The sequence below is a fragment of the Aeromicrobium sp. Sec7.5 genome (assembly GCF_036867135.1).
GTDB lineage: Bacteria > Actinomycetota > Actinomycetes > Propionibacteriales > Nocardioidaceae > Aeromicrobium.
The window spans coordinates 1,237,097-1,465,126 of the sequence record NZ_JBAJIJ010000001.1; the positions used below are offsets into that span (position 1 = coordinate 1,237,097).

At 70.8% G+C, this 228,030-nt stretch carries 208 protein-coding genes and 1 tRNA gene (2 of these 209 only partly in view); 141 read left to right on the forward strand and 68 right to left on the reverse strand.

Going from position 1 to position 228,030, the window contains the following annotated elements:
• The 10 genes from hisB to V6S66_RS06285 all read left to right on the forward strand — a co-directional run.
• A protein-coding gene (hisB, locus tag V6S66_RS06240; protein WP_334205880.1) for an imidazoleglycerol-phosphate dehydratase HisB crosses the window boundary here: on the forward strand, positions 1–429 show its 3' portion. Its footprint begins 192 nt before the window's first position; the window shows 429 of its 621 coding nt (coding positions 193–621); its start codon lies off the left edge, out of view; the stop codon is at positions 427–429.
• Positions 429–1,079 (forward strand): imidazole glycerol phosphate synthase subunit HisH, encoded by a 651-nt coding sequence (gene hisH, locus V6S66_RS06245; protein WP_334205881.1) that lies wholly within the window; start codon positions 429–431, stop codon positions 1,077–1,079. The genes hisB and hisH overlap by 1 nt, the downstream gene beginning before the upstream one ends.
• 422 nt (positions 1,080–1,501) lie before the next feature.
• On the forward strand, positions 1,502–2,263 hold the full coding sequence (priA, locus tag V6S66_RS06250) for a bifunctional 1-(5-phosphoribosyl)-5-((5-phosphoribosylamino)methylideneamino)imidazole-4-carboxamide isomerase/phosphoribosylanthranilate isomerase PriA (RefSeq protein ID WP_334205882.1): 762 nt from the start codon (positions 1,502–1,504) through the stop codon (positions 2,261–2,263).
• A complete protein-coding gene (hisF, locus tag V6S66_RS06255; RefSeq protein ID WP_334205883.1) occupies positions 2,260–3,021 on the forward strand; it encodes an imidazole glycerol phosphate synthase subunit HisF in 762 nt (253 codons plus the stop codon). The genes priA and hisF overlap by 4 nt, the downstream gene beginning before the upstream one ends.
• Positions 3,018–4,823: an ABC transporter ATP-binding protein gene (locus V6S66_RS06260; protein WP_334205884.1), complete on the forward strand. Its 1,806-nt coding sequence runs from the start codon at positions 3,018–3,020 to the stop codon at positions 4,821–4,823. The genes hisF and V6S66_RS06260 overlap by 4 nt, the downstream gene beginning before the upstream one ends.
• Positions 4,816–6,639 carry an ABC transporter ATP-binding protein gene (locus tag V6S66_RS06265; RefSeq protein ID WP_334205885.1) on the forward strand — a complete coding sequence of 608 codons (1,824 nt, stop codon included), beginning with the start codon at positions 4,816–4,818 and terminating at the stop codon, positions 6,637–6,639. The genes V6S66_RS06260 and V6S66_RS06265 overlap by 8 nt, the downstream gene beginning before the upstream one ends.
• Complete coding sequence (hisI, locus tag V6S66_RS06270; protein WP_334205886.1) at positions 6,636–6,974, forward strand: phosphoribosyl-AMP cyclohydrolase; 339 nt, start codon at positions 6,636–6,638, stop codon at positions 6,972–6,974. Before V6S66_RS06265 ends, hisI begins: the two co-directional genes overlap by 4 nt.
• 1 nt (position 6,975) lies before the next feature.
• Positions 6,976–7,596 (forward strand): Trp biosynthesis-associated membrane protein, encoded by a 621-nt coding sequence (locus tag V6S66_RS06275; protein ID WP_334205887.1) that lies wholly within the window; start codon positions 6,976–6,978, stop codon positions 7,594–7,596.
• A gap of 45 nt (positions 7,597–7,641) precedes the next feature.
• On the forward strand, positions 7,642–7,833 hold the full coding sequence (locus V6S66_RS06280) for an HGxxPAAW family protein (protein WP_334205888.1): 192 nt from the start codon (positions 7,642–7,644) through the stop codon (positions 7,831–7,833).
• A 2-nt stretch (positions 7,834–7,835) separates the two neighbouring features.
• Positions 7,836–8,288 (forward strand): DUF2752 domain-containing protein, encoded by a 453-nt coding sequence (locus V6S66_RS06285; RefSeq protein ID WP_334205889.1) that lies wholly within the window; start codon positions 7,836–7,838, stop codon positions 8,286–8,288.
• Between the two features lie 16 nt (positions 8,289–8,304).
• Here the strand turns inward: V6S66_RS06285 and V6S66_RS06290 are convergent, their stop codons facing one another.
• On the reverse strand, positions 8,305–8,826 hold the full coding sequence (locus V6S66_RS06290) for a DUF4190 domain-containing protein (protein ID WP_334205890.1): 522 nt from the start codon (positions 8,824–8,826) through the stop codon (positions 8,305–8,307).
• A gap of 136 nt (positions 8,827–8,962) precedes the next feature.
• Between V6S66_RS06290 and V6S66_RS06295 the strand changes: the two genes are divergently transcribed.
• A complete protein-coding gene (locus tag V6S66_RS06295; protein ID WP_334205891.1) occupies positions 8,963–9,454 on the forward strand; it encodes a hypothetical protein in 492 nt (163 codons plus the stop codon).
• A 73-nt stretch (positions 9,455–9,527) separates the two neighbouring features.
• Here V6S66_RS06295 and V6S66_RS06300 read toward each other — a convergent pair whose 3' ends face one another.
• Positions 9,528–9,908 (reverse strand): DUF4190 domain-containing protein, encoded by a 381-nt coding sequence (locus tag V6S66_RS06300; RefSeq protein WP_334205892.1) that lies wholly within the window; start codon positions 9,906–9,908, stop codon positions 9,528–9,530.
• A 195-nt stretch (positions 9,909–10,103) separates the two neighbouring features.
• Between V6S66_RS06300 and trpC the strand changes: the two genes are divergently transcribed.
• The 6 genes from trpC (at position 10,104) to galE (ending at position 16,989) form a co-directional block, all read left to right on the forward strand.
• Positions 10,104–10,910, forward strand: a complete 807-nt coding sequence (trpC, locus tag V6S66_RS06305) for an indole-3-glycerol phosphate synthase TrpC (protein WP_334205893.1) — start codon at positions 10,104–10,106, stop codon at positions 10,908–10,910.
• Positions 10,911–10,915: 5 nt separating this feature from the next.
• Positions 10,916–12,133, forward strand: coding sequence for a tryptophan synthase subunit beta (gene trpB, locus V6S66_RS06310; RefSeq protein WP_334205894.1), 1,218 nt, complete (start codon positions 10,916–10,918; stop codon positions 12,131–12,133).
• Positions 12,134–12,235: 102 nt separating this feature from the next.
• Complete coding sequence (gene trpA / locus V6S66_RS06315; protein ID WP_334207233.1) at positions 12,236–13,024, forward strand: tryptophan synthase subunit alpha; 789 nt, start codon at positions 12,236–12,238, stop codon at positions 13,022–13,024.
• A gap of 11 nt (positions 13,025–13,035) precedes the next feature.
• Positions 13,036–13,992, forward strand: a complete 957-nt coding sequence (gene lgt, locus V6S66_RS06320; protein WP_334205895.1) for a prolipoprotein diacylglyceryl transferase — start codon at positions 13,036–13,038, stop codon at positions 13,990–13,992.
• Positions 13,993–14,045: 53 nt separating this feature from the next.
• Positions 14,046–15,989: an ATP-dependent DNA helicase gene (locus tag V6S66_RS06325; protein WP_334205896.1), complete on the forward strand. Its 1,944-nt coding sequence runs from the start codon at positions 14,046–14,048 to the stop codon at positions 15,987–15,989.
• Between the two features lie 37 nt (positions 15,990–16,026).
• Entirely contained in the window at positions 16,027–16,989 is a 963-nt protein-coding gene (galE, locus tag V6S66_RS06330) for a UDP-glucose 4-epimerase GalE (RefSeq protein WP_334205897.1), read from the forward strand.
• Between the two features lie 106 nt (positions 16,990–17,095).
• On the opposite strand, the gene lexA is transcribed toward galE, so the two are convergent.
• Together lexA and V6S66_RS06340 are read right to left on the reverse strand one after the other, a co-directional pair.
• Positions 17,096–17,827, reverse strand: a complete 732-nt coding sequence (lexA, locus tag V6S66_RS06335; RefSeq protein WP_334205898.1) for a transcriptional repressor LexA — start codon at positions 17,825–17,827, stop codon at positions 17,096–17,098.
• Between the two features lie 32 nt (positions 17,828–17,859).
• Positions 17,860–18,765, reverse strand: coding sequence for a YihY/virulence factor BrkB family protein (locus V6S66_RS06340; protein WP_334205899.1), 906 nt, complete (start codon positions 18,763–18,765; stop codon positions 17,860–17,862).
• 290 nt (positions 18,766–19,055) lie between these two features.
• Between V6S66_RS06340 and V6S66_RS06345 the strand changes: the two genes are divergently transcribed.
• On the forward strand, positions 19,056–19,490 hold the full coding sequence (locus V6S66_RS06345) for a LysM peptidoglycan-binding domain-containing protein (RefSeq protein WP_334205900.1): 435 nt from the start codon (positions 19,056–19,058) through the stop codon (positions 19,488–19,490).
• Between the two features lie 149 nt (positions 19,491–19,639).
• Here V6S66_RS06345 and V6S66_RS06350 read toward each other — a convergent pair whose 3' ends face one another.
• The 3 genes from V6S66_RS06350 to V6S66_RS06360 form a co-directional block, all read right to left on the reverse strand.
• Entirely contained in the window at positions 19,640–20,125 is a 486-nt protein-coding gene (locus V6S66_RS06350) for a hypothetical protein (RefSeq protein ID WP_334205901.1), read from the reverse strand.
• Positions 20,126–20,316: 191 nt separating this feature from the next.
• A complete protein-coding gene (locus V6S66_RS06355) occupies positions 20,317–20,847 on the reverse strand; it encodes a DUF6318 family protein (protein ID WP_334205902.1) in 531 nt (176 codons plus the stop codon).
• Positions 20,848–20,943: 96 nt separating this feature from the next.
• Positions 20,944–21,171 carry a hypothetical protein gene (locus V6S66_RS06360; protein ID WP_334205903.1) on the reverse strand — a complete coding sequence of 76 codons (228 nt, stop codon included), beginning with the start codon at positions 21,169–21,171 and terminating at the stop codon, positions 20,944–20,946.
• Positions 21,172–21,294: 123 nt separating this feature from the next.
• Between V6S66_RS06360 and V6S66_RS06365 the strand changes: the two genes are divergently transcribed.
• Positions 21,295–22,008 (forward strand): type 1 glutamine amidotransferase, encoded by a 714-nt coding sequence (locus V6S66_RS06365; RefSeq protein ID WP_334205904.1) that lies wholly within the window; start codon positions 21,295–21,297, stop codon positions 22,006–22,008.
• Here V6S66_RS06365 and V6S66_RS06370 read toward each other — a convergent pair.
• From V6S66_RS06370 to V6S66_RS06380, 3 genes are all read right to left on the reverse strand, one after another.
• On the reverse strand, positions 22,001–22,555 hold the full coding sequence (locus V6S66_RS06370; protein ID WP_334205905.1) for a Dps family protein: 555 nt from the start codon (positions 22,553–22,555) through the stop codon (positions 22,001–22,003). The two genes, V6S66_RS06365 and V6S66_RS06370, sit on opposite strands and share 8 nt — an antisense overlap.
• A gap of 82 nt (positions 22,556–22,637) precedes the next feature.
• Positions 22,638–23,051, reverse strand: coding sequence for a VOC family protein (locus V6S66_RS06375; RefSeq protein ID WP_334205906.1), 414 nt, complete (start codon positions 23,049–23,051; stop codon positions 22,638–22,640).
• Between the two features lie 39 nt (positions 23,052–23,090).
• Positions 23,091–23,465: a DUF2256 and DUF3253 domain-containing protein gene (locus tag V6S66_RS06380; RefSeq protein ID WP_334205907.1), complete on the reverse strand. Its 375-nt coding sequence runs from the start codon at positions 23,463–23,465 to the stop codon at positions 23,091–23,093.
• A 353-nt stretch (positions 23,466–23,818) separates the two neighbouring features.
• Here V6S66_RS06380 and nrdR point away from each other — a divergent pair, with 353 nt between their 5' ends.
• Positions 23,819–24,313, forward strand: coding sequence for a transcriptional regulator NrdR (gene nrdR / locus V6S66_RS06385; protein ID WP_334205908.1), 495 nt, complete (start codon positions 23,819–23,821; stop codon positions 24,311–24,313).
• Between the two features lie 143 nt (positions 24,314–24,456).
• Positions 24,457–27,327, forward strand: a complete 2,871-nt coding sequence (locus V6S66_RS06390) for a vitamin B12-dependent ribonucleotide reductase (RefSeq protein WP_334205909.1) — start codon at positions 24,457–24,459, stop codon at positions 27,325–27,327.
• 59 nt (positions 27,328–27,386) lie between these two features.
• Here V6S66_RS06390 and V6S66_RS06395 read toward each other — a convergent pair whose 3' ends face one another.
• Positions 27,387–28,286 carry an HNH endonuclease gene (locus tag V6S66_RS06395; RefSeq protein WP_334205910.1) on the reverse strand — a complete coding sequence of 300 codons (900 nt, stop codon included), beginning with the start codon at positions 28,284–28,286 and terminating at the stop codon, positions 27,387–27,389.
• Complete coding sequence (locus V6S66_RS06400; protein WP_334205911.1) at positions 28,283–30,397, reverse strand: UvrD-helicase domain-containing protein; 2,115 nt, start codon at positions 30,395–30,397, stop codon at positions 28,283–28,285. Before V6S66_RS06400 ends, V6S66_RS06395 begins: the two co-directional genes overlap by 4 nt.
• A 170-nt stretch (positions 30,398–30,567) precedes the next feature.
• Here V6S66_RS06400 and V6S66_RS06405 point away from each other — a divergent pair, with 170 nt between their 5' ends.
• The 3 genes from V6S66_RS06405 to V6S66_RS06415 all read left to right on the forward strand — a co-directional run bounded on the left by V6S66_RS06405 (position 30,568) and on the right by V6S66_RS06415 (position 32,049).
• On the forward strand, positions 30,568–30,999 hold the full coding sequence (locus V6S66_RS06405) for a MarR family winged helix-turn-helix transcriptional regulator (RefSeq protein ID WP_334205912.1): 432 nt from the start codon (positions 30,568–30,570) through the stop codon (positions 30,997–30,999).
• Between the two features lie 47 nt (positions 31,000–31,046).
• Positions 31,047–31,469: an organic hydroperoxide resistance protein gene (locus tag V6S66_RS06410; protein WP_334205913.1), complete on the forward strand. Its 423-nt coding sequence runs from the start codon at positions 31,047–31,049 to the stop codon at positions 31,467–31,469.
• A gap of 109 nt (positions 31,470–31,578) precedes the next feature.
• Positions 31,579–32,049, forward strand: coding sequence for a hypothetical protein (locus V6S66_RS06415; RefSeq protein ID WP_334205914.1), 471 nt, complete (start codon positions 31,579–31,581; stop codon positions 32,047–32,049).
• Between the two features lie 119 nt (positions 32,050–32,168).
• Here the strand turns inward: V6S66_RS06415 and V6S66_RS06420 are convergent, their stop codons facing one another.
• Complete coding sequence (locus V6S66_RS06420; RefSeq protein ID WP_334205915.1) at positions 32,169–32,894, reverse strand: esterase/lipase family protein; 726 nt, start codon at positions 32,892–32,894, stop codon at positions 32,169–32,171.
• A 104-nt stretch (positions 32,895–32,998) separates the two neighbouring features.
• Here V6S66_RS06420 and V6S66_RS06425 point away from each other — a divergent pair, with 104 nt between their 5' ends.
• Entirely contained in the window at positions 32,999–33,172 is a 174-nt protein-coding gene (locus V6S66_RS06425; RefSeq protein ID WP_334205916.1) for a hypothetical protein, read from the forward strand.
• A gap of 2 nt (positions 33,173–33,174) precedes the next feature.
• Here V6S66_RS06425 and V6S66_RS06430 read toward each other — a convergent pair whose 3' ends face one another.
• Positions 33,175–35,775 carry a DEAD/DEAH box helicase gene (locus V6S66_RS06430; protein ID WP_334205917.1) on the reverse strand — a complete coding sequence of 867 codons (2,601 nt, stop codon included), beginning with the start codon at positions 35,773–35,775 and terminating at the stop codon, positions 33,175–33,177.
• Positions 35,776–35,868: 93 nt separating this feature from the next.
• Between V6S66_RS06430 and ygiD the strand changes: the two genes are divergently transcribed.
• Positions 35,869–36,690: a 4,5-DOPA dioxygenase extradiol gene (gene ygiD, locus V6S66_RS06435; protein ID WP_334205918.1), complete on the forward strand. Its 822-nt coding sequence runs from the start codon at positions 35,869–35,871 to the stop codon at positions 36,688–36,690.
• A 57-nt stretch (positions 36,691–36,747) separates the two neighbouring features.
• Here ygiD and V6S66_RS06440 read toward each other — a convergent pair whose 3' ends face one another.
• Complete coding sequence (locus V6S66_RS06440; protein WP_334205919.1) at positions 36,748–37,131, reverse strand: thioredoxin family protein; 384 nt, start codon at positions 37,129–37,131, stop codon at positions 36,748–36,750.
• 161 nt (positions 37,132–37,292) lie between these two features.
• Between V6S66_RS06440 and V6S66_RS06445 the strand changes: the two genes are divergently transcribed.
• Positions 37,293–37,460: a hypothetical protein gene (locus tag V6S66_RS06445; RefSeq protein WP_334205920.1), complete on the forward strand. Its 168-nt coding sequence runs from the start codon at positions 37,293–37,295 to the stop codon at positions 37,458–37,460.
• A gap of 121 nt (positions 37,461–37,581) precedes the next feature.
• Here the strand turns inward: V6S66_RS06445 and V6S66_RS06450 are convergent, their stop codons facing one another.
• Positions 37,582–37,785 carry a cold-shock protein gene (locus tag V6S66_RS06450; RefSeq protein WP_290580514.1) on the reverse strand — a complete coding sequence of 68 codons (204 nt, stop codon included), beginning with the start codon at positions 37,783–37,785 and terminating at the stop codon, positions 37,582–37,584.
• A 384-nt stretch (positions 37,786–38,169) separates the two neighbouring features.
• Between V6S66_RS06450 and V6S66_RS06455 the strand changes: the two genes are divergently transcribed.
• Positions 38,170–40,578 (forward strand): immune inhibitor A domain-containing protein, encoded by a 2,409-nt coding sequence (locus tag V6S66_RS06455; RefSeq protein WP_334205921.1) that lies wholly within the window; start codon positions 38,170–38,172, stop codon positions 40,576–40,578.
• 59 nt (positions 40,579–40,637) lie between these two features.
• Here the strand turns inward: V6S66_RS06455 and V6S66_RS06460 are convergent, their stop codons facing one another.
• On the reverse strand, positions 40,638–41,453 hold the full coding sequence (locus tag V6S66_RS06460) for an exodeoxyribonuclease III (protein ID WP_442885896.1): 816 nt from the start codon (positions 41,451–41,453) through the stop codon (positions 40,638–40,640).
• A gap of 114 nt (positions 41,454–41,567) precedes the next feature.
• Between V6S66_RS06460 and V6S66_RS06465 the strand changes: the two genes are divergently transcribed.
• On the forward strand, positions 41,568–42,086 hold the full coding sequence (locus V6S66_RS06465; protein ID WP_334205923.1) for a hypothetical protein: 519 nt from the start codon (positions 41,568–41,570) through the stop codon (positions 42,084–42,086).
• Positions 42,087–42,124: 38 nt separating this feature from the next.
• Here the strand turns inward: V6S66_RS06465 and V6S66_RS06470 are convergent, their stop codons facing one another.
• On the reverse strand, positions 42,125–43,378 hold the full coding sequence (locus V6S66_RS06470) for a geranylgeranyl reductase family protein (RefSeq protein WP_334205924.1): 1,254 nt from the start codon (positions 43,376–43,378) through the stop codon (positions 42,125–42,127).
• Between the two features lie 35 nt (positions 43,379–43,413).
• On the opposite strand from V6S66_RS06470, the gene V6S66_RS06475 reads away from it, so the two are divergent.
• Positions 43,414–44,124 carry a queuosine precursor transporter gene (locus tag V6S66_RS06475; protein WP_334205925.1) on the forward strand — a complete coding sequence of 237 codons (711 nt, stop codon included), beginning with the start codon at positions 43,414–43,416 and terminating at the stop codon, positions 44,122–44,124.
• A 148-nt stretch (positions 44,125–44,272) separates the two neighbouring features.
• On the opposite strand, the gene tgt is transcribed toward V6S66_RS06475, so the two are convergent.
• The 3 genes from tgt to V6S66_RS06490 are packed head-to-tail and all read right to left on the reverse strand — an operon-like array spanning position 44,273 to position 46,579.
• Complete coding sequence (tgt, locus tag V6S66_RS06480) at positions 44,273–45,496, reverse strand: tRNA guanosine(34) transglycosylase Tgt (protein ID WP_334205926.1); 1,224 nt, start codon at positions 45,494–45,496, stop codon at positions 44,273–44,275.
• Between the two features lie 4 nt (positions 45,497–45,500).
• Positions 45,501–46,166, reverse strand: coding sequence for a M50 family metallopeptidase (locus V6S66_RS06485; protein WP_334205927.1), 666 nt, complete (start codon positions 46,164–46,166; stop codon positions 45,501–45,503).
• On the reverse strand, positions 46,157–46,579 hold the full coding sequence (locus tag V6S66_RS06490; RefSeq protein WP_334205928.1) for a tetratricopeptide repeat protein: 423 nt from the start codon (positions 46,577–46,579) through the stop codon (positions 46,157–46,159). The genes V6S66_RS06485 and V6S66_RS06490 overlap by 10 nt, the downstream gene beginning before the upstream one ends.
• Positions 46,580–46,717: 138 nt before the next feature.
• On the opposite strand from V6S66_RS06490, the gene V6S66_RS06495 reads away from it, so the two are divergent.
• The gene (locus V6S66_RS06495; RefSeq protein WP_334205929.1) at positions 46,718–47,845 is read left to right on the forward strand and encodes a DNA recombination protein RmuC; all 1,128 of its coding nucleotides are present in this window, start codon (positions 46,718–46,720) and stop codon (positions 47,843–47,845) included.
• 279 nt (positions 47,846–48,124) lie between these two features.
• Here V6S66_RS06495 and V6S66_RS06500 read toward each other — a convergent pair whose 3' ends face one another.
• Genes V6S66_RS06500 through V6S66_RS06510 form a run of 3 tightly spaced genes read right to left on the reverse strand, consistent with a single transcriptional unit; the run spans position 48,125 to position 51,930 of the window.
• The gene (locus V6S66_RS06500; protein ID WP_334205930.1) at positions 48,125–49,315 is read right to left on the reverse strand and encodes a cystathionine gamma-synthase; all 1,191 of its coding nucleotides are present in this window, start codon (positions 49,313–49,315) and stop codon (positions 48,125–48,127) included.
• Entirely contained in the window at positions 49,312–50,691 is a 1,380-nt protein-coding gene (locus V6S66_RS06505) for a cystathionine beta-synthase (protein WP_334205931.1), read from the reverse strand. Before V6S66_RS06505 ends, V6S66_RS06500 begins: the two co-directional genes overlap by 4 nt.
• A 24-nt stretch (positions 50,692–50,715) precedes the next feature.
• Positions 50,716–51,930, reverse strand: a complete 1,215-nt coding sequence (locus V6S66_RS06510; RefSeq protein WP_334205932.1) for a lipopolysaccharide biosynthesis protein — start codon at positions 51,928–51,930, stop codon at positions 50,716–50,718.
• 38 nt (positions 51,931–51,968) lie between these two features.
• Between V6S66_RS06510 and V6S66_RS06515 the strand changes: the two genes are divergently transcribed.
• Together V6S66_RS06515 and V6S66_RS06520 are read left to right on the forward strand one after the other, a co-directional pair.
• Positions 51,969–53,690, forward strand: a complete 1,722-nt coding sequence (locus V6S66_RS06515; RefSeq protein WP_334205933.1) for a hypothetical protein — start codon at positions 51,969–51,971, stop codon at positions 53,688–53,690.
• Positions 53,691–53,735: 45 nt separating this feature from the next.
• Positions 53,736–53,903 (forward strand): hypothetical protein, encoded by a 168-nt coding sequence (locus V6S66_RS06520; RefSeq protein WP_334205934.1) that lies wholly within the window; start codon positions 53,736–53,738, stop codon positions 53,901–53,903.
• Positions 53,904–53,939: 36 nt separating this feature from the next.
• Here the strand turns inward: V6S66_RS06520 and V6S66_RS06525 are convergent, their stop codons facing one another.
• From V6S66_RS06525 to V6S66_RS06535, 3 genes are read right to left on the reverse strand one after another with little or no spacing between them, the layout of a single operon-like run.
• On the reverse strand, positions 53,940–55,382 hold the full coding sequence (locus V6S66_RS06525; RefSeq protein WP_334205935.1) for a DUF6716 putative glycosyltransferase: 1,443 nt from the start codon (positions 55,380–55,382) through the stop codon (positions 53,940–53,942).
• Entirely contained in the window at positions 55,382–56,272 is an 891-nt protein-coding gene (locus V6S66_RS06530) for an N-acetylneuraminate synthase family protein (RefSeq protein WP_334205936.1), read from the reverse strand. Before V6S66_RS06530 ends, V6S66_RS06525 begins: the two co-directional genes overlap by 1 nt.
• Positions 56,265–57,500, reverse strand: coding sequence for an acylneuraminate cytidylyltransferase (locus V6S66_RS06535; RefSeq protein WP_334205937.1), 1,236 nt, complete (start codon positions 57,498–57,500; stop codon positions 56,265–56,267). The genes V6S66_RS06530 and V6S66_RS06535 overlap by 8 nt, the downstream gene beginning before the upstream one ends.
• Positions 57,501–57,704: 204 nt before the next feature.
• Here V6S66_RS06535 and V6S66_RS06540 point away from each other — a divergent pair, with 204 nt between their 5' ends.
• The gene (locus V6S66_RS06540) at positions 57,705–58,946 is read left to right on the forward strand and encodes a DUF6716 putative glycosyltransferase (protein WP_334205938.1); all 1,242 of its coding nucleotides are present in this window, start codon (positions 57,705–57,707) and stop codon (positions 58,944–58,946) included.
• A 322-nt stretch (positions 58,947–59,268) separates the two neighbouring features.
• Here V6S66_RS06540 and V6S66_RS06545 read toward each other — a convergent pair whose 3' ends face one another.
• Complete coding sequence (locus V6S66_RS06545) at positions 59,269–60,366, reverse strand: glycosyltransferase family 4 protein (RefSeq protein ID WP_334205939.1); 1,098 nt, start codon at positions 60,364–60,366, stop codon at positions 59,269–59,271.
• Positions 60,367–60,530: 164 nt separating this feature from the next.
• Between V6S66_RS06545 and V6S66_RS06550 the strand changes: the two genes are divergently transcribed.
• Positions 60,531–64,592, forward strand: coding sequence for an alpha-(1->3)-arabinofuranosyltransferase domain-containing protein (locus V6S66_RS06550; protein WP_334205940.1), 4,062 nt, complete (start codon positions 60,531–60,533; stop codon positions 64,590–64,592).
• Here the strand turns inward: V6S66_RS06550 and V6S66_RS06555 are convergent.
• Positions 64,496–65,674, reverse strand: a complete 1,179-nt coding sequence (locus tag V6S66_RS06555) for an acyltransferase family protein (protein WP_334205941.1) — start codon at positions 65,672–65,674, stop codon at positions 64,496–64,498. The two genes, V6S66_RS06550 and V6S66_RS06555, sit on opposite strands and share 97 nt — an antisense overlap.
• Positions 65,675–65,759: 85 nt before the next feature.
• Here V6S66_RS06555 and V6S66_RS06560 point away from each other — a divergent pair, with 85 nt between their 5' ends.
• Entirely contained in the window at positions 65,760–67,010 is a 1,251-nt protein-coding gene (locus tag V6S66_RS06560) for a M18 family aminopeptidase (protein ID WP_334205942.1), read from the forward strand.
• A gap of 183 nt (positions 67,011–67,193) precedes the next feature.
• Positions 67,194–68,660 carry a 30S ribosomal protein S1 gene (rpsA, locus tag V6S66_RS06565; protein ID WP_334205943.1) on the forward strand — a complete coding sequence of 489 codons (1,467 nt, stop codon included), beginning with the start codon at positions 67,194–67,196 and terminating at the stop codon, positions 68,658–68,660.
• A gap of 113 nt (positions 68,661–68,773) precedes the next feature.
• Here the strand turns inward: rpsA and V6S66_RS06570 are convergent, their stop codons facing one another.
• The gene (locus tag V6S66_RS06570; protein ID WP_334205944.1) at positions 68,774–68,926 is read right to left on the reverse strand and encodes a hypothetical protein; all 153 of its coding nucleotides are present in this window, start codon (positions 68,924–68,926) and stop codon (positions 68,774–68,776) included.
• A gap of 93 nt (positions 68,927–69,019) precedes the next feature.
• Between V6S66_RS06570 and V6S66_RS06575 the strand changes: the two genes are divergently transcribed.
• Positions 69,020–70,030 carry a GlxA family transcriptional regulator gene (locus tag V6S66_RS06575; RefSeq protein WP_334205945.1) on the forward strand — a complete coding sequence of 337 codons (1,011 nt, stop codon included), beginning with the start codon at positions 69,020–69,022 and terminating at the stop codon, positions 70,028–70,030.
• A gap of 121 nt (positions 70,031–70,151) precedes the next feature.
• Here the strand turns inward: V6S66_RS06575 and V6S66_RS06580 are convergent, their stop codons facing one another.
• On the reverse strand, positions 70,152–71,471 hold the full coding sequence (locus V6S66_RS06580; protein WP_334205946.1) for a class I adenylate-forming enzyme family protein: 1,320 nt from the start codon (positions 71,469–71,471) through the stop codon (positions 70,152–70,154).
• Between the two features lie 160 nt (positions 71,472–71,631).
• Here V6S66_RS06580 and V6S66_RS06585 point away from each other — a divergent pair, with 160 nt between their 5' ends.
• Together V6S66_RS06585 and coaE are read left to right on the forward strand one after the other, a co-directional pair.
• The gene (locus V6S66_RS06585; protein ID WP_334205947.1) at positions 71,632–72,468 is read left to right on the forward strand and encodes an SH3 domain-containing protein; all 837 of its coding nucleotides are present in this window, start codon (positions 71,632–71,634) and stop codon (positions 72,466–72,468) included.
• 13 nt (positions 72,469–72,481) lie between these two features.
• A complete protein-coding gene (gene coaE, locus V6S66_RS06590) occupies positions 72,482–73,081 on the forward strand; it encodes a dephospho-CoA kinase (protein ID WP_334205948.1) in 600 nt (199 codons plus the stop codon).
• On the opposite strand, the gene V6S66_RS06595 is transcribed toward coaE, so the two are convergent.
• The 3 genes from V6S66_RS06595 to V6S66_RS06605 all read right to left on the reverse strand — a co-directional run bounded on the left by V6S66_RS06595 (position 73,078) and on the right by V6S66_RS06605 (position 77,620).
• Complete coding sequence (locus V6S66_RS06595) at positions 73,078–74,025, reverse strand: sigma-70 family RNA polymerase sigma factor (RefSeq protein ID WP_334207234.1); 948 nt, start codon at positions 74,023–74,025, stop codon at positions 73,078–73,080. The genes coaE and V6S66_RS06595 overlap by 4 nt on opposite strands.
• Positions 74,026–74,135: 110 nt before the next feature.
• Positions 74,136–76,313 (reverse strand): S9 family peptidase, encoded by a 2,178-nt coding sequence (locus V6S66_RS06600; protein ID WP_334205949.1) that lies wholly within the window; start codon positions 76,311–76,313, stop codon positions 74,136–74,138.
• On the reverse strand, positions 76,310–77,620 hold the full coding sequence (locus V6S66_RS06605) for a DNA polymerase IV (RefSeq protein WP_334205950.1): 1,311 nt from the start codon (positions 77,618–77,620) through the stop codon (positions 76,310–76,312). Before V6S66_RS06605 ends, V6S66_RS06600 begins: the two co-directional genes overlap by 4 nt.
• A gap of 90 nt (positions 77,621–77,710) precedes the next feature.
• Here V6S66_RS06605 and V6S66_RS06610 point away from each other — a divergent pair, with 90 nt between their 5' ends.
• The 3 genes from V6S66_RS06610 (at position 77,711) to V6S66_RS06620 (ending at position 81,870) form a co-directional block, all read left to right on the forward strand.
• The gene (locus tag V6S66_RS06610) at positions 77,711–78,796 is read left to right on the forward strand and encodes a DUF4192 domain-containing protein (protein WP_334205951.1); all 1,086 of its coding nucleotides are present in this window, start codon (positions 77,711–77,713) and stop codon (positions 78,794–78,796) included.
• 20 nt (positions 78,797–78,816) lie between these two features.
• Positions 78,817–80,289, forward strand: coding sequence for a glutamate--cysteine ligase (locus tag V6S66_RS06615; protein ID WP_334205952.1), 1,473 nt, complete (start codon positions 78,817–78,819; stop codon positions 80,287–80,289).
• A 117-nt stretch (positions 80,290–80,406) separates the two neighbouring features.
• Entirely contained in the window at positions 80,407–81,870 is a 1,464-nt protein-coding gene (locus tag V6S66_RS06620; protein WP_334205953.1) for an RNA polymerase sigma factor, read from the forward strand.
• Positions 81,871–81,954: 84 nt separating this feature from the next.
• On the opposite strand, the gene V6S66_RS06625 is transcribed toward V6S66_RS06620, so the two are convergent.
• Together V6S66_RS06625 and V6S66_RS06630 are read right to left on the reverse strand one after the other, a co-directional pair.
• Complete coding sequence (locus V6S66_RS06625) at positions 81,955–82,149, reverse strand: DUF6458 family protein (protein WP_334205954.1); 195 nt, start codon at positions 82,147–82,149, stop codon at positions 81,955–81,957.
• Between the two features lie 194 nt (positions 82,150–82,343).
• Positions 82,344–82,571, reverse strand: a complete 228-nt coding sequence (locus tag V6S66_RS06630) for a DUF7455 domain-containing protein (protein ID WP_334205955.1) — start codon at positions 82,569–82,571, stop codon at positions 82,344–82,346.
• A gap of 239 nt (positions 82,572–82,810) precedes the next feature.
• Between V6S66_RS06630 and V6S66_RS06635 the strand changes: the two genes are divergently transcribed.
• On the forward strand, positions 82,811–84,823 hold the full coding sequence (locus V6S66_RS06635; protein ID WP_334207235.1) for a DNA gyrase/topoisomerase IV subunit B: 2,013 nt from the start codon (positions 82,811–82,813) through the stop codon (positions 84,821–84,823).
• Here the strand turns inward: V6S66_RS06635 and V6S66_RS06640 are convergent.
• Complete coding sequence (locus tag V6S66_RS06640; RefSeq protein ID WP_334205956.1) at positions 84,790–86,172, reverse strand: PH domain-containing protein; 1,383 nt, start codon at positions 86,170–86,172, stop codon at positions 84,790–84,792. The two genes, V6S66_RS06635 and V6S66_RS06640, sit on opposite strands and share 34 nt — an antisense overlap.
• Positions 86,156–86,659, reverse strand: coding sequence for a PH domain-containing protein (locus tag V6S66_RS06645; protein WP_334205957.1), 504 nt, complete (start codon positions 86,657–86,659; stop codon positions 86,156–86,158). Before V6S66_RS06645 ends, V6S66_RS06640 begins: the two co-directional genes overlap by 17 nt.
• 231 nt (positions 86,660–86,890) lie before the next feature.
• On the opposite strand from V6S66_RS06645, the gene V6S66_RS06650 reads away from it, so the two are divergent.
• The 3 genes from V6S66_RS06650 to V6S66_RS06660 all read left to right on the forward strand — a co-directional run bounded on the left by V6S66_RS06650 (position 86,891) and on the right by V6S66_RS06660 (position 91,167).
• Entirely contained in the window at positions 86,891–87,091 is a 201-nt protein-coding gene (locus tag V6S66_RS06650; protein ID WP_334205958.1) for a hypothetical protein, read from the forward strand.
• Positions 87,092–87,163: 72 nt separating this feature from the next.
• Positions 87,164–90,718: a chromosome segregation protein SMC gene (gene smc / locus V6S66_RS06655; protein ID WP_334205959.1), complete on the forward strand. Its 3,555-nt coding sequence runs from the start codon at positions 87,164–87,166 to the stop codon at positions 90,716–90,718.
• Positions 90,715–91,167, forward strand: a complete 453-nt coding sequence (locus tag V6S66_RS06660) for an acyl-CoA thioesterase (protein ID WP_334205960.1) — start codon at positions 90,715–90,717, stop codon at positions 91,165–91,167. The genes smc and V6S66_RS06660 overlap by 4 nt, the downstream gene beginning before the upstream one ends.
• 51 nt (positions 91,168–91,218) lie before the next feature.
• On the opposite strand, the gene V6S66_RS06665 is transcribed toward V6S66_RS06660, so the two are convergent.
• Positions 91,219–92,103, reverse strand: a complete 885-nt coding sequence (locus V6S66_RS06665) for a M56 family metallopeptidase (protein WP_334205961.1) — start codon at positions 92,101–92,103, stop codon at positions 91,219–91,221.
• Positions 92,100–92,474 carry a BlaI/MecI/CopY family transcriptional regulator gene (locus V6S66_RS06670; protein WP_334205962.1) on the reverse strand — a complete coding sequence of 125 codons (375 nt, stop codon included), beginning with the start codon at positions 92,472–92,474 and terminating at the stop codon, positions 92,100–92,102. The genes V6S66_RS06665 and V6S66_RS06670 overlap by 4 nt, the downstream gene beginning before the upstream one ends.
• A 134-nt stretch (positions 92,475–92,608) precedes the next feature.
• Between V6S66_RS06670 and V6S66_RS06675 the strand changes: the two genes are divergently transcribed.
• The 13 genes from V6S66_RS06675 (at position 92,609) to V6S66_RS06735 (ending at position 110,341) form a co-directional block, all read left to right on the forward strand.
• Positions 92,609–94,030, forward strand: a complete 1,422-nt coding sequence (locus V6S66_RS06675) for a cytochrome ubiquinol oxidase subunit I (RefSeq protein ID WP_334205963.1) — start codon at positions 92,609–92,611, stop codon at positions 94,028–94,030.
• A gap of 31 nt (positions 94,031–94,061) precedes the next feature.
• Positions 94,062–95,054: a cytochrome d ubiquinol oxidase subunit II gene (gene cydB, locus V6S66_RS06680; protein ID WP_334205964.1), complete on the forward strand. Its 993-nt coding sequence runs from the start codon at positions 94,062–94,064 to the stop codon at positions 95,052–95,054.
• Positions 95,051–96,769 (forward strand): thiol reductant ABC exporter subunit CydD, encoded by a 1,719-nt coding sequence (gene cydD, locus V6S66_RS06685; RefSeq protein ID WP_334205965.1) that lies wholly within the window; start codon positions 95,051–95,053, stop codon positions 96,767–96,769. Before cydB ends, cydD begins: the two co-directional genes overlap by 4 nt.
• Entirely contained in the window at positions 96,766–98,355 is a 1,590-nt protein-coding gene (gene cydC, locus V6S66_RS06690) for a thiol reductant ABC exporter subunit CydC (protein ID WP_334205966.1), read from the forward strand. Before cydD ends, cydC begins: the two co-directional genes overlap by 4 nt.
• Positions 98,356–98,364: 9 nt before the next feature.
• Positions 98,365–99,516, forward strand: coding sequence for a signal recognition particle-docking protein FtsY (gene ftsY / locus V6S66_RS06695; RefSeq protein WP_334205967.1), 1,152 nt, complete (start codon positions 98,365–98,367; stop codon positions 99,514–99,516).
• Positions 99,517–99,655: 139 nt separating this feature from the next.
• Positions 99,656–100,918: an ammonium transporter gene (locus tag V6S66_RS06700; RefSeq protein WP_334205968.1), complete on the forward strand. Its 1,263-nt coding sequence runs from the start codon at positions 99,656–99,658 to the stop codon at positions 100,916–100,918.
• Positions 100,919–100,934: 16 nt separating this feature from the next.
• Positions 100,935–101,273, forward strand: a complete 339-nt coding sequence (locus V6S66_RS06705) for a P-II family nitrogen regulator (protein WP_334205969.1) — start codon at positions 100,935–100,937, stop codon at positions 101,271–101,273.
• A 13-nt stretch (positions 101,274–101,286) separates the two neighbouring features.
• Positions 101,287–103,605, forward strand: coding sequence for a [protein-PII] uridylyltransferase (locus V6S66_RS06710; protein WP_334205970.1), 2,319 nt, complete (start codon positions 101,287–101,289; stop codon positions 103,603–103,605).
• Between the two features lie 59 nt (positions 103,606–103,664).
• Positions 103,665–105,242, forward strand: coding sequence for a signal recognition particle protein (gene ffh, locus V6S66_RS06715; RefSeq protein ID WP_334205971.1), 1,578 nt, complete (start codon positions 103,665–103,667; stop codon positions 105,240–105,242).
• Positions 105,242–106,048, forward strand: coding sequence for an MBL fold metallo-hydrolase (locus V6S66_RS06720; RefSeq protein ID WP_334205972.1), 807 nt, complete (start codon positions 105,242–105,244; stop codon positions 106,046–106,048). The genes ffh and V6S66_RS06720 overlap by 1 nt, the downstream gene beginning before the upstream one ends.
• A gap of 27 nt (positions 106,049–106,075) precedes the next feature.
• The gene (locus tag V6S66_RS06725; protein WP_334205973.1) at positions 106,076–106,615 is read left to right on the forward strand and encodes a gluconokinase; all 540 of its coding nucleotides are present in this window, start codon (positions 106,076–106,078) and stop codon (positions 106,613–106,615) included.
• Positions 106,616–106,673: 58 nt separating this feature from the next.
• On the forward strand, positions 106,674–108,407 hold the full coding sequence (locus tag V6S66_RS06730; protein ID WP_334205974.1) for an ABC transporter ATP-binding protein: 1,734 nt from the start codon (positions 106,674–106,676) through the stop codon (positions 108,405–108,407).
• On the forward strand, positions 108,404–110,341 hold the full coding sequence (locus V6S66_RS06735; RefSeq protein WP_334205975.1) for an ABC transporter ATP-binding protein: 1,938 nt from the start codon (positions 108,404–108,406) through the stop codon (positions 110,339–110,341). The genes V6S66_RS06730 and V6S66_RS06735 overlap by 4 nt, the downstream gene beginning before the upstream one ends.
• Positions 110,342–110,541: 200 nt before the next feature.
• Here V6S66_RS06735 and V6S66_RS06740 read toward each other — a convergent pair whose 3' ends face one another.
• On the reverse strand, positions 110,542–110,898 hold the full coding sequence (locus V6S66_RS06740; protein WP_334205976.1) for an ArsC/Spx/MgsR family protein: 357 nt from the start codon (positions 110,896–110,898) through the stop codon (positions 110,542–110,544).
• A 201-nt stretch (positions 110,899–111,099) separates the two neighbouring features.
• Here V6S66_RS06740 and rpsP point away from each other — a divergent pair, with 201 nt between their 5' ends.
• The 14 genes from rpsP (at position 111,100) to V6S66_RS06810 (ending at position 121,601) form a co-directional block, all read left to right on the forward strand.
• Positions 111,100–111,606, forward strand: coding sequence for a 30S ribosomal protein S16 (rpsP, locus tag V6S66_RS06745; protein ID WP_334205977.1), 507 nt, complete (start codon positions 111,100–111,102; stop codon positions 111,604–111,606).
• Positions 111,607–111,608: 2 nt separating this feature from the next.
• Positions 111,609–111,857: an RNA-binding protein gene (locus V6S66_RS06750; protein WP_334205978.1), complete on the forward strand. Its 249-nt coding sequence runs from the start codon at positions 111,609–111,611 to the stop codon at positions 111,855–111,857.
• Positions 111,858–111,880: 23 nt separating this feature from the next.
• The gene (gene rimM / locus V6S66_RS06755) at positions 111,881–112,414 is read left to right on the forward strand and encodes a ribosome maturation factor RimM (protein WP_334205979.1); all 534 of its coding nucleotides are present in this window, start codon (positions 111,881–111,883) and stop codon (positions 112,412–112,414) included.
• The gene (trmD, locus tag V6S66_RS06760) at positions 112,414–113,097 is read left to right on the forward strand and encodes a tRNA (guanosine(37)-N1)-methyltransferase TrmD (RefSeq protein WP_334205980.1); all 684 of its coding nucleotides are present in this window, start codon (positions 112,414–112,416) and stop codon (positions 113,095–113,097) included. The genes rimM and trmD overlap by 1 nt, the downstream gene beginning before the upstream one ends.
• 171 nt (positions 113,098–113,268) lie before the next feature.
• Positions 113,269–114,522: an ammonium transporter gene (locus tag V6S66_RS06765; protein WP_334205981.1), complete on the forward strand. Its 1,254-nt coding sequence runs from the start codon at positions 113,269–113,271 to the stop codon at positions 114,520–114,522.
• 357 nt (positions 114,523–114,879) lie between these two features.
• The gene (rplS, locus tag V6S66_RS06770) at positions 114,880–115,230 is read left to right on the forward strand and encodes a 50S ribosomal protein L19 (protein WP_334205982.1); all 351 of its coding nucleotides are present in this window, start codon (positions 114,880–114,882) and stop codon (positions 115,228–115,230) included.
• 59 nt (positions 115,231–115,289) lie between these two features.
• Positions 115,290–115,976 (forward strand): signal peptidase I, encoded by a 687-nt coding sequence (lepB, locus tag V6S66_RS06775; protein WP_334205983.1) that lies wholly within the window; start codon positions 115,290–115,292, stop codon positions 115,974–115,976.
• Between the two features lie 10 nt (positions 115,977–115,986).
• The gene (locus V6S66_RS06780) at positions 115,987–116,658 is read left to right on the forward strand and encodes a ribonuclease HII (RefSeq protein WP_334205984.1); all 672 of its coding nucleotides are present in this window, start codon (positions 115,987–115,989) and stop codon (positions 116,656–116,658) included.
• Between the two features lie 42 nt (positions 116,659–116,700).
• Positions 116,701–117,015, forward strand: coding sequence for a DUF2469 domain-containing protein (locus tag V6S66_RS06785; protein WP_290580645.1), 315 nt, complete (start codon positions 116,701–116,703; stop codon positions 117,013–117,015).
• 40 nt (positions 117,016–117,055) lie between these two features.
• Positions 117,056–117,550, forward strand: coding sequence for a hypothetical protein (locus tag V6S66_RS06790; RefSeq protein ID WP_334205985.1), 495 nt, complete (start codon positions 117,056–117,058; stop codon positions 117,548–117,550).
• A gap of 81 nt (positions 117,551–117,631) precedes the next feature.
• Positions 117,632–117,994, forward strand: a complete 363-nt coding sequence (locus V6S66_RS06795; protein WP_334205986.1) for a YraN family protein — start codon at positions 117,632–117,634, stop codon at positions 117,992–117,994.
• The gene (locus V6S66_RS06800; protein WP_334205987.1) at positions 117,994–119,571 is read left to right on the forward strand and encodes a YifB family Mg chelatase-like AAA ATPase; all 1,578 of its coding nucleotides are present in this window, start codon (positions 117,994–117,996) and stop codon (positions 119,569–119,571) included. The genes V6S66_RS06795 and V6S66_RS06800 overlap by 1 nt, the downstream gene beginning before the upstream one ends.
• Positions 119,568–120,668, forward strand: coding sequence for a DNA-processing protein DprA (gene dprA, locus V6S66_RS06805; RefSeq protein WP_334205988.1), 1,101 nt, complete (start codon positions 119,568–119,570; stop codon positions 120,666–120,668). The genes V6S66_RS06800 and dprA overlap by 4 nt, the downstream gene beginning before the upstream one ends.
• A 12-nt stretch (positions 120,669–120,680) precedes the next feature.
• Positions 120,681–121,601: a tyrosine recombinase XerC gene (locus V6S66_RS06810; protein ID WP_334205989.1), complete on the forward strand. Its 921-nt coding sequence runs from the start codon at positions 120,681–120,683 to the stop codon at positions 121,599–121,601.
• Positions 121,602–121,620: 19 nt separating this feature from the next.
• Here V6S66_RS06810 and V6S66_RS06815 read toward each other — a convergent pair whose 3' ends face one another.
• Positions 121,621–122,538, reverse strand: a complete 918-nt coding sequence (locus V6S66_RS06815) for a peptidoglycan DD-metalloendopeptidase family protein (RefSeq protein ID WP_334205990.1) — start codon at positions 122,536–122,538, stop codon at positions 121,621–121,623.
• Positions 122,539–122,888: 350 nt separating this feature from the next.
• Here V6S66_RS06815 and rpsB point away from each other — a divergent pair, with 350 nt between their 5' ends.
• From rpsB to V6S66_RS06885, 14 genes are all read left to right on the forward strand, one after another.
• A complete protein-coding gene (rpsB, locus tag V6S66_RS06820; RefSeq protein WP_334205991.1) occupies positions 122,889–123,896 on the forward strand; it encodes a 30S ribosomal protein S2 in 1,008 nt (335 codons plus the stop codon).
• Positions 123,897–123,937: 41 nt separating this feature from the next.
• Entirely contained in the window at positions 123,938–124,753 is an 816-nt protein-coding gene (tsf, locus tag V6S66_RS06825; RefSeq protein WP_334205992.1) for a translation elongation factor Ts, read from the forward strand.
• Between the two features lie 115 nt (positions 124,754–124,868).
• A complete protein-coding gene (gene pyrH, locus V6S66_RS06830) occupies positions 124,869–125,615 on the forward strand; it encodes a UMP kinase (RefSeq protein WP_334205993.1) in 747 nt (248 codons plus the stop codon).
• Positions 125,616–125,647: 32 nt separating this feature from the next.
• Positions 125,648–126,169 (forward strand): ribosome recycling factor, encoded by a 522-nt coding sequence (frr, locus tag V6S66_RS06835; RefSeq protein ID WP_442885917.1) that lies wholly within the window; start codon positions 125,648–125,650, stop codon positions 126,167–126,169.
• 8 nt (positions 126,170–126,177) lie between these two features.
• Positions 126,178–127,032 carry a phosphatidate cytidylyltransferase gene (locus V6S66_RS06840; RefSeq protein ID WP_334205994.1) on the forward strand — a complete coding sequence of 285 codons (855 nt, stop codon included), beginning with the start codon at positions 126,178–126,180 and terminating at the stop codon, positions 127,030–127,032.
• Positions 127,033–127,204: 172 nt separating this feature from the next.
• Positions 127,205–130,594 carry a transglutaminase family protein gene (locus tag V6S66_RS06845; RefSeq protein WP_334205995.1) on the forward strand — a complete coding sequence of 1,130 codons (3,390 nt, stop codon included), beginning with the start codon at positions 127,205–127,207 and terminating at the stop codon, positions 130,592–130,594.
• 2 nt (positions 130,595–130,596) lie between these two features.
• Positions 130,597–133,065 carry a circularly permuted type 2 ATP-grasp protein gene (locus tag V6S66_RS06850; RefSeq protein ID WP_334205996.1) on the forward strand — a complete coding sequence of 823 codons (2,469 nt, stop codon included), beginning with the start codon at positions 130,597–130,599 and terminating at the stop codon, positions 133,063–133,065.
• Between the two features lie 10 nt (positions 133,066–133,075).
• Entirely contained in the window at positions 133,076–133,948 is an 873-nt protein-coding gene (locus V6S66_RS06855) for a transglutaminase family protein (protein WP_334205997.1), read from the forward strand.
• A 53-nt stretch (positions 133,949–134,001) separates the two neighbouring features.
• A complete protein-coding gene (locus V6S66_RS06860) occupies positions 134,002–134,565 on the forward strand; it encodes a hypothetical protein (protein ID WP_334205998.1) in 564 nt (187 codons plus the stop codon).
• A 51-nt stretch (positions 134,566–134,616) separates the two neighbouring features.
• The gene (locus V6S66_RS06865; RefSeq protein ID WP_334205999.1) at positions 134,617–135,612 is read left to right on the forward strand and encodes a zinc-binding metallopeptidase family protein; all 996 of its coding nucleotides are present in this window, start codon (positions 134,617–134,619) and stop codon (positions 135,610–135,612) included.
• 114 nt (positions 135,613–135,726) lie between these two features.
• Positions 135,727–136,695 (forward strand): DUF222 domain-containing protein, encoded by a 969-nt coding sequence (locus tag V6S66_RS06870; RefSeq protein ID WP_334206000.1) that lies wholly within the window; start codon positions 135,727–135,729, stop codon positions 136,693–136,695.
• A gap of 305 nt (positions 136,696–137,000) precedes the next feature.
• Positions 137,001–138,161, forward strand: coding sequence for a 23S rRNA (adenine(2503)-C(2))-methyltransferase RlmN (gene rlmN / locus V6S66_RS06875; RefSeq protein WP_334206001.1), 1,161 nt, complete (start codon positions 137,001–137,003; stop codon positions 138,159–138,161).
• 41 nt (positions 138,162–138,202) lie between these two features.
• On the forward strand, positions 138,203–138,943 hold the full coding sequence (locus V6S66_RS06880; protein WP_334206002.1) for an enoyl-CoA hydratase: 741 nt from the start codon (positions 138,203–138,205) through the stop codon (positions 138,941–138,943).
• The gene (locus V6S66_RS06885; RefSeq protein ID WP_334206003.1) at positions 138,943–139,395 is read left to right on the forward strand and encodes a hypothetical protein; all 453 of its coding nucleotides are present in this window, start codon (positions 138,943–138,945) and stop codon (positions 139,393–139,395) included. The genes V6S66_RS06880 and V6S66_RS06885 overlap by 1 nt, the downstream gene beginning before the upstream one ends.
• A gap of 73 nt (positions 139,396–139,468) precedes the next feature.
• Here the strand turns inward: V6S66_RS06885 and katG are convergent, their stop codons facing one another.
• The 5 genes from katG to V6S66_RS06910 form a co-directional block, all read right to left on the reverse strand.
• On the reverse strand, positions 139,469–141,739 hold the full coding sequence (gene katG, locus V6S66_RS06890) for a catalase/peroxidase HPI (RefSeq protein ID WP_334206004.1): 2,271 nt from the start codon (positions 141,737–141,739) through the stop codon (positions 139,469–139,471).
• Positions 141,736–142,197 (reverse strand): Fur family transcriptional regulator, encoded by a 462-nt coding sequence (locus V6S66_RS06895; RefSeq protein ID WP_334206005.1) that lies wholly within the window; start codon positions 142,195–142,197, stop codon positions 141,736–141,738. Before V6S66_RS06895 ends, katG begins: the two co-directional genes overlap by 4 nt.
• A gap of 61 nt (positions 142,198–142,258) precedes the next feature.
• Positions 142,259–143,251 (reverse strand): SDR family NAD(P)-dependent oxidoreductase, encoded by a 993-nt coding sequence (locus V6S66_RS06900; RefSeq protein ID WP_334206006.1) that lies wholly within the window; start codon positions 143,249–143,251, stop codon positions 142,259–142,261.
• Between the two features lie 77 nt (positions 143,252–143,328).
• Positions 143,329–144,000 (reverse strand): response regulator transcription factor, encoded by a 672-nt coding sequence (locus V6S66_RS06905; RefSeq protein ID WP_334206007.1) that lies wholly within the window; start codon positions 143,998–144,000, stop codon positions 143,329–143,331.
• Complete coding sequence (locus V6S66_RS06910; RefSeq protein ID WP_334206008.1) at positions 143,997–145,181, reverse strand: sensor histidine kinase; 1,185 nt, start codon at positions 145,179–145,181, stop codon at positions 143,997–143,999. Before V6S66_RS06910 ends, V6S66_RS06905 begins: the two co-directional genes overlap by 4 nt.
• Before the next feature lie 131 nt (positions 145,182–145,312).
• On the opposite strand from V6S66_RS06910, the gene V6S66_RS06915 reads away from it, so the two are divergent.
• The 8 genes from V6S66_RS06915 to V6S66_RS06950 all read left to right on the forward strand — a co-directional run bounded on the left by V6S66_RS06915 (position 145,313) and on the right by V6S66_RS06950 (position 153,841).
• Positions 145,313–146,224, forward strand: coding sequence for an ABC transporter ATP-binding protein (locus V6S66_RS06915; RefSeq protein ID WP_334206009.1), 912 nt, complete (start codon positions 145,313–145,315; stop codon positions 146,222–146,224).
• Complete coding sequence (locus V6S66_RS06920) at positions 146,221–147,021, forward strand: ABC transporter permease (protein ID WP_334206010.1); 801 nt, start codon at positions 146,221–146,223, stop codon at positions 147,019–147,021. Before V6S66_RS06915 ends, V6S66_RS06920 begins: the two co-directional genes overlap by 4 nt.
• A 93-nt stretch (positions 147,022–147,114) precedes the next feature.
• Entirely contained in the window at positions 147,115–148,317 is a 1,203-nt protein-coding gene (gene dxr, locus V6S66_RS06925; protein WP_334206011.1) for a 1-deoxy-D-xylulose-5-phosphate reductoisomerase, read from the forward strand.
• Positions 148,314–149,612 carry a M50 family metallopeptidase gene (locus V6S66_RS06930; protein ID WP_334206012.1) on the forward strand — a complete coding sequence of 433 codons (1,299 nt, stop codon included), beginning with the start codon at positions 148,314–148,316 and terminating at the stop codon, positions 149,610–149,612. The genes dxr and V6S66_RS06930 overlap by 4 nt, the downstream gene beginning before the upstream one ends.
• Positions 149,613–149,649: 37 nt before the next feature.
• Positions 149,650–150,801, forward strand: coding sequence for a flavodoxin-dependent (E)-4-hydroxy-3-methylbut-2-enyl-diphosphate synthase (ispG, locus tag V6S66_RS06935; protein WP_334206013.1), 1,152 nt, complete (start codon positions 149,650–149,652; stop codon positions 150,799–150,801).
• A gap of 46 nt (positions 150,802–150,847) precedes the next feature.
• Positions 150,848–151,690, forward strand: coding sequence for a GNAT family N-acetyltransferase (locus V6S66_RS06940; protein WP_334206014.1), 843 nt, complete (start codon positions 150,848–150,850; stop codon positions 151,688–151,690).
• A gap of 17 nt (positions 151,691–151,707) precedes the next feature.
• Positions 151,708–152,076 carry a DoxX family protein gene (locus V6S66_RS06945; RefSeq protein ID WP_334206015.1) on the forward strand — a complete coding sequence of 123 codons (369 nt, stop codon included), beginning with the start codon at positions 151,708–151,710 and terminating at the stop codon, positions 152,074–152,076.
• Between the two features lie 28 nt (positions 152,077–152,104).
• On the forward strand, positions 152,105–153,841 hold the full coding sequence (locus tag V6S66_RS06950) for a proline--tRNA ligase (protein ID WP_334207237.1): 1,737 nt from the start codon (positions 152,105–152,107) through the stop codon (positions 153,839–153,841).
• Between the two features lie 3 nt (positions 153,842–153,844).
• Here V6S66_RS06950 and V6S66_RS06955 read toward each other — a convergent pair whose 3' ends face one another.
• Complete coding sequence (locus V6S66_RS06955; RefSeq protein ID WP_334206016.1) at positions 153,845–154,228, reverse strand: DUF4439 domain-containing protein; 384 nt, start codon at positions 154,226–154,228, stop codon at positions 153,845–153,847.
• Positions 154,225–154,659 carry a hypothetical protein gene (locus V6S66_RS06960; protein WP_334206017.1) on the reverse strand — a complete coding sequence of 145 codons (435 nt, stop codon included), beginning with the start codon at positions 154,657–154,659 and terminating at the stop codon, positions 154,225–154,227. The genes V6S66_RS06955 and V6S66_RS06960 overlap by 4 nt, the downstream gene beginning before the upstream one ends.
• Positions 154,660–154,791: 132 nt before the next feature.
• Between V6S66_RS06960 and rimP the strand changes: the two genes are divergently transcribed.
• From rimP to dapB, 14 genes are all read left to right on the forward strand, one after another.
• Positions 154,792–155,253, forward strand: a complete 462-nt coding sequence (gene rimP, locus V6S66_RS06965) for a ribosome maturation factor RimP (protein WP_334206018.1) — start codon at positions 154,792–154,794, stop codon at positions 155,251–155,253.
• 1 nt (position 155,254) lies between these two features.
• Entirely contained in the window at positions 155,255–156,286 is a 1,032-nt protein-coding gene (gene nusA, locus V6S66_RS06970) for a transcription termination factor NusA (RefSeq protein WP_334206019.1), read from the forward strand.
• Complete coding sequence (locus tag V6S66_RS06975; RefSeq protein WP_334206020.1) at positions 156,283–156,600, forward strand: YlxR family protein; 318 nt, start codon at positions 156,283–156,285, stop codon at positions 156,598–156,600. Before nusA ends, V6S66_RS06975 begins: the two co-directional genes overlap by 4 nt.
• Positions 156,601–156,738: 138 nt before the next feature.
• The gene (gene infB / locus V6S66_RS06980) at positions 156,739–159,591 is read left to right on the forward strand and encodes a translation initiation factor IF-2 (RefSeq protein ID WP_334206021.1); all 2,853 of its coding nucleotides are present in this window, start codon (positions 156,739–156,741) and stop codon (positions 159,589–159,591) included.
• A gap of 113 nt (positions 159,592–159,704) precedes the next feature.
• Positions 159,705–160,142 carry a 30S ribosome-binding factor RbfA gene (gene rbfA / locus V6S66_RS06985; RefSeq protein ID WP_334206022.1) on the forward strand — a complete coding sequence of 146 codons (438 nt, stop codon included), beginning with the start codon at positions 159,705–159,707 and terminating at the stop codon, positions 160,140–160,142.
• The gene (truB, locus tag V6S66_RS06990; RefSeq protein WP_334206023.1) at positions 160,139–161,026 is read left to right on the forward strand and encodes a tRNA pseudouridine(55) synthase TruB; all 888 of its coding nucleotides are present in this window, start codon (positions 160,139–160,141) and stop codon (positions 161,024–161,026) included. The genes rbfA and truB overlap by 4 nt, the downstream gene beginning before the upstream one ends.
• A gap of 10 nt (positions 161,027–161,036) precedes the next feature.
• Positions 161,037–162,275: a phospholipase D-like domain-containing protein gene (locus V6S66_RS06995; protein ID WP_334206024.1), complete on the forward strand. Its 1,239-nt coding sequence runs from the start codon at positions 161,037–161,039 to the stop codon at positions 162,273–162,275.
• Between the two features lie 58 nt (positions 162,276–162,333).
• Positions 162,334–163,272, forward strand: a complete 939-nt coding sequence (locus V6S66_RS07000) for a bifunctional riboflavin kinase/FAD synthetase (RefSeq protein WP_334206025.1) — start codon at positions 162,334–162,336, stop codon at positions 163,270–163,272.
• 129 nt (positions 163,273–163,401) lie between these two features.
• Complete coding sequence (gene rpsO / locus V6S66_RS07005) at positions 163,402–163,692, forward strand: 30S ribosomal protein S15 (RefSeq protein ID WP_334206026.1); 291 nt, start codon at positions 163,402–163,404, stop codon at positions 163,690–163,692.
• Between the two features lie 365 nt (positions 163,693–164,057).
• Positions 164,058–166,295, forward strand: coding sequence for a polyribonucleotide nucleotidyltransferase (locus V6S66_RS07010; protein WP_334206027.1), 2,238 nt, complete (start codon positions 164,058–164,060; stop codon positions 166,293–166,295).
• An 85-nt stretch (positions 166,296–166,380) separates the two neighbouring features.
• Complete coding sequence (locus tag V6S66_RS07015; protein WP_334206028.1) at positions 166,381–167,574, forward strand: kynureninase; 1,194 nt, start codon at positions 166,381–166,383, stop codon at positions 167,572–167,574.
• A gap of 9 nt (positions 167,575–167,583) precedes the next feature.
• Positions 167,584–167,835: a type II toxin-antitoxin system Phd/YefM family antitoxin gene (locus tag V6S66_RS07020; protein WP_334206029.1), complete on the forward strand. Its 252-nt coding sequence runs from the start codon at positions 167,584–167,586 to the stop codon at positions 167,833–167,835.
• Entirely contained in the window at positions 167,832–168,215 is a 384-nt protein-coding gene (locus tag V6S66_RS07025; RefSeq protein ID WP_334206030.1) for a type II toxin-antitoxin system VapC family toxin, read from the forward strand. Before V6S66_RS07020 ends, V6S66_RS07025 begins: the two co-directional genes overlap by 4 nt.
• Before the next feature lie 31 nt (positions 168,216–168,246).
• A complete protein-coding gene (gene dapB / locus V6S66_RS07030; protein ID WP_334206031.1) occupies positions 168,247–168,990 on the forward strand; it encodes a 4-hydroxy-tetrahydrodipicolinate reductase in 744 nt (247 codons plus the stop codon).
• Here the strand turns inward: dapB and V6S66_RS07035 are convergent.
• Genes V6S66_RS07035 through V6S66_RS07050 form a run of 4 tightly spaced genes read right to left on the reverse strand, consistent with a single transcriptional unit; the run spans position 168,987 to position 171,037 of the window.
• Positions 168,987–169,292, reverse strand: coding sequence for an AzlD domain-containing protein (locus V6S66_RS07035; RefSeq protein WP_334206032.1), 306 nt, complete (start codon positions 169,290–169,292; stop codon positions 168,987–168,989). The two genes, dapB and V6S66_RS07035, sit on opposite strands and share 4 nt — an antisense overlap.
• Positions 169,285–170,001, reverse strand: a complete 717-nt coding sequence (locus V6S66_RS07040; RefSeq protein WP_334206033.1) for an AzlC family ABC transporter permease — start codon at positions 169,999–170,001, stop codon at positions 169,285–169,287. The genes V6S66_RS07035 and V6S66_RS07040 overlap by 8 nt, the downstream gene beginning before the upstream one ends.
• A complete protein-coding gene (locus tag V6S66_RS07045) occupies positions 169,998–170,546 on the reverse strand; it encodes a GNAT family N-acetyltransferase (RefSeq protein ID WP_334206034.1) in 549 nt (182 codons plus the stop codon). The genes V6S66_RS07040 and V6S66_RS07045 overlap by 4 nt, the downstream gene beginning before the upstream one ends.
• A complete protein-coding gene (locus V6S66_RS07050) occupies positions 170,543–171,037 on the reverse strand; it encodes a hypothetical protein (RefSeq protein WP_334206035.1) in 495 nt (164 codons plus the stop codon). Before V6S66_RS07050 ends, V6S66_RS07045 begins: the two co-directional genes overlap by 4 nt.
• Positions 171,038–171,105: 68 nt before the next feature.
• Between V6S66_RS07050 and V6S66_RS07055 the strand changes: the two genes are divergently transcribed.
• Both V6S66_RS07055 and V6S66_RS07060 read left to right on the forward strand, forming a co-directional pair.
• The gene (locus V6S66_RS07055) at positions 171,106–171,915 is read left to right on the forward strand and encodes a thymidylate synthase (protein WP_334206036.1); all 810 of its coding nucleotides are present in this window, start codon (positions 171,106–171,108) and stop codon (positions 171,913–171,915) included.
• Positions 171,912–172,385, forward strand: coding sequence for a dihydrofolate reductase (locus V6S66_RS07060; protein ID WP_334206037.1), 474 nt, complete (start codon positions 171,912–171,914; stop codon positions 172,383–172,385). Before V6S66_RS07055 ends, V6S66_RS07060 begins: the two co-directional genes overlap by 4 nt.
• A 3-nt stretch (positions 172,386–172,388) precedes the next feature.
• Here the strand turns inward: V6S66_RS07060 and V6S66_RS07065 are convergent, their stop codons facing one another.
• The gene (locus V6S66_RS07065; protein WP_334206038.1) at positions 172,389–173,180 is read right to left on the reverse strand and encodes a thioesterase family protein; all 792 of its coding nucleotides are present in this window, start codon (positions 173,178–173,180) and stop codon (positions 172,389–172,391) included.
• A 150-nt stretch (positions 173,181–173,330) separates the two neighbouring features.
• On the opposite strand from V6S66_RS07065, the gene dapA reads away from it, so the two are divergent.
• From dapA to V6S66_RS07120, 11 genes are all read left to right on the forward strand, one after another.
• On the forward strand, positions 173,331–174,236 hold the full coding sequence (gene dapA, locus V6S66_RS07070; RefSeq protein WP_334206039.1) for a 4-hydroxy-tetrahydrodipicolinate synthase: 906 nt from the start codon (positions 173,331–173,333) through the stop codon (positions 174,234–174,236).
• Positions 174,233–175,912: a ribonuclease J gene (locus tag V6S66_RS07075; RefSeq protein WP_334206040.1), complete on the forward strand. Its 1,680-nt coding sequence runs from the start codon at positions 174,233–174,235 to the stop codon at positions 175,910–175,912. The genes dapA and V6S66_RS07075 overlap by 4 nt, the downstream gene beginning before the upstream one ends.
• A 115-nt stretch (positions 175,913–176,027) precedes the next feature.
• The gene (locus V6S66_RS07080) at positions 176,028–176,741 is read left to right on the forward strand and encodes a sirohydrochlorin chelatase (protein WP_334206041.1); all 714 of its coding nucleotides are present in this window, start codon (positions 176,028–176,030) and stop codon (positions 176,739–176,741) included.
• A gap of 291 nt (positions 176,742–177,032) precedes the next feature.
• Positions 177,033–179,534 (forward strand): FtsK/SpoIIIE family DNA translocase, encoded by a 2,502-nt coding sequence (locus V6S66_RS07085; protein ID WP_334206042.1) that lies wholly within the window; start codon positions 177,033–177,035, stop codon positions 179,532–179,534.
• A gap of 13 nt (positions 179,535–179,547) precedes the next feature.
• On the forward strand, positions 179,548–179,985 hold the full coding sequence (locus V6S66_RS07090; RefSeq protein WP_334206043.1) for a hypothetical protein: 438 nt from the start codon (positions 179,548–179,550) through the stop codon (positions 179,983–179,985).
• A gap of 30 nt (positions 179,986–180,015) precedes the next feature.
• Positions 180,016–180,645: a CDP-alcohol phosphatidyltransferase family protein gene (locus V6S66_RS07095; RefSeq protein WP_334206044.1), complete on the forward strand. Its 630-nt coding sequence runs from the start codon at positions 180,016–180,018 to the stop codon at positions 180,643–180,645.
• A gap of 4 nt (positions 180,646–180,649) precedes the next feature.
• A complete protein-coding gene (locus V6S66_RS07100; RefSeq protein ID WP_334206045.1) occupies positions 180,650–181,204 on the forward strand; it encodes a CinA family protein in 555 nt (184 codons plus the stop codon).
• A 61-nt stretch (positions 181,205–181,265) separates the two neighbouring features.
• Complete coding sequence (locus V6S66_RS07105; RefSeq protein ID WP_334207238.1) at positions 181,266–181,559, forward strand: helix-turn-helix domain-containing protein; 294 nt, start codon at positions 181,266–181,268, stop codon at positions 181,557–181,559.
• Between the two features lie 8 nt (positions 181,560–181,567).
• Complete coding sequence (locus V6S66_RS07110) at positions 181,568–181,762, forward strand: DUF3046 domain-containing protein (protein WP_334206046.1); 195 nt, start codon at positions 181,568–181,570, stop codon at positions 181,760–181,762.
• 228 nt (positions 181,763–181,990) lie between these two features.
• Positions 181,991–183,106 carry a recombinase RecA gene (recA, locus tag V6S66_RS07115; protein ID WP_334206047.1) on the forward strand — a complete coding sequence of 372 codons (1,116 nt, stop codon included), beginning with the start codon at positions 181,991–181,993 and terminating at the stop codon, positions 183,104–183,106.
• Positions 183,107–183,111: 5 nt separating this feature from the next.
• Positions 183,112–183,645, forward strand: a complete 534-nt coding sequence (locus tag V6S66_RS07120) for a regulatory protein RecX (RefSeq protein ID WP_334206048.1) — start codon at positions 183,112–183,114, stop codon at positions 183,643–183,645.
• Positions 183,646–183,655: 10 nt separating this feature from the next.
• On the opposite strand, the gene V6S66_RS07125 is transcribed toward V6S66_RS07120, so the two are convergent.
• Positions 183,656–184,135: an SRPBCC family protein gene (locus V6S66_RS07125; RefSeq protein ID WP_334206049.1), complete on the reverse strand. Its 480-nt coding sequence runs from the start codon at positions 184,133–184,135 to the stop codon at positions 183,656–183,658.
• Between the two features lie 60 nt (positions 184,136–184,195).
• On the opposite strand from V6S66_RS07125, the gene V6S66_RS07130 reads away from it, so the two are divergent.
• Positions 184,196–184,654: a hotdog fold domain-containing protein gene (locus V6S66_RS07130; RefSeq protein ID WP_334206050.1), complete on the forward strand. Its 459-nt coding sequence runs from the start codon at positions 184,196–184,198 to the stop codon at positions 184,652–184,654.
• Positions 184,655–184,670: 16 nt separating this feature from the next.
• Here the strand turns inward: V6S66_RS07130 and V6S66_RS07135 are convergent, their stop codons facing one another.
• Entirely contained in the window at positions 184,671–185,663 is a 993-nt protein-coding gene (locus V6S66_RS07135) for an aldo/keto reductase (protein WP_334206051.1), read from the reverse strand.
• Positions 185,664–185,708: 45 nt separating this feature from the next.
• The gene (locus V6S66_RS07140; RefSeq protein WP_334206052.1) at positions 185,709–186,098 is read right to left on the reverse strand and encodes a MerR family transcriptional regulator; all 390 of its coding nucleotides are present in this window, start codon (positions 186,096–186,098) and stop codon (positions 185,709–185,711) included.
• Positions 186,099–186,232: 134 nt separating this feature from the next.
• Here V6S66_RS07140 and miaB point away from each other — a divergent pair, with 134 nt between their 5' ends.
• Complete coding sequence (miaB, locus tag V6S66_RS07145) at positions 186,233–187,714, forward strand: tRNA (N6-isopentenyl adenosine(37)-C2)-methylthiotransferase MiaB (protein WP_334206053.1); 1,482 nt, start codon at positions 186,233–186,235, stop codon at positions 187,712–187,714.
• A gap of 3 nt (positions 187,715–187,717) precedes the next feature.
• Here miaB and V6S66_RS07150 read toward each other — a convergent pair whose 3' ends face one another.
• From V6S66_RS07150 to V6S66_RS07160, 3 genes are all read right to left on the reverse strand, one after another.
• Positions 187,718–189,751, reverse strand: coding sequence for a YhgE/Pip domain-containing protein (locus V6S66_RS07150; RefSeq protein ID WP_334206054.1), 2,034 nt, complete (start codon positions 189,749–189,751; stop codon positions 187,718–187,720).
• Positions 189,751–192,630, reverse strand: coding sequence for an MMPL family transporter (locus tag V6S66_RS07155; RefSeq protein ID WP_334206055.1), 2,880 nt, complete (start codon positions 192,628–192,630; stop codon positions 189,751–189,753). The genes V6S66_RS07150 and V6S66_RS07155 overlap by 1 nt, the downstream gene beginning before the upstream one ends.
• Positions 192,631–192,715: 85 nt before the next feature.
• Entirely contained in the window at positions 192,716–193,291 is a 576-nt protein-coding gene (locus V6S66_RS07160) for a hypothetical protein (protein WP_334206056.1), read from the reverse strand.
• Positions 193,292–193,338: 47 nt separating this feature from the next.
• Here V6S66_RS07160 and miaA point away from each other — a divergent pair, with 47 nt between their 5' ends.
• The 3 genes from miaA to hflX are packed head-to-tail and all read left to right on the forward strand — an operon-like array spanning position 193,339 to position 196,550.
• Entirely contained in the window at positions 193,339–194,265 is a 927-nt protein-coding gene (gene miaA / locus V6S66_RS07165; protein ID WP_334206057.1) for a tRNA (adenosine(37)-N6)-dimethylallyltransferase MiaA, read from the forward strand.
• Between the two features lie 9 nt (positions 194,266–194,274).
• A complete protein-coding gene (gene dapF / locus V6S66_RS07170) occupies positions 194,275–195,120 on the forward strand; it encodes a diaminopimelate epimerase (protein WP_334206058.1) in 846 nt (281 codons plus the stop codon).
• Positions 195,117–196,550: a GTPase HflX gene (gene hflX / locus V6S66_RS07175; RefSeq protein WP_334206059.1), complete on the forward strand. Its 1,434-nt coding sequence runs from the start codon at positions 195,117–195,119 to the stop codon at positions 196,548–196,550. Before dapF ends, hflX begins: the two co-directional genes overlap by 4 nt.
• Positions 196,551–196,569: 19 nt before the next feature.
• Here hflX and V6S66_RS07180 read toward each other — a convergent pair whose 3' ends face one another.
• Entirely contained in the window at positions 196,570–197,349 is a 780-nt protein-coding gene (locus tag V6S66_RS07180; protein WP_334206060.1) for a DUF4190 domain-containing protein, read from the reverse strand.
• Between the two features lie 211 nt (positions 197,350–197,560).
• Between V6S66_RS07180 and gltB the strand changes: the two genes are divergently transcribed.
• From gltB to pyk, 3 genes are all read left to right on the forward strand, one after another.
• Positions 197,561–202,099: a glutamate synthase large subunit gene (gene gltB, locus V6S66_RS07185; RefSeq protein WP_334206061.1), complete on the forward strand. Its 4,539-nt coding sequence runs from the start codon at positions 197,561–197,563 to the stop codon at positions 202,097–202,099.
• Complete coding sequence (locus tag V6S66_RS07190) at positions 202,092–203,570, forward strand: glutamate synthase subunit beta (protein ID WP_334206062.1); 1,479 nt, start codon at positions 202,092–202,094, stop codon at positions 203,568–203,570. Before gltB ends, V6S66_RS07190 begins: the two co-directional genes overlap by 8 nt.
• A 182-nt stretch (positions 203,571–203,752) precedes the next feature.
• On the forward strand, positions 203,753–205,204 hold the full coding sequence (gene pyk, locus V6S66_RS07195) for a pyruvate kinase (protein WP_334206063.1): 1,452 nt from the start codon (positions 203,753–203,755) through the stop codon (positions 205,202–205,204).
• An 11-nt stretch (positions 205,205–205,215) separates the two neighbouring features.
• Here pyk and V6S66_RS07200 read toward each other — a convergent pair.
• A tRNA-Leu gene (locus V6S66_RS07200) sits at positions 205,216–205,298 on the reverse strand.
• A 28-nt stretch (positions 205,299–205,326) separates the two neighbouring features.
• Between V6S66_RS07200 and V6S66_RS07205 the strand changes: the two genes are divergently transcribed.
• Positions 205,327–205,935: an ANTAR domain-containing response regulator gene (locus V6S66_RS07205; RefSeq protein WP_334206064.1), complete on the forward strand. Its 609-nt coding sequence runs from the start codon at positions 205,327–205,329 to the stop codon at positions 205,933–205,935.
• A 165-nt stretch (positions 205,936–206,100) separates the two neighbouring features.
• Positions 206,101–207,363, forward strand: a complete 1,263-nt coding sequence (locus tag V6S66_RS07210; RefSeq protein ID WP_334206065.1) for an ABC transporter substrate-binding protein — start codon at positions 206,101–206,103, stop codon at positions 207,361–207,363.
• 174 nt (positions 207,364–207,537) lie between these two features.
• On the opposite strand, the gene V6S66_RS07215 is transcribed toward V6S66_RS07210, so the two are convergent.
• From V6S66_RS07215 to V6S66_RS07230, 4 genes are read right to left on the reverse strand one after another with little or no spacing between them, the layout of a single operon-like run.
• On the reverse strand, positions 207,538–208,359 hold the full coding sequence (locus V6S66_RS07215; RefSeq protein WP_334206066.1) for an ABC transporter ATP-binding protein: 822 nt from the start codon (positions 208,357–208,359) through the stop codon (positions 207,538–207,540).
• Complete coding sequence (locus V6S66_RS07220; RefSeq protein ID WP_334206067.1) at positions 208,352–209,251, reverse strand: ABC transporter ATP-binding protein; 900 nt, start codon at positions 209,249–209,251, stop codon at positions 208,352–208,354. Before V6S66_RS07220 ends, V6S66_RS07215 begins: the two co-directional genes overlap by 8 nt.
• Positions 209,241–210,236: a branched-chain amino acid ABC transporter permease gene (locus V6S66_RS07225; protein ID WP_334206068.1), complete on the reverse strand. Its 996-nt coding sequence runs from the start codon at positions 210,234–210,236 to the stop codon at positions 209,241–209,243. Before V6S66_RS07225 ends, V6S66_RS07220 begins: the two co-directional genes overlap by 11 nt.
• Before the next feature lie 10 nt (positions 210,237–210,246).
• Positions 210,247–211,587, reverse strand: a complete 1,341-nt coding sequence (locus V6S66_RS07230; RefSeq protein ID WP_334206069.1) for an ABC transporter permease subunit — start codon at positions 211,585–211,587, stop codon at positions 210,247–210,249.
• Between the two features lie 194 nt (positions 211,588–211,781).
• Here V6S66_RS07230 and V6S66_RS07235 point away from each other — a divergent pair, with 194 nt between their 5' ends.
• A complete protein-coding gene (locus V6S66_RS07235; protein ID WP_334206070.1) occupies positions 211,782–212,369 on the forward strand; it encodes a GNAT family N-acetyltransferase in 588 nt (195 codons plus the stop codon).
• A 36-nt stretch (positions 212,370–212,405) separates the two neighbouring features.
• Complete coding sequence (gene polA / locus V6S66_RS07240; protein ID WP_442885918.1) at positions 212,406–215,075, forward strand: DNA polymerase I; 2,670 nt, start codon at positions 212,406–212,408, stop codon at positions 215,073–215,075.
• Between the two features lie 24 nt (positions 215,076–215,099).
• On the opposite strand, the gene V6S66_RS07245 is transcribed toward polA, so the two are convergent.
• A complete protein-coding gene (locus V6S66_RS07245; RefSeq protein WP_334206072.1) occupies positions 215,100–216,392 on the reverse strand; it encodes an HNH endonuclease in 1,293 nt (430 codons plus the stop codon).
• Positions 216,393–216,776: 384 nt separating this feature from the next.
• Positions 216,777–219,122, reverse strand: a complete 2,346-nt coding sequence (gene secD, locus V6S66_RS07250; protein WP_334206073.1) for a protein translocase subunit SecD — start codon at positions 219,120–219,122, stop codon at positions 216,777–216,779.
• A gap of 87 nt (positions 219,123–219,209) precedes the next feature.
• Between secD and V6S66_RS07255 the strand changes: the two genes are divergently transcribed.
• The 6 genes from V6S66_RS07255 to acnA all read left to right on the forward strand — a co-directional run.
• A complete protein-coding gene (locus V6S66_RS07255) occupies positions 219,210–220,178 on the forward strand; it encodes an aldo/keto reductase (RefSeq protein ID WP_334206074.1) in 969 nt (322 codons plus the stop codon).
• A 46-nt stretch (positions 220,179–220,224) separates the two neighbouring features.
• Complete coding sequence (locus tag V6S66_RS07260; protein WP_334206075.1) at positions 220,225–222,246, forward strand: APC family permease; 2,022 nt, start codon at positions 220,225–220,227, stop codon at positions 222,244–222,246.
• 34 nt (positions 222,247–222,280) lie between these two features.
• A complete protein-coding gene (locus V6S66_RS07265; protein WP_442885919.1) occupies positions 222,281–223,450 on the forward strand; it encodes a class I SAM-dependent RNA methyltransferase in 1,170 nt (389 codons plus the stop codon).
• Between the two features lie 31 nt (positions 223,451–223,481).
• The gene (locus V6S66_RS07270; RefSeq protein WP_334206077.1) at positions 223,482–226,004 is read left to right on the forward strand and encodes an SCO7613 C-terminal domain-containing membrane protein; all 2,523 of its coding nucleotides are present in this window, start codon (positions 223,482–223,484) and stop codon (positions 226,002–226,004) included.
• Between the two features lie 31 nt (positions 226,005–226,035).
• Positions 226,036–226,782, forward strand: coding sequence for an RDD family protein (locus V6S66_RS07275; protein ID WP_334206078.1), 747 nt, complete (start codon positions 226,036–226,038; stop codon positions 226,780–226,782).
• A 168-nt stretch (positions 226,783–226,950) separates the two neighbouring features.
• Positions 226,951–228,030, forward strand: partial view of an aconitate hydratase AcnA gene (gene acnA / locus V6S66_RS07280; protein ID WP_334206079.1) — the beginning only. Its footprint extends 1,716 nt past the window's final position; 1,080 of the gene's 2,796 nt are visible here — the first part of the coding sequence; the start codon lies at positions 226,951–226,953; its stop codon lies beyond the right edge, outside the window.

Genomic DNA, 228,030 nt, shown 5'->3' on the forward strand with positions numbered 1-228,030 from the left:
GGCGACCTGCACATCGATGCGCACCACACCGTCGAGGACACCGCCATCGGCATCGGCGACGCCCTGCGCGAGGCCCTGGGCGACAAGGCGGGCATCCGCCGCTACGGCACCGCCACGGTGCCCCTCGACGAGGCCATCGCCACGTGCACGGTCGACGTCTCCGGGCGCCCGTACTTCGTGCACTCCGGTGAGCCCGAGCGGCAGATCACGGTGGTCATCGGCGGGCAGTACTCCGGTTCGCTGACCTCGCACGTGTTCGAGTCGATCGCCCACCACGCCGGGCTGACGCTCCACATGACGCTGACCTCCGGCCGCGATCCGCACCACATCGCCGAGTGCCAGTTCAAGGCGCTCGCGCGAGCGCTGCGCGAGGCGATCGAGATCGATCCGCGCGAGACGGGCATCCCCTCGACCAAGGGTGCGCTGTAGTGGCCCCATCCGGGTCGGCACTGCCCAGCGTCGCTGTCCTCGACTACGGATCGGGGAACGTGCGCTCCGCCGTGCGTGCGGTCGAGCGTGCCGGCGCCGCGGTCACGCTCACGGCCGACTCTTCGGTCGCGTTCGAGGCCGACGGCCTGCTCGTGCCGGGCGTCGGTGCGTTCGAGGCCTGCATGAACGGACTCACGGCGGTCGACGGCGAGCGGCTCATCGAGCGACGGCTCATCGCCAATCGCCCGGTGCTCGGCATCTGCGTCGGCATGCAGATCCTGTTCGCCGAGGGGATCGAGCACGGAGTGCGCACGCCCGGCTGCGGCGAGTGGCCGGGCACGGTCGAGCGTCTGGAGGCGCCGATCGTGCCGCACATGGGCTGGAACACGGTCGAGGCTCCCGCCGGCTCGCGGATGTTCGCCGGGCTGGAGGGCGAGCGCTTCTACTTCGTGCACTCCTACGGCGTGCGTGAGTGGGAGATCGTCCCCGGTGGCCCGGTGAAGGCCCCCGACGTCACCTGGACGGCCTACGAGGGCGACCGGTTCGTCTCGGCCGTCGAGCACGGTCCGCTCTGGGCCACGCAGTTCCACCCCGAGAAGTCCGCCGACGCCGGCCGGCGCCTGCTCGAGAACTGGATCGCGACGCTCTGACTGACCGCACCACCACCCGCTGGTTGAGGTGTGAGGAGCTCTCGGCGACGAGCCTCGAAACCTCGGTGACCCGTTGGGCTGAGGTACCCCTTTCGAGGCTCGTTCCTCGCACCTCAAGGGGCGGATCCACCGGTGGTTGAGGTGTGAGGAGCTCTCGGCGACGAGCCTCGAAACCTCGGTGACCCGTTGGGCTGAGGTACCCCTTTCGAGGCTCGTTCCTCGCACCTCAAGGGGCGGACCCACCGGTGGTTGAGGTGTGAGGAGCTCTCGGCGACGAGCCTCGAAACCTCGGTGACCCGTTGGGCTGAGGTACCCCTTTCGAGGCTCGTTCCTCGCACCTCAAGGGGCGGGGCTTCGCCCGTGCGACGAGCCTCGAAACCTCGGTCGGCCTGCGCGGGGGGGCCACCGATAGGCTCGGGGCCGTGAGCGACTACCTCGAGCTGCTGCCCGCCGTCGACATCAAGGGCGGCCAGGCCGTCCAGCTCGTGCAGGGCGTCGACGGGTCGGAGAAGGCCTTCGGCGACCCGATCGAGGCCGCGCTGCGATGGCAGGACGCCGGCGCCGAGTGGCTGCACCTCGTCGACCTCGACGCCGCGTTCGGGCACGGCCAGAACCGTGAGCTCCAGGCCGAGATCGTCGGCCGGCTCGACATCCAGGTCGAGATGTCCGGTGGCATCCGCGACGACGAGTCGCTCGAGGCCGCGATGGCCACGGGGTGCCGCCGCGTCAACATCGGCACGGCGGCGCTCGAGCAGCCGGAGTGGTGCGCCAAGGCCATCGCCACGTGGGGCGACCGTGTCGCGATCGGCCTCGACGTCCGCGGCACCACGCTCGCGGCCCGCGGCTGGACCCGCGACGGCGGCGACCTGCACGAGACGCTCGCGCGCCTCGACGCCGAGGGGTGCGCGCGCTACGTCGTGACCGACGTCAACAAGGACGGCATGCTGCAGGGTCCGAACCTCGACCTCCTGCGCGACGTGTGCAGCCGTACCGACCGGCCCGTCGTCGCCTCCGGCGGCGTCACGACGCTCGACGACGTCCGCGCGCTGTCGGGCCTCGTGGGCATCGGGGTCGAGGGCGCGATCGCGGGCACGGCCCTCTACACGGGCCAGTTCACGCTCGAGGAGGCGCTCGCGATCACGAAGGGCGCCGCCGGGGCCTCCGCCGATCGTGGTGGCGCGTGACCCTCGCGGTCCGGGTCATCCCGTGCCTCGACGTCGACGCGGGCCGGGTCGTCAAGGGCGTCAACTTCGTCGACCTGCGTGACGCGGGCGACCCCGTCGAGATGGCACGCGTCTACGACGCCGCAGGTGCCGACGAGCTCACGTTCCTCGACATCACGGCCTCGAGCGGTGACCGCAGCACGACGTACGACATGGTCGGCCGGACCGCCGAGCAGGTCTTCATCCCGCTCACGGTGGGTGGCGGCGTGCGCACCACGGGCGACGTCGACCGGCTGCTCCGCGCCGGTGCCGACAAGGTCGGCATCAACACGGCGGCCATCGCGCGGCCGGAGGTCATCGGCGAGATCTCGCGGCGCTTCGGCAACCAGGTGCTGGTGCTGAGCGTCGACGCCCGGCGTGCCTCGGACCAGCCGAGCGGCTTCGAGGTCACGACCCACGGAGGTCGTCAGAGTGCCGGCATCGACGCCGTCGAGTGGGTCCGCCGGGCCAGCGATCTCGGTGTCGGGGAGGTCCTGCTGAACTCGATGGACGCCGACGGCACGAAACAAGGCTTCGACCTGGAAATGATTCGGGCCGTCCGCAGCGTTACACAGGTGCCACTGATCGCCAGTGGCGGCGCCGGGAAGCTCGAACACTTCCCCCCAGCGGTCGAGGCCGGCGCCGACGCCGTGCTCGCCGCGAGTGTGTTCCACTTCGGCAGCCTGACCATCCAGGACGTGAAAGACACCTTGCGCGCTGCCGGCCACACCGTCAGATGACCGCCCTCGACAATCTCGGCGGCACGAACACGACCGACCTGACCCGTCGGGGCTTTGGCGTGCTCGGAGTCGGCATCGGTCGCCAGAAGGCGCTGTTCTCGCTCTCCATCGCGTTCTCGGTGCTGTTCGGCGCCACGACCGTCGCCGACGCCTGGGTGCTGGGCTGGGCCACCGACCACGTCATCCGCCCCTCCTTCGCCGACGGCGACGTCGCGACCGGGGCCCTCGTCACGGGCACGCTGCTCTTCATCAGCGCCGCGCTGCTGCGCATGATCGGCGTCGTCGGTCGCCGCCTCGTCGGCGGCATCGTCTACTACCGCCTCGTCGCGGGCGATCGTCGTCGCGTGACCCGCAAGTACCTGCAGCTGCCGGTCTCGTGGCACCAGTCGCACCCCACGGGCCAGCTGCTCTCGAACGCCAACGCGGACGTCGAGGCCATCTGGAGCGTCTTCATGCCGCTGCCGATGGCGATCGGCGTCATCGCGATGCTGATCGTCGCGGTCGTCACGATGCTGGCCGCCGACCCCGTGCTCACCCTCGTGGGGCTGGTCGTGTTCCCGCTCCTGTTCGTGCTGAACGTGGTCTACCAGCGCCGCCAGGGGCCCCGGATGGCCCAGGCGCAGAGCCTGCGTGGTGACGTCTCGTCGGTCGCGCACGAGTCGTTCGACGGCGCCCTGGTCGTGAAGTCCCTGGGCCGCGAGGACGAGGAGACGGCGCGGTTCGCCGCGGCCTCCGAGGAGCTGCGCGACGCCAACATCGCGGTCGGACGGGTGCGCGCGGTCTTCGAGCCGGTCCTCGAGGCGCTGCCGAGCATCGGTGTGCTCCTCGTGGTGCTGCTCGGCATCGGCCGCATCGAGTCCGGCGCCACCGAGCCCGGCGACGTCGTGCAGATCGCGTACCTCTTCACGATCGTGGCCATGCCGGTCCGGGCGATTGGTTGGGTGCTCGCCGAGCTGCCGCGCACCGTGGTCGGCTGGGACCGCGTCCGTGGGGTGCTCGACGACCCCACCCGGTTCCCCTACGGCTCGGCCGACCTCCCGGGATCCGGCCCGGTCGGCCTGCGCACCGAGGGTCTCGGCTTCTCCTACGAGCCCGACGAGCTCGTGCTCGCCGGTCTCGACCTGGAGGTGCAGGCGGGCAGCGTCACCGCCGTCGTCGGGTCGACCGGCAGCGGCAAGAGCACCCTGGCCTCGCTCGTGACGCGCCTGGTCGACGCCGACGAGGGGCGCGTGCTCCTCGACGGACGCGCCGTCGCCGAGGTCGACCACGAGGCGCTGTCGGCGGCGGTCTCGCTCGTCGCCCAGGCCACGTTCCTGTTCGACGACACGGTGCGCAGCAACATCACGCTCGACGCCGACATCGACGACGAGACCGTCTGGGACGTGCTGCGCACGGTGCAGGCGGACCGGTTCGTCTCGGCGCTGCCCCACGGTCTCGACACGGAGCTGGGGGAGCGCGGCACGTCGCTCTCCGGCGGGCAGCGGCAGCGACTGTCGCTCGCGCGGGCTCTCGTGCGGGCTCCGCGACTGCTGGTGCTCGACGACGCCACGAGCGCCCTCGACCCCGACGTCGAGCAGCGGATCCTGCGCGCTCTGGCCGAGCGCTCGCAGGCAGGTGGCCCCACCGTGCTCGTGGTGGCCTACCGCAAGGCCACGATCGCCCTGGCCGACCAGGTCGTGCACCTCGCCGACGGCCGGATCGCCGATCGCGGCACCCATGCCGAGCTGCGGGAGCGGTCCGCCGCCTACCGCGACCTCGTCGACGCGTACGACCAGGCCCGGCAGGAGGTCGACCATGAGTGACAAGAAGACGCCCCGCGAGGGGAGCCTGCGCATCATCCGACGGGGACTGGCCCTGAGCCCCGCGATCACCGCGGGGTGGCGTCGCACGGTCCTCCTGGCCCTGCTCGGCACGGCCGGCAGCTCGCTCGTGCCGATCGTGGTGCAGCGCTCGGTCGACTCCGGCCTGGGCGACACCCAGGGAGGGGTCGAGGGCGACCGCATCGTGCTCGTGGTCACCCTCGCGGCCCTGCTGCTCATGGTCTCGGGAGTCGCGAGCTGGGCGGCGAAGGTCCGCATCTTCACCGGTACCGAGCGGGGCCTCACGCAGCTGCGCGTGCGGGCCTTCCGCCACGTCCACGACCTGTCGATGCTGACGCAGAACACCCAGCGTCGCGGCTCGCTCGTCTCGCGGGTCACGTCCGACATCGACCAGATCTCGCTGTTCCTGCAGTCGACGGGCATGATCCTGGTGCTCAGTGCCGGGCAGATGCTGGTGGCCACGGTCGTCATGGCCTTCCTGTCGTGGCAGCTGACGCTCGTCGTGATCGCGACCTTCATCCCGCTCGCCCTGAGCCTGAAGTTCTTCGCCGAACGCATGTCGGTCGCCTACGACCGCGTGCGCCAGACGGTCGCCGACCTGCTGACCACGATCGCCGAGCCCGTCGTCGGAGCCTCGGTCGTGCGCTCGTATGCGATCGAGGCGCGCACGCAGCAGCGCATCGACGACGCCATCCAGACGAACTACCGCTCGAACGTCAAGGCGCAGACCATCGTCAGCGTCACGTTCGCGACCGCGATCCTGGTCGGCGGCGTGGCGAACGCGGCCGCCCTCGGCGTGGGCGTGTGGCTGGGGGTCGTCGGCGGGCTGTCGATGGGCACCGTCATCGCCTTCATCTTCCTCATCACCCTGTTCGTCGGGCCGGCCCAGATGGCCACGCAGGTCATCACCGAGGCGCAGAACGCGGTCGCCTCCTGGCGCCGCGTGATCGAGCTGCTCGAGACGCCGGCCGATGTCGTCGATCCGGGGCCCGGGGTCGCGACGCTCCCCACCGGCGATCTGGGAGCGCGCTTCACCCACGTGCGGTTCGCCTACCCCGACGGCCCCACGGTGCTGGACGACGTCGACGTCACGATCGCGCCGCGCCAGCGCATCGCGGTCGTGGGCGAGACCGGCTCGGGCAAGACCACGTTCGCCAAGCTGCTCACGCGTCTGATGGACCCGGTCGAGGGCAACGTGGCCCTGGGCCGCGACGACCAGTGGGCCGATGTCGCGGAGATCTCCTTCGCCGACCTGCGACGCCACGTCGTGATGGTGCCGCAGGAGGGCTTCCTGTTCGACTCCACCCTGGCCGAGAACCTGCGGTACGGACGTCGCTCGGCCACCGACGCCGAGCTCGTCGCCGCGATCGGCGACCTCGGACTGGTCGCCTGGTTCGAGGCGTTGCCCCGCGGGTTGCAGACCCGCGTGGGCCAGCGCGGCGAGTCGTTGTCGGCGGGGGAGCGGCAGCTCGTCGCGCTCGTGCGCTCGGCCCTCGCCGACCCGGCGTTCCTCGTGCTCGACGAGGCCACCAGCGCGGTCGATCCCCAGACCGAGCTGCGGGCCACCCGGGCGCTCGAGGTGCTGCTCGACGGGCGCACGAGCGTCACCATCGCGCACCGTCTGTCCACCGCCGAGAACGCCGACCGCATCCTGGTCTTCGACGCCGGACGCCTCGTGGAGGACGGCTCGCACGACGATCTCGTCGATGCCGGTGGCGTCTACCAGCGGCTCCACGCCAGCTGGGTGGCCCAGGCCTCGCTCGGCCTCGCGGCGCCTGCTGGGACACTGGCACCGTGAGCAACCTGGACCCCGACGTCGCCTCGCGACTCAAGCGTGACGCCAACGGGCTGGTGGCCGCTGTCGTGCAGGACGCCGGCACCCGCGACGTGCTGATGGTCGGCTGGATGGACGACGAGGCCCTGCACCGCACCCTCACGACCGGCGCGGCCACGTTCTGGAGCCGCAGTCGTCGCGAGTACTGGGTCAAGGGCGAGACGTCGGGCAACACGCTCGCCGTGCGCGAGGTGCGCCTCGACTGCGACGGCGACACCGTGCTCGTCACGGCCGACGCCGCGGGCCCCACGTGCCACACGGGTGCCACCACCTGCTTCGTCGCCGACCGGCTGCTCTGACGTGGCGGGCAGCAACCCTCGGCGCTGGTACGGGCCCACGGTCCTCGGCATCGTGGTGGCCGGCGGTGTGGCCTTCGTCCTCGGTCGGCGTACCTGGGTCACCACGACGCTCGGCGACGGCCAGGGGGCCGGTGCGGTCGTCGAGACCACGGGCACCGACGTCTCCGCCCTGGTGCCCGGCCTCGCGGTCGTGATCGTGGCGGCGGGCCTGGGCGTGCTGGCCTCCGGGGGCTGGTTCCGGCGCGTCATCGGCGTCCTGGTCGTCGCCGCGTCGGTCGGTGGGGTCGTCGCGACCCGCACCGACCCGCAGGGCGTCGTCGATGCCGCGGTGCAGGAGAGCGTCGCGTTCGGCGAGGGGGTCGACGTGAGCTCCGTGACCCACGCGGGGCCGTGGCTCGCGGCTGCCGCCTTCGTGGTCGCGGCGCTGCTCGGGCTCCTCGTCGTCCGGTTCGGCGCTGCCTGGCCCACCATGAGCAGTCGGTACGAGTCGCCCTCGGCCCGAGTGGTCGAGCCCGACGGATCGGACCTCTGGAAGGCGATGGACGCCGGACTCGACCCCACCGACCCGAGCGACGACCCGTCCGACGACCGCGACGCCGGCGACGGTGGCCCGGCCCGGTAGGCTGACCCGCGTCAGACCGCCCGACCACCGCAGGAGTTCTCGCCCATGTCGCACGGATCCTCGCCCGCCGCCTGGACCGCCGTCCTGCTGGCCCTCATCGGCACCACGATCGGCGGCATCGGCCTGGTGCCGGACCCGAACTGGATCGTCTTCACGATCGGCTGCGTCGTGGCCCTCATCGCCGGCCCGGTCGGTCTGGTCATGTCGAAGTCCGGCCGCGGCGCCAAGAGCCACTGACCATGAGTCAGGCGGTCCTCCCGCCGCCACCGCCCGGGGACACTCGGGCGGATCGTTCGCGCGCCGATCTCCTGCGCGCCCCCCTGCTCGTCGGCGGTGCCGGTGCCCTGGCGCTCGGCGCCCTGAACCTGCGGGACCCGCACGCGAGCGGCAGCTGGGGCTTCTGCCCGTTCCTGCTCCTCACCGGAGAGCCGTGCCCCGCCTGTGGCGGTCTTCGGGCCATGAACGACCTGACCCGGGGCGACGTCGCGGGTGCGCTGCTCAGCAACGCGGCGGCCGTCGTGTTCGTCGCCGTGATGGGTGTCGCGTGGGTCGTCTGGACCGTCCGACGCTCGCGCGGTCAGGACGTGCCGTGGATCCGGCTGTCCCGACCGTGGTTCATCGTCGTGGCCGCGTCGATGCTGGCGTTCGCGATCCTTCGCTGGACCCCGTGGGGCCAGGGCCTCCAGCCCTGACCCTCTGGCATCGGACTCAGTAGCTGTTCCAGGACGGGTCGCCGAAGCCCTCGGTCGCGAACAGGACCACGAAGAACGCGATGACCAGCACGTTCAGCACGATCCCGATGATGCCGGTCACCAGACCTGCGGTCGCCTGCCCCGATCCTGTCCGCATCCCGTTCGACCGGGCGATCTCCTTGCGTGCCGTGAAGGCGAGGATGACGGCCGGAATGCCGAGCGCGATGCCGGGGACGTAGAAGCAGAGCGCCACGACGATGCTCGCGATCGAGGCGATCCCCAGGATCATCGACCACAGGGCCTGCTGGCTGCCCTGCGGTCCGTAGGGCTGGTAGGCCTGCGGGTAGCCGTAGCCGTACGGCGCCTGCGGGTACCCGTACGGGGCCTGCGGCTGTCCGTAGGGGGCCTGCGGCTGTCCGTACGGCGCCTGCGCGTACGGGTTGGGGTTCGGGGCACCGGGCACCGGCTGGCCGGGCGGCGGGGTCGCGCCGGCGCCGTGCGGATCGGGACCCTGGGGGTCCTGGTCGGGGGTGCTCATCGGGTCTCCTCGGGAACGGGCGGCGACGTTCGCGGATCATCTCATCATGCGGCGCCGGGTGCGCACAGCACCTGGACACGGCACGATCGGGGTGAGGTGCCGCCGTGGCATGCCGTGAGATCGAGAGGAACCTTCGATGGTCGACCCGTATCCCGCAGGACCTGAGCAGCCGTACCGCCCGCCGACCAAGGGCGAGCCGCCCGCCTCGGTCAAGACCGCGATCAACCTCATCTGGGTCGGCGTCGGTCTCAGCGTCCTCTCCTCGCTCCTGACGCTGTTGTTCCTCGACGACCTGATCGACGACGCCCTGGGGGCCAACGCGGCGCTCGACCGCGATGCGGCCCAGCTCGGCGTCATCATCGGTACCGTCTTCGCCATCGCCTTCGGCGTCGGCCTCGCGATCCTGTTCATCTTCTTCCTGAAGAAGGGCGCCAACTGGGCCCGGATCGTCTACACGGTGCTGCTCGGCTTCGGCATCGTGGCCGGGGTGATCGGCCTGCTCGGCAGCCAGCCCGTCGTGTTCCTGCTGCTCGGCCTCGTCGGACTCGTGCTCAACGTCGCCACGATCGTGTTCCTGTTCCGTCCCGACAGCAACGCGTTCTTCTCGGCCCCGACGCCGACCTACTGAGGCGCGGTCCACACCGACGCGAACGGGTGCCGGACCGAGGTCCGGCACCCGTTCGACGGTGGAGGGGTCTGGCTCAGCCGAAGGCGTTGTCCAGCGTGCCCGTGAGCACCAGCAGCAGGTAGCCGGCCCACAGCACGAGGCCGATGATGCCGATGATGAAGCCGGCCTTGGCCAGGCCCGCGCCGGTCTGGGTGCCCTGCGAGGTCTCGATCTCCTGGGTCGCCATGCGGCTGAAGACGATCGCGAGGACCCCGGTCACGAGGCCGAAGCAGAACAGGCTCACGATGCCGAGCACCAGGGAGGCGATGGCCTTGCCGTTGGTCTTCGGCGGGGCGCCGTAGCCCCCCGGCGCCTGGGGCGGGTACGACCCCGGGGGCGGGTAGCCGCCCTCTGGGGGCGGCGTGGAGCCGTAGCTGGGCAGTCCTGACGTGTCGTTCGGTTCGTTGGTCGACATGTCGGGAGACCAATGGAGATCGCGGAGCGGAGCACCCGCGCGACGCGTGTGGTCGGTGCACCCACCGGAGGCCCTCCACGCCTCGGCTCGAGAGCAGGTCCGCGGTGCGGCACCCGTGCACGTGCGTTGCTCCGGCGGGTCTACCCTGTGAGGACAGCCGTCTCGTCCGGGGGCGGTCTCGCGCCAGGAGGTCTCATGTCCGTACTCGACGAGATCCTTGTCGGCGCTGCGGCCGACCTCGCTGACCGCATGGCCCTCACCAGCCTGGCGGACCTCAAGTCCCGGGCCGCCCGTCAGCCGGAGGCGCTGGACCCCATGCCGGCGTTCCGCTCCGAGGGCGTCTCGGTCATCGCCGAGGTCAAGCGTTCCAGCCCCAGCAAGGGCGAGCTGGCGCTCATCTCCGATCCTGCGTCCCTCGCCGCCGACTACGCCTCAGGGGGCGCCGCGGCGATCAGCGTCCTGACCGAGCAGCGGCGATTCGGCGGCACGCTCGACGACCTGCGCGCGGTGCGCGCCAAGGTCGACGTCCCGGTGCTGCGCAAGGACTTCATCACGACGTCGTACCAGCTGTGGGAGGCGCGTGCTGCGGGAGCCGACATGGCTCTGCTCATCGTGGCGGCCCTGGAGCAGATCGTGCTCGAGAGCCTCATCGAACGCGCGGTCTCCATCGGTCTGACGCCGCTCGTCGAGGTCCATGACGAGGACGAGCTCGACCGGGCGCTGGCCGCCGGGGCCGACCTCGTCGGCGTGAACGCCCGCAACCTCAAGACGCTCGAGGTCGACCGCGACACGTTCGCGCGTCTCGCGCCCCGGATCCCGAGCACCGTCGTCTCGGTCGCCGAGTCCGGTGTGCGGGGGCCGCACGACGTCATCGAGTACGGGCGCCACGGCGCCAACGTGGTGCTCGTGGGCGAGACCCTCGTGCGCGACGACGATCCCCGCGCCTCGGTCGCCGATCTCGTGGCGGCCGGCTCGCACCCCGCCCTCCAGCACCGGAGCTGACACGCGTGACCTCTCTCACGGATGGCCCTGTCCTGCCCGACGGCCCCGGCCACTTCGGCCGGTTCGGTGGTCGCTTCATGCCCGAGGCGCTCATGGCGCCGCTCGAGGAGATCACGCGCGAGTGGGAGGCCGCTCAGGTCGACCCGGTCTTCCAGGCCGAGCTCGCGCGGATGCTCCGCGAGTACGCCAACGTGCCGAGCCCGCTGTACGAGGCGCACCGGTTCAGCAAGGCCGCCGGCGCACGCATCCTGCTCAAGCGTGAGGACCTGAACCACACGGGCGCGCACAAGATCCGCAACGTGATCGGCCAGGCGCTGCTGGCCAAGCGCATCGGCAAGCCACGCTGCATCGCCGAGACCGGTGCGGGCCAGCACGGCGTCGCGTCCGCCACGGCCTGCGCCTACCTCGATCTCGAGTGCACCGTCTACATGGGTGAGGTCGACACCGAGCGCCAGGCACTCAACGTGGCGCGCATGCGCATGCTCGGCGCCGAGGTCATCCCGGTCACGACCGGCAGCCGCACGCTGAAGGACGCCATCAACGAGGCGCTGCGCGACTGGGTCACCACGGTCGACACGACCCACTACCTCTTCGGCACGGCCGCCGGTCCCCACCCGTTCCCGACCATGGTGCGCGAGCTCACGCGAGGCATCGGCGACGAGGCCCGCGCCCAGGTGCTGGAGCTCGACGGCAAGTTGCCCGAGGCGATCGTGGCGTGCGTCGGCGGCGGGTCGAACGCCATCGGCCTGTTCACGGCGTTCATCGGCGACGAGCAGGTCCGCATCCTCGGTGTCGAGGCCGGCGGCGACGGCGTCGAGACGGGTCGCCACGCGGCCACCATCACCGGCGGCCAGGTCGGCGTCCTGCACGGCGCCCGCTCGTTCCTGCTGCAGGACGACGACGGCCAGACGACCGAGTCGCACTCCATCAGCGCCGGTCTCGACTACCCGGGCGTCGGGCCCGAGCACTCCTACCTCGCCGACATTGGCCGGGCCGTCTACCGCCCGGCCACCGACGCGCAGGCGATGTCGGCCTTCGACCTGCTCTGCAAGACCGAGGGCATCATTCCCGCGATCGAGTCCGCGCACGCGCTCGCCGGTGCGATCGACCTCGCCCGCGAGCTCGGTCCGGACGCCACGATCCTGGTGAACCTCTCGGGTCGCGGCGACAAGGACGTCCACACCGCTGCCGAGTACTTCGGCCTGCTCGCCGAAGGTCGCTGAGCCGTGACCCTGCCTTCGAGCCGCCCAGGGCCCGGCACCCCTGCCGGGACGACCGTGCCTCCGAGCCGCCCAGGGCCCGGCACCCCCGCCGGACCGACATCGATCGACGAGCTCTTCGCGCGCACGCGGGCCGAGAACCGCGCTGCGCTCGTGGGCTACCTGCCCGCCGGGTTCCCGACCGTCGAGCTCTCGATCCGAGCGATCGCCACGATGGTCGAGAACGGTGTCGACCTCGTCGAGGTCGGCCTGCCCTACAGCGACCCCGTCATGGACGGTCCCACGATCCAGGCGGCGGCCGAGACGGCTCTCGCGGCCGGGACGAGGGTCGACGACGTCTTCGAGGTCGTGCGGGCCACGGCCGAGCTGGGCGTGCCCACCGTGGTCATGACCTACTGGAACCCCGTCGAGCGGCGCGGCGTCGACCGGTTCGCCGCCCAGCTGGCGGAGGCCGGCGGCGCGGGTCTGATCACGCCCGACCTGATTCCCGACGAGGGCGTCGACTGGGACAAGGCGTCCCGGGAGCACCAGCTCCACCGCGTCTACCTGGTGGCACCGTCCTCGACCGACGATCGCCTCGCGATGACCGTGGCCGCGGCCAGCGGATTCATCTACGCCACCGCCGTGATGGGTGTGACGGGTCAGCGCACCGAGACCTCCAGCCTCGCGCCGGCACTCGTCGCCCGCATCCGCGAGGTCACCGACAAGCCGATCGGCGTCGGTCTCGGTGTCAGCAACGGGGCGCAGGCCGCGGAGGTCGCCGCCTTCGCGGATGCTGTCATCGTGGGCTCGGCATTCGTACGCTGCCTGCTGGACACTGACGACGAGCAGCAGGGCCTCGAGGCCCTCGCCGCCCTCACCCGCGAGCTGCGGGCCGGAATGGAGCGACCGTGAACACTTCGGCCATGGACATCGTGACCTACATCCCCAGCCCCGAGACTGGTGTCTGGGAGATTGGTCCGTTCCCGCTGCGCGCCTACGCGCTCGGCATCATCCTCGGCGCGCTGCTGGCGATCTGGATCGGCGAGCGCCGGTTCCAGGCCCGCGGGGGGCGTGAGGGCGTCATCGCCGACGTCGCGATCTGGGCCATCCCGTTCGGCATCGTCGGTGCCCGGATGTACCACGTGGCCACCGACCCCCAGCTGTACTTCGCCGAGGGGCGTGAACCGATACGGGCCCTCTTCATCTGGGAGGGCGGGCTCGGCATCTGGGGTGCCGTGGCGGGCGGCGCGCTCGGCGCCTACATCGCCGCACGCCGCCTCGGCGTCTCGTTCTCGGCCATCGCGGGAGCCATCGCCCCCGGCCTGCTCGTCGCGCAGGCGGTCGGGCGCATCGGCAACTACTTCAACCAGGAGCTCTTCGGCGGTCCCACGACCTTGCCGTGGGCTCTGGAGATCGACCCGGCCAACCGGCCCGTCGACTACGTCCAGTTCGCGACGTTCCACCCCACCTTCCTCTACGAGCTGCTCTGGAACCTGGCGGCGGCGGCCGTGCTGATCTGGCTCGACCGCCGGTACCGCTTCTCGGGCTACCGGGTGTTCTGGCTCTACGTCATGCTCTACACCGCCGGACGCTTCTGGATCGAGCAGCTGCGCATCGACGACGTCAACGAGATCGGGCCCTGGCGCCTGAACGTGTGGACCTCGGTCATCGTCTTCGCGGTCGCGGCTTTCCTGTTCTGGCTCGGTCGCGGCGCCGGTCCCGACGACTACAGCTCGAACGACGACCCGACCGCCGACGAACCCACGACCGAGGAGCTCACCACCGACGAGAAGTCGGGCGCGCGCGATCGTGACGCCGATCAGGCGGAGGGGACCAGCGACGTCGAGGCTGACGAGCCCTCGCGTCCCGACGCGACCTGACCGGTGTGGACGATGCCGCCGCCGGGCCGAGCCCCGCGGCTAGGGTGACGCGCATGCCTGCTGACGAGTCGTCCCGCGTCCGCGAGGTCCTGCATGCGGCGGTCGGGTCGGTCGGAGGCGTCGAGCGCCCGGGCCAGGTCGAGATGGCCGAGGCCGTGGCCGCCGCGATGGACGAGGGCCGGCACCTGCTCGTGCAGGCCGGCACCGGCACCGGCAAGTCGCTGGGGTACCTCGTGCCGAGCCTGCTGCACGGCAAGCGGGTCGTGATCGCCACCGCCACCCTGGGTCTGCAGCACCAGCTCGTGCAGCGCGACATCCCGGCCCTGCTGGAGGGCGCCGCCGACGTGCTCGACGAGGTGCCGTCACACGCCGTGCTCAAGGGGCGCTCGAACTACGCGTGCCTGCATCGGCTCCGCGTCGGGGTGCCCGATGACCAGGGCACGCTCGTCGACGTCCCCGAGGGCACCCTCGGGTCCGAGGTCGTGGCGCTGCGCGAGTGGGCCGAGGACCAGGCCGAGAACACCGGCCCGGGCGACCGCGAGTCCGCACCGTCGCACACCGACCGCGGGTGGCGGCAGGTCAGCGTCACGGCCCGGGAGTGCCTCGGTGCGTCCAAGTGCGGGTTCGCGCTGGAGTGCTTCGCCGAGAAGGCCAAGGCGAAGGCCCACGCCGCCCAGCTGGTCGTCACCAACCACTCGCTGCTCGCGATCGACGCCCAGGGCGACGTGCCGACCTTGCCCGAGCACGACGTCGTCGTGATCGACGAGGCCCACGAGCTCGCCTCTCGCGTCACGCAGGCCGCCACGGTCGAGCTCGAGCCGGTCTCGGTCGAGCGCGCAGCCCGGCGTGCGCGGGGCCACCTCAAGAGCGGCCAGGCCGCGGACGATCTGGCCGATGCGTCCGACGCCCTGGCGGACGTGCTCACCCGCACCGAGCAGGGGCGCATCGACCGCCCCACCGACGAGCTGCTCGACGTGCTCGGGCTGGTGCGCGACTCCGCCCGAGCCTGCATGTCCGACTTCACCTCCGAGAAGGGAGGTGGCGAGCCCGACGCCGCCCGCCAGCAGGCACGGGGGCTCGTCGACGACGTCCGTGCCGTGGCCGAGCGCATGGCGGCGCACAGCGATGCCGACGTGCTGTGGGCCGCCGAGGCGCGCTCCGGTCCGCGGCTGCAGCTCGCCCCGCTCGACGTGGCCAGCATGTTGGCCAACAGCGTCTTCGCCGACCGCACCGTGGTGCTCACGAGCGCCACGCTGGCGCTCGGCGGCAGCTTCGACGCGGTCGTCCGGTCGGTGGGTCTGGGCTTCGGTGACCACGAGTGGTCGGGCATCGACGTCGGTTCACCGTTCGACTACGGCAAGCAGGGCATGCTGTACGTCGCCAAGCACCTTCCGGCGCCTGGCCGCGAGGGGCCCAGCACGCAGTTCGTCGACGAGCTGGTCGAGCTGGTGGGGGCGGCCGGCGGTCGCACCCTCGGGCTGTTCTCCTCCCGGCGCGGCGCCGAGGCGGCGGCCGAGAAGGTACGCGAGCGCCTGCCTGACCTCGAGGTGCTGGTGCAGGGCGAGGCCCACCTCAGCGAGCTCACGAAGAAGTTCGTCGACGACGAGACGGCGTGCTTGTTCGGCACCCTCGGCCTGTGGCAGGGCCTCGACGTGCCGGGCGCCACGTGCCAGCTCGTCGTGATCGACCGCATCCCCTTCCCGCGTCCCGACGACCCGCTCATGGGCGCTCGGCAGCGCCTCGTCGAGCAGCGCGGCGGCAACGGCTTCATGTCGATCGCCGCCAGCCACGCAGCGCTCCTGCTCGCGCAGGGCGCCGGCCGCCTGATCCGCCGCGTCGACGACCGCGGCGTGGTGGCGGTGCTCGACTCGCGGCTGGCCACCGCACGCTACGGCGGGTACCTCGCGTCGTCGCTGCCGCCCATGTGGCGCACCACCGACAAGGCCACCGTGCTGGCAGCGCTCAAGCGTCTCGACGAGCTGGCCTCGCAGGCCTGATCCCAGCGCACCCGGCCACCTCCTAGACTCGCCCCCTATGAGCATCGTGGTCACCGGCGGCGCCGGCTACATCGGATCGCACGTCGTCCGGGCCCTCGGGCTCGCGGGCCTGGAGTGCGTCGTGGTCGACGACCTCTCCAGCGGCCATCGCGAGTTCGTGCCGGACGACGTGCCGTTCGTCGAGGCGTCGCTGCTCGACACCGCGGCCCTCGAGACGGCCATGGCCGACCATGACGTGCAGGCTGTCGTGCACCTGGCCGGCTACAAGTACGCCGGCGTGTCGGTCGAGCGGCCGCTGCACACCTACGAGCAGAACGTCCAAGGCACCGTCAGCCTGCTGCGCGCGATGGAGCACAGCGGCGTCGACGCGATCGTGTTCTCCTCGAGCGCGGCCACCTACGGCACGCCCGACGTGGAACTGGTGACCGAGGACACCCCGACCGCCCCGGAGTCGCCGTACGGCGAGAGCAAGCTGATCGGGGAGTGGCTGCTGCGTGACTCCGAGCGCGCATGGGGGACCCGCCACACGTCGCTGCGCTACTTCAACGTCGTGGGGTCGGCCGTGCCCGAGCTGTACGACTCCAGTCCGCACAACCTCTTCCCGCTCGTGATCCGGGCACTGCGCGAGGGCCGGACGCCCCGCATCAACGGTGACGACTACGCCACGGCCGACGGCACGTGCGAGCGCGACTACGTGCACGTGGCCGACCTGGCCGAGGCCCACGTCGTGGCCACGCAGGCCCTGCTGGAGGGGCGCGACCTCGAGCGCGTCTACAACCTCGGATGCGGTGACGGGGTCTCGGTGCGCCAGATCATGGACGCCGCCGCCGAGGTGTCGGGCGTCGACTTCACGCCGGAGATCGGCGATCGGCGTCCGGGTGACCCGGCTCGGATCGTCGCCTCGGGAGCCCTCGCAGAGCGCGACCTCGGCTGGAAGGTGCGGTACTCGGTGACCGACATGTTCCGCAGTGCCTGGACCGCGGGTCCCACCGCCGGTTGAGGCACCCCGCCATCCGTTGGTCGAGGTGCGAGTGCGTTCTGGCGCGCGAGTCTCGAAACCACCCGTCAGGTGACCGCCCTGGCGATGGAGTCGGCTTCTCCCGACCTCAGACCCGGCGCAGGACCGCGGTGACCTTGCCCAGGATCGTGGCGTGCGTGCCGTCGATGGGGGAGTACTCGGGGTTGGCCGGCAGCAGCCAGACCTCGCCGTTCTTGCGCTGGAAGGTCTTGACCGTCGCCTCGCCGTCGAGCATCGCCGCGACGATCTCGCCGTTCTCGGCGACCGGCTGCTGGCGGATCACGACGTAGTCGCCGTTGCAGATCGCCGCGTCGATCATCGAGTCACCGCTGACCTCGAGGAGGAAGAGCGTGCCATCGCCCACGAGGGACTTGGGCAGCGGGAAGATCTCCTCGACGCGCTCCTCGGCCAGGATGGGTCCACCCGCCGCGATGCGACCGACCATCGGCACGTAGGTGGCGTCGGGCATGGAGTCGCGCATGTCGGTCTCGTCGACGACCGTCTCGTCGGCCGAGCTGACGGCCGGTCGCGCGCCGATGCCGTCGGGCAGGAAGATCTCCATGGCCCGCGGGCGGAACGGATCGCGCCGGATGAACCCCATCTTCTCGAGCTGCTTGAGCTGGTGGGAGACCGAGGACGTGCTGTGCAGGCCCACGGCCGCGCCGACCTCGCGCATGCTGGGCGGGTAACCGCGCTGGGCGACCTCGTCGCGCAGGAACTCCAGGACGCGGCGCTGGCGCGCAGTCAGGCCGTCGGCGTCGGGTGGGCCGTCGGGCAGCTCGCTGACGTTGGAGCGGTCGGCCATGTCCTCGGTGGTCATGGGGATCACGCTAGGACAGATGTTCGACGAGATCAAACATCTGTTCGACTGGGCGTGTCGGAGTCCGTCGGTGCCTGGGCCTCGACGTCCTGGTCCGACGGGGCGATCTCGGCCTCCGACGGCCGTTCGCCCTCGCTGACCGCCTCGTAGGCGGCGCCGATCAGCAGGGCGAAGAATCCGGCCCAGAGCCACAGCAGGAGGACGACGACTCCGGCGAGGGCGCCGTAGGTCTTGCCGTAGCTGCCGAAGTTGTCGACGTAGAGCGAGAAGGCCACGGACGCGATGAGCCATGCGACGGCCGCGCCCGTCACGCCGGGCGACCAGAGCTTCGGACGCTCCTGGCCGGACTCGGCGTCGGGGGCGGTCCGGATCACCAGGCCGAAGCCGATCACGATCGCCACGGCGAGCAGCAGGAATCGCGCGAGGTCGACGACGACGCGGATGCCCGGCACGTCGACCAAGGCGTCGAGCAGGAGAGGGGCCACCGCCACGAGGGTGATCGTGACGGCGAGGAACGCGACGGCGCCGGCGGTCAGGCCGAGGGCGAGCAGCTTCTGCTTCACGAAGTTGCGGGTCTGGTGGTTGCCGAGCATCGCGTTGATCGCCGTCACCAGGTTCGCCATGCCACCGCTGGCGCTCTGCAGGGCCAGGATGACCGCGATGGCGAAGCCGAAGCTCAGCGAGCTCGACGAGGTGGACGCGAGCGACTCGAGCTGTCCGGTCACGAGCGACGCGGCGTCGGCCGGCAGTGCGTCGGCGATCCCGTCGGACTGTCGGGCCACCGTCTCCGGGCTCGCGACGAGCCCGTAGACCAGCAGGCTCGCGATCATCGCGGGGAACAGCGCCAGGAACACGTAGAACGCGACGCCCGCCGCGAGCAGGGACGCATTGCGCTCGGAGGCGAGCTTCCAGGCGGTCTTCAGATGGTCGACAGGCATGCGTTCGAGCCTAGGCGGATCGCGACACCGACGCGCGCCGGGTCAAACGAGCCTGTGCCGTGGATCACATGTATCGCATCGCTGCAGGTCAGAGGGCTGGACGTCACCCATTCGCAAATTTGTTCGAGTGGGGTCTTCACTTTTGTCCGACGTGGGCCGTATGGTCGTTCATGTGTTCGATCGAACGTCCGTTCGCACTGATCCCGATCGAATGACATCCCTCGGCTGAGGCGCCGGGCGGACGTTCGAGAGAACACGCCAACCTCCACACTTCCCCTTCGGAGACCACCATGAGCATCACCCACGACGAGCTGCCCCTGTTCGAGGTTCCCGTCCACCTGCGTGCCGCCGGTCCTCGCGAGCGCCATCTGGCGGCCGTGCCCGAGGCCCGGGTCCAGTCGCCGCGTCCGGCGTCGTCGGGTGGTGTGCGGCTGACGCGCCGGGGCCGGGTCGCCCTGGTGGTCCTCGCGCTGGCGGTCATCACCGCGCTCATGGTCGTCTTCGGTTCGGGCACGGCCGCCACCAATGACGCCGGCGTCGTCACTGGCACCACCAGCGTCACCGTGCAGCCGGGCGAGACTTTGTGGTCCATCGCCGGTGAGGCCAACCCGGGCGGCGACATCCGCGACACGATGGGCGACATCGTCAGGCTCAACTCGCTGGTCGACGGCGAGACGCTGCAGATGGGCACCACGCTGGCCGTCCCGGTCTACGCGACCGACTGACGCTCCACGAACCTGGTCGGCGGGCCTTGGGTTGAGACTGACGCCCGCCGACCGGCACCTCTCCGGGGCAGACCCGGATCTGCCACTGGGCAGTCACGCGCTGGGGAAGGCCGTGGCTGCCCAGTGGCACGTCCGAGCGGCGTTGATGCTCACGGTGCCACGACGACGGGTGCCGCCTCCACGACCGCCAGCGCGGCGGCCGGTCCGGGAGCGGTGATCAGCTGGTCGATCTGCTGCTCGGGGCCTCCGTTGACCCGGTACGACACGCGGTAGCCCACGTCGACGCGCGGGGAGAGCCCGGCGGCGACCCGGCTGTAGCGGTGCGTCACGGCGGTCGACGGATACGGCGCTCCTGGCGTCGACGTGGTCTGGGTGGTGCCGTCGCCGTGGTGCCAGGTGAATCGCGCGGGCGTCGCGGCGATCTCCACGGCTTGGCCCAGCAGCACCGTGGAGTGCCGGAACTCAGGTGCCTGGGTGTGAAAGATCGTCTCCACGTTCACCAGCGTCTCGCCGCCGGGCTGGATCCTCAGCGCCAGCGCCGGCAGACCCACCGACTCCACCGCCCTCCGAATCTCGGCCGCGACGACCGGGTCGTTGGGGAAGTAGACCTCGATCGATCCGTCACATGCCCGCACCTGCCCGGTCCAGGTGCATGTCGTCGGTGGCAGCGGAGCCGATGCTTGGCCACCCCCGGAGGCGCTGCTGGGAGCGCCGGTCCGTGCTTCCGACTCGCTCTCGATGACCAGCACCGGTGAACGATCTTCAGGCCGCACGCTTACCTCGGTTTGGGCTCCCGCCAAAAGTGCGAGCGTGACGACTGTTGCGATCATTTGCCTGGCTCCACGAAGTCGCTCATAAGCCATTTGCCTTCGACGTGCTGCGCCAAGAATGCGACCATAATCGTGCTTGGGGCTGTCTCCTCGGCGGGGTCTGAACCATTGTCAAAGGTTCCAGGCTCGGTGGTGACCTCACCCTCGATTCGCCACTCTGTGCCTTGAAAGCTAACTGCGACGTCGCCGGCCGACCAGTCGCCGCCGGTATAGGCGCCGCCCGCATCATGAGTCGCATCGACGACGGCCATGTACTTGTCGCAGGAGCCGCACTCGGGTCCTGTCAGGGCGCGGAGCGATGCGGTGTCACCGGTGTGGGCGGCGTAGTTGAGGACGTCCAAGTAGTGGTCGACGAAGGCGGCGGCGCCCTCGGCGGTCTCTTGTGTGGCGGCCTCTGGCAGGGGTGGGGGAGTCGCCGTCGGGCTGGGTGTGGTGCTGGCATCCGGCTCCTTCGGCTCGGGGTCGCCGGCACACCCGGCGAGGAGCACGGCGGCCAGGGCCAGGAACGGCCAGGACGTCCTACGCATGAGATCCCCCGATCGTCATCGAGCCACGAAGGTAGCGAGCGCCCCGCGCACTTGTCAGCCACCCGAGCACGCGTTGCGCGCGGCGGAATGGGTGCCTCACGGTGACGCGGGCTGGGTCGGGTCGGTGCCTGCTGGGGCGCCGAGCTCCGCTCCGTGCGCCGCGCCCAGTCCGCACAGGCCAGCGGCGGCATCGCACGTCGCCCGCGGCGCGGCGACGGGCACGACCACGTCCAGGCCGCCCCACGTGCCCGTTTGTTCCCCTGTGCCACAGCCGGTGATCGCGGCCAGTGCGAGCGCCAGCCCGGCCCACCTCGTCCTGCTCATGGGATCCCCCGATCCGTCGTCGATCTGTCGAGGACGAACCTAGGCAGCCGCGAAGTCGTTGTCACCGGCGTCACGAGGGACCTGTGGACAACTCGCGCTGGGCGCGCAGGAGAGAATGGCCTCATGCGTGCAGTGGTGATTGCCGACGAGACCGACCGCGAGGGCGGCTACGTGACCGAGCGGCTGCGTCAGCTCGGTGCGGACGTCGAGTTCGTCGACCGCGAGGCACTGCCGGATCGTGCCGAGATCGCGGACGCGGGTCCACGGGTCGACCTGCTGCTGCTGCTGGGCTCGCACCGGTCGGCGCACGACTCGCGGTTCGTGCACGACGTCATGGCCGAGTCGGACTGGGTCCGGGACTCGCTGGCGGCCGGGACGCCGGTGATGGGCATCTGCTTCGGCGCCCAACTGATGGCCCGCGCCCTGGGCGGCCACTCCTACCGGATGGCGGAGCCCGAGGTGGGCTGGGAGCGGGTCGACTCGGTCGACCACGTGCTGTGTCCCGTGGGTCCGTGGGGGCAGTTCCACCACGACACCTTCGTGCCGCCCCAGAACGCCCAGGTGCTGGGCTCCACGTGGTACGGACCGCAGTGCTTCGTCGAGGAGACCCACGGGGCGAGGGCCATCGCTTGGCAGTTCCACCCTGAGGTGGTGCCGGAGGTCTACGCGCAGTGGGTCTCGGAGGGGAAGATGACCGTGCGCGCCGCGGAGGCCGATGCCGAGAACCTCGTCCGTGGGGCTCATCGTCTGGCTCCGCAGGCGCGCACGCGGGCTTTCGCCCTGGTCGACGCCGCCCTCGACTACCTGGGTGTCGAGGGCGGCTCGAACCTCAGCTGACGGCGCCGGCTTGGTCGGCCGCGGCCTGCTCCGAACCGGCACCGGCGCTGCTGAGCTCGCCGCCGGTGTTCTCCAGGTGGGCGCGGACGAACCAGTGGAACAGCTCGAGCGCACGCAGCTGGGCGATCAGCATGTCCTCGGTGACCGCGTCGAGGTCGGCGACGGCCTCCTGCGCCTTGCGGTGGTCGGCGATGACGCCCTGGTAGACCTTGTCGAGCGCGCCGAGATGCTCGTTGGTCGTGGCGCGGCCGAGCGAGTAGTCGTCCCACGTGCGGGTCTTGACCAGGTCGCCGGTCAGGCCGTTCGGCGCGGTGCCGAGCGTGGCGATGCGCTCAGCGGTCTCGTCGACCGCGTCGCGCACCTCGACCACGTGCGGGTCGATCATCTCGTGCACGGCGATGAAGTGCGGGCCGACGACGTTCCAGTGAACGTGCTTCAGCGTCAGGGCCAGGTCGTTGAGGGCGTGGAGGCGCTCCTGAAGGATGCCAGCCAGCTTCTCGCCCTCGGCGTCGGTGAGTCCGGGAATCGTGAACTTGGGGGTGCTCATGGGTTCGACGTTACGCCGCAGATCGCGATACGCAACCGGAACTCAGCAGGCCCTGAAATGCCGGGATTGCAGCGACTTCAGGTCAGCCGAGGCTTGCCTGATTGACGAGCCAGGCGATGCCGAACCGGTCGTTGAAGAGGCCGAACTTGTCGCCCCACGGGGCGGTCGAGAACGGCTCGACGATCTCCGCTCCTTGGGTCAGCTTGTCCCAGTACGGCTGCAGGTCGGTGTCGTCGCTGCTGAGCGAGACGTTGACGTGGGTGCCGTGCTGGGGCTGGTCGCCACCCGGGGGAGTGTCGGAAGCCATCAGCGTCAGCCCGTGCGGGGTCTGCAGCTGGCCATGCATCACCAGGTCGGCGTGGGCCGGGTCGTCGCTCATGCCGGACTCACCGAACGTCATGATGCTCAGCTCGCCGCCGAGGGCTGCTTGGTAGAACTCCAGCGCCTCCCGGGACTCGGTCGAGAAGTTCAGGTACGGATTCAGTGCGATCGCCATGGCGACAGGGTCCACCTGTCCGCGCCTGCAGCGCAAGGGTCAGGAGGTGACGCGCCGGATCCGGATCGGTCCCTTGGCCGTGGACGGGTCGACGGCGCGCCCCTTCTGGGTGATCTCGACGGCGCCCGCCTCCACCAGCCGTCGGGCGGCGCGTCGAGCCGGTTCCATCAGGTCGCGCCAGTCGTCGTCGGTCCCGACGGCCCGGGCGGCGTCGGACGGGCAGATGGTCGCGCTCGCGGCGCGCCCGGCGAGCAGGTCGAGGATCGTCTGCTCGAGCTGCTGGTCGACGTCGGTGACGCCGCGCCGCCGACACGTGGTGCTGCAGTACTTGACGGTGTCCCAGTCGCGCTCCCACTTCTTGCGCCACTCGATCGTGCGTCCGCAGGAGGCGCAGGTCTTGGCGGGGTGGGTCACCGCTCCAGTGTGGGCGCGAGGCCCTCGGCTGGCTCGCCGAGATGGCCCGATCGGACTAGGTCGGGGTGGTGAGTTCTGGGGCGCCTGTGACGGATGGGACAGCGACAGCGCGCTGACCAGCACAAACACGTTCGTCCCACGTTCGTCTCAAAAATAGTCAGTGGCGCGCGGGAAGATGCTTGCGCGGGCCGCCCCCGAGCACGTACGGTAGCCACTACATCTGGGACTTACACGCGTGTAGTTCTCCACATATGGGTCCACAGCCGCCCGTCGGTTACCCACACGATTCGGACCTCGGTCCACAGTTTCTCCCCAGATTCATCCCCACCCACCCCCGTCGAGGAGGCCCGTCCATGCACTGTCCGTTCTGCAAGAACACCGACACCCGAGTGCTCGACAGCCGGGTCGCCGACGAGGGCGGCTCGATCCGTCGGCGTCGCACCTGCTCGTCCTGCGAGAAGCGCTTCACCACGATCGAGCAGATGCAGCTCATGGTCGTCAAGCGGTCAGGGGCCACCGAGCCCTTCGTCCGCGAGAAGGCCGTCGCCGGCGTCCGCAAGGCCTGCAAGGGCCGGCCGGTCTCCGACGACGACCTCGCCCGCCTGGGCCAGCGCGTCGAGGACTCGCTGCGCTCGTCGGGCTGCGCCGAGATCGAGGCCCACCAGGTCGGCCTGGCCGTCCTGGAGCCGCTCAAGGAGCTCGACGAGGTCGCGTACCTGCGCTTCGCCAGCGTCTACAAGGCCTTCGACTCCGCCGACGACTTCGCCGTCGAGATCGCGAGCCTCATGTCGGCCTCGGCCGACGGCGAGCTGGCGGAGGAGACCGCCACCCGCAGCCCCTCCCCGTAGTTCCCCTTCACCCGCACGTCCGGGGGCGCCGCCGTCAGCGACGGCCGAGGCCCCGCAGGCACAGCAGTCAGCAGCACCGCACGAGCAGCACCGCACGAGCACGTCAGCAGCAGTCAAACCCTTTGAGTAACAGGAGCACCCCCATGACGGAGACCGTCAGCGGATCCACCGGTTCGCCCCGCAAGAGCGCCTCCAAGGCCGGTTCCGGCCTGAAGATCGAGCGCGTCTACACCACCGAGGGCGTGCACCCGTACGACGCCGTCACCTGGGAGCGTCGCGACGTCGTCCAGACCAACTGGAAGACCGGCGAGAACGTCTTCGAGCAGCGCGGCGTCGAGTTCCCCGACTTCTGGAGCGTCAACGCCTCCACGATCGTCACCACCAAGTACTTCCGCGGCGCCGTGGGCTCGGCCGAGCGCGAGCAGAGCCTCAAGCAGCTCCTCGACCGCGTCGTGCTCACCTACGTCAAGGCCGGCAAGGACTTCGGCTACTTCGCCACCCCGGCCGACGCCGAGGTCTTCGAGCACGAGCTCACGCACATGCTGCTGCACCAGGTCTTCAGCTTCAACAGCCCCGTCTGGTTCAACGTCGGCACGTCCAGCCCGCAGCAGGTCAGCGCCTGCTTCATCCTGGCCGTCGACGACTCGATGGACTCGATCCTCAACTGGTACCGCGAGGAGGGCCTGATCTTCAAGGGTGGATCCGGCGCCGGTCTCAACCTGTCGCGCATCCGCTCCAGCAAGGAGCTGCTCCGCTCCTCGGGCGGCACCGCCTCGGGCCCGGTCTCCTTCATGCGGGGCGCCGACGCGTCCGCCGGCACCATCAAGTCCGGCGGCGCCACGCGTCGCGCGGCCAAGATGGTCGTCCTGGACGTCGACCACCCCGACATCGTCGAGTTCGTCGAGACCAAGGAGAAGGAGGAGGAGAAGATCCGCGTCCTGCGCGACGCCGGCTTCGACATGGACCTCGGCGGCTCCGACATCACCTCGGTCCAGTACCAGAACGCCAACAACTCGGTGCGTGTCAGCGACGAGTTCATGCGCGCGGTCGAGGAGAAGACCGACTTCGGCCTGCGCGGTCGCATGACCGGTGAGGTCATCGAGCAGATCGACGCGAACGAGCTCTGGGACAAGATCGCCAAGGCCGCGTGGGCCTGCGCCGACCCGGGCATCCAGTACGACTCCACGATCAACGACTGGCACACCACGCCGGAGGCGGGCCGCATCACGGCCTCCAACCCGTGCTCGGAGTACATGCACCTCGACAACTCGAGCTGCAACCTCGCCAGCCTCAACCTGATGAAGTTCCTGAACGACGACGGTTCGTTCGAGGTCGAGAAGTTCGTCAAGAGCGTCGAGCTCATCATCACGGCGATGGACATCTCGATCTGCTTCGCCGACTTCCCGACCGACCCGATCGGCGAGACCACGCGGGCCTACCGCCAGCTCGGCATCGGCTACGCCAACCTTGGCGCGCTGCTGATGGCCTCGGGCCTGGCGTACGACTCCGACGGCGGCCGCGCGCTGGCCGGCTCGATCACGTCGCTCATGACGGGCACCTCGTACCGCCGCTCGGCCGAGCTGGCCGGCATCGTCGGCGCGTACGACGGCTACGCGCAGAACGCCGCTCCGCACACGCGGATCATGCGCAAGCACCTCGCCGCCAACGACGACATCCGCACGCTGCACACGATGGACATCGCGGTGCACCGCGAGGCCACCAAGCAGTGGGCCGACAACCTCAAGATCGGTGAGAAGAACGGCTGGCGCAACGCCCAGGCGTCCGTGCTCGCGCCCACCGGCACGATCGGCTTCATGATGGACTGCGACACGACCGGCATCGAGCCGGACTTCTCGCTGGTCAAGTTCAAGAAGCTCGTCGGTGGCGGCTCGATGCAGGTCGTCAACCAGACGGTCCCGGCCGCGCTCACCAAGCTCGGATACACCAACGAGACGATCGAGGCGATCGTCGAGTTCATCGCCGAGCACGGTCACGTCATCGATGCACCGGGCCTCAAGCCCGAGCACTACGAGGTCTTCGACTGCGCGGTCGGCGAGCGGGCCATCAAGCCGATGGGCCACGTGCGCATGATGGCGGCGGCCCAGCCGTTCCTGTCGGGCGCCATCTCCAAGACGGTCAACATGCCCGAGACGGCCACGGTCGAGGAGATCGCCGACGTCTACTACCAGGGCTGGAAGCTCGGCCTGAAGGCGCTCGCGGTCTACCGCGACAACTGCAAGGTCGGCCAGCCGCTGTCCAGCCAGAAGTCGCAGGACGACAAGACCAGCGCCTCGGCCGCCGCGACCACCGAGGTCAAGACGGTCGTCGTCGAGAAGCCGATCCGTCGTCGCCTGCCGAAGTCGCGTGCCTCGATCACCACGAGCTTCGCCGTGGGTGGCGCCGAGGGCTACATGACCTCGGGTGCGCACGAGAGCGGCGAGCTGGGCGAGGTCTTCCTCAAGCTCGGCAAGCAGGGCTCGACGTTGGCCGGTGTCATGGACGCCTTCAGCATCGCGACCTCGATCGGCCTGCAGTACGGCGTGCCGCTGGAGACCTTCGTCAGCAAGTTCACCAACCTGAAGTTCGAGCCGGCCGGTCTCACCGACGACTCGGACGTCCGGATGGCGCAGTCGATCATGGACTACGTGTTCCGCCGCCTGGCGCTCGACTACCTGGACTTCGACACCCGGTCCGCGCTCGGCATCTTCTCGGCCGACGAGCGTCAGCGTCACCTCGACACCGGTTCCTACCAGCCCATCAACGACGGCTCCACTGCCGCCGAGCTGGTCCAGACCCCCGTCGAGACGCTGCCGCAGGCCGCCGCGGCCGAGGACGTCGTCGAGGAGACGGCCAAGCCGGCTCCGGCCCAGGCCCACACCTCGGCCGAGCTCCTCGAGGTCATCACCGGTTCCGCGGTCGACTCGCCGCTGTGCATGACCTGCGGCACCAAGATGCGCCCCGCCGGCTCCTGCCACGTCTGCGAGGGCTGCGGCTCCACCAGCGGCTGCAGCTGAGCTAGCAACGACGAAGGGCCCCATCGATTCCGGTGGGGCCCTTCGTCGTGCCTGGGCATCTAGGCCGACAGGAAGTCCTCGTAGCGGGCATGGAGCCTTGCCGAATCGGGAAGAGCGCGGCGGGAACGAGGAAGCTTCATCAGTCGCCGGCCGTGCATGTCCTGGAGTCCATGCCGAAGCATGGGCCCGTCGACCTCGTCGAGGATGTCCTGGCGAATGTGAAGCGATAGATCGTCTGGCCGAATACCCAGGATCTTGCTGTCGAACGCGGCATGGTGGATCTTGCACATCGCGAGCCCGTTCGGGACTACGGGCTCGCCGTTCGGCTGGCCGTCGGCGATGATGTGCGCAGCGTCGAGCAGCTGCGCGTGTCCAAGGTTGCACACCGCGCATCGCGACTCGTAGGCCAACATCACCTGTGTGCGGAACACTCGCTGATGGAGCCGGACCTTTGTCAGGCGCGCCATGTACATCCGGTAATCCGGGTCTCGTGCTTCGGTTTCGTCGAAATGCCTCTGCGCATGATCGAGAGCGAGAGTGAACTCCAGTTCGCGTGGCGCATCGCCGACGATCCAGACGGGGTAGATCGGTTCATACCAGCCGGATGCGACGCCGACGAACCAAATGATCGGCAGCTTCGCACTGAAGGCCTGACGAAGTGCAACGTTCTCGGGATGGTCCGGATCGGAGCCTCGGTACTTGTACCTCTGGAGTCCGTCCACTCCCACAGCGTCCGCATAGGGAGGCATCTGACCTGGTGGCGTGAACGTCGTACGGATGGCCAGTGCAGCAGACATCCCGGCGGGCTTTCGAATTCCTCGTTGTCGGTCCATCAGCGGGATTCGTTGACCGTCGTACTCGAAGCTCGCGAGCCACCGGAAGTCGACTCGATCCTGAGGTCGCCGGTCGAGCCACGCCATCGCCGCTCGTCGCAACATCAGACTTTCGGCGTCGCTCACCTCTGCATGGTCCCACGTGCGACCTTGCCAAGGGTGATGGTCTCGTCGATGTATCCCGCCCACAGGTGGTCGCGCGCTCGAGTCATCGCGACATAGATCTCACGGCGGTAGAGGCTGTTCCGCTCGTCGTAGGACGAGTCGGACTCGTCGGTGTGACGCGGCAGGTCGTGGCGGATCGCCGGGAGATAGACACGCGAGAACTCCAACCCTTTTGCTCGTTTGATGGTGCCGACCTTGACGGCCTCAGTCGTGACGCCGGCGTAGTCGGCGAGAGGGACGACAGGAATTCCTCGGTGTCGCAGGAGGGTCGTGAATTGCCGAGCTTCGCGCGTCGTTCGTGTCAACGCTGCCATATTGCCCCAGCTGGCACCGCAAGCTCGGGCGGCGATCATAGAGTCGATCGCCATCGAGGCGAGTGCCTGGCTGTCCGGTCCAGTCGCCACGGTCGGTTTTCCGCCCACGCGGCTGGAAGTGCCCTCAAGGCGATCTTCGAGGGTCCCTTCGATGTCGAGCACGGCGTCCTCAACGACGAGCGCGGCAGCTGCAGCGAGGATCTGAGCTGTATTGCGATAGTTCTCCCGCAGCACGTGCGCGCGTCCTGTGACGTTGATACCAGCTTCACTGAGGGTGAAGCCGCCGGGATACACCGACTGACGACTGTCGCCGAGAAGAAGCAGGCGATTTGGACCGTCGCCGGCCAGAGTGTCGAGGAAACGCAACGAGATGAGGTTGAGGTCCTGAACCTCATCGACGACCACCCCGGAGAACTGGAACAAGCTCGGAAAGCGACGCACGGTTTCGTGGGCCCGGAGGATCAGGTCATTGAAATCGTAGGTCCCGCGAAGACGAAGCTGTTCTTGGTAGGCCACGAAGAGATCCCACATACGCTCGCGGTCGCCAAGTCGGAGCGGAGTCTTTCGACCGATGCGTTGCAAATCGCGGTACTGCTCGAACTCAGTGAGTCCGCGTCCCTTGATGACGTAGTCGATTTCTTCCTGCCAGTAGGCAGGCGACCGGTTGCCGATCGACGACGAGTTCTTGAGGTCACTTCGGGACCATGCCAGGGCGAACGCTGTATTGACCTTCGCGGAGTCAATTCCTGCGTGTTCGCCGACCTTCTGCAAGCACTCGGATGCGAGCTGATGGACGCCAACGAAGTGGATGTTGTGACTGGCCGGCTCTGAGACGATCCGCGCCAGCTCGGCAAAGACCTGCGGCAGGGTCCTGACCAAGGTCGTGAAGATGATCGGGTGAGGAGACCTCAACGCGTGATGGGTGGCTCGGTGTAACCCGACGACTGTTTTTCCGGTGCCGGCAGGCCCTCGGACGCGCGCGGGTCCGTTCCAGTGTGTCCGCGTCAATCGCACCTGATCGGGGTGGAGGAACGTCATCCACGACTCGATGGGTTCGGTCAGTTCAGCGTCGAGCAGTGCACGTACGAGGTCATCAATCCCGGGCAGGACCTCCTGAGTATCGACAGTGGCTGAGCGTCCACGGTGCCGAGCGAGCGGCAGTCGCAGGGGTGGTTCTGACTCGATCGCCGGACAGATCTCAGCAAGGGCGGCCGAGACGGACTCCGCTTGCGCGTCCGTGAACCGTCGGGGGAGTCGTGCGATCCACTCCACCAGGTCGCGGGCACCGACAAGCTTGACGGCGCGAACCGAGGCGTCGATCGACCGTTGGGAAAATGCCCACACCACGGTGATGGCTGCTGAAGTCAGACCAATGTGCTCCAGGCCTTCAGTCAAGGCATCGATCAGACGGTCAACGTTGTCGAGGTCGTCCTCGCACGACTCCTGGCCGCGATAGATGCCTCCGTCGTGCACTCGCACCTCAGCCCACGATTTCGCATCGACCACGAGGAGACCCCCGGGTCCGACAAGAACGAAGTCCAGGTTGGCCCGTCGGGAGTTGGGCCACAGTCGGTCCTCGAGGACATGCCACCCGAGCTCAGCCAGTGCGCGTAGTGCTGGCGCGAGGCCGGCCTCGGACGAGGCCGCGGCCAAGTAGTTTCTCGACTTGGCCTTCATGGATTCGGCCAGCTCAAAGAGGGCATCGGCTTCCTCTGAAAGCCGGCTGCCCTCTCGGAGCGCTGAGTCTCCTGCTGCCATGACGGGTCTCCCTCCCGTTGGCACGGTTCTAACATCCGGTTGGACCAGCTGTCTCAGCTTCGGATGGATCGGCCTCCATTACCGTGCTGGATTCCAGCCACTCGCGTCGCGGAGCCGGCAGACTCGTAGAATTAATTGTGCACAACCAAATTGTGTGCAATGCTTTCGACATGACCACGGCACGCCTCGACGACCAGCTCTGCTTTGCGCTGTACGCAGCGTCGCGCCGTCTGACCACGGCCTACCGTGGCACGCTCACCGAGCTCGGCATCACCTATCCGCAGTACCTCGCGCTGATGGTGCTGTGGGAGAGCGACGGCATCACCGTCTCGGAGCTGGGGGAGCGGCTCAGCCTCGACTCCGGCACCCTCTCGCCCTTGCTCAAGCGACTCGACCTGCAGGGACTCATCGAGCGCCGCGCCTCCACCGAGGACGAGCGGCGCGTGCACGTCCACCTGACCGATGCGGGCCGAGACATGAGCACCGAGGTCGGACGCGCGCAGAAGTGCGTGGCCGACGCCATCGACCTCGACGCCGACGAGTTCTCGGCGCTGCGGGCGCTGGCTCGGCGCGTGGCACACCTTGATCCGGTCCTGGACTGACCCGGACCTGCACGACTCAGCACGACACCCAACCCAAGGAGATCACCATGGATGCCCTGTACACCGCAGAAGCCCTCGCCACCGGCGGCGGCCGTGACGGCCACGTCCGCACCGGCGACGGCGTGCTCGACCTCGACCTGGCCGTGCCTGAGGGCATGGGCGGCAAGGGCGGCGCGGCCAACCCCGAGCTGCTGTTCGCGGCCGGCTACTCCGCGTGCTTCCACGGCGCCCTGCAGGCCGTCGCCCGCGCCGAGAAGGCGGAGCTCGGCGACTCCTCCGTCGGCGCGAAGGTCTCGATCGGCCCGAACGGCGAAGGCGGATTCCTGCTGGCCGTGAAGCTCGAGGTCGTCATCCCTGACCTGCCGCACGACAAGGCGCAGGCCCTGGCCGACAAGGCCCACCAGGTCTGCCCGTACTCCAACGCGACCCGCGGCAACATCGAGGTCGAGGTCACCGTCGTCGACGACTGAGTCCCGACCCGTCCACAGCCCCGACCCCTGAGGGAGTCGGGGCTGTGTCATGTGTCGGTGCCTGCTCCTAGCGTTCGGGATCACCAAGAACCCGACCGGGAGGATCCCCATGATCGACGCCGACGAGCACGACGACGGGCACCACACCGACCCCACGCAGCAGCTCGCACCGCTCGTGGTGGTCGAGCGCTTCTTCGCGATCGAGGCGGCTCGAGTCACGCCGCGCACGGTGCGCACGTACTCCGCGGTGGTGGCTCGACTCGACGCCTACCTCGACACGGTCGACGCCACCGAATGGATCGGATCGCACTACGCCGCCCTCCTGCAGGCCGAGCGTCAGTTCGCGCCGCGAGGTGCCCTGCTCCGGCTCTTCGGCCTCGAAGGCCTGGTGTTCTGTCTCCCCGGGTTCCTGAGCCCGGAGTGGTTGTCTCCGGTCGCGTCGGAGCGACGTTCGCAGATCGCCTTGACCGGTCGGTTGCTCGACCACCTCCGCCGGCGCGGGCTGGTCGACGTCCACGAGATCGCGTGTGCGTTCTACGAGGCCCGACAGGCGGTCTTCGACGCGCGCGACGCCGCGTGAGCTCGCGAGGGCGGGTCCGGAGGGCGTCGACGGGGTAGCGCCTCGCGGCCGCCGCCGTTAGCAGGAACGAGGCCGCAGCCAGCACTCTGGGCCGCCGCCGAGGGTGAGGTTCGTCTGGGTCAGGCGGCCGCCGCGGCGCGGTGCTCGGCCAGCGCCTCGGCCAAGGCGCGGAGGACGTCCAGGTCGAACCCCATCCCGAGGTGGGCCGCCTCGACGCGGACGTTCCGCGCCAGAGGCCCCTCGTCCTCCTCCCGCACCCGGCAGGCGGGTCCCGAGACCACGCCGTCGATCGGCGACCAGATGGCGGTCGTCGGCATCGTCAGCGGCTGGGCGTGGCGCTCCGCGCCCGCCGGTGTCAGGTCCTCGGCGGCCTCCGGGTTGAGGATGCGGAACCAGCGGACGATCCACTCGGTGCCCTCCCGGCCGCGAATGGGCGTGCCCATCGTCACGACGTCCCGCACGTGCTCGGGGTGACGGCGCGCAGCCTCACGCGCGTAGACGCCGCCGAGGCTCCACCCCACCAGCGTGATCGGGCCGTCGGTCGCCAGCTCGGCGATGTGGGCCTCGAGCTTCTTCTCGTCGTCCGGTGTGATGCCCAGGTTCCATCCGAGGTTCCACCCCGACGTGCGGTACCCGAGGTCTTCGAGGAAGTGCCGCATCGGCAGCGTGGTGTGGTCGGTGGCGGTGAACCCCGGCAGCACGAGCACCATGTGGCCGTCGCCGCGGGGCGACTCCCGTGCGGCACCGTCGATGCCGGCCGCGAGCCTCGCGAACGTGAGGGGCATGCCCGCGAGCTCCCAGAACAGTCCGACGGGTCCCGGACGCAAGGACGACAACAGGCTCATGCAGCACCTCATCTGATCGACAGCCCCCGCGATCATAGGGCGCACGACATGCGAGTGACCCCGGTTTGATGCATGATCGGCTCAGTTCGAGGGTGGGAGACCCGATGAGCGAGACCATGAACGCGGGCAAACGACGGGCGGCGGTACCGGTGGACTCCGGTGTCGCGTCCGGCGGTCGGCACCGCCTCGACCCGACGCTGTCGGCACCGCCGAACGGCCACCCGGCTGAGCCAGGCGACTCCGGCCGCACGCGGGCGCGCTGGTTCCGGCGCGGCTGAGGTCAGTCGCCGGCAGGACGCAGACGCACCAGACGCTCCAGGTCGGCGTCGCTGAGCTCGGTGAGCGCACCCTCGCCGGCGTTGACCACGGCATCGGCGAGTGCCCGCTTGCTCGTGATGAGCTCGGCGATCGACTCCTCGATCGTGCCCTCGGTGACGATGCGGTGCACGTGCACCGCGCGGGTCTGCCCGATGCGGTGGGCGCGGTCGGTGGCCTGGTCCTCGACGGCCGGGTTCCACCACCGGTCGAAGTGCACGACGTGGTCGGCACGTGTGAGGTTGAGGCCCGTGCCGGCCGCCTTCAACGACAGCACGAAGACGTTGAACGCACCGTCCTGGAACTCCTGCACCATCCGTTCGCGCTGACGGATGCCGGTGCCACCGTGCAGGAATCGGTGCGCCACACCGCGGTCCACGAGGTGTCGGGTGAGCAGGTGGCCCATCTGCGTGTACTGCGTGAACACGAGGATCGTGCCGCCCTCGTCGAGGATCTCGGCCGTCACCTCGTCGAAGACCTTGAGCTTGCCCGAGCGGGCGTCGAGCTTGCCGTCGGACTGGCGCAGGAAGTGCGCGGGGTGGTTGCAGATCTGCTTGAGCCGCGTGAGCATCGTGACCACGAGCTGACGCCGCTTCATGCCCTCGGCCTGCTCGATCTCGGCCATCGTGTCGCGCACCGTGGCCTCGTAGAGCCCCACCTGCTCGCGCGTGAGGTGGGCGCTGTAGTCGGTCTCGATCTTCGGCGGCAGTTCCGGGGCGATGCCCGGGTCGGTCTTGCGTCGGCGCAGCACGAAGGGCTGGACCAGGGTTGCCAGTTCGCCGGCGCGCTGTGGCTCGCGGCCCGACTCGATGGGGCGCGACCAGGTGGTGCGGAATTCCTCGACCGACCCCAGCAGGCCGGGCGTGGTCCAGTCGAGGATCGACCACAGCTCGCCGAGGTGGTTCTCGACGGGGGTTCCGGTCAGCGCCAGCCGCGCGAGGCCGTCGATGCTGCGGAGCACGCGCGCAGCCTTGGTGCGCGGGTTCTTGACGTTCTGGGCCTCGTCGGCGACGACGAGGTCCCAACCGACCTCGCCCAGGTCGGCGGCCGAGCTGACCATCGTGGCGTAGGTCGTGATGACGAAGCCGCCGGTGACCTGGTCGAGCGAGCGACGCGGGCCGTGGAAGCGGTGGACCTCGGCGCCGGGCGCGAAGCGCTTGACCTCACGCTCCCAGTTGCCCACCACCGACGCGGGGCAGACCACCAGCGTCGGTCCGTGGGGGAGTCCGAGGTCGGCGGCCTGCTCGGCGCGATGCAGCTGCAGCGCGATGAGCATGACGGTCTTGCCCAGCCCCATGTCGTCGGCGAGGCAGCCGCCGAGACCGAGCTCGGTCAGCTGACTCATCCAGCGCAGACCGTCGAGCTGGTAGTCGCGCAGGGTGCCGGCCAGGGTGTCGGGCTGGTGGGTCGCGATCGTGCTGGGGTCGAGCGACGACAGCCGCCGGCGGACGTCGTCGAGCCAACCGATCGTCTCGACCTCGGTGCGCCGGCCCTCGACGAACATCTCGCCCGTGACGACGGCGCGCAGCGCCTCGCCGGCCTGGATCTCCGTGGATCCGCCGTGCAGGGCGCGCTGGATCTTGGCGCGGTCGACCATGACCCAGGTGTCGCGCAGACGGACGACGGACCGGTGGTCGAGGGCCAGCTGCTCCACCTCGGCCTGGCTGAGCACCTGGTTGCCGACCGCGACCTGCCAGTCGAACCGGAACAGCTGGTGGTGGGTGAAGGCCGCAGGGCGATCGTGCCGCGGCGACTCGTCGGCGCGCAGCACGGCCCGCGTGTCGAGCTGGCGCACCAGGGACTCGGGCCATCTCACCTCGATGCGGTTCGCGAGCAGCGTGGCCGTGAGCCGCGTGTTGCCGAGTTCGGCCAGGGCGTCGGCGCTCACCGTGACGCCGCCGCGGGAGTGCGGCTCGGCCAGGCGGGTCGCGGGCTCCCACCACCGGGCGACGCGCTCGAGCATGTCGCGCGTGGGTTCACGGGCGTCGACCACGATCGGCCGTTCCGGCCCGCTCGTGAGCTCCGAGGCGTCGAACGGCGACGACACCTGGGCGCGGGGGATGACGCGCAGCCGCACCACGGCAGCCTCGGTGTCGCTGGGCTCCTCCAGGAAGGAGACCTCGAACGCGTAGGAGAAGTGGGTCTCGGCCTGGCGCGGCGCCACGGTGCGCGGCGAGGGCGACTGGGGGGTGGTCGCGACGGGCGGTGCGTCGACGGCCAGGGCCTCGAGGAACCCGAAGACTGCCTTCTGACCGGTCGCAGGATCAGGTCCGATCGCGTTTCCGGCGGCCCGCAGCTGGTCGACCGACGAGCCCTGGGGCTCGAGGAGGTGACCGGTGGCCATGAGGCGCAGCGCGATGATCGCGGGCGTGGCCCACGCGCGCACGGAGGCGTGCGCGGCGACCAGCCGGATGCCTTGGCTGAGCGGGCCGACCGCGTCGAATGCCGGGACCTGGTGCTCGCCGTCCGGGGCGTCGATCACGAAGTGCGACTTGGCCGGCTCGTCACCCACCTCGAAGCGAACGGGATGCCGCAGGAGCGGCATCAGCTCTTCGCGGGTGGCCATCCGACCATTCTGACGCACGGCACCCAATGGCGTGCGTCAGCCTGGTATGGTTGAACTGTCAACTAATGTGGATCTCGCAGTCAGGACGTCGTCATGCGGCAGTACACGATCGCCGACCTCGAGAGCCGGCTGTCGGCCAGCCCGCGCATGCCCGTGCTCTTCATCGGCCACGGCAACCCGATGCACGCCATCAGTGACAACACCTTCACCCGGGAGTGGAGTCGCGTCGGTCACGCGCTGCCCGAGGCGCAGGCCATCGTGGTCGTGAGCGCGCACTGGCTGACGCCGGGATCGACCCACATCACCGACGCTCCCCGCAACCGCGTGATCTACGACTTCGGCGGATTTCCCGACGAGCTGTTCCAGGTGCCGTACCCCAGCGAGGGCGACCCGGTCATCGCCCGCGCGCTGCAGCAGCAGCTCGTCGACTACGAGGCCCAGCTGGACGCGCAGTGGGGCCTCGACCACGGCACCTGGTCCGTGCTCGTCCACCTCGCACCCCGGCCGACCGTGCCGATCCTGCAGATCAGCATCGACGGCTCAATGCCCCTGCCGGAGCTCCACGACCTGTTCGGACGCCTGCGCGCGCTCCGCGACCGAGGCGTGCTGTTCATCGGCAGCGGCAACATCGTGCACGCGCTCGGTCGTGCTCGTTGGGAGCCGCACGCCGCTGCCTGGGACTGGGCGGTGGAGTTCGACCAGGTCACGGCCGAAGCGCTGGCCGAGCGACGGGCCGACCAGCTCCTCGACCCGTTCCGCACCTGGGACACCGCGCGCATCGCGGTGCCGACGGACGAGCACTACCGGCCGATGGTGGCGGCGCTCTCGCTGCTGCATCCGACCGAGCCCATGTCGTTCTTCAACGAGCAGATCGACATGGGCTCGATCGGGATGCGCAGCTTCATCAGCGGCTGAGCCGTCGGCGCCTGAGCAGTCGGCGTCTGGGCCGACAGCGTCGGGGCGTCGCCGGGCTCAGGACTGCTGGGACTCCTGGGACTGTTCGCGCTCGGCGATCTGGCGACGGACGTCGTCCATGTCGAGGTCACGCACGCGCTTGATCAGGTCCTCCAGACCGGCCGCGGGCAGGGCCCCCGGCTGGGCGTAGACGAGGACGCCGTCGCGGAACGCCATGATCGTCGGGATCGACGTGATCTGGGCGGCGCCGGCAAGCTGCGGCTCGGCCTCGGTGTCGATCTTGGCGAAGGTCACGTCGGCGTGCTGCTCGCTCGCTGCCTCGTAGACCGGGGCGAACTGCTTGCACGGACCGCACCACGACGCCCACCAGTCGATGAGGGTGATGCCGTCGCCACCGATCGTGTCGTCGATCGTGGCCTGGGTCAGGTTCACGGTGCTCATGCAGGGGTCAACCGACGTCGGTCGGAGAAGATTCCATCGCGGCGGGTGGTGATCGGTGAAAAAGACTACTGGCGCGTAGGGGTGGCCGCGATCCGAACATGAGGGTATCCTCAGGTTTGTCAGCGGCTTCGCGGCCGACGCACCCTCCCGAGGAGCGCACCATGGACGACACCACGTTCGACTTCGACACCGCAGCCGTCGCGACGGCCTCCGCTCGATTCCCCGCCCGTCGTCTGGAGCCGTCCGTGGCGCCCGTCTCGATCGGACTGGGCTACCTGGCGCGTCCGGGCGAGTTCGGCGAGCACGCCTGGGACGAGAGCGGCCACTGACGGCTGATCCCGACGACCACCCGCCGGGCCGCTCGCGCAGCCGGCCCCGGGAACGACGAAGCCCCCACCCGATCCGGGTGGGGGCTTCGTCGTGCTCGGTGAGCTCAGAGGCAGCGTCGAATCACAGGACGCGCACGTTCGCGGCCTGGAGACCCTTGGGGCCCTCCTCGACGTCGAACTCGACCTTCTGCTCCTCGTTGAGGGTGCGGAAGCCGGACGTCTGGATCGCGCTGTAGTGCGCGAAGACATCGGCGCCGCCGTCGTCGGGGGCGATGAATCCGAAGCCCTTGTCGGCGTTGAACCACTTGACGGTTCCGGTGGCCATCTTGTCTCTCCTTCAGCGAGTTCCGGGCGGCACTTCCGACCCGGTGTCGCAGCTTTCACGTTCCACCGAACCGACCGAAGGGGTGCTTCCCGAGATCGTGGCCAATCGCTCAAACCTTGCAACTGGCGAACAGCCTAGAGCACGCCCCGGGCCGAGTGGCACCCCGTTTGAGCGGGGGAAAGTGAAAGTTGGGTAACGCGTCGGGAGGCATCGGAGGTAGTTCGAAAGAACTAGGCGCTTATAGTCACTTCGCACCAAAGTCAAGACTGTCATTTGACCTCAGCAACTCCTTACGTTGACCCCAGTGCTGTTGCGCCCCACTCCGGCGCACCAGTCGAGCGGGGCAACTCGGACCCCGCCGTGATCCCGAGGGGGAACCGTTTCGTGAAGCGACTCATCATCGCGACGACGGGTGTGGCACTGACAGCCTCGATGGCTGCTCTGGGCTCCACGTCGGTCAGCGCATCACCGTCCGGCGGCGGCGTGCCCGTCACCACGGCAGCCGAAGGGGCCTCGGAGCCCGACCTGCCCCACCCGCTCGAGGACAAGCGCACCGCGCTGCGTGAGCAGGCGGTGGCCGCGGTCGTCGGCGGCGATCTCCAGCCTCGGACCGTCGCGGGATCGGAGGTCGTCCAGGTCGGCGAGGGGGCCGCACCCCAGGACGCGGCGCTGGCTCAGAACGATGCCGCGCCGCAGGCCAAGCGTCAGGCGGCCCAGAGCAAGCCGAAGCAGGCGCAGTACGTCGAGCTCGCCCAGGAGCGGGCCGACAAGGTCTTCGTGATCCTGGCCGAGTTCGGCGACGAGCGTCACCCCGACTATCCCGACGGCGACACGGACCCGGCCACGGCCGGACCCGAGCGGTTCGACGGACCCCTGCACAACACGATCGCCGAGCCCGACCGCTCGCGTGACAACACCACGGTGTGGCAGGCCGACTACAACCGCGCGCACTACGAGAGCCTGTACTTCGGCACCGGCGACGGCGTCGAGTCGGTGAAGACCTACTACGAGAAGCAGTCCTCGGGCCGGTACACCGTCGACGGCACCGTCTCCGACTGGGTCAAGGTGCCGTACAACACCGCGCGCTACGGCCGTGAGGACGCCGACACGTGGCAGCTCGTGTCCGATGCGCTGGAGGCGTGGGTCGCCGACCAGAAGGCCGCTGGCCAGACCGACGCGCAGATCGCGGCCGCCATCGCCGAGTACGACGTCTACGACCGCTACGACTTCGACGGTGACGGCGTGTTCGACGAGGCCGACGGCTACATCGACCACTTCCAGGTCGTCCACGCCGGCCCCGGCGAGGAGGACGGCGACGCCACCTACGGCGAGGACGCCATCTGGTCGCACCGCTGGTACGCCTTCCTGACCGACGCCGGCCTCACCGGCCCGGCCGACAACAAGCTCGGCGGCACCCAGGTCGGCTCGACCGGCGTGTGGGTCGGCGACTACACGATCCAGCCCGAGAACGGCGGCCTGTCGGTCTTCGTGCACGAGTACGGCCACGACCTCGGCCTTCCCGACGCGTACGACACCTCCGGCGGGGGCGACAACAACAACGAGCACTGGACCCTGATGGCCCAGAGCCGGCTCAACGCCGAGGGTGAACCGTTGGGCACCCGCCCGGGCGACTTCGGCGCCTGGGAGAAGCTGCAGCTCGGTTGGCTCGACTACGAGGTCGTGGCCCACGACGACAAGCGCTCCCTGGACCTCGGGCCGCAGGAGTACAACTCCGACCGGCCGCAGGCCGCCGTCGTGCCCCTGCCGGACAAGGAGGTCACGACCGACAACGGCGCGCCCTTCGCGGGGGAGAAGCAGTACTTCTCCGGTTCGGGCGACGACCTGTCGAACACGCTGACCACCACGGTCGACCTGACCGGCAAGGCCTCGGCGAGCCTCGCCGGGCAGGTCCGGTACGAGATCGAGGAGGGCTACGACTTCCTCTACGTCCAGGCCTCGACCGACGGTGGTGCGAACTGGACCTCGCTCGACGGCACGATCGGCGGTCAGCCGATCGGTACCGACACGTCAGGTCGTCCCGGCATCGACGGGGAGCAGGTCGAGTGGGCCGCGCTCGAGGTCCCGCTCGACGCGTATGCGGGCGCTCCCGTGCAGGTGCGGTTCCAGTACAAGACCGACGGCGGCCTGGCCCTGGCGGGCTTCTTCGCCGACGACCTCGTGGTGACCGCCGACGGTGAGGAGGTCTCGAGCGACGGTGCCGAGACCGACGCCGGCGCGTGGGTCGGCGACGGCTTCAACGCCGTGGGTGCCTCGACGACGGCCACGTTCGACCACTTCTACATCATGGGAAACCGGTCCTACGTCGACTACGACCAGTACCTGCGGACCGGTCCGTACAACTTCGGTTTCGCGGACACCAAGCCGGACTGGGTCGAGCACTACCCGTACCAGGAGGGTCTGCTGATCTCGTACTGGGACACGTCCCAGGCCGACAACAACACGAGTCAGCACCCGGGCGAGGGTCGCAACCTGATCATCGACTCGCGGCCGCGACCCGACATCAACCTGTGGACGGGTGCGCCGTGGCGGGCTCGGATCCAGGTGTACGACGCCCCGTTCTCCACGAAGAAGGCCGACACCCTGACGTTGCACAGCAACGGCCAGGAGTCGAAGATCCGCGGTGACGCGGCAGTGCGTACCTTCACCGACACCGGTACGTACTTCTACGACTCGCTGCCCAACCACGGCGTCAAGCTCCCGGCCACCGGGTTCTCGGTCACCGTGACCAAGCAGAACGGCGCCACCATGACGGTGAAGTTCAACCACAAGTAGGGCAGCCAGGACGACTCGGCGCCGGCCTCCTCGGGGAGGTCGGCGCCGAGCCGTGCGGTTCAGAGGTCGTAGTCGGCCACGAGCGGCGCGTGGTCGGACCACCGCTCGGCCCAGCTGACCGCGCGGTCGACCTCGCACGTGCGCGCGGAGGCGCCGAGCTCGGGCGTGGCCAGCTGGTAGTCGATGCGCCAGCCGGTGTCGTTGTCGAAGGCTTGGCCGCGCATGGACCACCACGTGTAGGGACCGTCGACCTCGCCGGCGAGCCGCCTGGCGACGTCGACCCACCCGAGCTCGCCGAAGAACCGGTCGAAGTACGCGCGTTCCTCGGGCAGGAAGCCGGCCTTCTTGACGTTGCCCTTGGCGTTGCGGATGTCGAGTGGCGTGTGCGCCACGTTGAGGTCGCCGGTGACGACCGCGTGCCCGGCGGCGTCGAGCTCGGCCAGTCGCGTGGTCATGTTCTGCAGGAACCGGTACTTCTCGTCCTGCCGGGGCGTACCCACCTCGCCGGAGTGCACGTAGGCCGACACGACCGTGACGGTGGTGTCGCCGTGCGGCACGTCGGCCTCGATCCAGCGACCGGCGTCCTCGAAGCCCTCGCCCACGCCGACGCGAACGGCGGTGGCCTCGGAACGGCTGAGCACCGCGACGCCGGCGCGACCCTTCGCGGCCGCCTCGGTGTGCGCCACGTGGTAGCCCGTCCCGGCGAGCAGCTCACGCACGATCTCGTCGGGTGCGCGGACCTCCTGCAGCGTCACGATGTCGCAGTCACGCTCGGCGAGGAACTCCTGCAGGCCGGTCGACTGCCCCCGGTTCTTGTTCCATGCGGCGCGGATCCCGTTGACGTTGACGCTGGCGATACGAAGCACGCGCCCCACCGTAACGACCGGCAGCGACACGCAGGCCCGAGGGGCGCAGGGCCGTGACGGCGGCCGCTGGGAGCGGTAGTGTCGCTTCGACCTCGTCCTCTCAGGAAGAAATCAGGTACTGCCGTGGATCTCTCGAAGATCAATCCGCTCAACCTCGGCGCTCTGGTCGCCGGGGGGCTGACGATCATCCTCTCGTTCATCCCGTCCTACGTCACCGCGTCGGTGGACTCCGACATCGCGGGCGTCAACTACTCCTCGGGCACGAGCGCCTGGGACAGCTTCGCGGTGCTGGGCATGCTGCTGCTCGTGGCGGCCACCGCTGCGATCGCGGTCAAGGTGTTCGCACCCCAGGTGCTTCCCGCGGGAGTGCCGATCAACCTGGTCGCCGCCGCGGCCGCCGGTCTCGGAACCCTGCTCCTGCTCCTGCGCGCCTTCACCTACTCGGGTGGCTTCGGCGTCGACGTGGGCCCGGGATGGTCGGGATTCGCCATCTTCATCACCTCGATCGCGCTGACGGTCTTCGCCGCACTGGGCTTCAAGGACTCCGGTGAGAAGATCCCGAACTACGGCAACAACGGCGGCGGCCAGCCGCCGGCCGGTCCGACGCCGCCGGCACCGCCGGCCGGTCCGCCGGCTCCCTGAGCTGACGACCCACTAGCGGTCGATCGAACGCCCGTCCTTCACGCCGTGAAGGGCGGGCGTTCGTCCATGCGGATGGACTGACGGCCGGCCCAGCGCCACAGCCGAGCCGTGAGGTCGCGGTCCTGCTCGGTGACGAGGTTGCCCATGACCCGCAGGGCCACCGTCATCAGGCGGTGCGAGCGCATGCCCACGGGGCCCGCGATCGGCAGGAGGCGGGGGACCGTGAGCAGGCCCGCGAGTCGGCGGGCGATCGAGAACGCCTCGCCGTAGTGCGTGGTCAGGAGATGGGGCCAGGCCAGGTCGAGACGGTCCTCCTGCAGGAGCAGGTCGATCCCCACGCGACCGGTCTCGAGCCCGTAGTCGATGCCCTCGCCGTTGAGCGGGTTGACGCATCCTGCGGCGTCGCCGACCAGGATCCAGTTGGGGCCGGCGACGCCGGAGACGGCACCACCCATCGGCAGCAGGGCGCTCGTGGGGGCCCGCAGCTCACCGGACAGGTCCCACTCCTGGCGGCGCAGGTCCGCGTAGTACTGCATCAACGGCCGGATCTGGAGGGCGGCCGGACGCTTGGCCGTGGCGAGCGCCCCGACACCGAGGTTGACCTCGCCCTGCTCGGCGCCGAGCGGGAAGATCCAGCCGTATCCGGGGAGCAGCTCGTCCTGCTCGTCGCGCAGCTCCAGGTGCGAGCTGATCCACGGGTCGTCGGCCCGGGTCGACTTCACGTACGAGCGTCCGGCGATGCCGTAGGCGGTGTCGCGGTGCCACTCGCGGCCGAGGGCCTTGCCGAGGGGCGACTTCACACCGTCGGCGACGACCAGACGGTCGCAGAAGATCGTGTGCGGGGTGCGCTCGGCGCCGATCAGCAGGTGCACCGACGTCACGCGGCCGCTGCTGTCGCGGTCGACGTCGACGGCTCGCGCGTGGTCGATGCCCAGGGCGCCGGAGTCGAGGGCGACGTGGCGGATGCGGTCGTCGAGCTCGGTCCGGGGCACGGCCGAGCCGTGGTCGGGGAGAGAGCCACCGGGCCAGGGGAGCAGCAGCTCGACGCCGAAGCCCGCGGCACGGAGCCCGCGGTTGCGCGTGTGTCCGCGGACCCAGTCGCCGAGGCCGAGCCGGTCGAGCTCGTCGATGGCCCGCGGGGTCAGTCCGTCGCCGCAGGTCTTGTCACGGGGGAACGTGGCCGCATCGACCAGCACCACGTCGAGACCCGACCGGGCGGCCCAGGCGGCGGCCGCCGATCCGGCGGGTCCGGCACCGACCACGAGGACGTCGGTACGGGTCGGCAGGGGCATGGGCCCAGTGTTCCAGAGCCTGCGAAGATATGACGGTGACAACCCCCCTCTCCGCTCGTCCCGACGTCCGGTTCGCCTCGCGCGGCTCGTCGCACTTCGACGTCCTCCTGGCCCTGTTCGTCGTGGTCCTGGTCGTCTCCAACATCGCTGCGACCAAGAGCATCGAGTTCGGGTCCGGCTCCTGGAGCATCGGCTCGTTGCAGCTGTGGCCCGTCGTGACCGACGGCGGCGCGTTCCTGTTCCCCCTCGCCTACATCGTGGGCGACGTCATCAGCGAGGTCTACGGCTTCAAGGCCGCCCGCCGCGCCGTCCTGATGGGCTTCGCCGCGGCGATCCTCGCGGCCTTCACGTTCTGGCTCGTCCAGATCGCCCCGGGCGCCAGCTTCTACGAGAACCAGGACGCCTTCGAGAGCGTGGCCGGACCGGTCGCGCAGATCGTGCTCGCGAGCGTCACGGGGTACGTCGTCGGTCAGCTGCTGAACTCCTGGGTCCTCGTGCGGATGAAGGCCCGCACGAAGGAGAAGGGCCTCGTCGGCCGGCTCGCGGCCTCGACGGGCGTCGGCGAGATGGCCGACACGTTCCTGTTCTGTGCCATCGCCGCCACGGCCATCGGCATCGACTCGATGGGCGTGTTCTGGAACTACTTCGTCGTGGGAGTCATCTACAAGATCTCGGTCGAGCTGCTCGTGATGCCGCTGACGGTGGCCGTGATCGGCTGGCTCAAGCGCCGCGAGCCGACGTACTGAGGGATGGCAGGCCGATGGTTCCTTGCCCGCCCCTTGAGGTGCGAGTGAGGGACGAACGAGCCTCGAAAGGGGTCACCGCAACCCGTCGGTGACCGAGGTTTCGAGGCTCCTCGCTGGCGCTCGTCACACCTCAACCACCGGTGTGGCGTCAAGCTCGCGCGTAGCGCCCCATGAAGTCGGCCTTCAGGTCGGCGTAGGTGCCATCGGCGAGGCTCGCGCGGATCCGGTCGACCAGACGCACGACGAAGCGCTCGTTGTGGATCGTGCCGAGCGTCGCGGCCAGGTACTCGCCGGTCTTGTAGAGGTGGTGCATGTAGGCGCGCGAGTAGTTCCGGCACGTGTAGCAGTCGCACTCGGCGTCGATCGGGTCGAAGTTGCGCTTGTTGGCGGCGACCTTGAGGTTGAACCAGCCGTCCGCCGCGTACAGCCGAGCGGTGCGGGCCACCCGCGACGGGTTGACGCAGTCGAACGTGTCGCAGCCCGACTCGATCGCGGCGAACAGGTCCTCCGGCTCACCGATGCCGAGCAGGTGCCGTGGCTTGTCGTCGGGCAGCTCGTCGGTGACCCAGGCCGTGATCGTGCCGAGGTTCTCCTTCTCGATCGCCCCGCCGATGCCGAACCCGTCGAAGCCGCGTCCGTCGGTGACGCTGCCCTCGGCCGCGAGTGACACGAGGTCGCGCGCGGCCTTGCGACGCAGGTCCTCGTACTGCGCGCCCTGCACGACCCCGAACAGCGCCTGGTAGGGCTTCCCGGCCCGCTCCTCGGTGAGCTTCTGATGCTCGGTGATGCAGCGCACGGCCCACGCCTGGGTGCGGTCGAGCGACGCCTCCTGGTACCCGCGGGTGTTCATCAGCGTCGTGAGCTCGTCGAACGCGAAGATGATGTCGGCCCCCAGCTCGTGCTGGATCCGCATCGAGACCTCGGGGGTGAATCGGTGCTTCGAGCCGTCCAGGTGGCTCTTGAACGTCACGCCGTCGTCGTCGACGACCGCGAGCCGGTCCTTGCCCTCGGCGATGACGTCATCGGACGTCACGCCCTTCGCGTCCATCGCCAGGGTCTTCTTGAACCCCGCTCCGAGGCTCAGCACCTGGAAGCCGCCTGAGTCGGTGAACGTGGGGCCGCGCCAGTTCATGAAGGCGCCCAGGCCCCCGGCCTCGTCGATCAGGTCCGATCCGGGCTGCAGGTACAGGTGGTACGCGTTCGCGAGCAGCGCCTGGGCGCCGATCTCGACCATGGTCTCGGGCAGCACCGCCTTGACGGTCGCGCGCGTGCCCACCGGGATGAAGGCCGGCGTCGCGATCTGGCCGTGCGGGGTCGAGATCACGCCGGCTCGGGCTCGTGTGTCCTGGGCCTGGCTGGTGATCTCGAACATGGGGTCAGTCAAGCAGCCGGTCGACCGCGGGCCAGAGGGCGGCGAGGGTCAGGGCCAGCAGGGCGAGGTTCCAGAACCCGGCCGGCAGGTGGGTGAGCCGCGCCAGCACGTCGGCGTCGCTGGTGGCACTGCGGCTGCGGCGGCGGTGGCCCCAGAGCTCGACGACGGTCCGGGGCGCCGCGAGCAGCCAGAACCAGGAGGCGGACGCGAGCACCAGCACCTGCAGGTCGGCGTCGGCCCGGTACGCCGTGGCCGCCACGGCGGCTCCGGCCACCAGCACGACGAGGAGTCCGAACAGGTTGCGGATGAACACCAGCGTGACGACGAGCAGCGCGAGTGCCACCCAGAGCGCCTCGACGACCCAGCCCAGGCGCACGGCCGCGATCAGCAGCAGACCGACGACCGAGGGCGCGAGATAGCCGGCTGCAGCCGTGGCCACCATGCCGGGGCCCCGCGGCTTGCCGCGCGAGACCGTCAGCCCGGACGTGTCGGCGTGGAGGCTGATGCCGTTCAGGCGCCGCCCCGTCACGACCGCGACACCGGCGTGCCCCAGCTCGTGCACGAGCGTGACGGCGTGCCGGGCGTACCGCCACGCCGTGGGCACGGCCACGAGGGTCGCGCCCACCGCGGGCGGGAGCCAGGGGCTGTCGAGCAGTGAGGTCAGGTCCACTGCGTCGGATCACTGGTGGTCGGGTCGACCAGCTCGATCCGACTCGCGTCGCCCGTGGTGACGCCCAGGCCCGCCGCGATGCGGTGCTGCACGGCTCCCTCGCGGTGACGGCTCTGCCGGTCCAGGCTCAGGCCCAGCGCGGTGTGGGCCCAGGCGCTCGTGGGCTCGAGCTCGACCAGACGGCGGAACGCCTTCTCGGCGGACTCCAGGTGGGCCGCGGCGAAGTGCGCGCGACCGACGAGCTCCCAGGCGCCGGCGTGGCCGGGCTCGGTGTCGACGACCTTCTGCAGGACCCGCGCGGCCTCGCGGGGGAACCGCGAGTCGAGGAGCTCCTGGCCGTACCGGAAGGCGTCGAAGGTCTCCATCGCGGCGATCTTCTCCTCGGTGATGGTGGGCTTCATGTAGATGGTCATGGTGCTCCTCCTTCCGAGGCGGACCCGCGGTCTGCGGGGGTTCGAGGGGCTCAACGTCGCGGTCGCGGGCGTTGTTCCCGTGCCGTGGGCTCCGTGTCGCGGCCCGAACTGTCGGTGGCGCCGTCGACACTGGACGTCATGGACCTCCTGATCGGCCTCGGTGTCGGACTCGTGCTCGGCCTGGCTCTCGGCATGCTGCTCGTGCAGGCCCGGGCCGCGTCCGCCGCGGCCACCGCCGCTGCCCTGCGCGACCAGGTCGAGGTGCTGCGGGCGCAGCAGCAGGCCGGTGCCCGCGCCGACGGCGAGGAGAGCCTGGTGCTGCAGGCGCTGGCCCCGGTCAACGAGACCCTGCGCACGATGCAGAAGACCGTCAGCGACCTCGAGCAGCAGCGGCACGCCCAGCACGGCCAGCTCGCCGAGCAGCTGCGGCACACGCAGGCCACCGCCGAGCGGTCGAGGGAGGCTGCCGAGGCGCTCGCGTCCGCCATGAGCAACAACGCGGTACGCGGGGTGTGGGGCGAGACCCAGCTGCGCACGCTCGTCGAGTCCGCGGGCCTGCTGCACCGGGTCGACTTCGACACCCAGGCCACGATCACCGCCGAGAGCGGCCGGCGGCGTCCCGACATGGTGCTGCGGCTGCCCGGCGGGAAGTCCATGGCAGTCGACGCCAAGGTGCCGCTCACGGCCTTCCTGGAGTCCGCCTCGGCCACCGGTGCCGAGCGCGACCGTCTGCTGGCCGAGCACGCGCGTGCCGTGCGGGCCCACGTCGACGCACTCGCTGCGAAGCAGTACTGGACCGGCCTCGACACCAGCCCGGAGTTCACGATCGCCTTCATCCCGAGCGAGCCGGTGCTCGCGGCGGCGCTCGAGCAGGATCCGTCGCTGCTCGACCACGCGTTCGCGCGGCGCATCGTGCTGGCGTCGCCCGTCAGCCTCTGGGCCGTCATCAAGACCGTCGCGCTCACGTGGCAGCAGCAGGCGCTCAGCGACGACGCCCGCCAGCTGCTCGTGCTGGGCAAGGAGCTGTACGGCCGTCTCGCGCTGCTGGGCGAGCGCGCCGACACCCTGCGACGCTCGCTCAGCCGCACCGTCGAGAGCTACAACGCCTTCGCCGGCACGCTCGAGAGTCGCGTGCTGGTCACCGCTCGCAAGCTCGACGCGCTCGACGAGAGCACCGTCATCGGCACGCCCGGCATGGTCGAGGTCGAGCCCAAGGCGCTCGCCCAGCCCGAGCTCGCGCCCGAGGTCGAGCCGCTGACGCGATGACGGTGGTCTGTGGTCGGCCGGTGGCGGACAAGCGGCATGGACCGGAAGCGGCGGGACCGGCTGTCGTCCGTCTGGCCGTGCTGGACCGACGATGATGCATTGAGGCAGCGGTGACGACCGGTATGCATCATCCTCGGTCCCCGTGGGACGACGGATGATGCATCGAGGTGGTCGGGGCTACCCGGATGCATCATCTCTGGTCAGACTGGCGCTCACCGCGGGCCCGCTCGGCTGTCCATGCCGCTTGTCCGCAGCGCTGACGACGTCAGCGGAAGGACTTCAGGCGAGAGCCTGGTCCAGGTCGGCGAGCAGGTCGACGACGTCCTCGATGCCCACCGAGAGGCGCACGAGGTCGTCGGGCACCTCGAGCGCCGAGCCCGCGGTCGAGGCGTGGGTCATCGCGCCGGGGTGCTCGATCAGCGACTCGATGCCGCCCAGGCTCTCGGCCAGGGTGAACACCTGGACCCGGTTGCAGAGGTCGAGGGCCGCCTCGCGGCCGCCCGTGAGACGGATCGAGATCATGCCGCCGAAGCGGCGCATCTGACGCTCCGCCACGGCGTGGCCGGGATGGTCCGACAGCCCCGGGTACAGCACCTGGGCCACCTTGGGGTGTCGCGACAGGGCGTCCACGACGGCCTCCGCGTTGGTGCAGTGCTGCTCCATCCGCACCGCGAGCGTCTTGATCCCGCGCAGGGTGAGGTAGGCGTCGAACGGACCCGGCACCGCGCCGGCACCGTTCTGCAGGAAGCCGAAACCGGCGTCGAGCTCCGGGTCGGAGGTCAGGAGCGCACCACCGACCACGTCGGAGTGCCCACCGAGGTACTTCGTCGTGGAGTGCAGGACGACGTCCGCGCCGAGGGCCAGGGGCTGCTGGAGGTACGGCGAGGCGAACGTGTTGTCGACCACGAACTTCGCTCCGGCGTTCTGGGCGATACCCGAGATCGCGGCGATGTCACCGATCGACAGCAGCGGGTTGGTGGGCGTCTCGATCCAGATCACCTTGGTCGCCGGGGTCACGGCGGCTGCGACGGCGTCGAGGTCGCCCACGGCTGCAGGCGTGTAGGTGATGCCCCACTGCGAGAAGACCTTGTCGATGAGGCGGAACGTGCCGCCGTACGCGTCGTCGGGGATCACGAGGTGGTCACCGGGGCGCAGCAGGGTGCGCAGCGCCGTGTCGGTGGCCGCCATGCCGGAGGCGAACGCGCGACCGTGGGTGGCTCCCTCCAGCGACGCGAGGGCCCCCTCGAGCGCCGTGCGCGTGGGGTTGCCGGTGCGGGCGTACTCGTACCCGTCACGCATGCCCCCCACGCCGTCCTGCGCGAACGTGGAGCTGGCCACGATCGGCGGGTTGACGGCCCCGTGGCCGGGGTCCGGCGTGTAGCCGGCGTGGATCGCGCGGGTGGCGAAGCCCTCGGCCGCGATGCGCTCGGCGTGATCGGGGTTCTCGGCGCTGTCGGACACGTTCGTCATACGTGCACTCCCAGGAGGTCGTGGCGGGTCAGGACACCCAGCGGCTTGCCGTCCTCGATGACCAGCACCGCGTCGTTCGCGGACAGCAGCTCCTGGGCATCGTCCAGGCTCTCACCCGAACCGAGCAGGGGGAGCGGCGCTTCCATGTGCTGGGACACGGGGTCGGTCAGGGACGCCCGGCTCTCGAAGACGGCGCTCAGGAGCTCGCGCTCGCTGACGCTGCCCGCGACCTCACCGATCACGACCGGCGGCTCCGGACCGACGACGGGCATCTGGGAGACGCCGTACTCGTGGAGGATGCTGATCGCGTCGCGGACCGTCTCCTGCGGATGCGTGTGCACGAGTGCCGGCATCGCGCCGGACTTGCGGCGCAGCACGTCGCCCACGGTCGGGGCGGCCGTGTGACCGGGATCGAGACGCTGGCGCAGGAAGCCGTAGGAGCTCATCCAGTCGTCGTTGAAGATCTTCGACAGGTAGCCGCGTCCGCCGTCGGGGAGCAGCACCACGACGACCGCGTCGGGCCCCTCGCGCTCGGCGACCTGCTGGGCGGCGACGGCCGCCATGCCGCACGAGCCTCCGACGAGCAGGCCCTCCTCGCGGGCGAGCCGCCGCGTCATGTCGAAGGAGTCGGCATCGCTGACGGCGATGATCTCGTCGGGGATGTCGGGGTCGTAGGCGCTGGGCCAGAAGTCCTCGCCCACGCCCTCGACGAGGTAGGGACGACCCGTGCCGCCGGAGTAGACCGAGCCGACCGGGTCGACGCCCACGACCTTGACGCGGCCGCCGGAGACCTCCTTGAGGTACTTGCCGGCGCCGCTGATCGTGCCGCCGGTGCCGATGCCGGCGACGAAGTGCGTGATCCGGCCGTCGGTGTCGGCCCAGATCTCCGGACCCGTGGTCTCGTAGTGCGACTGCGGTCCGGCGGGGTTGGAGTACTGGTCGGGCTTCCAGCCGCCCTCGGTCTCGCGCACGAGCCGGTCGGACACGTTGTAGTAGCTGTCGGGGTGCTCCGGGGGGACGGCCGTTGGGCAGACGACGACCTTCGCGCCGTAGGCCATCATCGTGTTCCGCTTGTCCTCGCTGACCTTGTCGGGACAGACGAAGATGCAGCTGTAGCCGCGCTGCTGGGCCACGATGGCCAGGCCCACGCCGGTGTTGCCGGAGGTGGGCTCGATGATCGTGCCGCCGGGCTTGAGGGCACCGGACTCCTCGGCGGCGTCGACCATGCGGACCGCGATGCGGTCCTTGGCGCTGCCCCCGGGGTTGAGGTACTCGACCTTCGCGGCCAGGAGGCCGGCCTCGGGGCCCACGACGCGGTTCAGCCGCACCAGCGGGGTGTTGCCGATGAGGTCGACGACGGTGTTGGCGATGCGCATGTCTCCATCATGCCCCCGACGGCGCTACGCCTCCTCGGCGGTGGGTTGCCGCGCGAGCATGCCGGGCGCGACCAGCACGTAGACCACCAGGATCAGCGCCACCAGGGTCACGCTGACGACCAGGCCGACGATGCCGACCTGCAGGACGACGGCCGCCACGACGAGCGAGCTGACAGCGATCCAGACCGAGGTCACGATGCCGTGCGCGTGGCGGGCCAACGCGTCCCAGACCAGCAGGTTGACGATCGACAGCAGCGAGCCGGCCAGCACGAACATCCACAGCCGGTCGGCGATCTCGGCGTACCGGTCGCCGCCGACCGCCACCAGGGCGAGCCGGGGGAGCAGCGCGGTGGCGACGGTCGCGAGCAGGCCGAGGGTCGCGACGCCGATCACCGCGAGGTGCCGCGACCGCGACGTCTGGTCGCGGGCGAGGAGCGGGAAGAACACGATCGTGACGAACTGGGGCAGGAAGACGGCGGCCTTGGACAGGATCAGGCCGGCGCTGTACAGCCCCGAGTCGTGGGGGCTGAGCAGGAACCGGGCCAGCAGGGCGTCGGCGTTGCTGAGTGCGTAGTACGCCAGCAGGGCGTGCGAGCCCAGCAGTGCCTCACGGACGAACGGGCGTCGGCTGGTGCCGCGCGCGTCAGCGGCGCGACCCCGGAGCTGGGGCAGTCCGACGAGCACCGGCGCCCACGACCCGATGGCCAGGCCCAGCAGGCAGGCGGTCACCGAGGGGTCGATGGCCATCGCGACGCCGCCGCAGAGGAGGCGGCCGAAGCCGTTGGCCAGGTAGATCGCCGCCAGCGCCCGCCAGCGCTCGGCGCCCTGGGCGACCCCGGCCATCGCCCCCATCATCGTCAGGGGCACGAGGGTCGCCCCGGTGAGCAGGGCCGGCCAGATCGAACCCAGGTCGAGCGGACCGACGAGTGCCACGGTCACCACGGCGGCCAGCAGGCCCGTGCCGAGGGAGATGGCGATCGCGACGCGCGCGACCGTGCCGATCGTGGTCTCGCGATCCTCTGGCGCGACGGCGATGCGACGTGCCGTGACCGCCTGCAGCGTGAGAGCCGCGACCGTGCCGATCTGGATGATGCCGAGCAACGCCGTGACCGCACCGAGGTCGCGCGGCAGCAGGAGACGGGCCGCGACGATGGTCATGCCGTAGGCCGCCGCGTTGGCACCGATCATGCCGGCGGCGACGACGGTGCTCCCCGACAACAGTCTCCCGGCACGCGTCACGCGCCCACGATAGGTGACCGCGGTCTAGGGTGAGCGCCGTGATGCAGCGCTGGCGCGACCTCATCGTGGTGCAGTGGTCATTGGTGTTGGCCCTGGCCGTGGCGCTGCCATGGCGTGGCGGCGGTTTCCTGCTGTCGTACGACATGGTCTGGATCCCGACGTGGACCCTGGACCGGCAGGACATCTGGGGTGTCGGCACGGCGGTGCCGCGTGCTGTGCCGTCCGATGGCGTCATCGCGGTCCTGTCGCAGGTCGTCGATCCGGTGGCGATCCAGCGGGTCCTGCTGATCGGCGCGATCGCGTTGGGGGGCGTGGGAGCGGCGCGTCTGGTCGACCACCTCGGTCTGGGGGCACGCCTGGTGGCCGCCACGTACGCCCTCTGGAACCCCTTCGTGGCCGAACGCCTCGTGCTCGGGCAGTGGCCCGTGATCGTCGCGCTCGCCTGCCTGCCGTGGATCGTCGTCGCGGTGCGCGACCCGCGCCATGTCCGCGGTGTCGTGCTGACGCTCGCCCTCGCCGGCACCGCGCTGTCGGTCGCGACGGGGCTGATGGGCCTGGTGGTGGCCCTGGTGGCGGGTTGGCGCTCAGGCGTGCTGCGGATCGTGGTCCTCGGACTCGCGGTGAACGCTCCGTGGATCGTCGCGACCTTCGCGCGGCTCACGCCGGTCGACAGTGATCCGGGCGGAGTCCGGGCGTTCGCCGCCCAGTCGGAGGGCTCGCTGGGGCACGTCGGCACCCTGGCCTCCCTGGGCGGGGTCTGGAACACGGAGGTCGTCCCGACGTCGCGCACGACGGTCGTCGCCGCCGTGCTCGTGGTGCTCCTCCTGCTGGTGGTGGCGACCGGGATCGTCCAGTGGGCCCGCGGCGACCGCCGTCTCCTCGCGCCGCTCGCGACCCTCGCCGTCATCGGTCACGCCCTCGCCGCGTGGGGCTGGGTCGCTCCGGGCACGCTCGAGGACCTGGTGGACTGGCAGGGCTCCGCAGGGATCCTGCGCGACGGCACCCGCTACCTCGCGCTCGCCGTCCCGTTCCACGCCGTGGCGCTCGCCCACGGCGCCGACTTCCTCGGTGGCCGGGTCGCCGCGCTCGTCTCCGATCGCCGCTGGGCCGTCGTCGGGGTCGCGGCAGTGCTGGCCCTCCCGGTGGCCGCGTTGCCGGACCTCGCGAACGGGGTGGACGGGCGCCTGACCCCGGTGGAGTACCCCGACGACTGGGCGGCCACGGCGTCCGTCATCGCCGACAGCGAGGTGAAGGGCGACCTGCTGTCGCTCCCGTTCCAGCCCTATCGTGCGCCGTCGTGGAACGAGGACCGCACGGTGATCGACCCTGCCGCGCGCTTCTTCGATCGCGACACGGTCGTGAACGACGCGCTCACGGTGTCCGGCACCACGCTCGCGGGCGACGACACCCGGGCCCGCGACGTCGCGGCCGTGCTGGCCGACCCTGCCGCGACGCCGTCCGCCCTCGCCACGCTGGGGATCGGCCTGGTGGTCGTCGACCTCGAGGCGCAGGGCGACGCCCCGCTTCCGGCGGCCCTCACCGGGACGCGCGACCTCGGGCCTGCCGGCGCGGACCTGCGGGTGCTGGCGATCGACGGTGCACGGTCGGTCAACCCGTCGGACGAGGCCGAGCTCGCGGTCACGGCCGCCTGGGCCCTCGCCGCCCTGACCGTCGGCATCGCCCTCCTGCTGGTGGTGACTCGGGGGATCGGCCGGCTCCGACGGCTTCCCGCCACGATGCGGCGAGCGTCGGGACCATGACCTCTCGACTGGTATCGTGAGCCAGGTCATAGAGAGGGAGAAAACGTGACACTTCAGAAGCGTTCAGTCGCCATCGTCGCCTTTGCCATCGGTCTGCTCTTCGCAGGTGCGACGGCCTACGGCGTTGGTCAGTCCGTGCAGACCGCGAACCCGCCGGGTTCGGGACCGAACTCGGTCGACACGGTCGAGACCGTCAACTACGGGTCGAACTGACCCCGGCCGGGTCTGCTTGAGGGAGCAGGCCCGGCGTCACCCGGCTCGATCTTCGATCGGCCCGAGCTCGGCGTGCCCGGAATCGGCAGGCCCAGCATCGCCCATCGGGGCGGTCCGGGTCGGTCTGAAGCGTCGGGACACGACCCAGGGGCTGCGCGAGACGCGCAGTGCCACGGTCACGACGGCACGTTCGACGACCCTGGACACGGGACCGGCGTCGCCCGCGAACGCCTGGTGCCGGTAGAAGAACATCGTGACCCGCTTGCGCAGGCCGTCCGGCGCCGTCGGGTACGGCGGCAACCCCTCGCGCTCCCGGGCCTCGAGCAGGTCGTCCAGATCCGCCAGCCACGTGTCGTCGGCAGGGGTGTGGAAGTAGTTGTCGGTCCGCCACGCGGCGGCCGGGTGGTGGAACCGGGCCGCGACCAGCTCGGCGGAGTCGTGCAGGAGGCCGCTGCCCTCGAAGACGAGGTTGATCTGACGCGCCTCGACACCGAAGTCGGTCAGGGCGATCACGGGCACGCCCGAGGCCACGGCCTCGAGCAGCGCCGTCGAGCTGACGGTCACGAGCCCCACGGCGCGGTCCAGGTGCGCCGCCATGGGACCGGACTCGACCGTGAGGTTCGGCGGGACGTCGACCTCGTGCAGCAGCTCCGGGTACGGGTGCTGGTCGGCGTGCGTCTGGGGCTCGTCGCTGAGTCCGCGGACCTTGATGACGACCTCCAGGTCGGGATTGGCGCGGGCCGTGCGCACGAGCACCTCGACCATGCGCATCCGCTCCTGGCGTGACTCCGGCACCAGCGCCTGCGCGGCGAAGACGATCCGGTTGCGCTGGCTCGGCTCCGGCCGGGGTGCCGGGCCCTGGGCGGCAGCGGGGACAGGCCGGGGTGCCGGGCCCTGGGCGGCAGCGGGGACAGGCCGGGGTGCCGGGCCCTGGGCGGCAGCGGGGACAGCCAGGAACGGCAGGCGGGCCAGGGCGTAGCGGTGGGGGATCGCGAGCGAGCGGCTGGCCTCGGTGAACGCCCGGATCTCCCGGTGGCTGTGCAGCACGAAGAGGTCCACCGAACGACGAAAGCCCAGTCCGTAGGGCAGCACGGGCAGGGCGATGCCGGGTAGTCCGCTGACCAGGACCGGACGGTCGGGCCGGTTCGCCACGGCGAGCTCGATCACGGTCTGCACGGCGAGCCCGCGCGCCGCGGTCACGAGCACGTCGGGACGCCACTGGTCGAGGATCGACCGCACGTCAGCAAGGCCCACGCGCTCGACCGATCGAGCGTCGACGACGGTGCCGGCGACCGCCTCCTGCACCTGACGCGGTGACGGCTCGGCCGATCCCTTCGCCACGACGAGGCGGACGTGCCACGAGGGCGGCACCCGGCCTGCGAGTGCCGCCCCCCACTTGACGTAGGAGTCCGAGTCCGTGAGCACCAGGACCCGCCGCGCCGGGGCGTCGGGCCCCGGGCGACGAGGTCCTGGTGCCATCAGACGGTCGGCGTGGGCGACGGCTCGCGGCGCAGGCGCTTCATGGGCGCCTCCTCGCCGGGCATGATGCGCTTGACGCCGTCGCCGAAGGCCATCTCGAGGATGCGGATGTCGCGCACGAGGCTCATGAAGCCGTGGGGCTCCAGGCTCGCGGCCTGGTCGGAGCCCCACATCGTGCGGTCCAGCGTGATGTGGCGCTCGACCGTGCAGGCGCCCATCGCGACGGCGGCGAGCGAGATCTGCAGGCCGGGCTCGTGGCCCGAGTAGCCGACCGGGACGCCGTAGCGCTGCTGCAGCGTGTGGATCATGCGGAGGTTGGCCTCCTGCGCGGGCAGCGGGTAGGTCGAGGTCGCGTGCATCAGCACGAGGCGATCGGTCGACAGGACCTCGACGGCCCGGTCGATCTGCTCGAGCGTGCTCATGCCGGTCGACAGGATGATCGGCTTGCCCGTGGCGGCCAGCGCCTGGAGCAGCTCGATGTCGGTGACCGACGCCGAGGCGACCTTGTGGGTCACGACGCCGAGGTCCTCGAGGAAGTCGACCGAGGGCACGTCCCACGGCGAGGCGAACCACTCGACGCCCTTGCTGTGCGCGTACTCGGCGATCTCGAGGTACTGGTCCTTCTCGAACTCGACCTTGTAGCGGTAGTCGAGGTAGGTCATCTGGCCCCAGGGCGTGTCGCGGATCGTGTCGCGCATCGCCGGCGGCGTGGAGATCTCGGGGGTCCGCTTCTGGAACTTGACCGCCTGGGCACCGGCCAGCGCCGCGACGTCGATCAGCTTCTTGGCGACCTCGAGATCACCGTTGTGGTTGATGCCGATCTCGCCGATGACGTAGGTGGGGCGCTTCGGTCCGACGATCTCGTCGCCGATCTGCTGCCATTCAGCCATGGTCTCGTCCCTCTCGATGGTGTGACGTGGTCCCCGCAAGCACGCGATCGGCGAGCTCGCGGACGACTCCGTCGCCGCCATGGCGTCGGAGCACGATGTGGGCCGCATGGAGTGCGGCGGGGTGGGCGTCGGCGACGGCGACGGGGAAGCCCACGAGGCGGAGGCAGCCGATGTCGTTGACGTCGTTGCCCAGGTAGGCGATGTCGGTCAGCGCGATCCCACGCTCGGACGCCCAGGCGCGCAGCGCGGTGGGCTTGTCGTCGCACCCGTGGATGACCTCGACGCCGAGCTTGGCGGCGCGAGCGGCCACGACGCCGTTGGTCTCGGTCGAGAGGATCAGCAGCTCGATCCCGGCCTTCTTGAGCATCGCGACGCCCATGCCGTCGGAGCGGTTGACCGTGACGGACTCGATGCCGTTCTCGTCGACCGTGACGCGGTCGCTGGTGTGCACGCCGTCGAAGTCGGTGACGACCGCGCGCACGCGCAGCGGTGACGGCCGGTGGGCCTCCCGGTGCGCCAGCGCGAGCTCGGCGAGGGAGAAGTCGTCGGTCGTGTCGATCTCGATCGCGTCGGCGGGCTGGACCTCGACCATCTCGAGGCGCCCGAAGAAGCGGTGCCCGTGCTCGAGGAAGCCGCGGGTCCGCATCGCGTAGAACGCGCCGGTCTCGACGAACTCCGCGGGTCGGTCCTGGCGGCGCAGGCGCGTCGACGAGTCGTGGTTGACGCCGTCCGGCCCGTCCGGGCCCGTGGTCCAGAGGTGGGCGTGGCTGGCGGCGACGCTGAACGCGACGTCGGCCACGTCGTCCTGCACCAGGGAGATGGCGCGGTCGACGTCGGCCGGCTCGATGAAGGGGCTGGTGGCCTGCACGAACACCGTGACCTCGGGGACCGACCCGTGGCTGCCGAGCTCGTCGAGCACGTGCCGCAGCGCGGACTCGGACGTCGCGGAGTCGCCGGCGAGCTGGCGGGGCCGGTCGATCACGAGCGCCCCGTAGCCGCGCGCGGCGTCGGCGATCTCCTCGTCCTCGGTGGAGACGATCACGGCGTTGATGCCGCGCACCTCGCGGAGCGTGCGGACCGCGCGTCCGATCAGGGGCTCGCCGCCGAGCTCACGCAGGTTCTTGCGGGGGACGCCCTTCGACCCGCCGCGAGCGGGGATCACGGCGACCACACCGCGTGCCGTCGGCACGGGTGTCACCGGCTCCGGCGCAGGGGCCACATGGGTCATGTGGCGGACGCTAGGCACCGCCGACGTCCGGGTGGTGAACGACACGACAACCCGGGGCCAACGGGCCCGAGGCACTGACAAAGCACAGAGATTGCAACGAATTTGACCGGTGGGGCGGCGTGTCGGGCCGTGTCTGCGGAACGTTCGGTGAACGGTCTGCGGCGGGGCGGCGACCACGCTGGATCCGGCCGTAGCGTGGGGCGGATGAGGCCCCCGCGCGCGCTGCTGATCGCCGCCTACGACTCCCAGCTCAAGTGGTGCTCACCGTTGCGCACCGAGCTGGCGGAGCGTGGATTCGTCTGCGAGGCGGTGGCCCCCTCCGACCTCAAGTCGGCTCTCTCGCAGTCCCAGATCGCCGATGCCGGGTTCGACCGCGTCGACCTTCGGCCCTGGGACCGCATCGTCACGGACGCCGCCGCGAGCGACGTCGTGGTGGTGGCGCTCGCGGGTCCCATCGTGCAGCGGCTGTGCCACGACCTGGCCGCTCACCTGGAGGAGACGAGCGAGGTCGGCCCGGTGCTCGTGTCGGGCTGGGTCGGCATCATCATCGAGAAGATCACGGCCGGGTACCTCGACCGGGCGTGCACCGACGTCGTCGCGGTGAACTCCGGGGCCGACCTGGCGCACTTCGCCGAGGTGGGGGAGGCGATCGGCATCGGCTCGGACAACCTCGTCCTGACGGGGTTGCCGTTCCTGTCGCGCCAGCCGGCATCGCCGCGGGCCCAGCGCCCGCCCCGCACCGTGCTGTGGGCCGACCAGCCCACGGTGCCTGCGGCGCCGCGCGAGCGCCGGCACGTCTACGATCGCCTGATCGCGTATGCGCAGGACCACCCGGACCGCACGGTGCTGCTCAAGCCGCGGCACCGGCCCGGTGAGGACACGTTCCACCGCATGAAGCACCACCCCGAGGACGTCCTCCAGGGCGTGCCGACACCCGACAACTTCGCGATCGTCTACGACCCCATCACGCAGCTGCTCGAGGACACTGACCTGCTGCTGACCGTGTCGTCGACGGCGTGCCTCGAGGCGCTCGACCGCGGACTCGACGTGGCGCTCGTGGCCGACCTCGGCATCCACGAGCGGTACGGCAACCACGTCTTCCTCGACAGCGGCCTGCTGCGCACGTTCGAGCAGGTCGACGCCGACGACATCGGCACGATGTCGGACAGCTTCCGGCACAGCTACTTCGAGGGCCGTGACCGCCCCCCGGCCCAGGTCGTGGCCGACCGCGTCGAGAAGCTCCTCGCCTCGGGCGAGCGGCCGTCGCGGGCGGTGTGGGAGACCTCCTACGTGCGCGGCGTGTGGGCGGCCCGGGACGCGGTGGCAGCGGGCGGACCGACGCGGCGGGGCCCGCTGTGGCGCCGGGTTCCGGCGGCCGGACGACGCCGGGTGGTGCGGGTCTCGGGCGACGCCCGGCGGATCGTCAGGCGCGCGCTGCCGCTGTAGGGCGGGCGGCCGGTACTTGGCTTCGTGTCCGGGGTGGTGGGGGACGAGCGGCACGGACCACGCGAGGTGGGGCCTTCGGCGGTCGGCTTTCCGCTACGGGGACGAAGGATGATGCGTGACGGTTGTTCCAGCGACCCGGATGCATCAGCCTGGATCCGTCTGGGACGCAGGATGATGCATGGCGGTTGTTCGAGCGACCCAGATGCATCATCCTCGGTCCACCCGGGTCACCGGTCACCGGACGGACCCGAGGTGCCACCGCTTCCGGTCCATGCCGCTTGTCGGAAGCGCGCCGAGCGGTCAGGCGCTGGTTGCTTCTCCCTCACTCGCCAGCCGCGCGAGCGACCTCCTCGGCGAAGCGGGACTGCGAGGCCTCCCAGGACAGCGAGGCGGACTTGGTGCGGGCGCCGTCGCCGAGGAAGCGACGCCACGACGGGTCGGCCAGGATCTCGCCGATCGCCTTCGTGAGCTGCGGCTGCGTGTCGACGAGGATGCCGGAGTCCTTGTGGTCGATCGACTCCTGCGTGCCGCCGGCCGAGGCGTAGGCGACGGTCGGGGTGCCGTGCAGGCCTGCCTCGCCGACGACGAGACCCCAACCCTCCTTGAGCGACGGCATCGCCATGACCCAGGCCTCGGCCAGGAGCCGGTGCTTGGTGACGTCGTCGACGAAGCCGTGGAAGGTGACGCGGTGCGCGACGCCCCGAGCCTGCGCGTGGGCGCGGAGCTCCTCGCCCCACCAGCCGTCGCCGGCGATGTCGAGCGTGAGCTCCGGGTGCTCCTGCGCGAGGTCGGCGAGCGTGTCGATCGCGTGCTCGACCTGCTTGTGCGGCACCAGCCGACCCAGCACGCACAAGCGCGGGGTCGTGCTGCGCGGACCGCCGAGCTGCGGCGCCGGGACGGTGCCGTTGTGCACGATCGCGATGCGGTCGCGGTCGACACCGAGGTCGACGAGCTCCAGGCGCGTGGCCTGGGAGACCGTGACGTACCGCGAGCGCCGGTACATCCGTGGCGCCAGTCGGCTCTCGATCCACCAGCCGACCCGGCCGACCAGGCCCGGGTACACGACGGGCCACTGCTCGCGGTGCACGTGGTGGAGCAGCACGAGGACGGGCTTGCGGGTGGCCCATCGCGTGAAGAACGGCAGCCCGTTCTGGACGTCGACCACGAGGTCGACGCGTCCGTAGCGGCCCAGGACGAGCCGGGCGAAGATGTGCAGGTAGACGCCGAACTTCGCGCCGCTGCGCACGAACCGCACGCCGTCGGTGGTCTCGACCTTCGGAGCGCCCTCGAACGAGGCGGCCGCGATGGTGACGCGGTGGCCGCGCTCGGCCAGTCCGCGAGCCATCTGCTCGACGTAGAACTCCGAGCCCCCGCCCTCGGGGTGGCTGGTGTCGCGCCAGTTGCAGAACAGCACGTGCATGTCGAATCGTTCTCCCTCAAGAACTCCCTGCGCACCCGAGTCCCTCAACTCAGGCGACGGATCGTGACCTGGGTCACGATCCGTCCTGAACGATATCACCCGGCTGCTACCGCGCCGGATATCGTGACGCCGTGACGGAAGGAGGCGGGGCAGGCAGAGGCGTGATGGACGACGTCGAGGCGGACGAAGTCGGGGCGGGCGCGACGACCCGGGACCGGCCGGCCGACCTCACCCACCGCTTCCGACTCGCCGTGGGCTGCCTGGTCCTCACGGCGCTGGCGTTCCTGCAGCAGCCCGGCCGGATCGTCGCCGACACCAAGCTCGACCTGGTCGTCGACCCCGGTGGTTTCCTGCAGCGGTCGTTGACGATGTGGGACCCGGAGGGGTTCCTCGGCCAGGTCCAGAACCAGGCCTACGGCTACCTCTTCCCGATGGGGCCCTTCTTCTGGCTCGGCAGGCTCGTCGACCTCGACCCGTGGGTCGTGCAGCGCCTGTGGTGGGCCCTGCTGTGGTGCGTCGCCTTCGTCGGCATGGCTCGGCTCGCCAAGGCCCTGGGGATCGGGACGCCGAACCTGCACCTGCTGGCCGGCCTCCTCTACGCGCTCTCGCCGCGCGTGCTCACGATCATGGGCGTGAACTCGATCGAGGCGTGGCCGGCATCGCTCGCACCGTGGGTCCTGCTGCCGCTGGTCCTGGGGTCCGCGACCGGTCGGCCCCGCGTGCGGGCGGCCCAGAGCGCGGTCGCCATCGGCTGCATCGGCGGCGTCAACGCGGTCGCGACGGCTGCCGTGCTCCCGCTCGCGACCCTGTGGCTTCTGATGGCGCCGCGCGGCGAGGCCCGTCGACGCATGCTCCGCTGGTGGCCGCCGCTGGTGCTGGCCGTGACGGCCTGGTGGTGGCTGCCGCTCGTGCTGCTGGGGCGCTACAGCCCGCCGTTCCTCGACCACATCGAGAGCAGTGCGACGACGACGGTCAGCGCCTCGGTCCTCGACGCCCTTCGCGGCACCACGAACTGGGTCCCGCGGGCCACCGCCTCGTACGAGGCGGGCCGCGACCTGATCCTGACGCCGTCATCCGTGGTGGCGCTGGCCGTCCTGGCGGGCCTCGGGCTGGCGGGTCTTGCGCACCGTCGGCTCCCACACCGACGCTTCCTCGTCGCGGGGCTGCTCGCGGGTGTCGTCCTCACCACGTTGGGTCACACCGCCGGCGTCGCGGGTGCGGGCTCGGCGACCCTCCAGGACCTGCTCGACGGTCCACTGGCGGCCATGCGCAACCTGCACAAGTTCGACCCCGTGGTTCGCCTCCCGGTCGTGCTCGGCCTGACGCACCTGCTCGCCGTCGTGCTCGCGCGGGTCGCGGAGATCACGGACGCGGGGTCGCGGCAGTGGTGGCGGCGGTCGCTCGCCCTCGTCGTCGCTGCCGCCGTCGCGGCGGCCATCGCCCCGGCGTGGACGGCGCGGGTCGCCAACCCGGGCAGCTTCCTGTCCGTTCCGGCCTACTGGGTCGAGGCCACCGACTGGATGGCGGAGCAGCCCGACAGCACGACCTTGCTCGTCCCGTCGTCGCGTTTCGGCGACTACCTCTGGGGGAGCACGGGCGACGACGTCGTGCAGCCACTCGCGCAGTCATCCTGGACGACGCGCCCGCTGGTGCCCCTGACTCCTGACGGCACCGTGCGTCTCCTGGACGCGATCAACGACGAGCTCGCGACGGGTGCCGCGGCCCCGGCCCTGCCCACGACGCTGGACCGCGCCGGCATCGACCACGTGCTGCTGCGGTTCGACCTCGCCGAGGCCAACGATCCGGAGCGGGCCGAGCTGGCGTGGCGCACGCTGCGCTCCACGCCGGGACTGCGGCTGGCGGCCTCGTTCGGACCGCCGATCGGCGGCTCCGGCCAGATCGAGGACGTGCTGTCGCGCCGCTTCGTCGACGGAGGGTGGCGCACCCACCACCCGGCCGTGGCGGTCTTCGCCGTCGAGGACGCCGATCAGCAGCCGCGGTCGACGCCCCTTCAGGAGGTGCCCGTGGTCACGGGCGGTGCCGAGTCGCTCGTCGGGCTCGACCGGCTCGGCGTGCTCGAGGACGGTCCCGTGCTCCTCGCCGGTGACCGCCCCGAGGAGGCCGCCGGGCCCCGGGTCCTGACCGACTCGCTCCGGCGGTCGGAGGTCGACTTCGCCCTGGTCGACCGCAACCGCTCCGCCTCCTTGACGCCGGACGACCCGTACGCGCGGGACCGTGCGGCGCACGACTTCGTGTCCGACACCGATACCGCGTCGCTGTCCGTGCCGCGGCTCGAGGGAGCGGAGCGGTTGACGGCCTCGTCCTCGCGAGGGTGGGTCAACGACCTCGGCATCGTCTCGCCGTCCGCGGCTCCGTGGGCGGCGTTCGACCCGAGCGCGCGGACGGCGTGGCGTGCCGTGGGCAGCACGGGGTGGCTCGAGCTCGGTCTCGGCAGCCCGCGCGACATCGGCCAGATCACGCTGCGCGCGGGCCTGGCGCCGGGGGAGACCCAGGCCCTCACGGTCGAGACCGAGGACGGCCCGGTCACGCGCACGATGCGCGGGGACGAACCCGTCACGATCGACGTGGGCACGCTCGCGACGTTGCGGTTCGAGGTCGAGCGCACCATCGTCGACGACGACGAGGACCCCGGCGACGCACAGCTCGCGAACGTCGCGGCGGCGCGACTCGACCTGGCGCGCCCGCTCGTCCTGCCGGAGGTGCGGCGCGCGGACCGGATCGTGCTGGGCCTGGACCAGGGCGAGCGCCCGTCCTGCCTCGACGTGGGTGGCGTGGCGCAGTGCCGCTCCGGCGCCCAGGAGCTGGGCGAGGACGCCTTCGTGCTCGATCGGGTCGTCACGCTGGGCGCCGGGGGCACGTTCACCGGGGCGGTGGCGACGACCGCGGTGGCGGGTCCGTCGCTGGACGCGCTCGTGCAGCAGGGGTCTGCGCTCCAGCTGCGGACGAGCTCGACGCTCAGCGACGACCCCCGGACGGCGGCCTCGCGCATGCTCGACGGCAACCTCGAGACCGGATGGATCGCCGCCGCCGGCGACGACCGGCCGACCACCACCCTGACCTGGACCACGCCCCAGCGCGTCAGTGTGATCGGCCTGCCGACCACCGACTCGTTGCCCGCGTCGTCGGTGGAGTCGGTCGTCGTCACCACCGACGACGGCACGACGGTCGAGGCGGACGTGACCGGCGGCATCGCGATCATCCCCGAGGTCGTCACCACGAGCCTGTCGATCGAGCTGACCTCGGCGCGCGACGCCGTCGACGACGAGCGCAACGGACTGGCGGCCCATCTGCCCGTCGGGCTCAGCGAGATCTCCGTCCTGGGGGCGCCAGGCGGCACCCTCGTGACCGGGCCGGCCGCGGTCGACTGGGGCTGTGGGACGGGCCCGGACGTCCGCATCGACGGCTCCACGGCCACGACGTCCCTGTCGGCGACGACCAGTGAGCTGCTCTCGGGCACCACGGTCCCGGCGCGGCCCTGCACCGAGGGAGCGGCACTGACCCTGCCCGACGGATCGTCACGTCTGAGCCTGACCGCATCACCGGTGGCGCGCGCGGGCGAGCTGGTGCTGACGTCGACCGTCCCGTGGCGCGCGCTCACGAGCGGGCAGGACCTCGTGACGGCCCGTCACAACGCTAACCCCGGCTGGGAGGGGAACGTCGACGGCGACCCCGTGCCGTCGGTCGTGGTCGACGGCTGGCAACAGGGCTACCTCGTGCCCGAGGGCGAGGCCGCGGACCTGACCACGACGTTCGGCCCCGGCTCCACCTACCGTGCGGCCCTGGTCGGCGGGGGCGCGCTGGCACTTCTGGTCGTCCTCGGAACAGCCCTGGCCACTGCGCGGGTCCGGCGTCGCCCCGCCGAGACGGCACCGGCGACGAGTGACTCGCGGTGGGCCTCCCGGGTGGTCCTGGGCAGTGCTGGCCTCCTGACGACGGCCGTGGTGGCCGGGGTGACCGGGGTGCTGGCCCTCGGCCTCGTCCTCGCCGTGGTCGCCCTGGCGGGCCGCCACCGCAGACTCGTGGTCCTGGCGACCGGGGTCGCCGTCCTCGCCGGCGGAGCCGTCACCGCAGTGGTGGCCGACTCGACCGGTCTGACTCCGGAGGCGGCTCAGTGGTGCGGCGTACTCGCGGTGGCCCTCGTGGTGGCCGCCGCGCTCGACCTGCGGTGGCCGAGCCGGTTCGCCGGACGTTCCACGACCCGGTAGAGCACCTCGCTGACGGCCTGGCTGATCGCCAGCACCAGGACCAGCAGCAGCGGCCACGAGATCTCGAACTGCGTGAGGCCGAGACCGGGCACGATGAGCTCGATCACGATCAGGTGGCAGCAGAACAGCGCGAACGACGTGTGACCGAGGTGGCGGGCCAACGGATGCGCGAGCCACGACGTCGGCCGTGGCGCCAGCACGCACGGCGCCACGAGGAGCAGCGAGACGACCGCGTAGCCGACGTGCCGCACGAGGGCTCCGTCGAGGTCCGGCTGGAACAGCCCCACGGGTCCGCCGAGCGGCGTCGCCACGAGAACGAGGACGGCACCGGCCGCGATCCAGCAGGTGGCCCGGTCGGCGGCGAGCCGGCTTGCGCGCCGGGTCAGGGTCGACGGGGAGGCGGAGTCGGCGTCGGTGGCCAACGCTGCCAGGGCGATGCCGGCCACGAACCAGCCGAGGTGCGACGGGAGCTGGGCACGGAGCGCGACGCTGAGGCCGGAGTCCAGGCCCCAGGAGACGATGTTCCAGCCGATGCTCAGCAGCGCCAGTGCGCCGAGTGCCGTCATCAGCCGGGACAGGCTGCCACGCCCCACGCGGACCAGGCACCACCCGATGAGGGGTAGTGCGAGGTAGAAGGAGGCCTCGACGGTCAGGCTCCACATCTGCGTGAGTCCGGCCGGGAGCTCGGGGTCGCCCAGGTGCGCCACGAGCGTCAGGTTCTGCACCCAGACCCCGACGCCCTCGTCGCGGTTGGCCGGCAGCAGGACCATCGCCGCGACGACGGTCAGGACGTAGACGGGGAAGATGCGGAAGAAGCGCTTGCGGTAGTAGCGGCGCACCGATCCCCGTGTCGGTGCCGAGGCCGACGAGTCCAGCGCGCGGGAGACCCACGGTCGGCCGAGCAGGAACCCCGAGAGCACGAAGAAGATCGCGACCCCGATCTCGAGGCGATGGGTCAAGGCACCCAGCACGCCCTCGCCGTAGATGCCGGCCCAGAAGGCCGTGTGCGTCCCGACCACCGCGATCGCGGCGACGGCGCGCAGGCCGTCGAGCTCGGCATAGGTGCGGCTCTGGACGGACATGCTTCCGATCGTCCCACGCTGTCCGGTCACGGGCAGGGTTCGAAAGAAGCGGGGGGCGCCGGTCGAGGTGGCTAGGCTCACCCGCATGGACGACGCCGACCGGATGCTGCAGTTCATCGACGCCTCGCCGTCACCGTTCCACGCCTGCGCGACGGCGGCGGCGTGGCTCGTCGAGGCCGGCTGGGTCGAGGTCGCCGAGCGGGATCCATGGCCGACGGAGCCGGGGCGCTACCTGGTGCGCCGCGGCGGCTCGCTGGCTGCGTGGTCCACGACGGCCTCCACGCGTCCGTCCGACGCCTTCCGGATCGTGGGTGCCCACACCGACAGCCCGAACCTGCGCCTCAAGCAGCACCACGACCGCCGCTTCGCGAACCTCGCCGTCCTCGCCCTCGAGCCGTACGGAGGTCCGCTCCTCGCGACCTGGCTCGACCGCGACCTCGGCGTCGCCGGTCGCCTCGGCCTGCGCGACGGCACCGAGCGGCTCGTGCACGTGGCCGATCCGGTCCTGCGGGTGCCGAACCTGGCGATCCACCTGGACCGGGACGCCTCGAACGCCCCGGACCGCCAGCGTCACCTCGACGCCGTGTGGGGCGTGGGCGACGAGCCGTTCCTGACCTGGCTCGGCCGTCGCGAGGGCTTCGACCCGTCGGAGGTCCTGGGGTTCGAGCTCATGACCACCGACACGCTGGCGAGCAGCCGCGTCGGTGCCGACGGCTCCTTCGTGGCCGCGCCCCGCCTCGACAACCAGGCCACCTGCTTCGCCGGGGTGCAGGCGCTGATCGACGCTCCTGCCGTCGAGGGCGTCCGCCCGGTCCTGGTGATGTTCGACCACGAGGAGGTGGGCAGCACCTCCGAACGCGGTGCCCAGTCCGACCTGCTCGCCACGATCCTCGAACGCACCGTGCTCGCCGCCGGCGGTACCCGCGACGACGTGCACCGGGCCGTCGCGGAGTCGATCTGCGCGTCCGGCGACATGGCGCACGCGACCCACCCCAATCACGCCGACCGGCACGAGCCGCTCCACCGCATCGTCGCCGGCGGTGGCCCGGTGCTCAAGGTCAACCAGAACCTGCGCTACGCGACGGACTCCCGGGGCACGGTCGCGTTCGCCCTCGCGTGCGAGCAGGCCGGGGTGCCCCTCCAGCGCTACGTGCACCGTGCCGACCTGCCGTGCGGGTCGACGATCGGGCCGATGAGTGCGGCCCGGACCGGCATCACCACGGTCGACGTCGGCGCGCCCCAGCTGGCGATGCACTCGGCCCGCGAGCAGATGGCCGCGGCCGACGTGACGCCGTACGTGCGATCGCTCGGCGCCTTCCTCGCTCCGGCCCGCTAGGCACTCCCGCCCCGCATTCACCGGCAGACGGGCCGTCGCGTACCCTTGAGGGGCGTCGATGGCCTGCGTCCGTCTCGGACCTGAGCAGACTGGCGCTCGTGTTTCTCTGGGGATCTCGTCCCCATGATCCAGGGGCCTTCGGCGTGTCCACCAATTCCATCCATCCATCGGAGCCCACCGGCTATGACTTCTGGCATCGCAACACCTGCTGTCGCACCGCAGGTTGCGGTCAATGACATCGGCAACGAGGCTGACTTCCTCGCTGCGATCGACAAGACCATCAAGTACTTCAACGACGGCGACATCGTCGAAGGCACCATCGTCAAGGTTGACCGTGACGAGGTCCTTCTCGACATCGGTTACAAGACCGAAGGTGTCATCCCCTCCCGCGAGCTGAGCATCAAGCACGACGTCGACCCGCACGAGGTCGTCAGCGTCGGCGACGCGGTCGAGGCCCTCGTCCTCCAGAAGGAGGACAAGGAAGGTCGTCTGATCCTGTCCAAGAAGCGTGCTCAGTACGAGCGCGCCTGGGGCGACATCGAGAAGATCAAGGAAGAGGACGGCGTCGTCGAGGGCACCGTCATCGAGGTCGTCAAGGGCGGCCTCATCATGGACATCGGTCTGCGCGGCTTCCTGCCCGCCTCGCTCGTCGAGATGCGCCGTGTCCGCGACCTGGATCCGTACATCGGCCAGAAGCTCGAGGCCAAGATCATCGAGCTCGACAAGAACCGCAACAACGTGGTCCTGTCGCGCCGTGCCTGGCTCGAGCAGACGCAGTCGGCCGTGCGCCAGAACTTCCTGACCGAGCTCAAGAAGGGCCAGGTCCGCAAGGGCGTCATCAGCTCGATCGTCAACTTCGGCGCGTTCGTCGATCTCGGCGGCGTCGACGGCCTGGTGCACGTCTCGGAGCTCTCCTGGAAGCACATCGACCACCCGAACGAGGTCGTTCAGGTCGGCGACGAGGTCACCGTCGAGGTGCTCGACGTCGACATGGACCGCGAGCGCGTCTCGCTGTCGCTCAAGGCGACGCAGGAGGATCCGTGGCAGCACTTCGCCCGGGTCCACCAGATCGGTCAGATCGTGCCGGGCAAGGTCACCAAGCTCGTCCCCTTCGGCGCGTTCGTGCGCGTCGAGGAGGGCATCGAGGGCCTGGTGCACATCTCCGAGCTCGCCGAGCGTCACGTCGAGATCCCCGAGCAGGTCGTGCAGATCAACGACTCGGTCATGGTCAAGATCATCGACATCGACCTGGAGCGTCGCCGCATCTCGCTGTCGCTCAAGCAGGCCAACGAGACCGAGGCCGCCGTCGCCGACGACTTCGATCCCACCCTGTACGGCATGACCTCCTCGTACGACGAGGAGGGCAACTACATCTACCCCGACGGCTTCGATCCGGAGACCGGCGAGTGGCAGGAGGGCTTCGACGAGGCCCGCGCCACGTGGGAGAAGCAGTACGCCGAGGCGCACGAGCGCTGGGAGGCCCACAAGAAGCAGATCGCCGACTCCGAGAAGGCGGCGATCGAGGCCAGCGAGGCCAGCAACTACTCCTCGGAGGTCCCCGAGGCCGCCGAGGGCGGCCCCGGCGGCGGTTCGCTGGCGTCCGACGAGGCGCTGCAGGCCCTGCGCGAGAAGCTCACCGGCGGCGAGTGATCGCCCGCTGAGCCTGGCTCAGCACCCCGCTGGATCGAGCATGGTTCGAGCCCGGTCACCGTTCGCGGTGGCCGGGCTCGAACGCGTCCTGGGCCGTGTCGGTGCCGGCCCCGTCAGTGCTGGGCAGATCGGCCGGCGGCAAACTCGTCGGCGGCGTGGCTGCGCGGGGGAGCGAGGTGCCCGAGGCCGTCGCCGCGCACGAGCAGCAGGACGACCCCCGCCACGGCGAGGAAGGACAGGACGAGGAGTGCGGCGAGGAGGATCATGGCAGTAATTCTTCTGGCATCTCATTACTGCCACCAGTGGCAGTAATGACAGTGCTCATCGAATATCTGCCATGCGTGTGGCACGATGGCGGCATGGAGATCGAGCCGTACGGCGACGCCGCCTGTGTCCCTGCCCCCTCAGGCCCGCTGCGCAAGGTCGTGGCGGTCGTGCAGGACGGCGTGGAGCCGTTCGGGCTCGGCGCGATCTGCGAGGTGTGGGCCGAGCCGTACCACCCCGACGACGACAACCCCGTCTTCGAGTTCGTGGTCTGTGCGGAGAACCCCGGCGTCGTGAAGGGTCGGGCCGGTTTCGACCTCGTCGTGCACCACGGGCTGGAGGAGCTCGAGGACGCCGATCTGGTCTGCATCGTGCCGAAGCGCGACTACCGGGACCACTCGCCGGTCGTGGCCGAGGCGATCGCTCGCGCGCACGCTCGCGGTGCCTGGATCTTCGCGCACTGCTCCAGCAGCTTCCTGCTGGGTGACGCGGGTCTGCTGGAGGGCCGTCGGTGCACGACGCACTGGCGCTACGGGGAGCAGCTGGCCCGGGCCTTCCCGGGGGCGATCGTCGATCCCGACGTCCTCTACGTCGAGGACGACCGCATCGTGACCGGCGCGGGATCGGCCGCCGGCATCGACGCTGCACTGCACCTGCTGCGACGCCACTACGGCGCCCGGGTCGCGGCCACCGCTGCGCGGCGGATCGTCGTGCCGCCGCACCGTGACGGGGGGCAGGCGCAGTTCGTGCGCGCTCCGGTCCGTGCGGAGGCGGCCGAGACCTTGGCGCCGCTGCTGGCCTGGGCCACGGCGCACCTCGACGAGCCCCTGACCGTCGACCGCCTGGCTCGGCAGGCGCACATGTCGCCCCGGACGTTCGCCCGGCGCTTTCGCGACGAGACGGGCACGACCCCGCTGCAGTGGATCACGGGCCAGCGCGTCGCCCTGGCCGAGGAGCTGCTCGAGAACTCGACCCTCGCGGTCGAGCAGATCGCGACCCGCGTCGGCTTCGGCAATGCCGCCACGCTGCGTCACCACTTCACGCAGGCGCGCGGCCTGGCACCCCTGGTGTACCGCAAGCAGTTCAGCTGCCTCGAGCCGGCCTAGGGCGCGCGGCTCGTTCCTCGCCGCTCCAACGCCTCGTTCCTCGCCGTTGCCGGGCTGACGCCCGGGCGCCTGCCTCGCTTCGCTCGGCCCGCCCGACTGTCAGTGGATCGGCCGTCGCGGATCAGGTCAGCTCGGTGCGCCGGACCTTGCCCGTCGCCGTCCGGGGGAGCTCGGCGAGCCGCTCGTACTCCTTGGGTCGTTTCGGCGGTGCCAGCTGCTCGGTCGCGACGGCCCGGAGGTCGTCCTCCGTGGCCTCCCCGACCCAGGCGGCGCAGACGCGCTGACCCCACTGGTCGTCGGGGCGACCGAAGACCGCGACGTCGCGCACGCCGGGCACCGCGCCCAGCACGTCCTCGACCTCGGCCGGGTACACGTTGACCCCGCCGGTGATGACCAGGTCGGTGCGGCGGGCGTCGAGGAACACGTGGCCGTCCTGCACCCGCCCCAGGTCGCCCACGGTGAAGGAGGGCCCATGCGCTGAGTCGGTCCATGCCGAGCGGGTCTTGTCGGGGTCGCGCCAGTACTCGAAGTGCGACCACGGCGGCACGGCGCACCAGATCTGGTCCTCGGTGTCGGTCCACACGACCCGTCCGGGCCGGGCGCGTCCGAGCGAGCCGGGCCGTTCCTGCCACTCGTGCGCGGAGCAGGCGGTGAACTGGCCCTCGGTCGACCCGTAGAACTCCCAGACGACGTCGGTCCCGAACCTCTCGTGGGCTCGCGTACGGACCGGTGTGGGACACGGCGCTCCGGCATGGGCCACGAGGCGGAACGACGTGGTTTCCAGACGTTCCCCGGACTCGGCCTCCAGGGCGAACAGGCGCTGGAGGTGCGCGGGGACGCAGAACATCGTCGTGGGGGCGAGGGTCCGGAACGCCCGGGCGACGGCGGTCGGCTCGAACGGGACCACCACGACCGACCCGCCGGCCAGGAGCGTTCCGATCGCGAACCGCAGCGGCGCCGAGTGGTAGAGCGGCGAGACCGCGATGTTGAGGTCGTCGGCGGAGAAGCCCCACAGCGCGCGCTCCTCGAGCGCGGCCGCCTCGGCGTGCTCGGGCGAGAGCCACCCCGACCAGACCCCCTTTGGGCGTCCGGTGGTGCCCGAGGTGAAGTGCATCGGGCGGCAGCGAGGATAGGGATCGAGTCCGCGCTCGGGGCCGCGGGCGAGCTCGTCGAGCACCGCGGGGTCGTCGACGACGAGCGTGGGCTCGACCTGGTCGAGCACCACGGCACGCTCACGCGCGGTGAGCCGTGGATCCAGGGGAACGGGCACGATGCCGCTCCGTGAGGCGGCCAGGACCAGGTCGACCGTCGCCGTCGTCCCGGACGTCAGGAGCGCGACGCGGTCGCCGTGATGCAGGCCCGCGTCATGGAGGGCTCCGGCCATCCGGCGCTGGCGCGCCTCGCTCGACGCGGCGCTGTGGATGTCCGGTTGAACCGTCACGACGCTCCTGGGACGTTGGATTCGCGTGATGTGCCTCACGTCGTTTCGCCTGAACGGGGGCCCCGGTCACCAGGCTCGTGTCAGTATGGTTCAGTCGAGGGGCGGCCGCGTCGTCGGTCCGCGCCTCGTGCCGTGTCCAACGTCTGAAGGTGGTTTTACTGTGGGTTCTCCCGGCAAGCGACGGGCGGACGTGCGAGCGACCCCAGTTCGGCGGGGACCGACCTTCTGGCAGCTCCAGCTGCGTCGTGTCGTCCTGCCCACGGTCGGGGTCGGCGCACTCGCCGTCGCCACGGCCGCTGTGGCCGCCCACCCGAGCGCCGATCTGCCCGTCTCGCCCGACCGGGTGTCGACGGTCCAGGCCAGCGAGGTCAGCCGGAGCGGCGAGCGCCCCGTGCTCGCCCCCCAGGCCGAGACGGTCCAGCAGGCCACCGGCGCCCTGTGGGTCACGGGCGATGCCGAGATCCGATCCGACGCCGCCCCCACCGCACCCGTGCTCGGCCAGGCCGAGGAGGGCACCCAGATCCTCGTGACGGGTGTCGTCGAGGGCGAGTGGACCCAGGTCCTGCTCAACGACGTTCCGCGGTGGGTCGCCTCCAGCACCCTGTCGACGGAGGAGCCGCTCGGCACGGCGCCCTGCGCCCGAGGCGGAGGCGTCGAGAAGGGCCTCCAGCCCGACACCACCAAGGTCTACCGGGCCGTGTGCGCCAAGTTCCCCCAGATCTCGAACTACGGGGGTCGCGCCGCACGCTCCGGCAGCTCCGGTCACCCCACCGGCCGCGCGCTCGACATCATGGTGTCCGACCAGGCCCTCGGCGACGAGATCGCGCAGTTCGTGATCGACAACCGCGAGAAGCTCGGCATGACCCAGGTCATCTGGCGTCAGCGCATCTGGGAGCCGGGCTCGGGATGGCGCGGCATGAGCGACCGTGGGAGCTCCACGGCCAACCACTTCGACCACGTGCACGTCACCACCTCCGGCGACGCCGCCACCAGCTGACCCCTCCCTGCCCATGGGTACAGCGGTCCGCGTCGGCCTGACCGGGGGCATCGGCTCCGGCAAGAGCACCGTGAGCGCCCTGCTGCGCGACCACGGGGCCGTCGTGGTCGACTACGACCGCATCGCACGCGAGGTGGTCGAGCCGGGCAGCCCCGCACTCGACGCCATCGTCGAGCGCTTCGGCCCGGGCGTCCTCGCGGCCGACGGATCTCTCGACCGACCGGCGCTCGGTGCCATCGTCTTCGCCGACGAGGCGTCACGGCGCGACCTCGAGGGCATCACCCACCCGGCGGTCCGGGCCCGCGCGGCGGAGCTGGAGGCCGGCGCCGACACCGCCGACGTCGTGGTGCACGACATCCCGCTGCTGGCGGAGTCCGGCGGACGCGGTCCCTACGACGTCGTGGTGGTCGTCGACGTCCCCGTGGAGGTGCAGGTCGAGCGTCTCGTGCGCGATCGCGGCATGTCGCCCGACGAGGCGCGGGCGCGCATCGACGCGCAGGCGTCCCGCGACGACAGAGCCGCTGTCGCCGACGTGGTCGTCGACAACAGCGGCTCCCTCGAGGAGCTCACTGCCGCGGTGCGTGACCTCTGGCAGGAGCTCTCGGCCCGTTAGGCCGCGAGGTCGGGGTCGGCGATGCGGCGCAGGGTGGCCAGCGCTTCCCGCTCGAGCTGGCGCACGCGCTCGGCACTGATGCCGTGCCGCTTGCCGATGTCAGCCAGCTTCTGCTGACGGCCGTCGAGCAGGCCGAAGCGCGAGCGCACGATGTCGGCCTCGCGGTCGCCCAGGTGGTCGATCAGACCCCCGAGCAGCTGACGGGTCGCGTCGGACATGACGCTTTCGTCGGGGCCCGGTGCCTGCTCGCGCGCGATCAGGTCGCCGAGCGAGGTGTCGCCGTCGTCGTCGACGGGCGTGTCGAGGCTGACGTGGTCACGTCCCCAGGACATCAGGTCGATCACGCGATCGACGTCCATCTCGAGGACCATGGCGATCTCCGCGGGATCCGGGTCGTAGCCGAGCTCGCGCTCGAGGTTGCGGCGTGCCGCCGTGACCTGGTTGAGCTCCTCGACGACGTGGACGGGCAGCCGGACCACGCGGGCCTGCTGCGCGATGCCACGCGTGATGGCCTGACGCACCCACCAGGTGGCGTACGTCGAGAACTTGAAGCCCTTGCTGTAGTCGAACTTCTCGACCGCGCGGATCAGGCCCGTGTTGCCTTCCTGCACGAGGTCGAGCATCGGCATGGCCGACCGGCCGTACTTGCGGGCGATCGAGACGACGAGTCGCAGGTTCGCCTGGATGAACTCCTGCATGGCGTGCTCACCCTCGGCGGCGATCCACTCCAGCTCCTCGAGGCTCGCGCGCTTGGGCGCGCCACCCTTGGCGCGACCGACGCGGCCGGTCTCGATCAGGTGCTGGGCGAACAGACCGGCTTCGATGGTGCGGCTCAGCTCGACCTCGCGCTGTGCGTCGAGGAGAGGGGTCCGGGCGATCTCGGCCAGGTACATGCCGACGCTGTCCTTGCCCTCGGACTCGCGGACTCGGGTGTCCGTCTTCATGCTCATGGTGCGCCTCCCAATCGTGGGTCTGTATGGGGTCAACGCACGGAGTGCGCGGAGGATTCCGCTCTCAGTCTGTTCTTAGGCCGGAATTTCCGGCGTGTCGCGGCTCACCCCGACACCTCGGGGTTGCCGGAGCCCGGGGCTGCGGTGTCGATGATCCAGGCGAGCTCGAAGGCCCGCTCGCGCCAGGAGTCGTAGCGCCCGCTGACGCCGCCGTGACCGGCGTGCATCTCGGTCTTCAACAGGATCGGCGCGGCACCGGTGGTGGTGGCCCGCAGGCGGGCGACCCACTTGGCCGGCTCGACGACGCTGACGCGTGTGTCGTGCAGGCTCGTGACGGCGAGGATCGCCGGGTAGGGGCGAGCCTGCACGTTCTCGTACGGCGTGTACGACTTCATGTAGGCGTAGACCTCGGGGTCGTGCAGCGGGTCACCCCACTCGTCCCACTCGATCACCGTGAGCGGCATCGACGGATCCAGGATCGTCGTCAGGGCGTCGACGAACGGCACGGCCGCCAGCACGCCGCGGAACGCCTCGGGCGCGAGGTTGGTCACGGCGCCCATCAGGAGACCGCCGGCGCTCCCGCCCTCGGCCACGAGGCGCTCGTGGCTGGTCCAGCCCTCGGCGACGAGATGGTGGGCCGCGGCCACGAAGTCGGTGAACGAGTTTCGCTTGTGGTCGAGCTTGCCGTCGTCGTACCAGGACCGGCCCATCTCGCCCCCGCCCCGGACGTGCGCCACGGCGAACACGAAGCCCCGGTCGAGCAGGGACAGGCGCGCGACGGACATGCCGGGGTCGATGCTGATCTCGTACGCGCCGTACCCGTAGAGCAGGGCCGGCGCGGTGCTGTCGCGGGGCATGTCGGCCCGCGCCACGATCGAGACCGGCACGAGGGTGCCGTCGTCGGCCGTGGCCCACGAGCGGTGCTGGACGTAGTCAGCCGGGTCGTACCCCCCGAGGACCTCGGCCTGCTTGCGCAGCACCGTCTCGAACGTGTCCGGGTCGAGGTCGAGGACCGACGCCGGCGTGATGAACGAGCCCACGCCGATCCGCACGAGCGGCTGGTCCCACTCGGCGTTGGCGCCGAGCCCCACGGAGAACAGCTCTTCGTCGAAGGGGACCTCGCGGAGCGGTCCGAACCCGCCGGTGTGGTCGGCGTCGATCGACAGGACGCCGATACGGGTGAGCGCGGCGCGGCGGTAGGAGACGAAGAGGTGACGGGCGAAGACGTCGACGTCCTCGAGCCGGAGGTCCGGCTGGGCGGGGACGACGACCCGCCCGTCGCGGGCCGACGCCAGGGGCGTCATGAGGACCGGCTGGAGATCGGTCGCGACGAGCTCGAAGTCGGGTGCACCGTCGTTGTGCAGTACGAGCAGCACGTCGGTCTCGCCCACGACGGCGTGCTCGATGGAGTACTCGATGCCCGTGCGGCGCTCGAGGACGACGCGGAACTCGCCCTCGGGGTCGTCGGCCGGGAGCAGTCGTGACTCGCTCGTGATCTTCGAGGAGGCGCCGATCACGAGGTACTTCTCCGACTGGGTGCGTCCGATGCCGGTGAAGAAGCGCTCGTCGGTCTCCTCGTGGACCAGCACGTCGTCGCTGACCGGGGTTCCGAGGCGGTGCCGCCAGACCCGGTGGGGACGCCAGGCGTCGTCGACCGTGGAGTAGAAGACGTGGGTCCCGCCGGCGGACCACGTGGCACCCCCGCTCGTGCCGGGGATCTCGTCGGCCAGCTCCTCGCCGGTGCGCAGGTCCTTGAAGCGGATCGTGTAGCGCTCGTCGCCGGTCGTGTCGGTCGAGTACGCCAGCACCGTGTCGTCGTCGGTCAGGCTGAAGGCGCCGAGGGAGAAGAACTCGTGCCCCTCGGCCAGCAGGTTGGAGTCCAGGAGCACCTGCTCGCCGGGGGCTCCAGAGCCGTCCGACGACGAGCCAGCCTCGATCTCCGGCGGGTCCCAGTCGTCCGGGGTGGCCGGCAGGCGGCTGCGGATCGCGTACGACAGACCCTCGACCGTGCGACTGAAGTACCACCACTGGCCGTGGCGGACCGGCACGGAGAGGTCGGTCTCGCGGGTGCGGGCCTTGATCTCGCCGAAGATCGTCTCGCGCAGGCCCGCCAGGTGCGAGGTGCGCGCGTCGGTGTGGGCGTTCTCGGCCTCGAGCAGGGCCAGCACGTCGGGGTCCTCGACGTCGCGGAGCCACTCGTACTCGTCGACGAACTCGTCGCCGTGAAAGCGGCGGACGGTCGGACGGACGTCGGCGACGGGCGCGTCGGGTGTACCGGTCATGGCTCGACGCTACTGACGAACGCCCGAGCTGACAGGGCCGGGTCGTCGGCCGCGAAGGTCTTGACCGGGCCCAGGGGGGACTCGCGTGTCTCGAACCGCACGGTGACGCGGCCGAGGCCGGATCCCCAGACCCAACCGTCCCCGTGCTCGACGTGGGTCACGTCCTCGCCCGGGGTCCAGCCGCGTCGTTGCCGCCGCTCGACGCGCGAGGGCAACGGCCCCAGCTCCTCCTCGGGCTCAGGGTCGGTGAACAGGTCGTCCTGCACCCAGTCGGCCATTCCGCTGACGCCCACCCCGAGCAGGCGCAGCCCGCCGCCGAGGTCCTCGGCGTCCAGCAGGCGGCGGGCCGTCTCGGCGAGCACGCGGCCGTTGTCGGTGGGGCCGCTCAGGGTCGAGGAGCGGGTGTGCGTCTCGAAGTCGTGGTAGCGGACCTTCAGGGTCACGGTCCGGCCGGACAGGCCGCTCTTGCGCAGGCGCTGCGCGACCCGGCGGGCCATCTGCTCGGCGATCTCGCTCAGGTGAGTGCGGTCGACGAGATTGGTCTCGAAGGTGTCCTCGACACTCACCGACTTGGTCTCGCGGGTCGCGTCGACCGGGCGGTCGTCGTCCGCGCGTGCCAAGCGGTACAGCGACTCCGCCGACGACTGGCCCAGGTGGGCGCCGAGGTCGTCGACCGAGAATCGCCGGAGGTCCTCCACCGTGGCGACACCGAGGCGGCGCAGGCGCTCGGCCGTCGCGGGGCCGACACCCGGGATCGCGGTGGCCTGCATGGGTCCGAGCACGTCGGCCTCGGTGCCGGGCTGCACCACGAAGGCGCCGTCGGGCTTGTTGATCTCGCTGGCGATCTTGGCCATGAGCTTGCTGGACGCGACCCCCACCGACGCCGTGAGTCCGTGCGTCAACCGCGTCACGTCGGCCCGGAGCACCCCGACCAGGTCGTCGACCCGGTCGGGATCGAAGTCCTCGCCCGCAGCGAGGTCGACGAAGGCCTCGTCGAGCGAGAGCGGCTGCACGACGGGGGAGAGCTCACGGAGCCGAGCCATCACGATGCCGCTCGCCTCGCGGTAGGCGTCGAAACGTCCCCCCAGGAACGCCGCCTGCGGGCAGCGGGCGCGGGCCTCGGCAGCGCTCATGGCCGATCGCACACCGAACCTGCGCGCCTCGTACGACGCCGTTGCGACGACGCCGCGCGCCCCCACGCCGCCGACGACCACGGGCTTGCCGCGCAGCGAGGGCTTGTCGCGCTGCTCCACCGAGGCGAAGAAGGCATCGAGGTCCAGGTGGAGGATCGACGCCGTGGACCGCATCGGTCCATTGTGGCCGTCCACAGCCCTCCGGGATCCACAGGTCGTCGGACCGGGCTTCGCTCGAGCCATGAACCGGCGCAGCGTGGAGCCATGAGCAGACGCCGCCGCACTCGACCGACCACCCGACCCACCGCCGGCCCCGACCAGCCCGAGTCCGTCTTCACCGCCCACGACGTCGGCGACGTGCTCGCCGCCGTGCCGACCCTGTTCGGCTTCCGCCCCGCCGAGTCGTTCATCGCGATCGCGACCTACGGCCCGCGGTGCCGCTTCGGGTTCTCCCTGCGGCTCGACCTGCCGGACCTCGACCTGGCCGGCACCGTGGCCGACGTCGCGGTGCACCACCTGCGACGGCAGGGGGCCGACGGGGCGATCCTGCTGGCGCTCTCGGAGGACCACGAGCGGGCCGAGGCGGTCGTCCGGGCCGGCCTCCAGCGACTCGAGCCCGACATCACCCCGGTCGTGATCGCCTGGGCCGATGGTCGCCGGTACTGGCAGCCCCTGCCGGGGTTCCCTCGCCAGGGAATCGGTTACGAGGCTCCGGCCCACCACGAGGCCGTGGTCCGGGCCGTCGCCGCCGGTCAGGAGATCCTCGCGGGTCGCGACGACCTCGTGGCGCGGTTCGCGCGGTGCTCGGGGGCGGTCCTCGACCGCATGGCGGACGTCACGGAGGGCGAGCTCGACCGGGTCCTGCAGCTGTTCGGTGGGAGCCTGACCGACTCGGCTCTCGTGGGCGTGGCCGTGGGCGAGCTGGATGTCGTGCTCGACCGGGCGCTGAACGAGCAGGAGCGGCTGTCCGACGTCGAGGTCGCGCTGGTGTCGGTGTGGGGCGCGTCGGTCCTGGTCCGCGACGAGCTGATGTCGCGGATCAACCGTGACACCGCCCGCGACTGGCTCCGGGTGCTGACCGACGTCTCCGGCCGTGTGGTCCCTCCGTTCGAGCCGTCGGTCCTGTGCCTCGCCGGGTTCGCGGCCTACATGACCGGCGACGGGGCCCAGGCCGTCATCGCGCTGGAACGGTCTCTCGCGGCCGATCCGGAGCACGTGCTGAGCCAGCTCCTGATGCAGTTGATCCAGGGTGGGGTCTCCCCGGAGCAGTACGAGGCGATGGGGGAGATGACGATCGTGGAGGCCCAGCGGGCCGAGGCGCTCGCTCGCCAGCGGGAGCGTTCCGCCTGACCCCGCCCTACGCTGTCGCCATGGGGCAGGACGTCGATCACCAGGAGTTCACCGGCGAGGACCGTCGGCGCTATCGCGCCAAGGTGCGTCGCTGTCTCGACGTGCTGGCTCGCATGCTGACCGACCGCGACTTCTCGGTCGGCGAGCCGCTGGTGGGCGTCGAGATCGAGTTCAATCTCGCGGATGCCTCCGGCGACGCCGCGATGACGAGCGCCGAGGCGCTCGCGGCCATCGCCGACGAGGACTTCCAGACCGAGCTCGGCCGCTACAACATCGAGATCAACGTGGCACCCCGTCCGATCTCCGGCGCGGGACTCCTGGAGCTCGAGACGATGGTGCGCGACGACCTCAACGAGGCCGAGCGCAAGGCGGCTGCCACCGGTTCGGGGCTCGTGATGGTCGGCATCCTGCCGACGGTGCGCGAGGAGCACTTCGCCCGCGAGGCGATCGCCCCAGATCCGCGCTACAGCCTGCTGAGTGACCAGATCCTGGCGGCGCGGGGCGAGGACATCGAGATCCTGATCGATGGCGTCGACCGGCTCGAGCTGCGCACCGACACGATCATGCCGGAGGCGGCCTGTACGAGCACCCAGCTCCACCTGCAGGTCGAGCCCGACCGCTTCGCCGCGGTCTGGAACGCCGCCCAGGTCATCGCCGGGGTCCAGGTCGCGGTCGCGGCCAACTCGCCGTTCCTGCTCGGGCACCGGCTCTGGCACGAGACCCGTGTCCCGTTGTTCGAGCAGTCCACCGACACCCGCAGTGACGAGCTGAAGGCCCAGGGCGTCCGTCCACGGGTCTTCTTCGGTGACCGGTGGATCACGTCGGTCTTCGACCTGTTCGAGGAGAACGTGCGGTACTTCCCGGCCCTGCTGCCGATCGTCGAGGACGAGGATCCCGCCGAGGTCATGGCCGCGGGTGGCGTCCCAGAGCTGGCCGAGCTCCGCCTGCACAACGGCACCGTCTATCGCTGGAACCGCCCCATCTACGACGTGGTCGACGGCGCGCCGCACCTGCGGGTCGAGAACCGGCTCCTGCCCGCGGGCCCCACCGTGATCGACACCGTGGCCAACGCGGCCCTGTTCTACGGACTCGTCGCCGCGATGTCGGCCGCCGACCGTCCGGTGTGGTCGCGCATGCCGTTCTCGGTCGCGACCGACAACTTCTACGCCGGCGCGCGACGTGGCATCGAGGCCGAGCAGCGGTGGCCGGGCCTCGGCACGGTCCCGGTCCGCGACCTGGTGCTGCACCACCTCCTACCGGTCGCGGCTGCCGGACTCGACCAGCTCGGCGTGTCCACCGAGGCGCGCGACCGGTACCTCGGCGTCATCGAGCGCCGCTGCGCCCTCGGTGCCAACGGGGCGACCTGGCAGATCGACGCGGCCGAGTCGTTCGACCGTTCCGGGGATCCCGAGGGTGCGATGCGCCGACTCGTCGTGGCCTACCGGGAGCACATGCACGGGGGAGAACCCGTCCACACCTGGCCGGTTCCCTGACCCCGAGCAGAACCTGCCGTGTCGGGTTCAACGTGTTTGCCGAGGCATGGCAGACTGTCCCCAGAGGTTGACCAGAGGTCTCCTTGTCGCGCCCTTGAACCGTTCGAGAGGTGAAACATGCCGGTGAATCCAGCTGCTTCTGCCGTCAAGACGGTGGGTCGACTCATTCCCAAGACGCTCAAGGACGCCGCCGCTGCGGCCACCTCCGGAGGCCACGACCACGTCGACGGCCCCGACCCTGTCCCGTCCCGTTCGACCCCGGAAGACACTGTGACGAAATCCTCCTCCGCCTCGACGAAGGCTCCCGCCAGCAAGGCGCCCGCCAAGAAGGCCCCCGCGGCCAAGAAGGCGCCTGCGGCCAAGAAGGCCCCTGCGGCCAAGAAGGCGCCGGCCAAGAAGGCCCCCGCCGCCAAGAAGGCCCCGGCGAAGAAGGCGGCGTCGACCAAGCAGGAGATCAACGTCGAGATCACCGACAGCGAGGTCGTGGTCGAGGTCGGCGAGCCGGTCGCGGTCGACGAGAACGGCAAGAAGATCCTGCCGGACATCCCTGACGACCAGTTCGTCAAGGACGTCAAGAACGATCCGACCATCAAGGAGGACGAGCAGTCCGCCTTCACGCTGAGCGCGGCCGACGAGTCCGACGAGCCGGTCCAGCAGGTCATGGTCGCCGGTGCCACCGCCGATCCGGTCAAGGACTACCTGAAGCAGATCGGCAAGGTCTCGCTGCTGACCGCCGGCGAAGAGGTCGAGCTCGCCAAGCGCATCGAGGCCGGCCTGTTCTCCGAGGAGAAGCTCGCCGCCGGCGGCCGCATCTCCGAGAAGGTGCGTGAGGAGCTCGAGTGGATCGTCGTCGACGGTCGCCGCGCGAAGAACCACCTGCTGGAGGCCAACCTGCGCCTCGTCGTCTCGCTGGCCAAGCGGTACACCGGTCGCGGCATGCTGTTCCTGGACCTGATCCAGGAGGGCAACCTCGGTCTGATCCGCGCCGTCGAGAAGTTCGACTACACCAAGGGCTTCAAGTTCTCGACCTACGCCACGTGGTGGATCCGTCAGGCCATCACCCGCGCCATGGCCGACCAGGCCCGCACGATCCGCATCCCGGTGCACATGGTCGAGGTCATCAACAAGCTCGCCCGCGTCCAGCGGCAGATGCTCCAGGACCTGGGCCGCGAGCCCACGCCCGAGGAGCTCGCCAAGGAGCTGGACATGACGCCCGAGAAGGTCGTCGAGGTCCAGAAGTACGGACGCGAGCCGATCTCGCTGCACACCCCGCTCGGCGAGGACGGCGACAGTGAGTTCGGCGACCTGATCGAGGACTCCGAGGCCATCGTGCCGGCCGACGCGGTCTCGTTCACGCTGCTCCAGGAGCAGCTGCACGCGGTCCTCGACACGCTCAGCGAGCGCGAGTCCGGTGTCGTCTCGATGCGCTTCGGCCTGACCGACGGCCAGCCGAAGACCCTCGACGAGATCGGCAAGGTCTACGGCGTCACGCGTGAGCGGATCCGTCAGATCGAGTCCAAGACCATGAGCAAGCTGCGGCACCCGTCGCGTTCGCAGGTCCTGCGCGACTACCTCGACTGAGCCCACCGCTTCCAGCGTGCACGACGAAGGCCCCGGTCCACTGGACCGGGGCCTTCGTCATGGGCGCGGCATTGCCGCGTCGGATCAGTAGCGCGGCGGCGGCTCGTCGCGACCGCGACGCTGGCTGTTGAGGATGAGCGAGAGCGCCAGGCCGATCGCACCGACGACGATCAGGATGTAGCCGATCATGGTGAGGTCGACCGCGTCGACCGCGTCGCGCACGGCGAACGCGAGAATGGCTCCTACGGCGAGCAGGAACAGGGATCCGCCGATCTGCATGGTGCCTCCAAGGTGTGGGGCCGCGGGGGGCGGCCGTGGGGTCGAACAGATCGACCTTGGCACGGTGTGCCCGACCGCGCATGTCGACGAGCTCGGTGGCCCGTTGGTTCGCTCGTCCCTGTGGCGCCGAGACGCCGAGTGCCCCGGACCAGGTGGTCCGGGGCACTCGGCGTGCAAAGCCTTCGGGCGGGGGCTCAGGCCTCCGCGTCGGCGCCGGTCGCGGGCGTGGCCGCCAGCTGACCGGACTCGTCGTGGATGGAGGCGGCGACGTCGCGCAGCTTGTCCTCGTACGCACGAGCGTGGTGGGCGCAGAACAACAGCTCGAGCCCGCTCGAGAGCTCGACGCGGACGTAGGCCTGCGCGCCGCAACGATCGCAGCGGTCGGTGGCGTTCAGCGCGGGGCGTTCAGCAAGTGCCGTCACGGTGACCTACTTTCCTTCGGGGGATTTTCGTGCTCTGTGCCATCAACATCATTTCACGGACTGGCATTCCGCGCGGGTGGTGGTGACGTACGTCATTGATACTGCCTGAGGCGGACAACTTCACGGCAGCCACGCGGTCCGCGTGTCACATCCACGTGACATCTTCGGGCCTCGATAGATTGGCGACAGCGCCGACCGCCCCGTGGACCGGCGCGCCCGCACGACCGAGGAGATCTGCCATCACCACGTACGACGCCCGCAACCTGCTGGTCCTCGAGGGTCTCGAGGCCGTCCGCAAGCGGCCGGGCATGTACATCGGCTCGACCGACACCCGTGGCCTCATGCACTGCCTCTGGGAGATCATCGACAACTCGGTCGACGAGGCGCTCGCCGGCTTCGGCTCCAAGATCCAGGTCATCCTGCACGCGGACGGGTCGGTCGAGGTCCACGACGACGCCCGTGGCATCCCGGTCGACATCGAGCCGAAGACCGGCCTGACCGGTGTCGAGGTCGTGTTCACGAAGCTGCACGCCGGCGGCAAGTTCGGCGGCGGGGCGTACAACGCCTCCGGCGGGCTGCACGGCGTCGGTGCCGCGGTCGTCAACGCCCTCTCGGAGCGCCTCGACGTCGAGGTCGACAAGGGAGGCGCCACCTGGGCGCAGACCTTCCGGCGAGGTGCGCCCGAGGGCAGCCTCGAGAAGGTCGGCAAGGTGGCGAAGGCCCGTACCGGCACGCGCGTGCGGTACTGGGCCGATCCGCAGATCTTCATCAAGGGCGCCAAGTTCTCCTACGAGGACCTCACGCGGCGGGCCCGCCAGACCGCGTTCCTCGTGCCCGGGCTCGAGATCGCGATCCGTGACGAGCGCACCGACGAGGTCGTCGAGGAGTCGTTCAAGCACGAGGGCGGCATCGCCGAGTTCGTCGAGTACCTCGCGGTCGACGAGCCGGTGACCACCGTGCTGCGGCTGCAGGGCGAGGGATCGTTCACCGAGACCGTGCCCATGCTCGACCCCCAGGGTCACATGACCCCGCAGGACGTCGACCGCACGCTCGGGGTCGACGTGGCGTTGCGCTGGGGCACGGGCTACGACACCGACGTCCGCTCGTTCGTCAACATCATCTCGACCCCCAAGGGCGGCACCCACGTCCAAGGCTTCGAGCGCGCCATGACCAAGACCTTCAACGACGTGCTGCGGGGCACCCGGCTGCTCAAGAACGGCGACACCGACGTCATCAAGGACGACGTCCTGGAGGGCATCTCGGCCGTCGTCACGGTGCGTCTGGCCGAGCCGCAGTTCGAGGGACAGACCAAGGAGGTCCTCGGCACGCCGGCCGTCACCCGGCTCGTGCAGAAGGTCGTGTCCGACGAGCTCCGCACCTTCCTGACCTCGACCCGGGGTGCCGAGAAGGCCGCGGCGCGCCTGGTGATGGAGAAGGTCGTCGGCGCCTCCCGCACCCGTCTGATGGCGCGCCAGCAGCGCGACACCCAGCGCCGCAAGAACGCGCTGGAGTCGAGTGCGCTCCCGGCCAAGCTCGCCGACTGCCGTACCAGCGACGTCGAACGCTCCGAGCTGTTCATCGTCGAGGGCGACTCTGCGCTCGGCACGGCCAAGAGCGCGCGCGACTCCGGGTTCCAGGCGCTGCTGCCGATCCGCGGCAAGATCCTCAACGTCCAGAAGGCGTCCATCGGCGACATGCTCAAGAATGCCGAGTGCTCCTCGATCATCCAGGTCGTGGGCGCCGGATCGGGCCGCACGTTCGACCTCGACGCGGCGCGCTACGGCCGCATCATCTTCATGGCCGACGCCGACTCCGACGGTGCCCACATCCGCTGCCTGCTCGCCACGCTGTTCTTCCGCTACATGCGTCCGCTGGTCGAGGCGGGGCGCGTCTACTCCGCCGTGCCTCCGCTGCACCGCATCGAGCTCTCCAACCCGAGGAAGGGCCAGGAGAAGTACCGGTACACGTACTCCGACGCCGAGCTGCAGCGCGCCCTGGCCGAGCTGCGCAAGAAGAACGTCAGCTGGAAGGACCCGGTGCAGCGCTACAAGGGTCTGGGCGAGATGGACGCCGACCAGCTGGCCGAGACCACGATGGAGCCGCGGCACCGCACGTTGCGCCGACTCACGGTCGACGACGCGGAGGAGGCGAGCGAGGTGTTCGAGCTGCTCATGGGCTCGGAGGTCGCACCGCGCAAGGACTTCATCGTGGCGGGTGCCTACGAGCTCGACCCGGACCGCATCGACGCCTGAGCGGGCGTCGAGCGCGACAGGCGCGAGGCCTCGGCCGCGACCGTGAACGCCTCCGCGCGGTCCAGGTGCGGTCCGGTGACGACGACCGGGCCGTCCGGGCTGTGTACCGCGACCGAGGCGACCCCGAGCCGTCGCTGCAGCGGACCCTGCTCGACCGCGACGGACTGGTTCTTGCGGTGCGGCACGATGCTCGTGCGGCGGGTGATCCACCCCGTCCGTGCGACCACGGCGACGCCGTCGACGCCGATCCACCGGTAGCGCCAGCCGACGGGCGCGAAGGCCCGGCCGGAGCGGCTGGACCGGTGCCGGTCGTCGATCTCCTCGAGGGCCCCGGGGACGAGCAGGTCCACGACGCGGCGCGCCAGGTCAGGGTCGGCGATCGGCAGCACCGTGGCGGCCTGGTCCTGGTCGTTCGTGTCGCCCTTCCCGGCGGTGCCCGCGACCGAGACGAGCACCCGGCGCCATCCCAGCTGGCGCCAGATGATCGGCTCCACGACCGCCACGCCCTGGACCCGGTCGAAGGGCACGGTCTCGGAGGTGCGGCTCAGCAGACCGCGTTCGATGCGCAGCCCGTGCTCGACGCGACTCAGGCGGTACCCCCACTGGTCCAGCACGCGCCGACCGACGATCTGGAAGGCCCAGAACCCCGCACCGACGACGCCACCGAGTGCGGCGACGGGGGCGGCGAACCAGATCGAGGCGATCAGGGCTCCGACCGCCACGACGACGGCGCCCGCGAGGTCGAGCGACAGCAGCGTGCCGAGGACGACCCGGGACGGGGGCACCTCGGCCACGACCTCGATCGCCTGCGCCTCGAGGGGCGGGGGAGCCGCTGGGTCGGTGGGCCCGTCGGGAGGCGCCTCGCCGGTCGTGGCGGTGTGGGCGCGCCGGAGCAGGAGCGCCCGCAGCTCGTTCGACCGGGCCAGCGTGAGGTAGCGGACGGTCGTGCGCGACTCGGACCCGCCGGCGGAGTCCAGGTGCAGCTCGGCGAGTCCGAAGACGCGGGCGACGAGTGGCTCGTGGATGTCGACCGACTGCAGCCGCTCGAACGGGACGCGACGCGACTTCTTCCAGAGGATGCCGCTGTCGACGCGGGCCTCGCCGTCGTCGATCACGAACGTCGTGAACCGCCACGACAGCCACCCGATGAGGCTGCCGAGCACCAGGCCGCCCGCCGCGGCGGCCGGAAGTCCGAACACGCCCCAGGCGTCGAGGCCGCCGCCCTGGAACACCGTGCTGACGATGCCGACGAGGGCGGCGGCGGACCAGCCCAGCCCCAGGACGACGGAGGTGAGGGGGTGCGTGCGCTGCGCCTCGGCGAGGGTGGCCCGCTCAGAGTCCGGCGCCACGCGACTCACCCAGCTCGGTCAGACGCACCCGCAGGCGGAGGGCCTCCTCGTGGGGCACGCCGGGCACGGTCGCGGCGGTCCTGGTGCTCGCGGTGTGCAGGCCCAGGCTGGTGAAGCCGAGTCGCCGGGCCAACGGGCCGGCCTGGAGGTCGACGAACTGCATGCGGCCGTACGGCACTGACACGACGCGACGGAACGCCACGCCGCTGCGCACCACCAGCTCCTCGTCCTGCTCGCGGTAGCCCCACGAGCGGCGGTTGCGAGGCGCCCACCAGGCCAGCCACGCCACGACCAGCAACCCGATCGCGAGGGGTACCGCGAGCCACCACGCCGGCAGGGAGGTCGCGTCGACGACGAGCGCGAGCACGCCCTCGACGACGAGGAGCGCGACGAGGGTCGTGAGCGATCCGACGAGGAGGCGGGCCGTGGCGAGCCGGGGCGAGATCGCGGTCCACCCCGCGTCGCCGGAGTCGAAGGGGTCAGCCATGTCCTCAACCTACGCCGACCCACGCCTGACCCGAGCGAGGCGTTTGACTGCAGGGAAGGCCCGGTGGGACAATCGGAGACGCGGGAATTGTTCTCCCGCCCCGCGGGCGCCTCATCCGGCGCTCCTCTCGTTGTGGCGACTCTGCCTTGCTGCGTCGCTGCCGCGGGCCAAGGCCGGCACACCCGCTCGGCTCATCAGACTGTGTTCATCACGAACATGTGGAGGATCTCCATGGCCAAGGCACTTGTCGGTTATCTCGGCGGCCCCACCCCCGCCCAGCTCCACCAGACGGCGCTGCTCAAGCGTCGCGTCGCCGACCTCGAGGCGGAGGTGCTGCGCCTCAAGACCGAGAACGACGGACTGCTGACCGCGCTGCACGACCAGGTCGACTCCGTCACCCCGGCCGACCTGCTGGAGCCGGTCTCTCACTGAGGGCCGCCCCGGCACTAGGGTGGCTCCCACCCGCTCGACCCGTGGTCGACCCCTGACGTCCCTGGAGCCGCCGTGTACCTGAAGAGCCTCACGCTCCGCGGGTTCAAGTCGTTCGCCTCCTCCACGACCCTGGAGCTGGAGCCGGGCATCACGTGCGTCGTGGGCCCCAACGGCTCGGGCAAGTCCAACGTCGTCGACGCCCTCTCGTGGGTCATGGGCGAGCAAGGCGCCAAGTCGCTGCGCGGCGGCAAGATGGAGGACGTCATCTTCGCCGGCACGTCCGGCCGTGCACCGCTCGGCCGCGCCGAGGTCGTGCTGACGATCGACAACTCCGACGGCGCCCTCCCGATCGAGTACAGCGAGGTCACGATCTCGCGCACGATGTTCCGCAACGGCGGCTCGGAGTACGCGATCAACGGCAACACCGTGCGCCTGCTCGACGTGCAGGAGCTCCTGAGCGACTCGGGCATCGGGCGCGAGATGCACGTCATCGTCGGACAGGGTCAGCTCGACTCCGTGCTGCGGGCCACGGCCGAGGAGCGCAGGGGCTTCATCGAGGAGGCTGCGGGCGTCCTCAAGCACCGCAAGCGCAAGGAGAAGGCGGTCCGCAAGCTCGAGGCGACGCAGGGCAACCTCACGCGTCTGGCCGACGTGCTCAACGAGCTGCGCCGCCAGCTCAAGCCCCTCGGGCGCCAGGCCGAGGTGGCGCGGCGGGCGGCCGTGATCCAGGCCGACGTGCGCGACTCCCGCGCCCGGCTGCTGGCCGACGACGTCGTGGGCGCCCAGCAGGTCATCGCCACCGAGCTGGCTGACGAGTCGGCCCTGCGCGAGCGCCGCACGTCGGTCGAGACCGCGATCGCCCACGCCCGCCAGGCCGAGACCGAGCTCGAGGACCGCCTGCGTGACGACTCGCCGCGCCTGTCCGCGGCGCAGGAGGCGTGGTACGCCCTGTCCGGCGTGCGCGAGCGACTGCGTGGCACGGCGGGGCTGGCCACCGAGCGCGTGCGCCTGGCGGCCGTCGAGGCCGACGACCAGCACCACGGGCGCGATCCCGACGAGCTCGAGGCCGACGCCCGACGGGCGCAGGAGCAGCACGGGGTCCTGGCGCGCGAGGTCGCGGTCGCCACGACCCGCCTGCAGGAGGTGGTCGCCGGCCGCAGCGAGGCCGAGGCCGCCTACACGACCGAGGAGCGCCGCATCGCGGGCCTGCTGCGCGCTGCGGCCGACCAGCGCGAGGGTCTCGCGCGCCTCCACGGCCAGGTCAACGCGATCCGCCTGCGCGCCGGCGCCACGGACGCCGAGCTCGGACGCCTCACCTCCTCGCGCGACGACGCCGTCGCGCGAGCCGACTCGGCGCAGCAGGAGTTCACGGCGCTGGAGTCGCAGATCGCGGGCCTGTCGGCGGGGGAGTCGGGGCTCGACGAGCGGCTCGCCGCAGCCGAGAGCGAGCTCGGTGGCATCGACGCCGAGGTCGCCGAGATCGTGATGGCGGTGCAGGCCCTGGAGCGGGGCGAGGCCGCCCTGGTCGCACGCCGGGAGGCGCTCGAGATCGGTCTGGCCCGCAAGGACGGCGCCGGGGCGCTGCTCGCCGCGTCCGACGAGCTCAGTGGTCTCCTCGGTTCGGTGGCGGCGCTGCTGACCGTGCGCTCGGGCTACGAGGCAGCGATCGCCTCGGCGCTGGGCTCGGCCGCCGACGCCGTGGCGGTCGACCACCTCGACACCGCCGTCGACGCGATGGAGAAGCTCAAGAGCGAGGACCTCGGACGCGCCGGCCTGCTCCTGGGCGCCGTCGACGGCAGTGCCGACGAGGGGGACGACGCAGGCTGGCCGGGCCTTCCCGACTTCGCCACCTACGCCGTCGACGTGATCGATGGTCCGTCGACCCTCGACGCAGCCCTGCGCCGACTGCTCTTCAAGGTCGCCGTGGTCGACGATCTCGACCGTGCCCGGGCCCTCGTGCGCCAGGCCTCGGACGTCACGGCGGTGACGCGGGACGGCGACATGCTCGGTGCGCACTTCGCGTCGGGGGGCTCGACGTCGACCGAGAGCCTGATCGAGGTCAAGGCTGCCGTCGACGAGGCGGTCGCCGACCTCGACCGCACGCGTCACGAGCTGGAGCGCTCCCGGTTCGCGCAGCAGGGGCTGTCCGATCGGCGCCAGAAGGCCCAGGCTGCCGTCGACGCCGTGCTGGAGCAGCTGCACGAGTCCGATGCCGAGATGGCCGCAGTCGCGGAGTCGCTGGGTCGTCTCGGGTCCGCCGCCCGCGCCGCGCGGGCCGAGGCCGAGCGCCTCGAGCAGTCGATCGCCGAGGCCACGGCGTCACAGGCACGCGACCTCGAGGGCCTCGCCGAGCTCGAGGACCGACTGGCGCAGGCGGAGTCGGCACCGGAGACCGAGCCCGACACGACCGAGCTCGAGGCCCTCGCCGAGGCGGCCTCCGCCTCGCGGCGCGCGGAGACCGAGGCGCGCCTGGCCCTGCGCACGAACGAGGAGCGGGCCCGGGCGCTGGAGGGTCAGGTCAGGGCCTTGGTGGAGTCGGCCGAGTCCGAGCGCCAGGCCCGGCGACGAGCGGCGGAGCGCCGCGCGCGTCAGGTGCGCGAGGCGGAGGTCGCCCGGGTCGTGATCGCGGCGACCGACCAGGTCCTCGTGCACCTCGGCCTGTCGATCGACCGGGCCGCCGCGCTGCGCACCGAGATCGAGCAGTCGCGAGCCAGCAGTGAGACCGAGCTGCGCGAGGTCCGCACCCGCCTGCGGGGGCTGAGCGAGGAGCTCGAGGCCCTGAAGGACTCCGTGCATCGCGACGAGATGGCCCGGGCCGAGCTGCGGATGCGGCTCGAGGCCCTGGAGTCCCGGTCGCTGGAGGAGCTGGGGCTCGAGGTCGAGGCCCTGGTGGTGGAGTACGGCCCGGAGGTCCCGGTGCCCACGTACGACGACGAGGGCGAGCCACTCGAGCCGCGGCCGTACGTGCGTGAGGAGCAGGCCAAGCGCCTGCGCACCGCCGAGCGTGGCCTCGCGATGCTGGGCAAGGTCAACCCGCTCGCCCTGGAGGAGTTCAGTGCCCTCGAGGAGCGGCACCAGTACCTGTCCGACCAGATGGCCGACCTGAAGAAGACCTCCGCCGACCTCATGGCGATCGTCGAGGACGTCGACGCCACGGTCGAGCGGGTCTTCACGGAGGCCTGGTACGACGTCGAGCGCGAGTTCGAGGGGGTGTTCAGTCGCCTGTTCCCCGGGGGCGAGGGCCGACTGATCCTCACCGATCCGCAGAACATGCTGCTCACGGGCATCGAGGTCGAGGCCCGGCCGCCCGGCAAGAAGGTCAAGCGCCTCTCGCTGCTGTCGGGCGGTGAGCGCTCCTTGGTGGCGGTGGCGTTCCTGGTGGCGCTCTTCAAGGCGCGTCCGAGCCCCTTCTACATCCTCGACGAGGTCGAGGCGGCGCTCGACGACACCAACCTCGGTCGTCTGCTCGAGATCTACGAGGAGCTGCGCGCCAACTCCCAGCTCGTCGTCATCACGCACCAGAAGCGCACGATGGAGGTCGCCGACGCGCTCTACGGTGTCTCGATGCGGGGCGACGGCGTCTCGGCGGTCATCAGCCAACGGCTGCGGGAGCAGGAGCGCGTGTGAGCGAGCAGGACCAGGTCGACGATCCTTCGGCGCGCCGGCGCACCGACTACCCGGAGATCCGCCGGATCACGACCCGGTGGGAGGACGAGGACGTCTACGGCCACGTCAACAACGTCGTCTACTACTCGTACTTCGACACCGCCGTGAACGGCTACCTGATCGAGGCCACCGGCACCGACACCCGCCAGCTGGCCGCCTACGGCGTCGTCGCCGAGACGAGCTGCCGCTTCCTGCGCGAGCTCCGGTTCCCGGTCGACGTCGAGGCGGGGCTGCGCGTCACGCGCCTCGGCTCGTCGAGCGTCGTCTACGAGATCGGCCTCTTCCAGGGCGACGCCGAGTCGCCCGCTGCGGTGGGCCGCTTCGTCCACGTCTACGTGACGGGCGACGACCGGTCCGTCACACCGGTGCCGGACGTGGTCCGCGCCGTGCTGGAGCCCCTCGCGGTCTGAGTTGGGTCGCGCTGGAGCGCGTTCGCACCTCGACCAGCGGGTGGTGGCGGCTCAGCCGATCACGACGTCGAGGGCGTGCGCGATCCACGGCGCGGCCAGGAACACGGTCGGCCCGACCAGCACGACGACCGAGATGGTCCAGGCGAGGGTCGTGGCCCACCACCGGACCGGGGGGTCCTGCAGGCGCTCGAGACGGAGCAGCGCCTCGCTGCCGATGCCCATCGCGCCGTCCGGAGCCTGGCTGCCGGCGAGCGTGACGATCGCCCCCGCCAGGGCACGGTCGCCCGTGACCCGGCGAGCGGCGTCGTCGGCGAGGAGCTCGACCATGACCCGGCTCTGCGCGAGCGGTGCATCGGTGCGCAGGATCCGGGGATAGGCGGCCCGGAGGAACTCGAAGCCCTCAAGGACGAGGTCGTGGCGGGCGCCGACGTGGGCGCGCTCGTGGGCGAGGACCGCGCGCAGCTCGTCCGCGCCCAGCTTGTCGATCGTGCCGCTGGAGACCACGACACGCGCCTGGGTGCGGTCGGGCAGGCAGTAGGCCACGAGCGCCTCGTGCTGGAGCACCCGCAGGGCCGGCGACCTGCCGTCCGGCTCGCCGAGCAGGTCGACGAGCTCGCGCTGTCGACGACGGCGGGTGCCGGTGCGCCGCCAGACCGTCCAGGCCGCCCACCAGAAGCGCGCCCACACGAGCACGCCGACCAGCAGCACCAGGACGTGCAGCGCGACGCGCGACGGGGACGGGTCCTGCTCCGAGACCAGCCAGAGCGCGGTGGAGAGCCCGGCACCCGAGATCGCGAGGATCGCCGCGATCGCGAGTGACTGCCACATCACGATCCCGGCGGCGGGGGAGCGGTACGGCCAGGAGGCCCGCGCCAGCAGGGCCGGGACCGGGAGGGCCAGTGCCACCCCGATCAGGCCCAGCAGGACCGGTGTCACACGCCGTCGAGCGCCCGTCGCAGGGCGGCCGCCTCCGCAGGATCGACCGACCGGGCGAAGTGGACGAGGGCGGAGGTGCGGTCGCCCGAGGCATCGAGCGCGGCGTCGATGAGCTCGGCGGTCGCGGACTCGCGCGACTGGCTCGGCGTGTACCGGAACGCGCGGCCGTCGCGCTCGCGGTCGACCATCTCCTTGGCGCCGAGGCGATCGAGGACGGTCATGACCGTCGTGTAGGCGAGGCCCCGGCCCTCGCCCGTGCCGGCCTCGAGAGCGTCCTGCACCTCGCGCACCGACATCGGCCCGGTGGCGTCCCACAGCACGTTCATGATGGCGCGCTCGAGCTCGCCGGGACGGGTCGTGGATCGGGTCACGGGGCAAGACTACTACGTGACGTAGGACTCATGGGTGTGGGCTCCGTCGCCCCTCCTCGGTGTACTACGATCTGTAGTACTTACTACGGCGCGTAGTAGTTCGACTCCTCGAGACTCGAGACAGTGGGGCCAGCATGGAAGCGCTCGACATCGCCCGGTGGCAGTTCGGCATCACGACCGTCTACCACTTCTTCTTCGTGCCGGTCACGATCGGCCTGATCTTCCTCGTCGCGATCCTCCAGACCTGCTGGTACCGCACCGGTGACGAGCGCTACCTGCGACTCACGCGCTTCTTCGGGAAGCTCTTCCTCATCAACTTCGCGATGGGGATCGTCACGGGCATCGTGCAGGAGTTCCAGTTCGGGATGAACTGGAGCGACTACTCGCGGTTCGTCGGCGACGTGTTCGGCGCCCCGCTCGCGATCGAGGGGCTGCTCGCGTTCTTCATGGAGTCGACGTTCCTCGGACTCTGGATCTTCGGGTGGGACCGGCTCAAGCCGTCACTGCACCTCGCGACGATCTGGATCGCCGCCGTCGGCACCGTGCTGTCGGCCTACTTCATCCTCGCCGCCAACTCGTTCATGCAGAACCCGGTGGGCTTCGCCTTCAACGCCGAGAGCGGCCGCGCCGAGCTGACCGACTTCATGGCGGTCATGACGAATCCCGTCGTGCTCGCGACGTTCCCGCACACGATCTTCGCGTGCTTCATGGTCGGCGGCGCCGTGGTGGCCGGGGTCAGCCTCTGGCGGATGATGCGCCACCCAACTGAAGACGGGGACGCCTTCCGCACGTCGTTCCGCCTCGGTGCGGTGTTCCTGCTCGTGGCCGGGCTCGGCACGATGATCTCCGGCGACTTCCAGGGCAAGGTCATGACCGAGGTCCAGCCGATGAAGATGGCGGCGGCCGAGGGGTTGTACGAGGACGAGGCGCCCGCGGCCTTCTCCGCCCTAACGGTCGGGACGCTCGACGGCTCCGAGCCCGTCCTCGAGATCAAGGTCCCGCACCTGCTGTCGTACCTCGGGACGGGGACGTGGGACGGCGAGATCCGTGGCATCAACTCGCTGCAGGCCGAGTACGAGGAGCTGTACGGACCGGGCGACTACGCCCCGAACATCCCCGTCACGTACTGGACGTTCCGCGCGATGATCACGGCGGGCGGGCTCTCGATGGCGCTCGCGGCCTGGATGCTCTGGGCGACCCGCCGGGGGCGCAGCCCCTCGAGCCGGACCTTCACGGGCCGATGGATGCTCCGGTGGGCGGTCGTGCTCCCGTTCCTGCCGCTCGCGGCCAACTCGTTCGGCTGGATCTTCACCGAGATGGGCCGTCAGCCGTGGCTCGTGTTCGGTCTGCTGCCGACGTCCGCCGGAGTCTCGCCGAGCGTCTCGGCGGGGACGGTCCTCATGAGCCTGATCGGGTTCACGACGCTGTACGGCGTGCTCGCGGTGATCGAGGTCAAGCTCCTGCTCCGCACGATCCGGCAGGGCCTTCCAGCGGCCGATCCGCCCACGCCCGACCACGACCGCGACCCGGACGCACCGCTCGCGTTCGCCTACTGACCCCCCTTCGACCGGAACCTGGAGACCAACCATGGAGCTCACGACCGTCTGGTTCGTGCTCATCGCCTTCCTGTGGACCGGCTACCTCGTGCTCGAGGGCTTCGACTTCGGTGTCGGCATGCTGATGCGTCTGCTCGCCCGTGACGAGACGGAGCGACGCGTGCTGCTCAACACGATCGGCCCGGTCTGGGACGGCAACGAGGTGTGGCTCATCGTCGCCGGCGGCGCCACGTTCGCGGCGTTCCCCGAGTGGTACGCCACGTTGTTCAGCGCCTACTACGTGCCGCTGTTCGTCATCCTGGTCGCGTTGATCGTGCGTGCCGTCGGCTTCGAGTACCGGCACAAGCGGTCCGAGCCGGAGTGGAAGCGCCGCTGGGACCACGCGATCGTGTTCGGGTCGGTCGTGCCGGCGGTGCTGTGGGGTGTGGCCCTGGCCGGCATCGTGCACGGCATCCCGCTCGACGCCGACCACGACTTCGTGGGGTCGCTCGCCGATCTCGTGACCCCGTACGCGCTCCTCGGCGGAGTCGTGACGCTGACGGTCTTCATCACGCACGGCGCCTTCTTCATCGCGCTCAAGACCGTCGGCGACATCCGTCACCGGGCCCGCGCCCTCGGCCTGCGCTGGGGCGGGGTCGCCGCGGTCGTCACGCTGGTCTTCGTCACCTGGACCGCCGGACGCGACGGCGACCTGAGCGTCCGGGTCGCCGCCGTGGTCGCCGTCGCCACGTTCCTGGCCGGGCTGGTCGCCGCCCGGGCCGGCCGCGAAGGGTGGGCGTTCACCGGCACGGCGCTCGCGGTCGCCGCGGTCGCCACGATGCTGTTCCTTGCGCTGTTCCCCGACGTCATGCCGTCGACCCTCGGGAGCGGCACGCTCACCACCACGAATGCGGCGTCCACGCCGTACACGCTGGAGATCATGACGTGGGTCGCGGCAGCCTTCACGCCGATCGTGATCGGTTACCAGGCGTGGTCCTACTGGGTGTTCCGCCGTCGCATCGGCGTGCACCACATCCCGGCATGAGCACCGGACACCCGATGGATGAGGTGCGAGCGCGGAACGAGCGAGGCTCGAAGCCCACGCCCACCAAGACCCTTCGAGGCTCGTCGCTGCGCTCCTCGCACCTCAGGGAGCGGGGTGGCACAGCTCCGGTCGACCCGCGCCTGCTGCGCCGGTCGAGTGCCGTGCGGGGGGCGTTGGGCGCGGCGGTCGGTCTCGCGCTGCTGGGCGCCGTCCTCCTGGTCGGCCAGGCGTGGGGGTTCGCCCGGCTCGTCGAGGAGGCCTTCGAGGCCTCGCGGATCGACACGGAGGTGCTCCTGCTCGCCGCCGGGTGCATCGCCGGTAGGGGTCTCGTCGCGTGGGCGACGGCTGCCGTGGCGTCCAGAGCTGCCCTGCGGGTCAGGGCCGAGCTGCGCGCGGCCGTCGTCGCCGACGTCCTCGACCCCCGCCGGCTGGGCCCCCGTCCGTCGTCGGGCCGGATCACCACGCTGCTCGGTCCGGGACTGGAACCGCTCGACGGATACGTCGGCCGCTTCCTGCCGCAGCTCGTCGTGACGGCACTGGTCCCACCCGTGGTGGTCGTGGTCCTGGCGGTCGTCGACCCCCTGTCGGCCGTCATCGTGGGGCTGACGGTGCCGCTCGTGATCGGGTTCCTCGTGCTGGTCGGCCTGGCGACGAAGGACCAGCTCGACGCTCGCTGGGGCGAGCTCGCCCGGCTGGGGCGTCACTTCTCCGACGTCGTCGGCGGGGTCCGCACCCTGTTGGTGCTGGGCAGCCGGCAGGAGCGTGGCCTGGCCGTGGTGGGAGAACGGCACCGACGCGCGACGATGGCGGCCCTGCGCAGCGCCTTCCTGTCCTCGCTCGTGCTCGAGCTCTTCTCCACCTTGTCGATGGCGCTCGTGGCCGTCGCGACCGGGCTCCGCATCGTGCAGGGCGACCTGAGCCTGCAGACCGGCCTGTTCGTGCTGCTGCTCGCGCCGGAGGCCTACCTGCCGGTGCGCCGGCTGGGGTCGCAGTTCCACGACAGCGCCGCCGGGGTCAGCGCGGCGCGCGAGGCGATGGACCTCCTGGACTCACCTCGCCACACCGGGACCGCCGCGCCGACCGCTCGTGCGCAGATCGTCGTGCGCTCGATGAGCGTCACCCGCGACGGTGGATCGACGGTCAGCGTCCCCCGCCTCACGGTCGGTCCCGGGGAGCTCGTCGCGGTCGCCGGTCCGTCCGGGATCGGGAAGTCGACCCTGCTGGAGGTGCTGCTCGGTCTCGTCCCTCCTGACTCCGGGACCGTGACGGTCGCCGGCGTGCCGATCGAGGACCTGGACGTGGTCGCGTGGCACCGACGGGTCGCGTGGGTGCCCCAGGTCCCCGCCGTCCCTGCCGGCACGATCGCCGACGCGGTCCGGCTCGGCACCGCCGGGTCGCGCACGCAGGTGGTCGCGGCGTTGGCGGACGCGGGGGCCGAGGACCTCGATCCCGATCGGGTGGTGCGCGAGGACGCCGGGGACCTGTCGGCAGGGGAGCGCCGGCGCGTCGCGATCGCCCGGGCTCTCCTGCGGGTGCGTCAGGGCGACGTCGACCTGCTGCTCCTCGACGAGCCCACGGCCGGACTCGACGCCGAGCGCGAGGACCGGGTCATGCAGGCCGTGCGCGACCTCGGCGTCACGACCCTCGTGGTCGCGCACCACGCGCGGGTCCTCGAGGCGGCCGACCGGGTCGTGCGGCTGGGTGATACCCGATGAGGCGGCGCCTGCTCCTGGGGGCGGGGCTGGCGGCGACCGCCCAGCTCGCTGCCACGGGCCTGCTCCTGACGTCGGCCTGGCTCATCGTGCGGGCCGCCGAGCAGCCGCCCGTGCTGTACCTCATGGTGGCCATCGTCGGAGTGCGGTTCTTCGGCGTCGGACGCGCTGCGGCGCGGTACGCCGAACGACTCGTCACCCACGACGTCGCGCTGGAGGCGGCGGTCCGCACCCGGGTCGCGGTCTATGCCGCCGTCGCACGACTCGCGCCCCACGGCCTCGGTGGCCGGCGCCACGGCGACGTCGTGCAGCAGGCGGTCGAGGACGTCGACACGGTGGGTGACCGGTTGCTCCGCGTCCGCCTGCCGTGGTGGTCGGCGCTCACGGTCTCGGTCGCCCTGACGGCGGTCGTGGCCTGGCTCGCGCCGTGGGCGGGAGTCGTCGTCGCCGCCCAGGCCGTCGTGACGCTCGTCGCGCTGCGCCTGGTCGTGCCGCGCCGATCCGGAGCCGTCGGTGCGTCGCCGCTCGCGGCGGACGTCACCGAGGCGGCCCGCACCTCGGCCGAGCTGACCGTCCTCGGGGTGGCGGTGGACGCCGTCGCGCGGGCCGAGGCCGAGATCGCCCGCGCCGCTCGCGACGACCGACGCCGTGCGGGCGCCGGCGGTGCAGGGTCGGCGATCGTCCTGGGTCTCGCGGCCGTGGCCTGCGTCGTCGTGGCACTCGTGGTCGCGCCGGCACTCGCCGCCGGGTCCCTGGCGCCGGTCCTCGTCGGGGTCGTGCTGCTCGCGCCGCTGGCCCTCGCCGACGCCCTGGACCCCGTCGCCGAGGCTGAGCGACGTCGCCCCGTCGTCTCGGCTGCCGAGGGCCGGGTGGCGGCCCTCGTCGGGGCCCGGCCCTCGGTGGTGGAGCCGGCCGCGCCGTCCGCCGCGCCGTGTGACACGACGATCGAGCTCGAGGGCGTGACGATCGGCTGGGACCGCGACCTGGTGCGCGGCGTCACCTGGCGGGTCGGACCAGGTGAGGTCGTCGGCGTGAGGGGGCCGAGCGGCAGTGGGAAGAGCACACTGGCGCTCACGCTGGCCCGGATGGTGACTCCCCGCGCCGGCAGGGTGCGCATCGGTGGGGTCGACGTGGCGGACCTGCGCCCCGCGGTCGTGCGGTCCCTGGTGGGGATCCTCGGCCAGGACGAGGCGATCTTCGACACGACAGTGCGTCAGAACCTGCTGATCGCCCAGCCGTCCGCCGACGACCCGAGCCTGCTCGCGGCGATGGCCCGGGCCGGACTGGAGCTCGAGCTGGACCGGACGGTGGGGGAGCGCGGGTCGCGGCTGTCGGGGGGCGAGCGGCAACGACTGGCGCTCGCGCGGCTGCTCCTCGGGGGTCACCGGGTGCTGGTGCTCGACGAGCCGACCGAGCACCTCGACGCCCCCGTGGCGCGTGCGCTCGTCGAGGACGTCCTCCGGCTCGCCCCGGCGCACACCGTCATCCTGGTGTCGCACGACCCTGCCGTCCTGGCGCGCTGCGACACGGTGCTGGATCTGGGCCTCGACCAAGGGCGCCGGAGCGCTCGGGTCGGCGCCGTCGCCTAGGGTGAATCCGTGTCGACCGAGCTGCTGCTGATCATCGCCCTGTCCGCGATCGTCCTGTTCGCGCTCGTCGCGACGCTGCTGATGCGTCGTGGCGACGAGCTGCCGCCCACGGCCGAGTCGGAGCTGGAGACCCGCGAGGAGATCCTGCATCCGGAGGTGCTGGGTAGCGGCGACGAACCGGAGCCCGACGACGACCTTTCGCCGACGGGCCCCGGCACCACGACGCTCGAGCGGCCCGAGTCGCCCGCGGGCCGGCTCGTCCGCCTGCGGTCGCGCCTGGCCCGATCCAACTCGACGCTCGGCAAGGGCCTGCTCGCGATCCTGGGTCGGGCCGACCTCGACCAGGCGGCCTGGGACGAGCTGGAGGAGACGCTGCTCGCGGCCGACGTCGGCACCGGGCCCACGACCGAGCTCGTCGACCGGCTGCGCACGCGACTGCGCGTGGAAGGGTCCACCGACACCGACCGGGCCCGCGCCATCCTGCGCGAAGAGCTCGTGAGCCTCGTGGGCCCCGAGCTCGACCGCAGCCTGCACACCACGGGCGACGAGGGCCACCCCGGGGTCGTCCTGGTCGTCGGCGTCAACGGCACCGGCAAGACCACCACCGTCGGCCGTCTCGCTCGAGTCCTGGTCGCCGACGACCGCCGTGTCGTCCTCGGCGCGGCCGACACGTTCCGGGCCGCCGCGGCCGATCAGCTGCAGACCTGGGGCGACCGAGTGGGCGCGCCGGTCGTGCGCGGCCCTGAGGGCGGCGACCCGGCCAGCGTCGGCTTCGACACCGTCAAGTCCGGCATCGAGACCGGCGCCGACGTCGTCGTGGTCGACACCGCGGGCCGGCTCCACACCAAGTCCGGGCTGATGGACGAGCTCGGCAAGGTCAAGCGGGTCGTCGAGAAGCAGGCTCGCGTCACCGAGGTGCTCCTCGTGATCGACGCCACGACGGGCCAGAACGGCCTCACGCAGGCCCGCGTGTTCAGCGAGGTCGTCGACGTCACGGGCATCGTGCTGACCAAGCTCGACGGCACGGCCAAGGGCGGCATCGTCGTCGCGGTCCAGCGCGAGCTCGGCGTGCCCGTCAAGTTCGTCGGCCTGGGCGAGGGGCCCGACGACCTCGCCCCGTTCGACGCCGAGGAGTTCGTCGACGCGCTGCTCGGGGACTGACCGGTCCGGGCCCACGTCACACGGCTGTAACAGTTCGCGTCCTTGCGCGAAATCTTCGCTTCCTACAGTCGCCACACCGAGGAGACGGAGCAGGTCTCGGGCCGCTCCGTCCTGACCCGATGTGGAAGTAGAGGGATCGATGGACGGCTACTACGCCTTCATGCTGGTCGCGACGGCGCTCGTCATGCTCATGACGGTGCCCGCGCTGGCACTGTTCTACGGCGGCATGTCGCGGGCCAAGTCCGTGCTGAACATGCTGATGATGTCCTACGTCGCCGCAGCCGTGGTCGGTCTCGTCTACGTCCTCTGGGGCTGGTCGATGTCGTTCAGCGAGGACGAACTGCTCGGCGGCCTGTTCGCCAACCCGTTCACCCACTTCGGCCTCAAGGGCGTCGAGTCCGGTGACCTGATCTACGTGTGCTTCCAGATGACGTTCGCGGTCATCACGGCGGCGCTGATCTCGGGCGCGATCGCCGACCGCGTCAAGATGTCGGCCTGGATCGTGTTCCTGCCGATCTGGGTCACGCTCTGCTACTTCCCGCTCGCGCACATGGTCTTCGGCCTGGGCTACCTGCACTCGATCTTCCCGGCGCAGGACTACGCGGGCGGCACCGTGGTGCACATCAACGCCGGCGTCGCCGGCGGCGTGCTCGCGCTGATCATCGGCAAGCGCCTGGGCTTCGGCCGTGAGCCGATGAAGCCGCACAACCTGCCACTGACGATGATCGGCGCAGGTCTGCTCTGGTTCGGCTGGTACGGGTTCAACGTCGGTTCGATCGTCTTCATCGAGGGCGACGGCGGCCCGCTCGACACCGCGCAGTTCATGAGCGAGACGGGCGTGACGTTCCTGAACACCACGATCGCCACGATGGCCGCGCTGCTGGCCTGGCTCGCGGTCGAGAAGCTCCTGCACGGCAAGGCCTCCTCGCTCGGCGCGGCGTCCGGCATCGTCGCCGGCCTCGTCGCGATCACCCCGGCGTGCGGCGCGGTCGAGCCGGTCGGCGCGATCGCGATCGGTGCGATCTCCGGTGCTCTCTGCTCCTGGGCCGTCGGGCTGAAGTACCGCTTCGGCTTCGACGACTCCTTCGACGTCGTGGGTGTCCACCTGGTCGGCGGCATCGTCGGCACGGTCCTGATCGGACTGTTCTCGTCGGCCGCCGCGCCGGGCGGGATCGACGGTCTCCTCTACGGTGGGGGACTGGGATCCCTGGGCGACCAGGCGGGCGCCGCGGGATTCGCGATCGTCTGGACGGGTGTCCTGACGGCACTGATCGCCTTCGCGATCAAGTACACGATCGGATGGCGGATCGACGAGGAGAACGAGGTGGAGGGCATCGACTTCGCCGAGCACGGGGAGTCCGCCTACGACATCGCCACGAACACCGGCAGCTCACACTTCTGAGAATCGGAGCACACCTATGAAGCTCGTGACCGCGGTCATCAAGCCGCACAAGTGGGAAGAGGTCCGCGAGGCCCTCGCATCGGCCGGGGTGGCGGGCATGACCGTCACGGAGGCCAGCGGCTACGGCCAGCAGAAGGGGCACACGGAGGTGTACCGCGGCGCGGAGTACGACGTGTCGCTCGTGCCGAAGATCCGCCTCGAGGTCGTCGTCGACGACGCCGACGTCGACACCGTCGTCGGCACGATCACCTCGGCCGCGCAGACCGGCAAGATCGGCGACGGGAAGGTCTGGGTCATCCCGGTCGACTCCGTCGTCCGGGTGCGTACCGGCGAGACCGACGAGGCCGCGGTCTGACAGCATCGGGCTCGTGAACGCTCTTCCACCACGCGAGGGGCCACCACGCGAGGGGACGCCCCGCGAAGGACTGCGGACGGCACGCCAGGACCGCACCCTCGGCGTCGACCGTCTCGTGCGGTCGACGTACGTCGACCTGGTGCCGTCCGGCGGCGACGCCCGCATCGGCTCCGGCGTGGCGGTCGTCGCGGTCGGTGGGTACGGTCGCGGCGAGCTCACGCCGTTCGGTGACGTCGACATCGTGCTGGTGCACGACGACGACGTCGCGACCGACGAGGTCGCCCGACTCGCCGAAGGCCTCTGGTACCCGCTGTGGGACGCCGGTCTCCGCCTCGACCACGCGGTGCGGTCGGCGCGCGAGATGCGCGAGGCCGCGCGCGGCGACTTCAAGGTCGCGATGGGATGGCTCGACGCCCGGGCCGTGGCGGGCGACTCGGGACTCGTGCTGCGGCTGCGCTCGGAGGTGCTGGCCGACTGGCGTGCAGGAGCGCGGGCCGCGGTCGACGACCTGCGGCACGACCGATCGCGTCGCCAGCAGCGGTCCGGCTGGCTCGCCTACGCCGCCGTTCCGGACCTGAAGGAGTCGGCCGGAGGCCTCCGTGACGCCGTGGTGCTGCGCGCCCTCGTGGCGACGTGGCTCGTCGACGCCCCGCTGGGCGAGGTGGAGTCGCTGCGCAGCGAGCTGCTCGACGTGCGCGACGTGCTGCACGTCGCAGCGGGGCGGGGCACCGACCGACTCGACCCGCAGCTGTCGGTCGACGTCGCTTCGCTGCTCGAGGTGTCGCCGGCGGAGCTCCAGGTCCGGGTGCGGGACGCCGGTCGCCGCCTCGACCACGTGGGTCGTCTCACCTGGCGCCGGCTCGACCAGACGCTCTCCCTCTCGGCGTCCCGGTCGCGGCGTGACCGGGCCCGGACGGTGCAGGTCGCCCCGGGGATCGGACGGGACGGGGACGAGGTCGCCGGTGAGATCGTCCTGACCGGTGGGCCGGGTGCCGTGCGCGAGGGCCTGCTCGCCCTGCGGGCGGCCGCCCTCGCGGCCACCGCCGGGCTCCCGTTGAGTCCCTCCGCCGCAGCGGCGCTGGCGTCGTCGGCCACCGAGGTGGAGTGGGACGAGCGGGCACGACGCGCGCTCATCGACCTCCTGACGGCCGGGCCCGGACTCGTCGACGTCTGGCACGAGCTCGACGTCGCGGGCCTGGTTGAACGGTGGCTGCCCGAGTGGTCGGACATCCGGCTCCGAGGGTCGTCCTCACCGGTCCACCGCTACACGATCGACCGCCACAGCATCGAGACCTGCGTCCTGGCCGGGGCGCAGATGCGTTCGGTCGAGCGGCCCGACCTGCTCGCGCTCGCCTCGCTCCTGCACGACATCGGTAAGGGGCGGCCCGGCGACCACAGCGAGGTCGGGGCGCCGATGGCGCGCGAGATCGTGCTGCGCTGGGGGTTCGCGCCGGAGGACGCCGAGGTCGTCGGCGAGCTCGTCCGGTGGCACTTGCTGCTGCCCACCGTCGCGACGCGCCGCGACATCGAGGATCCCGCCACCGCCGTCAGCGTGGCCGAGATCGTCCGCTCCGAGCGCTTCCTCGACCTCCTCGCGGCGCTGACCCGTGCCGACGGGGCCGCCACCAGCAGCGAGGCTCGGTCGCGCTGGCGTCGCGGACTCATCGACGGCCTGGTCGAGAAGGTCCGGGCCGTGCTGCAGGGCGACACCGACATCGATGCCGAGGCCTACGAGGGATGGCCGGACTCGCAGCCGTTCCCGGACCTGACGACGGGCCGGGGCGCGGGGGACGGCGTGCGGGTCGACGTGGCCGCGCACCACGGAGGCTCGCTCCTGACGATCGTCGCGCCCGACTCGCCCGGACTGCTCGCACGGGTGGCCGGCGCGCTCGCCCTGGCCGGGATCGACCTGCAGTCGCTCCGCACCGTGACCCGTGAGGGCCGCGCGGTCTCGATGTGGGAGACCCCCCGCCCGGACGTCGACCGCAACCTCGTGCTCGAGCGGGTCCGCCGGGTGCTGGCCGGCGACGTCGACCTGGACCTGCGGCTCGACCGGCCCGCGAAGGGCGACGACGACCCGCGCGTCCGCCTCGTCTCCCGGGCCCACCTCACCGCCACGATGCTCGAGGTCCGGGCTCTCGACCGCCGCGGCCTGATCTACCTGGTGGCCCGGGCCGCGCACGCCGCCGGCGCCTCGATCCGGTCGGCCCACGTCAGTACCTATGGCGCCGAGGTGCGTGAGGTCTTCTACCTCGTGGACGGCAGCGGCGACCCGCTCGACCCGACCGCCGCCGACCACGTGCGCGAGGCCGTCGTGTCCGCCCTGGCCTGACCGCCTCGGCTAGGCTGGGCGGGCTGTCCGACGCTTCCCCCCTGTACCTGAGGAACTCCGTGTTCGACTCCTTGCAAGACCGCCTGCAGTCCGCGTTCACCTCGCTGCGCGGCAAGGGCCGGCTCAGCCCGGCCGATATCGACGCGACGGTCCGCGAGATCCGTCTCGCGCTGCTCGACGCCGATGTCGCCGTGCCCGTCGTGCGCGACTTCGTCACGAAGGTCACCGAGCGGGCGAACGGCATCGAGGTCAGCAAGGCGCTCAACCCGGCGCAGCAGGTCATCAAGATCGTCAACGACGAGCTCGTCACGATCCTGGGCGGGGAGACGCGTCGGGTCCGGTTCGCCAAGACGGCCCCGACCGTCATCATGCTGGCGGGCCTGCAGGGCGCGGGCAAGACCACCCTGGCGGGCAAGCTCGGCCGGTGGTTGAAGGACAACGGCCACAGCCCGATGCTGGTCGCCTGCGACCTCCAGCGTCCCAACGCGGTCAACCAGCTCCAGGTCGTCGGCGAGCAGGCCGGCGTCACGGTCTTCGCGCCCGAGCCGGGCAACACGGGCGGTGGTCCCGGGCCCGGGGCGGGAAATGAGTCCGTGGGTGATCCGGTGCAGGTCGCCACGGCCTCGATCGCCGAGGCGCGTCGCACGCTGCACGACGTCGTCGTGGTCGACACCGCCGGCCGGCTGGGCATCGACACCGAGCTGATGAAGCAGGCGTCCGACATCCGCGATGCCGTCGATCCCGACGAGGTCCTGTTCGTCATCGACGCGATGACCGGCCAGGACGCCGTGCAGACGGCCCAGGCGTTCGCTGACGGCGTCGACTTCACGGGTGTGGTCCTGACCAAGCTCGACGGCGACGCCCGCGGCGGTGCCGCGCTCTCGGTGCGCCAGGTCACCGGCCGGCCCATCATGTTCGCGTCGTCGGGCGAGAAGCTCACCGACTTCGACGTGTTCCACCCCGACCGCATGGCCTCGCGCATCCTCGACATGGGCGACGTCATGACGCTCATCGAGCAGGCCGAGAAGGCGTTCGACGCCGACGAGGCGGCCAAGGCCGCCGAGAAGCTCGCCGGCGGCGCCTTCACGCTGACCGACTTCCTGGCGCAGCTCGAGGCCATCGCGAAGATGGGCTCGATGACGAAGATGCTGGGCATGCTGCCCGGCATGGGCCAGTTCAAGGACCAGATCGCGGCGCTCGACGACAGCGAGCTCGACAAGATCAAGGCGATCATCCTCTCGATGACGCCCAAGGAGCGCGAGAACCCCAAGATCATCGACGGCTCCCGCCGTGCGCGCATCGCCAAGGGCTCGGGCCGCCAGGTCAGTGACGTCAACCAGCTCGTCACGCGCTTCTTCGATGCCTCCAAGATGATGCAGCAGATGGCCAAGGGGGGCGGAGTCTCCGGCATGCCGGGGATGCAGGGACTTCCGGGCATGCCCGGCAAGCGGGCCGGCGCCCGGCAGAAGCCGCAGCAGAAGAAGAAGGGCAAGCGCACGTCCGGCAACCCCGCGAAGCGCGCGGCCGAGGCCCAGGGCAAGACCGCTGCTCCGGCCGACGGCGCGGGAGCCTTCGGCTTCGGCCAGGACGCACCCGCCGACTTCGAGCTCCCCAAGGAGCTGCGGGACCTCCTGTAGTGCGCGTCCGCCTTCTCGGCACCGGTGCGGCCGACGGGTGGCCCCAGGCGTTCTGCCGGTGCGCCTCGTGCGGGGCTCAGCGTGAGGACCGGATCCTGCGGGTCCCGACCAGCGCCCTCGTCGACGACGTGCTCCTGATCGACGGCAACGCGGACAGTCCCGGTGCCGCGACCCGTGCGGGCGCCGACCTGGCCGGCGTGCGGCACCTGCTCGTGACGCACGCGCACGTCGACCACCTGGCGCCCCAGCTGCTGCTCTTCCGGTCGTGGGTGAGCCAGGAGCCGATCGACGTCGTGGGCCCGGCAGCGGTCATCGACGCGTGCCGTCCCTGGGTGGCGCCCGACGCGCCGGTGCGGTGGATCGAGGTCGCTGCCGGCGATCACGTCGAGCTGGGTCGCCACCGGGTGCGCGTGCTGCCGGCGAACCACCGGGTCATGGCCGACGGCGACGCGGTGCTCTACGACGTCGAGGACGCGGGCGGCGACCGCCTCCTGTGGGGCTGTGACACGGGGCCGTGGGAGCCCGCCTGGTTCGACGCGGTGCGCGAGGCGGACTTCGACGTCGTGGTGCTGGAACAGACCTTCGGACCGGCGGGCCAGGTCTCGCCGGGCCATCTGCACCTGGACTCGTTCGGTGAGCTCGTGAAGCGCTTGCGCGGGGTGGGGGCCGTGACGGCCTCGACGGACGTCCTGGCCGTCCACCTGAGCCACCACAACCCGCCTGAGTCCGAGCTGGTCGCCCGGCTCGCGGCCATGGGTGCGCGTCCGGCCCGCGACGGTGAGATCGTCACCGGTCGTCCTGCCTGACCGACCGGCCCGGCGTACGGTCGGGTCATGACCGCAGACGACGCCCGACCGTTGATCGTGGCGATGGGCATCTCGGGCACCGGGAAGTCAGCGGTCGGTCGCGCAGTCGCGGACCGGCTCGGACTGCCGTACGCCGACGGCGACGACTACCACCCCCGCTCGAACATCGAGAAGATGTCCGCCGGGAAGCCGTTGACCGACGAGGACCGCTGGCCGTGGCTCGAGCTCGTGGCCACCTGGATCGCCGAGCACGAGGGCGGTGGCGGTGTCATCGCCTGCTCGGCGCTGAAACGCTCCTACCGCGACGTCCTGCGCCGCGGGGCGCCGGACGTGGTCTTCCTCCACCTGGCGGGGGACCACGACCTCATCCAGGAGCGGATGGAGAAGCGCGACCACTTCATGCCGGCGACGCTCCTGGCCTCGCAGGAGAGCACGCTCGAGCCCCTCGAGGACGACGAGCAGGGCTGGGAGCTCGACATCACGCCGTCGATCGAGGAGATCGTCGACGAGTTCGTGACGCGTGCCGGACTGCAGGAGCCGGCCGCCGACCCACCGCGGGAGAGCTGACCCGCTCGAGCGCGTGATCGCCCCGCCGCGGTTCCCGGCGTCGTTGTAGCGTGCAACGGTGCTCGTCCCGCTGCTCCGCCACCACCTCGCGCCGTACCGGACGTCGCTGCTGGTGGTGCTGGTGCTGCAGCTCGCCCAGACCGTGGCGAGCCTCTACCTGCCGAGCCTCAACGCCGACATCATCGACCGCGGTGTCGTCGAGGGCGACACGGACCTGATCTGGCGACTCGGTGGCGTCATGCTGGCGGTGACCCTGGTGCAGGTCGTGGCCACGGTCGCTGCGGTCTACGTCGGCGCCCGGGTGGCGATGGCCCTGGGGCGCGACCTCCGCTCCGCGGTGTTCGACCGGGTCGAGACGTTCGCGGCACGCGAGATGGCCCAGCTCGGTGCCCCGACGCTGATCACCCGGTCCACCGTCGACGTGCAGCAGGTGCAGCTGCTCGGCTTCATGCTGCTGACGATGTTCGTGACCGCGCCGATCATGGCGGTCGGTGGACTCGTCATGGCGCTGCGCGAGGACGTCGTGATGTCCGGCCTGCTCCTGGTCGTGCTGCCGGCCCTCGTCGTGAGCATCGGCCTGATCATCCGCCAGATGCGACCGCTGTTCCGGCTCATGCAGGGTCGCGTCGACCGGATCAACGGCGTGATGCGCGAGCAGATCATGGGCATCCGCGTGATCCGCGCCTTCGTCAAGGAGAACGAGGAGACCGATCGCTTCGCCGACGCGAACCGCGAGTACCGCGACGTCGCCGTCGCTGCCGGCCGGCTGATGTCGCTGATGTTCCCCACCGTGATGCTGGTCATGAACCTGTCGGTCGCCCTCGCGACGTGGCTCGGCGGCTACCGGATCGGCACCGGCGACCTGCAGGTGGGCACGCTCACGGCCTTCCAGAACTACCTGGTGCTCATCCTGATGTCGGTCATGATGGCGACCTTCATCTTCATGCTCTGGCCCCGGGCCGAGGTGTCGGCCGAGCGCATCACCGAGGTCCTGGAGACGGAGCCGAGCGTCGTCGCCCCACCGGACGCCGTGCCCGTGACCCTCACGCGCGGACACGTCGACCTGCGTGGTGCCTCGTTCGCCTACCCCGGCGCCGAGCAGGACGTGCTGCACGACGTCGACCTCGTGGCCCGTCCCGGCGAGACCACCGCGATCATCGGATCGACCGGCAGCGGCAAGACCACCCTGCTCGGCCTGCTCGCCCGCCTCTTCGACGCCACCGGAGGCACGGTCGAGATCGACGGCCGGGACGTGCGCACGCTGCGTCCCGAGGACGTCTGGGCCGCGATCGGCCTCGTGCCGCAGAAGCCCATGCTGTTCTCGGGCACGATCGCCTCCAACCTGCGGTACGGCCGGCCGGACGCGACCGACGAGGAGCTGTGGCACGCGCTCGACGTGGCGCAGGCCCGTGACTTCGTCGAGCGGCGCCCCGAGGGCCTGCAGACCCCCATCTCCCAGGGCGGCTCGAACGTCTCCGGCGGACAGCGCCAGCGGCTCGCGATCGCGCGCGCCGTCGTGAAGCGTCCCGCGATCTACCTGTTCGACGACTCGTTCTCGGCCCTCGACTTCTCCACGGACGCGGCACTGCGCGCTGCCCTGCGACCCGAGACCGCCGACGCGGCGGTGCTGGTGGTCGCCCAGCGGGTCAGCACCATCCGCCAGGCCGACCGGATCGTGGTGCTCGACGAGGGGCGCGTGGCCGGCACCGGCACGCACACCGAGCTCATGGCGTCGTGCACGGTCTACCGCGAGATCGTGCTCTCCCAGCTGACCGAGGAGGAGGCGTCATGAGCAACCGGCAGCCGGCGCCCCCCATGCGCGGACCTGGTGCCGGCATGGCGCCGCCCGTGCAGAAGGCCACGCAGTTCGGTCCGACGTTCCAGCGGCTGCTCGGTCGCCTGCTCCGCAACCGCATGGCGGCCGGATCGATCCTGGCCTTCGGCGTCGTGGGCACGGCGCTCTCGGTCATCGGACCACGCGTGCTGGGCCACGCGACCGACATCGTCTTCACCGGGTACCTGTCGAGCCAGTTCCCGGCGGGGTCCAGCAAGTCCGAGGTCGTGGCGTCCCTGCGGGCCGAGGGCAACGACCAGCTCGCCTCCCTGGTGGGCTCGGTCGACCTCCGGCCCGGCGAGGGCGTCGACCACGGGGCGCTCGCCCTGGTGCTGATCGCGGTGATGGTGCTCCACACGATCGGCGCGTGGTTCATGTACCTGCAGGGCCGCACCACGACCACGGTCGTGCAGCACATGGTGGCCGACCTGCGCGACGAGGTCGAGGCGAAGCTGCACCGCGTGCCCCTGGCCTACCTCGACCGGTCCGAGCGCGGCGAGATCCTGTCGCGCACCACGAACGACATCGACAACGTGGCGCAGTCCCTGCAGCAGGCGATCTCGCAGTTCCTGGGCAGCCTGCTCATGATGCTCGGCACGCTCGGGATGATGCTGCTGATCTCGCCGGCACTCGCCCTCGTGGCGATCGTGACCATCCCGGTCGTGGCCGTCGTCATGCGGTTCGTCGCGAAGCGGTCGCAGCCGCACTTCGTCGCCCAGTGGGGCGCGACCGGTCGCTTGAACGGGCACGTCGAGGAGGTCTTCACCGGCCACGACGTGGTGAAGGTCTTCGGCCGCCAGGCCGAGGCGCGTGAGACCTTCCGCCAGCACAACGACGACCTGTTCAATGCCGCGTTCCGGGCCCAGTTCCTCAGCGGAGCGCTGCAACCGCTGATGATGTTCGTGTCCAACCTCAACTACGTGCTGGTCGCCGTCGTCGGCGGGCTCCGGGTCGCCTCCGGCCAGCTCAGCATCGGCGAGGTCCAGGCGTTCATCCAGTACTCCCGCCAGTTCACCCAGCCGCTGGCCCAGATCGCGGCGCTCGTGAACCTCGTCCAGTCCGGTGTCGCGTCGGCGGAGCGCGTCTTCGAGCTCCTCGACGAGGCGGAGGAGTCCGCGGAGCCGCTGGACGCCCCGTTCCCGTCTCCCGTGCGGGGCCGCGTGTCCTTCGAGGACGTTGCCTTCGCCTACAGCCCCGACGAGCCCCTCATCGCGGGTCTCGACCTGGCGGCCGAACCGGGCGAGACCGTGGCGATCGTGGGCCCCACGGGCGCCGGGAAGACGACCCTCGCTAACCTCCTCCTGCGCTTCTACGAGCTCGACGGGGGACGCATCACGCTCGACGGGGTGGACATCGCCCAGATGGATCGGCACGCCCTGCGCGACCAGTTCGGCGTGGTGCTGCAGGACACCTGGCTGTTTGCCGGCACGATCCGCGAGAACATCGCCTACGGCGCTGACGACCCCAGCGACGAGGACGTCGTGCGCGCGGCGGAGGCGGCCTCGGTCGACCACTTCGTGCGCACGCTGCCGGGCGGCTACGACACCCACATCGACGACCTGGGGTCCAACATCAGCGCCGGTCAGCGGCAGCTGCTCACGATCGCCCGCGCCTTCCTCGCCGATCCGTCGATCCTGGTCCTCGACGAGGCCACGAGCTCGGTCGACACCCGCACCGAGGCCCTCGTGCAGACGGCGATGGCGCGTCTTCGGTCCGGCCGCACCAGCTTCGTCATCGCGCACCGCCTCTCGACGATCCGCGACTCCGACCACATCGTCGTCATGACCGACGGCCGCATCGTGGAGCAGGGCACGCACGACTCGCTGCGTGCGGCGGGCGGCGCGTACGAGCGGCTCTACGCCGCCCAGTTCGCGGCGCCGGTGGAGGGCTGACGGTCCTCTCTCCCGAGGTCTCACCGCCTGGGTGGCGAGTGACAAGCGGCATGGACCAGGAAGCTGCCCCTCCCGCGTCAACCAGGTGGGCGGTGAGTGTTCCACCCTTGTCCGCTCGGGCGGTGAGTCATCCACGGTATGAGCGTTCGTGCGGTGGATGAGTCACCGTTCTGGGTGGAACACTCACCGCCCCCTGACCTTCAGCCCTGGAGGAACCCCGCCACCCGGTCCTTCGGTCGGCCGATGACGGCCCGCTCGCCGCGCACGAGCACGGGCCGCTCCATGAGCCTGGGGTGCGTGACGAGCAGGTCCGCGACCTCGTCGGCCGTCGTGTAGTCAGCGGCGTCCAACCCCCGGTCCCGGAAGAAGGAGTCCTTGCGGACGAGGTCGGCGGGGGAGTCCTCGAGCTTCGCCAGGAGGGCCAGCAGCTCCTCCCGCGCCAGCGGCGCCTTGAGGTACTGGACGACCTCGACGGCGACACCGAGGTCCTCGGCGACCGTCAACGCGTGGCGGGACGTGGAGCACTGGGCGTGGTGCAGGACGGTGACGTCGCTCATGGGCGTCACTGTGGCAGATACCGGCCGGAGCGTGGCGAGTTGGAGGCGTTCGCGCGTACGTGGCACAATGTCGCCTTGTGTCCGACGGACGGTGAGGACCCTCTCACCCGCACCGACCGCGGCCCCAGACCCATCCGGCGCGTGTCCCCACCCGTTGCCGGTACGTCATCTCGTTCCGAGCATCAAGGAGACACCACAACCGTGGCCGTCAAGATTCGCCTCAAGCGGATGGGCAAGATCCGCGCACCGTTCTACCGCATCGTCATCGCCGACTCGCGCACCAAGCGCGACGGTCGCGTGATCGAGGAGATCGGTACCTACAACCCCAAGACCGAGCCGTCGACGATCCACGTCGACTCGGAGCGGGCCCAGTACTGGCTCGGCGTCGGCGCGCAGCCGACCGAGTCGGTCGCCGCGATCCTCAAGGTCACCGGTGACATCGGTGGCACCTCCACCCTCAAGACGCCCGAGCCGAAGGCCGACAAGGCCATCGCGTTCGACGCCGCGCTGAAGGAGCTGCACGCCGAGCCGAAGGCCAAGGCGACGACCGAGAAGAAGGCGTCGAAGAAGGCCGACACCAAGGCCGACACCAAGGCCGACGACGTGGCTGAGGAGCCCAAGGCCGAGGAGACGCCCGCCGAGGCCGCTCCCGCCGAGGAGCCCAAGGCCGACGAGAAGCCTGCCGACGAGAAGCCGGCCGAGGCCTGAGCATGGCTGCGCCCACCGTGGAGCTGATCGAGCACCTCGTCTCCGGCATCGTCGCCCATCCCGACGACGTCGACGTCCGTGCCAAGCAGACGCGTCGCGGTGACCTGTTCGAGGTTCGCGTCAACGCCGAGGACCTGGGCAAGGTCATCGGACGCCAGGGCCGCACGGCCGCGGCGATCCGAACCGTGGCGGCCGCGGTCGCCGGCGACGCGGCGCGCATCGACTTCGTCGATGTCGACCGTCGTCGCTGAGACGGCGTGACGGACGTGGGGCGATGACCGTCAAGGTCGTCGTCGGTCGCATCGGCCGGGCCCACGGCATCCGTGGTGAGCTGGCCGTCGAGGTCCGCACGGACGAGCCCGAGCGCAGGTATGCGCCGGGCTCGTCCGTCGTCTGTTCCGGCGGGCGCTCCCTCACGGTGGCGGCCACGCGCCAGCAGGGCACCAAGTTCGTGGTGCGCTTCGCCGAGGTCCCCGACCGCAACGCGGCCGAGACCCTGCACGGTCAGGTGCTCGAGGCCGAGGTCGATCCGGCCGAGCTGGCCGGCGACGACGCGTACTACGACCGCCAGCTCACGGGCCTGGAGGTCCGGGTCGCCGGCGCCGTCGTGGGCTCGGTCGCCCGGGTCGACCACCTGCCGGCCCAGGACCTGCTCGTCATCACGACCCCGGCCGGCGAGCTGCTCGTGCCGTTCGTCGAGGCGCTCGTGCCGGAGGTCGACCTCGACGCCGGGTACCTCACGGTCGTCGACCTCCCCGGTCTGATCGACCCCGACGCGGCCGAGGTCGTGCGGGGCGACGAGTCCTGATGCGCATCGACGTCGTCACGATCTTCCCCGACTACCTCGCGCCGCTCGACCTGTCACTGCCGGGCAAGGCCCGGCAGAACGGTCTGCTCGAGCTGGGGGTCCACGACCTGCGGCAGTGGACCACCGACCGGCACCACACCGTCGACGACACCCCGTACGGCGGGGGAGCGGGCATGGTCATGAAGCCCGAGCCGTGGGGTCAGGCGCTCGAGGCTGTCGCGAGTGACGACTGCGTCGTCCTGGTCCCCACCCCCTCCGGTCTGCCGTTCCGCCAGGCCGACGCGGCCAGGCTCGCCGGCGAGCAGCACCTCGTGCTCGCGTGCGGCCGGTACGAGGGGATCGACCAGCGAGTCATCGACGAGGCCGGCAGCCGCTGGCGCGTCGAGGAGGTCTCGCTCGGCGACTTCGTGCTCAACGGGGGAGAGGTGGCCGCCCTGGCCGTGATCGAGGCCGTCGTGCGCCTGCTCCCCGGCTTCATGGGCAACCCCGAGTCCATCGTCGAGGAGTCGCACGGCGCCGACGGGCTGCTGGAGTACCCCGTCTACACCAAGCCGGCCTCGTGGCGTGGCCGCGACGTCCCGGACGTCCTGCTGTCCGGTCACCACGGGCAGATCGCCGCGTGGCGCCGCGAGCAGTCGCTCGAGCGCACGCGCCTGCGGCGCCCCGACCTCCTGCCGGAGTAGTCCGGGGCGCGCGTGTTACCTCCTGTTCACATGATCGGCGATGTCGTAACGCTGCCGTGATGCTGAGGCAAGCCTGAGGGAATCTCGCGCCGCCAGACTGACGGCGCAGTGAGTGGCAGCAACGACGCTGCCCTGACGATGGCTCTCCCCCAACAGGCAAATGAGGTTGAAATGTCAGTCGATCTTTCCTGGCAGCTGATCTGCACGGCTCTCGTGCTCTTTATGACACCAGGGCTCGCGTTCTTCTACGGCGGACTGGTCAAGGCCAAGTCCGTGGTGTCGATGATGATGCTGAGCTTCGGCTCGATCGCCGTGGTCACGGTCCTCTACGTGCTCTACGGCGGCACCGGCATCGCCGGCAACGGCACGAGCGGAGGCAGCGAGTACTTCGGCAACCCGTTCGAGGACTTCGGCATGACCGACCTGGTGACGTCGGCCGGCACCGGCGACGCCGGCAACCTCTTCGGTGGTCACGCCTTCCTCGTCGCGTTCTGCATCATCACGGTGGCCCTCGTCTCGGGTGCCGTCGCCGATCGTGCGCGCTTCTGGCCCTGGATGCTCTTCGCGGCCCTGTTCTCGACCTTCGTCGTGTTCCCGACGTTCCGCTGGCTCTTCGGTGTCGACGCCGACGGCGAGTTCTACGGCTGGCTCGCGAACGACGTCTTCGGCTTCGGCGCTGCGCTCGACTGGGCCGGCGGCACGATCATCCACCAGTCCGCGGGTGCTGCTGCCCTGGCGCTGGCCCTGGTGCTCGGCAAGCGCAAGGTCGGCTTCTCCAAGGAGGAGTCGAAGCCGCACAACGTGCCGCTCGTGCTCATCGGTGCCGCGATCCTGTGGTTCGGCTGGTTCGGCTTCAACACCGGTGTCTACGGCGCCGACGAGGGCCAGACCTCGCTGATCTTCTTCAACACGCTGATCACCCCGGCCGCCGCGCTGATCGGCTGGATCGTCGTCGAGACCTTCCGTGACGGCAAGGCCACCGCGGTCGGTGCCGCCTCGGGCGTCGTGACCGGCCTGGTCGCCATCACGCCGGCCTGCGCCTTCGTCACGCCGGTCTGGGCCCTCGTGCTCGGCGTCGTCTCGGGTGTCGTCTGCGCCCTCGCGGTCGACCTGAAGTTCAAGTTCGGCTTCGACGACACGCTCGACGTCGTCGGCATCCACCTGGTCGCCGGCTTCATCGGTTGTGTCTACATCGGCTTCTTCGGCTCGGAGACGCTGACCGGAGGCAGCCTGGTGTTCGGCGGCGAGACCGACCTGCTGATCGCGCAGATCCTCTCCTCGCTCACGATCATCGTGTTCTCGTTCGTCGTCGCCTACATCATCGGCTTCGCGATCGAGAAGACGATCGGCTTCCGCGCCAAGGAGGAGGACGAGATCGCCGGCATCGACACGGTGCTGCACGGCGAGGGCTACGCCTTCGACTGACCTCCCACACACCTGCTCGGGCTCGGGCCCGATCTGGATCAGGAACGCCCGCCGGATACGCTCCGGCGGGCGTTCCGCTGTGTCGCGCCACTCGTCCCTCGCGGCACCACCGGCTCGCCCCTCACCGGTGCCGGGCTTCGCCCGGGCGCCTGCCTCGCCTGCGGCTCGGCTCGTGGATCTGGCGGCGCCCGATTTCCTCGGGAACCGAGGCGTGTGGCAACATTGACCCTCGGCGTGGTCGCCTCTGCCTCAGGGGTAGCGACCACTCTCGCCGAACTCCCTTCCGCCGACGCGGTGGAAGGAGACCATTCTTCTGACCGTCCGTCGGTGACCTGTGGCACCAGCGAGGAGCACACCATGACCAACATCGTCGACCAGGTCGCAGCGGAGTCCCGCCGCGACGACCTCCCCGACTTCCGCGCCGGCGACACCCTCAAGGTGCACGTCAAGGTCGTCGAGGGCAACCGCTCCCGCATCCAGGTCTTCCAGGGCGTCTGCATCAAGGTGCAGGGCTCGGGCATCGGCCGCACCTTCACGGTCCGCAAGGTCAGCTTCGGTGTCGGCGTCGAGCGCACCTTCCCGCTGCACACCCCGATCATCGACCACATCGAGGTCGCCACGCGCGGTGACGTGCGTCGCGCCAAGCTCTACTACCTCCGCAACCTCCGTGGCAAGGCCGCGAAGATCAAGGAGAAGCGCGACATCTGATCGCGCGAGGAACGAGTGTCACGGGGCGGGCCTTCGGCCCGCCCCGTTACGCTTCCCCGGTGGCCACGAGCAAAGAACCCCGCCAGAAGCGCGGACTGCCGATCTGGCAGGAGTCGTTGCTCCTGGTCGTGATCGCGACCGTGATGGCGATCGTGGTCAAGTCCTTCTTCCTGCAGGCCTTCTACATCCCCTCGGAGTCGATGCAGCCGACGCTGCTCGTCAACGACAAGCTGCTCGTCCAGAAGGTCTCGCTGTGGACGGGTGAGCCCGACCGCGGCGACATCGTCGTGTTCGAGGATCCGGGCGGCTGGCTCGGGGTGCAGGGCGACACGGTCGACCCGAACATCTTCCAGAAGACGCTCGAGACGATCGGGCTCTTCCCGACCGGCAACCACCTCATCAAGCGGGTCGTGGGGGTCGGTGGCGACCACGTCCAGTGCTGTGACGGCAGCGGGCGCCTGGTCGTCAACGGTGAGCCGATCGACGAGCCGTACGTCCTCGACCCGACCGTGATCCGCAACCGCGAGTTCGACGTCATCGTCAAGGACGGCTACCTCTGGGTCATGGGCGACAACCGCGACAACTCCGCCGACTCCGTGGCCCACCTGGGTGACCCCGGTGGCGGGCAGGTCCGGCTCGAGAGCGTCGTGGGCATCGCCTGGGTCCGGGTCTGGCCCCTCAACCGCCTCGGCGGCCTGGGGGAGGTCGACGCGTTCGACGACGTCCCCGACTCGCCTCCCAGCTGAGTCGCGGGCCATGACGACACGACTGCCCGGGCGCACGATCCGTCGTGACGCCGGCCTGTACGGGTACCAGCGGGCCCTCGAGCGACGAGGACTCACACCGGTCGCCGGCGTCGACGAGGCGGGACGCGGAGCGTCGGCCGGCCCCCTGGTGGCGGCCGCCGTCGTGCTCGACCGGGAGATCCCCGGGCTGGCCGACTCCAAGCTGCTCACCGCAGCGCGACGCGAGCGGTGCTTCGACGTCGTCATGGAGCGGGCCGTCGCGGTCGACGTCGTCGTCATCAGCCCGCAGGACTGTGACCGCATGGGCATCCAGCGGGCCAACATCGAGGCGCTGCGCCGCGCCCTCGCCCGGCTCGCCGTGCGACCCGGTTACGTCCTGACCGACGGGTTTCCCGTCGACGGGCTCGGGGTCCCGGGACTCGCGATGTGGAAGGGCGACCGGGTCGCGGCCTCGATCGCCGCCGCGTCCGTCGTCGCCAAGGTCACCCGCGACGCGTTGATGGTCGACCTCCACGATCGATACCCCCACTACGACTTCGCGACCCACAAGGGGTACTCCACCGCCGCGCACGAGCAGGCCCTGCGGCAGCATGGACCCTGCCCGGAGCACCGGCGCACCTGGGCCAACGTGCGTGCCGTCATGGCGGGCGCGACCAACCACGACGAGCGGAGCGACCGATGAGCACCGAGCGGAGCGACCGATGAGCACCGAGCGGAGCGACCGATGAGCACCGAGGACCTGGACCGGTTCGAGGCCGACGCCGAGCTGGCGCTGTACCGCGAGTACCGCGACGTCGTGAAGATCTTCAAGTACGTCGTCGAGACCGATCGACGTTTCTACCTCTGCAACGCGGTCGACGTGAAGGTCCGCTCCGAGACCGGCGACGCGTACTTCGAGGTCACGCTCACCGACGCCTGGGTCTGGGACATCTACCGCCCGGCCCGTTTCGCCAAGCAGGTCAAGGTGCTGACGTTCAAGGACGTCAACGTCGAGGAGCTGCAGGACTCCGACTTCAAGGTGCCGCCGGGCTCGGACTGAGCCGTGGCCTCCTGACCTCCTCGTCGTCCAGGATGGGCCCATGGAGCCCCAGGACCCTGTGCCGCCGCGGTCGCCCGGACGGCGCCTCTGGTGGCTCGTCGGTGGTGCGGTCGCCGTCCCCGTGATCGTGATCGCCACCTTGGCCGTCACCCTCGTGCTGGTTCTCCGGCCCACCGAGGAGGATCGGGTCATCGAGGCGTACGCGGCGCACAACGACGCGCTGAACGCGGCCGACTGCGCCACGTACGAGTCCCTGCTGATGCCGGAGGATGTCGCGTTCTACGAGGAGAACGACCTGTCGTGCGACGACTGGTCGGCCGCGCAGGTCGGCGCGCTCTCGCGCCTGGAGTTCAGTTACGTGGCGCTCGGGGTCGAGATCGACGGCGACCATGCGACGCTGCGGGCCGAGGAGCGCTACCGACCCCTCGACACGGTGACGGGCGAGCGGGCCAGCGAGCCCGAGACGTTCCTCGAGATCCATCGATGGGTGCGGTACGACGGCACCTGGCGCTTCGTGGAGTACTTCCCGGACTGATCCCGGTCCACAGGGCCCAGGCGTCCACAGCCGGGCGTCGACCTCTCGCCCGACGACGTCGGCGCGACGACGCTCGTGGTCATGACCTACGCGCGCAACCAGGCCCTCGGGGCCTACGGCGAACGCATCGCCGCCGACCACCTCGTGGCCTCGGGCCTCGTGATCCTCGACCGCAACTGGACCTGCCGCTTCGGTGAGATCGATCTGGTCGCCCGCGACGGCACCACTCTCGTGATCGTCGAGGTCAAGACCCGCAGCAGCACCAGGTACGGCGGGCCCTTCGAGGCCGTCACGACGCACAAGGCCACCCGTCTACGGCGACTCGCCACGGCCTGGCTCGAGGCGCACGACGTGCACCCGAGCGCCGTCCGCATCGACGTCGTCAGCGTCGTCGTGCCGCGCACGGGCCCGGCCGAGGTCGACCGCATCCGGGGCGTGGCCTGATGTCCGGACGCGTCGTGTCGGTCACGCTCGACGGCCTGACCGGTCGCGCGATCGAGGTCGAGGCTGACGTCGTGGGCGGCCTGCCGGGCACGGTCATCGTGGGCCTGCCCGACGCCACGGTCAACGAGGCCCGCGACCGCTGCAAGTCCGCCGTCGTGAACTCCGGGGCGCCCTGGCCCGACCAGCGCCTCACGATCAACCTCGCACCGTCGACCCTGCCCAAGTCCGGATCGCACTACGACCTCGCGATCGCGATGGCGGTGCTCTCGGCACAGAAGGCCGTCCCGGCCGAGGCGCTCACCGGAACCGCGTTCGTGGGCGAGCTGGCCCTCGACGGTCGCCTCCGGGCGGTGCCCGGGGTCCTGCCGGCCACCTTGGCCGCCGCGGAGGCGGGCTGCACCCACGTCGTGGTCCCCGAGGTCAACGTCCCGGAGGCCGAGCTGGTCGAGGGCATCGTCGTCACGGGGGTGCGGTCGCTGCGACACCTCGTGGCCCTGATCACGGGCGACGAGGTGCCCGACGACCCGCCGGTGCCCCCGATCGAGCCGCCTGCCGTGGCGCCGTGGGGCTCGGCCGCACGCCTGTCCGGGCTCGACCTCGCTGACGTGGCCGGCCACGAGGACGTGCGGCTGGCGGTCCTGGTGGCGGCGGTCGGTGGGCACCACCTGTCGATGGTCGGACCTCCGGGCGTCGGCAAGACGATGCTCGCGCAACGCCTCCCGGGCCTGCTGCCCGACTTGGAACGACAGGACGCGATCGAGGTCAGCGCGGTGCACTCGGTCGCCGGCATGCTCCCCGCCGACGTGCCGCTGCTCAGCCGGCCACCGTTCCTCGACCCCCACCACACCGCCAGCGCCGCCGCGATCGTCGGCGGCGGCAGTCGGCAGGTGCGGCCCGGGGCCATGAGCCTGGCGCACCGAGGGGTCCTGTTCCTCGACGAGGCGCCGGAGTTCGCCGTCAACGTCCTCGAGGCGCTGCGGCAGCCGCTCGAGAGCGGGCGCATCGTCGTGGCGCGATCGGCCCGCACCGTGGTCTATCCCGCGCGGTTCCAGCTCGTCATGGCCGCCAATCCGTGCCCGTGCGGTCAGGCGGCCACCCTCGATGCGTCCTGCCGCTGCACCCCGGCGATGCGCCGCCGCTACGGCGAGCGGATCTCCGGTCCCATCCGTGACCGCATCGACATCCGGCGCACGCTCGTCTCGCCCACCCGACCGGAGCTCGCCGCCACCGTGTCCGCGGGGCGGGGCTCGGTCGAGCTGGCGCACCGCGTGCGTGAGGCGCGAAGCCGCCAGGCGCACCGGTTCGTCGGCACCCCGTGGCGCACCAATGCCGACGTGCCGGGCACCGAGCTGCGCAAGGCCTGGCCCGTCGCCGACGACGCCCGGCTGCTGCTCGACCGGCAGCTCCATGCCGACAAGCTCAACCCGCGCAGCGCCGACCGCGTCCTGCGGCTGGCCTGGAGCGTCGCGGACCTCCACGGTCACGACGTCCCCGACGCCGACGACGTCCGCACGGCGCTGAGCCTGCGGTCCGACCTGCCGCTCGACGCGGCGATGCGCGCCCTGGTGGCGGCATGAGTCGGGAGTCGACGGACCGTGACCGCCTGGTCATGTCCGTCGCCACCGAGCCACTGGACGCCACGGCCCGGGAGCTCGTGGCCACCCACGGACTCGCGGCAGTGGCGGGAGCATGTCGAGGCGAGTCGGGTGCCCCCGAGGTGCCGGAGACCTGGGTCGAGCGTGCGGCACTCGGTCCGGTCGACGAGGTTCTGGAGGCCGGCGCCGCTGCCGGCGCGCGGTGGCTCACCCCTGCGAGTCCGGGGTGGCCGGCGGCGCTCGACGACCTGGCAGGCGTCGACGACCACGGCGCGGCACCGTGGGGCGTCTGGGTCAGGGGGTGCGGGCCCCTGGAGGTCGATCGGGCCGTCTCGGTCGTGGGAGCCCGGGCCTGCACGACCTACGGCGCCGAGGTCGCCGGTGATCTCGGCGCCGATCTCGCCGACCGTGGCTGGACCGTGGTGAGCGGCGCGGCGTTCGGCATCGATGCCTGCGCGCACCGTGGGGCGCTCGCCGTCGCGGGGCGCACCGTCGCTGTCCTGGCGTGCGGGGTCGACGTCGCGTACCCGCAGGCGCACGCGTCACTGCTCGACCGCATCGCGGAGGAGGGGTGGATCGTGGCCGAGCACCCGCCGGGCGCGAAGCCCCACCGGCACCGCTTCCTGACCCGCAACCGGCTGATCGCAGCCCTGGGCGCCGGCACCGTGGTCGTGGAGGCCGCGCCGCGCAGCGGGTCGCTCAACACCCTGCGGTGGGCCGACCGGCTGGGTCGGTCCTCGATGGCGGTCCCCGGGTCGGTGCTCTCGCAGCAGTCCGGCGGCGCGCACCGTGCCGTCCGCGAGGGCGAGGCCGTGCTGGTCACGTCGGCCGACGACGTGGCCGAGGAGCTCGACGGCCTGGGGTGGGTCGACTCCGGAAGCTCGCAGGTCCTGACCGACGCCTCCCGTCGTCTCCACGGCCAGCTGCCGCGTGACGGAGGAGTGACGGTGGGCGAGCTCGTGGTGCTCCTCGACGCCCCGTTGCGCCACGTCCGCGCGGGGTTGGCCCTGCTGGAGCGGCGCGGTCACGCCCGGCGCGCCGACGGGGGCTGGATCGCCCTGGGGCGACTTCCCGGCTGAGACAGTGGGGGCGTGAGCGAGCACGACGTGGCCTGGGACCGGGTCGTCGACGACTACGAGCGGCACCTCCGGCTTGAGCGGGACCTCACCGAGCACACCGTCCGCGGGTACGTCAGCGACGTCAAGGGGCTCGCCGACCACGCCGAGCGGATGGGCGTCCGGGACCCGGCCGATCTCACGATCCGCACGGTGCGCAGCCACCTCGCGCAGCAGCGGTCACTCGGTCGCGCGCGGTCGACGTTGGCCCGCCGCAGCACCTCCCTGCGGGTCTTCTCGGCCTGGCTCCTCCGCACCGGCCGCGCCCCGACCGATGCCGCCGCACTCCTGGTCTCCCCGGCCGCACGCCGGGACCTGCCGGCCACGCTCAGCGCGAGCGAGGTCCGCGCGGTGCTCGATGCTGCTGGCGAACGCATCGACACCGACGCCGTGACCGGCACCCGCGACCTCGCGATGCTCGAGCTGCTGTACGCCACCGGCATCCGCGTCGGCGAGCTGGTGGGCCTCGACATCGACGACCTCGACCACGCGCGCCGCCTGGTGCGGGTGTTCGGCAAGGGCCGCAAGGAGCGCTCGGTGCCCTTCGGCCTGCCCGCGCAGGACGCCGTGGAGGCCTGGCTGCAGCACGGCAGGCCCCAGGTCGTCACGGGATCGAGCGGTCCTGCCGTGTTCCTCGGTGTCCGAGGCGGACGCATCGACCAGCGCGCCGTGCGGGAGGTCGTGCACCGGCGGCTGGCCGACGTCGACGGGGTGCCCGACCTCGGGCCGCACGGACTCCGGCACACCGCGGCCACCCACCTGCTGGAGGGAGGCGCCGACCTGCGGTCGGTGCAGGAGGTGCTGGGCCACGCCTCGATCGGGACCACCCAGATCTACACGCACGTCAGCAACGAACGACTGCGCGCGGCGTTCCGCCAGGCACACCCACGGGCCTGAGCGCGGGACCGGCGGAGGGTCACAGCAGGGGAGCCGGGTCGACGGCCCTCCCGTGGTCGTGCACCGAGAAGTGCAGGTGGCAGCCCGTCGAGGTGCCGGTGGTGCCGACCCTCGCGACGGTGTCGCCGGCCGCGACCGTGGCCCCGGGAGCCACGCCCGCGGACGACAGATGGCTGTAGGACGTGACCCGGCCTCCGCCGTGGTCGATCTCGACCCGCAGCCCGAACCCGCCGGCGCGGCTGACGCTCGCCACGCGGCCCGCGGCCGCAGCGGTCACGGGTGAACCGCAGGGCGCGCCGAAGTCGATGCCGTCGTGGGCCCGGGGCTCGCCGGTGATCGGGTGGATCCGCAGGCCGAAGCCCGACGTGACCGGGGCCGTGAGGGGCGGTCGCAGCTCGCCGGTGCCCAGCGCCGGCGGTGCGGGCGGTGGACCCTCCGGGCTGATCAGGCGGTAGCGCCCACCGAACATCTCCGCCGGATTGAGGTACGTCTCGCCCTCGATGCGGCCGAGGTGCAGGCAGGCGGCCGCCCCGCAGCCGGCGTGACCCGGCAGCAGCGTGCCGATCACCTGCCCGGCATCGACGCTGCGCCCGACCTCGACGGCAGCCAGGACGGGCTGGTAGGTCGACCGCTCGCTCCCGTGGGAGACCGTCACCACCGGAGTGCCGGCGACCTCCCCGACGAAGGCCACGGTGCCGGCGGCCACCGCCCTCACGGCCTCGCCCGGTGCTCCGGTCAGGTCGATGCCCCGGTGACCCGCGGCGTAGGGGCCCGGGGGAGCGGCGTACGAGCGGTCGATCGTGTGCCCCTCGAGCGGCGAGGACCAGCTGCCGTCGGCGCGCGCCGAGGAGGCTGTGCCGCCCGCGAGCAGCACGAGGACCAGGGTCAGGCAGGCGCGGCCCGCTCGGGCGGCGTGACGAGGGAGGGCAGGACTCATGGATCCACGTCAGTGCACGGGAGCCGCGACCGACACCCCGCACGACGCGCGTGTGGACGGCCGAGCGCTGTGGACGACCTGCCTCGCGCCCCGGAACCCGCGGATTTCGTCCCCTCGGCGCCGTGGCCTAGGATGGTCCGAGCACCTCCTCTGGAGGTGACTTCGCGTGCCGTCATCCGCATCGGCGTCGCTCACGGGCCCGGCCCGCGAGCGCGGCCACCGCGGGCGAGGTCCTGGTCCGTTCCCAGCAACATCGGGTCCGGTGGGCCCCGTCACGGCACCAGGGCGCGGACACGGTGTCCGTGCGTCAACCAGGAACGGGCCGTCGTGCCCAGAAACGAGAGATCACCATGGCCGTCGTGACCATGCGTCAGCTGCTGGAGAGCGGTGTCCACTTCGGACACCAGACTCGCCGCTGGAACCCCAAGATGAAGCGCTTCATCTTCACCGAGCGCAACGGCATCTACATCATCGATCTCCAGCAGTCGCTGGCGTACATCGATGCCGGCTACGAGTTCGTCAAGAACACCGTCGCCCGTGGCGGCACGATCCTGTTCGTCGGCACCAAGCGCCAGGCGCAGGAGCCGATCCAGGAGCAGGCCACCCGTGTGGGCATGCCCTACGTCAACCAGCGGTGGCTCGGCGGCATGCTGACCAACTTCCAGACGATGCACCAGCGCCTCCAGCGCATGAAGGAGCTCGAGGAGATCGACTTCGACCAGGTCGCTGGCTCGGGTCGTACCAAGAAGGAGCTCCTCCAGATGCGCCGCGAGTTCGACAAGCTCTCGCGCACCCTCGGCGGCATCCGCGACATGGCCCGTACCCCGGCCGCACTGTGGATCGTCGACACCAAGAAGGAGCACCTGGCGGTCGACGAGGCCAAGAAGCTCGGCATCCCGATCGTCGCGATCCTCGACACCAACTGCGATCCCGACGAGGTCGACTTCCCGATCCCGGGCAACGACGACGCGATCCGTTCCGTCGCGCTGCTGACGCGGGTCATCGCCGACGCCGTCGCCGAGGGCCTCGTGTCCCGCGGTGGGGCCAAGACCGGTGAGGAGTCGGCCGGCGAGGAGCTCGGAGCCGGCGAGCCGCTGGCCGAGTGGGAGGCCGAGCTGCTCACCACCGACGCCGCTCCGGCCGCTGCCGACGCCGCTCCGGCCGCTGCCGAGGCTGCTCCGGCCGCCGAGGCGCCTGCCGCGGACACTGCCGAGGCTGCTCCGGCTGCTGAGGCGCCTGCCGCCGAGGAGACCCCGGTCGCCGAGGCCGCGCCGGTCGAGACCCCCGCCGAGGAGGCCCCGGCTGCTGCCGAGGCCACCGAGGGCGCGGAGTCGGACGCCGCCACCACCGAGTCCTGATCCAGAGATTCCTCCCCTTCCCAGAATTGAGGTAGCGACACATGGCGATTGCCGCCGCTGATGTCAAGAAGCTCCGTGACGCCACGGGCGCCGGCATGATGGATGCCAAGAAGGCGCTCACCGAGGCCGACGGCGACTTCGAGAAGGCCGTCGAGATCCTCCGGATCACCGGAGCGGCCAAGGCCGCCAAGCGTGGGGCGGAGCGCGAGGCCTCCTCGGGCCTCGTCGCCTCGTCGGGCAACGCGATCGTCGAGCTCAACTCCGAGACCGACTTCGTGGCCAAGAACGAGCAGTTCATCGAGCTGGCCACCAAGCTCGCGGCCACGGCCGACGCGGCACGCCCGGCCGACGCCGCGGCGTTCGCGCAGGTCACGCTCGACGACGGCACCACCGTCGCCGAGGCGATCAGCTCGCTGGCCGCGGTCATCGGCGAGAAGCTCGAGCTCGGTCGCGTCGCGACGTTCGACGGTCAGGTCGCCACGTACCTGCACCGCCGGGCCAGCGACCTGCCGCCCTCGGTCGGCGTGCTGGTCGAGTTCTCCGGCGAGGACGTCGATGCCGCCCGCGGTGCCGCGATGCAGATCGCGGCGATGCGTCCGCGCTTCCTGACCCGTGAGGACGTCCCCGCGGACGTCGTCGCCAAGGAGCGCGAGATCGCCGAGGCCACGGCCCGCGAGGAGGGCAAGCCCGAGCAGGCGATCGTCAAGATCACCGAGGGTCGCGTCAACGGCTTCTTCAAGGACGTCGTCCTGCTGGAGCAGGCGTCGGTCACCGACAACAAGAAGACGGTCAAGACCGTCCTGGACGAGGCCGGCGTCACGCTGACCGGCTTCGCCCACATCGAGATCGGCGCCTGAGGCACCGAGCTCGCTGACGAAGGGCCCCGTGGAGCGATCCGCGGGGCCCTTCGTCATGGCTTTGGTCGTCTCTCCCGCCGCAGGCCCAGCGGCGCCCGTCCGATATCCTCGACGCATGGCCCGCCGCGTACTTCTCAAGCTGTCCGGTGAGGTCTTCGGTGGAGGAGCCATCGGCATCGACCCCGATGTCGTCAACGGCATCGCGGCCCAGGTGGCCGAGGCGGTCCGTGACGGCGTGCAGGTCGCCATCGTGGTCGGTGGTGGCAACTTCTTCCGGGGCGCCGAGCTCAGCCAGCGCGGCATGGATCGCGGACGCGCCGACTACATCGGCATGCTCGGCACCGTCATGAACGCGCTCGCGCTGCAGGACTTCATCGAGAAGCAGGGTGTCGAGACGCGGGTGCAGTCCGCCATCGCGATGTCGCAGGTCGCCGAACCGTACATCCCTCGGCGTGCCGTCCGGCACCTCGAGAAGGGGCGTGTGGTGATCTTCGGCGCGGGTGCCGGGATGCCGTACTTCTCGACCGACACGGTCTCGGCCCAGCGCGCTCTCGAGATCAAGGCCGATGTCGTCCTGATGAGCAAGAACGGCGTCGACGGGGTGTACGACGCCGATCCCCGCACCACCCCTGACGCCCGCAAGTACGACGACGTGACCTTCGCGGAGTCCTTGCAGCGGGGCCTGAAGGTCGTCGACGCGGCCGCGTTCGCCCTGTGCATGGAGAACAAGCTGCCGATGATCGTCTTCGGGATGGAGGGCGAGGGCAACATCGCCCGAGCCCTGCAGGGTGAGAGGATCGGAACGCTGGTCCACGCAGGATCCGGCGCGAACAGTGGCACGACTACAGGAGAAGCACCGTGATCGACCAGACCCTCCGCGAGGCCGACACCAAGATGGGCAAGGCCGTCGAGCACACCCGCGAGGAGTTCGCGGCCATCCGGACCGGTCGCGCGCACCCGGCGATGTTCGCGCAGATCACGGCCGACTACTACGGCACGCCCACGCCGCTGCAGCAGCTCGCCGGCTTCCAGGTGCCGGAGCCGCGCACCGTGATCATCAGTCCCTACGACGTCAGCGCCAAGTCGGCCATCGAGAAGGCCATCCGTGACTCCGACCTCGGCGTCAATCCGTCCGACGACGGCAAGGTGCTCCGTGTGACGCTCCCGGAGCTGACCCAGGATCGCCGCAAGGAGTACATCAAGCTCGCTCGGACCAAGGCCGAGGACGGCAAGGTCGCCGTGCGCGGCGTGCGCCGCAACGCCAAGCAGGCGATGGACAAGGCCGAGAAGGACTCCGAGATCTCCCAGGACGACAACACCGGCGCGGAGAAGCGTCTCGATGCCCTCACCAAGAAGTACGTCGACACGATCGACGAGCTGCTGAAGGGCAAAGAGGCCGAGCTCCTCGAGGTGTGACCTCCTCCATGACCGACTCATCCTCCGAGCCGGCCACCCCCGCCAAGGACCACGGCCGGGCGGGCCGAGACCTGCCAGCGGCGATCGCCGTCGGCGTGACCCTCGCGGCGACCGTCGTCGCCTCCCTGTTCTTCGTCAAGGACCTGTTCGTCGCGGTCGTGATCGTCGCCCTGCTGGTGGGCATGTGGGAGCTCAAGCGGGCGTTCTCGACCGCCGGCATTCGCATCCCGATCCTGCCGGTCGCGTTCGGTGGCACCGCGATGCTCCTGTCGGCGTTCTACACCGACATGGAGGCGGCGGCCTTCGCGATGGCGCTCACGGTCATCGCGACGCTCGTCTGGCGCCTGGCCGACGGGGCCGACGGCTTCGTCCGCGACGTGAGCGCGGGGGTCTTCGTCCTGGCCTACCTGCCGCTCATGGGTGTCTTCGTCCTGCTCCTCCTCGACGAGTCCGACGGCCCGTGGCGCATCGTGGCCTTCATCGTCGCCACGATCGCGTCCGACATCGGCGGCTACATCGCGGGCGTCCTGTTCGGCAAGCACCCGATGGCACCCACGATCAGTCCGAAGAAGTCCTGGGAGGGCTTCACGGGGTCGATGCTGTTCGGCATCGGCGCCGGCGTCGCGGTCGTGGTCCTGGCGCTCGAGGGGGAATGGTGGGCTGGTGTCGTGCTGGGCGCGGCGAGCGTCGTGATGGCCACCTTGGGTGACCTCTCGGAGTCGCTCATCAAGCGCGACATCGGCATCAAGGACATGGGCGACCTGCTCCCGGGCCACGGTGGCCTGATGGACCGGCTCGACTCCCTCATCATGGTCGCGCCCGTCGCGTGGGTCGTGCTGCACTACCTCGTGCCCGTCGCCTAGTCGATCCTCTGGGGCCCGCCCTCCGCTGGTCGAGTGGCTCGTCGATGGACGAGGGCCGTGTCGAGACCCGTGCACGTGACGGCACCCGGTGGCACCGGTCGATGGTGCGGCAGGGCGTGGTTGCTCCTCCCCCCGACACGCGGCGGTAACGCTCGTCGTGCAGGGTGGTCACATGGCGATCAAGGTCGGGCTCGAGCACCGTACGACGTACACGTTCGACCGTCGGGTCCGGCTGAGCCCGCACGTCGTGCGCCTGCGGCCCGCGCCGCACTCGCGCACCCCCGTCGAGGCGTACTCGATGAAGGTCGAGCCGGCGGGCCACTTCGTGAACTGGCAGCAGGACCCGTTCGGCAACTGGTTGGCCCGCCTGGTGTTCCCCGAGCCGGTCGACCACCTCGACGTCACGGTGGGTCTCGTCGCCGATCTCACGGTCATCAATCCGTTCGACTTCTTCGTCGAGGAGTACGCCGAGCGCTTCCCGTTCGCGTACGAGCCCGGCCTGCGCGCCGATCTGGCTCCGTACCTCGCGCCGGTTCTCGAGGCCTCGGGCGACGGCCCCGGACCGGTCGTGTCGGACTGGCGGGCCGGCCTTCCCGCCCTGCCGGAGGACGGCGTGCCGATCGTCGACTTCCTGGTCGGGCTCAACGCGGCCGTCCACCGCGACGTCGAGTACTCGGTGCGCATGGAGCCCGGCGTGCAGACGCCTGACACCACGCTGACCCGGGCGATCGGCTCGTGCCGTGACAGCGCCTGGCTGCTGGTGTCGCTGCTGCGGCAGTACGGCCTCGCGGCCCGCTTCGTGTCGGGCTATCTCGTGCAGCTCGCGACCGATCCCCTGCTCGCGGCGCAGGCGCTCGACGGCCCCACCGGCGCGAAGGAGGACTTCACCGACCTGCACGCGTGGGCCGAGGTCTACGTGCCCGGTGCTGGCTGGATCGGTCTCGACCCCACGTCGGCGCTGTTCGCCGGCGAGGGTCACATCCCGCTGTCGGCGACGCCCGACCCGGCCTCGGCCGCACCCATCACCGGGCTGATGGAGCCGGCCGACGTGTCGTTCTCCTTCGCCAACGTCGTCACCCGGGTGCACGAGGACCCGCGCGTCACGCTGCCGTACACCGACGAGGCCTGGGCCCGCGTCGACGCGCTCGGCGAGGAGATCGACGCTCGACTCATCGCCGACGACGTGCGTCTCACGATGGGTGGCGAGCCGACGTTCGTGTCGATCGACGACGCCACCTCCCCGGAGTGGACCACCGACGCCGACGGCGACGACAAGCGCCGGCTCGCCGGTGAGCTCGCCGGGCGTCTGCGAGAGATCTACGCCGGGGGCGGGCTGGTCCACCGGGGCCAGGGCAAGTGGTACCCGGGGGAGCCGCTGCCGCGCTGGCAGGTCGCCCTCCAGTGGCGCACCGACGGGGAGACGCTCTGGTCGCGGCCCGAGCTCCTGGCCGATCCGTGGAACGACGCCGAGGCGGTCGAGGATGCGCCGGAGCGGGCCGAGCGGCTCGCGAGCGCCTTCGCCGTCGCGCTGGGGCTCGACGCGGACCGGGCGATCGCGGCCTGGGAGGACCCGATCGTGCCGTTCGCCGCTGCCCTGCGGAAGCCCGACGGCGACGCGCCGATCGAGGCGCCCGACCGCATCGACCCGGCGTGGGCCACGGCCCTCGACGCCGGGGTCGGTGAGCCGTCGGGGTGGGTGCTGCCAGTCGTGACGGGTGAGACGTGGTCGAGCCCGCGCTGGACGTTCCGCCGTGGTCGGCTGGTCCTCGCGCCCGGCGACTCGCCGGTGGGGCTGCGACTGCCGCTCGACTCCGTCTCATGGCTGCCACCCGAGCCGTCGGGTGATCCCTCCTACCTGGAGTCGGGCCCGCCGTTGGCGCCCGTGCTGCCGAGCGTCCTGACGATCGAGCCGCACGACGCCCCGCCGACCGCGCTCGCCTTCGAGGGCCGCGACGGCTTCGTGTTCGTGTTCCTGCCGCCCACGGAGCGACTGGACGACTACGTCACGCTCGTCGCGACGCTCGAGAAGGTCGCCGGTGAGCTGGACGTGCCGGTCGTCGTCGAGGGCTACGGCCCGCCGCCGGACTCGCGCCTGACGCAGCTCATCGTGACGCCTGACCCGGGTGTCATCGAGGTCAACCTCCAACCCACCCGCACGTGGGGCGAGCTGCGCGACCTGACCGACACGCTCTACGAGGCCGCCCGCGAGACCCGTCTGGGGACCGAGAAGTTCGACCTCGACGGCTCCCACACCGGCACCGGTGGCGGCAACCACATCACGCTGGGTGGACCGACCCCGGCCGACTCGCCCCTGCTGCGTCGCCCCGACCTGCTCGGCAGCCTGATCCGCTACTGGCAGCGTCACCCCTCCCTCTCGTACCTGTTCTCGGGACGCTTCATCGGGCCCACCAGCCAGGCCCCGCGGTTCGACGAGGGCCGTCCGGAGGCGCTCTACGAGATGGACATCGCGCTCGCCGAGCTCGCGCGGCTCGCCGACCAGGCGCAGCTCGCCCCGGGCGACGACCGCGAGGAGGGGGCTGACGACCGCGACGACGCCGGCGAGGGTGGCCTCCCGGGCCGCCCGTGGCTCGTCGACCGGGTGCTGCGCCACCTCCTGACCGACCTCACCGGCAACACTCATCGCGCCGAGTTCTGCATCGACAAGCTGTACAGCCCCGACTCGTCGCGCGGCCGCCTCGGCCTGCTCGAGCTCCGAGGCTTCGAGATGCCGCCGCACCCGCAGATGGCCATGGTGCAGGCGCTGCTCGTCCGGTCCCTCGTGTCGATGTTCTGGCGCACGCCGGGCGACGACTCCCTCGTGCGCTGGGGCACGTCACTGCACGAGGACTTCCTGCTCCCGCAGGGTGTCGTCGCCGACATCGGCCAGGTCGTCGCCGACCTCCGGTCGGCCGGCATCGCGTTCGAGCAGAGCTGGCTCGACCCGTTCGTCGAGTTCCGCTTCCCGCGGCTGGGCCGCACCCTGGTCGAGGCGCGCGGGTCCCAGGTGGAGATCGAGCTCCGCGCCGCGATCGAGCCCTGGCACGTGCTGGGCGAGGAGGCGACGGGCAGTGGCACCGCCCGGTACGTCGACTCCTCGGTCGAGCGCCTGCAGGTCCTGGTGCGGGGCGTCGACCCCGGCAAGCACCTCGTGACGTGCCAAGGTGTCCCCGTGCCTCTGACGTCGACCGGGACCCCCGGCGAGTACTACGCCGGGGTCCGCTACCGCGCCTGGCAGCCGTGGTCGGCGCTGCACCCGACGATCGAGGTGCACGCCCCGCTCCGGTTCGACCTCGTCGACGCGGAGGCGCAGGTCTCGCTCGGCGGGTGCACCTACCACGTGGTGCACCCCGGTGGCCGCGCGTACGAGAACGCCCCCGTCAACGCCGCCTCGGCCGAGGCGCGGCGGGCGAGCCGCTTCGAGCCGTTCGGTCACACCGCCGGACGCATCGACGTGGCGGCCGCGCGGGAGCGCGGTGCCCAGGCCGCAGCGCCTGAGTACCCCCGCACGCTGGACCTGCGTCGGGCCCCCGTGGCCCGCGACGCGGGTCAGGGGCTCGGCTGACGGTGCTGCAGGACTACTCGACGGCGGTCGCGCAGCCGACGCTGTCACCCGAGCCCGCCCGCTATGACGAGGTCGTGGCCCCCGACGGGACCCTGCGCCCCGCCTGGAAGGCGCTCGCCAGCTCGGCGATCGGGCTGACCCACGACGAGCTGCAGCGCATCAGTGGCGACATCGTCCGCTTCCTGAGCGACGACGGCGTGCGCTACTCGCGCCCGGGGGAGTCGCCCTCGTGGTGGCGCCTCGACCCGGTCCCGATCGTGGTCTCGGCCGCGGAGTGGGAGCCGCTCGAGGTCGGTCTCGCCCAGCGGGCCGAGGTGCTGAACGCGGTGCTCGTCGACCTCTACGGCCCGCAGACGCTCCTGTCGAGCGGGGTCGTCCCGCCCGAGGTCGTGCTCGGCCACTCCGGCTTCCTGCGGGTCCTGCGCGGGAGCAGTCGCGAGCCGCACCCGCTGCTGATCACCGCCACCGACGTCACCCGCACCGCCACGGGGGACTGGCAGGTCCTGGCCGACCGCACCGGGGCCCCGTCAGGCATCGGCTACGCCATGGAGAACCGGCGCGTCATCAGCAGGGTCGTGCCCGAGCTCTACCGCGGTGCCGCGCTCCACCGGGTCGCCCCGTTCTTCCAGGCCGTGCGCGCGGCCATGATCGACGCGGCACCCGGGGAGGCCAGCGATCCTCGCGTCGTCCTGCTGTCGCCGGGTCCGCAGTCGGAGACGGCCTACGACCAGTCCTTCGTCGCGTCCAGCCTGGGGTTCCCGCTCGTGGAGGGCAGCGACCTGGTGGTCCGCGACGGCATCGTCTGGATGCGGGCCTACGGGCGGCTCGAGCGGGTCGACGTCATCGTGCGCCGCGTCGACGCGGCCTTCAGCGATCCGCTCGAGCTGCGGGGCGACTCCCAGCTCGGGGTGCCCGGCCTGGTCGAGGCGGTCCGCCGCGGCTCCGTCACGGTGGTCAACGGACTCGGGGCCGGGGTCGTGGAGAACCTCGGGCTCGCGCCGTTCCTGGCCCGGGCCTGCGAGGTGCTGCTCGACGAGCCGCTGCGCCTGCCCACGATCCGCTCGTACTGGCTCGGCGACCCCGACGAGCTCGAGCTCGTACGGGCCCGAGCGGACGAGCTCACGATCCGCGCGATCGACCGGTCCCCGCTGCCGACCGACCTCGACCCTGAGCGGCTGCTCGCGCTCGTCGACGCCGAGCCGCACCGGTTCGTGGCCCAGGAGCGGCCGCACCACTCCCAGACCGTGTCGCTCGGCCCCGTCGGGGTGCGACCGGAGCCGGTCGTGATCCGCACGTTTTCGGTGCGGCACGGCTCGGCCTACCGCACCCTGCTCGGTGGTCTCGGATCGATCATGGAGACCGGTCGGGTGCCGCGGAGCAAGGACGTGTGGGTGCTCAAGGAGCGCGCCGACGAGCCCGACCAGCGCCTCCTCGAGGTCCTGCCCATGACCAACGTGCGGGCGCCGGCGGCGATGGTGCCCCGCGTGCTGGAGGACATGTACTGGTTCGGCCGGTACGCCGAGCGTGCGGAGGACACGCTGCGGCTGGTCATCGCCGCACACGGCCTGGCCCAGGACTTCCGCTACCGCCCGTGGTCCGCCGGCGGCCAGACGTTGCAGGTGCTGGTGCGCAAGCTGCACGACCTCAGCCCCGGCCCGGACGGCCCGCTCGACGGCGAGACGGTGGACGGCGCCGCCTACGACGACGAGCTGCGCTCGGTCCTGCTCGACCCGTTCCGACCGGGATCGGTGGCCCAGTCGATCGGCTCGCTGCGGGACGCGGCCCAGGCCGTGCGTGACCAGCTCTCGCCCGACGTCTGGCGGGTCTTCGGCGCGATCGACCGCGCGGCCGGGGTCCTGGCCGGCTCCCGCACGAGCCTGCAGGTCAACGACTCCGCCGGGCGCATGCTCACGGCGATCTCGGCGCTGCACGGTGTGACCGACTCGATGATGCGCGACGACGGGTGGCGCCTGATCGTCCTCGGTCGGGCCGTGGAACGGTGCCAGCAGGTCGTGCGTCTGATCGAGGGCACCGTCACGACCCGGCGCGGGATCGACGTCGATCGCGACGTCCTGACGTCCGTCCTGGGCGTCGCCGAGAGCGCCGTCACGCATCGTCGCCGCTACCGGGGGTACGTCCGGCCGGCCGGGGTCGTCGAGCTCCTGATGTTCGACGTCGACAACCCGCGATCGGTCGCGTTCAACCTCGATCGTGCCGCCGAGCTGCTCCGGGGGCTTCCGGCCTCGACCGGGTCCACGAGGCCGGAACGGCTGCTCGCCGACCTGCGCAGCGAGCTCGACGGCGTCGACCTCGCAGGTCTCGTCGTGATCGAGGGTGAGCGCCGGCCGTACCTCGAGCAGTCGTTGGGCTCGGTCCGCGCACTTCTCACTCGCTTCGCCGACGCGGTCGTCGAGGTCCACCTGACGTCCGCACCGACCCCGCGCTCGTTCGACCTGGTGGGCTCCCCGTGAGGTCCCGGTCATGAGGTACCAGGTCCGCCACACCACGACGTACACCTACGACGACGACGTCAGTGACAGCTACGGCATCGCGCACGTGACCCCGCGGGAGCTCCCGTGGCAGCGCGTGGGCGCCCACGAGGTCGTGGTGGATCCGGCCGCTCGCGACCTGCAGTCCACGGTCGACCACTTCGGGAACACCCGCACGTACTTCCAGGTCGACCAGCGCCACCAGGTGCTACGGGTCGAGGCGCGCTCCGAGGTGGAGGTGCACGCCGAGATCCGGGACGATCTCGCGGACGCCCAGGCGTGGGAGGTCTGCCGACCCCGGACCCGACCGGACGTGGCCGACGCGTGGTCGGCGCGCGAGCTGGCCCTCCGGTCCGACCTCGTGGCCCACACCGCGACGGCGCACGCCTACGCCGCGGAGTCACTCCTGCCGGGGCGGCCCGTCGCGGACGCGGCACTGGACCTCATGCACCGGATCCACTGCGACTTCGAGTACGAGCAGGGCGCCACGACCGTCACGAGCACGATCGACGACCTGTTCGAGGCGCGCGCTGGGGTGTGCCAAGACTTTGCGCACCTCACGCTGGCGTGCCTGCGTTCGCACGGTCTCGCCGCGCGCTACGTCAGCGGCTACCTCGCGACCGATCCTCCGCCCGGCCGCGACCGTGTGGTCGGCGCCGACGCCTCGCACGCCTGGGCCGCCGTCTGGGTGCCGGGCGGCCAGTGGCTCGCGATCGACCCCACCAACGACCAGCCGGCCGGGGAGCGCTACGTCACGACGGCGTGGGGGCGCGACTACGCGGACGTGCCGCCCGTGAAGGGCGTCATCTACAGCGACGCCTCGACCTCGCTGCTCGACGTCGAGGTCGACGTGGCGCCCGTGTGACCATCCGCCTTGGGGTCCTCTCCCCTCGCGGGGGTGGGCGCCGATCTGTCAGCATGTTCACCATGCAGGAGCCGGGCACGTCCGTCGCATCGAGGTACTGGATGTACCTCACGGCGCTCGCCGGGCTGGCCATCATCGTGCTGGGCCTGGTGCTCGGCCTGGTCGCCGGCATGGCGAGCCGGGGCGGCGACCGCGACGGCGCGGTGGAGCTGGCGCCCGGAGTGCCTGATCCGACCGAGGCGATCCTCGAGTGGGACCGGTCGTTCCGAGACGCGGACTGCGAGACCTTCCAGGAGAGGACCACCTCCGACTTCCGGGCTGAGTACGGGCAGGCGGAGGCCGACTACTCGACGTGCTCCGGTTTCCGCGACGGCCTCGAGGAGATCCAGGCCGGCAAGCCCCGCGACTTCTGGCGCACCTACCGGATCGAGGTCACCGACGTCTCGATCGACGGCTCGACGGCGCGGATCGAGACCGAGGAGACGTGGGAGTACCTCGAGCGGGGCGACGTCGAGCAGGCCTCGGACACGTACACCTACGACCTCGTCCTGGTCGACGGGGAGTGGCTCATCGACGACGCCAGCTTCCTGTACGACGGTGCCGAGACGCCGGTCTGACGACACCCTCGCTCGACGCGCGGACCGGACCCCGAGGCGCCACACTGGGGCGTGCGCAACTTCAGCTGTTCCACCTGTGACAACCGCCTCTACCTCGAGAACAGCGTCTGCGTCGTCTGCGGGTCGGCGCTCGGGTACTGGCGCGAGACCGCCGACATCGTCGTGGTCGACGATGAGGGCGTCTTCGCGGCCCCCGACGGCCTGGTGTGGCACGTCTGCCCCAACCTGAACCTCTCGGGCTGCACCTGGCTGACCCGGATCGAGGGGGAGCCTTGCGAGTCCTGCCAGCTCACCCGAACGCGCCCCGCGGACGACGACCCGGTCGGCCTGGCCCAGCTGCCCGTGGCGGAGTCGGCCAAGCGACACCTCCTGGTCGAGCTGACCCGTCTCGGGTTCGGCTGGGTCACCCGTGACGACGATCCCGAGCAGGGACTGTGCTTCGACATGCTGTCGAGCGTCGACGAGGACGTCGTGATCGGGCACGAGGACGGCATCATCACGATCGACCTGGCCGAGGGCGACGACGCGCACCGGGCCAAGGTGCAGGCCGAGCTCGCCGAGCCGTACCGCACGATGTTGGGACACCTGCGGCACGAGGTGGGTCACTACATGGAGGCCCAGCACGTGCGCGGCGACCTCATCGGCCAGGCCCGCGAGCTCTTCGGCAACGAGGAGATCTCCTACGCCGACGAGATCGAGCGCCACTACAACGAGGGACCGCCGGCCGACTGGGCGGAGAGCTACATCAGCACCTACGCCACGATGCACCCGTTCGAGGACTTCGCGGAGTCCTTCGCGCACACCTTGCACATCCAGGACGCCGTCGACACGGCTCGCTGGAACGGCCTGATCACGGTCGAGCCGGACGCGTTCAGCATCTTCAGCGACCTGGTGACAGGGGTCTGGGTGCCGCTCTCGAACGCGCTCAACCAGATCAACCGGAGCATGGGCTCCGACGACCTCTACCCGTTCGTGATCCCGCCGAAGGTGCTGGCCAAGCTCGACTTCATCGACTCGCTGCGCGTGCGCCCTGGCGTAGGCGGCTAGCGCCGGCTCGGGGCCCATCCCCGGTGGCTGAGGGACGAGCGAGCCTCGAAGCCTTGTCCACAGGTCCGCCAACGCCGATCCTGGCGTGTCGGTGCTGGCTCCTAGGTTCGACACATGGACCTGCGGATCACGGTGGAGGACCTCGTCGAGGCCTCTGCCGCGCGTGCGCGGGCCGAGGCCGTGGAGTGGGCAGCGATGATCGGATTCCGCGACGCGGAGCTCGCCCGGATCGTGCGTGTCGAGAGGCCCATGCAGCGGCTGGTCGAGACCGCCGGGATCGCCAAGGAGATCGCGCTGGCCATGGGCCTGTCGGAGGGGCAGGTGATCCAGCGACTCGCATCGGCCGAACGGCTGACCGAGCACGCTCCGCTCACCTGGATGTCCTTCATCTCCGGCGGCATCGATGCGGCCCGGGCGAAGGAGATCTCGCTGGCCCTCGGTCGACTCGAGCGGGCCGACTCCAAGACACGGCTGGACGAGACCGTCGTGCCCTACGCCGAGACCCACACCGTCGCCGAGGTCCGCGGCTGGTTGAAGCGCTTCGTGACCCGGGTCGAGGCCGACCTCGCGGTCGAGCGCGCCAACGCCGAGCGCGAGAAGCGGCACGTGGAGGTCACCCACCTCGACGACGGCATGGCGTGGCTCAGTGCCTACCTGCCGTCGCACCACGCTGCAGCGGTGGAGGCCCGACTGCGCCGCGAAGCCAAGGCCCTGGGTGCCGGCGACGACCGCAGCAAGGCCCAGCGCGAGGCCGACGCGCTGGTCGACCTCGTGGTGAGCGGCACCGCCGACACGACCTCGACCGAGCCGGGAATCCGGTCCGACATCGCGGTCACGATCGACGCGAAGGTCCTGACCAGCCTCACCGCAGGACACGCTGCGAGTGCCGACGGGTCGTGGTCAGTGCCTGCCGAGTGGGTCCTGGAGTCGGCGCTGGCCGGTGAGGCGTTCTGGCATCGGCTGCTCGTCGATCCGATCATCGGCGACACTCTCGCCCACCAGTACGTCGGCCGATTCGCCCCGACCTCCTTGCGAGGGCCATTGCCTTCCGTGACGGCACGTGCAGCGGCGCCGGGTGCTTGAGACCTGCCTCCGAATGCGATCTCGACCACGTCGAACCGTGGCCGGACGGCAGGACCGAGGGCTCGAACCTCGATCCGAAGTGTCGTCGTGAGCACGCCCTGAAGGGTCACGGTGTGCTCCAACGGATCCTGGCCCGGCACCATGCGCGCGGTCGTGGCAACCACCGGGTCAGGCACCGACCGCCGCCCGAACCCGATCGCTCCGAGCTCGAGCACGTGCTCGCGTGGCGGCTTGCCGACCGACTTCGGTGGTGACCCTCGACCGACGATTCGGCTCGCGCTGGTGCCGGGTGAGACAATCGTGGGATGACTGATCCGCAGGTGGAGCCCGCTCCCACGCGTGCGCTGCCGCTCGTGATCGCGCCGCCGCGTGGTCGCCAGAAGCCCCCGCGCCACCTCGCCGACCTCTCGGCCGAGGAGCGTGCCGCCGCGGCGGCCGAGCTCGGCGAGCCGGCGTTCCGCGTCAAGCAGGTCGCTCACCACTACTTCGGCCGCCTCGAGCGCGATCCGGCCAACATGACCGACCTCCCGGCCAAGAACCGTGACGCGATCGCCTCGGCGCTGCTGCCGAAGCTGCTCGACCCCGTCCGCACGATGGAGGCCGACCAGGGCACGACCCGCAAGACGCTGTGGCGCCTGTTCGACGGCGCGCTCGTCGAGTCGGTGCTGATGCGCTACCCCGAGCGCGCCACGATCTGCGTGTCCAGCCAGGCCGGCTGCGCCATGGCCTGCCCGTTCTGCGCCACCGGCCAGGGCGGACTCCAGCGCAACATGAGCACGGCCGAGATCATCGACCAGGTCGTCGACGGCGCTTCAGCGATGGCCAACGGGCTCGTTCCTGGCGGCCCCGGCCGCCTGTCCAACGTCGTGTTCATGGGCATGGGCGAGCCGATGGCCAACTACAAGGCCGTCATCGGCGCGATCCGCCGCATGGTGGCGCCGGCGCCCGATGGCCTCGGGATGTCGGCCCGCAACATCACGCTCAGCACCGTCGGTCTCGTGCCGCGCATCAAGCAGCTCACCGACGAGGGCATCCCGGTCACGCTGGCGGTGTCGCTGCACGCGCCGGACGACGAGCTGCGCGACGAGCTCGTGCCGATCAACACCCATTTCAAGGTCGCCGAGACCGTCGAGGCGGCGTGGGAGTACGCCAAGAAGAGCAAGCGCCGCGTCTCGATCGAGTACGCCATGATGCGCGACATCAACGACCAGGCCTGGCGCGCCGACCTGCTCGGTGACGTCCTCAACGCCTACGGCGACTGGAACTGGGTGCACGTCAACCTGATCCCGCTCAACCCCACCGACAGCGGACCCATGCTCAACGGCCAGGTCTTCACCCGCTCCCGCAGCGACGACATGCGCGAGTTCGTCCGTCGGCTCGAGGCCAAGGGCATCAGCACGACGATCCGCGACACCCGCGGCGACGAGATCAACGCGGCCTGCGGACAGCTCGCCGCCACGGAGTGACCCACCTCCGGTCCACTCCTCGGCCCGGATAGCGTGAGCGCATGCCGGATCCCGACACGAGCGTCCTCGACGCACGCCGAGACGGCGACGTCGCCGTCCTCACCCTGACCCGTCCCGATCGGCGCAACGCGCTGAACACCGACCTGTGCTTGGCGATCCACGGCGCCGTCGACGAGGCCGTCGACACGGGCGCCCGGGCGATCGTCGTCACCGGGGAGGGGTCGTCGTTCTGCTCGGGGGCCGATCTGGGCGGCGTCTACGGCAACGAGTTCCTCGACGCGCTGTACGGGATGCTGCACCACCTCGCCCACGTGCCCGTGCCCCTGGTGGCGGCGGTCAACGGCCCCGCGATCGGCGCCGGCACCCAGCTGGCGATGGCGTGCGACCTCCGCGTGGCCGACGCTACGGCGAAGTTCGCCGTTCCCACCGTTCGCAACGGGATGGCCGTGGACGCCTGGACCATCCGCACGCTCGCAGCACTCGCGGGCACGGGTCGCGCACGGCGCCTGATGATCGCGGGGGAGTCGCTCGACCGCGACGAGGCCCTGCACTGCGGGCTTGCCGATCGTGCCGGCACGCTGGACGACGCGCTGGCCTGGGCCGGCGACATCGCCCGCCTCGCGCCCCTGGCGATCGCGCACAACAAGCTCGTGCTGAACGGCTCGAGCGACGACGACGCCGCGATCGCGCAGAGCTTCCGTGACGTCTGGGCGTCGGAGGACGTCAAGGAGGCGGCTGCAGCCCGCCAGGACAAGCGCCAGCCGGTCTTCCGGGGCGTCTGATGCCGCGCACGTCGAGTCTGGCGTTCCTGACCCTCGACCACCACGTCGTGCACGGCCGCGCCGACGACGTCGCCCTGTCGGACTCCGAGGGCGACCTGACCTTCGCGCTGCTCCTGGACCAGGTCGCCTCGCTGGCCGGGGCGCTTCGCCTGCTGGGGCTCGCCGACGGCGACACCCTGCACGTCGAGGTGGCCGGGCGACCCCGTGCCATCGCCGTGCTGGCCGCCCTGCGGCTGCAGGTCGTTCCCGGCGCGGGTGGGGCCGCGCTCTCCGGCGACCCGCTCGTAGCGTCGGTCGGTGCCGAGGAGGTGCCGTGGGGCGCGCTGCGCGAGATCGGACGCACCGATCCGCTACCGGCCCCCGCGCGCGATCTCGACGGCGTCCACGCCTGGCGAGAGGCGCACCCGGACGTGATCGACGCACTGCTCGAGGGCCAGACCCTCCAGCTCTGACGTGCCCGACTCTGCGGAGACGACGAGGCCCGGCCACCCCGAAGGGTGACCGGGCCTTGTCAGCGTCGGACGATCAGTCGAGGTCGAACCGGTCGAGCTCCATGACCTTCGTCCAGGCGTCGACGAAGTCGACGACGAACTTCTCCTGCGCGTCCTCGCTGGCGTAGACCTCCGAGAGGGCCCGCAGCTGCGAGTTCGAACCGAAGATCAGGTCGACCGCCGTGGCCGTCCAGCGCACCTCGTCGGTGGCGACGTCACGGATCTCGTAGACGTTCTCGTCGGTCTGCGACGCCACCCAGCGGGTGCCGGGCGACAGCAGGTGGGCGAAGAAGTCGTTGCTCAGCACGCCCGGACGATCGGTGAACACGCCGTGCTGGGTGCCGCCGACGTTGGCGCCCAGGACACGCAGGCCTCCGACGAGCGCCGTCATCTCCGGCCCGGTCAGGTCGAGCATGTAGGCACGGTCGACCAGCAAGGTCTCCGGCTGGGTCTTCTCGCCCGGGCGGAGGTAGCTGCGGAACCCGTCGGCCCGCGGCTCCAGGACCCGGAACGAGTCGGTGTCGGTCTGCTCCTGCGTGGCGTCGGTGCGACCGGGCCGGAACGGCACGGTCACGTCGACACCGGCGTCGCGTGCGGCCTTCTCGACCGCGGCCGACCCGGCCAGCACGATCAGGTCGGCGATCGAGATCGTCGCACCGCCGGCCTCGTTGAACTCACGCTGGACCCCCTCGAGGGTCTCGAGCACCGTGGCGAGCTGCTCGGGCTGGCTGACCTCCCAGCTGCGCTGGGGCTCGAGGCGGATGCGGGCACCGTTGGCGCCGCCGCGCTTGTCGGTCGACCGGAAGGTCGCCGCCGAGGCCCACGCCGTGGAGACGAGCTGCGCGGTGGTGAGCCCGGAGGCCAGCACCGTCGCCTTCAGCGCCTCGACGTCGGCATCGCTGACCAGCTGACCCTCGGCCGCGGGCACGGGGTCCTGCCACAGCTGCGCCTCGGGGACCCAGGGGCCGAGGAAGCGCTCGACGGGTCCCATGTCGCGATGCAGGAGCTTGTACCAAGCCTTCGCGAAGGCCTTCGCGAAGTCGTTGGGGTTCTCCAGGAAATGGCGCGAGATCTTGTCGTACTCGGGATCGACGCGCAGGGCCAGGTCGCTCGTGAGCATCGTGGGCTTGCGCTTGGGGGAGTCGGGCGTGGGGCCGGGGACGATGTCGTCGGCGTCCTTGGCGACCCACTGGTACGCCCCGGCGGGGCTCTTGGTGAGCTCCCACTCGTACTTGTAGAGGAAGGTGAAGTAGTCGTTGCTCCAGCGCGTCGGCGTGGAGGTCCACGTGACCTCGAGACCCGAGGTGATCGCGTCGGCGCCCTTGCCGGAGCCGAACGAGCTGCGCCAGCCGAGGCCCTGCTCCTCCAGCGGGGCGCCCTCGGGCTCCGGGCCGACCAGGTCGGCGTCACCGGCGCCGTGGGTCTTGCCGAAGGTGTGGCCGCCGGCGATCAGGGCGACGGTCTCCTCGTCGTTCATGGCCATGCGGGCGAACGTGTCGCGGATGTCGCGAGCGGACGCCAGCGGGTCAGGGTTGCCGTTGGGGCCCTCGGGGTTGACGTAGATCAGGCCCATCTGGACCGCGCCGAGGACCTCGCCGAGCTCGCGCTCGCCGGAGTAGCGCTCGTCACCGAGCCAGGTGTCCTCCGGACCCCAGAAGATCTCCTCGGGCTCCCAGACGTCCTCGCGGCCGAAGCCGAAGCCGAACGTGGCGAAGCCCATGTCCTCGAGGGCGACCGTGCCGGCGTAGACGAGCAGATCGGCCCACGAGATCTTCTGACCGTGCTTCTGCTTCACCGGCCACAGCAGGCGGCGCGCCTTGTCGAGGTTGGCGTTGTCGGGCCAGCTGTTCAGCGGGGCGAATCGCTGCCCGCCGTCGCCCGCGCCGCCGCGGCCGTCGTAGATCCGGTACGTGCCGGCGGCGTGCCAGCTCAGGCGGATGAAGAGGCCGCCGTAGTGACCGAAGTCGGCCGGCCACCAGTCCTGCGAGGTGTTGAGCACCTCGACGACGTCGCGACGCAGCTCGGCGAGGTCGAGCTTCTGGAACTCGGTGGCGTACGAGAAGTCGGCCCCGAGCGGATTGCCCTTCGAGGAGTGGGCGTGCAGCACCGAGAGGTCGAGGTTGTTCGGCCACCAGTCCTGGTTCGTGTGCGGACGACCGTTCTTGGGTGTCGGCGCGTCGATCGCGGGGTTCTCGCTCTCGCTGCCGTCGGAGGTCGCAGCGTCGTGCATGACGGGGCAGCCCTCCTCGGCCTTCCGGTCAACGCCCTGAGGGCTCTCGGGACGGGGGTCCTGGGGGTCGCTCATCTGCTTCCTTCCGTGGATGCGGTGATGGGAGTGGTGCTCTGGTCGGCCGCGCACGCGGGGCAAGTGCCCCAGTACACGACCTCCGCCTCCTCGACCACGAAGCCGTGATCGTCGGAGGCGGTCAGACAAGGGGAGTGGCCGACGGCGCAGTCGACGTCGGCGATCGCGCCGCACACGCGGCAGACCACGTGGTGGTGGTTGTCGCCGACGCGGGCCTCGTAACGGGCGGTGGCTCCGGCCGGCTGGATGCGGCGCACCAGGCCGGCCTGGGTGAGGGCTCGCAGCACGTCGTAGACGGCTTGGTGCGAGACGTTCGCCTGGTCGCGCCGGACGGCGCGGATGACGGTGTCGGTGTCGGCGTGCGGGTGCTGGTGGACGGCCTCGAGGACGGCGACCCGCGGCTGCGTGACCCGCAGTGACGCCCCGCGCAGGAGCGCCGCGGTGTCGGTCGACGTCATGGCGACGATGGTACCGGTGAGATCTGGATCAGTTCAAGATCAGCGATCTTCGGCGTGGCGTCTAGGCCGGAGCGTGATCGATGCCGGCCATCGCTGCCAGGGAGTCCCAGACCTGCCGCTCCAGCCGCGGGTCGGCCTTCGTCCACGGCAGGTAGGTGGTCGAGCGGGCGCGGCGGTCGCACCAGAACAGTCCCGTCGAGCTCGCGGCCTCCGGTGCTGCCGTGAGCCACACCAGGGTGTCGGCCCCCGAGCGGGCGTCACGCAGGATCGGTCGCATGACCCTGTTGAACCCCGCCATGCTCTCGGCGACGCCCTCCGTCGACGCCCAGCCCGGGTGCATGCTGTGCACCACGACGCCGTCGTCGGCCAGCCGCGTGGCGAGCCGTTCCGCGAGCAGGACCTGCAGGCGCTTGGTGCGCGCGTAGGCGCGGATGCCGCGGTAGGTGCCCTCGCGGTGCTGGAGGTCGTGCGCCCAGCTGTCGAGGAGGGGGGCCGAGTACATCCCGCCCGACGACATGACCAGCACGCGGGAGCCGTCCGCTGCGGCCAGCGCGGGCCGCAGGAGCTCGGTCAGCAGCAGGGGCCCGACGACATGGGTGGCCAGCGTGAGCTCGATGCCCTGGGGCGACTCCGAGCGCGTCTCGGGCATGACGCCCGCGTTGTGGATCAGGGCATGGATCTCGGGCACCGTCTCCAGCGTCCGCGCCGCATAGGCCCGCACGGCCTCGAGGTCGCTCACGTCACAGGTCTCGGGGACGACGTCGGCGTTCGGCACGGAGACGCGGATCCCGGCGGCGGCCTCGTCGAGTCGGGACTGGTCACGACCCAGCAGGTGCACCGAGGCGCCGAGCCGGGCCAGATCGGCCGCCGCGGCCAGACCGATGCCGCGGCTCGCTCCCGTGACCAGGACGTGCTTGCCGGCCAGGGCGCCTGCCGGCGGGTCGGCGGGCCACCAGCGCCGACGCAGGGCAGGTCCGATCGAGGAGTACCCGGCCAGGACGACCTTGTCGAGAGCGGTGTCGAGCGCGTCGGTCACGGGGCGGGGAAGGCTCATGCCTCCACGCTAGACGGTCCGAGCCAGACGGTCTGGGCCAGACGGTCCGGGTGCACGGTCTGGGTGCACGGACTGGGCTAGAGCAATCCGGCGTCGTGGACCCGGATGGCGACCTGGACCCGGTTCGTGACGTCGAGCTTGGTGAAGATGTGCGCGATGTGGGCCTTGACCGTCGCCAGGCTGAGGTAGAGGTGCTCGGCGATCTCGGCGTTGGACGAGCCTCGGCCGACCTCGATCGCGACCTCCAGCTCACGTCCGGTCAGCCCGCCGATCAATGCTCGCGCGTCGTCGACCGCCGAGGTGGGGGCCGCGTCGGTCACCTGACGGATGAGCCCGGCGGTGATCGTCGGCGACAGCATCGGCTCGCCGGCGACGACGCGGCCGATCGCGTCGACGATCGCCGCCGGAGCGGTGTCCTTGAGGAGGAATCCGTGGGCCCCGGCCGCGAGTGCGCGCACGACGTAGTCGTCCGCGTCGAACGTCGTGAGCACGATGACCTGGGGTGGGTCCGGGAGCGCGAGCACCTGCGCGGTCGCCTCGATGCCGTCGAGCACCGGCATGCGGATGTCCATCAGCACGAGATCGATGCCGCCGCGGCGCACGAGCTCGACCGCCTCGCGGCCGTCGCCCGCCTCCCCGACCACCGAGATCGACTCGGACCCGCCGAGGATCAGGGCCAGACCGGCGCGCACGAGGGCGTCGTCGTCGACCAGCAGCACGCGCACTCCGCCCGTCCCCGTCCCCGTCATGCCGGCCACGGTAGCCAGGCGGAGAGGACGAAGTCGCGATCCGAGGTGATCTCGCGCTCGAGCCGTCCGCCGGCCAGCTCGACCCGCTCCCGCAGGCCGATCAGGCCGAGTCCCGACGGTGGCATCGCGTGCACGGGGCGGCCGAGGGGGAGCTTGTTGCGGACCACGACCTCGAGCCCGTCGCCCGGACACCCGGTGACGTCGATGCTGACCGCCGTGTGCGTCGCGTGCTTGCGCACGTTGGTGAGCCCCTCCTGGACGATGCGATAGGCCGTGCGACCGGTCGTGGGTGGCACCGCGGCGGCGTCGACCGCCACCGACGAGCTGACCCGCAGGCCGGTGACACGGGCCTCGGTGATCAGAGCGTCGAGGTCGGTCGCGTCAGGCTGCGGCCGCTCCGGTGCAGCGCCTCCCGGCTCCTCGCGGAGCAGGCCGAGCACCTCCCGCAGCTCGACAAGGGCCTGCCGGGCGTTCTCCTGGATGACCCCGGCCGTCGCCCGCATCTGGGCGGCGGTCAGGTCCTCCCGGTAGGTCAGGGCCCCGGCGTGCATCGTGACGGTGGAGATGCGGTGGGCCAGCACGTCGTGCATCTCGTGCGCGATCCGGGTCCGTTCGCTCGTGCGGGCCTGTGCGACCCGGGCGGCCTGCTCGCGCTCGGCGTTCTCGGCGCGCTCGCGCAGCGTGCCGAGGAGCTCGCGCCGGGACCCGACGTACATGCCCCACGCGACGATGATCCCCAGGACCGCCACGAGCGCCGGTCCGGTGACGATGAAGTCCTCCTCCTGGGAGCCAGGCGCGCTGCGCAGGCTCACCAGGCCAGCGGCCAGGCCGACGATCGCTGCCGGCACGATCTCCCGCCAGCGGCGGCGGGTCGCGAGGGAGAACAGGGCGAGGGTGGCCGGCCCCCCGGCGGAGAACGACGCGAACGTGACGGCGTTGGTGACGACGGCGACCGTGAACGGGTACCGGCGGCGCCACAGGACCAGCACCAGGCAGGCCAGGCCGACACCGAGATCGGCCCAGAACCACGCGCGCAGGTGCTGCCACTGCCAGATCGCCGCCTCGGTCCAGGCCACCGCGCTGAGCGCGAGGACCAAGAGGAGGCGCCACGCCTGCCCCCAGCGCGAGATCGGCAGCGGGGCGAACTCCGGCTGACCGGCCCGTGCAGGGATCGTGCTCACGCCGTCAGCCTAGGTGAGCCGCACGGACGAGCAGACCGGCCGAGAGGCTCGGAGCCGGTCATACTTTCGGCGATCCAGCGGGGGACCCTGGACGGATGTGTCAGATCGGGTCGGCGCGACAGGATGGGGTCATGATCAAGGTCGAACACCTCTCGAAGACGTACGGCGCCTTCCGCGCCGTGGACGACGTCTCCTTCACCTGCCAGCCCGGCACGGTGACGGGATTCCTCGGACCCAACGGCGCCGGCAAGTCCACCACGATGCGGATCATGGCCGGCCTCACCATCCCCGACTCCGGATCGGCGACGATCGGCGGAGTCGACTACCGCCACATCCCGAATCCGGGCACCCAGGTGGGCGTCCTGCTCGACGCCTCGGCCCAGCATGCCGGTCGCACCGGCCGCGAGATCCTGACGCTGAGTGCGTTGACGATGGGCCTGCCGAAGTCCCGGGTCGACGAGATGCTGGCCCTCGTCAGCCTCTCGCCCGCCGAGGCGAAGCGGCGGGTCAAGAACTACTCGCTGGGGATGCGCCAGCGACTCGGCATCGCCAACGCCCTGCTCGGCGACCCGAAGATCCTGATCCTCGACGAGCCGGCCAACGGCCTCGACCCGGCGGGCATCCACTGGATGCGCAGCCTCCTGCGGGCCTACGCCAACCAGGGCGGCACCGTGCTTCTCTCGTCGCACCTGCTGCACGAGATCGAGATCATCGCCGACGAGCTCATCGTGATCGGCAACGGCAGGATCGTCGCCCAGGGCACGAAGGCCGAGCTCCTCCAGGGCGCCGGGGCCTATGTGCAGGCCGCCGACAACGCGGCGCTCTCCGCCGCGCTCGCCCAGGCCGGGTTCACGGCCGGTGCCAAGGGTGACGGACTCTCGGTCGACGCCGAGCCCGCCCAGATCGGTCAGGTCGCCGCAGCTGCGGGCCTGGCCCTCGTCGAGCTGCGCGGCGCCGACGGCGCCGGGCTCGAGGACATGTTCCTGCAGCTGACCGCCACCACCCAGCGCGAGGGTGTCGTCACCACCGGAGGTGTCGCATGAGCGCCGCAACCCCCACCGCTTCCGTCACGATCCAGACCCAGCGTCCCGGGGTGCCGTTCAGCCGGCTGGTCCTCGTCGAGCTGCGCAAGATGTTCAACACCCGCTCGGGTTTCTGGCTCGTCGCGAGCAGCCTGATCATCTCGGTGGTCGCGGCGATCGCGGTCATCGCGTTCGTCCCGGACTCGGAGCTCTCGTTCGGCATCTTCGGTGCCGCGTTCGGCACTCCGCTGTCGCTGTTCCTGCCGATCATCGCGGCCCTCGCGGTGACGTCGGAGTGGAGCCAGCGGTCGGGGCTGGTGACCTTCAGCCTGGTGCCGCAGCGCGGCGCCGTGATCGGGGCGAAGGCTGCGGCCGCCGTCATCGTGGCCGTGGTCGCGATCGTGTTCGCGTTCGTGGTCGGGGCCATCGGCAACGTCCTCGGCGCCGCGATCAACGGCATCGACCCGGTGTGGAACCTCGACGTCCTGGACATCGTCTACCTGTTCATCGGCAACATCTTCGGCCTGCTGATCGGTTTCATGTTCGGCGTGCTGCTGCGGAACTCCGCTGCGGCGGTCGTCGGCTACCTGGTCTACTCCTTCGTCCTGCCGACGATCTTCGGCATCCTGGCGGCGCTGCAGGAGTGGTTCAACGACATCCAGCCCTGGATCGACTTCACCGACGCCCAGACGCCGTTGTTCAGCGGCGGTGGCCTCAGCGGCGAGGAGCTGGCGCAGCTCGGCACGTCCAGCCTGATCTGGTTCTGGGTCCCGCTGGCGTTCGGCGTCTGGTCGGTCCTGAGGGCCGAGGTGAAGTAGCCCCCGCGCTGCAGGCGTCGTGTCCTCGCGACGCCTGACACCCACTTCGTCACCGAATCGGGGGAATCGGTCGACGTGAGCCAGAATGGCGGCATGCGCAAGCGTGTCGCCATTCTTGGCTCGACCGGGTCCATCGGGACCCAGGCCCTCGACGTCGTCGAGGCCGCGCCCGACCGCTTCGACGTCGTGGCCCTCGCGGCAGGTGGTGGACGGCCCGAGCTGATCGCCCAGCAGGCCATCGCCCACGAGGTCGAGGTCGTGGCGGTGGCCCTCGCCACGGCGGCGCAGGACGTCCAGCTCGCCCTCTACGCCGAGGCGCAGCGCCGCGGCTGGGAGCAGGGCGACCACCGCATCCCGCGCCTGCTCGCGGGCAAGGATGCCGCCGCTGAGGTGGCCCGCATGCCGTGCGACGTCGTGCTCAACGGCATGACCGGCGCGGTGGGTCTCGCGCCGACCCTGGCGGCGCTGGCCGCCGGCACCACGGTCGCCCTCGCCAACAAGGAGTCGCTCATCGTGGGCGGCGAGCTCGTCACGTCGGCGGCGCGACCCGGCCAGCTCGTGCCGGTCGACTCCGAGCACTCGGCCCTGGCGCAGGCGCTGAAGGGCGAGGACCCGGCCGACGTGCGTCGCCTCCTGGTGACCGCGAGCGGCGGACCGTTCCGGGGGCGCACGCGCGCCGAGCTCGCCGACGTCACGCCGGAGCAGGCGATGGCGCACCCCACGTGGGACATGGGCCCCGTGATCACGATCAACTCCTCGACCCTCGTCAACAAGGGCCTCGAGGTGATCGAGGCACATCTGCTCTTCGGCGTCGACTACGACCGGATCGACGTCGTCGTGCACCCCGGTTCGGTCGTCCACAGCATGGTCGAGTTCGTCGACGGGTCCACGATGCTCCAGGCGTCACCGCCCGACATGCGACTGCCGATCGCGCTCGGTCTGGCGTGGCCGAACCGGGTGCCGGACGCTGCGAGCGGTTGCGACTGGACCGCACCGGTCGCGTGGCAGTTCGAGCCGCTCGACGACGTCGCGTTCCCGGCCGTCGAGGTCGCCCGCCGCGCCGGACGCTTCGGCCGCACGGCCCCGGCGGTCTTCAACGCGGCGAACGAGGAGTGCGTCGACGCCTTCGTGGCGGGTCGTTTGGACTTCCTCGGCATCGTGGACACGGTGGCAGCGGTCCTCGAGGAGCATCTCGGTGACCCGAGCACCGCCGACGCAGACCTCACGCTCGAGGCCGTGCTCTCCGCTGACGCGTGGGCTCGGGATCGGGCCCGCCACAGGATCGAGACCGCATGACTGCCGTGATCTACGCCCTCGGCGTCATCGCCTTCCTCCTCGGGGTGGCGATCTCGATCGCCCTCCACGAGTGCGGGCACATGTTCCCCGCGAAGAAGTTCGGGGTGAAGGTCACCCAGTTCTTCGTGGGCTTCGGCTCCACGGTCTGGTCGACCAGACGGGGCGAGACCGAGTACGGGTTGAAGGCGATCCCGCTCGGTGGCTACGTCAAGCTCGTCGGCATGCTGCCGCCGGGTCCCGGCGACGACCCCCACGCGGTGCGCTCGACCAACACGGGCCTGTTCACCCAGCTCGTCACCGACGCGCGCCAGGCCGAGTACGAGACCATCACGACGGCTGACGAGCCCCGGCTGTTCTACAAGCTCCCGTGGTGGAAGAAGGTCATCGTGATGGCCGGCGGGCCGGTGGTCAACATCGTCATCGCGGCGTTCCTGTTCGCGATCGTCATCATGGGGTTCGGCGTCGAGCAGCCCACCACCACCGTCGCCTCCGTCTCCGACTGCGCCATCAGCGACGCCGAGGCCGGCCGAGCCTGCACCCCCGAGGACCCGCCGACCCCGGCCAGCGAGATCGGGCTGCTCCCGGACGACGAGATCACCGCCTTCGGCGGGACCGAGGTCGAGACCTGGGAGCAGCTCACGACGCTCATCCGCGCCAACGGCGCCGAGACCTCGACGATCACGTACGTGCGCGACGGCGTCCGCTCGACGGTCCCGGTCACGACCTCCGTGCTCGAGCGGCTCGCCGTCGACGATCCCGACCGGGTCGAGGACGTCGGGTTCCTGGGTGTCGCGCCGGAGTTCACCTACCAGCGCGAAGGGCCGCTGTACGTCGGCGAGGTCATGTGGGAGACCACCAAGCGCACCGCCGAAGCCATCGCTCACCTGCCGTCACGCATGGTCGACGTCGTCAAGGCGGCGTTCGGCCAGGAGCGCAAGGACGACAGCCCGATCAGCGTCGTGGGCGCGAGCCGGGTCGCCGGCGAGCTCGTGACGGTCGACGAGCCCACGTGGGCCGAGCGTGCGCAGCGCGTCCTGACCCTCCTCGCGAGCCTCAACCTGTTCCTGGCGCTGTTCAACTTCGTGCCGCTGCTGCCGCTGGACGGCGGGCACATCGCCGGCGCCGTCTGGGAGGGCGTCCGGTCGCGCGCGGCGCGGCTGCGCGGACGCCCCGACCCGGGGCCGGTCGACGTCGCCAGGATGCTGCCGGTCGCGTACGTCGTGGGCATCGTGCTGATCGTCATGAGCGTGATCCTGATCTACGCCGACATCGTCAACCCGGTCCGCGTGACCTGAGGTCCGACCTGAGGTACCGAGCGCTAGATTCATAGGCATGGACATCGATCTGGGCATGCCCGAAGCACCTCCGCCGGTGCTCGCGCCGCGGCGCGTCTCGCGCAAGATCAAGGTCGGCACGGTCGACGTGGGCGGGGACGCTCCCGTCTCCGTGCAGTCGATGACCACGACGCTGACCTCCGACGTCAACAGCACCCTGCAGCAGATCGCCGAGCTCACGGCCGCGGGCTGCGACATCGTGCGCGTCGCCTGCCCGAGCCAGGACGACGCCGACGCCCTGGAGCCCATCGCCCGCAAGTCGCAGATCCCGGTCATCGCCGACATCCACTTCCAGCCCAAGTACGTCTTCGCGGCGATCGACGCCGGGTGTGCCGCCGTCCGCGTCAACCCGGGCAACATCCGCAAGTTCGACGACCAGGTCGGCGCGATCGCCAAGGCGGCCAAGGACGCCGGCACCTCGTTGCGCATCGGCGTCAACGCCGGCTCGCTCGACAAGCGTCTGCTCGAGAAGTACGGCAAGGCCACGCCGGAGGCGCTCGTCGAGTCCGCCGTCTGGGAGGCGTCCCTGTTCGAGGAGCACGACTTCCACGACTTCAAGATCTCGGTCAAGCACAACGACCCGGTCATCATGGCGCAGGCCTACGAGATGCTCGCCGAGCGCGGCGACTGGCCCCTGCACCTCGGTGTCACCGAGGCCGGTCCGGCCTTCCAGGGAACGATCAAGAGCGCTACGGCGTTCGGCTACCTGCTCGGCAAGGGCATCGGCGACACGATCCGGGTCTCGCTCTCGGCCCCGCCGGTCGAGGAGGTCAAGGTCGGCATCCAGATCCTGCAGTCACTCAACCTGCGGCCCCGCAAGCTCGAGATCGTCTCGTGCCCCTCGTGCGGACGCGCCCAGGTCGACGTCTACACGCTGGCCGAGCAGGTCACGGCCGGTCTCGAGGGCATGGAGGTCCCGCTGCGCGTGGCCGTCATGGGGTGCGTCGTCAACGGCCCGGGCGAGGCGCGCGAGGCCGACCTCGGGGTGGCGTCCGGCAACGGCAAGGGTCAGATCTTCGTCAAGGGCGAGGTCATCAAGACCGTGCCGGAGAGCAAGATCGTCGAGACCCTGATCGAGGAGGCCATGCGCATCGCCGAGGAGATGGAGCCCGTCGAGGGTGGCGCGGCCGAGGTGTCCGTCACCAGCTGACCCTCCACGTCCTACGCTGTCCCCAGTCGGTCGAAGGGAGCGTGTCGTGCTCGGCACCCGTACGGAGGTTCGTGCGTTGACGCCCGTCGACCTGGCGGAGTTCCGCCGCGTGGTCGACGCCGATCCCGACGTCAACGTCTTCCTGCGTCACCGAGGTGACCTGACCCGACTCGAACCACGATGGCTGGGCGGGCAGGTGCTCGGCTTCTTCGTCGACGGTCACCTGGCGTCGGTGTGCCACTGCGGTGCCAACGTCGTGCCGGGGGAGACCAGCCCGGAGGCCATCGACGCGTTCGCGGAGGTCCTGGCCCTGAGCTCGGTGCGCCCGGCCTCGATCGCCGGCCCCCGTGAGGCGGTGATCCAGCTGTGGGACGCCCTCGAGCCGCTGTGGGGACCCGCCCGCTCGGTGCGTCCCGACCAGCCGTTCCTCCTGATTGACCACGCGCCCTCGATCGCGCCGGACCTGCGGGTGCGGCACGTCCTCGTCGACGAGGTCGACCTGCTCTACCCGGCCTGCGTCCAGATGTTCACCGAGGAGGTCGGGGTCGACCCCGAGGCGACGCACGGCAGCCTCTACCGGGCCCGCGTCGCGCAGCTCATCGCGCAGGGATGGTCGTTCGCGATCATCGAGGACGGTGCGGTCCTCTTCAAGGCCGAGATCGGTGCCCTGGCCCCGGGCACGTGCCAGCTGCAGGGCGTCTGGGTCGCTCCGGAGCTGCGGGGCACGGGGCTGGCGGCACCTGCGGTGGCCGGTGTCGTCAACCTCGTGCGCGACCAGCTCGCCTCGACCGTGAGCCTGTACGTCAACCGGCACAACGAGCGGGCGCACCGCACCTACCTGCGCGCCGGATTTCGCCAGCACGACACCTTCGCCACGGTTCTGCTGTGACGTCGTAGAGTCCGCCCATGCCCCGTGACATCAAGTTCCTGACCGTCCTGCTCGCCGGTGCGGGGATCCTGCACTTCGTGAAGCCCGAGCCCTTCGAGCGGATCGTGCCGAAGCAGCTGCCGTACAAGAAGGAGCTCGTGTACGCCTCGGGCGTCGTCGAGGTCGGATCGGCGATCCTGCTCGCGCGCCCGCAGACGCGGCACTGGGGTGGCCGGCTCGCCGCCCTCCTGCTGATCGGGGTGTTCCCGGCCAACGTGCAGATGACGGCCGACGTCCTGCAGAGCCGCAAGGCGCCGACGTGGTTCAAGGCCGGCACCGTGGCGCGACTCCCGCTCCAGCTCCCGCTGCTCCGGATCGCGCGCAAGGCGGCCCGCACGCCCCAGTGAGGCGGTTCAGTAGGGTCGCCGTATGCGCATGACCCAGCTGTTCGTCCGCACGCTCCGCGACGCCCCGGCCGATGCCGAGGTCCCGAGCCACCGTCTGCTGGTGCGCGCCGGGTACGTGCGGCGATCGGCCCCCGGCATCTACTCGTGGCTGCCGCTCGGCCTGGCCGTGCTGGGCAAGGTCGAGAAGATCGTGCGCGAGGAGATGAACGCGATCGGCGCGCAAGAGGTGCGGTTCCCGGCGCTGCTGCCGCGTGAGCCCTACGAGGCCACGAACCGCTGGACGGAGTACGGGCCGAACCTGTTCCGCCTCCAGGACCGTCGCGGCACCGACATGCTGCTCGGCCCCACCCACGAGGAGATGTTCACCCTCCTGGTCAAGGACCTCTACGCCTCGTACAAGGACCTGCCCGTCACGCTCTACCAGATCCAGACGAAGTACCGCGACGAGGCGCGTCCCCGCGCCGGCATCCTGCGCGGACGCGAGTTCGTCATGAAGGACTCCTACTCCTTCGACGTCACCGACGAGGGCCTCGAGGTCAGCTACCGCAACCACCGTGACGCCTACATCCGCATCTTCGACCGGCTCGGCCTGGAGTACGCGATCGTGCACGCCGACTCGGGGGCCATGGGCGGCTCAGCCAGCGAGGAGTTCCTCGCGGTGCTGCCGGTGGGCGAGGACTCCTTCGTGCGCTCGCCGGGCGGCTACGCCGCCAACGTCGAGGCCGTCACGACGGTGGTGCCGCCGGCCCGCCCACTCGAGGGACTGCCGGAGGCGCGCGTCGAGGACACGCCCGGCACCCCCACGATCGACACGCTCGTGGCGCACCTGAACGAGGCGTTCCCGCGCGAGGAAGGTCCGTGGACCGCCGCCGACACGCTCAAGAACGTGCTGGTGCTGCTGCGTCACCCCGACGGCACCACGGAGCCGCTGGCCATCGGCCTCCCCGGCGACCGGGAGGTCGACGCCAAGCGACTCGAGACACAGGTCTCGCCGGCGGAGGTGGAGCCGTTCGACGAGGCCCAGTTCGCGAAGCATCCCGGTCTCGTGAAGGGGTACATCGGTCCGGGTTCGCTCGGCACGGCCAGCGGCACGGGGATCCGCTACCTCCTGGATCCCCGGGTGGTCCCGGGCACGCGATGGGTCACCGGCGCCAACGCGCCGGGTCGGCACGTCATCGACCTGGTGGCGGGGCGCGACTTCACGGCCGACGGCACGATCGAGGCAGCGGAGGTCCGCGCCGGCGACCCGGCGCCCGACGGCTCCGGTCCGCTGGAGCTGGCCCGCGGGATGGAGATGGGCCACATCTTCCAGCTGGGCCGCAAGTTCGCCGAGGCGCTCGGCCTGCAGGTGCAGGGCGAGGACGGCAAGCTGGCCACCGTCACGATGGGTTCCTACGGCGTCGGTGTGTCCCGAGCCGTGGCAGCGGTCGTCGAGAGCTCGCACGACGACCTCGGCATCATCTGGCCGAAGGAGCTCGCGCCCTACGACGTGCACGTCGTGCTCGCCGGCAAGGACGAGGCCACGGCCGCCGGCGCCGAGCAGGTGGTCGCCGACCTGGAGTCGGCCGGGGTCGAGGTGCTGTTCGACGACCGCCCGAAGGTCTCGCCCGGGGTGAAGTTCAAGGACGCCGAGCTGCTGGGCATGCCCACGATCGTGGTCGTGGGTCGCGGCTACGTCGACGGACTCGTCGAGGTCAAGGACCGCGCCACCGGCGAGCGGCGCGACGTCGCCGTCGATGACCTCGTGGCCGAGCTGACGCGCTGAGGCTCAGCCGTCCAGGCCGGGGAACGCGACGGGGGAGCCGCCCCAGGAGATGCGGGCCGCCTCGGCGGTCGTGAGGGCGTCGATCGCGTCGGTGCGGCTCGTCCCCGTCGTGGAGCCGATGACGGCGCTCCACGCGGCGGCGATCCGGCCCTCGACGTCCTGGGCCCGGAGCCGGGCCGCCGCCGCGTCGGCGACGGTGGCCGGGGCGTAGGCGCCCTGCGGGGGGACGGACTCGTCGACCACGGCCAGGAGTCGGTCACGCTGCCTGCGGTGGGCGCTGAAGGCCGCCTGGGCGGGCTCGCGGAGCGTCTCGACGGCGCCGCCGATGAGTCCGTACGTCCAGACCGCCTCGTGCTCCAGCGACAGGACCTGCGCCAGGTCACTCATGACACGACCCCCGAGCCCATCAGGGTCAGGCTGGCCGCGATCGAGCCGAGCGTGCGCGCCAGGTCGGGAGACACGGCGTCCCCGGCCTGGTCGCGGCGAGTGCTCGCGGCCTCCGTGAGCACCGCCCGGGCGACCGCGAGGTCCGCCGCGGCGTCGATGCTGACGGTGGGGGATCCCCCCAGGGCCTCGAGCTGCTCGGCCAGCAGCGTCGTGAGGGTGGGGGACAGGGTGCCGACCGTGGCGACCAGCCGCGCCTGGTCCTTGGCGGCCTCGGCGAGCAGCGCGGTGTCGCCCTCGGCGGGACGCGGCACGGGATCGATGCCGATCTCGCGCGCGACGTCGTCGAGCCGGCCGGCCGCGGCCACCCCTCCGACCGCCGCGGCGCCTGCCACCGCGACACCTCCGAGGAGCAGGGTTCGTCGCCGGGTCACGGTGGCAGGCTAGCCGACCCGACCCGGGTAGGGTGGCGCTGACACCTGCACGCGGGTGCCGACAATCGAACCCCACAATCGAACCCGGCACCGGCGTCGACCCACCCCCCTTTTTCTGGGCGAGGAGACGAGATGGACGACCGGATCGCCGGCGTCGTGCGCGACATCGTGGGCGCGCACGGCCTCGACCTCGACGACCTGACCCTCGGTGGCGGCCAGCGCCGACTCCTGCGCATCGTCGTCGATGCCGAGGGCGGCGTCGACCTCGACGCCCTCGGACCGCTGACCCGCGAGATCTCCGCGGCGATCGACGAGGACCCCGCCGCGTCGCGGGCCGTCGGCGACGGCGCCTTCACGCTCGAGGTCACCTCGCGCGGCACCGACCGCCCTCTGACCCTTCCGCGGCACTGGCAGCGCAACCAGGGCCGCCTGGTCTCGGTGACGCCGATCGACGGCGACCGCTTCGCCGGCCGTGTCGTCAGCGCCGACGACGACGCGGCGACGCTCACCGTGGCCAAGGTCGACCGCCGGGTGCCCTACTCCGAGATCCGCACCGCCGTGGTGCAGGTCGAGCTGAACCGAAAGGACGCCTGACATGGACATCGACATGACGGCCCTGCGCGCTCTCGAGCGCGAGAAGGACATCGCCTTCGACGTCGTCGTGGAGCTGATCGAGCAGGCGCTGCTCTCGGCGTACCACAAGGTGCCCGGTGCCCTCCCGCAGGCGCGGGTGACCCTCGACCGCCGCAGCGGACACGTCTCGGTGCTCGCCCGCGAGCGGCTCGAGGTCACGCCGGTCGACCCGACCGACGAGGTCGAGGGCGAGCCCGTGGCGCCGCCGGCACCGCGGTTCAGCGAGGAGTTCGACCACACGCCCGACGACTTCGGACGCACCGCCGCCTCGATCGCGCGGCAGGTCATCATGCAGCGCCTGCGCGAGGCCGAGGACGAGCAGACGTTCGGCGAGTTCTCCGGCAAGGTCGGCGACATCGTGTCGGGCATCATCCAGCAGGGACGAGTCCCCGGCGACGTCCTGATCGACCTGGGCAAGGTCGAGGCGCTCCTGCCGGCGACGGAGCGGGTCGCCGACGAGAAGTACGCCCACGGCGAGCGCATCAAGGCCTACGTCTACGACGTCGAGAAGGGCAATCGTGGGCCGAAGGTCAAGGTCTCGCGCACCCACCCGAACCTCGTCCGACTGCTGTTCGCGCTCGAGGTCCCGGAGATCGCCGACGGATCGGTCGAGATCGTCGGCATCGCCCGCGAGGCCGGCCACCGGTCGAAGATCGCGGTCCGGGCCACCGTGCCCGGCATCAACGCCAAGGGTGCCTGCATCGGGCCCATGGGCTCACGGGTCCGCAACGTGATGCACGAGCTGCACGGCGAGAAGATCGACATCGTCGACCACAGCGAGGACCCCGCGGAGTACATCGGCTACGCACTGTCGCCGTCGCGGGTCATCAGCGTCACCGTCGTCGACGAGACCATGCGCGCCGCTCGCGTCGTGGTGCCCGACTTCCAGCTCTCGCTCGCGATCGGCAAGGAGGGGCAGAACGCCCGCCTCGCCGCCAAGCTGACCGGGTGGCGCATCGACATCCGGTCCGACACCGCTCCCGAAGCGACGTGAGCGGCACCGGGGGCGAGAGCACCACCGCGGACGGGGTAGACTCGAACACGGTCTGGCGCACGTGCATCGGTTGCCGAGAGCGGGCGTCCCAGACCACACTGGTCCGATTCGTCGCGGTCAGGGCAGACGCCACCACGGTGGTCACCCCCGATCCGCGGCGGACGATGCCGGGGCGAGGAGCACACGTGCACCCCGACCCGGCGTGTCTGGACCTGGCGCGGCGCCGCAAGGCGTTCGGGCGGGCACTCCGCGTGGAGGGGCCGCTCGACCTCGATCTGATCGACGGCCTCGCCGGCCCGACGACCACCACCTGACCAGAGGGGCCCTTGCCCCCCGACCGGAAGCGGAGCACTCAGCTCATGAGCACTCGATGAGTACGTTCCGATGAATTTGCACGTCAACCTGGTCTGATCTGCCCTTCGGGGGCCGGTTGGGCCCCATGAAGGAGAACAGTGGCTGTCAGAGTCCACGAGCTCGCACGTGAGCTCGGAGTCGAGAGCAAGACCATCCTGTCCACGTTGAAGGACATGGGTGAGTACGTGAAGTCTGCGTCCTCGAGCGTGGAGGCCCCCGTGGTCCGCCGCCTCAAGGAGGAGCACGGCGACGCGCTGCGCGCCCAGGGCAGCAAGAAGGCTTCGTCCAAGAAGCCCGCTGCCCCGGCCGAGCCGGCGGAGTCCGAGGCCCCGACCGAGACGGTCGCGGCCGACTCCGGTCAGCCGACCGTGCCGACCGAGCCGTCCGAGGCGGTCACGGTCGCTCCGCGCACCCCGGGACCCCGTCCCGGGCCGCGTGCCCCGCAGGCTCCGGTGGAGGCCGAGGAGGCGCCGATCCCGGAGCCCACCCAGGCACCGGCCGCGAGCACGCCGGACGAGCCGGAGGCTGCGGCTGCCGACACGTCCACGGCGCCGAGCCCCGGACCGCGTCCTGGTCCCCGCCCCCCGGCCGCTCCGGCAGCCGGTCCCGCGGGCGCCGGTCCGCGTCCCGGTGGTCCCCGTCCCACGGCGCGACCGGGCAACAACCCGTTCTCGTCGAAGCAGGGCATGGCGCAGGAGCGCCCGCCGCGGCCCCCGGCCGCGCGTGAGGGTGGCGCCGCGCCGCGCCCCGGCATGCCGCGCCCGAACCCGGCCATGATGCCGAAGCAGTCCGGTCTCACCCCGGCGCGCCCCGGACCCGGCGGCGGACGCCCCGGTCCCGGTGGACGCACGGGCGGCCCGGGTGGTCGTCCCGGCGGTGCCGGCGGTGGCCCCGGTGGTCGTCCCGGTGGCGGTGGCGGCGGCGGATTCGCCGGTCGTCCCGGCGGTGGCGGCGGAGCCCCCGGTGGCTTCGGCGGTCGTCCCGGTGGTGGCCCCGGTGGTCCCGGTCGCGCCGGCCGCGGTGGCACCCAGGGTGCCTTCGGTCGCGCGGGCGGTCCGGTTCGTCGCGGGCGCAAGAGCAAGCGCGCGAAGCGTCAGGAATTCGACCAGATGCAGGCGCCGGCGATCGGTGGCGTGCGGGTCCGCAAGGGTGGCGGCGAGGTCGTCCGCCTGGCGCGTGGCGCCTCGCTGACCGACTTCGCCGACAAGGTCGGCGTCGACGCGGCGTCCCTCGTCCAGGTGCTGTTCCACATGGGCGAGATGGTCACCGCGACGCAGTCGGTCAACGACGAGACGTTGCAGCTCCTCGGCACCGAGCTGGACTACGACGTCCAGATCGTCTCGCCCGAGGACGAGGACCGCGAGCTGCTGGAGTCCTTCTCGCTGGAGTTCGGCGAGGACGAGGGCGACGACAGCAACCTGGCGGCCCGTCCGCCGGTCGTCACGGTCATGGGTCACGTCGACCACGGCAAGACGAAGCTCCTCGATGCGCTGCGCAACTCCAACGTGGTCGCCAAGGAGGCCGGTGGCATCACGCAGTCCATCGGCGCCTACCAGGTCGCCACGGAGCTCGACGGTGTCGAGCGCGCCATCACCCTGATCGACACCCCCGGTCACGAGGCGTTCACCGCCATGCGTGCCCGCGGCGCCCAGGCCACCGACATCGCGATCCTCGTGGTCGCGGCTGACGACGGCGTGATGCCGCAGACGGTCGAGGCGCTCAACCACGCCAAGGCCGCCGGTGTGCCGATCGTCGTGGCGGTCAACAAGATCGACAAGCCCGACGCCGATGCGTCGAAGGCTCGCGGTCAGCTCACCGAGTACGGACTCGTGCCCGAGGAGTACGGCGGAGACACGATGTTCGTCGACGTCTCGGCCAAGGCCGGCACGGGCCTGGAGGACCTCCTCGCGGCGGTCGTCCTGACCGCGGACGCGTCGCTGGACCTGCGGGCCAACCCCGACCAGAACGCCGAGGGTCTCGCCATCGAGGCGCACCTCGACCGTGGTCGTGGCCCCGTCGCCACCGTGCTCGTCCAGCGCGGCACGCTGCGCGTCGGCGACACCCTGGTGGCCGGTTCGGCCTTCGGTCGTGTCCGGGCGCTGCTCGACGAGTTCGGCGAGACGATCCAGGAAGCGACACCGTCGCGTCCGGCCCTCGTGCTCGGTCTGACCTCGGTGCCCGGCGCCGGTGACAACTTCATGGTCGTCACCGACGACCGCATCGCGCGACAGATCGCCGAGAAGCGTGAGGCGCGCGAGCGCAACGCGCTGCTGGCCAAGCGCAGCAGCCGACGCACCCTCGAGGACTTCATGTCCTCGTTGGAGAACGGCGAGACCGACGAGCTGCTGCTCATCCTCAAGGGTGACGGTTCCGGTTCGGTCGAGGCGTTGGAGGACTCGCTGGCGGGCATCGACATCGGCAATGAGGTCGCGCTGCGCGTCATCGACCGCGGTGTGGGTGCGATCACCGAGACCGACGTCAACCTCGCCGCCGCGTCGAACGCCGTCATCATCGGCTTCAACGTGCGTCCGCAGGGCAAGGCCACCGAGCTCGCCGACCGGGAGGGTGTCGAGATCAAGTACTACTCGGTCATCTACCAGGCGATCGAGGAGATCGAGTCCGCGCTCAAGGGCATGCTCAAGCCGGAGTTCGAGGAGATCCAGCTCGGCACGGCGGAGATCCGCGAGATCTTCCGCTCGTCGAAGATCGGCAACATCGCCGGTTGCATGGTCACGAGCGGCACGATCAAGCGCAACGCGAAGGTCCGACTCCTGCGCGACAGTGCGGTCGTCGCCGACAACCTCGACCTCTCGAGCCTCAAGCGCGAGAAGGACGACGTCAGCGAGGTCCGCGAGGGCTTCGAGTGCGGCCTCGTCATCCGGGGCTACGGCGACATCAAGAACGGTGACGTCATCGAGGCGTTCGAGCTGCGCGAGAAGCCGCGCGCCTGACGCGCGACCACGACGGCGGTCGAGCCTCGAAGCCTGTCCACCCGGGCAGGCTTCGAGGCTCCTCCTCGGCGTCGCACCTCAGCCAACCTGGCTGAAGAACTAGGAGAAGCATCATGGCTGGAGCACGCCAGCACCAGATCGCCGACCGCATCAAGGTCATCGTCGCCGAGCTCCTCGAGCGACGGGTCAAGGACCCGCGTCTCGGATTCGTCACGATCACCGACGTCCGCGTGACCGGTGACAACCAGCACGCCTCGATCTTCTACACGGTCCTGGGCGACGCCGAGGCCATCGAGGGCAGCGGTGCCGCCCTGCGCAGCGCCACCGGCATGCTGCGCTCGGAGGTCGCCAAGCGCCTCAACCTGCGGCTCGCGCCGACCCTGGAGTTCTTCCTCGACGCCGTGCCCGACACGGCCCGGCACATCGAGGAGCTCCTGGCCAAGGCGCGGGAGTCCGACGCCGACGTCGCCGCCCGCGCCGAGGGCGCGCAGTACGCCGGCGACGCCGATCCGTACCGGCGACCCACCGACGAGGACGACGAGGACGAGTGAGCGACGCTCCTGAGGTCACGCCCGGCCTGGTCGTCGTCGACAAGCCGGGAGGCTGGACGTCGCACGACGTGGTCGGTCGGGGCCGCCGCCTGGCCGGCACCCGCAAGGTCGGTCACGCCGGGACCCTCGACCCGATGGCCACGGGCGTCCTGCTCCTCGGCATCGGCCGCGCCACGCGCCTGCTCGGCCAGCTGCAGCTCACCGACAAGGCGTACGACGCGACGATCCGCCTGGGTCAGGCGACCGTCACCGAGGACGCCGAGGGCGAGGTCGTCTCGACGACCCCGGCCGGTCACGTGACCGACGACGAGATCGAGGCAGCACTCGTTCCGTTGCGCGGTGACATCTCGCAGGTCCCGTCGGCCGTCTCCGCCATCAAGGTCGACGGTCAGCGGGCGTACGCCCGGGTGCGTGCCGGCGAGGACGTGAAGCTCGCCGCCCGCCCGGTCCGGATCGAGGAGCTCTCGGTGAGCGCGATCCGCCGCACGGGCGACCTCGTCGACGTCGACGTCCACGTCGAGTGCACGACCGGCACCTACGTGCGTGCCCTCGCTCGCGACCTGGGCGACTCGCTCGGCGTGGGCGGACACCTCGCGATGCTGCGTCGCACCAGGGTCGGCCCGTTCTCGCTCCAGCACGCCGCCACGCTCGACGAGCTCGCCGACGACTGGCAGGTCATCGGCCTGGACACCGTGACCCGTCTGGCGTTCGCGTCGTACGACCTCACGCAGGAGCAGGCCGACGACGTCCGCTTCGGCCGCACGCTCACGAGCATCGACCTCGGCGACCCCGGCAAGGTCGCTCTCTTCGATCCTGCGGGCACGTTCCTCGCGCTGTACGAGCAGCGCGGAGCGACGGCCAGGCCGGTCTCGGTCTTCGTCTAGGGTGACGGCCATGTGGTCGTCCCTGCCGTCTCCGCGCCGGGTCGCCTGGGAGGTCCTCAAGTCCTGGTTCATGGCGGTCGTCGCCGTCATGGCCGGCATCATGGGCACCACCAAGATCCGCAAGGTGCTGCGCGGTCAGCGAGCCCACGGCTTTCCCGTTACGCCGCCCGCCACGGTCGAGACGGCGCGCGGCTCCGCCACGGTCTACACCTACGGCAACCACCTCTTCGAGGACATGATCGCCGCGATCGACGCCGCGGAGCACCGCATCTTCTTCGAGTCGTTCATCGTCAAGGGCGACGCGGAGGGACACCGGTTCAAGGCCGCCCTGCAGGCGGCCGCCGCGCGGGGGGTGCGCGTGCACGTCGTGTACGACGCGTTCGCGAACCTCGTCGTCCCGCGCCGGTTCTTCGCCTTCGGACCCGGCATCCAGGTCCTGCGCTACCCCGTCTACACCGCCGGGTTCCGGCCGCTCAGCCTGCGGCGGTGGGGGCGCGACCACCGCAAGATCCTGGTCGTCGACGACTCGGTCGGCTTCATCGGTGGCTACAACGTCGGCTCCCTGTACGCGACGCAGTGGCGCGACACCCACCTGCGCATCAGTGGCTCGGCGGTGTGGGACCTCGCCAACGCCTTCGTCGACTTCTGGAACATGCTGCGGCCGGACGCCCCGATCCAGGGGTCGGGCTCGACCGACTGGGACCCGCGGGTGCGGATCCATCGCAACGTGCCACGCCAGCTGGTCTTCCCGATCCGCGGCATGTACCTCGAGGCGATCGACCGCGCGACGCGCCACATCCACATCACGGCCGCGTACTTCATCCCGGACCACGACATCCTCAACGCCCTGCTCCAGGCGCGCCAGCGCGGCGTGGCCGTGACGATCGTGGTCCCCGAGATCTCCAACCACGTCGTGACCGACTGGCTCTCACGCGGTTTCTACGGGCGCCTGCTGGCGGCGGGGGTGCGCATCCACCGCTACCGCGACCACATGGTGCATGCCAAGACCTGCACGATCGACGGCGAGTGGAGCACGATCGGCACGGCCAACATCGACCGGTTGAGCCTGAGCGGCAACTACGAGGTCAACGTCGAGGTCGTCGACCCGGGACTGGCGGCTCACCTCGAGGACGTCTTCGCCCGCGACCTCACGAACTGCACCGAGCTGACCCGCGCCGAGTGGGACCGTCGCTGGGTCGTGTCGCGCGCGTGCGAGCTGTTGCTCCGCCCGCTGCGTCGCCTGCTGTAGCGACGACCGCGTGACCCGGACCCGGGTCACCACCGGACCGGTGTGGCACAGTTCTGCCGTGGCGATCTGGCGTGACGTGGCAGGGGCGGGGTCAGCCCCGTCGACCTCGTCGACCGTCGTCACGATCGGGACGTTCGACGGGGTCCACCGCGGTCACCAGACGCTCCTGGCCCGGGCCCGGGAAGTCGCGGACGCGGCGGGGGAGCAGGTCGTGGCCGTCACCTTCGACCCGCACCCCATCGCCGTGTTCGCCCCGGAGCGAGCGCCCCGCCTGCTGACCGACCTCGAGCGACGGGTCGAGCTGCTGCACGCCGGAGGCGCCGACGAGGTCCGCGTCCTGGCCTTCGACCGGACGATGGCCACGTGGGCGCCCGACGAGTTCGCCCAGCGGGTGCTGGTCGACGACCTGCGCGCCTCGCACGTCGTGGTGGGCCAGAACTTCACGTACGGCAGCAAGGCCGCCGGCGACGTGGCGTGCCTCTCCGACTTCGGTTCCGGCCACGGCTTCGCCACCGAGGCCCTCGAGCTCGCGGGCGGCTCCGAGGAGTACTCGTCGACCTTGGTGCGGCGCCTCGTCGAGAGCGGCGACGTCGCTGGGGCGGCTGAGGTGCTCGGTCGGCCCGCCGAGGTCAACGGGGTCGTCGTCCAGGGTGAGCAGCGCGGTCGCGAGCTCGGCTACCCGACCGCCAACGTGCCGGTGGCCGACGGTCTCGCCACGCCCGCCGACGGCGTCTACGCCGCGTGGGTGATCGACCTGGACGGGGCCGGGGAGCGGTGGCCGGCAGCGGTGTCGGTGGGTGACAACCCGACCTTCGAGGGGGTCTCGCGCCGCGTGGAGTCCTACGTCATCGACCGCACCGGCCTCGACCTCTACGGCCACCGCATCCGCGTCGAGCTCGTCGCGCGGCTCCGCGGCATGGAGGCCTATCCCTCCCTGGCGGCCCTGGTGGAGCAGATGGACGCCGACGTCGGCCGGGCCCGCACGGTCCTGGCCTGAGCGGCACCGACCGGATTGGCTCCCGACGGGGCCTGACTGATAGCCTGAGAGATGCCGTGTATCGGCCGCGGATCCCATGCCCCGAAGAACATGCCCGGGTGCGCCGCGCTACGACTCCAGGAGTATCGAATGTCGAAGAAGACTGCTGCGCCCACCGTGGCCGAGCTGTCCAGGTCCGAGATCATCGCGCAGTACGCCACCCACGAGGGCGACACCGGTTCTCCCGAGGTCCAGATCGCTCTGCTCACGCAGCGCATCTCGCACCTCACGGGTCACCTGCAGGAGCACAAGCACGACCACCACAGCCGTCGCGGCCTGCTGCTGCTCGTCGGCCAGCGCCGTCGCCTGCTGAACTACGTGCAGAACACCGACATCGAGCGCTACCGCGGCCTCATCGAGCGCCTCGGTCTGCGTCGCTGACACGCCACGGGCGGTCGTCCCTGACGGGCGGCCGCCCGGCGTGCATCATGGCAACGTGCACCATCGCTGAACCCCACAACTGAATCACCGCTTATCCAGGGACGAGATCAGGCCAGCCGTTCGATCCTCGGTAGTGGCTCTCGGAGCAGGTCGAACGACACCGTCGTCACGACTGGGCAGCTCCGCGGGCCTCGATCGAAGATCGGAAACACCCGGGCCATCCCGGCCTCCCACACGTCGCCCGCGCCCCGACTCCATGAGTACGGCGCCCAGCGCGACGTGTCGGTTCGGGCCTGTGCCCCGTCCTCCACAGTGGGCCTCCGCGCCCATGTCACCAGTGGGCTCTGCCCACGGAAGGGACATCCATGACGGATTCCATCCACACTGTCGAGACCGTGATCGACAACGGTCGCTTCGGCACCCGCACGGTCCGCTTCGAGACGGGCCAGCTGGCCCAGCAGGCCGCCGGCGCCGTGTCGGCGTTCCTCGACGACGACACCATGCTGCTGTCGGCCACCACGGCCGGCAAGCACCCCAAGGATCACTTCGACTTCTTCCCCCTGACGATCGACGTCGAGGAGCGGATGTACGCCGCGGGTCGCATCCCGGGGTCGTTCTTCCGTCGTGAGGGTCGCCCGTCCGAGGACGCGATCCTCACGTGCCGCCTGATCGACCGTCCGCTGCGCCCGACCTTCAAGAAGGGTCTGCGCAACGAGGTCCAGGTCGTCATCACGGTCCTGGCGCTCAACCCCGACGCCCCGTACGACGTGCTCGCGATCAACGCCGCGTCGGCGTCCACGCAGATCTCCGGCCTGCCGTTCACCGGTCCGGTCGGCGCCACCCGCGTCGCCCTGATCGACGGCCAGTGGGTCGCGTTCCCGAGCCACAGCCAGCTCGAGGACGCCGTCTTCGACATGGTCGTCGCGGGTCGCGTCGCCGGTGACGACGTCGCCATCATGATGGTCGAGGCCGAGTCCACCGAGGTCACCTGGGAGCTCGTCCAGTCGGGCGTCCAGGCCCCCACCGAGGAGATCGTGGCCCAGGGCCTCGACGCCGCGAAGGCCGTCATCAAGCAGCTGTGCGAGGCGCAGGCCGAGCTCGCGTCCCACGCGGCCAAGCCGGTCCGCGACTTCCCGGTCTTCCTCGACTACGAGGACGACGCGTACGAGGCCGTCGAGGCCATCGCCAAGGCCCCGCTGGCCGAGGCCGCCCAGATCGCCTTCAAGGCCGACCGCGAGGAGCGCGAGGCCGAGATCAAGGCCGACGTGCTCGAGCAGCTCGGCGCGCAGTTCGAGGGTCGTGAGAAGGAGCTCGGCGCGGCCGTCCGCTCCGTCCTCAAGTCCGTCATCCGCGAGCGCGTCCTGCGCGACAAGGTCCGCATCGACGGTCGTGGACTCGCCGACATCCGCGAGCTGTCGGCCGAGGTCGGCGTCATCCCGCGCGTGCACGGCTCGGCACTGTTCCAGCGTGGCGAGACCCAGATCCTGGGCGTCACCACGCTGAACATGCTCGACATGGAGCAGAAGCTCGACACGCTGAGCCCCGAGACGAAGCGTCGCTACCTGCACAACTACAACTTCCCGCCGTTCTCGACCGGTGAGACCGGTCGTGTGGGCTCGCCCAAGCGTCGCGAGATCGGTCACGGCGCGCTCGCCGGCCGCGCGCTGCTGCCGGTGCTGCCGCCGCGCGAGGAGTTCCCGTACGCGATCCGCCAGGTCTCCGAGGCGCTGAGCTCCAACGGCTCCACGTCGATGGGCTCGGTCTGCGCGTCCACCCTGGGCCTGCTCAACGCCGGTGTGCCGCTGCGCGCCCCGGTCGCGGGCATCGCGATGGGCCTCATCTCCGGTGAGGTCGACGGCAAGACCGAGTACGTCACGCTGACCGACATCCTGGGAGCCGAGGACGCCTTCGGCGACATGGACTTCAAGGTCGCCGGCACGCGGGAGTTCGTCACGGCGCTGCAGCTCGACACCAAGCTCGACGGCATCCCCGCCGAGATCCTGGCTGGCGCGCTGACGCAGGCCCGCGACGCGCGCTTCGCGATCCTCGACGTCATGGCCGACGCGATCGACGAGCCCGACGAGATGAGCCCCTACGCTCCGCGGATCATCACGATCAAGATCCCCGTCGACAAGATCGGTGAGGTCATCGGCCCCAAGGGCAAGATGATCAACCAGATCCAGGACGACACCGGCGCGAAGATCTCGATCGACGACGACGGCACGGTCTTCGTCGGCGCCGACAACGGCGACGCCGCCGAGGCCGCCCGGTCCGCGATCAACTCGATCGCGAACCCGACGATGCCCGAGGTCGGCGAGCGCTACCTCGGCACCGTCGTCAAGACGGTCGACTTCGGCGCGTTCATCTCGCTGCTGCCGGGCAAGGACGGGCTGCTGCACATCAGCAAGCTGCGCGACCTGAACGGTGGCCAGCGGGTCAACAACGTCGACGACCTGCTGAGCGTCGGCCAGAAGATCCAGGTCGAGATCGCCGAGATCGGCGACCGCGGCAAGCTGTCGCTGATCCCGGTCGTCGAGAAGTCCGACGACGAGCCGTGGGCGTCCGACGCCCCGGCGGCCGACGAGGCCCCGTCCGAGGCCTGATCGACCCAGCTGCACCACCGGACCCCGGTTCCCCGAGTGGGAGCCGGGGTCCGGTGCGTCCGGGGTGTGCGACGATCGCCCGATCATGACTGATCTCCACCCCTTGCGGGAGCGCGCGGCGAGCCTGGACGCCGCCGACCCCCTGGCGGCCCTCCGTGCGGAGTTCGTCCTCGACCCCGACGTCGTGGCCTACCTCGACGGCAACTCGCTGGGGCGCCTTCCGGTGCGGACGCAGGAGCGCCTGGCGACGTTCGTCCGCGACGAGTGGGGTGGACGTCTGATCCGTGGCTGGTCCGAGGGATGGGTCGACCTCCCCGTCGTCGTGGGTGACGAGGTCGGGGTCCTGGTCGGCGCCACGGCGGGGCAGACGGTCGTGGCCGACTCGACCTCGGTCTGCCTGGCGAAGGCCCTGCACGCCGCGGTCTCCCTCGTGCCGGGACGGGACCGCCTGGTCGTGAGCACGGCGGACTTCCCGACCGACCGCTACCTGGCGCGTCGCGTCGCCGAGGGACGAGGGCTCGAGCTCATGGAGGTCGACGACGTCGCCGCGGCGATCGACGACCGCACGGCCGTCGCCCTGGTCAGCCATGTCGACTACCGCACCGGGGCACTGCTCGACCTGCCCGGCCTCACCGCGCAGGTGCACGCCGCCGGCGCCGTCGTGGTCTGGGACCTGTGCCACTCGGCGGGCGTCGTGCCGATCGACCTCGACGCCGCGGGGGTCGACCTCGCCGTGGGGTGCACGTACAAGTACCTCAACGGCGGACCGGGCTCGCCCGCGTTCCTCTACGCCGCGTCCCGGCACCACGCCAGGCTCGAGCAGCCGCTGCCCGGCTGGTGGAGCGCCGACGACCTGTTCGCGATGGCCGACGAGTACCGGCCCGCACCCGGGATCCGGCGGATGCTGACCGGCACGCCGCCCGTCGCAGGGCTGCTCGCGGTGCAGCAGGGCGTGTCGCTGGCGACGGAGGCCGGCGTACCCGCGGCCCGCGCGAAGTCCGAGGCGCTGACAGCATTCTGCATCGAGGTGCTCGACGAGCTCGGCCTGGAGGTCGTGACGCCGCGTGACCCGGCCCAGCGGGGGAGCCACGTCACGGTCCGCCTGCACGACGCCCGCGCCGTCGCGGAGCGACTGACCGACCGCGGGGTCGTCCCCGACTTCCGGGAGCCCGACCTGCTGCGCCTCGGCCTCGCCCCGCTCACCACCAGCTTCGGCGAGCTGCTCGACGGCCTCACGGTCCTGGCTGAGGTGCTGGACCAGGTTGGTCCAGTGGGCTAACGTCGGCCCATGGCGATCACGGTCAACATCCACGAGGCGAAGACCCAGATGTCGAAGCTCGCCCGCGCCGTCGAGGCGGGAGAGACGGTGATCGTCGCGCGGGCCGGCACGCCGATCATGGAGTGGCGCTCGGTCCACCCTCGCAAGCCCTTGTTCGGCTCGATCCCGGGATTTGGCGGTCCGGACTGGGAGGGGGCCTTCACCGACGAGGCGGACGCAGAGATCCGCGCCATGTTCGATGACGACCTGGGGCTCGCGTGATCCTGCTCGACACCCACGTCCTGCTCTGGCTGTTGCGGGGAGAGCCCCGACTCGGCTCCGACGCTCAGGACATCATCGGATCGCACCATCCGGCGCACTACTCGGCGGTCAGCTCGTGGGAGATGACCATCAAGACGATGAAGGGCCGACTCGACATTCCCCGCGACTGCGTCGAACGACTCGACGAGGTGGGCCTGCGGCAGCTGCCGTTCGTCGCCGAGCACGCGGACGCCATGCGGGCGTTCCCCGAGCTCGACGGCCACGACCCGTTCGACCGGGCCCTCGTCGCGCAGGCCGCGGCCGAGGGCTTGGTGTTCCTCACCGCTGATCGGCGGCTGCTCGCGCTCGACCGCTCCTGGATCGTCGACGCCACGGTGTGAGGTCGGTGGCAGGGTCACTAGGCTGACGGGCATGACACGAGTGGCCGTGATCGGCGCGAACGGACGCATGGGCTCGACCTCGGTCGCAGCGATCGACGCGAGCGAGGACCTGCAGGTCGTCTCGCAGCTCGACGTCGGGGACGACCTGGCGGCCATCACCGAGGAGGCGGCTCACGTCGCCCTCGTGTTCTCGACCCCCGACGTCGCGCTCGACCACGTCCGCTGGTGCGTCGAGCACGGTGTTCACGTCGTGGTCGGCACGTCGGGCTTCGGCGACGACAAGATCACGGAGGTCGAACGGATCAGCGCGGCGCACCCCGGCATCGGCGTGCTCGTGGTGCCGAACTTCTCGATCGGTGCGGTGCTCCTGATGAAGTTCGCCGCCGACGCCGCGCCGTTCTTCGAGTCCGTCGAGGTCATCGAGATGCATCACCCGGACAAGATCGACGCACCCTCCGGCACCGCGACCCGCACGGCCGAGCTCATCGGCCAGGCACGGGAGGCGGCGGGCTCGCCACCGCTGCCGGACGCCACCACGACCGATCCCGGCGGCGCTCGTGGCGCCTCGGTGGCCGGCGTGCCGGTGCACGCCGTCCGTGCCCGAGGATTCGTGGCTTCGCAGGAGGTCATCCTGGGGGGCACCGGCGAGATCCTCAGCCTGCGCCACGACTCCTCCACGCGGGAGTCGTTCATGCCGGGCGTCCTGACCGCGCTGCGCTGGGCGCCGACGAACGCCGGCGTGACGGTGGGCCTCGACGCGGCGCTCGGCCTCTAGACGAGCCGCACGAGCGCGGTCGCGGTCGCCGCCAGCACGAGCATCGGCAGGAACGGGACCCGGGCCAGCAGGCACGCCACCGCGGTCGCGACGCCCGCCAACCGGGCGTCGAGCACGACTTCGCGGTCGCCGGCGGCCGCCTGCACCGCCACCAGCGCGGCGAGCAGTCCGACCGGGATCAGCGCCGTGGCCCGCACGGTGAACCGGTGCTCCAGCACGACGGCGGGCACCGACAGCCCGGCCAGCTTCAGTGCGTAGCAACCGACGCAGACGGCCAGGACGCCCCACCACAGGTCAGTCACGTCGCCCACCCCAGACCAAGCCGAGCGCGACCGCGGAGAGTCCGCCGATGATGATCGGCACGCCCGGGGAGGTGAACGGCACGAGCAGCAGGGCGAGCGCGACTGCGGTGACGGCGACAGCGCGGGTCACGGGGGAGTCCAGGCGCGGCCACAGGAGCCCGAGGAAGGCCGCGGCGACCGCTCCGTCGAGGCCGATCGCCTCGGGGTCGCCGATCGCGTCGCCCGCGATCGCTCCCGCCGCAGTGGTGAGGTTCCAGATCAGGAAGATCGTGATGCCGGTCCAGTAGAACCCCAGCCGCGCCTGGTGGGACGTCGGTCGGGTCACGCCCATCGCCGTCGACTCGTCGATGACCAGGTGCGCCGTGGCCCATCGCCGCCAGCCCTTGACCGGCAGGTGCGGGGCCATGCTGATGCCGTAGAACACGTTGCGGCCACCCAGCAGGACCGAGGTGAGCGCGCCGGCGACGGGCGACCCGCCGGAGGCCACGACGCCGACGAACGCGAACTGGGACGCCCCGGTGAAGGCCAGCAGCGAGAGCGCGCAGGTCTGCCAGACGCTCAGGCCCGCCGCAGGTCCCAGGGCGCCGAACGTCACGCCGTACAGCCCGACGCCGATCCCGACGCCGAGCGCGTCCCGGACGATCGCCCGGTCGGCCTCGCGGTCGTGCTCGGGTCCGGGGTCCGGCTCGGGGTCGTGCTGGGAGCTCATGCCACCGCGGTGTGGAGGCGGACCTGCTTGATGCGGCGACCATCGGGAGCCTCGAGCTCGCGGTACGCGCCGTCGGAGGCCCAGCCGCCCGACGTCAGGAGCAGGCGCGTGCCGTCGTCGCCCGCCGCGACCCAGGTGCGCAGGTAGGCGAAGCCGTCGGCCGCGGTGGTGTCGACGGCCGCCTGGACCAAGCGCGACGCGTGCCCGGCGCGCCGTGAGGCGGGGACCACAGCCAGGTCGCCGAGCTCGGCGTCGCGGACCGGATCGGCGTCGGGGTCGGTGCCCGGGTGCACCACGGCGTACCCGACCACGACGTCGTCGTCCGTGGCGACCAGGACGCGGAATCGTGCCTCGGGGGAGTGCGTGAGGGTGCTGCGCCACCGGTCGGCGTGCTCCGCGAGCTCGCCGAAGGCCCCGTCGAGCTGAGCGGCGTCGAGCCAGTCGGCGAGCCACACCTCGCGCTGCAGGGTCGCGATCCTCGTGGCGTCGTCGGGCCAGGCGAGCCTGACGGCGTCACCGGACCCGGAGGCCGATGCCCCGCTCACACGAAGGAGTCGATGAGATCCGACTCGGCGCCGTTCGCATCGAGCATGGTCGCGGTCATCGAGACGTTGCGCAGCGACGGCCACACCTCGAAGGCCATCACGGCCAGGCCGGGCAGGCCGGCGATCGCGATCGGCCATCCTCCGGAGTCGGTCACGAACGCGACGAGCACCGCGATCAGCAGCGGTGCCTCGCACAGGATCAGCTTGCGGACGGTCTGGGCCGCGTACACGCCCACCGCCGTGCTGCGGTTCTCCTCGGGATCGGCGGCCGGGTCGAGCGGACCGGCCGAGAGCCAGACACGATCGGCCAGGAAGGCGCCGAGCGCGACGGCAGCGAGGAGCCCGACCCAGACGGCCCAGTGCGGGCGGTCGGCGTCGGTGCCACCCAGCATCCAGAACAGCGCGGCGAGGAAGGCAGCCGTCAGCACGATCTGCAGGAGCGCGAAGTTCCGGAGCTCGCGGGGGGTGGCGTCGTACTCGTTCTGTGCCATGGCCGAATTCTCGCACAGGGCGGGTCGGCGTCCCACTCGTGCGGGGCCGCGTTCGGTAGCCTCGGGGCATGCAGCAGTACCTCGACCTCGTGAAGCGGATCCTCGACGAGGGCGTCGAGAAGGGCGACCGCACGGGCACCGGCACCCGCAGCGTCTTCGGTCACCAGATGCGCTTCGACCTGCGCGAGGGATTCCCCCTGGTCACGACCAAGAAGATCCACCTGAAGTCGGTCGTCGGCGAGCTGCTCTGGTTCGTCTCCGGCGAGACCAACGTGCGGTGGCTGCAGGAGAACGGCATCTCCATCTGGAACGAGTGGGCCGACGAGCACGGCGAGCTGGGTCCCGTCTACGGGCACCAGTGGCGCTCCTGGCCCACGCCGACGGGCGAGACGATCGACCAGCTCCGCGGCGTGGTCGAGGCGCTCAAGACCGACCCGAACTCGCGCCGGCACATCGTCAGCGCCTGGAACGTCGCCGACCTCGACGCCATGGCGCTCGCTCCGTGCCACGCGTTCTTCCAGTTCTACGTCGCGCCGCAGGCCGACGGCCCCGGCCGCCTCAGCTGCCAGCTGTACCAGCGCTCGGCCGACGTCTTCCTCGGCGTGCCCTTCAACATCGCGTCGTACGCGTTGCTGACGCACATGGTGGCGCAGGTCGCGGGCTTGGAGGTCGGCGACTTCGTGCACACGCTCGGCGACGCGCACCTGTACCTGAACCACCTCGACCAGGCGCGCGAGCAGCTGACGCGCGAGCCCCGTGCGCTTCCGGAGCTGTGGCTCGATCCCGCGGTGACCGACATCGACGGGTTCGGGTTCGACCAGATCAAGGTCGCGGGCTACGACCCGCATCCCCTGATCAAGGCCCCGATCGCCATATGACGCTCACCCTCGTCGTGGCGATGGGGTCGAACCGGGTCATCGGCGCCGCAGGCACCCTGCCGTGGCACCTGCCGGAGGACCTGGCGCACTTCAAGCGGGTCACCCTCGGACATCCCATCATCATGGGTCGCACGACGTACGAGTCGATCGGGCGCCCGCTACCGGGTCGCACGACGATCGTCGTGACACGGCAGCACGACTGGTCGGCCGAGGGCGTCGAGGTGGCGCACTCGCTCGACGACGCGATCGAGCGGGCGGCCGGTCTCGACGACGAGGCGTTCCTCGTGGGCGGAGCCCAGGTGTACGCCGAGGCGCTCGAGCGCGACCTGGTCGACACCCTCGTCGTCACCCGCGTGCGGCAGGCGCCCGACGGTGACGCGTGGTTCCCCACGATCGACTGGGAGCGCTGGCGCGAGGCGGCCCAGGAGCCGCACGCCGAGTTCGACATCGTGACGTACGAGCGGGGCTGAGCCTCAGGCCAGGAGGGCGATCTGTCGGCTCGTGGCCACGAGCCGGCCCTGCTGGTCCCACAGGCGCACGTCCTCGTCGTGGAACCCGTCGACCGCGCGGCGACTGATGACCTCCATCTGCACCCAGTCGGAGGTGAACCTGCGCCAGAAGTGCACCGTGAGCTGGATCGTGGACGAGGCGAGCTCGCCGAGGTCGGCCAGCACGGGCGGGTAGGCGTCGACGATGGCCCCTGCGGCGAAGGCGTCGACCGGACGCTCGTCGACCGGCCGGATCCAGAAGTGCGCCGTGGGATCTCCCGAGGGCGTGCCGGCGATCCATCCCGGAACCGCGGCGTGCCGAGTCGTGTAGCGGCGCGCGACCGCCGGGACGAGCTCGTCGGGGAAGTCGGCCATCGGGTCGATGCCGTCGTCCGGTGCCGGGAGCGCGGGCGCGACGTCGTCGAGGTGCTGCTGCGAGCCCGCGAGGTCGACGTCGTGGAGGCTGACGACGCCGTGCGTGATCGGGACGTCGCCCTGGCTCAGCACGACCGTGAACGTCGACACCCGGCGGCCCTCGCGGACCGGCGTCACGGACACGACGGCAGGTCCCGGCCTGGTCGGCTTCAGGTAGGTGACGGCGACCGACAGGGGGTCGGGCTTGTCGGACTCCGCGAGCGCCGCGCGCAGCAGGATCGCCAGGAGGTAACCGCCGTTGGCCGTGCCGGCCGGCGTGTTCCAGTCGTCGGTGAGGTCGACCGATCGCCGGCCGGGCGAGACGGGTTCGGACCAGGTGGCGGCGTCCAGCTCGTGGGTCATGGCGCCATCCTGCCGGGTCGTCGGCGTGCGGGGCGCGGGGGCGCGGTCGTGCCGCGATAACCTCGTCTTCATGAGCGAGCGCCAGCGAGTGAGCACGAGCACGTGGCAGGTCGTCACCTGCGAAGATGGTCTTGCGGGGCAGGTGACGTCATGACGTCTCCGCTCGCCACGGCCGGCGCGCCCTTCGGGCGCGTGCTCACCGCGATGGTGACCCCGTTCACCGACGACGGTGACCTGGATCTCGACGGCGCGCAGAAGCTCGCGTCGCACCTGGTCGACGCGGGCAACGACGGACTCGTCGTCTCCGGCACGACGGGGGAGTCGCCCACCACGAGTGGCGAGGAGGACGGTCGCCTGCTGGCGGCGGTGCTCGAGGCGGTCGGCGACCGCGCCACGGTGGTGGCCGGTGTCGGGACCAACGACACGCGCCACTCGGTCGAGCTGGCCGAGGCCGCCGCCCGCATCGGTGCGCACGGTCTGCTCCTCGTGACGCCCTACTACTCCCGCCCCCCGCAGGCCGGCATCATCGGCCACGTCGACGCGGTGGCGGCGGCAGCCGGCGACGTGCCGATCATGCTCTACGACATCCCCGGCCGCACCGGTACCGAGCTCACGCGAGAGACGTACCTCGCGATGAACGACCGGCCCACCGTCACCGCCATGAAGGACGCCGTCGGCGACCTCCACCGTGGGGCCTGGATCATGGACAACACCGACCTCGCCCTCTACTCCGGCGACGACGTCCTCAACCTCGGCTGGCTCGCCGTCGGGGCGGCCGGAGTCGTCAGCGTCGTGGGGCACGTGGCCGGACCGCAGTACAAGGCCATGGTCGAGGCGGTCGACGCCGGCGACCTGGCCACCGCCCGTCGCATCGACCGGGGCCTCATCGGCCTCGTCGCGGCGATCATGGGCCAGACCCAGGGTGCGATCGCGGCGAAGGTCGCGGCGCACGAGCTGGGTCTCATCAGTTCACCCCGGGTGCGTCTGCCGCTGTCGCAGGCCACCGACGAGCAGGTCGCGATGATTCGCGCCGCCATCCAGAAAGACACTGCATGAGCCATCTCCACCTGGATCTGACCACCCCGCCGCCCCTGCCGGAGGGTGCCCTGCGTGTCTTCGCGCTCGGCGGCCTCGGCGAGATCGGTCGCAACATGACCGTGTTCGAGTACGGCGGCAAGCTGCTGATCGTCGACTGCGGTGTGCTGTTCCCCGACGAGCACCACCCGGGCGTCGACCTGATCCTGCCGGACTTCCAGCCGATCCGTGACCGCCTCTCCGACGTCGTCGCCATCGTTCTGACGCACGGGCACGAGGACCACATCGGGGCCGTCCCGTACCTGCTGCGCGAGCGCGGCAACATCCCCGTCGTCGGCTCGGAGCTGACCTTGGCCCTGCTGGCGCCGAAGCTGAAGGAGCACCGTCTGAAGGAGGTGCCGCGCCACATCGTCAAGGAGGGCGACACGCTGCAGTTCGGGCCGTTCGGCACCGAGTTCGTGGCGGTCAACCACTCGATCCCCGATGCGCTGGCCGTGGCGATCACGACCCCGGCGGGCGTCGCGCTGCACACGGGTGACTTCAAGATGGATCAGCTGCCGCTCGACGGCCGCATCACCGACCTGCGGGCGTTCGCGCGCCTCGGTGAGGCCGGGGTCGACCTGTTCCTGACCGACTCGACCAACGCCGAGGTCCCCGGGTTCACCACCCCCGAGCGTGACATCACGCCCGCGATCGACGCCGTCTTCGCGCGCAGCGAGAAGCGCATCATCGTCGCGTCGTTCGCCTCCCACGTGCACCGCGTGCAGCAGGTGCTCGACATGGCGGCCAAGCACGGCCGCAAGGTCGCCTACGTCGGCCGGTCGATGGTGCGGAACATGCAGATCGCCCGCGAGCTCGGCTACCTCCACGTGCCCGACGGCGTCGTCGTCGACAAGATCGACGCGGCTCCGCCGGAGAAGATGGTCCTGATGTCGACCGGTTCGCAGGGCGAGCCCATGGCCGCCCTGTCGCGCATGGCGAACAGGAGCCACCAGCAGGTCGAGCTCGAGCCCGGTGACACCGTGCTCATGGCCTCGTCGGTCATCCCCGGCAACGAGAACTCGATCTCGCGGGTCATCGACGGCCTCACCAAGCTCGGCGCCAACGTCGTGCACAAGGGCAACGCGCTCGTGCACGTCTCGGGTCACGCGTCGGCCGGCGAGCTCCTGTACTGCTACAACATCGTGCAGCCGACCAACGTCATGCCCGTGCACGGCGAGATCCGCCACCTGCACGCCAACGGAGCGCTGGCCCGCAAGACTGGCGTCCCCAACGTGCTGCTGGCCGAGGACGGCTACGTCATCGACCTGGTCGACGGCCACGCCTCGATCACGGGTGCCTTCGACTGCGGCTACGTCTACGTCGACGGGTCCTCGATCGGCGACATCTCCGACTCCGACCTCAAGGACCGCCGGGTCCTGGGTGAGGAGGGCTTCATCTCGGTCGTCGTGGTGGTCAACTCCGCCACGGGCAAGGTCGTGTCGGGCCCGGAGATCCACGCGCGTGGCATCGCCGAGGACGACAGCGTCTTCGACGCGGTACGTCCGAAGATCGCCGGGGCCCTGGAGGACGCGCTCTCGGAGGGCACGCGCGACACCGCCCAGCTGCAGCAGGTCGTGCGCCGCACGCTCGGCTCGTACGCCGGTCGTACGCTGCGTCGCCGCCCGATGATCGTGCCGATCGTCATCGAGGCCTGACCTGGCTGATTGTCACGGCTTCGACCCGATCGGGAAACCGCTGCGAAACACGGCCCGCTCACGCTGAAGCGGTGGACGTGGCAGAGGTGTGGGGGGCGGCACCGTGGTGAGCCGGGTGCTGATCGTCGGCTCGGCCGGCACGCACAGCCCGGAGGGCCGGGCCAACGTGTCCCGTCTGGTCAACGCCGTGCGCCGTGAGGCTCACGGGCTCGACGTCGCCGACGGCTACGTCGACCAGCAGTCGCCGGCGCTGCCGGACGTGGTCCGGACCACGGCCGGCCCGCGGGCCATCGTGCCGCTCCTGCTCACGCGCGACCCACTTCCCCTCCGGGCCATGGTCGCGGCGGCCCGGCTGGACCCCTCGGTGTCGGTCACGGCGCCGATCGGTCCCGACTGGGTGCTGGCGGAGATCGGCGTGCAACGCCTCATGGAGGCCGGCGCCCGGCCCGACGACAGCATCGTCCTGGCCTCCGACGCCCTGACCGACGTCATGGCCGTCGAGGACGTCAGCAAGGCCGCCCGCCTCCTCAGCGCCGTCTGGGGTGGTCGGGTGCACGTCGGCACCCTCGCGGGGCTCGACACGGGCCTGGACGAGGCAATCGACGTCGCCCGTGCCTACGGCAAGCGTGTGGTCGTCAGCTCGTACGTCCTCACCGCGGGCGCTCCCCACGACGCGATGCTGGCCTGCGGTGCCGACGTCGTGACGGCGCCGCTCGTCCCGTCGGGGGCTCCGGACCAGCGGCTCGTGGGCCTCGTGCTCGCGCGGGCGCGGTCGCGATCGGGCTGGCTGACCGGTGACGACGGCGAGCACCGCGCCGCCCACGGATAGGGCGGGGCGACCAGCAAGAGCGCCAGCGAGAACACGAGCGCCAGCGAGAACACGAGCGCCAGCGAGAACAAGAGCGCCAAGGACCGGAGGCGTGGGGGACGGTCGAGGTCACCCTGACGGCGCCGGTTGGACGTGCAGTGCAAGATTTGCTCCCAAATCCACCCTTCGGCCGCCCAGGTTCGGTGGATTTGCGAGCAAATCTTGCGGGACCGTCGTGCAGGAGCGGTCGCCACGCGGCCGTTCGCTCCGTCAATCCTGAGAAAGACTCGAGTCGTCCTTTAGGCTTTCGCCATGGCGACCCGAACGTCTTCCCCGCCGCGCAAGCGGCCGTCCGGTTCCCAGGCCCGCAGCCGCACCAGCGGCAAGCGAAGCCCGGCCCGAACCCCTGCCAACCGCCGACCGGCGGCCAAGAAGCCTGCCCCGAAGGGTGGGGGAGGCGCGGGCGGTGGCCTCGCCGCCGTCGTGTCCGGCTTCGGCCGCATGCTCCGGGCGATCTGGCTCGGCCTGGCCACCGCGGTCGGAGCCATCGCACGCTCGATCGGCAGCAGTGCCCGCGACCTCGATCCCGCCCAGCGCCGCGACGGCGTGGGCCTGGCCGTCCTCGGACTCGCGATCGTCGCGGCCTCGGCGACCTGGTGGCGCATCCCCGGGCCCGTCGGTCGCGGGGTCCGGCAGGTCTGTGAGGGCAGCGTGGGCGTGCTCGCCGGCGCTGTGCCGATCGTGCTCGTCGTGATCGCGTGGCGCACCCTGCGCCGTCCTGAGGCACAGGGCCCCGCAGGTCGTCAGGTCATCGCCTGGGCCGCCGTCGTCGGAGGTGTCCTCGGACTCGTCCACGTCGCCCACGGCGTGCCGCGGCCCGACGACATGGCCGCCGTGCGCGATGCCGGAGGCGCCATCGGCTACCTGTTCTCGGCGATCCTCGTCGACCTGCTCAAGACGCCCTACGTCGTGGCGCCGTTGCTGGTGCTCGTGGTCGCCTTCGGCGTGCTGATCCTCAGCAACACCCCGGTCCACGCGGTCCCGGAGAAGCTGCAGGCCGTCCGCGACCGCCTGACGCGCCGCAAGCCCGACGAGGCCGAGGAGGGCGAGGAGGGCGGCGACGCCGCCGACACCCGTCGTCACCCGCGCACGGAGCTGGCGGTCGACGAGCCCTACGAGGACCCCATCGTCCCGGACCCGGACGACGAGGCCGTCGCGACGCCCGCCGCCGTGCCGCCGGGCGTCAAGCGCCCCGTCCCCGTCGTCGACGAGGTCGACGAGGAGCCCGTCGAGCGCCTGCCGATGGAGCCCCTGCCGGCCCGGGCCGAGCAGCTCGAGCTGGCCGGCGACGTCATGTACTCGCTCCCGGACAGCACGGTCCTGCGCGAGGGCACGCCGCACAAGGCCCGGAGCCAGGCCTCCGACGCGGTCGTGGACCGGCTGACCGAGGTGCTGGAGCAGTTCAAGATCGACGCGACCGTCACGGGGTACACGCGAGGCCCGACCGTCACGCGGTACGAGGTCGAGCTGGGCCCCGCGGTCAAGGTCGAGAAGGTCACGGCACTGGGCAAGAACATCGCCTACGCGGTGGCCTCGAACGAGGTTCGTATCCTCAGCCCGATTCCCGGCAAGTCCGCCATCGGCGTGGAGATCCCGAACGCGGACAAGGAGATGGTCAGCCTCGGCGACGTCCTGCGCTCGGCCAAGGCACGCGGCGACCACCACCCGATGGTCGTCGGCCTCGGCAAGGACGTCGAGGGCGGCTACGTCGTGGCCAACCTCGCGAAGATGCCCCACCTGCTCGTGGCCGGTGCCACGGGTTCGGGCAAGTCGAGCTTCGTGAACTCGATGATCGCGTCGATCCTGATGCGCACGACGCCCGACGAGGTCCGCATGATCCTGGTCGACCCCAAGCGCGTCGAGCTCACGGCGTACGAGGGCATCCCGCACCTCATCACCCCGATCATCACCAACCCGAAGAAGGCCGCGGAGGCCCTCCAGTGGGTCGTGCGTGAGATGGACCTGCGGTACGACGACCTGTCGGCCTACGGGTTCCGTCACGTCGACGACTTCAACAAGGCGGTCCGCTCCGGGTCCGTGCAGGCGCTGCCCGGCAGCGAGCGCGTCCTGGCGCCCTACCCGTACCTGCTCGTCGTGGTCGATGAGCTCGCCGACCTCATGATGGTCGCCCCGCGCGACGTGGAGGACTCGATCGTCCGCATCACGCAGCTCGCACGCGCGGCCGGGATCCACCTCGTGCTCGCGACGCAGCGACCGTCGGTCGACGTCGTCACGGGTCTGATCAAGGCCAACGTACCGAGCCGTCTCGCCTTCGCGACCAGCTCGCTCGGCGACAGCCGGGTCATCCTCGACCAGCCCGGGGCCGAGAAGCTCGTGGGCCAGGGCGACGGCCTGTTCCTGCCGATGGGCCACAGCAAGGCCATGCGCATGCAGGGCGCCTGGATCACGGAGCAGGAGATCGTGGCGGTCGTCGACCACTGCAAGACCCAGCTCGAGCCGGCGTACCGCGAGGACGTGACGGCGGTCCAGCAGAGCAAGCGTGAGCTCGATGACGACATCGGCGACGACCTGGACCTCGTGATGCAGGCGATCGAGCTCGTCGTCAACACCCAGTTCGGGTCCACGTCGATGCTGCAGCGCAAGCTGCGCGTGGGGTTCGCCAAGGCCGGCCGCCTGATGGACATCATGGAGAGCCGCGGGATCGTGGGTCCGAGCGAGGGGTCCAAGGCCCGCGACGTGCTGATCAAGCCCGACGAGGTCGAGCAGGTCCTCGCCACGATCGGTGCCGAGTGATGGGGGCCGAGTGATGAACGAGCCCTTCGAGATCCACCGCCGTGTGGGCCTGTACGCCCTCGTCGCGCTGCTGTGCCTCGCTGTCGCGGGCGGGCTGGGCTGGTTCGCCTACGACCGTCCCGCACCCCTGCTGTGGGTCGGCACGGGTGTGCTGGCGCTCCTCGCGATCGCGCTGCTGCGCGGCACCGTCGACGCCAAGACGCCGCTGTTCGTCGCCGACGACCACGGGGTCCGGTTGCAGACCGACGACGGGTGGACCGGGCTGCTGTGGGACGAGATGGGGGAGATCCGGGTCGAGCCGCGGGCCGGGGTCCGGCACGACGCGCGGGTCAAGGTCATCAGCCTCGACGGGCGCAAGGTGTACTCCACCCCCGTGGGCCTGGCGACGACGGTCGACATGGACCAGGCGGTCGCCGAGTTGGCGCGTCGTCGCGGCCCTGCCGCATACTGAGGCGTCCCGCCCCCCGCCTGAGAGGCCTCCATGCCTGACCCCCAGTCCGGTACCAGCGCCACCACCCCGCCGAGCAACTTCAACATCGCGAACGCCCTCACGGTGCTCCGCATCGCCGGCGTCCCGGTCTTCGGATGGCTGCTGCTGATCGACGGCGGTGCGGACGTCTCGACCCGGGTGTGGTCGTTCGTGGCGTTCTCGCTGCTGATGATCACCGACCGGATCGACGGCGACCTCGCCCGCAGCCGCGGCCTGGTGACCGACTTCGGCAAGCTGGCCGACCCGATCGCCGACAAGGCGCTGACAGGCATGGCCTTCATCGGTCTAGCCATCATCTTCGACCACTGGCTGTTCTGGGCCGTGGCCATCACGACGTTGGTGCGCGAGTGGGGCATCACGATCATGCGCCTGTTCATCGCGAAGTACGGTGTCATGCCAGCCAGCCAGGGTGGCCGGATCAAGACCACGATGCAGGCCGGCGCGCTCGCCCTCTACTGCCTGCCGCTCGAGATCTGGGACACGACGGCCAGCGACATCACGATGTGGGTCGCCCACGTCCTCCTCGCGGTCGCCTACGTCATCACGATGGTCACGGGTGTCCAGTACGTCATCGACGCCCGCCGGCTGCGCGCCGAGTGGTTCGCGGCGCAGGACGCCTGAGCCGGTGGGCCCCGCGGCGACGTCCTCCCACGCCACGGCCGAGGCGCTCGTCGCGGTGCTCGCCGAGGCCGGACTCACGATCGCCGCAGCGGAGTCGCTGACGGGCGGGGCCGTGTGCTCGGCGCTCGTCGCGGTGCCCGGGGCCTCGGCCGTGGTGCGAGGAGCGGTCGTGGCCTACGCGACCGACGTCAAGTGCACGCTGCTCGGTGTGCCGGAGGAGCTCGTGGCGCTGGCCGGCACGGTCGACGCGCGCGTGGCTCGGGCCATGGCCGAGGGCGTGCGCGCGCGGCTCGGCGCCGACCTCGGTGTGGCCACGACCGGCAATGCCGGCCCCGACGCGTCCGAGGGCAAGCCGGTCGGCCGGGTGCACGTCGCGATCGCCACGGCGGACGACACCCGCGACTGGCAGCTGGACCTCGACGGAGACCGTGACGCGATCCGTCAGGCGACCGTGACCGTCGCGCTGTCGCAGGCACTCGCTACGCTGGCACCAGAGCCCGGCGAGCGGCGGAAGGATCTCGGTCCCTCCGACGTTGAGCACAGGTACAGGACCCAGTAGTGGACCCAGCAGTTGGCCCAGTAGTGGACAGAGTCACCACGGAGGTGAGCGCGTGACCACGATGCGACAGCTCGTCGGCGAGACCTTGCGCGCGCGCCGGGCCGAACGCGGTCTCACGCTCCGGGAGGTCTCGGGCAAGGCCCGGGTCAGCCTCGGCTACATCTCCGAGATCGAGCGAGGTCAGAAGGAGCCGAGCTCCGAGCTCCTGGCGGCGCTCGCCGAGGCCCTCGAGGTCCCGCTCTCGGCCGTCCTGCGCGACGTCGCCGACCAGATGGAGCTGCACGAGGTGGTCTCCGCGCCCCTGGCGACGGTCTCGTCGATCGGCGCCGACGGCGTCCGCGCCTCGGCGGCCTGAGCCCCCCGGTGCGGCACAGCGAGTTCTGGGAGCGGATGGACCTCCACCTGGGGGAGTCCTACGCGCGGGTCTGGGCCGACACCCAGGTCATCGGCGACCTCGACCACCGCACGCCGACCGAGGCACTCGACGGAGGCGTCGATCCCAAGCAGGTCTGGCGCGCCGTGCACGCCCGCCTGCAGCTGCCGCCCTCGGAGCGCTGAGGACTGGGCGCTGAGGACTGGGCGCTGAGGACTCCTTCGACACGCGACCGGCGTGTCGCGCCCGCTTCGAACACCTGTTCCCGTACTGTCGTGCTCGAGGTTGACGTACCGAGAGCATCGATCCACAGGGTGGATCGACCCACAGGCGGATCGATGAGGTCCACAAAATGTCCGTGGGCTCTCCTAGCGTCGTCGATGCCTCGCCACCCACGACCGAAGGATCTCCTGATGGCCCCCAAGACCGCACTCGTCCCCGTCACCCGTCTGACCGGTGAAGGCACCTCGTCCGACCAGCGCACCAAGGCGATCGACAACGCCATCGCCCAGATCGACCGAGCCCACGGCAAGGGCGCCGTGATGCGTCTGGGCGAGCGTGGCCGCACCAAGATCGACGTGATCCCCACCGGCGCCACGGCACTCGACGTCGCGCTCGGCATCGGTGGTCTGCCCCGCGGCCGGGTCGTCGAGATCTACGGCCCGGAGTCCTCGGGCAAGACCACGGTCGCCCTGCACGCGGTGGCCAACGCCCAGAAGGCCGGCGGCGTCGCCGCCTTCATCGACGCCGAGCACGCGCTCGACCCCGACTACGCCCGCAAGCTCGGGGTCGACACCGACGCGCTGCTGATCTCCCAGCCCGACTCCGGTGAGCAGGCGCTCGAGATCGCCGACATGCTGATCCGCTCCGGTGCGCTCGACATCATCGTCATCGACTCCGTCGCGGCACTCGTGCCCCGCGCCGAGATCGACGGCGAGATGGGCGACAGCCACGTGGGCCTGCAGGCACGTCTCATGAGCCAGGCGCTGCGCAAGATGACCGGTGCCATCAACGGCTCGGGCACCACGGCGATCTTCATCAACCAGCTGCGCGAGAAGATCGGCGTGATGTTCGGCTCGCCCGAGACCACCACGGGCGGCAAGGCCCTGAAGTTCTACGCCTCGGTCCGCCTCGACGTGCGTCGCATCGAGACCCTCAAGGACGGCACCGACATGGTCGGCAACCGCACCAAGGTCAAGGTCGTCAAGAACAAGCTGGCCCCGCCGTTCAAGGTCGCCGAGTTCGACATCATGTACGGCAAGGGCATCAGCCGCGAGGGCTCGCTGATCGACGTGGGTGTCGACGCCGGCATCGTGCGCAAGGCCGGAGCCTGGTACACCTACGACGGCGACCAGCTCGGTCAGGGCAAGGAGAACGCGCGGCAGTTCCTCGCCGACAACCCGGATCTCGCCGTCGAGATCGAGCGCCGGATCAAGGAGCACCTCGGCGTGGGTGTCGACGCCGCGCTCGAGGAGACCGACGAGGACGCCGGGGCTGACGCCACGACGGTCACCGAGGTCGACTTCTGAGCTCGATGAGCCACGATGCCGCGTTCGACGAGTCCGACTCGGGGATGGATCCCGAGGAGGCACGCACCCTCGCCATGAAGGTCCTGTACGACCGGCTGGCCGAGCGGGCGCACAGTCGGGCCGATCTCGAGCAGGCCCTCGCCAAGCGGCGCGTGCCCGTCGAGATCGGCGCGGCCGTGCTCGACCGGTTCGAGGCGGCCGGGTTCGTCGACGACGCGGCGTTCGCCCGCTCGTGGGTCGAGGGTCGTCAGCGTGGCAAGGGCCTGGCCAGTCGCGCTCTGGCGATGGAGCTGCGCCAGAAGGGCGTCGACGACGACATCGCTCGCGAGGCACTCGCGGAGATCGATCCGGAGGACGAACGCCGGGCGGCCCACCGGTTGGTGCAGACCAAGCTGCGGGCCATGCGGGGGCTCGACGACCAGGTCCGCACCCGCCGCCTGGTGGGCATGCTGGCCCGCAAGGGCTACGCGCCTGGCCTCGCCTTCGAGGTCGTGCGCGACGAGCTAGGGGCCGACCCCGAGCCGCTCGACTCGCTCTGAGGCGACCGGCTCACAGGTCGAGCGCGGCGACGACCACCGGGTCGGTGCACCCGCGGGCCCACGCGGCGATCCGTATCCGGATCTCGCGCCCGAGCAGCCACTGACCGATCGGCTCGGCCACCGGGCGTAGCCATCGGGGCGTGATCGTGTAGCTGTACTTCCACGTCGCCCGGCACCCGTCGATGCCCTCGCGCTGCTCGGGCACGAACCGCCATCCGCCACCGAAGGTGCCGAAGAACCAAGGGCCGCTCACCATCGTCATCCCGACCGAGGTGGGCGGGCGGTACGAGGCGTACTCGCTGATCATCGCCGGCCCGACGCGGGCCCGCGTGTAGGTGCGCACGCCCTTGCCCGGCAGCTCGGCGTCGATGAGGTGCTGGTGGCGGATGAACGGGTCCCAGCGCAGGCGGGTCTCGCCCGTCGTCTGGGACACGGCGAAGGCGATCTGCGGTGTGACGGGGACCCACGTCTCGGCGACCACTTGCGGCATGGGGCCACGGTACGCATCCTCACTGGTCAGCACGCATTACCTGCGAGTAACATGTGGCGCATGGCCTCCACCTACGACTTCTACCGCAAGCTCAGTGCGCTCCCGCAGGGCAAGCGACTGTTCTCCATCGCGTTCAGCCAGAAGGCTCCCTACTTCGGCTCGATCCACCTCCGGGTCGACGAGATGTCGCCGCACTTCGCGCAGATCTCGTTGCCCAAGCGCCGCGCGGTCCAGAACCACATCGGCACGGTCCACGCGATCGCGGCCTGCAACGGCCTCGAGGCCGCGATGGGCCTGCTCGCCGAGGCGACGTGCCCGAAGGACGCGCGGTGGCTGCCCAAGGGCATGGAGGTCGAGTACCTGGCCAAGTCCACGAGCGACCTCGTCTGCACCGCGGAGTCCACGGCCGAGGACTGGGCCAACGGCCCGGACGTGCCGGTGACCGTGAAGGCGACCCGCGACGACGGCACCGTCGTCGTCGCGGGCACGATCCACCTCTGGGTCACCCCCAAGAAGTAGCCGGCGCCGGCCAACCTCAGCCGTCGATCGAGCTGAGGTCGCCGTAGCGGTCGCCCGCGACGGCGCCCGACGGGATCGCCGCCGCCAGTGCGGCCAGATCGGCCGCGCTCACGGTGAGATCCAGCGCGGCGACGTTCTGCTCGAGGTAGGACACGCGCTTGGTGCCCGGGATCGGCACGACGTCCTCGCCCTGCGCGAGCACCCAGGCGAGCGCGAGCTGGCCCGGGGTGCAGCCGAGGTCGTCGGCGAGGGCGCGGACCTGGTCGACGAGGGCGAGGTTGGCTCGCAGGTTCTCTCCCTCGAAGCGAGGGAAGTAGGCCGAGGCGCGGCTGTCGCCCTCGGCGAACCCGTCGGCCGGGACGGCGCCGGTCAGGATGCCGCGGCCCAGCGGCGAGTAGGCGACCAACCCGATGCCCAGCTCTCGCAAGGTCGGCAGGATCTCGTCCTCCAGGTCGCGCGTGAACAACGAGTACTCGGTCTGCAGGGCGGTCACCGGGTGCACGGCGTGGGCGCGGCGGATGGTCGCGGGCGACGCCTCGGAGAGTCCGAGGTACCGGACCTTCCCGGCCTCGACCAGGTCGTGCATCGCACCGACCGTCTCCTCGATCGGCACGGTCTTGTCCACGCGGTGCTGGTAGTACAGATCGATGTGGTCGACCCCGAGCCGCTCCAGGGAGGCGTCGCACGCCTGCCGCACGTAGTCCGGGTGGCCGTTGACCCCGACTCGTGTGCCATCGGGAAGGCGCTCGTTGCCGAACTTGGTCGCCAGCTGCACGGTGTCGCGTCGTCCGGAGATCGCCCGGCCGACCAGCTGCTCGTTGGTGAATGGTCCGTACATGTCGGCCGTGTCCAGGAACGTGACCCCGAGGTCGAGCGCCCGGTGGATCGTGGCGATGCCGCTGGCCTCGTCAGGCGTCCCGTAGAACTCGGACATGCCCATGCAGCCGAGGCCGAGGGCGGAGACGGTCAGGGGCGCGGTGGTGCCGAGCGTGCGTGTGGAAGTGGTCATGACCCCAGCCAACAACCTGGAGTGCACTCCAGGTCAAGCCCACGATCAGGCCGACTTCTCGCGGGGAGCGAGACGGTCCTGATAGGTCGCGATCTTGGTGTCGATCGCCGCGAGGTGGGTCGTGACCTCGGCCAGCTGCCGCAGCACCTGGTCGCGGTGCGTCATCAGGACGTCCAGGCGATCGGCCTCGTTGCCCGCGCCGGCCCTGACGAGGTCGGCATAGCGTCGGACGTCACGGATCGGCATGCCGGTCGAGCGGAGTCTCGTGACCAGCTCGACCCAGCGCAGGTCGGCCTCCTCGTACCTGCGGTGACCGCTGACGTCGCGAGGCACCGGACGCAGCAGCAACCCGTCCCGCTCGTAGTACCGCAGCGTGTCGGCCGACACGCCGAGCTCGGTGGCTGACTCGGCGATGGATCGTCCCGTGCGCGACATGACGCCAGTCTTGCCCACCCGGCCCCATGGTGCACCGATGCGCAGATCCGGGGGTCACCGGCGTCGTGCCGCATCACGAGGCGTGGCTGTACGTCTCGCCGCTCCCGGTGGCCGACGCGTATCCTTGACGGGCCATGACGAAGACCTACGAGGTGCGCACCTACGGGTGCCAGATGAACGTGCACGACTCCGAGCGGATCAGTGGTCTGCTCGAGACGGCCGGGTACACCGCCGCCGAGAAGGCCGGCGGTGGCACGCCCGATCTCGTCGTGTTCAACACCTGCGCCGTGCGCGAGAACGCCGACAACAAGCTGTACGGCAACCTGGGGCACGTCGCCAGCCTCAAGGCGGAGAAGCCCGGCATGCAGGTGGCCGTCGGCGGCTGCCTCGCGCAGAAGGACCGCGCGACGATCACGGAGAAGGCCCCGTGGGTCGACGTCGTCTTCGGCACCCACAACGTGGGGTCCCTGCCGGTGCTGCTCGAGCGTGCCCGGGTGCAGTCCGAGGCCCAGGTCGAGATCCTCGAGTCGCTCGAGACCTTCCCGTCGACCCTGCCGACCAAGCGCGACTCCGTGTTCGCGGCGTGGGTCTCGATCAGCGTCGGCTGCAACAACACGTGCACGTTCTGCATCGTCCCGAGCCTGCGCGGCAAGGAGCGCGACCGTCGCCCCGGTGACGTGCTCGCGGAGGTCGAGGCCCTCGTGGCCGACGGGGTCGTCGAGATCACCCTGCTGGGCCAGAACGTCAACTCCTACGGCGTGGAGTTCGGTGACAAGCAGGCCTTCGGCAAGCTCCTGCGCGCGTGCGGCCGCATCGAGGGGCTGGAGCGGGTGCGCTTCACCAGCCCGCACCCCAAGGACTTCACCGACGACGTCATCGCCGCGATGGCCGAGACCCCCAACGTCATGCCGCAGCTGCACATGCCGTTGCAGTCGGGCTCGGACGACGTGCTCAAGCGCATGCGCCGGTCCTACCGTCGTGAGAAGTTCCTCGGCATCATCGACCGGGTCCGCGCTGCGATGCCCGACGCCGCCATCACGACCGACATCATCGTCGGGTTCCCCGGAGAGACCGACGCGGACTTCGAGCAGACCCTCGAGGTCGTGCGCCGGGCCCGGTTCAGCAGCGCATTCACCTTCCAGTACTCGCCACGGCCGGGCACGCCGGCGGCCGACCTCGACGACCAGATCTCCCCGGCGGTCGTCAAGGAGCGCTACCTGCGCCTGGCCGAGGTGGTCGACGAGATCGCCTGGGCCGAGAACCGCGCGCTCGTGGGTCGACGCGTCGAGCTGCTCGTGTCCGACACCAGCGGCAAGAAGGACCGAGCGACCGAGCGGCTGACGGGCCGTGCTCGCGACAACCGCCTCGTGCACTTCGTGCCCGGCGACGAGACCGTGCGTCCCGGCGACGTCGTGGAGGTCGAGATCACCTCGGCCGCCCCGCACCACCTGATGAGCGACCTCCCGCCGTTGGGCGTGCGGGTCACCGCTTCCGGCGACGCGTGGGCCGCTCGCCGTGGCGCGACCGAGGTCAGGCCCGGCACGCCCGTGGGTCTCGGCATGCCGAGCCTCGGCGTGCCCGAGGCGCTGCCCCCGGCTCCCGCCTGCGCGACCTGACGCTCAGACGACCAGCTCGGGGTGCAGGCGCCCCATCGTGACCCGCTGGCGACGGTGGGCCGCGATGACGGTGACCGACAGGGCCAGCACCGTGAAGACCCCCAGCGCGGAGAAGTCGCGCGCCACCGACTGGCCGCCACCAGCGGTCGCCGCGCGGAACAGATCGACGACATAGGTCATCGGCAGCAGGTCGTGGAAGAAGTTGAAGAACCCGGGCGCGGTCTCGATCGGGTACGTGCCTCCGGCCGAGGTCAGCTGCAGGGAGACGACGACGAGGGCGAGGAAGCGCCCCGCAGCACCGAAGAGGGCGATGAACATCTGGTTGAGCGCCGTGAACACGACGCCCGCAGCCAGGGCCGTGCCGACGAGCAGCAGTCGGTCGGCCGGCTGGATGCCGACCGCGCCTTCGACGACCGCCACGAGCAGCAGCGCCTGGACCGCGGAGAGGACCACCCCCGGCGCGAGTCCGGCCAGCGCGATCCTGGCGCTGCCGGCCGTCGAGGCGATCGCCCGGTCGGAGAACGGCCGGAGCAGGAGGTAGATCGCCATGGCGCCCACCCAGAGAGCGAGGGCCATGAAGTACGGGGCGAGCGCGGTGCCGTAGTTCTCGACGCCGTTCACGCGCTTCGCGGCGTCCTCGATCGGGGTGGCGACCGTGGAGGCGAGGTTCGCGCGCTCCTCGTCGCCGTAGACGGGGACCTCGTCAGCACCGTCCGCGAGACCGTCGGCGAGGTCGGACGCACCGGTCACGAGCTGCTCGGCGCCGTCGACCAGCTGCCCGACGCCGGCCGCGAGCTCGTCTGCTCCGGAGGCCGCCGTGGCGGCACCGTCGGCGAGGCGACCCGAACCGTCGGCCAGGGCCGAGGCCCCGCCCGCGGCCTGGTCGAGCGCGCTGATCAGGGTCGGGACCGCACCGGCGAGCTGGCGGTTGCCGGCCGCGACCTGGTTGGCACCGGCTGCGAGGGTCGCGGTGTCGGCACGTACCTGCTCGGCCTGGCCGCGGACCGTGCCCACGAAGGCCTTGAGCTCGTCGGACTGGTTGGCAGCCTCGCGCAGGGCGGCACAGCCCTCGACCGGGACCTCGGCCTCGCACTGGTCGGCCAGCGCGGTGAGTTGTGCGGCCAGAGCGTCGATGTCGGCGGAGGCGTTGCTGGTCGCATCGAGCAGCTGCTGCGTGACGGACTGCACGGTCTGGTTGATCTGGTCGGTGCCGGCCGCGACCTGGCCCGCACCGTCGGCGAGTCGCTGCGTATCCTGTGTGAGCGTGCTGGTCTGCGAGCGGAGCAGGCCGAGGCCCGACGCGAGCTGCGCCACGGCGCCGTCGAGCTGCGCGGCCCCGTCGGCCAGCGCCCGGTTGCCGTCGGCGAGCTGCTGGGCCCCGGACTCGGCGGCCGCGGTCCCGTCGGTGAGCTGGCGGGCACCGCCGGCCAGCTTCGCCGCACCGTCGGCAGCCTCCTGAAGCGAGGCGCGGATGTCGCTGAAGCCGAGGTAGACGTTGTCGAGGTAGGTCTCGGTGACCTGGGCGTTCAGCGCCGTGCGGGCCGCGTCGAGGATGCGTTCGGCGATGGTGCCGTTGATGTAGTTCACGCCGTCATTGGTGCGCAGGTCGAGCTGGCCCTGGACGGCCTCGGCCGGGTCGCCCGAGGTCGAGGTCGCGGCGGCCGAGAGGTTCGCGGGGATCGTGAGGACCGCCTTGTACTCACCCGAGGCGAGCCCGTCCGAGGCGTCCTCGGCGTCGGTCAGGACCCAGTCGTAGTTCGACCCGTCGTCGTCACCGATCAGGTCGGCGGCCAGGACCCGGCCGATCGCGACCGGCTGGGTCGTGCCGTCGGGGCCGGTGACCTCGACGATCTCGTCCTCGTTGACGACCGCGGCCCGCACCTGGTCGAGGTTGCCGGTCGGGTCGAGGTTGGCCCAGATGTAGAGCGCCCCGTAGAGCAGCGGCACGATCGTCACCGCGACGACGGCCGCACGGGCGAGCCGACTGCGGCGCAACCGCGCGAGCTCGAACCAGGGCAGGGATGGGGAGGGGATCATCACAGCATCAGCTCGTCGAGGGTGCGGGTGGTGTCCAGCTCCACCAGGTGGAGGCGGTCGGACGGCGGGGGTGCGGAGCTCGGTGACACGACGCTCGCGACGAGCGAGGTGCCCGAGTCCTCGAGGAGGTGGTCGAGCGCGTCCCAGAGCAGGGACAGGTCGTCGCCGATGCGCAGGTCGTCGGCGCCGTCGAGCACGACGATCCGGGGTGATTCCTGCAGGGCGAGCACGACGCCCAGGACCGTGCGCTGGAGAGGGGTGAGGCGCCCGACGGGGACCGTGCCCTCGACCGACCCGTGGGGCACGCCGCGGACGGCGTGGGCGTGGGCGAGCGATCGGTCCAGCTGCTGGCGCACCGGGGCGATCCTGGACCGGCTGACCCAGAGCCCGAACCGGCGGATCGACAGGCGCTCGGCAATGTGCTGGTCGACGGTCAGGTTGACGTCCAGGTCGTTCAGACCGGCCATCTCGGCCAGGGCGACCGATCGACGGACGGCGCGGGACTCCTGGGGAATCAGGTACCCGTTGACCCGCAGTCGTCCCTGGTCGTAGCCCATGCGCCCGGCGATGGTCAGCAGGAGTGCGGTCTTGCCCGATCCGCTCGGGCCGTGGACGACGAGCCAGTGGTGCTGCGGCAGGTCGATCGCGACGTCGTTGAACACCGGTCCGCGGGGGCCGGTCGTGGTCAGCCCGGCTGCGGTGACGGCGGCGGTGGAGTCACGCCGGGGCCAGGACTGCAGCTCGACCCGGCGGTGCAGAGCCTCGCCCTCGACGTCGATGTGGGGCAGGACCCGCTCGAGCCGCTTCGGCAGGCCCCACGACCGGTTGCCGAAGAGCTGGAGGACCGCAGGCGCGAAGAGCATCCGGATCAGGAACGCGTCGACGAACACGCCGATCGCGAGCGCGAACGCGATGGGCTTGATGTTCGGGTCGCCGTCGGGCACGAAGGCGGCGAACACCGCGAGCATGATGATCGCGGCGGCGGTGACGACCCGAGAGCTGCCGACGAACCCGTCGACGATCGCCCGGTGGGGGTCGCCCGTGCGGACGTACTCCTCCTTCATGCGCGACATGAGGAAGACCTCGTAGTCCATCGACAGCCCGAACAGCACGGCCATGAGGATGATCGGCAGGAAGCTGATCAGGGGTCCGGGGGAGTCGAGGTTGACGAGCGGGCCCAGCCAGCCCCACTGGAAGACGGCCACGACGGCACCGAAGGAGGCGCCGGTCGAGAGCAGGAAGCCCAGCGTCGCCTTCAGTGGCACGACCAGGCTGCGGAACACGATCAGCAGCAGGAGCACCGAGAGGCCGACGACGACGATGCCGAAGGGGACCAGGGCCGACTCGAGGCGGTCGGAGATGTCGATGCCGCCGGCGGTGAGGCCGGTGACCTGGACGCTGACCCCGTGCTCCTCCTCCCAGCCGGGCGCGAGCTCGCGAAGCCGGTCGACGAGGTCGTGCGTCGCCTCGGCATCGGGCCCGGAGGTGGGGAAGACCTGGATGACGCCGGTGTCGCCGGTCGGGTTGGGGGTCGAGAGGCCGATGGCGGACACTCCGTCGAGACGGCGGATGTCGGACGTGACGTCCTCGACGACCCCGAGCGGGTCGGTCGAGGTGATGAGGTCGGCCGTGACGAGCAGGGGTCCGTTGAAGCCGGGACCGAAGTGCTCGTCGATCAGGTCGAACGCCTGGCGCTGGGTCGAGTCGTGCGGCGCGGAGCCGTTGGTGGGCAGGGCCAGACGCAGGTCGGGCGCCGGGATCGTCGTGATCGCGAGACCGACGACGATCAGGACGATCGCGGTCTTGGGGAACCGGATCACGGCCTGCACCCAGCGCCGCGAGAAGGCGCCCGCTGCGTGCTCGCGGTCGGGCGCCAGTCGCTCGCCGGCTCGGCCCAGCATCGCGGGGAGAAGTGTCAGGGCGACGGCGACTGCCACGACGACCGCGAAGGCGGCGACCAGGCCCATCACCGTCAGGAACGGGATGCGGGCGATGCTCAGTCCCACGAGGGCGATGACCACCGTGACCCCGGCGAAGACCACGGCCGAGCCGGCCGTGGCCGTCGCGCGTGCCGCTGCCTCGTCAGGTGGCACCCCCTCGCCCAGGAGCTCGCGGTGGCGCGACACGATGAAGAGGGCGTAGTCGATCCCGACCGCGAGGCCGATCATCAGGGCCAGCAGGGGCGCGGTGCTCGAGATCGTGACGAACCCGGTCGCCGCGAAGGTGAGGCCGACGGCCACGATCACGCCCGCCAGGGCCGTGACGATCGGGATGACGGCGGCGCGCAGCGAGCGGAACATCAGGAACAGCACGATGAAGGCGATCACGACCCCGAAGATCTCCACGATCGACAGCTGCGGTCCGGTGCTGGTGAAGACGTCGCCGCCGAACGCCGTCGTGTACCCGGCCTCGTCGAGATCGGTCGAGGAGGCGACGAGCTCGTCCTTGGCCGACGGGTCGACCGCCTCCAGGCCGACGTTGAACTGGACCAGCACCTGGGCGGCCTCGCCGTCGGGCGAGACACCGACGTCGTTGCCGTCGGCGTAGGGGGAGACGACCTCGGTCACGCCGTCGATCGCGCCGATCTCGTCGACCACGGCCTCGACGAGCAGCTGGGTGCGGGCGTCGTCGACCCGGCGTCCCTCCGGAGCCACGACCACCAGGGTCGCTCCCGCGCCGCTCAGCTCGGGGAAGGTCCGGTCGAGCGCGTTGATCGCTTCCTGCGACTCGGTGCCCGGGATCTCGAAGGAGTCGCGCGTGCCGTCGCCGAGCGCGGCGGCGGCTGCGCCGACCGCGATGATCGCGGCGACCCAGAGCAGGACCACGCGACGGTGGTGGTCGTACGCCCAGCGTCCCAGGCTGTAGAGGAAGGTCGACACGCGTCGACGATACGATCCCGTACTCGATACGTCAATGTATCCAAACCGGATCGGGGTGTCGCCCGGGTCACACGCCGGGCGGTCCTCAGGCGTTCCGCGCGATGCCCTCGTCGGGACGCAGCAGCGTGTCGGGCACGGGACATCCGGTCAGGACGGCGTCCATCCGCGTGGAGATCGGCTCGCCGTCGACCTCGGGCTCCTCGAAGAGCGCGCTCGGGTTGCTCCGGAGCTCCGCGACGTAGTCGTCGCGCGCCTCGACCAAGCGGTCCCAGTCATCGAGCCAGTCGTCGAAGGGCTCGTCCGAGGCGCGCAGGTCGGCGTCGATCTCGCGCCAGGAGGCGACGACATCGCGCACGACGGCGGTCTGGGCCTCGATGCGGTTGGGCCGGTCGACGTCGAGCCCGTCGACCGAGACGGGCTCGACACCCGCGGCCATCGTGCTGCACCCCGCGTCGACGGCGTCCACGATCTGCGGCTCGTCGATCGAGACACGCAGGTCGGAGCTGCCCGCGACGACGAGGGTCACGACGAGAGCCACGATCGCGATCGTCGCCGCGACGCCCCCGCCGATCGCCACCCAGAGCCAGCGACCCGACACCGGCGGTGGCGGGAACCGCCACGCGTCGTGCGCAGGGGGATAGGGCGGCAGCGGATCGACCACCGGGCCATGGTGCCACGCCATCGGTGCGGCGGTGCGAGGATGGCGCCATGGGACGGGTCGATCACGTCGTGGCCGTGGTGGGACCCACCGGGGTCGGCAAGTCCGACCTGGCGATCGACCTGGCGGTGCGCCTCGGCGGCGAGATCATCAGCACCGACGCCTACCAGCTGTACCGCGACCTCGACATCGGCACGGCCAAGACCCCGGTGGCCGATCGCCGCGGGGTCCCGCACCACCTCCTCGACGTGCTCGACCTCGCCGAGGCGGCCTCGGTCGCCCAGTTCCAGACCGCAGCGCGGCGCGCGATCGACGACTGCCGGGACCGTGGGGTCGTGCCGGTCGTGGTGGGCGGGTCGTCGCTGTACGTCCGTGCGGTGCTCGACGACCTCGACTTCCCCGGCACCGATCCCGCGGTGCGCGCGCGCTGGGCGCAGCGCCTGGACGAGATCGGGTCCTCGGCCCTGCACCGGGACCTGGCCGAGCGGGACCCGGAGGCAGCCCGGCAGATCCTTGCCTCGAACGGACGCAGGATCGTCCGCGCGCTCGAGGTCGTCGAGCTGACGGGCCAGCCGTTCCGCGCGCACATGCCGGCCTACGAGTCGGTCATCGGCCCGGTCGCGATCGTGGGCCTCGCGGCACCTCGGGACGTGCTCGACGCGCGCCTCGCCGCTCGGGTGGACGCGATGTGGGAGGCGGGCTTCGTCGACGAGGTCCGGGCGCTCGCCGCGCGTGGACTCGCCGAGTCACGCACGGCCTCGCGCGCGCTCGGGTACGCCGAGGTGCTCGACCTGCTCGCCGGACGGGTCGACGAGCAGCAGGCGCGCGAACGCACCGTGCTCGGCACGCAGCGCTTCGCCCGACGTCAGGAACGGCTGTTCGGCAAGGATCCGCGGGTGCAGTGGCTGCCGCACGACGCCCCGGACCTGACCGACCGGGCCCTCGCCGCCGCGTCGCGTCCACACCCTCCGGCCTAGACTGGACGGATGCACCTGACCTGGCTCAAGGGACACGGCACGGAGAACGACTTCGTGCTGCTGCCCGACCACGACGGCCAGGTGCTGGGCGACCTCGACCCGGCCCTCGTGGCCGGTCTGTGCGACCGCCACCGTGGCCTCGGCGCCGACGGCGTGCTCCGGGTCGTCCGCACCGAGGCGATCGAGGTCGGTCCCGGCCTCGACCTCACCGGCGCGGAGTGGTTCATGGACTACCGGAACGCCGACGGCTCGGTCAGCGAGATGTGCGGCAACGGCGTTCGCGTCTTCGCGCGCCACCTCCTCCAGGAGGGACTCGTCGACCCCGCCGCCCCGGTGGCGGTCGGCACCCGTGACGGCGTCAAGGTCGTGACGGTCGTCGGCGACGACCTCCGGGTCGACATGGGCCCCTTCGTGGTCGGCGACGTCTCCGAGATCACGGTCGGCCAGCACGCCTGGAAGGCGCGGGAGGTGCACACCGGCAACCCGCACGCGGTGGCCTTCGTCGACGCCGTCACCGACGCCGGACCGTTGCTCGAGCAGCCCGGCTACGACGCGAGCGTCTACCCCGACGGTGTCAACATCGAGTTCGTCGAGCGGATCGGCGAGCGGCACGTCGCGATGCGCGTCCACGAGCGCGGATCGGGCGAGACCCGCTCGTGCGGCACGGGCGCCTGCGCCGTCGGCGTCGCCGCCGCACTCGCCGACGGAGCGCTCCCCACGGCCGACGCTCCGGTGCGTTATCGCATCGACGTGCCCGGGGGCACGGTGCACGTCGAGTGGACGGCCGACGACCACCTGGTGCTGGAGGGGCCCGCCGTCATCGTGGCCGCGGGCGAGATGGAGTGGCGCGCATGAGCAGGGCCGACATCGACCGTGAAGTCACCGAGGTCTCCGTCGAGCCGGTTCGCGAGGACAGCAGGCCCGAGGAGATCGGCCAGGAGCTCGCCGAGCGCCAGTCGCTGCGTCGTGTCGCCGGCCTGCGGACCGAGCTCGAGGACATCACCGAGGTCGAGTACCGGCAGCTGCGCCTGGAGCGTGTCGTGCTCGTGGGCGTCTGGACCGAGGGCAGCGCCGAGGACGCCGAGAACTCCTTGGCCGAGCTCAAACTGCTCGCGGAGACCGCAGGGTCAGAAGTCCTCGACGCGATGATCCAGCGTCGGTCGCGACCGGACCCGGCCACGTACATCGGCAGCGGCAAGGTCGCCGAGCTGCACGAGATCGTGGAGGCCACCGGAGCCGACACCGTGATCTGCGACGGCGAGCTGGCGCCGAGCCAGCTCCGCAACCTCGAGGACCGGGTCAAGGTCAAGGTCGTCGACCGGGTCGCCCTGATCCTCGACATCTTCGCCCAGCACGCCAAGAGCGCCGAGGGCAAGGCCCAGGTCGAGCTCGCCCAGCTGCAGTACCAGACGCAGCGTCTCCGGGGCTGGGGCGGCAACCTGTCGCGCCAGGCCGGCGGACGTGCTGCCGGCGGCGAGGGCATCGGCGGTCGAGGCCCCGGCGAGACCAAGCTCGAGACCGATCGCCGACGCATCCAGGCCAAGATGGCCAAGCTGCGCCGTGAGCTCGCGCACCTCAGCACGACCCGCGACACCAAGAAGGCCAACCGCCGTCGTCATGAGGTGCCGTCGGTCACGATCGCCGGCTACACCAACGCTGGCAAGTCCAGCCTCCTGAACCGGCTCACGGGCGCCGGCGTGCTCGTGGAGGACGCCCTGTTCGCCACGCTCGACCCCACGACGCGCCGCACCGAGACCTCCGACGGACGGGTCTACACGCTGTCGGACACCGTCGGGTTCGTGCGGCACCTCCCGCACCAGCTGGTCGAGGCGTTCCGATCCACGCTCGAGGAGGTCGGCGACGCCGACCTGGTGCTGCACGTCGTCGACGGCTCCCACCCCGACCCCGAGGGTCAGCTGGCGGCCGTGCGCGAGGTGTTCGCCGACATCGAGGCGATCGACGTGCCGGAGATCGTCGTGGTCAACAAGGCCGACGAGGCCGACCCGGTGGCGCTGGCCCGCCTGCTGACCCGCGAGCCGCACGCGGTCGTCGTCAGCGCTCGCACGGGCGAGGGCATCGACGAGCTGCTCGGCGCGATCGAGGCCGACCTGCCCCGCCCCGCCGTGCAGGTCACGCTGGTCCTGCCGTACGAGCGCGGCGACCTGCTCAACCAGATCCACACCTCGGGCGACATCGAGACCATCACCCACGAGGCCGACGGCACCCATGTCGTCGCACGCGTGGGGGAGCAGCTCGCGCACGAGCTGGCCGACTACACCGTCTGACGTCCTCTGCCGCCGAGCGTCAGCGACCGCTGCCCTCCAGCGTGCCGGTGACGTCGTCCCGGGCCAGCACGACGCAGCTGATGGCACGGTCGTCGTACTTCCACGACTGGATCGTCGGGTAGTAGTAGCTGAAGTCCAGGTCGGAGTCCTCGTACGACTGGCCGACCCAGGGCTCGAACGCTGCGTAGCACCCCTCGTCTGCCAGGTCCCAGATGTCGGACTCGGCCGGGTAGTCGCCGTCATCGAGGTCGAACTCGTGGAAGACCTCGGCGTTGTGCGGCTCGTCGCACGGAGTCGCGGACACGGTGTAGACCTCATCCTCGCCGCTCCCGAGGTCCTCGGAGAAGCAGTCACCGACCTGCAGGTCCTCGGCGAAGACCTCGCCCTCGGACGTGACCTCACCGTCGTCGTCACGATCGGCCGGTGCCAAGGCGATGACGAGGACCGCGGCGACGACACTGGCGATGATCCACACCACGACGATGACGATCGACGCCCACGCCATGCCGCGTCCACGGCGCCGGCCGTCATTCGGGCCTGCGAGCACCAGGATCGCGAGCACGACCGAGACGATCCACGAGATGCCGCACAGCGGAAGGATCGCGAGCACCAGGGCCCAGACGGCCTTGGTCCGCGAGCTGTCGGCGTCGTCGCCGTGGGGCGGCATCCCCGACGGGATGGGCGGGTAGGCGGGGTACCAGTGCTGCGGCGGGTAGCCCGGGGGTCCCTGGGGCGGCGTCTGCACGGGCTGGCCGAACGCATCGCGGTCGGGGCCGCCGGGCGGCGGGGCGTCGGTCACGGGCTGCGGTCCTGTCGAAGGAGAAGGATGCTGTACGGAGGCACAGGTTCGGGACAGGGTAGGGCCGGCAGGGGCCACCGCGGGGCGAATCATCGGGGATGAGGCGAGCCTGATTCGTCGGCGTGTCGGCCACGTGTCATGATGGACTGCTGCCGCGGCCAACGTCGTCCACGGAATGCACGACTTGTCGACGACGCTGAAGGGGACTCTTGTGAGCGCCTTGTACTCCAGCCTTCCCACCGCCCAGGGCCTCTACGACCCGGCCAACGAGCACGACGCCTGTGGTGTCGCGTTCGTCGCCACCCTCACGGGAGTGGCGAGCAACGACATCGTCGCGAAGGGCCTCACGGCGCTGCGCAACCTCGATCACCGCGGTGCGGTCGGCGGCGAGCCCGACACCGGCGACGGCGCGGGCATCCTGCTCCAGGTCCCGGACCGCTTCCTGCGCGGCGTCGCCGACTTCGATCTGCCTGCGGCGGGTCGCTACGCGGCGGGCATCGCCTACCTCCCGGCCGACGCCGAGCGCGCCGCCGAGGCCAAGGCCGCGATCGAGTCCCTGACCGCCGAGGAAGGTCTCACGTTCCTCGGCTGGCGCGACGTGCCGGTCGACCCGTCGATCCTGGGCAACATGGCGCTCGGCGCGATGCCCAGCTTCTCGACCCTGTTCGTGACCTCGCCCGACGGCTCGCTGGAGGGCGTCGAGCTCGACCGTCACGCGTACGGCCTGCGCAAGCGTGCCGAGCACGAGAACGACGTCTACTTCCCGTCGTTGTCGGCGCGCACGTTCGTCTACAAGGGCATGCTCACGACCGAGCAGCTCGACGCGTTCTACCCCGACCTGTGTGATGAGCGGATGGAGTCCGCGCTGGCCATCGTGCACAGCCGGTTCTCCACCAACACGTTCCCGAGCTGGCCGCTGGCCCACCCGTTTCGCTTCGTGGCGCACAACGGCGAGATCAACACCGCCCGCGGCAACCGCAACTGGATGCGGGCCCGTGAGGCGCTGCTCGACAGCGAGCTCATCCCGGGCGACATCTCGAGGCTCTTCCCGATCTGTGACCCGCACGGCAGCGACACCGCCTCGCTCGACGAGGTGCTGGAGCTGCTGCACCTCGGCGGCCGGAGCCTTCCCCACGCGGTCATGATGATGATCCCGGAGTCGTGGGAGAACGACACGGTCATGGATCCCGCCCGCCGCGCGTTCTACGAGTTCCACTCGTCGATCATGGAGGCGTGGGACGGTCCCGCCTGCGTGACGTTCACCGACGGCACCCAGATCGGTGCGGTCCTGGACCGTAACGGCCTGCGTCCGGGCCGCTTCTGGGTCACCGACGACGGCCTCGTCGTGCTGGCCTCCGAGGCCGGCGTGCTCGACCTCGACCAGGCCTCGATCGTCCGCAAGGGGCGTCTCGAGCCGGGCCGGATGTTCCTGCTCGACCTCGAGGAGCACCGCATCATCGAGGACGAGGAGATCAAGGGCGCCCTCGCCTCCGAGCACCCCTACGACGAGTGGCTCTACTCGGGTCTGGTCCGCTTCGAGGACCTGCCCGACCTGGAGCACATCGTGCACACGCACGCCTCGGTCACGCGTCGGCAGCAGGTCTTCGGCTACACCGAGGAGGAGGTGCGCAAGCTCGTCGCGCCGATCGCGCGCACGGGTGCCGAGGCCATCGGATCGATGGGCACCGACACCCCGATCGCGGCGATCTCGGACCGTCCGCGCCAGCTGTTCGACTACTTCTCGCAGCTGTTCGCCCAGGTCACGAACCCGCCGCTCGACTCGATCCGCGAGGAGATCGTCACCTCGCTGGCGGGCACGATGGGTCCGGAGAAGAACCTCCTGGACCCGAGTCCGGCGAGCTGCCGCATGCTGCAGCTCCCGTTCCCGGTCATCGACAACGACGAGCTCGCCAAGATCCGGCACATGAACAAGGACGGCGACATGCCGGGGTTCAGCGTGCACGTCGTGCGCGGCCTCTACGACGTCGCCGGTGGTGGACGCGCACTCAAGGAGAAGATCGACGAGATCTGCGCGGACGTGTCGCGCGCGGTCGCCGATGGCAGCCGCATCATCGTGCTGTCGGACCGCCACTCCAACGCCGATCTCGCACCGATCCCGTCGCTGCTGCTGACGGGTGCGGTGCACCACCACATGGTGCGCGAGAAGTTGCGCACGCAGGCCGGCCTGATCGTCGAGACCGGTGACGTGCGCGAGGTCCACCACGTCGCGCTGCTGATCGGGTTCGGCGCGACGGCGGTCAACCCGTACCTCGCACTGGAGACCGGAGAGGACCTCGCTCGCGAGGGCGTCTTCGTGCAGGGTGTCGAGCCCGCCAAGGCCGCGCGCCACATCGTCTACGGCCTCGGCAAGGGCGTCCTCAAGGTCATGAGCAAGATGGGCGTCTCGACGGTGTCGTCGTACACCGGCGCCCAGATCTTCGAGTGCATCGGACTGTCGCAGGACGTCATCGACGCGTACTTCACCGGCACGTCCAGCAAGCTCGGCGGCGTCGGCCTCGACGTCATCGCGGCCGAGGTCGCCGCCCGGCACGCGGTCGCCTACCCGATGTCCGGCATCGTCGGCCCGCGCCAGCTCGAGGTCGGCGGCGAGTACCAGTGGCGTCGCGAGGGCCCGGAGCACCTCTTCGACCCCGAGACGGTGTTCCGTCTGCAGCACTCGACCCGCACGGGTCGGTACGACGTCTTCAAGCAGTACACCTCCCGCGTCGACGACCAGTCCGAGCGCCTCATGACGCTGCGCGGACTGTTCGCCTTCAAGGACGGTGAGCGTCCGTCGATCCCGATCGACGAGGTCGAGCCGGTCGCTGCGATCGTCAAGCGCTTCTCGACCGGCGCGATGAGCTACGGCTCGATCAGCCAGGAGGCGCACGAGACCCTGGCGATCGCGATGAACCGCCTCGGCGGCAAGTCCAACACCGGCGAGGGTGGCGAGGATCCCGAGCGCCTGTACGACCCGGAGCGTCGCTCCTCGATCAAGCAGGTCGCGTCGGGCCGCTTCGGCGTCACGTCGGAGTACCTGACGAACGCCGACGACATCCAGATCAAGATGGCCCAGGGCGCCAAGCCCGGTGAGGGCGGACAGCTCCCCGGCCCGAAGGTGTACCCGTGGGTCGCGAAGACGCGGCACTCCACGCCGGGTGTGGGCCTGATCAGCCCGCCGCCGCACCACGACATCTACTCGATCGAGGATCTCAAGCAGCTCATCCACGACCTGAAGAACGCCAACCCGGTCGCGCGTGTGCACGTCAAGCTCGTGTCCGAGGTCGGCGTGGGCACGGTCGCGGCGGGCGTGTCGAAGGCCAAGGCCGACGTCGTGCTCATCTCGGGCCACGACGGTGGCACCGGCGCCTCGCCCCTCACCTCGCTCAAGCACGCGGGAGGCCCCTGGGAGCTCGGGCTGGCCGAGACGCAGCAGACCCTGCTGCTCAACCTCCTGCGCGACCGCATCGTCGTGCAGTGCGACGGCCAGCTCAAGACCGGCCGCGACGTCGTCATCGCCGCGCTGCTCGGCGCGGAGGAGTTCGGCTTCGCCACGGCCCCGCTGGTCGTGAGCGGCTGCATCATGATGCGCGTCTGTCACCTCGACACCTGCCCCGTGGGCGTCGCGACGCAGAACCAGCAGCTGCGCGAGAAGTACTCCGGCAAGGCCGAGTACGTCGTGAACTTCTTCGAGTTCATCGCGCAGGAGGTCCGCGAGATCCTCGCCGAGCTCGGGTTCCGCACGATCGAGGAGGCCGTCGGGCACGCCGAGGTCCTCGACACGCGCCGCGCCGTCGACCACTGGAAGGCCCAGGGCCTCGACCTGTCGCCCATCTTCCACGTGCCCGACCTGCCGGAGGGCGCCGCGCGCCACTGCGTCACGACGCAGGACCACGGACTCGACAAGGCGCTCGACCAGGAGCTCATCGCGCTCAGCACCGACGCGCTGGAGCGGGGCGAGCCGGTCCGGGCCCAGCTCCCGATCCGCAACGTCAACCGCACGACCGGGACGATGCTCGGCCACGAGGTCACCAAGCGCTACCGCGGCGAGGGCCTGCCCGACGACACGATCGACATCACCTTCACGGGTGCGGCCGGCCAGTCGTTCGGCGCGTTCGTGCCACGCGGCATCACGCTGCGCCTCGAGGGCGACGGCAACGACTACGTCGGCAAGGGCCTCTCGGGCGGCCGGCTGATCGTGCGACCGCCGCGCGAGGCCAAGCTCGTCGCAGAGGACCACATCGTGGCCGGCAACGTCATCGGTTTCGGTGCCACGGGCGGTGAGATCTTCTTGCGGGGCCGGGTCGGCGAACGCTTCTGCGTCCGCAACTCCGGCGCCAAGGCGGTCGTCGAGGGCGTGGGCGACCACGCGCTGGAGTACATGACCGGTGGTCGTGTCGCGATCCTCGGCCCGACCGGCCGCAACATCGCCGCCGGCATGAGCGGGGGCATCGCCTGGGTCCTCGACCTCGACGAGTCCATCGTGAACCGCGAGATGGTCGAGACGCGCGCTGTCCCGACCGAGAGTGCCGAGGAGCTGCACGAGCTCGTGCGCAAGCACGCCGAGGAGACCGGCTCGGAGCTCGCCGAACGTCTGTTGGCCGACTGGCCGGCAGCGCTGGCGCGCTTCGTCGAGATCATGCCGGTCAACTTCCGCAAGGTGCTCGAGGCACAGGCCGCCGCCCAGGCCGAAGGGCTGTCCGACGACGAGACGACCGCACGCATGATGGAGGTGGCCGCGAATGGCTGATCCCCGGGGATTCATCACGACGCCGCGCGAGGTGGCCGGACGCCGTCCGGTCGAGGAGCGCGTCAACGACTGGAACGAGGTCTATCCCGGCGGCGCCGGCAAGGCCCTGCTGCCGATCATCTCCGAGCAGGCGGGACGCTGCATGGACTGCGGCATCCCGTTCTGCCACCAGGGCTGCCCGCTCGGCAACCTGATCCCGGAGTGGAACGACCTGGTCTGGCGCGACGACTGGGACGACGCGATCGAGCGTCTGCACCGCACCAACAACTTCCCGGAGTTCACGGGTCGGTTGTGCCCGGCACCCTGCGAGACGGCGTGCGTCGTCGGCATCAACCGCGACCCCGTCACGATCAAGAACGTCGAGGTCTCGATCATCGACAAGGCCTGGGAGCAGAACAACGTCAAGCCCCAGGCCCCGGAGTTCCTCACCGGGCGCACGGTCGCGGTCATCGGTTCGGGTCCCGCGGGCCTCGCGGTCGCCCAGCAGCTGACCCGCGCGGGGCACACCGTCGCGGTCTACGAGCGTGACGACAAGCCCGGCGGGCTGCTGCGCTACGGCATCCCCGAGTTCAAGATGGAGAAGGTCCAGGTCGACCGCCGCATCACCCAGATGCAGCGCGAGGGCACGGTCTTCCGCACCGGCGTGAAGGTCGGCGAGACCCTGACCGGAAGCCAGCTGCGCGACCGTTACGACGCCGTCGTCATCGCCACGGGTGCCACGGTGCGCCGCGACCTGCCGATCGACGGGCGTGAGAACGCCGGCATCCACCAGGCGATGGACTTCCTGCCGCAGGCCAACCGCGTCGCGCTCGGCGAGGAGCCCACCAAGGACGGCTCCGACCAGATCGTCGCGACCGACAAGGACGTCGTCATCATCGGCGGCGGCGACACCGGCGCCGACTGCCTCGGCACCTCGATCCGTCAGGGCGCGCGCAGCATCACGAGCCTCGAGATCATGCCGCAGCCGGGGGAGGAGCGCGCCGAGAACCAGCCGTGGCCGACCTACCCCATGACGTACCGCATCGCCTCGGCGCACGAGGAGGGCGGCGACCGGGTCTACGCGGTCTCCACCAAGGAGTTCATCGGCGACGACGACGGCAACGTCAGCGGCCTGCGCATCAGCGAGGTCGAGATGGTCGACGGGAAGTTCACCGAGGTCGAGGGCACCGAGCGGGTCATCCCGGCGCAGCTCGTGCTGTTCGCGATGGGCTTCACCGGCCCGGAGACCGACGGTGTCGTGTCGCAACTCGGTGTCGCGCTCGACGAGCGCGGCAACGTCAAGCGCGACAAGAACTACATGTCGAGCGTGCCCGGCGTCTTCGTCGCGGGTGACTGCGGCCGTGGTCAGTCGCTCATCGTGTGGGCCATCGCCGAGGGTCGAGGCGCCGCCGCCGGCGTCGACGCCTACCTCCAGGGCTCCACGACGCTCCCGTCCCCGATCCCGCCCACCGCCCGCCCCCTCGTCGTCTAGGGGGAGTACCGCTCGCGAGAGACTTTGTTGGTGGTCAGGAGAGACTTTGTTCTCTCCTGACCACCAACAAACTCTCTCCTGACCACCAACAAACTCTCTCCTGACCACCAACGTTCTCTCTCGCGAGCGTCGATCGGCGTCGTGACTGTCGGGTAATGGGCGCGGGTCGATAGGCTCGGGGGGTGCGTAGAGCCAAGATCGTCTGCACCCTCGGCCCCGCGGTGAACACCGCCGAGCGGATCCTCCAGCTGGCTGAGGCCGGCATGGACGTGGCCCGTCTGAACATGAGCCACGGTGACCAGACCGACCACCAGTCGAATCTCGAGTTCGTGCGCGCTGCCGCCGCACAGACCGGCAAGGCGATCGCCGTCCTGGCCGATCTCCAGGGACCCAAGATCCGCCTCGGGCGGTTCTCCGGCGGCCCCGTCACGCTCGCGCTCGGCGACCGCTTCACGATCACGATCGAGGACGTCGACGGCGACCAGGAGCGGTGCTCCACGACGTACAAGGGCCTGCCGGGCGACGTCTCCCCGGGCGACGAGATCCTCGTCGACGACGGCCGTGTCCGGCTGCGGGCCCTCGAGGTGAGCTCCACGGAGGTCGTCACGATCGCCGAGACCCCGGGCGTCCTGAGCAACAACAAGGGCCTCAACCTGCCCGGCGTCGCTGTCAGCGTCCCGGCCATGAGCCCCAAGGACATCGACGACCTCCGGTTCGCGCTGCGCGCCGGCGTCGACTTCATCGCGCTGTCGTTCGTGCGCTCCGCCCGTGACGCGGAGGACGTGCGCCGGATCATGACCGAGGAGGGCATCTACCGCCCGATCATCGCCAAGATCGAGAAGCCGCAGGCCGTCGAGGCTCTCGACGACATCGTCGACGCCTTCGACGGCTTCATGGTGGCCCGCGGCGACCTCGGCGTCGAGCTGCCGCTCGAGGACGTGCCGATCGTGCAGAAGCTCATCGTCGAGAAGGCCCGCCGCAACGCCAAGCCGGTCATCGTCGCCACCCAGATGCTGGAGTCGATGATCTCGGCGCCGCGTCCCACACGGGCCGAGGCGTCCGACGTGGCCAACGCGGTGCTCGACGGCGCCGACGCCGTGATGCTCTCGGGCGAGACCAGCGTGGGCGAGTACCCGATCCACACCGTGCGCACCATGGCGCGCATCGTGGAGTCCACCGAGGACCACGGACTGCCGCGCATGGCCGCCTACACCTGGCAGGCCCGCACCCGCACCGGCATCGTCTGCAAGGCGGCGCAGCAGGTCGGCGAGGCGGTCGACGCCCGATACCTGGTCGCGTTCACCACGACCGGAGGCTCGGCGCGTCGCATGGCCCGCTACCGCTCCCACATCCCCGTGCTCGCGTTCACGCCGCACGACTACGTGCGCAACCAGCTCGCCCTCACGTGGGGCGTCGAGACGCTGCTCGTGAAGGAGGTCGTGCACACCGACGAGATGGTGATGCAGGTCGACAAGGCGCTGCTCGAGGCGGCCCGCTGCTCCGAGGGCGAGGAGGTCGTCGTCGTGGCCGGGGCTCCTCCGGGCATCCCGGGCTCCACCAACGCCCTGCGCATCCACCGCATCGGTGACGCGATCAACCGCGTCGTCCCGGCCTACCAGGACATCGAGGCCTGACCGAACCCGCGTGCCGACAGCGGGACTCGAACCCGCACGCCCTTTCGGACAATGGTTTTTGAGACCATCGCGTCTACCATTCCGCCATGTCGGCCTGCCACGAGGCCCGATAACCTTCTCATGTGAACGACCCCCACGAGCCCGCGACCCCGGCCATCCGCGTGGTCATCGCCGAGGACGAGGCGCTGATCCGTCTCGACCTCGCCGAGATGCTCGAGGAGGAGGGGTACGACGTCGTCGCGCAGGCCTCCGACGGCGAGCAGGCGGTCGCGCTGGTGATCGAGCACCGTCCGGACATCGTGCTGATGGACATCAAGATGCCGCGCCTGGACGGCATCGAGGCGGCCTCCCGCATCACCGAGCAGCGTCTGGCGCCGGTCGTGCTGCTGACGGCGTTCAGCCAGCGTGACCTCGTCGATCGCGCCCGTGAGGCCGGCGCGATGGCCTACCTGGTCAAGCCCTTCCAGAAGTCCGACCTGGCCCCCGCCATCGAGATGGCGCGGAGCCGGTTCGGGGAGATCACGGCGCTCGAGGCCGAGGCCCGCGACCTCGGCGAACGGCTCGAGACCCGCAAGCTCGTCGAGCGCGCCAAGGCCGTGCTCCAGGAGTCGTTCGGCATCAGCGAGGGGGAGTCCTTCCGCTGGATCCAGAAGTCGGCGATGGACCTGCGGCTCTCGATGCGCGAGGTCGCCGAGCAGGTCATCGACAAGGGGCCGGGGACGCCGGGCTGAGGCGCCTGCCTGCTCCAGTTCCGGCGCAGAGGTTACAACTTGGCTACGACGGGTGGCGGTCTGGCGACTGTCACACAAATGACACGCCAACGGGCTAAGTTCCTCGTAATCCGCATGGTCCGGGTCACACCCGGGCGTGCGTCCACTGAGTAACCCGGAGGATTAATGACGCGCAGGACGAAGACGTTCCGTCTCGCAGCCGTGGCCGCGACGAGTGCCCTGGTGCTCGCCGCTTGTGGTGGCGGCGACGACGACGGTGGAAGTGACGACAGCTCGACCCCGTCCAGGAGTGATGGTGTGCTGACCGTCGGGATGCTGCTGCCCCAGACCGGCAGCCTCGCGTTCCTCGGCCCGCCGGAGTTCGCCGGTGTCGACCTGGCCATCCAGGAGATCAACGAGGCCGGTGGCGTGCTGGGTGAGGACGTCGTCGGCATCAAGGCCGACTCGGGCGACACCGACTCGGGCATCGCCGCGGCCGAGACCGACAAGCTGCTCGACGCGGACTCCGACGTCATCGTCGGTGCCGCCTCCTCGGGCGTCTCCATGACGGTGGTGGACAAGATCATGTCGGCCGGCTCGGTCATGTTCTCGCCCGCCAACACGTCGACCGACTTCGACAACGGCGACTTCGCCGATCCGGACCTGTACTTCCGCACGGCGCCGTCGGACATCCTGCAGGGCGCCGTGATGGCGAACCTCCTGATCGAGGACGGCAAGCAGAACGTCGCGATCCTGGCCCGCCAGGACGCCTACGGCGAGACGCTGGCCGAGGAGATCAGCAAGGGTCTGGAGGCCGCCGGCAGCACCGTGGCCGCCACGGTCTTCTACGGTGAGAACGCGCAGTCCTACGACTCGCAGGTCGCCGAGATCGCCGAGTCCAAGCCCGACGCCGTGGTCCTGGTCGCGTTCGAGGAGACCACGACGATCGTGCCGCAGCTGGTCTCGGCCAACGTGGGTCCGCAGACGGTCAGCACGTACTTCGTCGACGGCAACACCGCCGACTACAGCGCCGACCTGCCGGCGGGCACGCTCGCGGGCACCAAGGGCACGATCCCGGGCGCCGAGGCGGCCGGGGACTTCCGTGAGCGCCTGCTCACGATCGACCCGAGCCTGACGGACTTCGCCTACGCCGGTGAGTCCTACGACGCGACGATCGTCTCGGCACTGGCGGCCATCACGGCCGACAGCGACGCCGGTGACAAGATCGCCGAGGAGATCCCGGGTGTGACCGAGGGTGGCACCACGTGCACGAGCTTCGCCGAGTGCGCCGATCTGCTGGCCGACGGTGAGGACATCGACTACGACGGTGTCTCCGGTCCGATCGAGCTGGGCGAGACGGGCAGCCCGACGGCCGCCTCGATCGGTATCTACCAGTACGGTCCCGACAACACCTACGCGGCGGTCAACTACATCAGCGGCACGATCTGATCGCCTCGCTGATGAGGTAGACCACCTCGCGCGACGCCCCCGGGACCTCGGTCCCGGGGGCGTCGTCGTGCGGGAGCCCCCCCGGGTCCTGCGGCACGGTGACGGCCCGCACATCGCGAAGGGCCCCGGACGGTGTGTCCGGGGCCCTTCGGTGATGCTGGGGGTCGTGCTGGGTCAGCCGGCCTTCTTCTGGCCGAGGGTGCCCAGGTACAGCTCGATGACCTTGGGATCGTCGGCGAGGGCCTTGCCCGTGCCGGAGTACGCGGTGCGACCGTGGTCGAGCACGTAGCCGCGGTCGCAGATCTGCAGGCAGCGCTTGGCGTTCTGCTCGACCATGATGACCGAGACGCCCGCCTTGTTGATGTTGCGCGTCTGCACGAAGACCTCGTCCTGCAGGACGGGCGAGAGCCCGGCCGACGGCTCGTCGAGGAGCAGCACCTGCGGGTCCATCATGAGCGCACGGCCCATCGCGACCATCTGGCGCTCTCCGCCCGACAGCGAGCCGGCCCGCTGCTTGCGGCGTTCGCCCAGGCGCGGGAACAGGTCGGTGACGAACGCGAACCGCTCAGGGAACTGCTTGGGCTGCTGGTAGCAGCCCATCTCGAGGTTCTCCTCGATCGTCAGGCTCGGGAACACGTTGTTCGACTGCGGGACGAAACCGATGCCGGCCGTCACGAGCGTGTCCGCCCGTTGGTTGGTGATGTCCTGGCCCTTGAGGGACACGCTTCCCTCGTGGATCTTGACCAGTCCGAAGAGGGACTTCAGCAGCGTCGACTTGCCGGCGCCGTTGGGGCCGATGATGCCGACGAGCTCGCCCGGCTGGCAGTACAGGTCAGCGCTGTTGAGGATGTTGACCCCCGGCAGGTAGCCGGCGATCAGTCCGTCGGCGCGCAGCACGGCGCCTTCGGCGCCGGCTGCGTGCTTCTTGCTCTCCTCGTCGAAGCCGGCGGTCCGCTCGGCATCGCGCCCAGGATCGTGCGCCGTGGCGTCAGTCATGGGTGGCCTCCTCGTCCAGCTCCTGCGCGGCTTCGGCGTCGAGGGAGCTCTCGTCCATCTCGGTGATGTCGCTGTCGTGGTGCGACCCCAGGTAGGCGTCGATCACGGCCTGGTCGGCCATGACCTGGTCCGGCGTCCCCTCGGCGACGATCTTGCCCTGCGCCATGACGATGACCCAGTCGGAGATGTCGCGGACCATGTCCATGTCGTGCTCGACGAACAGGACCGTGCGGCCCTCGTCGCGCAGCGACTTCACGTGGCCCAGGAGGGACTGCTTCAGGGCCGGGTTCACGCCGGCCATCGGCTCGTCGAGCATGATCAGCTCCGGGTCGACCATGAGCGACCGCGCCATCTCGAGGAGCTTGCGCTGACCGCCCGAGAGCGATCCGGCGAAGTCCTCGCGCTTGGCGTCGAGCTTGAAGCGCGCGAGCAGCTCGTCGGCGCGCTTGGTGTTGGCTTCCTCCTGGGAGGACCAGAACGCGCGGAACGGGGCCGACCAGAACTTCTCCCCGCGCTGGCCCGTGGCGCCCAGACGCATGTTCTCGATCACGGTGAGCTTCGAGAGCACCTTGGTGAGCTGGAACGTGCGAACCATGCCGCGACGCGCGACCTTGTAGGCGGGCACCTTCTGCAGCGAGGTGCCGTTGAACGACCACTCGCCGGTGTCGGGGACGTCGAACCCGGTGAGCAGGTTGAACAGCGTGGTCTTGCCGGCGCCGTTCGGTCCGATCAGGGCGGTGATGACGCCCCGCTGGATCTCCACGTGCTCGACGTCGACCGCCGTCAGGCCGCCGAACTTCCGGGTGATGTTCGAGCCCTTCACGATCGCATCGGGCTTGGCCACGCCGGGGGTGGCGGCGACGCCGGTGAGGGAGTGGTTGTCAGCGGGCATCGATGGCCAGCTCCTTCCGGTCGCCGAAGATTCCTTGTGGGCGGTAGATCATCAGCAGCATGAGTCCGAGGCCGACGAGGATGAGTCGCACCAGGCTGGCCTGGGTGTCGGTCATGATGTCGCTCGGGATGAGCGGGTCGGACCCGCGCGTGGCCTGGCTGAAGAACGAACCGATGCCGGTCATCAGGAACCAGAAGATCATCGCGCCGATGACGGGACCGAGCACCCGAGCCGCTCCGCCGATCAGCAGGGCGGTGTAGGCGTAGAACGTCACGTTGGTCGAGAAGTCCGAGCCCTTGATGTTGTTCTGGGACAGGGCCAGCACGATGCCGCCCATGCCGCCGAACACGCCACCGAGCACGAGGGCTTGCATCTTGTAGGCGAAGACGTTCTTGCCGAGCGAGCGCACGGCGTCCTCGTCCTCGCGGATCGACCGCAGGACGCGGCCCCAGGGGCTGCGCATCAGCAGCCAGACGAGCAGGCAGGCCAGGATCACGAGCGTCCAGCCGACCGTGAGGGTCCAGAGGTCGCTGCGACGGTAGGAGATGATGCCGATGTCGATGCCGCGGTCGTACGGGTTGAGACCGTTGAAGGTCGAGGCGAACCCGCTGAGGCCGTTGGAGCCTCCGAAGACGTCCTTGGTCTCGACCGCGCCGACGATCAGGCGCAGGATCTCCGCCGTGGCGATCGTGGCGATCGCGAGGTAGTCGGCGCGCAGACGCAGCGTGGGCACACCCAGGATGATCGCCAGCACGACGGCGGCGATCAGCGCGACCAGGATGCCGACGATGAACGGCAGGTCGTACGTGACGACGCAGACCGCGAGCCCGAAGCCGCCCACGGCCATGAATCCGGCCTGGCCGAAGTTCAGGAGGCCCGTGTAGCCGAAGTGGACGTTGAGGCCGATCGCGGCCAACGCGTAGACGATCGCGGTCGGGCCGAGGGCCGAGGCGAGCGCGCTGCTGAAGATGGTTCCGAAGTCCATGACGTTCCTTTCAGCCGATGCGCTCGGGTCGACCGAGGATGCCCTGCGGCCGGACCAGCAGGATGAGGATGAGGACGACGAGCGCACCGACCTCCTTGATCGAGGACGGGATGCCGAAGAGCGGTCCGACCTCGTAGAGGATGCCGATGATCATCGAGCCGAGCAGTGCACCCCAGATCGTGCCCAGGCCACCGAGGGTGACCGCGGCGAACACGAGCAGGAGCAGCTTGAAGCCCATCTGGAAGTTGACCTGGCTGTTGATCGCCAGGAGTGCTCCCGACAGGCCGGTGAGCGCCGTGCCGAGGATCCAGACCGACCGGATCACGCCGTCGACGCGGAGTCCGGACGAGGCCGACAGGGCCGGGTTGTCGGAGACCGCGCGCATCGCCTTGCCCAGGCGGGTCTTCATGAGGCCGATGCACGTGACCGTGAGGACCAGGACGGCCACGATGATGATGGCCGCTTCCTTGTCGGCGAGGGAGAAGATGCCGTAGTCCTGACGCTTCTGCGTCACGTACTGCGACAGCGAGCGGCGCGAGCCACCGAAGCCGAACTGGAAGATGAAGCGGAGGAAGATGCCGAAGCCGATCGACACGATCATCATCGCGATGATGCCGATGCCCTTGTTCCGCAGGGGTTTCCACAGGAACTTGTCCTGCAGCCAGCCGAACGCCGCGGACACGACCACCGCCGCGACGACCGCGAGGATGACCGGGAGCCCGAAGGCGCGGTTCATCACGTACGTGGCGATGGCGCCGAAGGTGATGAGCTCGCCGTGCGAGAAGTTCGTGAGCTTCGTCGTGCCGAAGATCAGCGACAGACCCAGGGCGGCCAGCCCGATGATCAGGCCGAACTTGATGCCGCCGACGAGGGCCGTCATGAACTTTTCGGCGAACGGCACCTGCTCCACCGCGGCGACGCCGATCTGGAACTGCACGAAGTTGCCGCCCTCGAGCAGGGCGTTGACGGTGCGGGTCGTCGAACCGTCGAAGGCCACGTCGTCGGGCAACGTGCTCTCGTCGAGCTCGACGGTGTACTCGCCGCGCTCGGGGATGGAGATGAACGCGCGTCCGTCGTCGTTGGTCACCCCCTCGCCGATCTCGTCGCCGTCGGCGGAGGTCACGCTGAGCGTGACGCCGGGGACGGGAGTGGGGGGCTCGGTCGAGCTGTCGACCAGCGTCACGCCGACGTACGCGCCCGGAGGGGGCGTGTCGACGGGTGCCGGGGTCGAGGCTGACGGGGTGGCGGGTGTCGGGCTCGGCTCCTCCGTGGCGCTCGCCGCAGTGGCGGGCAGGAGGAGCACCATGAGAGCGAGCACCGCCGTGACGAGCACGTGGGTCGTCCGTCGCACGCGGGTCTCCTGGGGGCTTGAAGGGCTCGAGTGGGGCTCGAGTTGTTGGAGCGTACCCCGACACGGGTGCGCCGGTGCGGGACTCGGGAAGGTCGCAGGTAACGATTCGATGACGCCTGCCGAGGCGTCGCGTCGGAGGCCCGCCACGGGTCGCCGGGCGCGACCGGACGACGAGTCCGCGTAGTCTGACGCCCATGCGACCGCGCTTCCCCCTCACGGTCCGCGAGGCGACCCTCGACGACGCCGAGGTGCTCGCCGCGCTGTGGCAGCACGCGGTCGACGAGGGTGGCGAGGCCAGTGCCGCGCACGCCACCCTGTGGCACCGTCCCGACCGGGCCGAGGCCACCGAGGCCCTGGCGTTCCAGCTCGAGCAGCCGCACCGCCACGTGTGGGTCGCGCTCCATGACGACGTCGTGGTCGGTGCGGTGGCGGCCTCCGTCACGACAGTCACCCCGATCACGACGACCAAGGTGCTCATCGTCACCGACCTCGTGGTCGATCCGTCCCGCCGCCGCCACGGCATCGCGTGGCAGATGCTGCTCACGGTCGCCGAGCACGGCGAGGAGCAGGAGTGCGAGATCTATCTCGCGATCATCCCGGGCGTGGCCCGGGAACCGGCCCGCTACCTGGCCAAGGTCGGGTTCAGCCCGGTCGCGTCCGTCCGCGCCATCACGAGCCAGGCACTGCGGGCCCGGGTGGCCTCGCGGGCCACCGCGTCGCCGACGGGACGCATGCTCGCCGTCCGCCGGTCCATGCGCCGCCGCGAGGCCCGCTCCGACTGACGTGTGCCGCGTCGGACGTCCGTGCCGAGCCGTAAGGTGACCGGTGTGGACCGACTGCTGCTGATCGACGGCCACTCGGTGGCCTACCGTGCCTTCTTCGCCTTGCCCGTCGAGAACTTCGCGACGACGACCGGCCAGCACACCAATGCGGTGTTCGGGTTCACGTCGATGCTGATCAACGTGCTGCGCGACGAGAAGCCCACGCACGTCGCCGTGGCCTTCGACGTGTCGCGGCAGACGTTCCGCACCGCCGAGTACGGCGAGTACAAGGCCAACCGTGCCAAGTCGCCCGACGAGTTCAAGAACCAGGTGCCCCTCATCAAGGAGGTGCTCGACGCCCTCGGCATCCGCACCTTCGAGAAGGACGGCTTCGAGGCCGACGACATCATCGGCACGCTGAGCCTGCAGGCCGAGGGTGCGGGCATGGACGTCCTGATCTGCACGGGTGACCGCGACGCGCTGCAGCTCGTCACCGAGCGCACCACGGTGCTCTACCCCAAGCGAGGCGTGTCCGACCTCGCGCGCATGACGCCGGAGGCCGTCGAGGAGAAGTACGGCGTCCCGCCGGTGCAGTACCCCGACATCGCCGCGATGGTCGGTGAGCAGAGCGACAACCTGCCCGGCGTCCCCGGCGTGGGTCCCAAGACTGCCGCCAAGTGGCTCAACTCGTACGGGTCCCTCGGCGAGATCATCGACCAGGTCGCCGACATCCCGGGCAAGGCGGGCCAGTCGCTGCGCGACCACCTCGACGACGTGCTGCGCAATCGTCGCATCAACGCCCTCGTGCGCGACCTCGATCTCGGCGCGGAGCCGGCGGAGCTCGCGTTCAGCACCGAGTGGGACCGCGAGGCCATCCACCGGGTCTTCGACGCCCTCGAGTTCGCGGCCCTGCGCGAGCGCTTGTTCTCCTACCTGGGTGGGGGAGCCACGACCGAGGAGACGGCGGCCAGTGCAGCGGTCGACATCGAGCTCGCGGTCCCCGCGGCCGGTGAGGTCGCCGGTTGGCTCGACGCCCACACGAGCGAGCCGGTCGGTGTCGAGGTCGTCGGCGTCACCAGCACGGTCGGAGCCCGGGTCGACGCGCTGTCGATCGCGACCGCCGACGGTCACGCGCTCTGGCTCGACACCGCCGAGCTCGACCCGGCCGACGAGGCGGCGGTCGCCGCCTGGCTGGCCGACGCCGACCGATCCAAGGTCCTGCACGACGCCAAGGGCCAGCTGCACGCGATGGGCGCGCAGGGCTGGTCGGTCGAGGGGGTCGTCGCCGACACCGCCATCGCCACCTATTTGCTGCGTCCCGATCAGCGGGCCTACGACCTCGCCGACCTCACGATGCGCTACCTCAAGCGGGAGCTCGTCGACGCCGACTCATCGGGCCAGCTCTCGTTCGACGACGAGACCGACCAGACCGCGGTCCAGCGCGCCCGCGCCACGCTCGACCTGTGGGCCGTGCTCGAGCCCGAGCTCGAGGCGGCCGAGTCCCTGACGCTGCTGCACGACCTCGAGCTGCCCCTGCTCGGTGTCCTGCGGGCCATGGAGGACCACGGCATCGCGATCGACTCCGCTCACCTGGACGCGCTGCACGCCGAGTTCACCACGCGCATGACCGAGGCGGCCGACCAGGCGTTCGAGGCGATCGGTCGGGAGGTCAACCTCGGCTCGCCCAAGCAGCTCCAGGAGGTGCTGTTCGATCAGCTCGGTCTGCCCAAGACCAAGAAGACCAAGACGGGCTACACCACCGACGCCGATGCCCTGCAGTCGTTGTACGTCAAGTCCGAGCACCCTTTCCTGGCCCACCTGCTGGCCCACCGCGACGTCACCCGGTTGCGCCAGACGGTCGAGGGCCTGCAGAAGACGGTCCAGGCCGACGGCCGGATCCACACGACCTTCGCGCAGACCATCGCCGCCACCGGTCGTCTCAGCTCCTTCGACCCGAACCTGCAGAACATCCCGATCCGGACCGAGTCGGGGCGTCGCATCCGGGAGGCCTTCACGGTCGGTGCGGGCTTCGAGACGCTGCTCACCGCCGACTACAGCCAGATCGAGATGCGCATCATGGCCCACCTGTCGGAGGACGCGGGGCTCATCGAGTCCTTCAAGTCGGGGCACGACTTCCACACCGTGATGGCCGCGAAGGTGTTCGACCGCCCGCCGGAGGAGATCGACGGCGGTCTCCGAGCGCGGATCAAGGCGATGAACTACGGCCTCGCGTACGGCTTGTCGTCGTTCGGCCTCGGGCAGCAGCTGGGCATCAAGCCCGGCGAGGCCCAGGTGCTCATGGACGACTACTTCGCCACGTTCGGTGGGGTCCGCGACTACCTGTTCGGCGTCGTCGACGAGGCACGGCAGACGGGGTACACCGCCACGATGCTGGGCCGTCGCCGCTACCTGCCGGACCTGCAGAGCGACAACCGTCAGCGCCGGGAGATCGCCGAGCGCATGGCACTGAATGCCCCCATCCAGGGCTCCGCGGCCGATCTCATCAAGGTCGCGATGCTGGGAGTGCAGCGGGAGCTGCGCACCCAAGGGCTCTCGACCCGCATGCTGCTTCAGGTGCACGACGAGCTCGTGCTCGAGGTCGCGCCAGGCGAGCGCGACGCGGTCGAGAAGCTCGTGCGCGAGCAGATGGCCGCCGCCGCCGACCTCTCGGTTCCGCTCGACGTGTCCGTCGGGGTGGGCCTCACCTGGCACGCTGCCGGTCACTGAGGCACTGGGCGACCGGTACTGGCTCTACGCGCGGAGTGGGTAGTCGGCTGGCTGGGCTTCGCGTGTTTGTCGTGCGGCGTGGCGGATGCGGCGTAGGTGTTGGCGGGTGGTGCGGCGTTGGGTGAGGTCGACCGGTCGGCCGTCGCGGGTGGCGAGGTCGAACTTGCCTTGTCCGAGGGCTTCGATGACGAGGAGCCCGCGGTGGACGAGCGTGTGACAGCTGGTGCAGATGCCGATGAGTCCGTCGAGGTCGGTGCGGCCGCCGTTGGACCACCAGGTGGTGTGGTGGATCTCGAGGTGGGTGTGGGTGCAGCCGGGTGCGGCGCAGACGCCGTGCTGGCGGGCGATGACGGCTTTGCGCTGGGCGGGGGTGGCCAACCGGATGGTGTCGCCGACGTTGAGGATCTGCGCCTGCTCGACATCGTCGTCGGACGTGAGGATGGGGGTGGTGTCGCCGGTGCAGGCGAGGTAGGACAGCAGCTGGGGGCCGATGGGTCCGAAGCCGGCCAGCTCGGCCGGCTTACCGACCGGCTTCGCCTGTCCGGGTTCGGCGGTCATGGCCTCGTGGAGGGTCTCGACTCCGACGATGACCGACAGCTGCGGGCGGATGCCCTTGCTCGTCGGCAAGCCTGATTCGAGCACCGACGACAACAGCCGGTCGAACCCGGCGACCCGGCGTTCGGCACTGCTGCGGTCATCATTCGCCTGCGTCGGGATCGACAACGACTCCAGCACCGCCTTGAGCTTGGCTCCGGTCTCGGTCTTCAGGAAACCGCTGAGGTGCCAACCCTCGGGAACTGGTGAGAGCTGGATGTCTTCCTTCGCCATGCCCTTGATCCACGCCTTGTCGAGCTCTTCCGGGTAGACGGCGTCGCGCAGGGCCCGGATCACGCGGCGCAGCTGCACGGGCTCGTGAGTGGTGGCGACGGCCAGCAGCCAGGGTTCGGCATCAGAAACGACTTTCTGGCCGATGTGCTTGAGGCCGAACGTGAAGAGCTTGACGTGATCGAGCCGAACAGCCCCCTCGGCAGCGGCGTCACCCACGGCGGGGAGCTCGCGCATGGTGTGGTCGGCGTCGATCAGGCTGCGGGTCTGGCGGGCGTCGAGGCGCAGGTGCTGGCGCGCCCAGGTAGTGACGGTGGAAGCGCCGTCGAGCTCGTACTCGGCCGACTTCTCGAGCTCGGCCAGGTGGTGGGCCTTCGCGGCGTCGAGGGCGTCTTGGGCGGTCTGGATCGCGAGCAGGGCGGACCGGTGGTCGCTCGAGGTGACGGCGTGCGCAGCTGACCGCAGCGCCTGCACCGTGGGACCCGAGACCATGTCTTGAGTGTACTCGAACAGGTGTTCGAAAGCAAGGGTTTGACCCGGAGAAGTTGCTGGAATCGCAGCAGATTCCGACAGGACTGTCTGTCACATTCACGCCGGCTCCGGCCCGCTGCTTTTGGTCCGCGGCCGCTTGTCCCTCACGACGGCACGCCGACACCTGACCGGCCTTTCGAGGCTCCTCGCCAGGGCTCGTCGCACCTCAAGGAGCGGCGTGGGCGGGATCGCCCGCCGCCGCCCTCACCCACACGACCAGCGGGTGGGGGCGGCTCGACGTCACCCGACCGGACCCTTCGAGGCTCACGCCCCAGAGGGCGATCGCACCTCAGGGAACGGGAGCGCGGTCGCGGGTCGAGGTGCGCGGTCGAGCCCGGCGAGGGCCTAGAGGACCGCGCCGGAGCCGTCGGGTCCGCCGGCGCCGTACGGGTTGGCGGAGGCGGCCGACGCCTTGCCGTCCTCGATGTGCGCGTACGGGTCGGTGACCTTCTTCTGCTTGCCACCCGGCTCGTCCGGCCAGCGCTCCTCGAGCACGACCGCGAGGGCTGACGCCGTGAAGACCGTCGACAGGATGCCGATCGACAGGCCCAGCAGCAGGGCCAGCGCGAAGTCGGTCAGCGAGTCGCCGCCGAGGATCGCGAGGGCGGCGAGGATGAACATCGCGCCCAGGCCCGTGTTGATCGTCCGTGGCAGCGTCTGAACGATCGCCGCGTTGACGACCTCGCGCAGGGGCCGGGAACGATTCGCCGCCCGATGTTCTCGGATGCGGTCGAACACGACGATGGTGTCGTTGACCGCCAGACCGATGATCGAGAGCACGGCTGCCAGGAAGACGCCGTCGATGGACTTGCCCCACCAGGCGAAGATGCCCACGACCGCGAGCACGACCGAGGCCATGGAGATCTGGGCCGCGATCGCGAACGTCCATCGGAATCGCCAGGCGAGGTAGATCATCTGCACCGCGATCGCGATCGCGAAGGCGATGAGGGCCTTGTTGCGCAGCTCGGTGCCGAGGCTCGCGGTGACCTGCTCGTCACGCTCGACCGTGGCCCCCGCGCCGAGGTCGTCGATGGCCCCGGTGATCCGGCCGACCTCGGCGTCGGAGACCTTCTCGACCCGGACCGTGACGTTCTCGCTGATGCCGTCGCTGGACGACTCCTGCACGACCGCGCGCGGGAAGCCGGCGTCCGAGACCGCTTCGCGGGCCTCGTCGATGTCGACCGGCTGCGTCGTGGAGTACTCCAGCAGGCGGCCACCCGTGAACTCGACACCGAGGTCGAGGCCGCGCACGACGATGCCACCGATCGACACGACGGCGACCGCAGCCGTGATGAGGAGCCAGGTGCCGCTGCGCTTGATGAGCTGCGGGGGACGCTCGTCGAGGCGGCGACGCAGGCGGCTGGTCGTCGCCACGCCGGAGAGCGCGGGTCGCTTCTGGACGGCCTTGCGGTTGGAGGCCCACTCGGCCAGCACGCGGGCGATCACGAGCGCCGAGATCATGGAGGCGACGGTGCCGATCGCCAGGGTGACGCCGAAGCCCTTGACCGGACCGCTGGCGAGGAAGAACAACAGGGCCGCGGCGATCAGCGTCGTGACGTTGGAGTCGATGATCGCCGACCAGGCCTTGCGGAAGCCGGTGGAGATCGATGACGGGAGGCTGCGGTCGGACGCGTCGCGCTCGGCGTACTCCTCGCGCGCTCGCTCGAAGGTCAGGACGTTCGCGTCGATCGCGAGTCCGATCGCCAGCACGAATCCGGCGAGGCCGGGCAGCGTGAGGGTCGCGCCGATGCCGACCAGGAGGCCGTAGGAGATCGCGGCGTACGAGGCGAGAGCGATGGTGGCCAGCAGGCCCATGAGGCGATAGACGAACACGATGAACAGGCCCGTGAGGAGGATGCCGATGATCGCGGCCTCGATCGAGGCGTCGATCGCCGCCTCGCCCAGCGTGGCCCCGACCGTGCGCTGCTCGATCAGCTCCACGGGCACCGGGAGCGCGCCGCCCTTGATCAGCGCCGCCAGGTCCTTCGAGGTCTCGGCCGTGAAGGATCCGGTGATCGAGGTCTGGTTGCCCCCGCCGGAGGCGCACAGGTCGGCCTGCACGGTCGGGGAGGAGATGATGCGTTCGTCGAGGACGATCGCCACGCGTCCGACGCCGGGGCCGAGGAGGCAGGCCTCGGTCACGAGGGACTGCCAGCCGCTCTGGCCGTCGCCCGAGAAATCGACGGCCACGGTCCACCGATTGGCCTGGCTGTCGAGGATCGCGTTCGCGTCGGAGATGCCGTCGCCGTCCAGGGCGACGGGGCCGAGGTTGAGCGGCACGCCGTCCTCGTCGGGCAGGACCAGCTCGCCGTCGACCGGCGGCGCGGCCGGGTCGGCCTGGCCCTGGACCTGGTGGAACGTCAGCTGCGCCGTGCTGCCGATGATCTCGGCGGCCTCCTCGGGATCCTGCAGGTCCGGGAGCTCGACGATGATGCGGTTCTCGCCCGAGCGCGTGATGCTGGGCTCGGCCACGCCGAGCGCGTCGACGCGGCCGCGCAGCACCTCGAGCGCGCGGTCAGTGGCCTCGGCGTCGGCCTCGACGCGGTCGGAGTCCTGCGTCTCGAGCACGATCTGCGTGCCACCGCGAAGATCCAGTCCGAGCTTGGCGGACTGGGTGAAGGACAGGGCGAGGGCACCGGCGAGAACGGCCAGGGCCACGACTGCTCGCCAGAAGGGCGCGCGCTTGGTCATCGATCGGCTTTCGTCGGTCGGCAGGACGGTGGCCGACGGGAACGGCCGGTCGGTGGAGCATAACGCTCCCGCCGTAACCTCGATGACATGGCGACACAGCGACTCGGGCACAGCGGCATCGAGGTCTCGGCGGTGGGGATCGGCTGCAACGCCTTCGGCGCGAGGGTCGATGCCGAGGGCACCCGAGCCGTGGTCGATGCGGCCCTCGACGCCGGGGTCACGCTCTTCGACACGGCGGACGTCTATTCCTTGGGGGCCAGTGAGGAGCTGGTGGGTGCCGCTCTGCAAGGACGCCGGGACGAGGTCGTGCTCGCGACCAAGTTCGGCATGGACATGGAGGGCGTGAACGGTGACGACGGGGGTCGTCGCGGCACGCGCACGTACGTGCGGACCGCGGTGGAGGCGAGCCTGCGCCGGCTCGGGACCGACCACATCGACCTGTACCAGCTGCACACGCCGGACCGGCAGACCCCGCTCGAGGAGACGATGGGAGCCCTCGACGAGCTCGTGCAGGAGGGCCTGGTGCGCGCCGTCGGCTGCTCGAACTTCGCCGCGTGGGAGGTCGTCGACGCCCACTGGCGTGCCACGGTGCGCGGGAGTGCGACGTTCACGACCGCCCAGAACGAGTACTCCCTGTACAACCGAGCCGCCGAGGTGGAGCTCGCCCCGGCGTGCGACGCGCTCGACATCGGGCTCCTGCCCTACTTCCCGCTCGCCTACGGCCTGCTGACCGGCAAGTACCGACGGGGCGAGGGGGCGCCGGAAGGCACCCGCCTCGCTGGGGAGCGTCAGGCGCACCGGCTCGAGAACGCCGACTGGGACACCATCCAGGCCCTGCAGGACTTCGCCGACGCGCACGGCATCGATCTGCTGACGCTGGCGATCGGTGGCCTGTCGGCCCAGCCGGCCGTGTCGTCGGTCATCGCCGGGGTGTCACGCCCGGAGCAGGTCGCCGCCAACGTCGCGGCTGCCGCGTGGGTGCCGGACGAGGCCCAGCTCGCGGAGCTCGCCGAGATCGGCCGCCCGGCCCGGACGCACACGACCTTCGCCACCTGAGACCACGCGGCCTGAGCGCGGGCGCACGCGGGTCTACCATCACCGCGTGGGCATCCTCCGAGTCGCCAAGCGTGCCGTCGTCGGGCGCAAGCTGCGCAGCACCCAGCTCGGCGAGACGCTCCTTCCGAAGCGCATCGCGCTCCCGGTCTTCGCGAGCGATGCGCTCTCGTCGGTCGCCTACGCGCCGGACGAGATCTTCCTGGTCCTGTCATTGGGCGGCCTGTCGGCCTACTCGTTCAACTGGAAGATCGGGCTCTGCGTCGTCGCGGTGATGCTGGTGGTCGTCGCGAGCTATCGGCAGAACGTCCGTGCGTACCCCAGCGGCGGTGGTGACTACGAGGTCGCGACCGTCAACCTGGGCCCGCAAGCGGGCCTCACGGTGGCCAGTGCCCTGCTCGTCGACTACGTGCTGACCGTGGCGGTGTCCATCTCCTCCGGCGTGCAGAACGCGACGTCGGCGCTGCCATGGTTGAGCGGCCACGAGGTCGTGGCCGCCACCGGTCTGGTGCTCCTGCTCATGGCGATCAACCTGCGCGGGGCGAAGGAGTCGGGCACGGCGTTCGCCATCCCGACCTACTTGTTCATGGTCTCGATCCTGGGCATGGCGGCCTGGGGGTACGTCCGGTACGCGACCGGTGACCTCCCGCTCGCCGAGAGCGCCGACTACGAGATCGTCGGAGAGGCGCCGTACGAGTCCTTCACGGGCCTGGCCATGGTGTTCCTGCTCGCCCGGGCCTTCTCCTCGGGCTGTGCGGCGCTGACGGGCGTCGAGGCGATCAGCAACGGTGTCCCCGCGTTTCGACGGCCCAAGAGCCGCAACGCCGCCACGACCCTCCTCCTGCTCGGCACGATCGCCGTCACGATGCTGATGAGCATCATCGTGCTCGCCGACCTGATGCGACTGCGCTACGTCGAGGACCCCGAGCAGCAGCTCATGATCGACGGCCGACCCGTGGGACCGGACTTCGAGCAGCACACCGTCATCGCGCAGCTCGCCGACGCGCTCTACGGTGCGACGCCGCTGTTCTACTTCACGATCGCCTGCACGGGCCTGATCCTGGTGCTGGCGGCCAACACGGCGTTCAACGGCTTCCCCGTGCTCGGCTCGATCCTCGCCCGGGACGGGTGGCTCCCTCGTCAGCTCGACCACCGGGGTGACCGCCTCGCGTACAGCAACGGGATCGTGGTGCTCGCGCTCGCGGCCGTCGCCCTGATCGTGGCGTTCGACGCCGAGGTCACCCAGCTCATCCAGCTCTACATCGTGGGCGTCTTCGTCTCGTTCACGCTGAGCCAGCTCGGCATGATCCGGCACTGGAACCGGCTGCTGTCGGACGAGTCCGACCCGGCGGCACGCTCCCAGATGATGCGGTCGCGGGTCGTCAACGCCGTGGGACTCGCAATGACCGGCACGGTGCTCGTCATCGTGCTGATCACGAAGTTCCTGGCCGGTGCGTGGATCGCGATCGCGACGATGGTGGTCCTGTTCGTGATCATGCGGAGCATCCGGCGCCACTACCGCGACGTCTCGAGCGAGCTGGAGATCGACGACACCGACGTGACCCTCCCGTCCCGGGTGCACGGCATCGTGCTGGTCTCGAAGCTGCACAAGCCGACCATGCGGGCGCTCGCGTACGCGAAGGTCTCGCGACCGAGCTCGCTCGAGGCCGTCACGGTGTCGTACGACGCCGACGGCACGGCGGCGCTCCAGGACGAGTGGGAGCGGCGGGGCCTCGACGTGCCGCTCGTCGTGCTGGACTCCCCGTACCGCGAGCTCGTGCGTCCCGTGGTCCGGTACGTCAAGGAGCGGCGGCGTTCCTCGCCGCGGGACGTCGTGACCGTCTACATCCCGGAGTACGTCGTGGGCCGCTGGTGGGAGCAGCTCCTGCACAACCAGACCGCTCTGCGGCTCAAGGGCCGTCTGCTCTTCCTGCCCGGAGTCATGGTCACGAGCGTGCCGTTCCAGCTCAGCTCGGCCGGGCTGGCCTCGCCGCAGGGGGCGCGGCCGCTCGCCGGCGACGTGCGTCGCGGCATCGAGGTCACGCCGAAGGACGGTGACGGTCGTGAGTGAGGCGGAGACCGACTCCTCGACCGCGGAGCGCCCGATGACCGAGGAGCTGCCGGTCGTGGAGGTCGGGCCCGTCGCCCACGGGGGCCACTGCGTGGCGCGGCTCGACGGTCAGGTCGTGTTCGTGCGCCATGCGTTGCCCGGCGAGCGGGTCCGGCTGCACGTCACCGATCGTTCGTCGAGCTTCCTGCGCGCCGACGCGATCGAGGTGCTCGAGCCCTCGCCGGACCGGGTGACACCACCGTGCCCGTGGGCGACGACCTGTGGTGGCTGCGACTTCCAGCACGTGCGCCCTGAGGCCCAGCGTCGCCTCCTCGGCGACGTGGTCCGCGAGCAGCTGCAGCGCTTGGCGGGCCTGACCTGGGACGGTGAGGTCGAGGAGGTCGAGCCGGATCTCGGCTGGCGCACCAGGATGCAGTACACCCGGGCCCCCGACGGCCGTCTCGGCCTGCGCGCCCACCGGTCCCACGACGTCGTCGCGATCGACCGCTGCCGCATCGCGCACCCGGACCTGCCGCCGGTCGCCGAGGTGGCGCCCGGTGCCGAGCGCGTCGAGGCCGTGCTCTCCTCGACCGGCGAGCGCGCCATCGTCGCCGACGGCCGGCGGGTCAGCGGTCCGCGGCGGATCACCGAGCAGGTCCACCACCGGCGCTTCGGCGTCGCGGCCGGCGGCTTCTGGCAGGTGCACCCAAGGGCGGCCGAGACCCTCGTGGACGCCGTGCTGGCCGCGGCCGAGCTCCGGCCCGGCGACCGGGTGGCCGACCTGTACGCGGGCGTCGGGCTCTTCTCGGCGTTCGCCGCCGAGCAGGTCGGCCCGACCGGTCACGTCGTGAGCGTCGAGTGGGACCGCGCAGCCTCGGCCGAGGCGGCCCGCAATCTCGCGGACCTGCCCCAGGCGGAGGTCCGTCAGGGCGCCACCGAACGCGTCACACGATCGTTGGGCTCGGCCGACGTGGTGGTGCTGGACCCGCCCCGCGCCGGCGCCAAGAAGGCCGTCCGCGACATCGCCGGTCTCGGCGCCCGACGCGTCGTATACGTGTCGTGTGATCCGGCGTCGCTCGCGCGCGACCTGGCCCGGTTCGCCGATCTGGGGTACCGGGTCGGCGACCTGCGTGCGTTCGCGCTGTTCCCGATGACCCATCACGTGGAGTGCGTCGTGGTGCTGGATGCTGTCCCGGGAACACCGCAGGGGTCTGGCGCGTCATAGACCGGAGTCCGTCGAGGGAGGGGAGCCGTTCATGAGGTACGCCGATGCCACGAGGTGCCCGGACTGTCGCGCCGTCCTCGACGGTGCGGTGCGCTGCGCCGTGTGCGGGTTCGACGTCGAGTCACCCGAGGTCCCGGCGATCTGGAGCCACCTGCAGCAGATCGACGAGCTGGTCGCCACCGCGCGGGCCAGGGCCGTCGTCCCGACTCCCACGCCGGCCGCCCCGACCTCGGTGCCGCCGCCGCCGGCGCCGGCGGTGGCCCCTCCGCCGATCCTGGGCTTCGGATCGGGTCCGGTCGCGCCTCCCGGCCCGGGCGTCTCGGCCGGCTCGGTCGTCCTCGGCCTCGGCGCCGCCCTGCTGGTGCTGGCGGCCGTCATCTTCGTCTCCTTCGCCTGGAGCGTCGTCGGGGTCGGGGGGCGCGCCGCGATCCTCGCGCTGCTCACGGCCGTCGTGGGAGCGGCCGGTGGGTGGGCCCTGCACCGCGGGCTGCGGGGCTCCGCGGAGGCGCTCTGGCTCGTGTTCGCCGGGTTCGTGTCGGTGGACTGGTTCGCCGCGTGCGGGCTGGGGCTGCTCGGCCTGGACGGACTCACCGGCTGGCAGGTCGCCGCGCCCTGGTGGGTGCTCCTGTCGGTCACGAGCGCGCTGGTCGGCGCCGCCTCCCGACGTCTGGCGGACCACCCGGTCGTCACGCTCGAGGTCGCCGCGGGGCTCGCCCTGCTGCCGGTCGTCGCCACGATCGGTGAGGCGCTCGACGGCATCGGGGTGCGTCCGTTCTGGCTACTGCTGGTCCTGACGGTCCTCGCGAGTGCCGTCGCGGTCCTGGCGCTGCTCCTGCATCAGCACGTGTGGTCGGTCGTGGCCGGGATCACGGCTGCTGCGACGGGTGCCGCGATGTTCGTCGCGGCCGTCGTCGAGGCCGCCGCCGGTCGTGAGCCGGGGCAGTACGTCGGTGACGCCCACGGGCTCCCGCTGCTCCTCCTGACGGTGGTCGTCGCGGCGTCGGCGGCCTGGCGTCCGGCGCGTGAGGCGTCGGTCGCCGCCACCACGCTCCTGCTCGCGCTGCTCGTCGCTCTGCCGCTGACGGATCTCCTCGACGGCCAGGCCTGGTTCGTCTGGCTGACGCTCCTCACCGTGGTCGCAGTGGCGCTGCGCCTGGTTCCGTGGGTCGCCGGCGGCCCCGTGGGCACGGGCCTGCTGATCGGAGGCGGCGTACTGGCCGTCATCGTGGTCCTCGGCTGGACCACCGGCCTGGCCCCGATCCTCGCGACGCTCGGCGAGTCGGTGAAGGGGCCCCGGGACCTCCCGTTCCTTCGGGCGACCCGCGACCTGACGAGCGACGGTCGACTCGAGCCGTGGGCCGCGTACGTCGGGGGAGCGGGGATCGTGGCCGGGTCGGTGATCGTGGCCCGCTGGTCCGACGAGATGGCCCGCCGTGCCTCCCGACAGGTCGTCGTGGTCGCTGGGATCGTCGCGGCCTCGACCGTGCTGGCCGTCCTCGCCGAGACCGGCGCACCCGTGATCGTCCTGGGTCTCGCGGTGGGTCTCGTCGGCGTTCTCCTCGTGAGCGTCGCACGGTGGTGCGGCGCGGCCTGGGAGATCGTGGGCGTCGTCGTCGTGGCCCTGGCCCCCGTCCTGACCGTCACGACCTGGGACGGTCTCGTGGCGGCCGCGGCCGCCAGCCTCCTGGTCCTGCTCGCCCTGGCCGGGATCCGGCGCGGGGCCGAGGTCACGGCCTCGGTCGCGACCTTCGCCGCAGCGCTGTGGATCATGCTGCTGGCGCTGCTGGCGGTCACCCACCCTGACGTCGAGCTCGCGTTCCGGCCGGCGGTGAGCATCGTGCTGGTCGTGGCGCTGCTGCTCGCGGTCGTGGGAACGGCGTTCCAGCAGCCGCCGGTCGCGTGGCGGCCGGGCCTGCCGTTCGAGGCCGTCGGTGCGGGCGCGGCTGCCATCACCCTGCTGGCCGGGGCGACCGTGAGCGATGCCGCCTGGATGGCCGCGTGGTGCACCGGGTCAGGCGTCACCGCGGTGGCCGTGGGCCAGCTCGTGCCGGGTCGGCGTTGGGCCCGCTGGGTCGGCGCGGGGCTTCTCGGCCTGGCCTGGATCCTGAGGCTCGTGGCCTCCGACGTCTCGACGGTCGAGGCGTACACCGTGCCGTTCGCCCTGGTCGCGCTCGGTATCGGTGCCCTGGCGCTGCGCCGCGACGAGTCGTTGCGGACCTTCGCAGCGCTCGGTGGGGGACTGGCCCTCGGCCTGGTGCCCAGCACGGTGGTCGTGCTCGCGGACCCCGTGTCGTGCCGGGCCCTGCTCGTGGGCCTGGTCGCGTTCGCGCTCGTCGGGGTGGGGCTCGCCCTGCGGTGGCAGGCCCCGTTCGTGCTCGGGGGCGCCGCTCTGCTCCTGATCTCGATCGTCGAGATCGCGCCCTACGGATGGGGACTGCCGCGGTGGGTGCTGATCGGAGGCGCGGGCCTGCTGCTGCTGATCGGTGGCATCACGTGGGAGAACCGGGTCCGCGACGGTCGAGCCGTGGCGCGATTCGTCCGCTCAATGCGATGACAGCACCCCGCTCGGGGGCCATGATGGGCAGATGACCGAGCGCCAGCGGGGCACCAGTGGCACGAGCCCGGTCGGCGGTGGGGTCGAGGGCGAGGACGCCGGGCTCGACGAGCCCCAGGAGCCGCTGACCCTGCGCCAGCGCCGACGTGACGCGCTCCTGCACGACGCGCTCGTGTTCTGCTCGGCCTTCTCCGCCGGTGCCGTGCTCTACGCCGTCGCGGCGGTGGTGCTCCAGGACGACGAGACCTTCTGGTCGGTGGGTCTGTCGGACGGCCTGATCCTGAGCGGCCTGATCGCCGCGGAGCTCTTCTTCCTCTGGAACAACGGGGTGCGCCAGGGCATCCGTGGCCACAGCATCGGCAAGCACCGCACCGGCCTGCAGGTCGTCGACGTCCGCACGGGCCGTCCTGCGGGATGGGCCCGCGGGCTGTGGCGCGGCGTGGTGGCGGTCGGGCTGCTGGACCTCGCGCTCGCGGTCCTGCCGATCGGTCTCCCGACGGTCCTGCGTCGCCTGACGCCCGAGGCCTGGCACGTGGGCGCGTTCGCCTACCTGGCCGTCCTCGTGATCGTGGTGCCGCTGCTCCTGCCCACCGATCGTGGCCTGGCCGATCGCCTCGCGGGCACGCGGGTCGTCGACTCCGACGACGTGACCACGGCCCACCACCGGCACGCGCTCGCGGCGATCGACGCCATCGGCGTGCTCGGCGTGCTGGTCGTCTTCGGCCTCTACCTGAGCTTCCTGTGGCCCCTGGTGGGTCGTGTGCCCAGCCTGTGGTGACCGTCCGGGTCGCCCGATGTCTTGACGTCATGTATCTTGATGTCAAGACACTATTGACCAGGCATCCTGCGCCCCGGGGTCCCGCTGTGGTTAGGCAGACCTGAGCGAGCGGTCGCACCGCTCGGCGCGGCAGGATGGAAACAAATCGGCCCCAAGGAGATGCGTCACATGTCCGTCGACAGCTTCAACGCGAAGGAATCACTGCAGGTCGGTGACTCCTCGTTCGACTACTACCGCCTCGACGCGGTCTCGGGTGACGGCGTCGACGTCGCATCCCTCCCGTTCAGCCTCAAGATCCTCCTCGAGGCGCTGCTGCGCACCGAGGACGGCGCTGACATCACCGCTGACGACATCCGCGCGATCGGCGCGTGGGACCCGACGTCGGAGCCCACGCAGGAGATCCAGTTCACGCCGGCCCGCGTGATCATGCAGGACTTCACCGGTGTCCCGTGCGTCGTCGACCTCGCCACGATGCGCGAGGCGATGGTCGAGCTCGGCGGCGACCCGTCCAAGATCAACCCCCTCGCTCCGGCCGAGATGGTCATCGACCACTCGGTCATCGCCGACGTCTTCGGCACGCCCGAGGCCTTCGAGCGCAACGTCGAGATCGAGTACGAGCGCAACGGCGAGCGCTACAAGTTCCTGCGCTGGGGCCAGGGCGCGTTCGACAACTTCAAGGTCGTCCCGCCGGGAACCGGCATCGTGCACCAGGTCAACATCGAGCACCTGGCCCGTGTCGTCTTCACGAAGGACGCCGAGGGCGGCCAGGTCGCCTACCCCGACTCCTGCGTCGGCACCGACTCGCACACCACGATGGTCAACGGCCTCGGTGTCGTCGGCTGGGGCGTCGGTGGCATCGAGGCGGAGGCCGCGATGCTCGGCCAGCCCATCAGCATGCTGATCCCGCGCGTCGTCGGCTTCAAGCTCTCCGGCGAGCTGCCCGAGGGCTCGACCGCCACCGATCTCGTCCTCACGATCACCGAGCAGCTGCGCAAGCACGGTGTCGTCGGCAAGTTCGTCGAGTTCTACGGCCCCGGTGTCGGCGCCGTGCCGCTGGCCAACCGCGCCACGATCGGCAACATGAGCCCGGAGTACGGCTCCACCATCGCGGTCTTCCCGATCGACGACGAGACCACGAAGTACATGCGGCTCACCGGCCGCAGCGAGGACCAGATCGCGCTCACCGAGGCTTACGCCAAGGCCCAGGGCCTGTGGCACGACGCCGACCACGAGCCGCGCTACAGCGAG

What these genes read in the sequence shown, in the direction of transcription:
- V6S66_RS06445 (WP_334205920.1), top strand. Translation starts at nt 37,293, where the DNA reads ATGGACGACACCACGTTCGACTTCGACACCGCAGCCGTCGCGACGGCC.
- V6S66_RS06845 (WP_334205995.1), top strand. Translation starts at nt 127,205, where the DNA reads ATGGCGATCAAGGTCGGGCTCGAGCACCGTACGACGTACACGTTCGAC.
- recA (WP_334206047.1), top strand. Translation starts at nt 181,991, where the DNA reads ATGGCCCCCAAGACCGCACTCGTCCCCGTCACCCGTCTGACCGGTGAA.
- V6S66_RS06735 (WP_334205975.1), top strand. Translation starts at nt 108,404, where the DNA reads ATGAGCAACCGGCAGCCGGCGCCCCCCATGCGCGGACCTGGTGCCGGC.
- V6S66_RS07050 (WP_334206035.1), bottom strand. Translation starts at nt 171,037, where the DNA reads ATGGCACAGAACGAGTACGACGCCACCCCCCGCGAGCTCCGGAACTTC.
- cydB (WP_334205964.1), top strand. Translation starts at nt 94,062, where the DNA reads ATGGAGCTCACGACCGTCTGGTTCGTGCTCATCGCCTTCCTGTGGACC.
- rpsB (WP_334205991.1), top strand. Translation starts at nt 122,889, where the DNA reads ATGGCCGTCGTGACCATGCGTCAGCTGCTGGAGAGCGGTGTCCACTTC.
- V6S66_RS06840 (WP_334205994.1), top strand. Translation starts at nt 126,178, where the DNA reads ATGACCGACTCATCCTCCGAGCCGGCCACCCCCGCCAAGGACCACGGC.
- V6S66_RS06345 (WP_334205900.1), top strand. Translation starts at nt 19,056, where the DNA reads ATGAGCATCACCCACGACGAGCTGCCCCTGTTCGAGGTTCCCGTCCAC.
- V6S66_RS07210 (WP_334206065.1), top strand. Translation starts at nt 206,101, where the DNA reads ATGACGCGCAGGACGAAGACGTTCCGTCTCGCAGCCGTGGCCGCGACG.
- V6S66_RS06440 (WP_334205919.1), bottom strand. Translation starts at nt 37,131, where the DNA reads ATGAGCACCGTGAACCTGACCCAGGCCACGATCGACGACACGATCGGT.
- V6S66_RS06450 (WP_290580514.1), bottom strand. Translation starts at nt 37,785, where the DNA reads ATGGCCACCGGAACCGTCAAGTGGTTCAACGCCGACAAGGGCTTCGGA.
- V6S66_RS07040 (WP_334206033.1), bottom strand. Translation starts at nt 170,001, where the DNA reads ATGAGCTCCCAGCACGACCCCGAGCCGGACCCCGGACCCGAGCACGAC.
- V6S66_RS06400 (WP_334205911.1), bottom strand. Translation starts at nt 30,397, where the DNA reads ATGGCAGCAGGAGACTCAGCGCTCCGAGAGGGCAGCCGGCTTTCAGAG.
- V6S66_RS06615 (WP_334205952.1), top strand. Translation starts at nt 78,817, where the DNA reads ATGGGGCAGGACGTCGATCACCAGGAGTTCACCGGCGAGGACCGTCGG.
- rpsA (WP_334205943.1), top strand. Translation starts at nt 67,194, where the DNA reads ATGACTTCTGGCATCGCAACACCTGCTGTCGCACCGCAGGTTGCGGTC.
- V6S66_RS07020 (WP_334206029.1), top strand. Translation starts at nt 167,584, where the DNA reads ATGGCGATCACGGTCAACATCCACGAGGCGAAGACCCAGATGTCGAAG.
- miaB (WP_334206053.1), top strand. Translation starts at nt 186,233, where the DNA reads ATGACGAAGACCTACGAGGTGCGCACCTACGGGTGCCAGATGAACGTG.
- V6S66_RS06415 (WP_334205914.1), top strand. Translation starts at nt 31,579, where the DNA reads ATGATCGACGCCGACGAGCACGACGACGGGCACCACACCGACCCCACG.
- V6S66_RS07105 (WP_334207238.1), top strand. Translation starts at nt 181,266, where the DNA reads ATGCGACAGCTCGTCGGCGAGACCTTGCGCGCGCGCCGGGCCGAACGC.
- rimM (WP_334205979.1), top strand. Translation starts at nt 111,881, where the DNA reads ATGACCGTCAAGGTCGTCGTCGGTCGCATCGGCCGGGCCCACGGCATC.
- V6S66_RS07225 (WP_334206068.1), bottom strand. Translation starts at nt 210,236, where the DNA reads ATGGACTTCGGAACCATCTTCAGCAGCGCGCTCGCCTCGGCCCTCGGC.
- V6S66_RS06995 (WP_334206024.1), top strand. Translation starts at nt 161,037, where the DNA reads ATGTGGTCGTCCCTGCCGTCTCCGCGCCGGGTCGCCTGGGAGGTCCTC.
- V6S66_RS06500 (WP_334205930.1), bottom strand. Translation starts at nt 49,315, where the DNA reads ATGACGAACGTGTCCGACAGCGCCGAGAACCCCGATCACGCCGAGCGC.
- V6S66_RS06900 (WP_334206006.1), bottom strand. Translation starts at nt 143,251, where the DNA reads ATGAGCCTTCCCCGCCCCGTGACCGACGCGCTCGACACCGCTCTCGAC.
- rpsO (WP_334206026.1), top strand. Translation starts at nt 163,402, where the DNA reads ATGTCGAAGAAGACTGCTGCGCCCACCGTGGCCGAGCTGTCCAGGTCC.
- V6S66_RS06705 (WP_334205969.1), top strand. Translation starts at nt 100,935, where the DNA reads ATGAAGCTCGTGACCGCGGTCATCAAGCCGCACAAGTGGGAAGAGGTC.
- V6S66_RS06390 (WP_334205909.1), top strand. Translation starts at nt 24,457, where the DNA reads ATGACGGAGACCGTCAGCGGATCCACCGGTTCGCCCCGCAAGAGCGCC.
- trpC (WP_334205893.1), top strand. Translation starts at nt 10,104, where the DNA reads ATGTCCGTACTCGACGAGATCCTTGTCGGCGCTGCGGCCGACCTCGCT.
- V6S66_RS07095 (WP_334206044.1), top strand. Translation starts at nt 180,016, where the DNA reads ATGCCTGACCCCCAGTCCGGTACCAGCGCCACCACCCCGCCGAGCAAC.
- V6S66_RS06430 (WP_334205917.1), bottom strand. Translation starts at nt 35,775, where the DNA reads ATGGCCACCCGCGAAGAGCTGATGCCGCTCCTGCGGCATCCCGTTCGC.
- V6S66_RS06490 (WP_334205928.1), bottom strand. Translation starts at nt 46,579, where the DNA reads ATGACCATCTACATGAAGCCCACCATCACCGAGGAGAAGATCGCCGCG.
- tsf (WP_334205992.1), top strand. Translation starts at nt 123,938, where the DNA reads ATGGCGATTGCCGCCGCTGATGTCAAGAAGCTCCGTGACGCCACGGGC.
- V6S66_RS06370 (WP_334205905.1), bottom strand. Translation starts at nt 22,555, where the DNA reads ATGAGCACCCCCAAGTTCACGATTCCCGGACTCACCGACGCCGAGGGC.
- V6S66_RS06365 (WP_334205904.1), top strand. Translation starts at nt 21,295, where the DNA reads ATGCGTGCAGTGGTGATTGCCGACGAGACCGACCGCGAGGGCGGCTAC.
- V6S66_RS06285 (WP_334205889.1), top strand. Translation starts at nt 7,836, where the DNA reads ATGAGTCAGGCGGTCCTCCCGCCGCCACCGCCCGGGGACACTCGGGCG.
- nrdR (WP_334205908.1), top strand. Translation starts at nt 23,819, where the DNA reads ATGCACTGTCCGTTCTGCAAGAACACCGACACCCGAGTGCTCGACAGC.
- V6S66_RS06795 (WP_334205986.1), top strand. Translation starts at nt 117,632, where the DNA reads ATGACCTACGCGCGCAACCAGGCCCTCGGGGCCTACGGCGAACGCATC.
- V6S66_RS07055 (WP_334206036.1), top strand. Translation starts at nt 171,106, where the DNA reads ATGCAGCAGTACCTCGACCTCGTGAAGCGGATCCTCGACGAGGGCGTC.
- V6S66_RS06525 (WP_334205935.1), bottom strand. Translation starts at nt 55,382, where the DNA reads ATGGCACCAGGACCTCGTCGCCCGGGGCCCGACGCCCCGGCGCGGCGG.
- V6S66_RS06325 (WP_334205896.1), top strand. Translation starts at nt 14,046, where the DNA reads ATGCCTGCTGACGAGTCGTCCCGCGTCCGCGAGGTCCTGCATGCGGCG.
- V6S66_RS07220 (WP_334206067.1), bottom strand. Translation starts at nt 209,251, where the DNA reads ATGCCCGCTGACAACCACTCCCTCACCGGCGTCGCCGCCACCCCCGGC.
- V6S66_RS06545 (WP_334205939.1), bottom strand. Translation starts at nt 60,366, where the DNA reads ATGCACGTGCTGTTCTGCAACTGGCGCGACACCAGCCACCCCGAGGGC.
- V6S66_RS06495 (WP_334205929.1), top strand. Translation starts at nt 46,718, where the DNA reads ATGGACCTCCTGATCGGCCTCGGTGTCGGACTCGTGCTCGGCCTGGCT.
- V6S66_RS07265 (WP_442885919.1), top strand. Translation starts at nt 222,281, where the DNA reads ATGACCGAGGAGCTGCCGGTCGTGGAGGTCGGGCCCGTCGCCCACGGG.
- V6S66_RS07075 (WP_334206040.1), top strand. Translation starts at nt 174,233, where the DNA reads ATGAGCCATCTCCACCTGGATCTGACCACCCCGCCGCCCCTGCCGGAG.
- tgt (WP_334205926.1), bottom strand. Translation starts at nt 45,496, where the DNA reads ATGTTCGAGATCACCAGCCAGGCCCAGGACACACGAGCCCGAGCCGGC.
- V6S66_RS07065 (WP_334206038.1), bottom strand. Translation starts at nt 173,180, where the DNA reads ATGACCCACGAGCTGGACGCCGCCACCTGGTCCGAACCCGTCTCGCCC.
- V6S66_RS06555 (WP_334205941.1), bottom strand. Translation starts at nt 65,674, where the DNA reads ATGTCCGTCCAGAGCCGCACCTATGCCGAGCTCGACGGCCTGCGCGCC.
- V6S66_RS07215 (WP_334206066.1), bottom strand. Translation starts at nt 208,359, where the DNA reads ATGACTGACGCCACGGCGCACGATCCTGGGCGCGATGCCGAGCGGACC.
- V6S66_RS06645 (WP_334205957.1), bottom strand. Translation starts at nt 86,659, where the DNA reads ATGGCTGACCCCTTCGACTCCGGCGACGCGGGGTGGACCGCGATCTCG.
- V6S66_RS06700 (WP_334205968.1), top strand. Translation starts at nt 99,656, where the DNA reads ATGGACGGCTACTACGCCTTCATGCTGGTCGCGACGGCGCTCGTCATG.
- coaE (WP_334205948.1), top strand. Translation starts at nt 72,482, where the DNA reads ATGGGTACAGCGGTCCGCGTCGGCCTGACCGGGGGCATCGGCTCCGGC.
- V6S66_RS06600 (WP_334205949.1), bottom strand. Translation starts at nt 76,313, where the DNA reads ATGACCGGTACACCCGACGCGCCCGTCGCCGACGTCCGTCCGACCGTC.
- V6S66_RS07130 (WP_334206050.1), top strand. Translation starts at nt 184,196, where the DNA reads ATGGCCTCCACCTACGACTTCTACCGCAAGCTCAGTGCGCTCCCGCAG.
- V6S66_RS06800 (WP_334205987.1), top strand. Translation starts at nt 117,994, where the DNA reads ATGTCCGGACGCGTCGTGTCGGTCACGCTCGACGGCCTGACCGGTCGC.
- V6S66_RS06950 (WP_334207237.1), top strand. Translation starts at nt 152,105, where the DNA reads ATGACCCAGCTGTTCGTCCGCACGCTCCGCGACGCCCCGGCCGATGCC.
- V6S66_RS06955 (WP_334206016.1), bottom strand. Translation starts at nt 154,228, where the DNA reads ATGAGTGACCTGGCGCAGGTCCTGTCGCTGGAGCACGAGGCGGTCTGG.
- V6S66_RS06625 (WP_334205954.1), bottom strand. Translation starts at nt 82,149, where the DNA reads ATGCAGATCGGCGGATCCCTGTTCCTGCTCGCCGTAGGAGCCATTCTC.
- V6S66_RS07150 (WP_334206054.1), bottom strand. Translation starts at nt 189,751, where the DNA reads ATGATCCCCTCCCCATCCCTGCCCTGGTTCGAGCTCGCGCGGTTGCGC.
- lexA (WP_334205898.1), bottom strand. Translation starts at nt 17,827, where the DNA reads ATGACCACCGAGGACATGGCCGACCGCTCCAACGTCAGCGAGCTGCCC.
- V6S66_RS06540 (WP_334205938.1), top strand. Translation starts at nt 57,705, where the DNA reads ATGAGGCCCCCGCGCGCGCTGCTGATCGCCGCCTACGACTCCCAGCTC.
- pyrH (WP_334205993.1), top strand. Translation starts at nt 124,869, where the DNA reads ATGGCCCGCCGCGTACTTCTCAAGCTGTCCGGTGAGGTCTTCGGTGGA.
- V6S66_RS06895 (WP_334206005.1), bottom strand. Translation starts at nt 142,197, where the DNA reads ATGACGTCGACCGACACCGCGGCGCTCCTGCGCGGGGCGTCACTGCGG.
- cydD (WP_334205965.1), top strand. Translation starts at nt 95,051, where the DNA reads ATGAGCACCGGACACCCGATGGATGAGGTGCGAGCGCGGAACGAGCGA.
- V6S66_RS06650 (WP_334205958.1), top strand. Translation starts at nt 86,891, where the DNA reads ATGGCCAAGGCACTTGTCGGTTATCTCGGCGGCCCCACCCCCGCCCAG.
- V6S66_RS06420 (WP_334205915.1), bottom strand. Translation starts at nt 32,894, where the DNA reads ATGAGCCTGTTGTCGTCCTTGCGTCCGGGACCCGTCGGACTGTTCTGG.
- secD (WP_334206073.1), bottom strand. Translation starts at nt 219,122, where the DNA reads ATGACCAAGCGCGCGCCCTTCTGGCGAGCAGTCGTGGCCCTGGCCGTT.
- ygiD (WP_334205918.1), top strand. Translation starts at nt 35,869, where the DNA reads ATGCGGCAGTACACGATCGCCGACCTCGAGAGCCGGCTGTCGGCCAGC.
- cydC (WP_334205966.1), top strand. Translation starts at nt 96,766, where the DNA reads ATGAGGCGGCGCCTGCTCCTGGGGGCGGGGCTGGCGGCGACCGCCCAG.
- V6S66_RS06290 (WP_334205890.1), bottom strand. Translation starts at nt 8,826, where the DNA reads ATGAGCACCCCCGACCAGGACCCCCAGGGTCCCGATCCGCACGGCGCC.
- V6S66_RS06675 (WP_334205963.1), top strand. Translation starts at nt 92,609, where the DNA reads ATGGAAGCGCTCGACATCGCCCGGTGGCAGTTCGGCATCACGACCGTC.
- rbfA (WP_334206022.1), top strand. Translation starts at nt 159,705, where the DNA reads ATGGCTGGAGCACGCCAGCACCAGATCGCCGACCGCATCAAGGTCATC.
- V6S66_RS07275 (WP_334206078.1), top strand. Translation starts at nt 226,036, where the DNA reads ATGACCGAGCGCCAGCGGGGCACCAGTGGCACGAGCCCGGTCGGCGGT.
- V6S66_RS06780 (WP_334205984.1), top strand. Translation starts at nt 115,987, where the DNA reads ATGACGACACGACTGCCCGGGCGCACGATCCGTCGTGACGCCGGCCTG.
- V6S66_RS07015 (WP_334206028.1), top strand. Translation starts at nt 166,381, where the DNA reads ATGACTGATCTCCACCCCTTGCGGGAGCGCGCGGCGAGCCTGGACGCC.
- V6S66_RS06405 (WP_334205912.1), top strand. Translation starts at nt 30,568, where the DNA reads ATGACCACGGCACGCCTCGACGACCAGCTCTGCTTTGCGCTGTACGCA.
- V6S66_RS06905 (WP_334206007.1), bottom strand. Translation starts at nt 144,000, where the DNA reads ATGACGGGGACGGGGACGGGCGGAGTGCGCGTGCTGCTGGTCGACGAC.
- ispG (WP_334206013.1), top strand. Translation starts at nt 149,650, where the DNA reads ATGGACATCGATCTGGGCATGCCCGAAGCACCTCCGCCGGTGCTCGCG.
- V6S66_RS06725 (WP_334205973.1), top strand. Translation starts at nt 106,076, where the DNA reads ATGACCGCAGACGACGCCCGACCGTTGATCGTGGCGATGGGCATCTCG.
- rplS (WP_334205982.1), top strand. Translation starts at nt 114,880, where the DNA reads ATGACCAACATCGTCGACCAGGTCGCAGCGGAGTCCCGCCGCGACGAC.
- V6S66_RS07255 (WP_334206074.1), top strand. Translation starts at nt 219,210, where the DNA reads ATGGCGACACAGCGACTCGGGCACAGCGGCATCGAGGTCTCGGCGGTG.
- rimP (WP_334206018.1), top strand. Translation starts at nt 154,792, where the DNA reads ATGGACGACCGGATCGCCGGCGTCGTGCGCGACATCGTGGGCGCGCAC.
- V6S66_RS06605 (WP_334205950.1), bottom strand. Translation starts at nt 77,620, where the DNA reads ATGCGGTCCACGGCGTCGATCCTCCACCTGGACCTCGATGCCTTCTTC.
- nusA (WP_334206019.1), top strand. Translation starts at nt 155,255, where the DNA reads ATGGACATCGACATGACGGCCCTGCGCGCTCTCGAGCGCGAGAAGGAC.
- V6S66_RS07125 (WP_334206049.1), bottom strand. Translation starts at nt 184,135, where the DNA reads ATGCCGCAAGTGGTCGCCGAGACGTGGGTCCCCGTCACACCGCAGATC.
- V6S66_RS06880 (WP_334206002.1), top strand. Translation starts at nt 138,203, where the DNA reads ATGCCGGATCCCGACACGAGCGTCCTCGACGCACGCCGAGACGGCGAC.
- dxr (WP_334206011.1), top strand. Translation starts at nt 147,115, where the DNA reads ATGCGCAAGCGTGTCGCCATTCTTGGCTCGACCGGGTCCATCGGGACC.
- dprA (WP_334205988.1), top strand. Translation starts at nt 119,568, where the DNA reads ATGAGTCGGGAGTCGACGGACCGTGACCGCCTGGTCATGTCCGTCGCC.
- V6S66_RS07120 (WP_334206048.1), top strand. Translation starts at nt 183,112, where the DNA reads ATGAGCCACGATGCCGCGTTCGACGAGTCCGACTCGGGGATGGATCCC.
- hflX (WP_334206059.1), top strand. Translation starts at nt 195,117, where the DNA reads ATGAGCAGGGCCGACATCGACCGTGAAGTCACCGAGGTCTCCGTCGAG.
- galE (WP_334205897.1), top strand. Translation starts at nt 16,027, where the DNA reads ATGAGCATCGTGGTCACCGGCGGCGCCGGCTACATCGGATCGCACGTC.
- V6S66_RS06550 (WP_334205940.1), top strand. Translation starts at nt 60,531, where the DNA reads ATGGACGACGTCGAGGCGGACGAAGTCGGGGCGGGCGCGACGACCCGG.
- V6S66_RS06815 (WP_334205990.1), bottom strand. Translation starts at nt 122,538, where the DNA reads ATGAGTCCTGCCCTCCCTCGTCACGCCGCCCGAGCGGGCCGCGCCTGC.
- V6S66_RS06360 (WP_334205903.1), bottom strand. Translation starts at nt 21,171, where the DNA reads ATGAGCAGGACGAGGTGGGCCGGGCTGGCGCTCGCACTGGCCGCGATC.
- V6S66_RS06280 (WP_334205888.1), top strand. Translation starts at nt 7,642, where the DNA reads ATGTCGCACGGATCCTCGCCCGCCGCCTGGACCGCCGTCCTGCTGGCC.
- V6S66_RS07010 (WP_334206027.1), top strand. Translation starts at nt 164,058, where the DNA reads ATGACGGATTCCATCCACACTGTCGAGACCGTGATCGACAACGGTCGC.
- V6S66_RS06740 (WP_334205976.1), bottom strand. Translation starts at nt 110,898, where the DNA reads ATGAGCGACGTCACCGTCCTGCACCACGCCCAGTGCTCCACGTCCCGC.
- V6S66_RS06410 (WP_334205913.1), top strand. Translation starts at nt 31,047, where the DNA reads ATGGATGCCCTGTACACCGCAGAAGCCCTCGCCACCGGCGGCGGCCGT.
- V6S66_RS06885 (WP_334206003.1), top strand. Translation starts at nt 138,943, where the DNA reads ATGCCGCGCACGTCGAGTCTGGCGTTCCTGACCCTCGACCACCACGTC.
- V6S66_RS06870 (WP_334206000.1), top strand. Translation starts at nt 135,727, where the DNA reads ATGGACCTGCGGATCACGGTGGAGGACCTCGTCGAGGCCTCTGCCGCG.
- dapA (WP_334206039.1), top strand. Translation starts at nt 173,331, where the DNA reads ATGACGTCTCCGCTCGCCACGGCCGGCGCGCCCTTCGGGCGCGTGCTC.
- V6S66_RS06470 (WP_334205924.1), bottom strand. Translation starts at nt 43,378, where the DNA reads ATGCCCCTGCCGACCCGTACCGACGTCCTCGTGGTCGGTGCCGGACCC.
- V6S66_RS06535 (WP_334205937.1), bottom strand. Translation starts at nt 57,500, where the DNA reads ATGACCCATGTGGCCCCTGCGCCGGAGCCGGTGACACCCGTGCCGACG.
- V6S66_RS06260 (WP_334205884.1), top strand. Translation starts at nt 3,018, where the DNA reads ATGACCGCCCTCGACAATCTCGGCGGCACGAACACGACCGACCTGACC.
- V6S66_RS06920 (WP_334206010.1), top strand. Translation starts at nt 146,221, where the DNA reads ATGAGCGCCGCAACCCCCACCGCTTCCGTCACGATCCAGACCCAGCGT.
- V6S66_RS06300 (WP_334205892.1), bottom strand. Translation starts at nt 9,908, where the DNA reads ATGTCGACCAACGAACCGAACGACACGTCAGGACTGCCCAGCTACGGC.
- V6S66_RS06265 (WP_334205885.1), top strand. Translation starts at nt 4,816, where the DNA reads ATGAGTGACAAGAAGACGCCCCGCGAGGGGAGCCTGCGCATCATCCGA.
- V6S66_RS06765 (WP_334205981.1), top strand. Translation starts at nt 113,269, where the DNA reads ATGTCAGTCGATCTTTCCTGGCAGCTGATCTGCACGGCTCTCGTGCTC.
- V6S66_RS06610 (WP_334205951.1), top strand. Translation starts at nt 77,711, where the DNA reads ATGAGCAGACGCCGCCGCACTCGACCGACCACCCGACCCACCGCCGGC.
- V6S66_RS06595 (WP_334207234.1), bottom strand. Translation starts at nt 74,025, where the DNA reads ATGAAGACGGACACCCGAGTCCGCGAGTCCGAGGGCAAGGACAGCGTC.
- V6S66_RS06575 (WP_334205945.1), top strand. Translation starts at nt 69,020, where the DNA reads ATGGAGATCGAGCCGTACGGCGACGCCGCCTGTGTCCCTGCCCCCTCA.
- dapB (WP_334206031.1), top strand. Translation starts at nt 168,247, where the DNA reads ATGACACGAGTGGCCGTGATCGGCGCGAACGGACGCATGGGCTCGACC.
- V6S66_RS06930 (WP_334206012.1), top strand. Translation starts at nt 148,314, where the DNA reads ATGACTGCCGTGATCTACGCCCTCGGCGTCATCGCCTTCCTCCTCGGG.
- V6S66_RS06785 (WP_290580645.1), top strand. Translation starts at nt 116,701, where the DNA reads ATGAGCACCGAGGACCTGGACCGGTTCGAGGCCGACGCCGAGCTGGCG.
- V6S66_RS07135 (WP_334206051.1), bottom strand. Translation starts at nt 185,663, where the DNA reads ATGACCACTTCCACACGCACGCTCGGCACCACCGCGCCCCTGACCGTC.
- V6S66_RS06790 (WP_334205985.1), top strand. Translation starts at nt 117,056, where the DNA reads ATGGAGCCCCAGGACCCTGTGCCGCCGCGGTCGCCCGGACGGCGCCTC.
- rlmN (WP_334206001.1), top strand. Translation starts at nt 137,001, where the DNA reads ATGACTGATCCGCAGGTGGAGCCCGCTCCCACGCGTGCGCTGCCGCTC.
- V6S66_RS07190 (WP_334206062.1), top strand. Translation starts at nt 202,092, where the DNA reads ATGGCTGATCCCCGGGGATTCATCACGACGCCGCGCGAGGTGGCCGGA.
- V6S66_RS07245 (WP_334206072.1), bottom strand. Translation starts at nt 216,392, where the DNA reads ATGGTCTCGGGTCCCACGGTGCAGGCGCTGCGGTCAGCTGCGCACGCC.
- V6S66_RS06570 (WP_334205944.1), bottom strand. Translation starts at nt 68,926, where the DNA reads ATGATCCTCCTCGCCGCACTCCTCGTCCTGTCCTTCCTCGCCGTGGCG.
- frr (WP_442885917.1), top strand. Translation starts at nt 125,648, where the DNA reads ATGGGCAAGGCCGTCGAGCACACCCGCGAGGAGTTCGCGGCCATCCGG.
- V6S66_RS06355 (WP_334205902.1), bottom strand. Translation starts at nt 20,847, where the DNA reads ATGCGTAGGACGTCCTGGCCGTTCCTGGCCCTGGCCGCCGTGCTCCTC.
- lgt (WP_334205895.1), top strand. Translation starts at nt 13,036, where the DNA reads ATGGACATCGTGACCTACATCCCCAGCCCCGAGACTGGTGTCTGGGAG.
- V6S66_RS06750 (WP_334205978.1), top strand. Translation starts at nt 111,609, where the DNA reads ATGGCTGCGCCCACCGTGGAGCTGATCGAGCACCTCGTCTCCGGCATC.
- dapF (WP_334206058.1), top strand. Translation starts at nt 194,275, where the DNA reads ATGCACCTGACCTGGCTCAAGGGACACGGCACGGAGAACGACTTCGTG.
- V6S66_RS06340 (WP_334205899.1), bottom strand. Translation starts at nt 18,765, where the DNA reads ATGCCTGTCGACCATCTGAAGACCGCCTGGAAGCTCGCCTCCGAGCGC.
- V6S66_RS06425 (WP_334205916.1), top strand. Translation starts at nt 32,999, where the DNA reads ATGAGCGAGACCATGAACGCGGGCAAACGACGGGCGGCGGTACCGGTG.
- V6S66_RS06295 (WP_334205891.1), top strand. Translation starts at nt 8,963, where the DNA reads ATGGTCGACCCGTATCCCGCAGGACCTGAGCAGCCGTACCGCCCGCCG.
- V6S66_RS06915 (WP_334206009.1), top strand. Translation starts at nt 145,313, where the DNA reads ATGATCAAGGTCGAACACCTCTCGAAGACGTACGGCGCCTTCCGCGCC.
- V6S66_RS06945 (WP_334206015.1), top strand. Translation starts at nt 151,708, where the DNA reads ATGCCCCGTGACATCAAGTTCCTGACCGTCCTGCTCGCCGGTGCGGGG.
- V6S66_RS06860 (WP_334205998.1), top strand. Translation starts at nt 134,002, where the DNA reads ATGTTCACCATGCAGGAGCCGGGCACGTCCGTCGCATCGAGGTACTGG.
- V6S66_RS06620 (WP_334205953.1), top strand. Translation starts at nt 80,407, where the DNA reads ATGCCGGTGAATCCAGCTGCTTCTGCCGTCAAGACGGTGGGTCGACTC.
- miaA (WP_334206057.1), top strand. Translation starts at nt 193,339, where the DNA reads ATGGGACGGGTCGATCACGTCGTGGCCGTGGTGGGACCCACCGGGGTC.
- V6S66_RS07270 (WP_334206077.1), top strand. Translation starts at nt 223,482, where the DNA reads ATGAGGTACGCCGATGCCACGAGGTGCCCGGACTGTCGCGCCGTCCTC.
- V6S66_RS06560 (WP_334205942.1), top strand. Translation starts at nt 65,760, where the DNA reads ATGGACGACGCCGACCGGATGCTGCAGTTCATCGACGCCTCGCCGTCA.
- V6S66_RS06855 (WP_334205997.1), top strand. Translation starts at nt 133,076, where the DNA reads ATGAGGTACCAGGTCCGCCACACCACGACGTACACCTACGACGACGAC.
- katG (WP_334206004.1), bottom strand. Translation starts at nt 141,739, where the DNA reads ATGAGCGACCCCCAGGACCCCCGTCCCGAGAGCCCTCAGGGCGTTGAC.
- V6S66_RS07140 (WP_334206052.1), bottom strand. Translation starts at nt 186,098, where the DNA reads ATGTCGCGCACGGGACGATCCATCGCCGAGTCAGCCACCGAGCTCGGC.
- V6S66_RS06505 (WP_334205931.1), bottom strand. Translation starts at nt 50,691, where the DNA reads ATGCGCATCGCCAACACCGTCGTCGACCTCATCGGCAACACCCCGCTG.
- V6S66_RS06530 (WP_334205936.1), bottom strand. Translation starts at nt 56,272, where the DNA reads ATGGCTGAATGGCAGCAGATCGGCGACGAGATCGTCGGACCGAAGCGC.
- V6S66_RS07090 (WP_334206043.1), top strand. Translation starts at nt 179,548, where the DNA reads ATGAACGAGCCCTTCGAGATCCACCGCCGTGTGGGCCTGTACGCCCTC.
- V6S66_RS06375 (WP_334205906.1), bottom strand. Translation starts at nt 23,051, where the DNA reads ATGGCGATCGCACTGAATCCGTACCTGAACTTCTCGACCGAGTCCCGG.
- V6S66_RS07060 (WP_334206037.1), top strand. Translation starts at nt 171,912, where the DNA reads ATGACGCTCACCCTCGTCGTGGCGATGGGGTCGAACCGGGTCATCGGC.
- V6S66_RS07085 (WP_334206042.1), top strand. Translation starts at nt 177,033, where the DNA reads ATGGCGACCCGAACGTCTTCCCCGCCGCGCAAGCGGCCGTCCGGTTCC.
- trmD (WP_334205980.1), top strand. Translation starts at nt 112,414, where the DNA reads ATGCGCATCGACGTCGTCACGATCTTCCCCGACTACCTCGCGCCGCTC.
- V6S66_RS07235 (WP_334206070.1), top strand. Translation starts at nt 211,782, where the DNA reads ATGCGACCGCGCTTCCCCCTCACGGTCCGCGAGGCGACCCTCGACGAC.